Raw genomic sequence first — 230686 nt, 5'->3', positions numbered from 1 at the left:
CGGTGCCCATCACCACCGGCAAGGAGGGCTTCCGCACCCGCAACGGCAAGAAGGTGGTGCTCGGCCGGGAGCCCAACGTGCGGATGACCGGCACCAGCATCGGCATCCCCGCCGGCAGCGCCGAGTCCTACGACCTGGACGTCCAGTGGGCCACCCGGCTCACCTGGAGCGGCGAGTACGTCCACGGCGCGCCCTGGTCGGCCGCCTCGCACGGCTCGGCCAACGTCAGCCACGGCTGCACCGGCATGAGCACGGAGAACGCCCAGTGGTTCTTCGACCTGATCAAGCCGGGCGACATCGTGGAGCACGTCAACGGCGAGGGCGAGGACATGGCCCCGTTCGGCAACGGCTTCGGCGACTGGAACCTCTCCTGGGAGGAGTGGCTGGAGGGCAGCGCCCTGCACCAGCAGCAGGGCGACGACCACGCCCAGCCGACGGCGGGCCGGCTGCGTCCGAGCGTCTGACGCCCGCGCGCGGCGCCCGTCGCCGGCCCCGGGCAACCGGCCCCAGGCCGCCCAGCCGGTGGCTCAGGCGGCGGCCGAGGACAGCCGCTGGCGCAACAGCCCCGTCAGGGCCTCGGTCAGCTCGGCCGGGTCGACCGGGTGCGGCACCGCGGCCTCGGCACGGCTCCAGGTGGCCAGCCAGGCGTCCTGCGCCCGCCCGATCAGCAGCAGCACCGGCGGGCACTCGAAGATCTCGTCCTTGATCTGCCGGCAGACGCCCATCCCGCCGGCGGGCACCGCCTCCCCGTCCAGCACGCAGACGTCGACGCCCCCGTTCTCCAACGCGGACAGCACGGCCGGCAGGGTCGCGCACTCCAGATACTCGATGGCGGGCAGGTCACTGGCCGGGCGCGTGCCGGCCGCGAGCCGCACCTGCTCCCGGGTGTTGACGTCGTCGCTGTAGACCAGCACCGTGGCGCTGCGCTGCATCGTTCCTCCGCCCGCTGGGGGTTGTCCGTTGCGCGGTGATGCTACTCCGTCGGGCCGGGCCGCAGGCAGGGGGCGCGGGTCGGGCGCCCGTGGGGCCGCCGGGCGAGGGTCGTGGACACACCGAACCCCACCCCCGAGACAAGCCCCGGAAAAGCGACCGACATAATGACGGGCGTGGCGACAGCAACAGCAGTAGACACCGGGCACGCGATCCCGTCGGTCAACCGGCCGAACGTCACCTCCGTGGGGACGGTCATCTGGCTGAGTTCCGAGCTGATGTTCTTCGCGGCCCTCTTCGCGATGTACTTCACCCTTCGTTCGGTGATGGGCCCCGAGTACTGGCAGGAGAACGCGGACACGCTCAACCTGCCCTTCTCGCTGACCAACACGACGATCCTGGTGCTCTCCTCGGTGACGTGCCAGCTCGGCGTGTTCGCGGCCGAGCGGGGTGATGTGAAGAGGCTGCGCGGCTGGTTCGTGGTCACCTTCGCGATGGGCGCGATCTTCATCGGCGGTCAGGTCACCGAGTACGTCGAGTTGGTGGCGCACGAGGGCATCTCCCTCGCCTCCGGCCCCTACGGCTCGGCGTTCTACCTGACCACCGGCTTCCACGGCCTCCACGTGCTGGGCGGGCTGTTCGCCTTCCTGTTCGTCCTCGCCAGGACCTACGCCGCCCGCCGCTTCACCCACGAACAGGCCACCACGGCCATCGTCGTGTCGTACTACTGGCACTTCGTTGACGTCGTGTGGATCGGCCTCTTCGCCACCATCTACCTCATCAAGTAGCTCACGCCGCACCGGACCTTTGTCCCAAGCACCGACGCAGAAGATCCTGACACCGGGGTAATCCGTGAAAAAGCTCTCCGCACGACGGCGCCATCCACTGGCGGTGTTTGTCGTCCTCCTCATCGCGCTGGCGGCCACCGGGGGGCTGTACGCCGCCTTCGCGCCCGCCGACGAGGCGCAGGCCGACACCACGGCCCAGTCCCTCGCCATCGAGGAGGGCGAGGCGCTCTACCGGGTCGGCTGCTCCAGCTGCCACGGCAGGTCAGGTGAGGGCGGCAGCGACGGCCCCAGCCTGGTGGGCGTGGGGCCGGCGGCCGTGCACTTCCAGGTCGGCACCGGCCGGATGCCCCTCCAGAACCCCGGCGCCCAGGCGCCGGAGAAGCCCCGGGCGTACACCCAGGCCGAGATCGACCAACTCGCCGCCTACATCGGCTCGTTGGGCCCCGGCCCGGCCGTTCCCGAGGCGTCGGCCTACGACCCCGCCGAGGGCAACGCGGCCCGGGGTGGCGAGCTGTTCCGCATGAACTGCTCCCAGTGCCACAACTTCACCGGCCAGGGCGGCGCCCTGACGAACGGGAAGTACGCGCCCGGGCTGGACAACGTGGAGCCGATCTACATCTACGAGGCGATGCTGACGGGCCCGCAGAACATGCCCTCCTTCCCCGACACGGTGCTGCCGGAGCAGGAGAAGCGGGACATCATCGCGTGGCTCAACGAGGTCAACACCTCGGAGTCGGCCAACCCCGGCGGCTTCACGCTCGGCGGCTTCGGCCCGGTGAGCGAGGGCCTGTTCGCCTGGACCTTCGGCATCGGCGCCCTGGTCGCGCTGACCGTGTGGATCGGGGCCAGGAGCGCTAAGGCCAGGAAGTCATGAGCGACCACCACAACTCCTCCGCATCCCAAGAAACGGAACCGCGAAAAGACGTGTCCGACGATCACCTCCCCGGTGAGCGGCGCTCGGGTGAACTGGCCGTGTTGGACGACCCGTTCGCCGACCCGGGGCTGCCCCCGCACGAACATCGGCGGCAGGACATCGACGAGCGTGCCGCCAAGCGCTCCGAGCGCACGGTCGCCCTCCTGTTCACCGTCTCCATGCTGGCGACCATCGGCTTCATCGTCGCCTATCTGGCCATCCCGATCGACGAGATCGTCTACATCTTCCCGATCGGCCACATCAGCGCGCTGAACTTCGCGTTGGGCACGACGCTGGGCGTCGCCCTCTTCTGCATCGGCGCCGGCGCCATCCACTGGGCCCGCACCCTGATGTCGGACGAGGAGCGCGTCGAGGAACGGCACGCGGTGGCGGCGACCCCCGAGGTCAAGTCCCATGTGCTGGCGGAGTTCCGCAAGGGCGCCGAGGAGTCGCAGATCGGCCGGCGCAAGCTGGTGCGGAACACGATGATCGGCGCGCTGGCCCTGGTGCCGCTCTCCGGCCTGGTGCTGCTGCGCGACCTCGGCCCGATGCCCGGCGACAAGCTGCGCAAGACCGCCTGGCGCGAGGGCTCGTTGATCGTCAACGAGAACACCGGCCAGCCGCTGCGGCCCGAGGACATCACGGTCGGCTCGCTGACCCAGGCGATGCCCAGCGACCTCGACCACCACGACGAGGACTTCCACGCGCAGATCGCCAAGGCCGCCGTGATGCTGGTCCGGCTGGAGCCGGAGGACATCAAGGACCCGCGCTCGGCGGCGTGGGGGCACGAGGGCATCCTCTGCTTCTCCAAGATCTGCACCCACGTCGGCTGCCCGGCGACGCTCTACGAGCAGCAGACCCACCACGCGCTGTGCCCCTGTCACCAGTCCACCTTCGACCTGTCGGACGGCGCGCGGGTGCTCTTCGGCCCGGCCGGGCACCCCCTGCCGCAGCTGAAGATCACGGTGAACGACGAAGGCTTCCTCACGGCGCTCGGCGACTTCGAGGAGCCCCCCGGCCCGAGCTTCTGGGAGCGCGGATGAGTACGGCAACGGAACCCCGGAAGAGCACCGCGAAGGGCAAGGCCCCGGCCGGCGAGAAGGTCGCCGACTGGGCCGACGGCCGGCTGGGCATCTACGGCCTGGCCAAGGCCAACATGCGGAAGATCTTCCCCGACCACTGGTCGTTCCTGCTCGGCGAGATCTGCCTGTTCAGCTTCATCATCGTCATCCTGACCGGCGTCTATCTGACGCTGTTCTTCGTGCCCAGCATGGGCGAGGTGGAGTACACCGGCTCGTTCGGGCCGATGCAGGGCGTGATGATGTCCGAGGCGTACGCCTCGACGCTGGACATCAGCTTCGACGTGCGCGGCGGCCTGCTGGTCCGTCAGATCCACCACTGGGCGGCGCTGCTGTTCGTGGTCGGCATCTTCATGCACATGATGCGGGTGTTCTTCACCGGCGCCTTCCGCAAGCCGCGCGAGGTCAACTGGATCTTCGGCTTCCTGCTGCTGGTGCTGGCGCTGTTCACCGGTCTGACCGGCTACTCGCTCCCCGACGACCTGCTCTCCGGCACCGGCATCCGGTTCATGGAGGGCGCGATCCTGGCGGTGCCGGTGCTCGGCACCTACCTCCAGATGTCCATCTTCGGCGGCGAGTTCCCCGGGCACGACATCATCCCCAGGTTCTTCGTGGTGCACGTGCTGCTGCTGCCGGGCATCATGGTGGGCCTCGTGGTGGCGCACCTGATCCTGATCGTGTACCACAAGCACACCCACTACGCGGGTCCCGGCCGGACCAACAACAACGTGGTCGGGATGCCGTTCATGCCGGTGTACATGGCGAAGGCGGGCGGCTTCTTCTTCCTGATCTTCGGCGTGATCACCCTGATCGCGGCGACGGTGACGATCAACCCGGTCTGGGTGCTCGGCCCCTATCGACCGGACCAGATCTCCACCAACGCGCAACCCGACTGGTATCTGGGCTTCTCCGAGGGACTGGTCCGGATGATGCCGGGCTTCGAATGGGTGATCCCCGGCGGATACACGCTCAACTTCGGGCTGTTGGTGCCGCTGGCGATCTTCCCGACGCTGCTGGTGGCCATCGCGGTCTACCCGTTCTTCGAGGCCTGGGTCACCAAGGACCCGCGCGAGCACCACATCGCGGAGCGGCCACGGAACAACCCGACCAGGACCGCGTTCGGCATGGCCTGGCTGACCGCGTTCGCGGTCGCGATGCTGGCCGGCGGCAACGACGTGTGGGCGGTGAACTTCCACCTCTCCATCAACGCCATCACCTGGTTCTGCCGGATCGCGTTCTTCGTCCTGCCGGTGCTCGTCTTCTTCGCGACCCGCCGGGTGTGTCTGGGACTCCAGCGCAGGGACGCGGACAAGGTGCTGCACGGGCGGGAGTCCGGGATCATCAAGCGGCTGCCGCACGGCGAGTTCATCGAGGTGCACGAGCCGCTGCCGCAGGACCGGCTCTACACGCTCACCGCGCACGAGCAGCGCCAGCCGCTCGAACTGGGCCCGGCCACCGACGAGAACGGTGTGCGGCGTCCGGTCAGCCCGGTGGAGCGGGTGCGGGCGCGGATGAGCAAGGCGTACTTCGGCGAGCAGGCGCAGATCCCCAAGCCGACCCGCGAGGAGTACCGGGCCATCGCCGAGAGCCACGACGAGCACCACTGACGTCGGGCCGGCGGGAAGCCGGATCAACGGGCCGTGGCCCCACCGTTCCAGCGGGACGGTGGGGCCACGGCCCGTTCGCGCGCCGCCGTCCGCTGGGAACGGCCGTCCGGAGACCGAACACCGCGCCCCGGCCCGCGCCGGCCGCCGCTAGGCTTCGGTGCCACGCGGCCGTGCCCGTTCCGTGAGACGGCGACGCCCGGCCGGCCGCGGGACCGAAGTCCGTACCGCTGATTCGCCAGGAGTGATTCCCATGAGCGTTGTGACCCCCGCCGGAGGCGACACCGGGGCGGCGCGCGACTGGCCGGAGGTGCTGAGCACCCTGCTGGCCGGCCGGGACCTGTCCGGCGAGGACACCGCCTGGGCCATGGAGCGGATCATGTCGGGCGAGGCCAGCGACGTGCGGATCGCGGGCTTCGCGGTGGCGCTGCGCGCCAAGGGCGAGACCGTCGAGGAGGTCGCGGGGCTGGTCGAGACGATGTACCGGCACGCCAACGTGATCGAGGTGCCGGGCCCCGCCGTGGACATCGTCGGCACCGGCGGCGACCGGGCGCGGACCGTCAACATCTCCACCATGTCCGCGATCGTGGTGGCCGGCACCGGGGTGCGGGTCGTCAAGCACGGCAACCGGGCCGCCTCCAGCGCCAGCGGCGCCACCGACGTGCTGGAGCAGCTGGGCGTCAACCTCGACCTCACCCCGCAGCGGGTGGCCGAGGTCGCGGTGGAGGCCGGGATCACCTACTGTCCGGCCGTCCTCTTCCACCCGGCGCTGCGCCACGCGGGTGCGGCGCGCAAGGAGTTGGGCGTCGCGACGTTCTTCAACTTCCTCGGCCCGCTGACCAATCCGGCCCGGGTGCGGGCGCAGGCGACCGGCGTCGCCGATGCCAGGATGGCGCCGATCCTCGCCGGGGTGCTGGCTGAACGGGGCAGCTCGGCGCTGGTGTTCCGGGGCGACGACGGGCTGGACGAGCTGACCGTCACCGGCACCTCCACGGTGTGGGTGGTGCGGAACGGGAAGGTGGCCGAGGAGTCCTTCGACCCGCGCTCGGTGGGCGTCGAGCTGGCCCCCGTCGAGTCGCTGCGCGGCGGCGACGCGGCCGCCAACGCGGCGGTGGCGCGGCGGCTGTTGGACGGCGAGCAGGGGCCGGTGCGGGACGCGGTGCTGCTCAACGCGGCGGCCGGGCTGGCCGCCATCGAGCCGGACGACGCGCCGCTGCCGCAGCGGATCGCGGCCGGCATGGCGCGCGCCGCCGAGTCCATCGACTCGGGCGCGGCGCGGGCGGCGCTGGAGCGCTGGATCGCCACCACCCGTCGCTGAGCGTGGCGTTGCCCCGGGCCGCCACCGCGCGGCGGCCCGGGGCCGGGGTGCCGGGGCGCCGGCCTAGGAGTCCAGGCCGATGGCGAACGCGGCCTCCAGGTCGTGCTGCGAGTAAGTGCGGAAGGCGATGTGCGTCTCGGTGGACTCCACGCCGGGGATCTTGCTCAGCCGCGCCGGGATGACCTCGGCGAGCTGGTCGTGCTCGCGCACCCGGACCAGGGCGATCAGGTCGTGCGGCCCGGTCACCGAGTACACCTCGCTCACCCCGTCCAGGGCCGCGATCTGCTCCGCGACCTCCGGGACGCGGTCCACGCTGGTCTTGATGAGCACGATCGAAGTGATCACGGCTGCGCCTCATTTCCGGAATCGGTGGTCGCCTACACAGGCCACACCATAGCCTCCGGGCAACGGGCCGGGCCGGTCGCGGGCCGGCCGACATCGGCGGCCCCGCCGGCCTGGGCCAGCAGACGTGGCGCGTACCAGGCCGTAGGGTGAAGCCGAGTGTGACGGAGATACGCAGTGACGGGGAGTGCCGGCCGACCGGCCGCCGCTCGGACCGACGGATGGTGTGCAGCTGTGGAACCCACGGACGGTGAGGAGGCGACGGGGCGGGCCGAGCCTGAGGCGACGGAGCCGGCCGAGGCCCTGGACCGCCCGCTGCCCGAACGGGTCAGAGGCCGCGTGATCCAGCTCGCCGGGGAGGCGTTCGACGGGCTGACGCTGGCCGAGTTGCCGAGCACGTTGCGGCAGTATGCCCGGTTCACCCCACCCCGTCGGGTGAAGTTCGGCGGCTCCGCGATGGCCGCCGCGCTGGAGTCCGACACCTTCTTCCGGCACCGGGTGGGCTCCGTGCTGCGCGCCGCGTCGCCCGAGCTGGCCGAGGCGGTGGAACGCGGCACCCCGCCCCCGGCGGCCGACCCCGTCGAGGTGGCGGCCGCCGCGTTCCTGCTGCGCCCGCCGGGCTGGGCCAAGCTGGTCGCCGCGGCCGGCGAGGAGGCGCAGCGCGCCCAGGAGGAGCGCGCCGGCCAGGAGCGGGAACGCGAACTGCGGGAGCTGCGCGAGGAGTTGGCGCGGCTGCGGGAGGCGTCGCGGGACGAGCAGGAGCGGCTGCGCGCGGAGTTGGAGGCCAGCCGCAAGGAGAGCGACGCGCAGCACCGCAAGCTGCGCAGCGCGCTGGCCGACGTGCGGCGCGGCGAGGCGGCGGTGCGCAAGCTGCGCGCCGAGCTGGACGAGGCGCGGGCGGCGGCGGACGCCGTCAGGGCGGCGGGGGAGAGCGAGGCGCGGCGGCTGCGCGGCCGGCTGGAGCGGGCCGAGGCGGCGCTTGAGGCCAGCCGCCGCTCGGTCCGTGAGGACCGGGGCATCGAGGACACCCGGCTGCGGCTGCTGTTGGACACGGTGTTGGACGCGGCCCAGGGGCTGCGCCGGGAGTTGGCCCTGCCGCCGGCGCGGCAGGGCCAGCTGCCCGCGCAGACGGTGGCGGCGGTGCGGCCCGGCGAGCCGGGTCCTGCCGACATCGCGCGGCGCGCGCTGGACGGCGACGACCCGGCGGTGCTCGACCAGCTGTTGGCCCTGCCGCAGGCCCATCTGGTGGTGGACGGCTACAACGTGACCAAGACCGGCTATCCGACGATGCCGTTGGAGCGGCAGCGGGCCCGACTGATGCGCGGGCTCGCGGTGTTGGCGGCGCAGACCGGCGCCGAGATGACCTGCGTCTTCGACGGCGCCGAGCTGGCGGCGCCGGTGCTGCTGACGCCGCCGCGCGGGGTGCGGGTGCTGTTCAGCCCGCCGGGCGAGACGGCCGACGAGCTGATCCGCCAGCTGGTGCGGGCCGAGCCGGCAGGCCGTCCGGTGGTGGTGGTCTCCAGCGACCGCGAGGTGGCCGACGGCATCGCGCGCTCCGGCGCCTGGCCGGTGGCCTCCCGGCTGCTGCTCAACCGCCTGGCCCGCACCTGAGGTTGACCGCCCGGCCGAACGGGCTGGTTGCGGCGGCGCCCGAACGGGTACCCCAGGAGACGGAGAACGACGGCGAGTTGACCGTTCCGGCGGCGTCGGGCGTTCTGTGCCGCCCGGACGTTTCGTGGCGCTGCGGGGCGGAAGTGCCGTTGCGCCGGTTCGTCCCCTTGGTGGGCGTTGCCGCGTGTTTGTGGGCCACGGAATGTGGGGGACCGACAGCGGTCGGTGTGAGGTAAGTAAAATATGGCCGGCAGGATTTGAACCGGACAAAGAGACCTCGCTAGGGTCACCTCGAACCTTCGCGCGGTAGATCACCCAGCCCGGGTGACCGTGGAGGTACCGCCTAGTCCGCGGCAGTCTCGCGGAGCCGGGGTGAAACCAGCCCACCCGGCAGGCGGCTGAGGAAGAAGGAGCTCGCCCCAGTGGCGTCCCACCGTCGTCCCAAGCAGCCAAGCCGTGCTCGACTGACCATCCTCGGCGCGGCCGCCTCCGCCGCCGCCACCGTCGGCGTCACCGCCACCTCCGCCTCGGCCGACCCCGGCCAGAGCATCGACGACGTCCGCGAGGAGGTCGACGAGCTGCACCACGAGGCCGAGGAGATCACCGAGGAGTACAACGGGGCCCAGGAGCGCGAGCAGGAGCTCCAGGACGAGATCGCCGAGCTCCAGGACTCCACCGCCCGGGGCCAGGAGCGCCTCAACGAGCTGCGCAACAGCATGGGTTCGATGGCGACGGCGCAGTACCGCAACGGCGGGCTCGACCCGTCCATGCAGCTTTTCCTCTCGTCTGACCCCGACGACTTCCTGGACCAGGCGTCCGCGCTGGACCAGCTCTCCTCCAAGCAGGCCGAGGCGCTGCGCCTCATCCAGGAGCAGCAGCGCACCCTCGACCAGCAGCGCGAGGAGGCCGGCGAGCGGCTGGCCGAGCTGGAGGAGGTCCGCAGCACCCTCGGCGAGCAGAAGGAGACCATCCAGGGCAAGTTGAGCGAGGCCCAGGCCCTGCTCAACCAGCTCACCGAGGAGGAGCGGCAGGAGATCGCGGCGGCCGAGGCCGCCGAGGCCGAGGAGGCCGCCCGCGCCAGCCGCTCCGACGACCGCGACTACTCCGACGGTTCGTCCTCCTCCTACGCCCAGACCGCCGTCAACGCAGCGACCTCCAAGCTGGGCTCGCCCTACGTCTGGGCCGCCACGGGACCCAACTCCTTCGACTGCTCCGGGCTGACCTCCTGGGCCTACAACCAGGCCGGCGTCTCCCTGCCGCGCGTCTCCCAGGCCCAGGCCAACGCCGGCACCCGCGTCGCCCGCAGCGAACTCGCCCCCGGCGACCTGGTGTTCTTCTATCCCGAGCTGACCCATGTGGGCATCTACGTGGGCAACGGCCAGATGGTGCACGCGCCCAGACCCGGCGGCGTCGTGGAGTACGCCAGCCTCGACATCATGCCCTTCCAGTTCGGCACCAGGGTGGCCTGACCGGCCGCCTGCCGCGCCACCTCCGCCGGCGCTCCCCGGGCCTAACTCCGGGGCCCCGCACGCCCACTGAACGGGCGCCGCGCCAACTGGACCAACCAGGTGATTCGCTGGGCGAACCGTTTTCCCGCGCGCCCCGCGTGACCTGCGAACCCGGCATCCGGGGCCGGGCCGCGCGGTGTTGCCCTGCCATGACTTCGGTCGCCACGCGGCTACATTCTGCTGCGCTCGGGTCCCCACCGAAGGAGCGCGGCTCGCAGTGATCGTTCATGATGCTTTCCTTCCGTCGCGGCGCGGCGGTCTGGTGTTGCGGCTGTCCGCCTGGTCGGCGGCGGCGACGGCCGTGGCGGTGATCTCCGCCGTTCCCGTCTGCGCCGACCCGGCGGGGCGGGGCGACGAGACCGCCGAGGCCACCCGGCAGGTCGACCGGCTCTTCGCCGAGGCAGACCGCGCCGTGGACGCCTACAACGGCTCCGTGGAACGGGTCGCCACGCTGGAGGCCGAACTCGACCGCCGGCGCGAGCAGGTGGACCGCACGGAGCGCGAGGTCGACGAGAAGCGCCGCACCCTCGGCGCGGCCGCCGCCGCGCACTACCGCGCCGGCGGCCTGTCCCCCTCGCTGTCCCTGCTGCTCTCCGACAGCCCGGACGCCTACCTTGACCGGGCCGCGTCCTACGAGCGGATGAGCGACCGCCGCAGCGGCGAACTGCGCGAACTGCTCAGCGCCCAGCGCGACCTGACCCAGCGCCGCGACGAGGCCGACGCCCGGCTCGACGAACTGACCGAGGAACGCGCCGAGTTGGCCCGCCGCAAGGAGGCCGCCGAGGAGCGGCTGGCCGAGGCGAGGGAACGGCTCGACGAACTCACCGAGCGGGAGCGGCGCGAGGACCGCCGGGCCGCGCGCGACGCGGAGCGCGCCGAACGCGCCGACGCCGGCGGGGCCGCCGGGTCCGGCTCCGGGGCCGAGGGCCAGGCCGCCCCCGAACCGCCGGCGCCGGTCGCGGCCTCCGGCCGGGCCGGCGTCGCGCTGGCCGCCGCCCAGGGCGCGTTGGGGCGGCCCTACGGCTGGGGGCAGGCCGGGCCCGACGCGTTCGACTGCTCGGGCCTCGTGCAGTGGGCCTACGCCAAGGCCGGCGTCTCCCTGCCCCGCACCTCCCAGGCGCAGGCGGGCGCCGGGCGGCGGGTCCCGCTCGACCAGGCACAGCCCGGCGACATCGTGGTCTACCGGGCGGACGCCAGCCATGTGGGCCTCTACGCCGGAGACGGACAAGTGGTGCACGCCCCCTATACCGGAGCTTCCGTGCGGTATGACCCGGTCGGGATGATGCCGGTCTCCTCGGTGGTACGACCCTGACCTGAGGTCGGTAATGTTCGGGTGATGCGAAAGACGTTGATCGTGACCAACGACTTCCCGCCCCGCCCGGGCGGTATCCAGGCGTTCCTGCACAGCATGGCGCTGCGGATGGACCCGGGCCAGGTGGTGGTGTACGCCTCCAGCTGGCGGCGGGACGCCGAAGCCGTCGAGGCCACCACCGAGTTCGACGCCGAGCAGCCCTACCCGGTCTTCCGGGACAGGACGGCGTCGCTGCTGCCCACCAGAGCCACCACCCGCAAGGCCGCCGAGCTGCTGCGGGAACACGGATGCACGGCCGTGTGGTTCGGCGCCGCCGCGCCGCTCGGGCTGATGGCCCCGACGCTGCGCGCCGCGGGCGCCGAGCGGCTGGTGGCCACCAGCCACGGACACGAGGCCGGTTGGGCGGGGATGCCGGTCACGCGCCAGGTGGTGCGCCGCATCGGCGAGAACACCGATGTGATCACCTACCTCGGCGAGTACACCAGGAGCCGGATCGCGGCCGCGCTGACGCCGTCGGCCGCCTCCCGGATGACCCAACTCACCCCGGGCGTCGACCACAAGCTCTTCCACCCCGACTCCGGCGGGCGGCGGCTGCGCGCCAGCCTGGGCCTGGCCGACCGGCCGGTGGTGGTCTGCGTCTCCCGACTGGTCGCCCGCAAGGGGCAGGACACGCTGATCCGCGCCATGCCGGCGGTGTTGGCCGCCGAGCCCGACGCCGTGCTGGCGATCGTGGGCGGCGGGGCGTACCGCTCGGATCTGGAGCGGCTGGTGCAACGCATGGGGCTCCAGCGGTCGGTGCGCTTTCTTGGTGAGGTGTCATGGGCACAACTGCCCGCGCACTTCGGCATCGGCGACGTCTTCGCGATGCCGTGCCGCACCCGGCACCGGGGGCTGGACGTCGAGGGCCTGGGGATGGTGTACCTGGAGGCCTCGGCCACCGGACTCCCCGTGATCGCCGGCGACTCCGGCGGCGCGCCGGACGCGGTGCTCGACGGCGAGACGGGCTGGGTGGTGCGCGGCGGGGGGCCCACCGCCCCCCGGGAGACCGCCGAACGCATCGTCACGCTGCTCCGCGACCCGGAACTGCGCCGCAGGATGGGCACGCGGGGGCGGGAGTGGGTCGAGGAGAAGTGGGGCTGGGACATGTTGTCGGAACGGCTCAAGACGCTGTTGACGTGACCGGACGGCGGCCGGCCCTGGGGGCCGGCCGCCGGGCCGCCTCCGGCGGGGGTCGCCTCCGGCGGGGCTCGCCTCCGGCGGGGTGGGGGTGCGCCCACGGTGGTGGGGGTGTTGCGCTGGGCGCGCGGGGTTCGCCTTCGGCGGGGTTGGCCTGCGGCCGGCGTTGGGGGCGTTCCTTGGCGGGGTGGGGGTGTGTCCTCCGTGGGTGAGGCGTTGCGTCGTCGCGCGGAGTTCGCTTCCGGCGGGCCGGTGAGGTGCGGCGGGGTTCGCGTTCGGCCCGGGTGGGGTGCTGCGCTGGGCGCGCGGGGTTCGCCTTCGGCGGGGTTGGCCTGCGGCCGGCGTTGGGGGCGTTCCTTGGCGGCGTTTCGCTTCCGGCGGGGGTGGGGCGTGGGCCTCTGTGGTGGGGGTGTTGCGTTCGTCGCGCGGGGTTCGTCTTTGGCGGGGGCTTTGGGGCCAACTGGTCGCCGGGCCGGCAGGGTTGCCTTCGGCGGGATGGCTTGCGAGCCGGTGGGGGCCGGCGATGAGTTGGGGACGGTGGGGGAGTCGACATCCTTCGCCGGGGCGGTGGGCGCTCCGGGGGTGAGGTAGGGAGCATCGTCGTGAGGGTGGTTCTTCAGGAGTTTCTTTCGCTGGACGGGGTCGCGCAGGGGCCGGGGGCGCCGGACGAGGACACCAGCGGTGGGTTCACGCGGGGAGGGTGGCTCGTTCCGCATCTGGACGACGCGTTCCTGCGGATCGTGACCGGCTGGCTCGACGAGGTGGACGCATTCCTGTTCGGGCGGCGCACCTACGAGAACTTCGCGCGGGACTGGCCGGCGATGGACGATCCCGACGACCCGGTGGCCAGCAGGCTCAACCACCTGCCGAAGTATGTCGCCACCAACACCCTGACCGGCGCCGGCTGGGAGCCGACCACGATCCTCTCGGGCGATGTGGCCGCCCGGGTCGCCGAGGTGCGGGCGCGGCCCGGGCGGGAGTTGCAGATTCACGGGAGTGCCCGGCTGGGCGCCTCGCTGCTGGCCGCCGGGCTGGTCGACGAGGTGCGGCTGATGATCGCACCGGTGGTGGTGGGCGCCGGCCGGCGGCTCTTCCCGGAGAGCGGAGTCCCGGCCGGGCTGCGGCTGGTGAGCAGCGAGACGACGCCGAGCGGGGTCACCGCCCAGGTCTACGAGGTGACCGGCGAGCCGAGCTTCGGCGCCTACGGTCCCGAGACCACGTCCTGAACCGTTCGGAGGTACCGTCACCGTCCGGGCGCCCGGCGTCCGGACGCGAGGAGGCAACGTGGCGGCTGTCGTGGTCGTGGGTGCGGGGATCGTCGGCGCCGCGGTGGCGTGGGAGCTGGCGGCGCGCGGGGTCGAGGTGACGGTGCTGGACGTGGAGGCGTCGCCGGGGCGCGGGGTGACCGGCGCCTCGTTCGGATGGATCGGCGGCTCGGGCGGGCACTGGCCGGGCGGGGCGCGGGAGTTGCGGGAGTTCGTGCTGGCGGACTACCGGCGGCTGGCCGGCGAGGTGGCCGGCGTTGACGTGCGCTGGTGCGGCTCGCTGGCGTGGGACGAGGCGTCGGGGCTGGACGGGGCGCTGGGGGAGGGGCGGTTCCTGGTCGGGCGGGGCGAGATCGCCGCCATGGAGCCCGCGCTTCGGGAGCCGCCCGAGCGGGCCGTGCACACCCCGAGCGACGCGGGCGTCGACCCGACGGCCGTGGCGGAGGCGCTGGTGGCGGCGGCCAGCGCGCGGGGCGCCGAGGTGCGAACGGGGGTGCGGGTCACGGGACTTGAGACGGCGAACGGGCGCGTCGTCGGCGTGCGGTCGTCGGCCGGTGCGCACCGCGCGGCGCGGGTCGTGCTCGCGGCCGGCACGGAGGTCGTGCGGCTGTGCCGGCCGTTGGGCGTCGCGTTGCCGGTCGTCGGCTCGCCGGCCCGTGGGGTGCGGATGGCGGCGCCGGCCGGGCTGGTCAGGACGGTCGTCGCGGCGCCCGGCTGCGAGGTGCGGGAGGCGGGCGACGGCACGCTGCGGCTGACGTTGCCGCCGGGGCGGGACGCGCGGGAGGCGCTGCGTGGGCTGTTCCGGGGCGCCGGGGAGGCCGTCGTCCTGGACGACCGGGTAGGGAACCGGCCCCTGCCGGCGAACGGGCCGATCGTGGGGCCGGTGACGCCGGACCGCGCCCTGTGGGTGGCGGTGCTGCACCCGGGCGTGACTCTGGCGCCGACCGTGGCGCGCCTGCTGGCCGAGGAGTTGACGGGCGACCGGCCCGTCGCCGAACTCGCCCGCTGCCGGCCGGCCCTGCCCCGAACAGGCCCTGCCTGAGCGGTCAGGTCCCGTAGAGCGCGTCGATCTCGGTGGCGAAGTCCTTCGCCACCACGTGCCGCTTCAGCTTCAGCGACGGGGTCAGATGGCCCGACTCCTCCGTGAAGTGCCCGGGCAGCACGCGGAACGCGCGGACCGACTCGGCGCGGGAGACGGCCTCGTTGGCCTGCCGCACCGCCTCGTCCAGGGCCGCCAACAGGGCCGGGTGGTCGAGGAGTTCGGCGCGGTCCAGGCCGGTCAGGCTCTGTTCCTCGGCCCAGCGCGGCAGGAAGTCGTCGTCCACGGTGAGCAGCGCCCCGACGAACGGGCGGCCCTCGCCGACCACCATGCACTCGGCGACCAGCGCGTGCGCCCTGATCCGGTCCTCCAGCACGGCGGGGGCGACGTTCTTGCCGCCGGCGGTCACCAGGATCTCCTTGGAGCGCCCGGTGACCGTCAGATAGCCGGCCTCGTCCAGCCGGCCCAGGTCGCCGGTGTGGAACCAGCCGTCCCGCAGCACCTCGGCCGTGGCGGCCGGGTCGTTCCAGTACTCGGTGAACAGGTGCTCGCCGCGCAGCAGGATCTCGTCGTCCTCGGCGATCCGGATCGTGGTGCCGGGCAGCGGCCGGCCGACGGTGCCGATCCGGGGCGCGTCCCAGGGGTTGAACGAGGTCGGCGCGCAGGACTCGGTCAGCCCGTAGCCCTCCAGCACGGTGAAGCCGATGCCCCGGTAGAAGTGCCCGAGGCGTTCGCCCAGCGGCGCGCCGCCGGAGATCGCGTGGGTGGCCCGGCCGCCGAGCACGGCGCGCAGCTTCCGGTAGACTAGCCGGTCGAAGACGCGGTGTCGCAGCCGCAGGCCGAGCCCGGGCCCGCCCGGGGTGTCCTGGGCGCGGCTGTAGGCGGCGGCGGTCTCGGCGGCCCGGTCGAAGATCTTGCCCCGGCCGCCCGAAGCGGCGGTGGCGCGGGCCGAGTTGTACACCTTCTCGAAGACGCGGGGCACGCCCAGCACGATGGTGGGGCGGAACGAGGCCAGGTCGTCGGTGAGTTGGGCGACGCTGGGCACCAGGCCCAGCCTGATCGGCGCCAGCAGCGCCGCTACCTGCACCATCCTGGCGAAGACATGGGCCAGCGGCAGGAACAGCAGCACCGACGACTCCCCGGTGCGGAACAGCGGCCCGAGCGCGGCGACCACGTTGCCGCAGGTCGCGAGGAACGCGCGGTGGCTGAGCACACAGCCCCTGGGCCGGCCGGTGGTGCCCGAGGTGTAGACGATGGTGGCGGGGGAGTCCGGGGTGACGGTGGCGGTGGCCGCCGCGAGCCGCTGGTCGCTGATGGGCGCGCCGGCCGCCGTCAGCAGGGCGACGGCCCCCGGGCCCGAGTCCGGTTCGACGCACCAGCGCCGGGTGAGCCGCGGCAGGCGTTCCCGCAGCGACTCCACGACCGCCAGCTGCGCCGAGGTCTCGACGACGACGGCGATGGCGCCGGAGTCGCCCAGGTTCCAGGCGATCTGCTCGGGCGAGCTGCTCTCGTAGACGGGAACGGTCACCGCGCCCACGGTCCAGATGGCGAAGTCGAACAGCGTCCACTCGTAGCGGGTGCGGGAGAGCAGCCCGACCCGGTCGCCGGGCTGGACGCCCGAGCGCAGCAGGCCCCTGGCCACGGACTCGACGTCGGCGAGGAACTCGGTGGCGGTCAGGTCCTCCCAGGTGCCGCCCCGCTGGCGGGCGATCACCGCCGTGTGGGGGTGGCGGGCCGCGTTGGCCGCCAGCAGCTTCGGCAGTCCGCCCTCGGTCGGCACGGTGTACCGCGCCGGCAGGCTGAACTCGCGCACCGTTACTCCTCTTCGCTTCCGCTGGTTCACCGCGCCGGGCCGCCCGGCGGCGGCCCGGCGGTCCGGTACGTCCGCCCTGCGGCGGATTACCTCGCTTGCACTCCTCTTTGGGAGTGTTCGCCCCGCCCCCTGCGCAGCGTACTCCCCGGTAGCCGGCGGCGGATGAGGGGGGACGGTCCACCGGGCCGTGGGGCGGGGGTGGCGCGCGGTAGCCTTCCCCGGGACGGCACCGGGAGATAAGCGCGAGGAGCCAGACCGATGGCCGAACACACCAGGTCGAGCATCACCATCGAGGCCACTCCGGCCGAGGTCATGGCGGTGATCACGGACTTCGACCGTTACCCGGAGTGGACCGGGGAGGTCAAGGAGGCCGAGGTGCTGGCCAGGGACGAGCGCGGCAGAGCCGAGCAGGTGCGGCTGTTGTTGGACGCCGGGGCGATCAAGGACGAGCACACCCTGGCCTACCAGTGGCCGGACGCGAACGAGGTGAGCTGGTCGCTGGTGAAGTCCCGGATGCTGCGGGCGCTGGACGGCTCCTACCGGCTGGTGCCGGTGGCCGCCGGCCGGCGGACCGAGGTCACCTACCAGCTGACCGTGGACGTGAAGATCCCGATGCTCGGCAGCATCAAGCGCAAGGCGGAGAAGGTCATCATCGACCGCGCCCTGGCCGGCCTCAAGAGCCGGGTGGAGAGCGGCGCCGACCAGGCATCCGACGGGTGAGCGCCGCCCCGCGCACGCTGCTGGTCACCGGCCCCGGCGGGGACGGGGTCAGCACGGCGGCCGCCGCGACGGCCTGGGCCGCCGCCCGCTCGGGGCGGCTGACGCTGCTGCTGAGCGCCGAGCCGGCCGACCGGCTCGGCGCGCTGCTGGGCGTCGACCCCGAGGCCCTGGCCGGCGAGGCGCCCGTCGAGGTCGCGCCCGGGCTGTGGGTGCGGCGGATCGACCAGGGGGCGCCGTTCCGGGCCGCCGTGCTGGGCGCGCAGCGCCGGGCCCGTTCGGCGCTGGCCACGCTGGGCTCGGCCACCCTGGAGGAGGACGAGCTGACCGAGCTGCCGGGCGCCGAGCAGCTGGCGACGCTGGCCGCGCTGCGCGCCGCGCACGCCGAGGAGCGCTGGCCGCTGGTGGTCGTCGACCTGCCGCCGGCCGCCGACGCGGTGCGGCTGCTGGCCCTGCCCGGGCAGCTGCGCCGCTATCTGCGGCGGCTGCTGCCGCAGGAGCGGCGGGCGGCGCGGGCGCTGCGCCCGCTGATCGCGCAGCTGGCGAACGTTCCGCTGCCGGCCGAGGCGCTGTTGGACGCGGCGGCCGACTGGGACGCGACGCTCGCCGAGGTCGAGGGGCTGCTGGCCGACCCCGGGGTCGCGGTCCGGCTGGTCTTCGAGCCCACCGCGCGCTCCCTCGCGCTGCTGCGCGCCGCGCACGCCGGGCTCGCGCTGCACGGCGTCGGCGTGGAGGAGGTGCTGGCCAACCGGCTGGTGCCGCGCCGTTCCCCCGACCGCCTGGTGATCGCGCTGGCCGCCCGACAGGACGCGCTGATAGCGGAGTTCGCCGAGGCCGTGGGGCGGGCCGAGCCGCCCAGGCGGCTGCCGCACCTGGGCCCCGACCCGGACGCCGCGACCCTGGCCCGGCTCACGCCCCCGCCGGCCGGCGGTGAAGTCGCCCGCCCGATACCGGTGTTGGAGGACCGGCTGGCCGATGAGGGCCTGCTGGTCTGGCGGATACCGCTGCCCGGCGCCGTCAAGCAGCGCCTCGACCTGGTGCGGCGCGGGGACGAACTCGTCGTCACCACCGGCCCGTTCCGCCGGGTGCTGGCGCTGCCCTCGGCGCCGCGCCGCTGTGTGGTGGCCGGCGCCGCCTTCGCCCACGGCGAGCTGGCGGTGCGGTTCGCCCCCGACCCCGAGCGCTGGCCGCGCCAGCGGTCGGCCGGGGACGACCGGGGGGCCGAGCCGGTCGGGTAACGTCGAAGGGGACGCTCACCCGCGCGCCCGGCCCCGGGCGCCCAGCACCAGGAGGTCGCGATGGGCGACGCATCCGAGCCGCAGGAGAACGAGCCGGCGCAGATGAACGAGCCCGCGCCCGGCGCGGCCGGGCCGGCCGACGACGCCGACCCCTGGGCCGCCGCCTGCGCCGAGGACCTGGCCGCCGAGCGGGAGCGCCGCCGCGCGGCCTACGGCCCCGAACGGTCGGACCCCACCGAGGAGTTGCGCCGGCTGGCGGACGCGTTGACCGGCCGGCTGGGCGAGTTGGGCTCCCGGCTGCCCCAGGTCGGCCTGCTGGCCAAGCCGTTGGCGAACCAGGCCAGGGCCGCCATCGACCCGATGATCGAGCGCAACGCCGACGCGATCCAGCATCTCGCCTCCGCCGGCCAGGAGTTGCTCGCCGCCTACCGGTCCGCCGTGCTCGGCCAGGAGGGGCGCTGGTCCAGGCCCGACGGCGGGGAGGAGCCCGGCGGCGGGGAGGAGCCCGGCGGCGGGGAGGAGCCCGGCGGCGGTGAGGGGACCGACGCCGCGCGCGGGGCCGAGGGCGGGCGCGAGAACGAGGGCGCCAACCGGTCACGGGGCGCGGGAAGTTCCGGAAACCGGGGCCCGGGCGAGGGCCCGGGGGACGCCTCCGGCGGCGCCTCGGCCGACGACGCGGGGCAGCGGCGGGGCAATCGTGACGAGGGGGATGATTCGGTCGGCCCGGGCGGCGCCCACCGTATCGACCTGGACTGACATCGGGGAGCCCAGCCAGGGCGGCCTCCGGTAACGTGGGTCGGAGGCGGGTTTCACCGACATCACTTGAGGGACAAATGGGACTGACGATCGGCGTCGACATCGGCGGTACGAAGATCGCGGCCGGTGTGGTCGATGAGGGTGGCACGATCCTCGACACTTCTCAGGTTCCGACCCCGCCCACCCCCGAGGGCGTGATCGAGGCCATCGCCGACGCCATCAAGTCCGTGGGCGAGGGGAGTTCGGCCGACGCCGTCGGGATCGGCGCCGCCGGGTACGTCGACGACAAGCGCGCCACCGTGCTCTTCGCGCCCAACATCCGCTGGCGCCACGAGACCCTCAAGGACAAGATCGAGCAGCGCGTCGGGATGTCCGTCGTGGTGGAGAACGACGCCAACGCCGCCGCCTGGGGCGAGTACCGCTTCGGCGCCGGCGCCGGCCACGACGACGTGGTCTGCATCACCCTGGGCACCGGCCTCGGCGGCGGCATCATCATCGGCGGCCGGCTGCACCGTGGGCGGTTCGGCGTCGCCGGCGAGTTCGGCCACCTGCGGGTGGTGCCGGACGGCCTGCTGTGCGGCTGCGGCAGCCAGGGCTGCTGGGAGCAGTACGCCTCGGGCCGCGCCCTGGTCCGCTACGCCAGGCAGCGCGCCTCGGCCACCCCGGAGAACGCCGAGCTGCTGCTCGGCCTGGGCGACGGCACCCCCGAGGGCATCGAGGGCCGGCACGTCAGCGACGCGGCCCGGGCCGGCGACCCGGTCGCCATCGACTCCTTCCGCGAGCTGGCCCGCTGGGCCGGCGCCGGGCTGGCCGACCTGGCCTCGCTCTTCGACCCCTCGGCCTTCATCGTCGGCGGCGGCGTCTCCGACGAGGGCGACTTGGTGCTGGAGCCCATCCGCAAGTCGTTCCGCCGCTGGCTGGTGGGCGGCCGCCACCGCCCGCACGCCCAGGTGCTCGCCGCCCAACTCGGCGGCCGCGCCGGGCTGGTGGGCGCGGCCGACCTCGCCCGGCAGGGCTGAGGAGGGCGCGGACCAGCGGTGTCGGTCAAGGTCAGGCTGCTCAGCTACAACGTCAGGTCCCTGCGGGACGACCAGCGCGCGCTGGCCCGGGTGATCCGGGCCTGCGCCCCGGACGTGGTCTGCCTCCAGGAGGCCCCGCGCTTCTTCCGCTGGCGCAAGCGCGCCGCCGAACTGGCCCGGCACAGCGGCCTGGTGACGGTCACCGGCGGCGCGCCCAGCTGCGGAACGATGATCCTCTCCAGCCTGCGGGCGGCCGTCGAGCACACGGAGGAGACCACGTTCCCCCTGGTCCGTGGCGAGCACCGGCGCGGACTCGCGGTGGCCGGGCTGCGCTTCGGACGGGACGCCAGGCTCACCGTGGTCAGCGCCCACCTCAGCCTGCGGGACGGTGAACGCCGAGCCCAGGGCGAGGAGTTGCTGCGCCGAGCCGCCGCGTTCGGGACGCCGGCCGTGGTGGCCGGCGACATCAACGAGCCGCCGACCGGCGCCACCTTCCGCCGGCTGGCCGGCGCGCTCACCGACGCGCGCGAACGGGCGCCCGTCGGCGGGGAGTTCACCTTCCCGGCCGCCGCGCCTCGGCGGCGGATCGACGCCGTGCTGTGCGGCGAGGGCGTCACCCCGCTCTCCTGCGGGGTGCCGACCGCGCCCGACCCGGACGACCTGGCGGCCGCCTCCGACCACCTGCCGGTCCTGGCCGTCCTCGCGCTCTGAGCCGGACGGCGACGCGGAGAACGTCTCCGGTTCCTCGGACCACCGCGCCGTTGCCTCGGACCACCGCGCCGGTTCCTCAGACCACCGCGCCGTTGCCCGGGTCCTGCCAGTCGTCGTCCCCATCGCGCATCCGGCTCACCAGGCTGGCGAACCCGCCCAGGAAGCCCCCCACGCCCAGCGTCACCACCCACCACGTCATCTGCTGCTGGAACAGCACCGTGAAGACCAGCAGCAGCGGCCCGCCCAGCACCGCCAGCCAGGACAGCTTGGTGGTCAGGTCGGTCGGGGGCAGCGGCGGCGGTTCCGGCGGCTCGAAGTGGCCCTCGTCCTCCTCCTCGGCGACCCAGTCGCGCGGCCCGCCGTCGCCGGCCGGCCGCTCGCCGGGCGGCCCCTCGTTCAGGACGCCGGGCCCGTCGTTCAACGCGTCGTTCAGCCCCTCGGCGGCCTCGACGCGACGCACCGGCTCGACGTCCTCCGCACGCGGCCACAGGCCCGGCGGATCGGCGGGCTCCTCGCCGTAGCCGGCGACGATCTCCGCCCAGGCGGCTTCCTCGTCGATCGGGTCGCGGCCGTCACCGCGCTCCTGGTCACGTTCCGTCACGGGCTGACTTCCTTGTCACGAGGCGAGGTCACGAGGCGAGTGATGAAGGCGTCCGTCTCTTGCAAGATACGCTCCGCGTCATGGTCCAGGGTGGCCACATGGAAGCTCTCCGTCAGCACCACCTCCCGCACGTTTAGGGAGGAGACCCGCGCCAGCAGCAGCGCCGAGTCCGTCGGGGGCACCACGTGGTCGACGGCGCTGTGCATCAGCAGCAGCGGCTGGGTCACCTGCGGCAGCTCGTCGCGGACCAGGGACAGCAGCTCGCGCAGCGAGTGCGCCGCCCGCGACGGCACCCGGTCGTACCCCACCTCGCGCACCCCCGGCCTGGCGATGTCGCCCACCAACCCCGGGGTGCTGGGCACCAGATGGCGCAGCACGGCGAGGGCCGCCCCCTTGGCGGCGGGAAAGGTGAGCGCCGGGTTAACCAGCGCCAGCGCGCTGACATTCCCCGGCTGCCGCGCCGCCAGCCGCAGCGCCAACGCCCCGCCCATCGACAGGCCGCAGACCACCACCCGCTCGCAGCGCTCGGCCAGCCGCAGCAGTTCGCGGTGGACGGTCGCGTACCAGTCGGGCCAGCCGGTGACGGCCATGTCCTGCCAGCGGGTGCCGTGCCCGGGCAGCAGCGGCAGCGAGACCGTGTGCCCGCGCGCGGCCAGCGCCTCGGCCCAGGGGCGCAACGACTGCGGGCTGCCGGTGAAGCCGTGGCAGAGCAGCACCCCGACCTCGGCCCCGCGCCGCGAGGCGTCCTGGGAGATGTGGTGGAACGGCTCGGCACCGGGCAGAAGGCGCATCGACGGGGGCTCCCTTCGCGGGACGGTGACCCGGGTGGGTGCGACGGCGCCTGCCAGCCTACGTGGGGCGCCCGAGGACGCGCCACGCACGCGAAACCCCGGTAGGGTCCGCATCGGCGAACACGGGAGGTGCGTTGTGCTGTACGGAGCGATGAAGGTGTCCGTGGGGGCGGGGCTGAAGGCCGCGTTCCGGCCCTGGGTGGAGGGGAAGGAACACGTCCCCGCCGAGGGCCCGGCGATCCTGGCCAGCAACCACCTGTCGTTCTCCGACTCGTTCTTCCTGCCGGCGGTCCTGGACCGCCGGGTCACCTTCATCGCCAAGGCCGAGTACTTCAACTCGCCCGGAGTCAAGGGGCGGTTGACGGCGGCGTTCTTCAAGGGCGTCGGCCAGCTCCCGGTGGACCGCTCCGGCGGCCGGGGCGCGGGCGAGGCGGCGATCGCCAGCGCGATAGCTGTGTTGGAGCGGGGCGAGCTGTTCGGGATCTACCCGGAGGGCACCCGCTCGCCCGACGGGCGGCTCTACCGGGGCAAGCCCGGCGGGCTGGCCCGGGTGGCGCTGGCCACGGGCGCGCCGGTGCTGCCGGTGGCGATGATCGACACCGAGAAGATCCAGCCGCCGGGGAAGGTCGTCCCCAAGCTGATGCGCCCCGGCATCCGGATCGGCGCGCCCCTGGACTTCAGCCGCTACGAGGGGATGGAGGGCGACCGCTTCATCCTGCGGTCGCTCACCGACGAGGTGATGTACGCGATCATGCGCCTCTCGGGCCAGGAGTATGTCGACATCTATGCGACCGTCGCCAAGCGGCAGTTGGCCGAGGCGGCCAAGGGGCGGGGCGACGCGGAGGAGGAGTGAGCCTCCCCCGCGCCGCTCCCGCCGTTCTCGCTGTTCTCGCCTCCCGCCGCTCCCGCCGCTCCCGCCGCTCCCGCCGCGCTCAGAGCGCGGGGGCGCCGGCCGGGCTCAGCAGCTCGGCGACGATCGCCGGTCCTTCGATGGTCAGCACCGACTCCGGGTGGAACTGCACCCCCACGAAGCCCGGGCCGCGCAGCGCGTGCACCTCGCCCGCCGCGTCCCGGCTCACGGTCACGCCCCGCCCCGCCAGCTCCCCGGCCGTCTCCTCGGTGCAGCGCGCGGTGAACGAGTTGTAGAAGCCGACGGTGCGCTCGGTGCCGAAGAGGTCGATCCGCTCCTGGGCGCCCTGGTAGGGGCGGCGCTTGCGGACCACCGGCAGGCCCAGCTCGGCGGCGAGCAGCTCGTGGCCCAGGCAGACCCCGACCAGGCCGTGCCGGTGGCCGGCCAACAGCTCGGCGGCCAACGGACGCAGGCGCCGCATCCGGGGGTCGTCCCCGTCGTTCGGGTCGCCGGGGCCGGGACCCAGCACCACGGGCCCTGGGTGCGCCAGCGCGCGCTCCCGCGCGCCCGGCGCGTTCCACCGCACCACCTCCACCTCGGCCCCGACCACCCGCAGCAGATGGGCCAGCATCGAGGTGAAGCTGTCCTCGGCGTCCAGCACCAACACCCGCGCGGCGGGCGCCCGTTCGGCGGCCGCCCGCACGGCCTCCGGCGCCGGCTCGCGCATCCGCAGCCAAAACGGCGAGAGATGGGCCCGCCGGGCCGCCAACGCCGCCACCACCTCGGGGTGTTCGGCCAGCCGGGGGCGCTCGACCGTGTCGCGCGCCGGCGCGGGCGCCTCGGGGCGCACACCCAACGCGGCGAGCACCCCTGCCGCCTTGGCGTGCGTCTCGGCGACCTCGCTCGCCGGGTCCGAGCCCCGCACCAGGGTCGCCCCGACCGGCACCCGAAGCCGCCCGTCGGCGGCCCGCACCTCGGCGGTGCGGATCAGGATCGGCGAGTCCAAGGTCTGCCCGCCCGAGGCGTCGTGGCCCAGCAGCGCCAACGCGCCCGCGTAGTAGCCGCGCCCGCCAGGCTCGTGCCGGGCGATCACCCGGCAGGCGTTCTCCACCGGGCTGCCGGTGACCGTCGCCGCGAACATCGTCTCCCGCAGCACCTCCCGCACGTCCCAGGTGCTGCGCCCCCGCAACTCGTACTCGGTGTGCGCCAGATGCGCCATCTCGCGCAGCCTGGGCCCGACCACCACCCCGCCCCGGTCGCCCACCGCGCACATCATCTTCAGCTCCTCGTCCACCACCATCGACAGCTCCTCGATCTCCTTGGCGTCGTCGAGGAACGTCAACAGGCCGTCCAGGGACGGCCCTTCGGGCGGATAGCGGTAGGTGCCGCTGATCGGGTTCATCACCACCGTCGAGCCGGACATCCGCACATGCACCTCGGGGCTCGCGCCGACCAGCACGCGCTCCCCGGTGTGCACCACAAAGGTCCAGTACGCCCCGCGCTCGGCCACCAGCAGCCGCCGGAAGAGCGCGAGCGCGTCGGCCCTGGTGAAGCCCTCCACGGTCCCGGTGAAGGTGCGGCGGATCACGAAGTTGGCGCCCTCGCCCGCGCCGATCTCCGTCTCCAGCACCCGGGTCACGATCTCCGCGTACCGTTCGTCGGAGACGTCGAACGCTCCGTCGGCCACCGCGACCCGGTGGTCGGGCAGCGCGGCCAGGGCCTCGTCCAGCGGCAGCCCGACCGCGTGCTCGGCGCGCAGCACCGTCAGCGGCGTCCCGTCGTCGGTGACCTCGAAGCCGCGCTCGGCCAGCTGCCGGAACGGGACCAGCGCCAGCGCGGCCGGGCCGGCCGCGCCCCGGGGGAGCGGGATGTCGGAGAGGCGCTCCACATCCTCGACCGAACCGGAGAGCACCTCCACCACGTTCGGGTCGTGCCCGGGGGTGCGGCGCCGCAGCAGGGCGAACGGCCGCTCCTCGGCCAGCAGCCGGGCCAGCGTCTCCGCCGCGTTCCCGGTGGCGGGCGTGGCCGGTGGTGCCGGGTGCTCCACACGCTTCATGGGATGCCTCTTCCTCTGCCAGTCCTCTGCCAGGAGGTTCTGGAGTTCCTGGACGAGCCCCGGAAGAGGGGCCCGTCGGGTCGGGTCGGACACGGGGTCCGCCGCTCCGGGAGGCCGTGGGGTCGAGGTCCGCGCGGGTCGCGGGAACGCCGAAGGCCGCCCCGGGGGGCGGCCTTCGCTTCGTTCAGTGGGAACGCGCGCTGAGGTGGGCCGCCTCGGGAGCGGGCCACCACCAGGAGGTGAGCTGTCGCACGTTCATGGCGGCACTGTAGGGCACGCGCGCCGGCGTGCGCCACCGTTCGCCGGCGCCCGTCTCACGGAACGAGCGGGTGGAAACGCCCCGGACCGCACCCCGTAACCTGGGGGCGTGACCGTGAACGCTGACAGCAGCATCTCCTTCGACTCCTGGCGAGACCTGCCCGCAGCACAACAGCCGGAGTATCCGGACCCCGCCGCGCTGCGCGCCGTCACCGAGGAGCTGTCCGGCTATCCGCCGCTGGTCTTCGCCGGCGAGTGCGACCAGCTCGGGGACCGGATAGCCGAAGTTGCCCAGGGCCGGGCCTTTCTGCTCCAGGGCGGGGACTGCGCCGAGGCGTTCGACCAGGTCGGCGCCGACCAGATCCGCGCGAAGCTCAAGACCCTGCTCCAGATGAGCGCGGTGCTCACCTACGCGGCGGCGGTCCCGGTGGTCAAGGTCGGGCGGATCGCCGGCCAGTACTCCAAGCCCCGCTCCAAGCCGACCGAGACCAGGGACGGCGTGACCCTGCCCACCTACCGGGGCGACTCGGTCAACGGGGCCGAGTTCACCGAGGAGGCGCGGGTCCCCGACCCGGGCCGGCTGCTGCGGATGTACAACAGCTCCGCCGCGACGCTGAACCTGGTCCGGGGCTTCACCACCGGCGGCTACGCCGACCTGCACCAGGTCCACTCGTGGAACCAGGACTTCGTGCGCAACTCGGCGGCCGGGCAGCGCTACGAGGCCCTGGCCAGGGAGATCGACAACGCGCTGCGCTTCATGCGGGCGTGTGGCGCCGAGCCGGCCGAGTTCCAGTCCGTGGAGTTCTACGCCTCCCACGAGGCGCTGCTGCTGGACTACGAGGCGGCCCTCACCAGGACCGACTCGCGCAGTGGTCGGCTGTACGACGTCTCGGGCCACATGGTGTGGATCGGCGAGCGCACCCGCCAGCTGGACGGCGCGCACATCGAGTTCGCCTCCCGCATCCAGAACCCGATCGGCGTCAAGCTCGGCCCGACCACCACGCCCGAGGAGGCCCTCGCGCTGATCGACCGGCTGGACCCGGAGCGGCGCCCCGGCCGGCTGACGTTCATCACGCGGATGGGCGCGGACCGCATCCGCGACCGGCTGCCCACCCTGGTGGAGAAGGTCACCGCTTCGGGCGCCCCGGTCGCGTGGGTCTGTGACCCGATGCACGGCAACACCTTCGAGGCGGCCTCCGGGCACAAGACCCGGCGCTTCGACGACGTGCTGGACGAGGTCAAGGGCTTCTTCGAGGTGCACAAGGGCCTCGGCACCCACCCGGGCGGCATCCATGTCGAGCTGACCGGCGACGACGTCACCGAATGTGTGGGCGGCGGCGACGAGATCTTCGTCGACGACCTGCACCAGCGCTACGAGACGGCCTGCGACCCCCGGCTCAACCGCAGCCAGTCGCTCGACCTGGCCTTCCTGGTCGCGGAGATGTACCGCTCCTGAGGGAGCGGCGGACGAGGAGAAACGCCCCGGGACGTGGCGCTGGCCACATCCCGGGGCGCTTTTCCGCGCCGGACCGTCGATAGTAAGGTTAGGTTTACCTCACCAAGTCGCTCGCTGAGGGCCTCACTGACCACCGTCGGGCCGTCTCCGCCAGGGAGTAACGCGTGTACGTCTGCTCGTGCTTCGGCGTCACCGAGGAACAGGTGCGCAGCCACGCCGCCGCCGGCGCCTGCACCCCCCGGCGGCTGGCCGCCGAGTGCCGCGCCGGCACCGACTGCGGCTCCTGCGTCCGGCGCATCCAGGGGCTGCTGGGCCGGGCCTGCCCGCGCCCCGAGGAGGCGGCGGTGACGGCGGTCGCGCCGGCCGTTCCCGAGCCCGCGACACCGCCGGCCCTGCCCGCTCCCGCGCCCGCCGTGCCGGCGCCGTCCTTCGCCGCGCCGGCGCCGCTGCCCGTCTGACGGGGCCGCGCCGGCCTCAGGCCTCCTTGGGCTGCTCGATCTGCTGCGCGATGTACAGCGCCTCGCCCAGCTTCTCCACCAGCTCCAGCTGGGTGTCCAGATAGTCGATGTGGTGTTCCTCGTCCTTGAGGATCGACTCGAAGATCTTGGCCGAGGTGATGTCCCCCTTGGCCCGCATGATCTCCACGCCCCGGCGCAGCCGGTCGATGGCCTCGACCTCGATCTGCCGGTCGGCCTGGAACATCTCGGTGACGGTCTGCCCGACCCGAACGTGGAAGAGGCGCTGGTAGTTGGGCAGCCCCTCCAGGAAGAGGATGCGGTCGGTCAGCACCTCGGCGTGGCGCATCTCGTCGAACGACTCGGCCCTGGTGTACGCGGCGAGCCTGGTCCAGCCGAAGTTCTCCTGCATCTTGGCGTGCAGGAAGTACTGGTTGATCGCGGTGAGTTCGGCGGTGAGCTGCTCGTTGAGCAACTCGATGACCTCGGGATCACCCTGCATGGCGGGGAAATCTCCTTCCTCGTGTTTGTACGGTCGGGTTGGCGGCAAAGCGCATGGCGGTGACGCGATCACCGCGTCGCGAAGCCGATGGCCGACGGCGCCGTCCGCGCATCGTGGCACTGGTACGACAGTTCGTCCAGTAAGCGAAGGCTTACCGAATTGACCCGATTGGCAGCGGTCGGTGCTCCCGGAAGGCGGTGGCGGTGCGGACCGTTCGGGGCGGTCTGTCACCATGGAGCCATGGGTCAGCCGGAGCACCGTGGCGAGAGGCGTGCCGAGGAGCTTCCGCCGGGGCAGCGGCCGCAGCGCGGCTGGCCGGTGACGCACTACGGGCCCGTGCCCCGATTCCGCGCCGAGCGCTGGGAGTTCCGGGTCTTCGGCGCCACCGCCGACGGCGACAAGCACTGCTGGACCCACGAGGAGTTCTCCGCGCTGCCCTACCACACGGTGGTCGCCGACCTGCACTGCGTCACCAAGTTCTCGATGCGGGACGTGGAGTGGGGCGGGGTGCCGGCGGCCACGATCCTGGAGCTGGCGCCGCCGGCGGCCGAGGTGAGCCATGTGATGGTCTGGGCCGAGTACGGCTACAGCGCCAACATCAGGCTCTCCGACTTCGCGGCCGACACCACGCTCTTCGCGACGCACCGGGACGGCGAGCTGCTCACCGCCGAGCACGGCTTCCCGCTGCGGCTCGTGGTGCCGCAGCTCTACGCGTGGAAGGGCCCCAAGTGGGTGCGCGGCGTCGAGTACATGACGACCGACCGCCGGGGCTTCTGGGAGGAGCGCGGCTACCACAACATCGGCGACCCGTGGCGCGAGCAGCGCTACTCCTACCAGGAGGAGCCGGGCGAGGGGCCCGAGCCCTGAGTCCGGAGGCTCAGGGGTGCAGGGCCTTGAGCCGGGCGACGTCGGCGGCGTGGCCCTCGGCGCCGCCGGGGGTCTCGATGACCAGCGGCACCCCTGCCGTCGCCGGGTGGCGCAGCAGCTCGGCGAAGGCGGCCTCGCCGATGGCGCCGGCGCCGACGTTCTGGTGTCGGTCCAGGTGGCTGCCGACGCCCGCCTTCGAGTCGTTGGCATGGACCAGGCCCAACCGTCCCGGGCCGGCGACCCGTTCCAGCTCGTCCAGCACCGCCGTGGCGCCGCCGGGCGCGGCCAGGTCGTGGCCGGCGGCGAAGACATGGCAGGTGTCCAGGCAGACGCCGACCCTCGGGTGGTGCTCCAGCGCGGCCAGATAGGGGCCCAGGTCGGCGATCACCGAGCAGAGCGAGGAGCCCTGACCGGCCGTCGGCTCCAGCAGCAGCCGGGGAACGGCGCCGCCCGCCGTTTCGAGTCGGTCGAGTTCGGCCAGCAGCGGGCGCAGCAGCCGGCCGGCCTGTTCAAGGGCGACCTCGCGTGGGCGGCCCCCGGTGGCCGAGCCGGTGTGCACGACCACGCCCAGCGCGCCGATCGCCCGGGCCCGCAGCAGCGAGTGGCGCAGCGAGAGCACCGAGCGCTCGGCCGTCTCGGCGCTGTGCGAGCCGAGGTTGATCAGATAGGGCGCGTGCACATAGGACGGCAGCCCCTCGGCCGCGCAGGCGGCGGCGAACGCCTCGTCCTGCGCGGGGTTGCCCGGCGGGGTGGCCCAGCCGCGCGGGTTGGCGACGAAGACCTGGACCGCCTCGGCGCCGATGGAGCGGGCATAGCGCAGGCCGACGGCGGCCAGTCCCCCCGCGACGGGGACATGGCCGCCGATCGGACGGCGCGTCGACGCATCGTGCTGCACGGGCCCAGCCTGCCAGCAGAGCCTGGCCGGAATCTCAGTAGGGTCCGTTCACATTGTCGATCGAACCGTACCTGTCCCAGGCGTAGTTGGCGGCAGCAACGATATTGGCGACCGGGTCGTAAAGGTCGTACGGGGTGCCGGGAACGTGGTAGGCGTCAAAGGTCGGCTGGATCACCTGGAGCAGACCGATGGACGGGGTTCCGTTGATCGCGTTGATATCCCAGAGATTGATCGCATTGGGATCGCCGCTGGACTCCCGCATGATGTTCCGGTGAAGTCCCTCGTAGGTTCCGGGAATTCCGTGCTGGGCCATGATGTCCAGCGCCTCCCTGATCCACCCGTCGAGGTTGTCCGGGTACACCGGCGCGGCGGGCTCGGGGGCCGGGGCCGGCTCGGGCTCCGGCTCGGCGGCGGGTTCGGCGGTCGGCGCCGGCTCGGCCGCCGGCTTGGCGTCGACCTCGGCCGCCTCGGCCTCAGCCTCCGCCTCCGCTTCGGCCTCGGCCTCCAGCGCCGCGCGCTCGGCGCTGCGGTCGGCGGCGCGCTCGGCCGCCCTGGACTCGGCCGCCTGGCGCTCTATTTCGGCCTGGATGGCGCTCGGATCGGACACCAGCAGGGCGTTCTCGCGCTGCTTGGCCGCGGCCTCGGCGAGCACGGCCTGCGCCTCGGGCGTGGCGTCGCCGGGCGCCTCCAGGGCCGCGCGGCCCTGCCCGGGCACGTCAACGGCCCTGACCTGCCAGGCCACTTCGTCGGCGACATCGGAGAGGCGTTCGGCCGAGTCGGCCGAGGTGGGGGCGATGGCGAGGGCTGCGGCGGCGAGGCCCGTGGTGGCCAGGGCGGCGGTCGCGGTGCGCCGCCAGCGAATGATGCCGGTCCTGCCGGGACTTCCGGGACTGCGGTGAGCGGGCATTTCAGGGGTCCTCTTGTTCTCGCGTGGTGCTCGCGGATCGCGATGGCCCTTGTTAACAGCCCTTAAAAACGAAATGCAATAACCCTACGTACTAGATGGCGTAGTGTGGCGCGCTCGGCAAAAACCCGTTTGGGCGCGTTATGACTGGCGTCGAGAACTCGAAGAGAGCACTACCGGCTTTCGTATGTGACCTAAGTCCTATGACGCGCGTCACAGTAGCGGACGCTTCACGAGGGCAAAGCATCCGACCGTGTGAATGCGTCGAAGACACCGCCGATTGGCGGCGTTCGGGGGCTCGTTCAGCGGACCCAGAGGGTGATCGTCGAGCCGCGCGGCGCCTCTTCGCCCCTGACCGACTGGTTGAAGACGGTCCCGGTGAAGAACAGCTGGTTGACGTCGACCCGGAAGCCCAGGTCCTCCAGGATGCGGCGGGCCTCGTCCTCGTCCTCGCCCCGCACGTCGGGAACCATGATCATCTCGGGGCCCTGGGAGATGGTCAGCTCCACGGTGTCCCCCTCGCCCGCGCTCTCGCCGCCCACCGGGGACTGCTCGGCGACGGTGCCCGCCTCCTCCTCGGAGTGCACCCGCTCCTCGGCGACCTCCACGTCGAAGCCGGCCTCCCGCAGCCGCTGCATCGCCGAACCCTCGGGCTCGCCCACCACGTTGGGCACCGACAGCTCCTGGCCACGGCTGACCACCAGGTTCACGGCGGTCTCGGGGCGCCGCTCGGCACCCGGCTCGGGATCGCTCTCGATCACCGCGCCCCGGGGCACCTCGTCGGAGAACCGCTCCGTTTCCTCGCCGACGGCCAGCCCCGCCTCGGCCAGCTGCTCCCTCGCCTCCTCCACGGGCACGCCCCGCAGGTTGGGCACCTCGGCGATCTCCGGCCCCCGCGAGACCACCAGGGTCACCGTCGCGTTCCGGCGCACCCGCTCCCCGCGTTCGGGGTCGGTGGAGATGACATGGCCGGGCTCGACGGTCTCCGAGTAGTCCTCGACGATCCGCACCTTCAGGCCGGCCGACCGCAGCTCCTGCTCCGCCTCGTCGACCGGCAGGTCGTAGACCCCGGGAGTGCGTTGGAACTGGCCGGAGTTGATGTACCAGACGCCGATCCCGCCGGCCAGCAGCAGCACCCCGGCCAGCACCAGCGACAGCACCCCGCGCCGGGACAGCCGGCGCCGCCCGCGCGGCGGGGCCTCCGGCGGGAGCGGCGCGCCCGAGGGCAGCTCGATCCTGGCCGTGTGGTCCACGCCCGCCGGCTCCGGGCGCACCGCGCCGGGCAGCCGCGCCACCCGCCGCGTCTCGTCCTCGGGCCCCAGCGGCCCCGCGCCCCCGGCCCCTTCGGGCCCCTCGGGCCGCTCGACGACGGGCGGCGGCGCGTCCAACTGCGCGTCGCTCAGCGCCGCCCGCGCCCGCCGGGCGCTGGCCAGCATCGCCGCCGCGTCGGCCAGCCGACCCTCAGGGGCGCGCGCCGTGGCGGCGGCCACCAACTGGTCGAGCGGCGGCGCCAGGCCCGGCACCACCTCGGACGGCGGCGGCACGTCGTGGTGCACATGGGCGTAGAGGACCTGGGCGGGGGAGTCACCGGTGTGCGGCTTGCCGCCGGTGAGCATCTCGTAGAGCAGCACCCCGCAGGCGTAGACATCGGTGCGGGCGTCCACCGCGCCGCTCTCGATCTGCTCGGGGGCCAAATAGGAGACGGTGCCCAGCAGCGACCCCGTGTCCGCCGAGGTCGGGCCGTCCACGCCGCGCACCAGCCCGAAGTCCGCGACCTTGACCCGGCCGTCCGAGCCGATCAGCACGTTCTCCGGCTTGACGTCGCGGTGCACCAGGCCCGCCCGGTGCGCGGCGGCGAGGCCGGCCAGCATCGGCTCCAGGATGTCCAGCACCGGCCGGACCGCCAGCGCCCCGCGCTCGCGCAGCACGTCCCGCAGCGTGCAGCCGTCGACGTACTCCATCGCCAGATAGACGTAGCCACCGTCGGCGCCCTGGTCCAACACCCCCACGATGTTGGGGTGGTCGAGCCGGGCCACCGCCTTGGCCTCGCGGATGAACCGGGCCACGAACCCCGCGTCGGAGACCAGCGGCGGGTGCATCACCTTCAGCGCCAGCACCCGGTCGAGCCGGGTGTCGACGGCCCGGTAGACCGTGGCCATGCCACCCACGGCGATCCGCTCGACGACCTGGTACCGGCCGTCGAGCACGCGTCCGATCAGCGGGTCGTGCAGGGTGGTGTCCACAGCGCCCGATTTTACGGCGACCCGTCAGCCCCTCGCGGCCCGCCGGCCGGTCGACGGGCCGTTGCGGCAGGAATGCGGCGAGACCGAAGCGGAACGGTGACGAAACCGGAGAACCTCTCAGCCGGACGCCAGCCCCAGCGCCTGCCGGATCTCCACCTCGATGTCGATGCCCATCGTGGTGTACCCCTCCTCCACCGCGCTCCAGAACGCGTCCTCGTCGGAGGCCGAGGCCGCCTCCGCCCAAACGGGGAGGCTCTCCTCCCGCGCGATCAGCAGCCGGTCCACCGGCTCGGCCATCCGGGGCCACTCGGCGTCGGAGAGCGAGGCCATCTCGTCCTCGATCGCGGAGACCATCTCCGCGGCCCACTCCCGGCCGGTCGCCAGGTCGTCCTCGCCGGGCAACGGCTCGTACCAGACGGTGATCTCAAGCGGGTTGGTCAGCTCCAGATAGGCCAGCGACTCCTCGTCGAAGTCCGCCGGGTCGCCGCGCAGCGAGGCGTCGAGCGCCTCGCCCTCGGCATGGGCGAAGAAGCAGAGGATCTCCCGGTCGCCCAGCTCCCAGCCGCCGGACTCGGGATGGTAGTAGTACGGCACCACCTCGGCCGGCAGCGCCCACATGTCCAGGACGAACGAGGGCGCCAGCCGGGGGCACTCCCGCTCCGCGAAGGCGGCCAGCTCCTCGACGCCGGGGAAGGCGTCGTAGCCGGTCACCTCGACCGAGCCGAACACCTCGCCCTCGTGCGGGGCCTCGCAGGGCAGCACGGTGACGAACCGCTCCATGGCGCCCTCGTCCTCGTACTGGTCGATGCCGCCGGAGGAGTCGAAGCAGTCGCCGATCCCGATGTCCAGGACCGTCCGCTTCTCGCCGTCCGGGCCCGCCGCGTCGCCGCCGTCGTCCCCGTTGCTCCCGTCGTCCCCGCCGGTCCCGCCGTCCGAGCCCTTGTCGCCGTTCTCCCCGTCGTCGCCCGGCGCCCGCTCCCCGGACTCGGCGGTGCCGCCCGAGCCGTCGTCGGAGTCGTTGAGCGCCATCGGCACCAGCACCGCCAACGCCACGATCTGGACGCCGGCCAGCGCCATCGCCGCGACGGCCAGGCCCCGGCCGCGCGCCCGGCCGCTGGCCAGCCGGCCCAGCGCGAGCACGCCCAACACCAGCGCCACCGGGAAGAGCGCGACCAGCGAGAGCACGAACGCCCAGACCGCCAGCGGCTCGAACCGGGCCGGGGGCGGCGGCACCGAGGGCGCGGGCTGCGCGCCCGGCGGCTCCGGGCCGCCGGCCGGCCACCCGGGCGTGGTCGGAGTACTCAACTGGGCTCCCAGAACGAGAGATCGGGCGCGGACCCCGCCGGGAAACCTCGGGGAGTGGCGGAAGCGTATATCAGCGTGCGAAAGCGGGGCGTTCGGGGTCGAGCGCCGCCAGACCGTCCGTCGGCGAGGACGCCTCGGCGAAGTGCCGCCGGGGAATTCGGCCCGCCAGCGCCGCCAGCCGGCCGGCCGACACCGCCTCGCGCATCGCCCGCGCCATCAGCACCGGCCGCCGCGCCCTGGTCACGGCGGAGGCCAGCATCACCCCGGCGCAGCCCAACTCCATCGCGAGCGCCACGTCGGAGGCGGTGCCGGCCCCGGCGTCCAGGATTACCGGAACGCCGGCCCGCTCGGTGATCAACGCGAAGTTGTGCGGGTTGCGGATGCCCAGGCCGGAGCCGATCGGCGAGCCCAGCGGCATCACCGCGGCGCAGCCCACGTCCTCCAACCGCCGCGCCACCACCGGGTCGTCGCCCGTGTAGGGCAGCACGGTGAAGCCGTCGTCGACCAGGGTCTCGGCCGCTTCCAGGGTGGCCACCGGGTCGGGGAGCAGGGTGCGCTCGTCGGCGATGACCTCCAGCTTCACCAGATCGGTGCCCAGCGCCTCGCGCGCCAGCCGGGCGGTCAGCACGGCCTCGCCCGCCGTGTGGCAGCCGGCGGTGTTGGGCAGCACCGCGATGTCCAGCTCGGCGAGGACCGAGAGCACCGAGCCGCTGGTCGTCGGGTCGAGACGGCGCATCGCCACGGTGGTCAGCTCGGTGCCGGAGGCGCGCAGGGCGTCGCGGAGCACCGCGAGGCTGGGGGCGCCCCCGGTGCCCATGATCAACCGGGAGTTGAGCCGCAGCGCGCCGAGCGTCAGCGGTTCGTCCGCGTCGACGGCGGCGGGCGGCGCGGATCGGTGGGCGGTGGCATCGCTCGTCTCGGTTGTCTCGGTCATCCGTCTTCAGCCTCCCTGTACCGCCGTCAGTACCTCGACCCGGTCGCCCTCGGCGAGCCGGAACCCCGACCACTGGCCGCGCGGCACCACCGTCTCGTTGACGGCCGCCGCGATCCCGGACGGCGCGGTCCCGGGGGGCGCCGAGCCGGGGGCCGCCGACCCGGTGGGCGCGCCGCTCAACTCGCCAACCAGCGCCGCCAGGGTGGTGCCGGCCGGCAGCTCGCGGGCCTCGCCGTTCACGGAGACGGTCATCCGACCGTCGGGAGGCGTCGTCATGCCGACACCTCCGACGACCGGCCGGCGCGCGCCAGCGGGCTCGCGCCGGTGCCCGCGCCGGCGTTCGCGGGTCGGTCCGCGCCGGCGGGCCCGCCAGCGCCCGTCGCCGCGCCCGCGCCCGCGCCGGTGAACCGGCCGGCGTGGAACGGGCGGGCCTGGTCCGGGGGTTCGGCCCCGGTGAGCGTCGCGGCCAGCGTCTCGCCGGTGATGGGGGCCAGCAGCACCCCGTTGCGGTGGTGGCCCGTCGCCAGCTGGAGCCCGGGCAGCGCCGTCGGACCCAGCAGCGGCCCGTTGTCCGGCGTGGTCGGGCGCAGCCCCGCGCGGGTCTCGACCAGCGGCAGCTCGGTGATCCCCGGCAGCAACTCGTGTGCGTCCCGCAGCAGTTGGTAGACCCCGCCGGCGGTGACCGAGGTGTCCCAGCCGCGCTCCTCCGAGGTGGCGCCCAGCACCAGCTCGCCGTTGGCCCTCGGCACCAGGTACACCTGCTCGCCGCGCACCACGGCACGCACCGTGCGGCCCAACAGCGGCGGCAGGCCCGGCAGATCGCGCAGCCGCAGGATCTGGCCCTTCACCGGCCGCACCGGCACCGACACCTCGGGCGGCAGCCCCGCCAGTCGCCCGCTCCGGCTGCCGCCGGCCAACACCGTGTGCGCCGCGTGCAGTTGGTCCCCGTCCGCGAGTCGCACCCCGACCGCCCGGTCGCCGTTCACCAGCAGCGCGCTCGCCTCCCGCCGCACCAGGGCCACCCCGGCACGCTCGCAGGCCGCCAGCAGCGCCGCCGTCAGCCGCCTGGGGTCGACCTGGTGGTCGCCGTCGACGCGCAGCCCGCCGCGCACCCCGGGCGCCAGCATCGGCTCAAGGCGGCGGCACTCGCGGCCGGTCAACCACTCGGCCGCCAGGCCGCACTGACGCTGCAACAGGTGTGACTCGCGCAGCAGCGCCCGGTCGTCGGCGTCGAGCGCCACGGCCAGCGTGCCGCAGGCGCGGTAGCCGACGTCGCCCTCGGCGTGCTCGGCCAGTTCGGCGACGAAGTCCGGGTAGCGGCGCGCTGAGGCCAGGTTCAGGTCGAGCAATGCCTCCTCGCCGTGGTGCAGTTCGGTGACCGGGGCCAGCATCCCCGCCGCGACCGAGGCGGCCCCGCCGCCCGGCGCCGGGTCCACCACCGCCACCGAGAGGCCGGCCCCGGCCGCCCGCCACGCCGTGACCAGCCCGATCAGCCCGCCGCCGACCACCGTCACGTCGGGCCGTGGCGGCCGTCCGGTGCCCGCCACGCCGGCGCGTACTCCCGCGCCCGGCAGCCCCGTTGCCCCGGCGCGCACCCCCGCGTCCGTGCCGGCACCCGCACCCGCGCCGGCACGCGCGCCCGCGCGCGACCTCTCGCCCGCGCCCGCGCTTGCCCCCGCGGCCGCGCCCGCGCCGGTCTCCCGGTTCTCGCCGCTTCCCATGAAGCCTCGCCTCCTCCCTTCGCCGGCATGACCCGGATCAGGTGCGTACGGTCGGAGGCCGCCCAGCCTCCCTCTCAGCCCGGTGCGTCCGGGCTCCCGTGGGTTCGTTCCGTCGGCCAGCGTAGTACCCGGCGGGGAGCGGCGTTTGGGAGGGTTTCGCCTCGACGCCTCCGCCCCGCGCGCCGCACGCCCCCGCACCGCCGCCCTCCCGACCAAGATCAGAAAACGCTCTCTGATCTTGGTCGGGAGGCAACCCGGCGACCCGACGGCCGAGTTCACCCGCTCCTGGCCTCGGTTCCGGGAATGTGTCGCACTCCTTGACGCTGCCTCCCGCCGCTCCTATGTTCCGGGCTCAGAGAGCGCTCTCTGGTGACTCCGCCCGGCAACCGGACCGGGCGGGGCAGCCCCCACAACCCCATAGGGAGAGCCGTGAACCAACCCGTGAGACAACCCGTCGGCCGATCTCGTGTCCTGACCGCGCTGTGGAGCACCCCCCGGCGCCTGATGATGGCGGTTCTCGCCCTCACCGGCCTGCTGGCCTCGCTGGTCGTGGCCGGCACGGCCGGGGCCGCCGAGTCGCCAGCCCCGGCCGAGGAACGGGTCGGTGCCGAGGCGGTGCGGGTGGCGGAGTTCGTCGCCGAGTGCGAGTTCAGCCACCGGCGGCCCGACGACCCGATCGTCTTCCCCGGGCTTCCGGGCGCCTCGCACAGCCACAGCTTCTTCGGGAGCACGGTGACCGACGCGCACACCAACCTCGGGGACCTGCTGGAATCCGACAGCACCTGTGACCCGGCGATCGACCTCTCGTCGTACTGGGTGCCGACGCTCTTCGTGGACGGCGAGCCCGTCGAGCCGCAGAGCGCGACCTTCTACTACCTGGGCGAGGGCGTCAACGAGCAGACGCTCGCGCAGACCCAGCCGCTGCCCCAGGGCCTCAAGATCGTGGCCGGCAACGCCGTCGCGACCGGTCCCGACGACGCCGGGGTGACCTCCCGTTGGTCCTGCCTGCACGCCGGGCACGTGGACCCGTCCAAGGACTTCGTCAACTGCCCCGAGGGCACCGCGTTGGAGTCCTACCTGGACTTCCCGCAGTGCTGGGACGGGGTGAACCTGGACTCGCCGGACCACAAGAGCCACATGTCCTACCCGGTGGCGGGCACCTGCCCGTCCACCCACCCCGTGTCGGTGCCCAAGCTCCGGCAGGTGCTGCGGTACCCGGTGACGGGCGATCCCTCGCGCTTCGAGTTGGCGTCCGGAGCCGGATACACGATGCACGGCGACTTCTTCAACGCCTGGCCGGAGCCGGAGATGGAGCGCCGGGTGACGGACTGCATCAGGGCCGTCATCAAGTGCGGCCCTGACGGCATCCCCGGCTGAGCGGGCGACGCCGCCTGTGCCCGCCGTCGGGGCTGACCCGACGGCGGGACCACGGCGAGGCGGCGACGGCGAAGTGACAGGTACGCGCATCGGCCCGGGCGAGACGGGCCGATGCCGGATCACGGGAGATCGGATGACCGGCTCATGACCGGGACAGCACGCTCGGCCATGGGCCGGACACCGTTCGCCGCACCGGGCGCCAGCCTCGGCACCGCACTGGGCCTCGCCCTCGGCGTCGCGCTGCTGGCGACCGGCTGCGGCGGCTCCTCCGGGAGCGACGAGCCCAACGCCTCCTCGACGGAGGGGACTTCGGCGAACGAGACGTCGGGCGAGGAGCCCGGCGCGGCCTCGCCGCCGCCGTCCCCCTCGGCGAGCCCGAGCGACAACGCCGGCGCCGGCGGGCTCAGCGCCACCGACCTGGCCTGGGCGCAGCTGATGATCCCGGTCAACGAACAGCTGCTCCCGTTCCTCGACACCGTGGCCGAGCGGGCCGAGGACCCGGCGCTCCGCGCCTTCGCCGCCGACCTCGTGCCCGGCCGCCAGGCCGAACTAGAGGCGCTGCACGCGCTGTTGGCGGAGGCCGGCGTCGAGTACGTGAACATCCACGAGGGCCACAACATGCCCGGCATGGTCACCGGGGAGGAACTGGCCGAGCTGGCCGCCCTCGACGGGCCGGCGTTCGACGAGGAGGCCCTGGCCCACCTCGACGAGCACCTGACCGAGACGGCCGAGGTCTCCCGCGCGGAGACCGAGGCCGGCACCGACCCGGCCACGGTGGCGCTCGCCGCCGACCTGGACCGGGCCCGTTCCACCCAGAGCGCCGAGCTGGACCGGCTCACCGGTTGACCGCCCGGCCCCACGACTCGGTGGTTTCCCCCACCACCGGAACGACCGGCGGCTTCCGGGTCGCCACCCCCCACCACCGAAAGGATCAGGACGAGATCATGCACCTGAGAAAACCGCGGCGGCGCAGATCGGCGCTTGTCGCCGCGGCCGTCGCCACCCTGGCCGCCGCCCTGGGCCTGGGCACGCTGACCTCGCCGGCCACCGCGGCCCCCGAGGACGAGGTCCTGCTGTCGTACAACAAGCCCGCCGAGGCCTCCACCTCGCAGCACGACGGCAACTGTTGGGAGTGCGTGCCCGAGCGCGCCTTCGACTTCGACCCGGCCAGCCGCTGGGCCACCTCGCCTGACAACGGCTGGGTCGACCCGGGCTGGATCTCCGTCGACCTGGGCGCTCCCGCCGAGATCAGCCGGGTCGTCCTCCAGTGGGACCCGGCCAACGCCACGTCCTACGAGATCCAGGTCTCGGACGACAACCAGAACTGGGAGACCATCTACGAGACCACCGAGGGGGCCGGCTTCAAGGAGAACATCGAGGTCACCGGCAGCGGACAGTATGTCCGGATGTACGGCACCGAGCGGTCCGGCCCCTACGGCTACTCGCTCTGGGAGTTCCAGGTCTACGGCACCGGCGGCGATCCGGAGGCCCCGCCCGTTTCGCCGGACCCGACCGAGCCGCTGGAGCTGGTCTTCAGCGACGAGTTCGACGGCGCGGCCGGTAGCACGCCCGACCCGAGCAAGTGGACCTCGGACCCGGGCACCGCGCAGAACAACGAACTCCAGGTGTACACCGAGGACGCCAACACCCGGATGGACGGGGACGGCAACCTGGTGATCGAGGCGCGCCGCGAGGAGACGCCGGGGACCACCTGCCCGGTCGACCCGCTGAGCGGCTCCACCACCTGCCAGTACACCTCGGGCCGGATCAACACCTACGGCAAGTTCGACTTCACCTACGGGCGGGTCGAGGCGCGCATCCAACTGCCCAGCGGGCAGGGGCTGTGGCCGGCGTTCTGGATGTTGGGCTCGTCGTTCTACGACGACGGGCGCCCGTGGCCGTACAGCGGTGAGATCGACATCATGGAGCACGTGGGCCTGGAGCCCAACGTGGTCCACTCGACGCTGCACGCCCCGGCGTACTTCGGCGCCGGCGGCTACGGCAACTCGTTCGACCTGGGCGAGCCGGCGAACGCCAACTTCCACGTGTTCGCGCTGGACTGGGACAGCCAGGGCATGGTGTTCACCGTCGACGACCAGGTCGTGCACACCGTGGACCGGGAGGAGTTGGAGACCACGGTGGGCCCGTGGGTCTACGACGACAACTTCTTCCTGATCCTCAACACGGCGGTCGGCGGTGACTGGCCCGGCCCGCCGGACGGTTCGACGGTCTTCCCGCAGCAGATGAAGATCGACTACGTGCGGGTCTACCAGTGAGCCGGTGATCCGCGCCGACTGACCGTTCCCCCGCGTGACGGCAGGGCCCGGCCCGGTGGGTGTCTTTCCACACCCGCCGGGCCGGGCCCGTGTCGTTCTCCCGGCCCGGCGTCAGCCGGACTGACGCACGACCAGCGAGGGGTGGAAGACCACGGAGGGCAGCGGGCGTTCGCGTGACTCGATCTGCCGCAGCAGCAGCCGCGCCATCTCGGCGGCCATCTCCTCCACCGGCTGGCGCACCGTGGTCAGCGGCGGGTCGCAGGCCAACGCCGAGACGCTGTCGTCGAACCCGACGACCGCCACGTCCTCCGGCACCCGGCGCCCCGCGCGGTGCAGCGTGGTCACCGCGCCCAGCGCCATCAGGTCGTTGGCCACGAACACCCCGTCCACGTCCGGGTGTTCGGCCAGCAGCCACTTCATCGCCGCGCCGCCGCTGGCCTGGGTGAAGTCGCCCTCGGTCCACGGCACGTCGGCGTGCCCGCGCTCGGCGAGCGCCGCGCGGAAACCGGAGAGCCTCTCCTGGGCCAGCGGCATGTCCTGCGGCCCGGCGATGGTCGCGATCCGCCGCCGGCCCTCCGCCAGCAGCCGCTCGGCGGCCAGCAGCGCGCCGGCCCGCTGGTCGACGTCCACATAGGTCAACGGCGTCGGCGCGGCCGGGCGGGCCGCCAGCACGGCGGGCAGCGCGGTGCGCGACAGCAGCCCCGGCAGCGGGTCCTGCGCGTGCGAGGAGATCAGCACCACGCCGTCGACGTGGCCCTGTTGGAGATAGCCGAGGAGTTGGGCGCGGGACGCCTCGTCGTCGGCGAGCGTCAGCATCACCTGGATGCCCCGGGGCCGCAGCACCTCCAACAGACCGGTCAACACCCGGCCGAAATAGGGGTCGGTGAAGATCCGACCGACGAACGGGCCGGTCACATCCCGTCGTTCCTGCTCGGAGACGACCAACGCCACCGAGTCGGTGCGGCGGGTGACCAGCGAACGGGCGGCCCGGTTGGGCACGTAGCTGGTGCGGGCGATGGCCTCCTCGACCAGCTTGCGCAGGCGCGGGTCGACGGTGGCCTCACCGTTGATCACCCGGGAGACCGTGGCCCTGGAGACCCCGGCGGCGCGCGCGACGTGTTCCAGCGTCACGGGCCGGGATCTCGGTGCGGGGTCCGTGGTCACCGTGCCTTTATACCTCTGTGGTCCAGTCCTCTCGAAGCCCGGGACCGAACCCGGAACGCCCAGGGACCGAACCGGGACGCCCACGGGCCGAACCGGGAACGAACGGACGAACGGAACGTGGCCCGGCCGGCGGGCCCCACCACCCCGGGGAACTCGTAGGCTGGCGCCGTGACACAGGGACTGGGACCGGGACCGGGACTCGGACGCATCGTGATCGTCGGCGCCGGCCTGGCCGGCGCCACCACCGCCCAGGCGCTCCGCGAGGCCGGCTGGCGCGGCTCGGTGACCCTGCTCGGCGCCGAGCGGCACCGCCCCTACGACCGGCCGCCGCTCTCCAAGGAACTGCTGCTGGGCCAGCCGGCGGAGCTGGAGCTGGCCGTCGACTTCGCCGAGCACGACATCGACCTTCTGCTGGGCCGCACCGCCACCCAACTGAACGTCGAGGCACGCCACTTGGAGACCGACGGCGGCCCACTGGACTACGAGGCCGTGGTGTTGGCCTGTGGGGCCGTCGCGCTGGACCTGCCGGGCACGGCGGGCCTGCCGCATGTTCAGACACTGCGCACGCGGGACGACGCCGAACGGCTGCGCCCCGTGCTCGCCGCCGGCGGCAGCCTGGTGATCGTCGGCGCCGGCTGGATCGGGGCCGAGGTCGCCACCGCCGCCCGCGCCGCCGGCTGCGCGGTCACCGTGGTCGAGGCCGGCCCGCACCCGCTGGCCGGCACGCTGCCGGCCGAGGTCGCGGCGCCGATGGCCGCCTGGTACGCGGAGGCCGGGGCCGAGCTGCGCACCGGCTCGCCGGTGACCGCCGTCCACGAGCGCGAGGTGGAGCTGGCCGACGGCACCGTGCTGGGCGCCGACGCCGTGCTCGTCGGGATCGGCTCCCGCCCGGACACCGCCTGGCTGGCCGGCTCGGGCGTGCCGCTGGGCACGGACGGCTCGGTTCTGGCGGACGCCCGGCTCGCCACCGAGGCGCCCGGCGTGTACGCGGTCGGCGACTGCGCCTCCTACCCCTCCGCGCGTTACGGGCGCCGTCTGCTGACCCACCACTGGGACAACGCGCTGGTCGGGCCCCGCACCGTGGCGGCCACTCTGCTGGGCGAGCCCGCGACCCACGATCCGGTGCCGTACTTCTGGTCGGCGCAGTTCGGCCGCTACCTCCAGTACGTCGGGCACCACGGCCCCGAGGACCGGCTGGTCCCGCGCGGCGACCCGGCCGGCGCCGAGCGTGCCTGGACCGCCTGCTGGCTGCGCGGCGAGACGCTGACCGCCGTGCTGGCCGTGGACCGGCCGCGCGACCTGCTCCAGGGCCGGCGCCTGGTGGACCGGGGCGCCGCCGTCGATCCGGCGCTGCTCGCCGACCCGGACGTCCCCCTCAAGTCGGCCGTGCGCTGACGGCTGTCGGTGGGAGATGGCAGGCTTGAGGTGTGACCGAGATTGATGCGAAGACCGACGCTCTCGTCCCCGCCTGGCTCACCCTTCCCGATGTCGCGGAAGCGCTGGGCCTGGAAGTCACCCGGGTCCGCCAGCTGGTCAAGGAGGGCCAGCTGATCGCGGTGCGCCGGGGCGAAAACCGCGTCCTCCAGGTGCCGGCCGACTTCGTCGGCGACGGCAGGATCGTCCGTGGCCTGACGGGCACGCTCACGCTGCTGCGGGACGACGGCTTCACCGACGAGGAGATGCTGGAATGGCTCTTCACGCCGGACGACAGCCTCCCCGGCACGCCGGCGCAGGCCCTGCGGGAGAATCGCGGGACGGAGGTGAAGCGCCGCGCCCAGGCGCTCGCCGTGTAGCCCACACCGGCCGGTGGCGGGGCCTGCCCGCCACCGGCCTCACCCCGAGGGGGATGGACGATGCTCGCCGACGCCCGGCTCTATCTGTGCGTGGACGCCCGCCGGCGCCAGGGCGACCTGCCCGAGTTCCTGGACGCGGTGCTGGCCGGCGGCGTGGACATCGTCCAGCTGCGGGACAAGGGGCTTGAGGCGGCCGAGGAGTTGGCGTACCTGCGGGTCTTCGCCGACGCCTGCCGGCGGCACGGCCGGCTGCTGGCGGTGAACGACCGGGCGGACGTCGCCCACGCCGCCGGGTCGGACGTGCTGCACCTGGGCCAGGGCGACCTGCCGGTGCCCGCCGCCCGCGCCATCCTCGGCCAGGGAACGGTGATCGGCCGCTCCACCCACGCGCCCGAGCAGGTGGACGCGGCGCTGGCCGACCCCGAGGTCGGGTACTTCTGCGTCGGCCCGTGCTGGCCCACCCCCACCAAGCCCGGACGCACGGCGCCCGGCCTTTCCCTGGTGCGCTATGCCTCGTCCCGTTCCCCGAGGCTGCCCTGGTTTGCCATTGGCGGCATCGACGCTGAGAATCTGGACCAGGTACTGGACGCGGGAGCACGGCGCGTGGTGGTGGTGCGCGCGATCACGGAGGCCGACGACCCCGGAGCGGCGGCGGCCGAGCTGGCCCGCAGGCTCAGGGAACGTCCGGACACCGGACAACGGGCGCCAGGGAGCGGCGGAGATCGGTAGCCTGCCTGCCATGGCCCTTGGGAATCCCAGCACCATGTCAGGTCGCGCCGCGACCGTTCGTGATCTACTGGCGGCCGGCAAGCGATCGTTCTCCTTCGAGTTCTCACCGCCGAAGACCGAGCGCGGCGAGAAGACGCTGTGGAACGCCATCCGCCGGGTCGAGGCCGTCGCGCCGACGTTCGTCTCCGTCACCTACGGCGCCGGCGGCAGTTCCCGGGAGCGCACCGTGCGCGCCACCGAGCGGATCGCCACCGAGACCACCCTCACGCCCGTCGCCCACCTCACCGCCGTCCAGCACTCGGTGGCCGAGCTGCGGAACATTGTCGGCCAGTACGCCGACGCCGGCATCCGCAACATGCTGGCGCTGCGCGGCGACCCGCCAGGCGACCCGATGGCCGAGTGGGTCCGCCACCCCGAGGGCGTCAGCTACGCCGCCGAACTCGTGCGGCTGATCAAGGAGTCGGGCGACTTCTGCGTCGGCGTGGCCGCGTTCCCCGAGATGCACCCGCGCTCCACCGACTGGGAGACGGACATCCGGTACTTCGTGGAGAAGTGCCGCGCCGGCGCCGACTTCGCGATCACCCAGATGTTCTTCTACCCCGAGGACTACCTCAGGCTCCGGGACCGGGTGTCCGCCGCCGGCTGTGCCACCCCGATCATCCCCGAGATCATGCCGATCACCAACGCCCGGCAGATCGACAGGTTCCAGCAGCTCAGCAACACGAGCGTGCCCCCCGAGCTGAAAAGCCGCATCCTCGCGGTCAAGGACGACCCGATGGCTGTACGCTCGGTCGGGATCGAGTTCGCCACCGAGTTGTGTGCGCGGCTGATGGACGAGGACATTCCTGGCCTGCACTTCATCACGCTGAACACGTCGAGTCACTCCACGGCAACGCTGGACGTCTACAAGAACCTGGGGCTGCACCAGCGGTCCTGACTCAGTGCGGAGAGGGGCCTCATGGGCTGGACGGTCCTCTACATCGCTTTCGGCTTTGTGGCCCTCTGGCTGCTCGGTGAGGTACTGCTCCAGTACAAGGCGCGGCTGCGCTGGCGGTTGGTCGCCTTCTTCGGCTTTCTCGGCGTGGTCATCGGGGTGTTGCTGCCCTCGGTTCCCGTGATCGCCCTGGGCGCCGTGGCGTTCGCCACCGGTCAGACCTTTGTCACGCTCTCCTTCCGGCGCGGCTTCTCCACCGGCTGGGCGCTCGGCGGCAAGCCGGGCACCAGCCGGCGGCGCCGCGAGCCGCGCCCCGAGGAGGCCGGCGACGAGGCGGAGTTCGACGGGCCGCAGCGATCCGCGCCGCCCCCGCCGCCCGCCCCGGCCGGCCCGCCGGACGCCGGCTTCGCGACCGAGGAGTTCCCCCGACAGGGCTTCGGTGACGAACAGGGCTTCGGCGAAGGGGAGTTCGGGCGCGAGCGCCCGGGGCACGGCGAGTACGGCTCCGGCGAGTACCCCCAACAGGACTACACGCAGGGCGACTTCGGCCAGGGCGACTTCGCGCCGGCGGCCGCCGGACACGACGGCTACGGGCAGAACGGCTTCCCGCAGCGCGAGGACGTGGGCGGCGAGATACACGCCGGCGTCGGCTACGACGCCGGCTATGCCGACGGCTACCGGGACCCGGCCGTCGAGAGCGCCTACACCGAGCCCTACCCGGGCGCCTACCAGGACAGCTACGGCGCCGCCGCCGGCTATGCCGAGGGCGGCCAGTACCTGGCCGGCGGCACCGACGGCTACGGCTACCAGACCGGCTGGGCCGAGCAGGCCGCCACCCCGCAGGCGCCCGAGGCGAACGGGTACGGCGACCCGGCCGGCGGCGGCTGGACGGCCGGCGGCCCGGGGGAGACCCCCTACTACCAGGAGACCCCGCCGGGCGGCGTCTGGGTCCCGCAGCAGCGCGAGGGCGTCGCCGACGACCCGCTGGGCTACGGCTACCCGCAGCAGCCCGCCGACCCCTACGGACAGCAGCCCGGCTACGACGCGACCGGGCAGGGCTACTACTACGACGGACGCTAGCCGGACGGCCGTTGACCGTTCCGTCGCGCCCCGGCCGCGCCGGCGCGCGTCGTTCAGTAGGAGCCGCGCCAGTCCGGGCCCTCCACGATCAGCCCGGCCGCCAGCGCCCCCGACATCCCCACGTGCGCCAGCCCGCCGCCGGGATGGGCGGCGGCGCCCACCCGGTAGAGGCCGGTCAGCCGGCCCGTGTTGGCGGCGGCGAGGAACGCGCCGCCAGCGCCGGCCAGCGCCGGCGGTGCCACGACCCCGCCGGGCGCCCCCGTCTCCCGCTCCACATCCAGCGGGGTGCGGCACTCCGACCACAACACCCTTTCCCGCAGGCCGAGTTCGGCCGCCTCGGTGGCGTCGAGCAACCGTTCCCGCCACCGTTCGACGAGGGAGCGGTCCGACCAGTCCAGCCCGCCGTCGCCGTGCGGCGGCGCCGAAACGGAGACCACCGCCGTCTCCCGGTCGGGGGCCGGCCGCAGCGTCGGGTCGTCGGGCCGCAGCACCCGCGTCACCGGGTCGTCCCCGGCGCCCGACGGGTGCAGCAGCGTGCGGTGCGCCGTCCCGGGCGGCCGCTCGCCGTCCAGCGCCAGAAAGAGCGTGAACCTGCCGCTCCCGCCGGCGCGTTCACCGGCGCGCGGCGCGCCCCACACCACCGCGTCGGCCGGAACGGTCTCTCCCTCGGCCAGCCGCACTCCGGCGACCCGGCCGCCCGAGCCCAGCACCTCCACCACCTCGGCCCCGAACCGGAACGCCACTCCGCGCTCCCGGCAGCGCTGCCACAGCGCGTCGGCCAACGCCCGCATCCCGCCCACCGGATACCAGGCCCCGAACGTCTGCTCCACATACGCCAACACCGCCGCGTCGGCCGGGGCCCGCGCGGGATCGAGGCCGTAGTCCTGGACGGTGCCGGTCAACACGGCCGCGAGCGCCGGATCGCCCAACTCGGCCAGTGCCAGCTCCGCCAGGCTCGGCGCACGCCGGCGCAGCAGCCCGCGCCGGCGTGCGGGATAGCGCCCCTCGACCAGCCCGGCCCGCTGCTCCGCCGACGTCAACGGCTCCTCCAGCAGCGGCCTTCGGGTCGCCTCCCAGGTCTCCCGCGCCCGGCCCAGCAGCGCGCCCCACCGCGCGCCGGCGCCCGCGCCCAGCGTGGCGTCCAACGCGCGCCGCACCCCGCCGGGCGAGAGACCCGGCAGCCGCAGCGACCGCCCGTCGGCGAACCGGTGTTCCACGGCGGGATCGACCACCCGCCGCAGGTCGACACGGTCGGCCAGCTCTCCCGGTGGCCGGCCCCGCCCCCGGGGCGCCGTCTTCAGGAACAGGTCCCGCCAGACCGCCGGCAGGAACAGCAGCCCCGGGCCCGTGTCGAACCCGAACCCGTCCCGTCTGAGCAGCCCCAGCGCCCCGCCGTGCGTCGCGCCCCGCTCCAGCACGGTGACCGCCCGGCCCGCCGTCGCCAGCCGCGCCGCCGCCGCCATGGCGCCCATACCGGCGCCGACCACCACGACCCGGCCCGGCTCCCGCGCCCCGCTCACCGCCGCCCGTCCTCGTCCCGGCCACCCTCGTTCCGCCCGTCCTCGTGCCGGCCGTCCTCGTGCCTCCCAGGGGCTGCCGCCAACTGCCCCCGCAGCACGACCGACAGCGCCCGCCGCACCTCGGCCGGCCGCCGCTCGGGATGGAACGTCTGCCAGTCCAGCGCCCCCAGCACCACCATGCCCACCAGCGCGCCCGAGGTCAGCTCGACATCCAGATCGGCCCGCAGCTCACCGGACTTCACCCCGTCCTCCAGCACCCCCCGCACGACGCCGGCCACCTGCCGGCGCACCGCCACCAGCGTCGGATGCCACGGCCGGCTGCTCCGCCACTGCTCGGCCACCAACAGCCGCACGAGATCCGGGTGTTCGGCGACGAACGCCAGCCCCGCGTCCGTCATCCCCTCCAACGCGGCCAGCGCGCCGCCTGGCGCCGTGCCGACCGACCGGCGCAGCGCGGCCGTCAAGGGCTCGATCCCGTCCCGCAGCAGCGCCTCGAAGAGTTCGGTCTTGCTGGAGAAGTTGTAGTAGACCGTGCCCTTGGCCACGCCGGCCCGCTCGGCGATCTGCTCAACCGACGTGGCGGAGACGCCCTGTTCGGCGAAGAGGGTGACGGCGGCCTGGTAGAGCCGCTGCCGGGTCGCGCTGCGCCGAGGGCTCGAAACTGTCATGCGCCGATTGTCTCGCCCCTGGCCAGACGGATCGCGACGGGGATTGTCAGTGCCATGGTTCACCATGTGCACAACTGCGCATACCGCGCAGGACCATCGGAGAAGTTGGACCGCTGAATGGCGACTGACTGGAGGCTCGTCATGACCGGACTCCCGACTGATGTGCACCCCGTGCCGCGCCGGGCGCCCGCGCCGCCCGCCGCACTGGACCTGCTGACCCAGGCCGAGCGCGGCCTCGACGAGGCGGCCGTCCTGCCCGACCCGGGCGAGGCGTTCGTCGCCGCCCACCTGGCGGCGCTGCGGGCCGCCGCGGCCGTGCTCGCGGTCCGGGGGCGTCCCGAGCTGACGCCCCGGGGACGCCGCCGCATCCGCAGCGTGTGGGAGGTGCTGCCCGAGGTGGCCCCCGAGTTCGCCGAGTGGAGCGTCCTCTTCGCCGGCACCGCCGACCGCAGGGCCAGGATAGAGGCCGGCATACGCGGCGTGGCCACCCGGGCCGACGCCGACGAACTCCGCCGCGCCGCCGGGTTCTTCCTGCGGCTGGTGGAGGAGATGCTGCTGCGCCAGCCGGTGCTGCGGGCCGACCACGACGCCGGGGGCCGGGCCGCGAAGTAGGGTGGTGGCGCCCCGCCCCCGTCACCACGAGGAGCCCCGCGCCATGACCTCACCGTCGCGCGCCCGTCCCACGGGCGACCAGCTGTCCGGGTCGCACGCCGCGTCGCGCGCGGGGGTGGTGTGGGACGTGCTGCGGCGGGCACTGTCGGAACGCTCCGCCCGCGCCGGCCGCCCGACGCTCGACGTGCTCGACATGGGCGGCGGCAGCGGCAGCTTCGCGGTTCCGGTGGCCGGCCTCGGCCACCGGGTCACCGTGGTCGACCCCAGCCCCGACGCGCTCTTCGCGCTGGAGCGGAGGGCCGCCGAGGAGGGCGTCGCCGACGCGGTGCGCGGCGTCCAGGGCGACACCCAGGACGTGCTGGACGTGGCCGGGCGCGGCGCGTTCGACCTGGTGCTCTGCCACGGGGTCCTGGAGTACGTCGACGATCCCGGCGCCGGGCTGCGGGCGGTCGCGGCCGCGCTGCGGCCCTCGGGCGGCACGCTCAGTGTGCTGGCCGCCGGCGCCGGCGGGGCGGTCCTCTCCCGCGCGCTCGCCGGCCGGTTCACCGAGGCGCGAACGGCGCTGGCCGACCCGTCGGGCCGATGGGGTGCGCAGGACCCGGTGCCGCACCGGTTCACCGTGGAGCGGTTGACCGCCCTGCTGACCGAGGCGGGGCTGCTTCCGGGGCAGGTGCACGGGGTGCGGATCTTCGCCGACCTGCTGCCCGGCACCCTGCTGGACACCGAGCCGGACGCGGGCGCGGCCCTGGCGCGACTGGAGGCGGAGGCCGCCGTGCGCCCCGCGTTCCAGGCCGTGGCGGGACAGCTTCACGTGTTGGCCGAGCTTCCGGGCGAATCGTAGTCCAACTCCTCGTATCATCGGGATGAGCCCTCCGGCATGACCAGAGGCAACCAGGGGAAGAAGAGGACCATCCCCAGGGTGTCCGGTGAGCCGGTGTGGTGGGCGAAATTGGCGTACAGGGGTGGGTTTCACAGGAACACTTACCTGCCTATCCTTGAAGGGTCGGAAACGGTCGCCACCGCGACCGACGAGTAGGAGGACTCCGTGCCGCTCTCGGACCGCGAGCAGCGCGTGCTCGAAGAGATGGAGCGCGCGCTACACGCCGAAGATCCCAAGTTCGCGACAACGCTCCAGGGCTCCGAGCTGCGCACCGTCACGCGCAAGCGGGTCTACCAGGCGATCGCAGGGTTTGTGCTGGGCATCGGCCTCCTCATGGGAGGCATGGTCGCGCAGCTCATCTGGCTGAGCGTGGTGGGCTTCTTGATCATGCTCGGCTGCGCGGTCGTCGCGGTGACCGGCTGGCGCAGGGCCCCCGTGCAGCAGGGGGGCCAGGGCGGGCCTCAGGTCGCCGGTGGTCGGCGGCAGCGAGCCCCGAAGCGGCGGTCGATGATGACGAGGATCGAGGACCGCTGGCAGCGCCGCCGGGACGCGCGCGGCGAGTGACCCCGGGGTCACCCAGGTTTTTTTCCAGCGCTCCACACAGCGGCAGGGGCCGCCCTCACCGGGCGGCCCCTGCCCTTTCCTCCCATCGGGGGCGCGCCGCCACCTCCGACGCCGTTCACCTTTTTCGGTGCCCCGCCGCGCGGCGCGCGCCGCGCGCTGGCGCGCGGCCTCGGGGGACGGCGGGGCGTTCGTGGGCGGTGTGGTCGGTCGCCGGAACGCCGCTTCCGGGGTGTGTCATCGGGCGCTGTTCCGTTCGCCGGCGCGAACCCGCCACCGCGAGCGAGCCGCCCGTCAACTCCGGAACGGCGCAGCCACCCCGGGCGGACGATCTTTCCAGACGCGGCGAGGGCCCGTCGCATCCCGTGTCGGTCCCCGTGGGGCGCGGTCGCTGTTCTGCCGGGCGTGAGCCCGGGGGAGCACGCCCGCCGGGCGTCGCGCGTTCCGGGTGCCGGCCGCGCTGGCGCGGCCGGGTTTGCCCTGGAGGCGCGATGCTGTTCCGCGCTCGCCGGGCCGGGGACCCCGAACATGGTCGGTACCTACCGGGCAGCATTCCGCGCCCTCGCCGCGCTGGCACGCTCGGCCATCCGCCGACCACGACCGCCACCCGCCGGCTCCCCGCTGACGCACGCCTGGCGCGCCTTGTGCGGAAGGGCCTGCGCCGGTGCCCGGCCTTGTCCTGACCGTGCCCTGCCGCGCACGGTCTGCCGCCGGCGTGCTGTCCGCGCCAGCAGGTCCCGTGCCGGCGTCCGGCGCCACGCGGCCCACGAGGCAGCGCCCGGCCGCGTCTGGCGTCCCCCCGCAGTGCGCCGGCCGCGCCCGGCGCTGCGCCGCGCCCTTGGCACACCGCGCCGCCGCTCCCGCACGCGCAGCGTGTTCGTCCCGGTGCCGCATCCCGCACCGCGCGAGCGCGCCCGGTCCGGCCCGGGCCCCGCGCGCCCCGGCCTGGCGCCCCGCCATCGCTCCCGGCGCCGCGCGCCAGCGCCTCCGGCAGGGCTACGCCCTCCCCGCCACCCGGCAGGGCCAGCCCGGCGCCGCGCGGCAGTGCTCCGCGCGCTCCCGCTGCCGCGCGCCAGCGCACCCCCCCCCGCCCCGGCAGGGCCGCGCCCTGCCGGGGCTACGCGCGGCGGGGGATCACTCGGCCGGCTGAGCGGGGGAGGAGGAGGGCGCGGAGCCGTGCCAGGCGGGGAAGGCCGGCGGCCAGGCCGGCCCGCGCGAGGGAGATCTGACGGCGCCAGCCGGAGCGGCTCTCCGGTTCCCCACCCCCCGCCGAAGCCGAAGCAGCAGCCGCAGCCCCACCCCCCGCCGAAGCCGAAGCAGCAGCCGCAGCCCCAACCCCCGCCCCCGCCGGAGCCGCAGGCGCAGGCGATGGCTCCGGCGCGAACAGCTCCGCCTCCACCGCCGTCGCCAGTTCCCGCACCGCGGCGGCGGCCGCCTCGTCCAGTTGGGCCACCCGGATGATCCGCTCGGCCGCCTGCCGAGGCGTCTCGCTGGCCTGCGGCACGATGCCGTAGTCCCAGGCGCTGTCGGTCAACTCCCGCCACGCGCCCAGCGGTCCGGCCTCCGGCGCCAGCCGCCTCGCGCGCATCCGGGCGCGCCACAGCAGCGGCGTTGCCAGCAGCAGGAGCAGCAGCAGCCCCCCGCCGCCCCAGAGCGTCGGCCAGAGCGGGAAGCCGGACTCGTCCCGGTCCTGTTCCGGCGTCGTCGGCTCCTGCCGGCAGGCCCCGTCGACCGCCGGGTCGCAGCGCTCCGGCACGGACGAGGACGCGGAGGGCGTCGGCTCGCGGCTCTCCGTCGGCTCGGTCGGCTCGGGCTCGGCCGGCCGCTCGTTGTCCGGCCGTTCGGGCTGGGTGTACTCGGGCGCGTTGCCCTGCCCCGGCGTCGGCTCGAACCTGACCCAGCCCACGCCCTCGAAGTACAGCTCGGGCCAGGCGTGCGCGTTGTGCGCCCCCACCTCGTACTCGCCGCTGGCCGTCCGCGATCCGGGGGTGAAGCCCACCGCGACCTGCGCCGGGATGCCCAGGCTGCGCGCCATCGCCGCCATGGTGAAGGCGAAGTGGACACAGAAACCTTCCTTCTGCTCAAGGAAGTTGACGATCGCCTCCGTCCCCGTGCCCGACTCGACCCGGGTGTCGTACCGGAAGCCGCCACTCTGGGTGAACCACTCCTGGAGCGCGACCGCCTCCTCGTAGGCGTTGGCGCTCCCCGCCGTCACCTCCAGGGCCGTCTCGCGGACCTCGCGCGGCAGCTCCTCGGGGACCCGGGTGTAGTACTCCTGGAAGCTGCCCTCCGCCTCGGGCGCCCCGGCGAGCTGCTCCCTGGTGGGGCGCACCACCAGGTGCTCGACCTGGTAGGTCTGGCCGCTGCTGGTCAGCGACGAGTTCTCGGAGACCAGCGTCTGCGAGCCCCGGTCGAAGGACCACGGGCCGTTCGCGGTCACCGAGGTCGCCGGGTAGGGCACCGGCAGCGAGCGCTGCGCGTAGGCGTCGGAGGCGCGGATCTCGGTCACCGCGCTGGTGAACTCCACGTCCCCGCCGAGCCCGGTCACCGGCCACGGCGGCTGCGGCACCTCGGCCTGGCGCCAGTTGGACGAACTCCACTCCGCGCCGTTGAACTCGTCCAGCGCCGTCAGCCGCAGATACATCTCGCGCGGCGGCGCGCCGTCGGTGCGGTAGGTCAACAGCCGGATGTTCTCCGGCTGGTTGAGCTGGTCCTTCAACGCCACCACGGGATCGACGGAGACCAGCCCGCCGGTGCCGGCGCCCGCCCGCTCGGGCTCGTCCATGTCCAGCAGCCCGTCGCCGAGCCCCGGCAGCAGCAGCGGCGTCAGCAGCGCCACGCCCAGCGTCAGCGCCCCTATCCGCCGGCCGGCGCGCGCCCGGGGGCGCGCGGCGTAGCTCAGGTCCCGCGCCGTCATCCACCGCCCGCCGCCGGGGCCGCCGTAGAACAGCCCCCAGTGGCTGAGCCGTTCCCCGCCCTCGCTGAGCAGCAGCACCAGGTACCCCAGGCCGGCCGCCGCGAAGTAGGGCCAGCCGGTGGCTTCCTGGCCGACGCCGGCCGCCACCGAGAAGAGCGCCAGCAGCGGCAGCCCGGCGGCGGCCGCGTTGCGCAGCGGCACGGCGAGCAGGTCGACCAGCAGCCCCACCAGCAGCACGCCGCCCCAGACCATCAGCCGGATGCCGTCGGTGGCCGGCGCCGGCGTGGTGTACCGCCCTATGTCGTCGCCGCCGGCCGTCAGCAGCTGCCCGAACCGTTCGAAGACCTCCGGCGTCGGCACCACCCCGGCCAGCGCGTACTCCCCGGCCGAGGCCATGGTCAACAGCAGCAGCCCAACGCCCAGTTGGCAGAGCGCGACCACCCCGGAGGGCAGCGGCGTGTGCCGCAGCAGCGCCGCCGCCCCCGACTGCGCCAGCAGCAGCAACGCCGCCTGCGCCAGCCAGTCCGTGCCGTCGATCAGCGGCAGCAGCGAGCTGGCGGCCAGCACGGTGGCCAGCCAGGCCGCGAGCCCGGTCCTGATGTCGCCCGTCTGCACCGCGTTCACGACCGACCACCGCCCCGCGCCGACACCTCAAGAGCGGCCTGCTGCCACAGCGTGCCCAACGGGACGCCGGGGTGGTGGGCCAGCGCGGTCCAGCCGTTGTTCCGCAGCGCGGCCAGCCGGTCGCCCTCGATCCGCTGGTCGAGCTGCCCCGCGACGACGAACGCGGCCGCGCCCCCCGCCCTGGCCGCCATCCGGCCCAGCACCCCGGCCTGCGCCGGGTCGACCGAGCCGAGGAAGGCCAGCAGCAGCTCGCCCGATCCGGCGCGCTGCGCGGCCAGCGCCGGCTCGAAGCCGAGGGAGGCCGAGTGGTCCACCACGGCCAGGAAGTCCATCAGCCGGCCGGTCAGCTCGTAGGGGTCGGCGACCTCCGTGCCGGGCCCGGGAAGCTGGGTGCCGTCGTCGGTCAACAGCCTCACCTCGAAGCCCTGTCGCGTCAGCTGCGAGACCGCGGAGGCGGCCGCCGAGACCGCCCGTTCGAACGGCGCCGCGACCCCGCCCATCACATAGCCGGCGCGCCGGGTGTCCAACAGCACGGTGCAGCGCGCCCGCCGGGGCTGCTCCTCCCGGCGCACCATCAGCGAGCCCCGGTGCGCGGTGGAGCGCCAGTGCACCCGCCGCAGGTCGTCGCCGTGCCGGTACTCGCGCGGGATCAGGTCGTCCTCGCCGGCCGACGCCATCGACCTGCGCATCCCCACGCCGTCGCCGCGCGCCAGCCCGCCGAACCGCACCGGCGGCAGCGGCTCGATCCCGGGCAGCACGGTCAGCGTGTCGTGCGCGCCGTAGGAACGGGTCAGCTCCACCATCCCGAACGGGTCGGCCAGCCGCAGCTGGAGCGGCCCCAGCGGGTACCGCCCGCGCAGGTCGGAACGGATGCGGTAGGTGACCTCCCGCCGCCCGCCCGGCTCGATCCGGTCCAGCACGAACCGGGGCTTGGGGCCCAGCACATACGGCACGTGGTCCTGGAGCATCAGCACCCCGCTGGGCAGCCGGGCGTCGTTGGACAGCAGCAGGTGCACCCGCCCCTGCTCGCCGGCCGGCATCCGTTCCGGGTTCAGCCGCCTGGCCGCCGTCACCCGGGTCCTGGTGCGGTGCAGCACCAGCACCGCGACGACCGGCAACACCATCAGCAGCGCGCCCACCCGCAACAGGTCGGGCTGGCCCAGCAGATACGCGCACCCGACGGCGGCGGCCCCGGCGGCCAGGAACGAACGCCCCCGGGTGGTCAGCCCGCTGAACGCGGCCCGCAGCGGTCCCGGGCCGCCGAGGTGGCCGTCGTGCGACGGGTGCCCGGCGCCGACGCCGGGCCGGGGCATCGCCATCAGTAGCCCCGGGTCCGCTGCGCGCCGTAGACGTCGGGCACCGGGGTGCGGCGCAGGATGTCGGCCACGAACTGCTCGGTGGTGCGCTGGTTGAACTGCGCCTGCGCGTTGGGCAGCAGCCGGTGCGCCAGCACCGGCACGGCCAGCCGCTGGAGGTCGTCGGGCAGCACGAAGCCCCGTCCGGCCAGGGCGGCGGCGGCCTTGGCGGCCTGGAGCAGATGGAGCGTCGCCCGGGGCGAGGCGCCGAGCCGCAGCTCCGGGTGGACGCGGGTGGCCACGGCCAGGTCCACGGCGTACCGCCGCACCGGCTCGGAGACGTGCACCTCGCGCACGGCCGCGATCAGCTTGACGATCTCGTCGGCGTGCGCCGCGGGCCGCAGCGAGTCCACCGGCGAGGCCGCCGTGTGGTGCTCCAGCATCCGCAGCTCCGCCTCGGGGCTGGGGTAGCCCACCGAGACCCGCGCCATGAAGCGGTCCCGCTGCGCCTCGGGCAGCGGGTAGGTGCCCTCCATCTCGACCGGGTTCTGGGTGGCGATCACCATGAACGGCTCGGGCAGTTCGTAGCTGTGCCCGTCGGCGGTGACCTGGCGTTCCTCCATCGACTCCAGGAGCGCCGACTGGGTCTTGGGCGAAGCGCGGTTGATCTCGTCGCCGATGACGATCTGCGCGAAGATCGCGCCCGGCTTGAACTCGAACTCGCCCCGCCGCTGGTCGAAGACGCTGACCCCGGTGATGTCCGAGGGCAGCAGGTCGGGCGTGAACTGGATGCGCTGCACCGAGCAGTCGACCGACTTCGCCAGCGCCTTGGCCAGCATCGTCTTGCCGACGCCGGGCACGTCCTCCAACAGCAGGTGACCGCCGGCGAGCAGGACCGTCAGGGACAGCTGAACGACCTCCGGCTTGCCCTCGATCACGCTCTCCACCGAGCGCCGCACCCGCTCCGCCGTGGCGCTCAGGTCGGTGACCCTCGCGTGCTCCTCATAGGTCGTCAACCGGCCATCCTCCACCCTTGTCCATGCCTCGCCCCGGCCCGACGCCCCGACCGGGCCAAGGCCCTCGCCCATCCCGGACACCCGGAAGACCCCTCACGGTTGCGGACGCGCTCCCACGGTTCGCGGGGCGCGCGCCGCCACTCAGTCCTGGTCGTCGGACGGGTCGATCTCCCGGAGCAGACCGGTTGTCACATCGAACACGAAGCCGCGTACATCATCAGTGTGGAGGAGAAAGGGCGAAGTGCGCACGCGGGCCATCGACTGCCGCACGTCCTGGTCCACATCGGTGAACGACTCCACCGCCCAGCTGGGCTTCTGGCCGACCTCGCGCTCCAACTCCTGCCGGAAGTCCTCGGTGAGCTGCTCGAGACCGCAGTTGGTGTGGTGGATCAGCACCACGGAACGGGTGCCAAGCGCCCGCTGACTGATCGTCAGGGAGCGGATGATGTCGTCCGTGACCACCCCGCCGGCGTTGCGGATCGTGTGGCAGTCACCCAGTTCGAGCCCGAGGGCGGCGTGCAGGTCGAGCCGCGCGTCCATGCACGCCACGATGGCCACCCCGCGCACCGGGCGGGCGTTCATCCCCGGGTCGGTGAAGCCCTCGGCGTACCGTTCGTTGGCGCTGACCAGCTGATCCGTGACCGTATTCGACATAGCCGTGACGGTAGTACGAGCCGGCCGCCGGCACGGCCGAAGGGCGGGTGACGCGGCTCACAACCGACGCCCCCGCGCGGTGTTCGCCCGCCCCGTTCCCCGGTTGCGCCGAAACGCCGGGCCCGACCAACCTCAGTGATTGACCGCGAACGCAGGTGGGCTAGTGTGACGCGCACGGAGAGGCGCGCCCCGGCGGCGCCGCCGTTCCCGCCCGCCAGCGGCTCGGCCCCCTTCGACGCTCTCCGCTCTCCGCCGAAGGTCCTCGAAGGTTCCCCGGAAGGCGCATGACGACCAGCAACGACCGTCCGCCGGAAGTCCGGCACCGCCCCGTGATGCTCCAGCGCTGCGTGGAGCTGCTGGGTCCGGCGCTGGACGCCCCGGGCGCCGTGGTCGTCGACTGCACGCTCGGCCTCGGCGGGCACAGCGAGGCCCTGTTGACCACCTTCCCTGACGTCCGGCTGGTCGCGCTGGACCGCGACCGGGCCGCGCTGCGGCTGGCCGGCGAACGCCTGGAGCGCTTCGGGGACCGCGCCACCCTGGTGCCCGCCGTCTACGACGAACTCCCCGCCGTGCTGGCCCGACTCGGCCTGCCGAGGGTGGCCGGCATCCTGTTCGACCTCGGCGTCTCCTCGATGCAGCTCGACGAGGAGGAGCGCGGCTTCGCCTACGCCAGGGACGCCCCGCTCGACATGCGGATGGACCAGGACTCGGGCCTCAGCGCCGCCGACGTCCTCAACACCTACCCGCCCGGCGAACTCGTGCGCGTCCTGCGGACCTACGGCGAGGAACGGAACGCCCGCCGGATCGTCGAGGCGGTGGTCCGCCAGCGCGCCGCAGCCCCGCTGACCAGCAGCGCCCAACTCGTCACCCTCATCAGGGACGCGCTCCCGCAGGCCGCCAAGCGCACCGGGGGCAACCCGGCCAAGCGCACCTTCCAGGCCCTGCGGATCGAGGTCAACGGCGAACTCGCCGTGCTGGAACGGGCGCTGCCGGCGGCCGTCGACGCCCTGGCGCTCGGCGGGCGGATCGTGGTGCTCTCCTACCACTCGCTGGAGGACCGCCTGGTCAAGCGGGTGCTGACGAAGGGCGCCAGCCACACGGCGCCGCCCGAACTCCCCGTCGTTCCCGAGCGGTACCAGCCCCGGCTGCGGCTGCTGACCCGGGGCGCCGAGCAGCCGTCCGAGGCGGAGGTCGCCGCCAACCGCAGGGCGGCCCCGGCCCGGCTGCGCGCCGCCGAACGCGTCCGGGAGGACGCATGAGCCAGCGCGACCGTTTCACCACCCTCGCCGGGCTCGGCCAGCTGACCCGGCTGAACCGGCTGTCCGGCCTCGTTCCCGCGCGCGGCTCGACCGCCGCCCGAACGCCCTTCGTGCTGCTGGTGGTCGTGCTGCTCGGCGCCGGCATGGTCGCGCTGCTGATCCTCAACGCCTCGCTCAACCAGGGCTCGTTCGAGCTGAGCGAACTGCGCCGGCAGACCCAGGAGCTGACCGACGAGCAGCAGCGGCTCCAGGCCGAGGTGGACGGCTACTCGGCGCCGGGCGCGCTCGCCGAACGCGCCGAGGAGCTGGGCCTGGTGCCCGCGGGACCGCCGGCGTTCCTCGGCTCCGACGGCGAGCTGCTCGGCGGGGCCTCGCCGACCCCGGCGCCCGAGCCGCCCCCGCCGGCCGAGCCCGAGGCGGAGAACGAGAACGGCGAAGGCGAGAACGGCGACGGTGACGCGGCCGGGTCGGAGGAGGAGCCCCAGGAGCTGCCGACGGAGGTCATTCCCCAGGGCGGCACCACGGACCCGACGCCCCCGGCGACGCCGACGCCGACCGCCGTCCCCACCCCCGTGGCCCCGACGCCGACCGCCGAGCCGACGCCGCCCGTCCAGCCGGCACCGCCCGTCCAGCCGGCCGTTCCCGACGCCGCCCCCGGCGAAGCGGCCCCCGCGCTCCCGCCCGCCCAGGGAGCGAACACCCCATGACCGACCACCGACCGGCCGGCCCCGCCCCGACCCCGGCGCCGGGCTGCGCGCCGGGCGGGGCGGCGCCCGGCGGAGCGGAGACGCCATGAGTTCCCCCCGGCCCCCGCGCCCGCGCGGCGCGCGCCCGGAGCGCGACCGCGCCGGCGCGCTGCGGCTGGCCACCCCGCGCCCCCGACTGCGCCTGGTCGGCCTCGGCCTGACGCTGGTGATGCTGGTGTTCGCGGTCCGCCTCGTCCAGGTGCAGGCCGTGGGCGCCGCCTCCTACGCCGAGCAGGCCGCGCTCAACCGCTATGTCCAGGTGCCGCTGACCGCCGAGCGCGGCGACATCACCGACCGCTCCGGCACCGCGCTGGCCACCACCGTCGACGCCTACGACATCACCGCCGACCCGCTGCTCTTCAGCGAGGAGGAGTCCGGCGTCGCCGACGCCCCCGAGCAGGCCGCCGCGCTGCTCGCCCCGATCCTGGGCCGGGACGAGGCGGAGCTGGTCGACCTGTTGGACGACCCCGAGACCCGCTACGTGGTGCTGGCCAGGGCGCAGACCCCCCAGACCTGGCGGCAGATCCGCGACCTGCGCGGCACCCTCGCCGAGCAGGCCAGCAAGGGCACCGGCGACCAGGTGCTCTCCGGCGTCTTCGCCACCGAGACCGAGAAGCGGGTCTACCCCAACGGCGACCTCGCCGCCGCCGTGCTCGGCTTCGTCAACGGCGAGGGCCAGGGCGCCGGCGGCCTGGAGGCCCAGCTCGACGCGCGGCTCGCCGGCGAGGACGGCACCATCACCTACGCCCAGTCCGGCGGCCGCCGGGTCCCGACGGCCGGCGAGAGCGAGCAACCCGCCGTTCCCGGCTCGGACGTGGAGCTGACCCTGGACCGCGACATCCAGTGGGCCGCCCAGGACGCCATCAGCGAGCAGGTCGAGGCGTCCGACGCGGACGGCGGCTATGTGGTGGTCCAGGACACCACCACCGGTGAGATCCTGGCGCTGGCCAACGCCCCCGGCTACGACCCCAACGCCATCGCATCGGCCGACCCCGACGTGCTCGGCAACCCTGCCCTCCAGGACGCCTTCGAGCCCGGCTCCACCAGCAAGCTCGTGACCATGGCCGCCGTGCTGGAGGAGGAGGCCGCCACCCCCGACACCCATGTCACCGTGCCCAACCGCCTCCCCAGGGCGGACCGCAGCTTCGCCGACCACGAGGAGCACGAGACGCTCTACCTCACGCTGGCCGGCGTGCTCGCCCACTCCAGCAACATCGGCACCATCCTGGCCGCCGAGCAGCTCGGCGAGACCCAGCCCGAGGCCAACGAGGTGCTGCACTCCTACCTCGACGCGTTCGGCTTCGGCCACCCCACCGGCCTCGGCTTCCCCGGCGAGACCGCCGGCATCCTCGCCCCGGCCGGCGAGTGGAACGCGTCCCAGCAGTACACGATCCCGTTCGGCCAGGGCCTGTCGATCAACGCGGTGCAGGCCGCCTCGGTCTACTCCACGGTCGCCAACGGCGGCGAGCGGATCGCCCCGAGCCTGGTGCGCGGCTGGCGCGGCCCGGACGGCCAGTTCGCGCCGGCGCCCGAGCCGGAGCGGAGCCGGGTGATCAGCGAGGACACCGCGGAACAGCTCGGCGAGATGCTGGAGACCGTGGTCGCCAGCGAGGACGGCACCGGCTCGGCGGCCCGCATCCCCGGCTACCGGGTCGCCGGCAAGACCGGCACCTCCAACCGGGTGGACCCGGAGACCGGCGCCTACTCCGGCTACACCTCCTCGTTCGCCGGCTTCGCCCCCGCCGACCAGCCCCGGGTCACGGTCTACTGCGCGGTGCAGAACCCGACCGAGGGCGACTACACCGGCAGCGAGGTGTGCGGCCCGGTCTTCAACGAGGTGATGGCGTTCGCCCTGGGGGCGCTCCAGGTGCCGCCCACCGGAACCGAGTTCGGCGGGCTGCCCGTCTCCTTCGACCCGGACGAGTAGCGGACGAGGAGCGCCGAGGCGCCCCGCGCCGGGGCCCGCGAGCCGCCGGCCCGCGCCAGCCGCCACGGCGGACCGGCGCGGCGGCGCTCCCCCAGCAGAAGCGCAGCGCCCCGGCAGAAGCAGCACGCCCCCCAGGAAGTCCCAGCAGAGCCCCAGGAAAGTCCCAGGAACAGCGCCCCGAAGAATGCGGAGCACAGGCACGTGAGAACCACCACCGACCGGTCCACCTCGTTTCGCTCCACCCCCGGCCCGCCCGGTACGCTCACCGCCGTGGCACAAGCTGATCACTCCCCGGCGGCCCCCCGTCCCCGGCAGCTGCGGCCGGTGCCGCTGGCCGCCCTGGCCGGGCCGCTGGGTGCCGAGGTTCCCGAAGGCCCACCGGTCACCGGCATCACCCACGACTCGCGCGCGGTGCTCCCCGGCGACCTCTACGCGGCGCTGCCGGGGGCGCGCTTCCACGGCGCGGACTTCGCCGCCCAGGCCGCGAGCCTGGGCGCGGTCGCCGTGCTCACCGACCCCGGCGGCGCCGAGCGCGCGGCGGCCACTGGGCTGCCGGTGATCACCGTGCCCGACCCGCGCACCCGCATCGGCGCGCTGGCGGCCGCGATCTACCACGAGCCGGGCGCCGACCTGCTCCAGATCGGCGTCACCGGAACGGCCGGCAAGACCACCACGGCCTACCTCATCGAGGGCGGGCTGCGCGAGGCCGCCAAGGACGGCGAGGCCACCGGCCTGATCGGCACCGTCGAGACCCGCATCGGCGACGAGCGGGTGAAGTCGACGCACACCACCCCGGAGGCCACCGACCTCCAGGCGCTCTTCGCCGTGATGCGGGAACGCGGGGTCAGCTCGGTGGCCATGGAGGTCTCCAGCCACGCGCTGACCATGGGCCGGGTCGACGGCTGCGTCTTCGACGTCGCGGTCTTCACCAACCTCAGCCCCGAACACCTGGACTTCCACCTCGACATGGAGGACTACTTCCGGGCCAAGGCGCAGCTGTTCACCAAGGCCAGGTCCAGGGCCGCCGTCGTCAACATCGACGACGAGTGGGGCCGCCGGCTGGTCGCCGAGGCCGGCGTGCCGGTGACCACCTACTCGGCCGAGGGCCACCCCGACGCCCACTGGCGCGCCGACGACGTCGAACTGGGGCCGCTGGGCTCCACGTTCACCGTGCTCGGCCCCGGCGGCCTCAGCCTGCGCGCCGAGGCCCCGCTGCCGGGCCCGTTCAACGTCTCCAACGCGCTGGCCGCCATCGTCGCCCTGGACGTCGCCGGCGTCGACCCGGCGACCGCCGCGCGCGGCGTCGGCGCGGTGCCCGGCGTGCCGGGCCGGCTGGAGCGGGTGCGCGCCGGCCAGCCCTATCTCGCCGTCGTGGACTACGCCCACAAGCCGGCCGCCGTCGAGTCCGTGCTCCAGGCGCTGCGCAAGGTCACCGAGGGCCGGCTGCACGCGGTGCTCGGCTGCGGCGGCGACCGCGACCCGCACAAACGCACCGCGATGGGCGCGGCGCTGGCCCGGCTGGCCGACACCGCCGTGCTCACCTCCGACAACCCGCGCTCCGAGGACCCGCTGTCGATCCTGGCCGCGATGCTCTCCGGCGCCGCCGAAGTCCCCGTCCACGAGCGCGGCACCGTCCTCGTCGAGGAGGACCGCGCCGCCGCCATCGCCGCCGCCGTGGCCCGCGCCGAGCCCGGCGACACGGTGCTGATCGCCGGCAAGGGACACGAGCAGGGGCAGGACATCGCCGGCGTGATCCGCCCGTTCGACGACCGCGTGGAGCTGCGCGCCGCCATCGAGCGCGCCGCCCGCGCCGGCGCGCGCCCCGACGACCGAGCCCACCCCCCGACCGACCAACCGACGCCAGGCGAGGCCCGCTGAAGTGATCCCCCTATCCGTTGACCAGCTCACCACGGTCGTGCGGGGAGTGCCGCACGACATACCTCCCGAGCCGCCGCGCGTCACGGGACCCGTGGTCATCGACTCCCGGCAGGTCGCGTCGGGATCGCTCTTCGTCGCGCTGCCGGGCGAGCGCGTGGACGGGCACGACTTCGCCGCCCGCGCCGTCGCCGACGGCGCGGCGCTGGTGCTCGCCGCCCGGCCCGTCGGCGTGCCCGCCGTCGTCGTGGACGACGTGGTCGCCGCGCTCAGCGCGCTCGCCGCGCACGCGGTGCGCGCGCTCGGCCCCAACGTCGTCGCGCTCACCGGCTCCGCCGGCAAGACCAGCACCAAGGACCTGATCGCCCAGCTGCTGCGCACCACCGGGCCCACGGTCTGGACGCCGGGCTCCTACAACAACGAGATCGGCCTGCCGCTGACCGTGCTCGGCGCGGACGAGACGACCCGTCACCTGGTGCTGGAGATGGGCGCGCGGGGCGTCGGCCACATCCGCGCGCTGACCGAGCTGACCCCGCCCCGGATCGGCGCGGTCCTCAACGTCGGCACCGCGCACCTCGGCGAGTTCGGCAGCCGGGAGACGATCGCCCTGGCCAAGGGCGAGTTGGTGGAGGCGCTGCCGCCGGCCGACGAGGGCGGCGTCGCCGTGCTCAACGCCGACGACCCGCTGGTGCGCGCGATGAGCGAACGCACCAGGGCCCGGGTGCTGCTCTTCGGCGAGTCAGCCGAGGCCCACGTCCGCGCCGAGAAGGCGCGCCTGACCCCCGAGGGCCGCCCGGCGTTCACGCTCGTAACCCCGGCCGGGTGCGCCGATGTGACGATGCGGCTGTACGGTGAGCACCATGTGTCGAACGCGCTTGCCGCGGCGGCCGTGGCGCATGAGGTAGGCATGTCCACCCCGGCCATCGCGGAAACCCTGGCCGGAGCGGAACCGCTCTCGAAGTGGCGGATGGAGGTCACCAAGCGGGCGGACGGCGTGGTGATCGTCAACGACGCCTACAACGCCAACCCCGACTCCATGCGCGCCGCGCTGCGCACGCTGGTGCACATGGGCGCCGCCGAGGGCGGCCGCACATGGGCGGTGCTCGGCGAGATGGCCGAGCTGGGCGACGACGCGTTGGCCGAGCACGACGCGGTCGGGCGGCTCGCCGTCCGGCTCAACGTCAACAGGCTTGTGTCCGTGGGCGGTCAGGAGGCCGCCTGGCTGGACATGGGCGCGAAGAACGAGGGTTCGTGGGGTGAGGAGTCGGTGCGTGTGTCCGACGCACAGGCAGCGGTCGAGCTGCTGCGCGGTCAGTTGCGACCGGGGGACGTGGTCCTGGTGAAGGCGTCCAGGGCGGTGGGCCTGGAGCAGGTGGCCCTGTCGCTCGCGGCCGACGGTGATGGTGAGGTCGCCGCCCGATGAGGCAGATCCTCTTCTCCGGAGCCATCGGGCTCTTCCTGACCCTGATCGGCACCCCGCTGCTGATCAAGCTCCTCGCCCGCCGGGGCTACGGGCAGTACATCAGGGACGACGGGCCGCGCGACCACCACAGCAAGCGCGGCACGCCGACCATGGGCGGCATCGCGTTCATCCTGGCCACCCTGATCGCCTACGGCGCGACCAAGCTGGTCACCGGCCAACCGCCGAGCTACTCCGGCGTGTTGGTGCTCTTCCTGATGGCCGGCATGGGCCTGGTCGGCTTCCTGGACGACTACATCAAGATCGTTCGCCGGCGCAGCCTGGGCCTGCGGGCCGGCGCCAAGATGCTGGGCCAGTTCATCGTCGGCGTCACCTTCGCGATCCTCTCGCTGAACTTCGAGGACGCCCGCGAGCTGACGCCGGCCTCCACCCACATCTCGTTCACCCAGGACTTCGGCTGGTCGATCGGCCCGGTGCTCTTCGTGCTGTGGGCGCTGTTCATGATCCTGGCCATGTCCAACGGCGTGAACCTCACCGACGGCCTGGACGGCCTGGCCACCGGCGCCGCCGTCATGGTCTTCGGCGCCTACGTCTTCATCGGCGTCTGGCAGTACGGGCAGACCTGCGCGGAGTTCGAGACCGCCAGCGTCACCTGTTACGAGGTGCGCGACCCCCTGGACGGCGCGGTGGTCGCTGCGGCCCTGATGGGCGCGCTCTTCGGCTTCCTGTGGTGGAACACCTCACCCGCCAAGATCTTCATGGGCGACACCGGCTCCCTGGCCCTGGGCGGCGCCCTGGCCGGCCTGGCCATCGTCTCCCGCACCGAGCTGCTGCTGGCCGTCCTCGGCGGCCTGTTCGTGCTGATCACCATGTCCGTGGTCATCCAGGTCGGCTCGTTCAAGCTCACCGGCAAACGGGTCTTCAAGATGGCGCCGCTCCAGCACCACTTCGAGCTGAAGGGCTGGAGCGAGGTGCTGGTGGTCGTCAGGTTCTGGATCATCCAGGGCATGTGCGTGATCGTCGGCATCGGCATCTTCTATGGAACGTGGGTGGCTGACTGGTGAGCGGGAACGGGTTCGCCGGCCGCCGGGTCACCGTCGCCGGCCTGGGCGTCAGCGGCGGCAGCGCCGCCCGGGCGCTGCTGGGCCTGGGCGCCGAGGTGACGCTGGTGGACGCCGGCAGCGGTGAGCGGCAGCGGGAGCAGGCGGAACGGTTGACCGCCGCCGGCGTCGAGGTGCGCCTCGGCGAGGCCGACGTGTTGCCGAAGGGCACCGAGCTGGTCGTCACCTCGCCCGGCTGGCGGCCCGACCACCCGCTGTTCGCGGCGGCGGCCGAGGCCGGCGTCGAGGTGTGGGGCGACGTGGAGCTGGCCTGGCGGCTGCGCGGCCCGGACGCCGCGCCCTGGCTCGCCGTCACCGGCACCAACGGCAAGACGACGACGACCGGGATGCTGGCGTCGATCCTGACCGCCGCCGGGCTGCGCACCGCCGCCGTCGGCAACATCGGCACCCCCCTGCTCGACGTGGTCCTCGGCGAGCCCCCGCTCGACGTGCTCGCCGTCGAACTCTCCAGCTACCAGCTGCACTGGGCGCCCTCCGTGCGGGCCCACTCGGCCGCCGTGCTCAACCTGGCGCCCGACCACCTGGACTGGCACGGCTCGATGGCCGCCTACGCCGCCGACAAGGGTCGGATCTACGAGGGCAACGAGGTCGCCTGCGTCTACAACGTGGCCGACCCGGCCACCGAGGAGCTGGTGCGGGCCGCCGACGTGGTGGAGGGCTGCCGGGCCGTCGGCTTCACCGTCGGCCCGCCGGCCCCCGGCCAACTCGGCGTCGTCGAGGGCCTGTTGGTGGACCGCGCCTTCGTGGAGAGCCGGGAGGTGGCCGAGGAGCTGGGCCAGGTCGCCGACGTGAACCCGCCGGCCCCGCACAACGTCGCCAACGCCCTGGCCGCCGCCGCGCTGGCCCGTGCCTACGGCGTGCGCCCGGACGCGGTCCGCGCCGGGCTGCGCGCCTTCACGCCCGACCCGCACCGCATCTCCACCGTGGCGCGGGTGGCGGACGTGGAGTACGTGGACGACTCCAAGGCCACCAACACCCATGCCGCCGCCGCCTCGCTCGGCGCCTATCCCTCGGTGGTCTGGCTGGCCGGCGGGCTGGCCAAGGGCGCGACGTTCGACGAGCTGGTCGCGCGGGCCGCCGACCGGCTGCGCGGGGTGGTGCTGATCGGCCGTGACCGGGCGCTGATCGCCGAGGCGTTGGCGCGACACGCGCCGGATGTGCCGGTCGTGGACCTCGAACGGACCGACACTGGGGCGATGGCCGCGGCGGTGCGCGAGGCGGCCCGCCTGGCCGGCCCCGGGGACACCGTCCTGTTGGCGCCGGCCTGTGCGTCGATGGACATGTTCACCAACTACACCGTGCGCGGCGAGGCGTTCGCCGAGGCGGTGCGGCGCCTGGCGGCGGAGCGAGACGAGAACGAGCAGTAGCCCACCGGCGGCCCGCGACCGCCGTCGCGGGCTGGAGGAGGGGTCCAGGTGAGTAGGGCGCGTAGGCCGCTGGGCGCGGTGACCGGGCTCCTCCGCGCGCCGGGCGTGAACGGCGCGGCGAGCGCGGTCGCGCACGCCGGCGTTGTGCGTGGCCGCGCATCGCGGGGCGCACAGCGCGAGCGTGCTCCGCGCCCGGCGGGGGAGCGCGGGCCGCGTGAGGTTCCCGTCGTGCGCCCCCCGCGCGGGCCGCGCCCGCCCCGGTTCCTCGAACGCCTCCGCGCCGCCTGGGACCGCCCGCTGACCGCCTACTACGTGCTGCTGGGCACCACCGCGCTGATCACCCTGCTCGGCCTGGTGATGGTCTTCTCCGCCTCCCAGATCCAGGCGCTCCGCTTCCAACACCCGGCCACCTTCTACTTCCGCAAGCAGTTGCTGGCCGCCGTCCTCGGCGCGGTGCTGCTGCTGATCGCCTCCCGCATCCCGGTCCGGCTGCTGCGCGCGCTGACCTACCCGTTCCTCGCCTTCGCCGTGGTGCTGCTGGTGCTCGTCCAGGTCCCCGGCATCGGCGTCGAGGTCAACGGCTCCACCAGCTGGATCGCCGTCGGCGGATCGTTCCAGCTCCAGCCCAGCGAGTTCGGCAAGCTCGGCCTGCTGCTGTGGGGCGCCGACCTGTTGGCCCGCAAGGGCGAACGGGGGCTGCTCACCCAGTGGCGGCACCTGCTGATCCCGCTGATCCCCGGCGCCCTGCTGGTCTGCGGCCTGGTGATGGTCGGCGGCGACATGGGCACCGTGATGATCCTGGTCGGCATCCTCTTCGCGCTGCTGTGGCTGGCCGGCGCCCCCACCCGGCTCTTCGGCGGGGTGCTCGCCGCCGCCTCCGTGCTCTTCGTGCTCTTCGTCACCACCGCCCCGCACCGGATGGACCGCCTCGCCTGCCTGGGCGCCACCGACCCCGGCCCCAACGACCGCTGTTGGCAGGCCGTGCACGGGATCTACGCGCTGGCCTCCGGCGGCTGGTTCGGCTCAGGGCTCGGCGCCAGCGTGGAGAAATGGGGCGAACTACCCGAGCCTCACACGGACTTCATCTTCGCCATCACCGGGGAGGAGCTGGGACTTGCGGGGACGCTGTCGGTCCTCGGTCTCTTCGCGGCTCTAGGCTATGCGGGTATCCGCGTGGCCGGACGCACGGAGGACCCCTTCGTGAGGTACGCCGCGGGAGGTGTGACCGCCTGGCTGATGACCCAGACCGTGATCAACATCGGTGCCGTGCTGGGTCTGCTGCCGATCGCCGGTGTGCCCCTCCCGCTGTTCTCCTACGGGGGTTCCGCCCTGCTGCCCACCATGTTCGCCGTCGGACTGCTGATCGCCTTCGCGCGCGGCGAGCCGGCGGCCAGGGCCGCCCTGGCCATGCGGTCGGAAGGGCACAGAAGAAAGACGATGAGACGGCGTGCTAGGTCGACGCCGTCCGGAGAGCGGTGAAATTCGGTGCATGTAGTCCTCGCTGGCGGAGGGACCGCCGGCCACATCGAGCCCGCGCTCGCCCTGGCGGACGCCCTGCGCAGACACGATCCGACGGTGGGCATCACGGCCCTCGGCACGGAGCGTGGCCTGGAGACCCGTCTGGTGCCGGAGCGGGGCTACGAGTTGGGGCTGATCCCCGCCGTGCCGCTGCCGCGCAAACCCACCCCCGAACTGATCACCGTGCCCGGCAGGTTGCGGGGCACCATCAAGGCGGCCGAGGAGATCATCGAGCGCACCAAGGCCGACTGCGTGGTCGGCTTCGGCGGCTATGTCGCGCTGCCCGGCTATCTCGCCGCCAAGCGCCAGCGGGTGCCGATCGTGGTGCACGAGGCCAACGCCCGCCCCGGGCTCGCCAACCGGATCGGCGCGCGCTACACCCGCTTCGTCGCCGTCTCCACCCCGGACAGCAAGCTCCGGCACGCGCGTTATGTCGGCATCCCGCTGCGCCGTTCCATCGCCACCCTCAACCGCGCCGCCAGCCGCGCCCAGGCCCGTTCCTACTTCGGCCTGGACGCCAACCTGCCGACACTGCTGGTCTCCGGCGGCTCCCAAGGCGCCCGCCGCCTCAACGAGGTGATCGCCGCCGCCGTCCCCGTGCTCCAGCGCTCCGGCGTCCAGGTGCTGCACGCGGTCGGCCCGAAGAACGAGCTGCCGCAGGTCGACACCATGCCGGGGATGCCGCCCTATGTCCCGGTCGCCTACGTGGACCGGATGGATCTGGCCTACGCGGCGGCCGACATGATGCTCTGTCGGGCCGGCGCCATGACCGTCGCCGAGCTGTCCGCCGTGGGCCTGCCGGCCGCCTACGTCCCGCTGCCCATCGGCAACGGCGAACAGCGGCTCAACGCCCAGCCGCTGGTCAAGGCGGGCGGCGGCCTGCTCATCGACGACGCCGAGCTGACCCCCGAGTGGGTCAGGGAGAACGTGCTGCCGGTGCTCACCGACGCCGGCCGACTGCACGCGATGTCCCACGCGGCCGCCGAGTTCGGCCGCAGGGACGCGGACGACCTGCTGGTCGGCATGGTGCACGAGGCCATCGCGGCGCGCCGGGGCTAGCCGACACGGAACGCGCGAGGCAAGGGAGTTGGGAGCGTGGCCGGAGTAACGACCGCCGAACGCGGCGGTGAACGCCGTCAGTCGGACGCCGGCCCGCCCTCCCGGCGACCGACCCGGCGCCGCCCGGCCTGGCTGCCCAGGCCCCGGGTGCTGCTGGCGTGGACGGTGCTGGCGGCCCTGCTGGGCGGCTTCGGCACCTGGGCGCTCTACGGCTCCGACTGGCTGCGGATCGACCGGGTCTCGGTCAACTGGACGGAGGGGCCACGGGAGTTGACCGAGGAGGAGATCCTGACCGCGGCGGCGGTGCCGGTCGGCTCCCCGATGGCCTCGCTGGACAAGGGCGCCGTCGGCGCCCGGCTGCTGGCCGAGCTGCCGCGCCTGGACAGCGTGCGGGTGGTGCGCGCCTGGCCCGACGGCGTCTCGCTGAAGGTGGTCGAGCGGGTGGCCGTCCTCCAGGAGGCCACCGCCGACGGCTTCGCCGAGGTCGACGACGACGGGGTGGCCTTCGCCGAGAACCCCGCCGAGCTGGACGGCGTTCCGCTGCTGGAACTGCGGGAGCCGACGGCGGGCAACGACGCGAGCTGGCGGCGGTTCGGCGAGGAGCGGCTGCGCGCCGAGGCCGCCTCGGTGCTGGCCGCGCTGCCCGGCGAGGTGCGCGACGACCTCCGGGTGGTCTCGGTCGCCTCCTTCGACGCCATCACGCTGGAGTTGTCACAGGACCGCACCATCCACTGGGGCAGCGCCGAGGACTCCGACGCCAAGGCCGACGCCCTGCGTACGCTGTTCAACGCGGCAGGAGACGCACGGCACTTCGACGTCAGCGCCCCCAGCGTCCCCGCCACGTCGGGGGGTTGACGACCGTTGACCACGCGTCACATCGCCGCAGGCCACACCCTGGTTGACGGTTCCGGGCCGTGATCACATAGGGTGAAAAGAAAAACAGGAGGTTCGGCGTGTTCGTTGAACGCGCACCACTTATCGACTTAGTGTCCGTTCCTAGGAATCCAAGGATCGGCAAGCACAGGTAACCCTAAACTTGAACGACAGGGTTCGGGACGGCTTATCCCCCGTCCCATCGGCATCAGTCGGCGCACTGCGGCATCACGCGGAGCGGCGACACGTAAATCGAGGCGAGAGGCCTTCGACGTGGCAGCACCGCAGAACTACCTCGCAGTCATCAAGGTCGTCGGTATCGGCGGCGGTGGCGTCAACGCCATCAACCGGATGATCGAGGTCGGTCTCAAGGGCGTCGAGTTCATCGCGATCAACACCGATGCGCAGGCGCTGCTGATGAGCGACGCCGACGTCAAGCTGGACGTCGGCCGCGAACTGACCAGGGGTCTCGGCGCGGGCGCCAACCCCGAGGTGGGACGCAAGGCTGCCGAGGACCACCGCGAGGAGATCGAGGAGGTCCTCAAGGGGGCCGACATGGTCTTCGTCACGGCGGGGGAGGGCGGCGGCACCGGCACGGGCGGCGCCCCGGTGGTGGCGAACATCGCACGGTCCCTGGGGGCCCTGACCATCGGCGTGGTCACCCGCCCGTTCACCTTCGAGGGCCGGCGGCGCGCCAACCAGGCCGAGGACGGCATCGCCAGCCTCCGCGACGAGGTCGACACCCTGATCGTCATCCCCAACGACCGCCTGCTGTCGATCTCCGACCGGCAGGTGAGCGTTCTTGACGCCTTCAAGTCGGCCGACCAGGTGCTCCTCTCCGGTGTCCAGGGCATCACCGACCTGATCACCACCCCCGGCCTGATCAACCTCGACTTCGCCGACGTCAAGTCCGTTATGTCCGAGGCCGGTTCGGCCCTGATGGGGATCGGTTCGGCGCGCGGGGACGACCGCGCGGTGGCCGCCGCCGAGATGGCGATCTCCTCGCCGCTTCTTGAGGCGTCCATCGACGGCGCGCGGGGCGTCCTGCTGTCCATCTCCGGCGGCTCCGACCTCGGCCTCTTCGAGATCAACGAGGCCGCCCAACTCGTCAGCGAGGCCGCGCACCCGGAGGCCAACATCATCTTCGGCGCCGTGATCGACGACGCCCTGGGCGACGAGGTCAGGGTCACCGTGATCGCCGCCGGCTTCGACGGCGGCCAGCCGCCCTCCAGGAACCGCGACAAGAGCCTCGCCGGGTACGGCGCCAAGGACGAGTCGAGCACGCTGGGTGGCGAGCGGTCGAGCGAGCCGGAGCCGGAGCGCCCGTCGTTCGGCGGCCTCGGCACCCTTCCGGCGCGCGAGCCCGCCTCGCTCTCGGACCGCGACAGCGAGCCCTCGCCGGTCGAGCCGGTCCGCGAGACGCCCAGGACCTCCCCGCAGGTCCCCCCGGCCCGCCCGTACGAGGGCGGTCAGGCCGAGGAGCTCGATGTGCCCGACTTCCTGAAGTGATAACCCGAGAGAGCACCGCGAGCGGCGCGCACTTCGCCTTCACCGACAGGGAGGGCGGGGTGAGCGCCGCTCCCCGTGCGAGCGCCAACCTGGGCGACGCCGTGGGCGACGACCCGGCCGCCGTCGCCGCCAACCGCGCAGCCGTCGCGGCGGGCCTCGGCCTCGAACCGGGCCGCGTGCGGTGGATGCGTCAGGTGCACGGCGGCGAGGTGGCCGTGGCCGACGAGCTGCCGGCCGACGGTGAACCGCCGGAGGTGGACGGGCTGGTGACCGCCGAGCGCGGGCTGGCCCTGGCGGTGGTGACCGCCGACTGCGTCCCCGTGCTGCTGGCCGACCCGGACGCCGGCGTGGCCGGCGCGGCGCACGCCGGCCGGCCGGGCCTGCTGGCCGGGGTGGTGCCGGCCACCGTCAAGGCGATGTGCGCGCTGGGCGCGCGCCCGGAGCGGATGGTGGCGCGCACCGGCCCCGCGATCTGCGGCCGCTGCTACGAGGTGCCGGCCGAGCTGGCCCGGCTGGCCGACGAGGCGGTGCCCGGCAGCGGGACCACCACCTCCTGGGGCACCCCGGCGATCGACATCCCGGCGGGCGTGCGGCGGCAGTTGGCCGAGGCGGGCGTCGCCGACGTCGCCTCCTCGCCGGTCTGCACCCTGGAGTCGGAGGCGCACTTCTCCTACCGGCGTTCGTCAACCACCGGCCGGCAGGCCAGCTATGTGTGGGTGGCGCGATGACGGACAGAGGGGCGCGCGCCGCCGAGTTGGCCGCCAACCTCGCCCGGGTGGAGGAGCGCATCCGGAGGGCGTGCGAAGCGGACGGGCGCGCCAGGTCCGAGGTGACCCTGGTGGTGGTCAGCAAGACGTATCCGGCCGAGGACGTCCGGCTGCTGGCCGGGCTCGGGGTACGCGAATTCGCGGAGAACCGTGACCAGGAGGCCGTCGAAAAGGCGGCCGCGTGCGCGGATCTCCCGCTGGTCTGGCACTTTGTGGGGCAGTTGCAGACAAACAAGGCGCGTTCGGTGGCCGGTTATGCGGATTATGTGCATTCCGTGGATCGTATAAAGCTGGTCAACGCCCTCTCGGCAGCGGTGAGTCGACGGGAACGCCCCTCGCTGAACTGTCTGATTCAGGTCGCGCTGGAAAAGGAGTCCGGCCTGGGGGAGGGGCGCGGCGGGGCGGCTCCGGCCGAGGTGGGCGCGCTGGCCCGGGCGATCGCCGAGGCTCCCGGGCTGCGCCTGGCCGGGCTGATGACGGTCGCTCCGCTCACCGGAGCCCTCGCGGGACGTCCGGCGGCGGCCTTTGACCGGCTGATAGAAATTTCCAGGGACCTGCGCACGACCGATCCGGCTGCCACCATGGTCTCTGCCGGCATGAGTGCCGATCTGGAGGAGGCGATCGCCGCGGGGGCGACACACGTGCGCGTTGGGAGCGCGGTACTCGGCGTGCGCCCCGCCCTCGGGTAACGTCGCCAAACGAGGGGCCACAGTCGAAAATATGGTCATTCCCGAGTAATTCGGGCAGGTTAGCGCAGATATCGTGGATCTCCCCGGCCCTTCGGCCGAAGCCGATCCACCACAGAGCGGAGGACGCAAGCGTGGCTGGCGCGATGCGCAAGATGGCGGTCTACCTCGGCCTCGTGGAGGACGACGGCTACGACCGCCCGGGGTACGGCCCCGATGACGAGTTCGAACCCGAGCCCGAGCCGGAGCGGAACCGGCGCCAGCCGGCGCACGAACCCCCGGCCAGAGAGCGCGCGGACGAGCCGGCCCGGGTGATCCACCCGCCGGCCCAGCGGGAGACGGAGCCGAAGCCCGCTCCCGTGCTGACGGAGAGCAGACGACCCGGGAGGATCGCTCCCGTGTCTTCCATCACACCAGAACGCCAGAACGTGGAGAAGAGCGCGCCGGTGATCATGCCCAAGGTCGTGTCAGAGCGGGAGCCGTACCGGATCACCACGCTGCACCCCAGGACCTACAACGAGGCCCGTACCATCGGGGAACACTTCCGCGAGGGGACCCCGGTGATCATGAATCTGACCGAGATGGACGACACGGACGCGAAGCGACTTGTCGACTTTGCGGCTGGTCTGGTCTTCGGTCTGCATGGCAGCATCGAGCGAGTGACACAGAAGGTCTTCCTGCTGTCGCCTGCTAACGTCGATGTAACGGCGGAGGACAAGGCCCGCATCGCTGAGGGTGGGTTCTTCAACCAGAGCTGACAGCAGGCGTATCGGAAGACGGAGTTGTGACCCGACGCGAGGTCGGGCACGGACCAGGGGAGAGGTACCGGCGGGATGGGCATCGTTCAACAAGTGCTGTTGATCGCCTTGTACTGCTTCCTCGGGCTGCTGCTCTTCCGACTCGTGATGGACTGGGTCCAGTTGTTCGCGCGCTCCTGGTCGCCCGGCAGCAAGCCGATGATTGTCGCCCTGGAAGCCACCTACACTGTCACAGATCCGCCACTGAAGACGCTGCGGAAGGTCCTTCCTCAGCTGCGCTTCGGGGGTGTGGCGCTTGATCTGTCCTTCTTCGTGTTGATGATCATCGTCTACATCCTGATCAACGTCGTGGCCAGCCTGTGAACGAGTACGGTCTTGCCGCTATGCCGACGATTTACGTTGAGGTGAAGAGATGCCGCTGACCCCCGAGGACGTGCGGAACAAGCAGTTCACGACCGTCCGTCTGCGAGAAGGCTACGACGAGGACGAGGTCGATGCCTTCCTCGACGAGGTTGAGGCGGAGCTGACCAGGCTGCTCCGAGAGAACGAGGATCTGCGCGCCAAGTTGGCCGCCGCCACCAGAGCGGCCGCGCAGAACCAACAGAACATGCGCAAACCGGAGCCGCAGGAGCGGCCTGGCGGGCCCGGTGGCGGTCCCATGCCGGCCATATCAGGTCCGGGCCAGCAGCAGCAGATGGGCGGCCCGCCCCAGCTGCCCGCCGGCCCCGGTGGCCCGCAGGGTCATGGCCCCGGTGGGCCCGGCCCGATGGGTGGCCCCGGTGGCCCTGGTCCGATGGGCGGTCCCGGCGGCCCGATGGGCGGCCCCGGCGGCCAGCAACACCCCGGCGCCCCGGTGCCGATGGGTGGCCACGGCGGTCCCGGCGGGCCCGGCCCGATGGGCGGCCACGGCCCTGGCCCCATGGGTGGCCCCGGCCCGATGCAGCAGCCCAGCGGCGGCAACGAGAGCGCCGCGCGGGTGCTGTCGTTGGCCCAGCAGACCGCCGACCAGGCGATCGCCGAAGCCCGTTCCGAGGCCAACAAGATCGTCGGTGAGGCCCGCAGCCGCGCCGAGGGTCTGGAGCGGGACGCCCGCGCCAAGGCCGACGCCCTGGAGCGGGACGCGCAGGAGAAGCACCGCGTCGCGATGGGCTCCCTGGAGTCCGCCCGCGCCACGCTGGAGCGCAAGGTGGAGGACCTGCGCGGCTTCGAGCGCGAGTACCGCACCCGGTTGAAGTCGTATCTGGAGAGCCAGTTGCGGCAGTTGGAGAGCCAGTCCGACGACTCGCTCGCCCCGCCCCGCTCGCCCGCCGCGCCGGCGCCCTCGCTGCCGCCGTCGCCGCAGCCCTCGCTGGCCTCGGCCGGCGCGCCCACCGGCGGCCCGGGCAACGGCACCCTCGGCGGGCACCAGTCGCTCGGCGGCAACCAGCAGATGGGTGGCCACGGCGGTCACGGCGGTCATGGCGGCCCGGGCCCCAACGGCCCCTCGTCGTACGGCGGTCAGCAGCAGATGTCGCCGGCCATGACGCAGCCGATGGCGCCGGTGCGGCCGCAGGGCCCGCAGCCGGTGCAGCAGGCGCCGTCGCCGATGCGCGGCTTCCTGATCGACGAGGACGACAACTGACGCCGGGTCGCGCCGGCTCGCGGCCGGCCGACCGTTCGGCATAGACGGTCAGATCATCAAGGGGCGGGCCCGGACTCCGAGGAGTCCGGGCCCGCCCCTTCGCGTGCTCGAGACGCGTCAGACGCGGCGCAGCCAGAACGTGGCGCCCAGCGCCTCGTCGCCGAACGGGCCCAGGAAGTCGTCCCCGCCGGTGCCCTCGGCGAAGTCGCTCGCCAGCACCTCGCTGGAGACCAGCGCCTGGTGGTCGGTCAACGCCCGGGCCATCTCCTGGTCCTCGGAGGTCCAGCGGACGGCGATCCGGTCGGCGACCTCCAGGCCGCTGTTCTTCCGCGCCTCCTGGACCAGCCGGATCACGTCCCGCGCCAGCCCGGCCCGGCGCAGCTCCGGGGTGATCTCCAGATCCAGCGCGACCGTCGCGCCGGTGTCCGAGGCCACCGCCCAGCCCTCGCGCGGGGTCTCGGTGATGATGACCTCGTCCGGGCTGAGCGCCACCCGTTCCCCTTCGACCTCGACGGAGGCCGTGCCGGTGCGCAGCGCCGCCGACAGCTCGGCGGCGTCCGCCTCGGCAATGGCCCGGGCGACGGGCTGGGTGCCCTTGCCGAAACGGCGGCCCAGCGCGCGGAAGTTGGCCTTCGCCGAGGTGTCGACGAGCGACCCGCCCATCTCGGCCAGGCCACCGAGCGCGGCCACGTTCAGCTCCTCGGCGATCTGCTCGCGCAGGTCGTCGCCGAGCAGTTCGAAGCCCTGGGCCGCGACCAGCGCCCGGCTCAGCGGCTGGCGGGTCTTCACGCCGGACTCGGCGCGGGTGGCCCGGCCCAACTCGACCAGCCTGCGCACCAGCAGCATGTCGCTGGAGAGGTCGGCGTCGACCAGCGTGAGGTCGGCCTCCGGCCAGGCCGCCAGGTGCACCGAGTCCGGGGCGTCCGGCGTCACCGGCACCACCAGGTCCTGCCAGACCCGCTCGGTGATGAACGGCACCAGCGGCGCCATCAGCCGGGTCACCGTCTCCAGCACGTCGTGCAGGGTGCGCAGCGCGGCCGGGTCGGCCTGCCAGAAGCGGCGACGGGAGCGGCGGACATACCAGTTGGAGAGGTCGTCGACGAAGGTGGAGACCAGCTTGCCGGCGCGCTGGGTGTCGAAGTTCTCCATGGCCTCGGTGACCATCTTGACCAGCGCGTTCAGCTCGCTCAGCACCCAGCGGTCCAGCAGCGGCCGGTCGGCCGGCGCCGGGTCGTCCCCGCCGGGCGCCCAGCCGCCGGTGCGGGCGTAGAGGGCCTGGAAGGCGACCGTGTTCCAGTAGGTGAGCAGCGTCTTGCGCACCACCTCCTGGATCGTGCCGTGCCCGACCCGGCGGGCCGCCCACGGGGAGCCGCCGGCCGCCATGAACCAGCGCACCGCGTCCGCGCCGTGCTGTTCCATCAGCGGGATCGGCTCCAGGATGTTGCCCAGGTGCTTGGACATCTTCCGGCCGTCCTCGGCGAGGATCAGCCCGAGGCAGACCACCGACTCGTAGGACGAGCGGTCGAAGACCAGGGTGCCGACGGCCATCAGCGTGTAGAACCAGCCGCGGGTCTGGTCGATGCCCTCGCAGATGTACTGCGCCGGGTAGTGCCGCTCGAACATCTCCCGGTTGCGGTACGGGTATCCCCACTGGGCGAACGGCATCGAGCCCGAGTCGTACCAGCCGTCGATCACCTCCGGCACCCGCCGGGCGGTCGACGCGCAGCCCTCGCCCGGGCAGTCGAAGGTGACCGCGTCCACATAGGGCCGGTGCGGGTCGAGCCCCGACTGGTCGGCGCCGGTCAGCTCGCTCAGCTCGGACAGCGAGCCGACGCAGGTGAGGTGCCCTTCGTCGCAGCGCCAGATCGGCAGCGGGGTGCCCCAGTAGCGGTTGCGGGAGAGCGCCCAGTCCACGTTGTTGTTGAGCCAGTCTCCGTAGCGGCCGTGCTTGACGGACTCCGGGTACCAGGTGGTGCGCTCGTTCTCCCGCAGCAGCTTCTCGCGCACGGCGGTGGTGCGGATGTACCAGGACGGCTGTGCGTAGTAGAGCAGCGGGGTGTGGCACCGCCAGCAGTGCGGATAGCTGTGCTCGTAGGCGACGTGCGCGAACAGCAGCCCGCGCGCGGCGAGGTCGGCCGTCAGCGCCTCGTCCGCCTTCTTGAAGAACTGGCCGCCGACCAGCTCCAGGCCCTCGTCGAAGGTGCCGTTGGCGCGGACCGGGTTGAGCACCGGCAGGCCGTAGGCGCGGCAGGTGCGCAGGTCGTCCTCGCCGAAGGCGGGGGACTGGTGGACCAGCCCGGTGCCGTCCTCGGTGGTGACATAGTCGGCGTTCACCACGTAGTGCGCGTCCGAGCCGCCGAAGTCCAGCAGCTCGAACGGGCGTTGGTAGGTCCAGCGCTCCATCTCGGCGCCGGTGAACGTCTCGCCGGTCCGCTCCCAGCCCTCGCCGAGGGCCCGCTCGACCAGCGGCTCGGCGACGACGAGGCGCTCCTCGCCGTTGGTCGCCACCACATAGCGGACCTCGGGGTGGGCGGCGACCGCCGTGTTGGAGACCAGCGTCCAGGGGGTGGTCGTCCACACCAGCAGCGCGGCCCGGCCGGCCAGCGGGCCCGAGGTCACGGGGAAGCGGACATAGACGGAGGGGTCGACGACCGTCTCGTAGCCCTGCGCCAGCTCGTGGTCCGACAGCCCGGTCTCGCAGCGCGGGCACCAGGGCGCCACCCGGTGGTCCTGGACGAGCAGGCCCTTGTCGAAGATCTGCTTCAGCGACCACCAGACCGACTCGATGTACTCGGGGTCCATGGTGCGGTAGGCGTTCGGCAGGTCGACCCAGTAGCCCATGCGGCGGGTCAGCTCGTCGAACGCGTCGGTGTGGCGGGTCACCGACTCGCGGCACTTCGCGTTGAACTCGGCGATGCCGTACGCCTCGATGTCCTGCTTGCCGGTGAAGCCCAGCTCCTTCTCCACCGCCAGCTCGACGGGCAGGCCGTGGCAGTCCCAGCCGGCCTTCCGCGTCACGTGGTAGCCGCGCATGGTGCGGAAGCGGGGAAAGACGTCCTTGAAGACCCGGGCCTCGATGTGGTGGGTGCCGGGCCGGCCGTTGGCGGTGGGCGGGCCCTCGTAGAAGACCCACTCGGGGCGGCCCTCGGACTGCTCCAGGCTGCGGGCGAAGGTCTTGTTCCGCTCCCACAGCTGAAGGATCTCGTGCTCCAGGGCGGGCAACTCCACCTGGGGCGGTACAGGGCGGTACTGCTGCGTCATCGGATCGTCCTCCGGCGGGACACCTGCGTGCGTTCTCCGTCCGGAGGGACGAGAGCGCGCGCTCCCGCGGTACCACCCTCCTTGGCCGGGGCCGCCAACTGGCCTGCCCGACCCGCTCGTTGGGCCGCGACGCCGGATCTACTCACCCGCGTGGGGCTTTCTGCCGGCGGCTCCGGGGTGATCTTCGCGTCGGGCCGGCCCCCGGGCTCGCACCGTCCCCGGGTCGCTGCGGGCCGCCTGACGACGCTACTCGTCCCCATCAACGCCTCTCGCGGCTCCCAGTGTAAGGGCGTCCGGCGGGCGCCGGTGACCGGTTATGCCGGGGCCGGGCGGGGCACAACGCAGGTGCGGTCCGGCGTGGCCTCGCGGCGGAGCCCCATGGTCGACTTATCGTTCCGGACACGATTCGCCAGCAAGATCACACTATGTGAAGGGATCGCGTCAGCGACGCGGGGGCCCGGGCAGACAGGAGCCAGCAGTGGCAACGAAGAAGAGCACCACGCGACAGCCGGAACCGGGAGCCGAGGCCACCGGCACCATGGCCCCGCCCGCCCCGGGCGACCTCGCGGTCCGCGCGGGGGAGGACCCGTGGACCCCGGAGGAGGTCGCCGAGGCCCGCGCCGGGCTGACCGCAGAGGCCGACCGGCTGCGCGAGGAGATCAGCGCGGCGGAGGAGGCGCTGACCGGCCTGATGCGGGACTCGGGCGACGGCGCCGGCGACGACCAGGCGGACACGGGCTCGAAGAACGCGACCCGCGAGCACGAGATGGCGCTGACCACCAACAACCGGGAGATGCTGTACCAGACCGAGCGCGCGCTGCGCCGCATCGAGGCCGGCACCTACGGCCTCTGCGAGAGCTGCGGCAACCCGATCGGCAAGGCGCGGATGCAGGTCTTCCCCCGGGCCACGCTCTGCGTGGACTGCAAGCAGAAACAGGAGCGGCGGCTCTGACGGACATCCGAGCCTCGCACGGCCGTGTCGTACCCTCGTTCCGTGAGCGAGGCGGAGCGAACCATCGAGACCCCCGAAGAGCCCGAGCCGGTCGCCGAGGACCCCGGGGACGCCGTGCGTGAGGACGACTCCGCGCCCGCCGAGGAGGCCGGCCGGGACGAGCCGGCCACGCCGGTCGCGCGCGGCCCGCGCCGGGTCGGGGTGCTGGTCATGGTCGCCGGCCTTGCCTATCTGCTGGACCTGGCCACCAAGATCTGGGTGGTCGACTACCTGGAGAACCCGGACCCCAACCGCGAGATCGAAGTGATCGGAGAATGGCTCCGGTTCGTCGCGGTGCGCAACCCGGGCGCGGCCTTCGGCTTCGGCGAGACGCTGACCGTCGTCCTCACCTGCGTCGCCACCGCCGTGATCGTGGTGATCATCCGGCTGGCCCGCAAGCTCTACAGCGCGCCCTGGGCGGTGGCGCTCGGGCTGCTGTTGGGCGGGGCGCTGGGCAACCTCACCGACCGGCTGCTGCGTTCCCCCGGCGTCTTCGAGGGGCACGTGGTCGACTTCATCGCCCCCAAGCACTTCGCCGTCTTCAACCTGGCGGACTCCGCGATCGTCTGCGGCGGCATCCTGATCGTGCTGCTCTCCTTCCGTGGCCTGGACCCCGACGGGACCGTGCACCGGGACTGACTCCGTTTCGGGCATACTCGATCGGGTGAGCACGCTTCCCGAAACCCGGACTCTGCCCGTTCCCGAGGGACTCGAGGGGGAGCGGGTCGACGCCGCGCTCGCCAGGATGTTGGGCTTCTCCCGCACCAAGGCGGCCGAGCTGGCCGCCGCCGGCAAGGTGCGGCTCGACGGGGCCGAGGTGGGCAAGTCCGAGCGGGTGACCGGGGGTTCGTGGCTTGAGGTCGAGATGCCGCCGCCGCCGGCCCCGGTGCGGGTGGTGGCCGAGCCGGTGCCGGGGATGGCGATCGTCCACGACGACGACGACCTCGTGGTCGTCGACAAGCCCGTCGGGGTCGCCGCGCACCCCAGCCCCGGCTGGCGCGGGCCGACCGTGATCGGCGGTCTGGCCGCCGCCGGCTACCGGATCGCGACCTCGGGCGCGGCCGAACGCCAGGGCGTGGTGCACCGGCTGGACGTGGGCACCTCGGGGCTGATGGCGGTCGCCAAGTCCGAGCTGGCCTACCGGGAGCTGAAGCGGCAGTTCCGCGACCGCACCGTGGACAAGCGTTACCACGCGGTCGTTCAGGGGCATCCGGACCCCCTCTCCGGAACCATCGACGCGCCCGTCGGCCGGCATCCGACCGCCGACTACAAGTGGGCGGTGGTCGCCGAGGGCAAGCACGCGGTGACCCACTACGACCTGGTCGAGGCGTTCCGGGCGGCCAGCCTGCTGGACATCAGGCTGGAGACCGGCCGCACCCACCAGATCCGGGTCCATCTGGCGGCGCACCGTCACCCCTGCGTCGGCGACCTCACCTATGGCGCCGACCCGACCATCGCCAAGCGGCTCGGTCTGACCCGGCAGTGGCTGCACGCGGTGCGGCTGGGCTTCGCGCACCCGGCGGACGGCCGCTGGGTCGAGTTCGTCAGCGACTATCCGGACGACCTCGGCCACGCCTTGACCGTGCTGCGGGCGGAAAGCGCGTAGGAAGAACTACGTGGACCAACTCACTCTGCTCTTCGCCCTGTTGCTCGGCTCCGTCGTGATGGTGCCGCTGGCGGAGTGGCTGAGGGTGCCGCCGCCGGTGCTGATGACCGTCTTCGGCGGCGGGTTGGCGCTGCTGCCGGCGGTGCCGAACGTGTCGCTGCCTCCGGAGTTCATCCTTCCGCTGGTGCTGCCGCCCGTGCTCTACGCGGCCGTGCAACGGACGTCCTGGCGGCAGTTCGCCGCCAACATCCGGCCGATCCTGCTGCTCGCGGTGGCGCTGGTCTTCGTGACCACGGCGGCGGTGGCGGCGGTGGCGCAGCTCGTGGTGCCGGACCTGCCGCTGGCGCCGGCGATCGCGCTGGGCGCGCTGGTCGCGCCGCCGGACCCGGTCGCGGCCACGGCGGTGGCCGGCCGGCTGGGGCTGCCGCGCCGGATGGTGTCGATCCTGGAGGGCGAGGGGCTCTTCAACGACGTCACCGCCATCACGCTCTACCACGTGGCCGTCACCGCCGCCGTGACCGGCTCGTTCTCCGCCTGGGAGGCCGGCGGGGAGCTGGTGTTGTCGGCGCTGGTCGCGGTGCTGGTCGGGCTGGTCCTCGGCTGGCTGACCGCCCGGCTGCTGGTGTTGCTGGGGGACGCGACGCTGCGCACCGGGCTGACGCTGCTGGCGCCGTTCGCCGCCTACGCCGTGGCCGAGGAGCTGCACGGCTCGGGCGTGCTCTCGGTGCTGGTCGCCGCGCTGTACCTGGGCGAACGGGCCACCGACCCGGACGACGTCACCGGCCGGCTGACCGGGCAGAGCTTCTGGGCGGTGATGGACCTGCTGGTCACCGGCGTGGCGTTCGGCCTGATCGGCCTGGAGCTGAACGTGGTGCTCACCGCCGCCTCCGGGCGCTGGGGCGAACTTCTGCCCGCCGCCGGGCTGGTGCTGGTCGCCGTTGTGCTGGTGCGGCTGCTGTGGCTGCTGCCGGCGGCCTGGCTCGCGAAGCGGCTGCACCGCAGGGCCAACCTGGACGAGGACATCCCGCACAGCTGGCGGGAGACCGTGATCATGTGGTGGTCCGGGATAAGGGGCGTGGCCTCGGTGGCGCTGGCCCTGGCGGTGCCGCTGACCGTGGACGACGGGGGCGCCTTCCCCGAGCGGGACGCGATCATCTTCATCGCGTTCACCGTGGTGGTGGGCACCCTGCTGATCCAGGGGCTGACGCTGCCCTGGCTGGCGACCCGGCTCGGGGTGCGGGGCGACAGCCGCCACGAGGAGGAGCTGGAGCACGAGCTGGCGGTGCGCGCGGCCAAGGCGGCCAAGGTGCGGCTGCGCGAGATCACCCGCGAGATGGACCTTCCCGAGGAGATCAGCGAGGCGCTGCTGCGGCGCGCCTACGACATCGGGATGCGGCTCTCCCCGCGCGTCGCCGAGGAGGACCGCCGCGAGTACGTCACCCAACGCAGCCAGCGGGTGCGGGAGATACAGCGTCTCCACTCCGAGCTGCTGTCGGCGGCGCGGCGCGCGGTCCTCGACGCCAGGGGTGAGCCGGGCACCGACCCGGAGGTGGTGGACCGGGTCCTCAACGAGCTGGACCGCCGCAGCCTGCCGCACGGCTGAGCGGGTGCCGCGTCGCGGTCACCGTTCCGACCCGGTCCCCGTTCCGGACCCGGTCACTTCTCCAGGAAGGGCGGGGTGGCCGCCGGGCCGGTGGCGACCCGGGGCAGGGCGTAGGGGTGGTTGTCCCGCAGCCAGGCGATCAGCTCCTCGCGGACCGCGCAGCGCAGCGTCCACACGTCGTCCGCGTTCCGCGCCGACATCGCGGCCCGCACCTGGATGGTGGTGGGCGTGGTGTCGGTGATCACCAGGCTCCAGCTGCGGCCGTCCCAGTCCTTGCGGCCCAGCAGAAACTCCTGGAGGTGCTTGCGGAGTTCGGCGACCGGCGTGGTGTGGTCCAGATGGAGGAAGACGGTGCCGGTGATCTCGTGGCCGCCGCGTGACCAGTTCTCGTAGGGCTTGCTGTTGAAGTAGGAGACCGGCATCGTCAGCCGGCGGTCGTCCCAGATGCGGATCGTCAGGAACGCCAGCGAGATCTCCTCGACGGTGCCCCACTCGCCCTCGACCACCACGGTGTCGCCGATCTTCACCGAGTCGCCGAAGGCGACCTGGAGGCCGGCGAACAGGTTGCCCAGCATCGACTGGGCGGCCACGCCGGCGATGATGCCGATGACGCCGGCCGAGGCCAGCAGCGAGGTGCCCAGCGCGCGCAGGCTCGGGAAGACCAGCAGGATCGCCACGGCGGCGGCGACCACCGCCAGCACGGAGGTGACGACCCGGCGCAGCATCACCAGCTGGGTGCGGAACTGCCGCACCCGCGCCTGGTCGTCGGTGCGCGCGGCGTAGCGGGTGAGGACGTTCTCCGCGACCGCGTCGGCCACCCGGATCGCCAGCCAGGCGGCGGCCGCGATGGTGACGGTGGCCAGCACGCTGTGCACCACGTCGTTCCGGCGCAGCTGGAGGTCGAACAGGTCGTAGGTGACCTGCACGGCGGCCGAGGCGAGCAACACCTGGAGCGGCAGCTGGCAGCGGCGCAGCAGGCCCCAGATGCGGGTCTCGCCGTGCCGGGCGTCGGCGACCCGGAGCGTGCGGTCGATCAGCCAGCCTATGAGCAGGGTGAGCGTGATGGTGCCGCCGATCACCAGCAGCGGGCGCAGCACGTCATCCATCGGTTCCGTCTCCGCTTCGTTCCTGTCGTTCCCGTCCGGGGCCCGGGTCGGCGCGTCCCGGGCCGGTCGCGCCCGGAACGGTGCGTCCCGTTCGTTGTCGTCCCGGCCAGGCTAGCTGGCAGGATGGGCACTCCCGAGCCCGAGGGCTCGCGGACAAGGCCAGACGACGGGAAGTGAGCCCGAACCGTGAGCGATGTCATGCTCCTCCACTCCGCTTACGGCCTGCGCCCCGCCGTCCTGGCGGCGGCCGAGCGGCTGCGGGCCGCGGGCCACCGGGTGTGGACGCCGGACCTCTACGACGGGCGCACGGCCGAGACGGTGGAGGAGGGGATGGCGATCAAGGACGAGATCGGGCGCGACGAGCTGCTGCGGCGCGCGATCGCCGCCACCGCCCCGCACTCGGACGCGGGCGTCGTCTACGCCGGCTTCTCGTTGGGCGGCTCGCTGGCGCAGACCATCGCGCTCGGCGACGCCAGGGCGCGCGGCCTGCTGCTGCTCCACGGGACCTCGGACATCGCGGAGGACGCGGCGGTGGACGACCTGCCGACCCAGCTCCATGTCGCCGACCCCGACCCGTTCGAGCCGCACGACTGGTTGACCGCCTGGTATCTGCGGATGGGGCGGGCCGGGGCCGACGTGGAGGTCTTCCGGTACCCGGGCGCCGGGCACCTCTACACCGACCCCGAGCTGCCGGACTACGACGCCGAGGCGGCCGAGGAGACCTGGCGGATCGCGGTGGGCTTCCTCGCCGAACTGGACTGACGCCGGTCCGGGGCGGCCGGTTCAGACGTCCGGTCAGCCGTCCGTTCAGTCGTCCTTGGCGCAGCGGCCGCTGCCGCCGCCGCTGGGGTCGCAGATCAGCGCCAGGTCGGCCGGGTCCTGGCTGAGGTAGCGGCCGACGCACTCGTTGCGGGTGGTCAGGCCCGCCTCGGCGCAACGGGCCACCGCCGCGCGGCCGTCGGCGAACGGGCCCGGCGCGTAGATCACCCAGTACCCCGGGTTGAGCGAGGCGTAGTCGTCGCTGAGCAGCACCTCGGCCTCGGGGACGTCGGCCCGGACGGCGGCCAGCCGGCGGTCCCTCGTCTCGACGCCGGTGCCGACCGGCTCGGAGAACAGCTGCGCCACCCAGCGCCCGTCGGGCTCGGGGTCCGGCTCGGGCTCGGGGTCCGGCTCCGGTTCTGTCGTCTCCTCGGTCTCCTCGGGGGTCGGCTCCGGCTCCTCCGACTCCTCCGGGGTCGGCTCGGGTTCGGTCTCGGTCCCGGACTCGACGGGGGAGGGCGGCGTCTCGTCCTCCTCCTTCTCCTCCTCGGGCGTCAGGTCCGAGACATCGTCCGTCGGGCTCGCCGTCGGGCCGGCCTCCACCCGTTCCGCGTCGCCGTCGCCGTCGCGCAGCAGCAGCCAGGCGGTCGGCGTGCCGACGAGCAGCAGCGCGCTGGCCACCACGGCCACCGTGAGCAGGCCACGGGAACGGCCGCCGCCGCCGGCGGGCTCGGGCGGCCTGGTCGGGGCGGTCGGGGTGGGCGTCGGGGTGTGTGCCGGTGTCGGCGTCGCCGGGGGCGTGGGCGTGCCCTGCGGTGGCGCCGGCAGCGGCAGGTCCTGCTGGGTGGGCACCGGGGCAACGGGCGCCGGGGGCTGGCCCGTTGCCAGCCGCGCGGCCTCGGCCAGCATCGCCTCCAGGGCCTCGGCGTCCGGCCGGGCAGCCGGAACGCGCTGGAGCAACGCCGTGATCGCCCCGGTCAGCGGGCCCGAGCGCACCGGCGGCGGTATCGGGTCCTCCAGCACGGCGGTCAGGGTGGCCAGGGTGGTCTCGCGGCGCAGCGGCGAGTGGCCCTCGGTGAGGATGTAGAGCGTGATGCCCAGCGACCACAGGTCGGCCGCCGGGTCGTCGGGGGCGCCCCTGATCCGCTCGGGGGCCAGGTACTCGGGCGAGCCGACGATCCCGCCGGTGGCGGTCAGCGAGCTGGGCGCGCCGGACAGCGCGGCGATCCCGAAGTCGGTCAGCACCGCCGAACCGTCCTCGCGCAGCAGGATGTTGGCGGGCTTGATGTCCCGGTGGTGGATGCCTGCGGCGTGTGCTGCCCGTAGCGCGGAGAGCACGTCGCGCCCCCAGCGGATCACGTCCGCCGGCGCGACGGGGCCGCCGCGCGCCCTGGTGTGCAGGGTCTCGCCGGGCAGCAGCTCCATCACCAGCCAGGGGTGCGGCGCCACGTCCACGATGTGGTAGATCCGCACCACATGCGGGTGGTTGAGCCGGGCCAGGGCCCTGGCCTCGCGGAGCACCCGCTCCCGCAGCACCTCGGGCGGGGGAACGTGCCCGACGCCCTCCGGGTCCTCGCGGGGCCGCACCTCCTTGAGGGCGACCTCGCGGTGCAGCGCCACGTCCCGCGCGCACCAGACGGTGCCCATGCCGCCCCGGCCGAGCCGCCGCAGCAGCTCGAAGCGGCCGTCGATGATCTGTCCCCGTTCCGCCCCTGCCATGAGGCCCAAGCGTATGGCACCGGGCGGGCGTCGCAGACGCCAACGGGCGGGCGCACCGGGGACGTTGCCCGGGGCCCGCCCGTCGGCGCGGTGGGCTGGGGGAGGGGCGGCCGTTACTCGGTGCCCGGCTCCTCCTCGGCGCCCTCCTCGGGAGCCTCGCCGTCGCCCTCCTGGGCACCTTCCTCGGCGCCGTCCTGCGGCTGGTCCTCGACGAGCGTGGTGGCCAGGATCGCCTCCCAGTCGGCAGCGCTCCTGGGCGCCTCCACGACCTGCCCGTTGACCTTGATGGTCGGGGTACCGGAGACGTCCTCCGTTCCGTCGAACTTGTCCGACATCTGGAGCGCCCAGCCGGCGAACATGCTGTTGTTCACGGCCGTCTCGAAGTCGGCGTTGCCCTCCAACTCGGGGACGTTCTGCGCCAGTTCGATCAGGCGCTCGTCGCTCCCGAAGTCGTCTGTGGACTCCGAGGGGTGGTTGTCCACCGCGTAGAGCTGCTCGTGCAGGCCCTGGAACGCCTCCGGGCTCACGTCGAGCGCGGCGCCCAGCGCGGAGACCGCGTTCCGGGAGCCGGTGCCGCCGAGCCGCTCGTCCAGGAAGGTGCCGAAGACGTACTCGACGTTGTAGTCGCCGTTCTCGATGCCCTCGTGGATGGACTCGCCGACGCCCTGCTCGAACGCCGCGCAGGACGGGCAGCGCGGGTCCTCGTAGAGGGTGACGGTGTTGGCGGCCTCGGGGTCGCCGATCAGGACGGTCAGGCCGTCCTCGCCGGTGGCGTTGGACGGCGCGGCGACGCTGTCGGCGTTCTCGTCGACCTCGGCGCGGACCGCGCTCCAGTCGGTGGCGTCGCCCTCGCTGCCGCCGTCCATGTTGGCGACGGCCACGCCTATGCCGGCGGCTATCGCGAGGATGGCCACCACCGAGCCGCCGACGACCAGTTGCCGGCGGATCTTGTCCTTCTTCTTCTGCTTCTGCCGCTCGGCGAGGAGCCGCTCGCGGGCGGCGCGCTTGGCCTCTTGGGAGTTGCGCTTGCTCATGGGGATTCGACGTCTTTCGTCTCAGTGTTCGGGTCAGGGATGCGGGTGCGTCATGTCGGTGCGCGCCGGGGTGCGGCGTGCCGTCGCTCGGCGGGCACGCCGAACGAGGGCGGTGACGCGGGGGTGGGGGGCCGCGCTGTCCGGCGTGCGCCTCGGCGTGCCTTCAGTGCGCGGCGGCGAGCGCCGGGGGTCCCCTGCGGAGCAGGGAGTGGACCAGCGGCGCGGTGGCCGGCCGCTGCGGGCGGGCGCTGGCCGGCGCCGGGCGGGGCGGCTCCTCGGCCCGGGAGGCGACGACCGCCCAGGCGACGATCAACGGCCGGAACGTGGCGGCGCCGGCGGCGCGCAGCAGCCGGGCCACGGCGCGCTCGCCGCCGCGCAGCCAGCCGGCGGCGGCCAGGCCGACCGCGACATGGGCGGCCAGCAGCAGCCAGGGCCCGGTGGCGTGGCCGGGGGCCTCGGCCAACGGCCGGGGGCCGTCCGCGACCAGTCGGGCCAGCGGGGTGCCGACGTCGCCGCCGGCGCAGACCACGTCGAGGCCGAAGAGCCGCAGCGGGCCGGAGGGCGGGGCGGCGGAGCCGTAACAGGCGCTCTGGCCGGCGGTGAAGACGGTGTCGGCGGCCAGTTGCAGGGGCACCAGCAGCGCGGCAATGGCGGCGAAGCCGCGTTCCCGCTCGCCGGCCAGGGTCAGCGCCAGCACGAACACGCCCAGCGAGACCATCGCCACGGCGGGGATCGGCAGGGGCCGGCCGGAGAGCAGCACATGGGCGCCGGCGGAGAGCGTGACGCAGAGCGCGGCGAACACCGCCGCGCGCAGCACGCGTATACCGGACGTACCGGAGGTCGACCTGCCCATCGTTGCCGAGTGTGCCACGAGCCGTGGGCGGCTGGATATGGGCGGGCGAATCCGGCCTCCGGTCCGGCCTCGTGGCCGGGCCGTGCCCGGACCGTGTGACACCGGTGGCGGAGGGTGTGGGCCCGGCGGCAGGGGCCGGTTTCCGGTCGGTTTCCGCAAGCCTTCCGGGACCGCCGCTGACCTTGGGCGTTGCCCGAGGAACCCAGTGTGACCTGCGGAAACACCCGGGCGCACGAGGCGGGGGAGGGAGGGATCAACCCGCGGGACCAGAGGTAGGGTCGGTGTCCTGGCGCGCGCCCCTTCGAGCGGCCGGTCGGTCGCGGGCGCCTGCGCCCGAACGACCCTGACCCTGCTGCGGAAGGCCCGTGGAGTGAGCAAGCCCTTCACCCACCTGCATGTGCACACCCAGTACTCGCTGCTGGACGGTGCGGCCCGGCTCAAGGACATGTTCCGGGCCTGTCAGGAGATGGGCATGTCCCACATCGCGGTCACCGACCACGGGAACCTGCACGGCGCCTACGACTTCTTCCAACAGGCACGGGCCGCCGACGTCACGCCGATCATCGGGATCGAGGCCTATGTGGCGCCCGAGTCGCGCCGCCACAAGCGGCGGGTGACCTGGGGCCAGCCGCACCAGAAAAGGGACGACGTCTCCGGTTCGGGTGGTTACACCCACAAGACGATCTGGGCGTCCAACGCGACCGGGCTGCACAACCTCTTCCGGCTCTCCTCGGACGCCTACACCGAGGGCTTCTTCGTCAAGTGGCCCCGGATGGACAAGGAGACCATCTCCCAGTACTCGGAGGGCCTGATCGCCTCCACCGGCTGCCCCTCGGGCGAGGTGCAGACCCGACTGCGGCTGGGCCAGCCCGAGGAGGCGCTGCGGGCGGCGGCCGACTACCAGGACATCTTCGGGAAGGACCGCTACTTCCTCGAACTGATGGACCACGGCCTGGAGATCGAGAACCGGGTCCGCGACGGACTGCTGGAGATCGGCCGGAAGCTGGGCATCCCGCCGCTGGTCACCAACGACTCGCACTACACCTACGCCCAGGAGGCCGACGCCCACGACGCGCTGCTGTGCGTGCAGACCGGAAAGAACCTCTCCGATCCCGACCGCTTCCGCTTCGACGGCACCGGCTACTACCTGAAGTCGCCCGAGGAGATGTACGCGATCGACTCCTCGGACGCCTGGCAGCAGGGCTGCGCCAACACCCGGCTGGTGGCCGAACAGGTCGACATCTCCGGTTGGTTCGAGCCGCGCGACCTGATGCCCAAGTTCGACGTTCCCGAGGGGTACACCGAGGTCACCTGGTTCCAGGAGGAGGTCAGGCGCGGCCTGGCCAGGCGCTACCCGGGCGGGGTGCCGGAGGACCGGCAGCGGCAGGCCGAGTACGAGATGGGCGTCATCATCCAGATGGGGTTCCCCGGCTACTTCCTCGTGGTCGCCGACTTCATCATGTGGGCCAAGGAGCAGGGCATCGCGGTGGGCCCCGGCCGGGGCTCGGCGGCCGGCTCGCTGGTGTCCTACGCCATGGGCATCACCGACCTCGACCCGCTCGAACACGGCCTGATCTTCGAGCGGTTCCTCAATCCGGAGCGCGTCTCCATGCCCGACGTCGACATCGACTTCGACGAGCGCAGGCGCGGTGAGGTGATCCGTTACGTCACCGAGAAGTACGGCGCCGACAAGGTGTCGATGATCGGCACCTACGGCACCATCAAGGCCAAGGCGGCCATCAAGGACGCCTCCCGGGTGCTCGGCTACCCCTACGCCATGGGCGACCGCATCACCAAGGCCATGCCGGCCGACGTCCTGGGCAAGGGCATTCCGCTCTCCGGCATCACCGACAAGGACCACCCGCGCTACAGCGAGGCGGGCGAGGTCAGGTCGATGTACGAGAACGAGCCCGACGTGCGGAAGGTGATCGACACAGCGCGCGGCCTGGAGGGCCTCGTCCGGCAGATGGGGATGCACGCCGCCGGCGTGATCATGTCGAGCGAGCGGCTCGTCGACCACGTGCCGCTCTTCGCACCGAAGAACGACGGCGTGGTCGTCACGCAGTGGGACTATCCGACGTGTGAGTCGCTCGGCCTGCTGAAGATGGACTTCCTCGGCCTGCGGAACCTGACGATCATGGACGACGCGGTCAAGCTGATCAAGCAGAACAAGGGCGTCGACGTCAAGCTCCTCGACCTCACGCTGGACGACCCCAAGACCTTCGAACTCCTCGGCCGGGGCGACACGTTGGGCGTCTTCCAGTTCGACGGCGGGCCGATGCGCTCGCTGCTGCGGATGATGAAGCCCACCGACTTCGAGGACATCTCCGCCGTCGGTGCCCTGTACCGGCCGGGCCCGATGGGCATGAACTCGCACATCAACTACGCGCTCCGGAAGAACGGCCAGCAGGAGATCACCCCGATCCACAAGGAGCTGGAGGAGCCGCTCCGCGAGGTGCTGGACGTCACCTACGGCCTGATCGTCTACCAGGAGCAGGTGCAGAAGGCCGCCCAGGTGCTCGCCGGCTACTCGCTCGGACAAGCGGACCTGCTCCGCCGGGCGATGGGCAAGAAGAAGAAGGAGATCCTCGACAAGGAGTTCGTCCCCTTCCAGAAGGGGATGCGGGAGAACGGCTACTCGGACGAGGCGATCCAGTCGGTCTGGGACGTGCTGGTCCCGTTCTCCGGCTACGCGTTCAACAAGGCGCACTCCTCCGCCTACGGCCTGGTCACCTACTGGACCGCGTATCTCAAGGCCAACTACCCGGCCGAGTACATGGCGGCGCTGCTCACCTCGGTCCGCGACGACAAGGACAAGTCGGCGGTCTACCTCAACGAGTGCCGCCGGATGGGCATCCGGGTGCTGCCGCCGGACGTCAACGAGTCCGAGGCGCACTTCACCCCGCGCGGCGACGAGGTGATCGTCTTCGGCCTGACGGCGGTCCGCAACGTCGGCCAGAACGTGGTCGACTCGATCGTGGCCACCCGCAAGGCCAAGGGGAAGTACAGCTCGTTCCCCGACTTCCTCGACAAGGTCGAGGCCGTGGTCTGCAACAAGCGCACCATCGAGTCTCTGATCAAGGCCGGCGCCTTCGACGCGCTCAACCACACCCGCAAGGGCCTCACCCAGCACTTCGAGTCGATGATCGACAACGTGGTGCAGGTCAAGCGCAAGGAGGCCGAGGGCCAGTTCGACCTCTTCGGCGGGATGGGCGACGCGGCCGACGACCGGGACGGGCCCGGCTTCGGGATGGACGTGGTCTTCTCCGAGGAGGAGTGGGAGAAGGCCTACCTGCTCGCCCAGGAGCGGGAGATGCTCGGGCTCTACGTCTCCGACCACCCGCTCTTCGGCATCGAGCACGTGCTGGACGAGAAGGCCGACGCGGCGATCTCGGCGCTCAACGGCGGCGACTACGCGGACGGCTCGATCGTCACCATCGGCGGCATCATCTCCGGACTCCAGCGGAAGATGACCAAGCAGGGCAACGCGTGGGCCATCGCCACCGTCGAGGACCTGGCGGGCTCCATCGACTGCATGTTCTTCCCCGCCTCCTACCAACTGGTCTCCACGCAACTGGTCGAGGACACCGTGGTGTTCGTGAAGGGCCGCCTCGACAAGCGGGAGGACGTGCCGCGCCTGGTGGCGATGGAGCTGATGGTGCCGGACCTCAGCGAGGCCTCCGCCAACGCCCCGGTCACCATCACCATCCCCACGGTCAAGGTCACCCCGCCGCTGGTCGAGCGGCTGGGCGAGGTGCTGGGGCAGCACCGCGGGCCGACGGAGGTGCGGGTGCGCCTGGCGGGTTCGCGCACCACCACCGTGCTCCGGCTCGACCGGCACCGCGTGCAGGCCGACCCGGCGCTCTTCGGTGACCTGAAAGCGCTCCTCGGGCCCTCCTGTTTGGCGGGATGATGGCGCCGGCTTTACCGATTCGGGAAAGGCGCGGAGCTACCTTCGGTAGGGAGTGAGATCCCGGCGGCAATAGGCGGACCGGGATCGCCGGCCGAAGGGGCGGATTTCCGTGGAAGCTCGAATGATCGACAAGGCGGTGTTTCTGTTGCGCGAGGTGCGTGTTTCGCGGGAGGAGGCGGTGCACGCACTCGCGCGGTATTTCCACGGCGCGGCATTCGAGGACCGCCTGCGGTGCGTCCACGAGGCGTGGGACATCGTGCACGGCCCGGCCCCGATAGCCCACGCCGCGCCGTCCGCGCTCGCCAACGCCGGCTCGTTCGCCGCCGCGCACGAACGGCACGGCTTCACCGACTGAGTTCCCGCCGAACGGGGCCCGTTGGGAATCACCCGTCGGGAAACAGGCGAATGCCCGGAACGGAGACCGTCCCGGGCATTCGCTCGCGCCTCGAACTCAGTTGTGCCCGAATCGCCTTTCCCGTTGTTTCCGGGACTTCTGCTCCTCCGTCGCCGGTGCCTCGCTTCTGGGCTGCTGCTGGTCGCGCCGTTCCGACTCGCGTTCACGTTGCCGGTTCTTGTCCTTGGCCATGTCGCCTCCTCCTGAAAGGTGCGGCAGAACCAGCGTGGCACGGAACGCCCAACTTCGCATTTCGGGCAAGTCATCTCGTGTGCTGACCGGCCGGACTCGCCACGCCGAAGATCGAGTTGGCGCAGTTAACCGGCGCGTGGTCGGGCAGACTCAATGAAACGTTCGGCGAAGGGATGGTGTCACGTGGACCGCTGCGTCGTGCTGGTGGACGCGGGCTACCTGTTGGGAGCCGCCGCCAGCCTGCTCGCCGGAGAGCCCGCGCGCCCGCGTATCACCGTGGACCACGCCAGACTCATCCAGGGCCTGCGGGAGCGCGCCGAGGCCGACACCGGATGCGACCTGCTCCGGATCTACTGGTTCGACGGCGCCCCCGACCGCGTGCCCCAGCCCGAACACCGCAGACTCCGGGTGATGCCCCGAGTCACCGTCCGCCTCGGCGCGTTGACCCGCAGTGACGGCCGTTGGGCGCAGAAGGGCGTCGACGCCGCGATGCACGCCGAGCTGACCGAGCTGGCGCGCAACCGGGCCTGCGCCGACATCGTGCTGGTCACCGGCGACGGGGACCTGCTGCCCGGGCTGATGTCCGCCAAGGAGCACGGCGTCGCCGTGCACCTGTGGGCCGTGCAGGCCGCCGACGGCGACTACAACCAGTCCGAGGACCTCGTCGCCGAGGCCGACGAGCGCCGGGTCCTGGACCGCCAGTGGATCACCCGCGCGGTCCGGGTCAGCGAGCCGCAGGCCGAAGGCGGCCTGGCGCGGCCCGACATCGCCGCCATCCTCTCCGCCCCGCTGCCCGAGAAGCGCGAGTCCGCCGACCACCCGGAGCCGGCCGGCGCCCAGGCCAACGGATCAGCGCCGGCGCCCGCGCCCTGCCCGTCCGAGGAGGACGAACAGGCCAGCGCGCCCACCGCCAAGGGCGTGCCAACCCCCAAGGACCTGGCCTCCCTTGGCCGCCCGCTGCCGCAGCCGGCCACCGCGACCCTGCGCTGGTCATCGGACCGGGGCTGGGTCGAACGCGGCGCCCCCGAGGAGTCCCCGGAGACCGCGGCGCTCCCGACGCTGGCCCAGCTGACCACCGCCGAGCAGCGCTGGGCCGACCGCGAGGAGGACATCACGGCCGTCAGCGGAGACCCGTTCGAGGTCGGGCAGGTCTTCGCCCGCCGCTGGACCGAGCGGCTCGCCAACGAGACGCCGCTGCGCCAGCTGACCACCGAGTACCCGCGCATCCCGCACCGCATCGACGGCGAACTCCTGCGCTACGCGGCCAGGTTCGGGCTGCTGGCGCACAAGGACGACCAGATCGACGAGCAGGACAGATACGCCATCAGGGCCGGTTTCTGGCGCGAGGTGGACAGCCGCACCGGGGCCGAACGCGCCCCCTCGTGATCTTCCCTTCCGGCCGCGAAGCGCGCCCCGGCGTCCGAAGCGCGGCCGGGGCGACGTAGGCTCGGGCCCGTGGCCTCCTCCAACGGCCGGGCCGGGCCCCAGACCACGATGGCACCGCGCGTTCCGGACTCTCCAGCGACACCCCCCGCCGTGGTGACCGTGCGTGGCCTGTGCAAGACCTACCGTGCCGAGGGCGGCTGGCGCCGCCGGAACGCCGTTCCCGCGCCGCGCCCCGCCAACGAGGACATCGACCTGCGGGTCTCGGCCGGCGAGATCTTCGGCCTGCTCGGACCCAACGGGGCCGGGAAGACCACCCTGGTCCGGCAGCTCACCGGGCTGCTGCGGCCGGACGCCGGCAGCATCTCGCTGCTCGGCCACGACGTCGTCCGGCATCCGGAGCTGGCCTCCAGGCTGCTGGCCTACCTCGGCCAGGAAGCGGGCGCGCTGGACGAGTTGACCGTCGCGCTGGCCACCGAGACCACCGCCAGGCTGCGCGGCCTGAGCGCGCCGGCGGCCCGCGCCGTGCGCGACGCGGTGCTCGCCGAACTGGGCCTGGAACCGCTGGCCGGCCGGCCGTTGAAGCGGCTCTCCGGCGGGCAACGGCGGCTGGCCTGCGTGGCCACCGCCCTCGCCGGCGACCGGCCGCTGCTGGTCCTGGACGAGCCGACCGCCGGCATGGACCCGGTGGCCCGCCGCGCGGTGTGGACCGCGATCGACCGCCGCCGCGCCGAACACGGCACCACCGTGCTGCTGGTCACCCACAACGTGCTGGAGGCGGAGACCGTGCTCGACCGGGTCGCGGTGCTGGACGCCGGCCGGGTCATCGCCTGCGACACCCCGAGCGGGCTGAAGACCCTGGTCGACGCGCATGTCCGGCTCGACCTGGTGTGGCGGGCCGAACCGCCGCTGGCCGTCCCGGAGATCGACCGCCTGCGCGGCCAGGCCGTCGTCACCGGCCGCCGCTGGACGCTGCGGCTGCCGCAGGAACGGGCCAGGGCCGTGGTCGCCACCGTCACCGGGGGCGAGGCGTTCGCCGCGCTCGACGACTTCACCCTGGCGACGCCCAGCCTGGAGGACGTCTATCTGGCCCTCGGCGGCCGGGGCGAGGGGCTGACCCGCCAGTGACCCTGATCGAACGAGCCCGGGACCACACCATGACCGAGGCCGCACAGGACATGCGGGACACGCAGGGCGCCCAGGACGCGAGCGAGGCCGCCCGGGACGCGGAGCCGGTGGCGCCCGCGCCGGCGGCGCCCGAGCCGGCGGCCCTGGCGCCGGCGGCCCGGCTGCTGCCCGCGCTCGCCGCCGTCTACCGGGCGCAGCTCTCCCGGGCGCGGGTGGCCAGGGTGCCGCTGCTGTTCGTCGCCACCTTCCAGTCCGTCGGGATCATGATCCTGATGCGGGGCGTGGTGGACGGCGGCGCCGGCGACGAGGCCAGGGCGGTGGTCGCCGGCTCGGCGGTGCTGGTGGTCGCGTTCGTCGCGCTCAACCTCCTCGCCCAGTACTTCGGCCAGCTCCGCGCCGGCGGACTCGACCACTACGCGACGCTGCCGGTGCCGGCCCCCGCGGTGGTGCTGGGCACGGCCGCTGCCTACGCCTCGTTCACCGTGCCCGGGGTGGCGGCCACCGCCGTCATCGGGGCGCTGCTCTACCAGCTGCCGCTGGGCGGGCTCTGGCTGGTGCTGGCCGTGGTCCCGCTGGCGGGCGCCGCGCTCGCCGGCCTCGGCGCGGCCCTGGGGCTGCTCGCGCCCCGGCCGGAACTGGCCACCCTCGCGGGGCAGTTGGGCATGTCGGCGGCGCTGCTGCTGGGCGTGCTGCCGGCCGGCAGGCTGCCGGAGCCGCTGCGCTGGACGCGGGAGCTGCTGCCCTCCAGCTACGGGGTGGACGCGCTCGCCGAGATGTTCGAGCCGGTGCCCGACGTCGGGCTGGTCGCCGCCCACCTGGGGGTCTGCGGCGCGGTCGGCGTCGCCTCCCTCGCCCTGGCGACCTGGGCGTACCGCCGGGCCACCCGCGCCTGAGCCACGCCCGTGCGGGCCGGCCGGTGGGATCGTCAGCCAAACGGTCGTCCCCCGGGCCGAACAGGTGGCCGCACCTGGCAGGATGACGGGGTGGACTCTCCCCAGCCAGCACCCGAACACCGCTCCCTCGCCGCACCTCACGCCGGGCAGCAAGCCGGGCAGCACGACCCCTGGGCCGCGCCGCAGCCACGGCCGGCGGCGGACGGGGGGCGCGAGTGGCGGCGCGAGATACGTGACGGAGCGCTGGTCGCGGTGCCGGTGGCGCTGCTGACCGGGGTGGCGCTGGGGCTGCTGTGGGTCTGGCGGGCGCCGCGCGTTCCGCTGGTGCTGCGCGGCGAGGACGTGCTGCTGGCCAACTCCGAGGGGCAGCAGGCCATCGCGGCGGACGGCGTCTTCCTGCTGCTGGGGCTGGGGGTTGGCGCGGTCGCCGGTCTCGTGACGTTCCTGGTGCGCCGCGCGGGGGGTGTCGGGGTCGTGGTCGGGCTGGCGCTGGGCGCCGGGCTCGGTGCCTGGCTGGCCTGGCAACTGGGGATGATGCTGGGGCCGACCGACGACGTGGTGAGCCGGATCGCCGAGCTGGAACAGAACGAGGTCTTCGACGCGCCGCTCGAACTCGGTGCGAAGAGTGTGCTGTTGGGGCTGCCTTTCGGGGCGCTGCTGATCCATCTGCTGTGCGTGGCGGGCTTCGGCCCGCGCGACGAGCGGGCGCGGCCGGCGGACCGGCCGCCGCAGTGGGGGACTCCTCCGCAGGCGTGACCCGCCGGCGGTCCCGCCGGAGGCCGTGCCGGCCGTGCAGGCGCGGCCGGCCCGGGCTGGCTCGGGCCTGGCGCGGCCGGTGGGCGGCGCGGCCGGTGGGGGCTGGCCCGCGCTGCGGGGCGCCTGCCGGCGGGGTGCCGGTGGCCGAGCGCGGGTGGCGGCGGGGTGCGCCTGCCGGCCGGGCGCGGGTGGCGGCGGCTTTGAGGCCGCGGCCTTGAGGGCGAAGCGGAGAGGTTCTCCTGTGGCGGGGGCCAAGGGGAGGGGTTCTCCGTTTTCTTGCGCCGGCCGGGCGGCGCCGGTTCGCGGCGGGGCGAGCGTGGAGCGCCTGGGCGGCGGGCCCCGGGGGGCCACCGGCGGACCTGCGTCGGCCGAAGCAAACCGGAGAACCTCTCCGCCGGACGCTGGCGCCTTGCCCGGTGGCGGGCCCGAATTGGCGCGTGGCGCCGACTCCCGACTCAGGCGGAGAACCTCTCCGGCGGGGCGGCGGAGCGGCGGCGCCCAGCTGAGGGCGGGCGGTGTGTGACCCGCGCCGCGCGGCGTCACGTTAAGTGGAGAGCTTCTCCGCTGAGCCGCGACCGCTGGGGGGTGGCCGTCGGCGGCGTGGGAACGGCGGAGGTCGTTCGCGGGAGTGGAGAACCTCTCCGTTTGGGGATGGCTATCCGGCGGAGGCGGCCGCTCAGCGGAGAGGTTCTCCGTCTCGGGGTGGCGTCTCGCTCGGCGGGCTGGCTGGCACTGAAGCTGAGGGCCCAGGCGGAGAGGTTCTCCGTTTGGGGGGTGTGCCTCGGTCGATGGGTTGCCTGTCGCTGAGCGCGATCGCCTAAGCGGACGCGCTCTCCGGTGAGCGGCTCGGGTTCGCGGGGCGACTCCTGGTGGGCGCCGTCGGGTGGAGGCCCGTTACCCAGCGGAGAAGTTCTCCCCTTCGGGGTGGCGGGGCCGGAGCCCGGGCCTCTTGTCAGGTTGGCAGGCCGCCTCATACCGGAGAGGTTCTCCGCCGAGGGGCGGAGCCACCGGCGGAGGGGCGGGTCGCCTTCGCCGTCCGAGGGCAAGCCGGAGAGGTTCTCCGCGCGGGGAGCCGACCCGCCCTCCCAGAGCCCGTTCCTGGCGCCCGCCGCGAGGCGCCCCCGCCATCAGGTGAGCCGGGCTGGCCCGGCGAAGCTCGGGCGCAACGTGCTGATGCCTCGGGCGCGCCGCCGGGCGGCGCCCGGACCGGCCCGCCCGTCCCCGGGGCCCGCCGCGAGGCGCCCGGCCGGTAGGTCAACCCCGCCTAGACGCCGGCCCGTTCCCGAGGCCCGCCGCCAGGCGAACCGCCCCGCCGGGCGCCCCCGTCGCCGGGCGGACCTCCGCCCCGGCGAACCTGCGTCTCGGCGTGGCCCCGCCTCCGAGGGCCGCCGCCGGGCGAACCGCCTCTCGCGGCGCGGCCCCCTGCCCTCCATCGGAGCCTTGCTGCCAAAAGCGCCCGCCGCCGGGCGAACCCTCGCCCCGGCGTCACCCCGCCTCCTGAAGCCCGCCGCCAGGCGAACCCGCCCCGGAACGGCCGCCGCGCCTCCCGAGGCTCGCCGCCAGGCGAACCGGCGTCGCCGGGTCACCGCGTGATCGGGGCCGTGGTCGCGGCGGTCAGGGTCACCAGGTCGTCGGGGGACAGTTCGATCTCCAGGCCGCGGCGCCCCGCCGAGACCAGCACCGTGGGGTGGCGGGCCGCCGAGGCGTCCACCACGGTCGGCAGGCGCCTCCGCTGCCCCAGCGGGGAGATCCCGCCCCGCACATAGCCGGTGGCCCGCTCCGCCACCGCCGGGTCGGCCATCGTCGCCCGCTTGCCGCCGACCGCCGAGGCCAGCGCCTTCAGCGACAGCGACGCCGAGACCGGCACCAGCGCCACCGTCAGCGCCCCGTCCACCTCCGCCACCAGCGTCTTGAAGACCCGCGCCGGGTCCTGCCCCAGCACCTGCGCCGCCTCCTCGCCGAAGGCCCGCACCGCCGGGTCATGCCGGTACTCGTGCAGCGTGAACGCCACCCCGGCCCGGTCGGCGGCCACCGTCGCCGGGGTGCCGCCCGCGCCGCGTTTCCTCGCCATCTTGGCCATCTCGCCCCGCCCCAGGCTCAGTTCAGGCTGGTCGGCCGGATCGTGTACTCCGCGCCCGGCACCGAGGGCAGCTTGCTGATCAGCGAGGCCTCCTGCCGCAGCATCCGCAGCTCCTCCGCCAGCCGCGTCGCCGTGTCGGGCGCCTGGAGCAGCCGCTGCTTGTCGGCGGTGTGCAGCACGGTGGCCGCCGCCACCAGGTAGGAGACCACCGCCGGATCGTCGGGCAGCTCCTGCGCCGGGCCGAGCGTCCGCTCGTTCGCGCCGGCCAGCGCCTTCTGGTAGCGGCGGAACGCCAGCAGCACCCCGGAGGCCAGCGCGCCGGCGCCCTCGCCCGAGCGTTCCTCCAACGGCTCGATCTCGCCCACCAGATAGGGCCCGCTGCTGTCCACGGAGAGCAGCCGGAAGCGGGTCGTCCCCGTCGCCAGCACCTCGTAGCTCGCGACCCTCTCGTCGGGGTCCTTGGGCTCCTCCGCCTCGCCGGCCACCTGGCGCGGTCGGATGGTCGAGGCGTCAGCGACGCAGCCCACCTCGTAGAAGCTGCGCATCGGGTCGGGTCCGAACCCGGCGGTGGGGTCCTGCGGCGCCTCGTCCGTCTCGTCCGGCAGCCCGGTGCCGCGCGGCGCCACCTCGTGCCCGTCCCTGATGGCGATGACCCCGAACGGGCGCGGCTCGCCCTCCGGCAGGTCCAGCAGGTCCCGCAGCAGCGCGCGGTACCGCGCCTCGAAGACGTTGAGCGGCAGGACCAGCCCAGGAAACAACACGGTGTTGAGGGGGAACAGGGGCAGGCGGGTGGTCGTCACGACCGGCCAGCCTATCCGCTGCGCCCGGACCTCCGGGACCGCATCGTGAAACGTGCCGCGAGGCTGTCGGACCCGTCTGCGAGACTGGGACGCGTGCTGAACCGAATCGATCTGCGGGCCGAAGCCTCCTCCCCGGAGGCCGTAGGCCGCGAGCTGTTGCCCCGCGCCGAACTCGACGTCGAGGCCGCCCTGGAGAAGGTGCGGCCCATCTGCGAGGACGTGCGCCATCGTGGCACGGCGGCGCTGATCGACTACGCGCGGCGGTTCGACGGCGTCTCCCTCACCCGCACCCGGGTGCCGGCCGAGGCGCTGCGGCGGGCGCTCGACGAGCTGGACCCGGCGGTCCGCGCCGCCCTGGAGGAGTCCATCCGCAGGGCCCGCCTGGTGCACCGCGCGCAGCGCCGCGAGGACCACACGGTGCGCGTCGTTCCCGGCGGCACGGTCACCGAGCGCTGGGTGCCGGTCGAGCGGGTCGGCCTCTACGTCCCCGGCGGCCAGGCCGTCTACCCGTCCTCCGTCGTGATGAACGTGGTGCCGGCCCAGGAGGCGGGCGTCGGCTCGCTGGCCGTCACATCCCCGCCGCAGCGCACCCCCGGCGTCGAGTGGAGCGACGGCCTGCCGCACCCGACGATCCTCGCGGCCTGCGCGCTGCTCGGCGTGGACGAGGTGCACGCGGCCGGCGGCGCCCAGGCGATCGCGATGTTCGCCTACGGCACCGAGGAGTGCCGCCCCGCCAAGCTGGTCACCGGCCCGGGCAACGTCTATGTGGCCGCCGCCAAGCGCCTGCTCAAGGGCGTCATCGGCATCGACGCCGAGGCGGGACCCACCGAGATCGCGATCCTCGCCGACGCGTCCGCCGACCCGGCGCTCGTCGCGGCCGACCTGATCAGCCAGGCCGAGCACGACGAGCTGGCTGCCGCCGTGCTGGTCACCCCGTCCGAGGTGCTGGTCGAGGCGGTCGACGCCGAGCTGGCCCACCAGGTCGCCGCCGCCAAGCACCACGAGCGGATCACCGCCGCCCTCACCGGCCGCCAGTCCTGCGCCGTGCTGGTCGCCGACCTCGACCAGGGCCTGGCCGTGGTCGACGCCTACGCCGCCGAGCACCTGGAGATCCACACGGAGCGCGCCGCCGAGGTCGCGGCCCGGGTGACCAACGCGGGTGCCGTCTTCGTCGGCCCGCACGCCCCCGTCTCGCTGGGCGACTACTGCGCCGGCTCCAACCACGTGCTGCCGACCGGGGGTTGCGCCTGCCACTCCTCCGGCCTGTCCGTGCAGTCCTTCCTGCGCGGCATCCACGTCGTGGAGTACGACCGCCAGGCGTTGGCCGAGGTCGCCGCCGAGGTGGTCACCCTGGCCGAGGCCGAGGACCTGCCGGCGCACGGCTCGGCGGTCAAGGCCAGGTTCGAGTGGAAGGTTCCGCCCCGCCAGTGACCCGCATCGACGAACTGCCCATCAGGGACGAACTGCGCGGCAAGTCCCCCTATGGCGCGCCCCAGTTGAACGTCCCCGTGCAGCTCAACACCAACGAGAACCCGCACCCGCTGCCCGACGCCCTGGTCCGGCGGATCGCGGAGCGGGTCTCCGAAGCCGCCCGCACGCTCAACCGCTACCCGGACCGGGACGCGGTGGTGCTGCGCACCCAGCTCGCCGCCTATCTGACCGAGACCACCGGCCAGCCGCTGGAGCCCACCCAGGTCTGGGCGGCCAACGGCTCCAACGAGGTGCTCCAGCAGCTGCTCCAGGCGTTCGGCGGCCCGGGCCGCACCGCGCTCGGCTTCGACCCGTCGTACTCGATGCACGCCCTCATCGCCCGGGGCACCGGAACGGAGTGGATCTCCGGTCCGCGCACCGAGGAGTTCGACATCGACGTCGAGGCCGCCGTGGCGGTGATCCGGGAGCACCGGCCCGACGTGGTCTTCCTCTGCTCGCCGAACAACCCGACGGGCACCGCCCTGCCCGCCGAGACGATCCTGGCGCTCTACGAGGCGGCGCAGCAGGCCAGGGGCGGCCGGGGCGCGCTGGTGGTGGTGGACGAGGCGTACGCCGAGTTCAGCCACCGCCCCTCCACGCTGCCGCTGATCGAGGGCCGGCCCACGCTGGTCTTCACCCGCACCATGTCCAAGGCGTTCGGCGCGGCCGGCCTGCGGCTGGGCTATCTGGCGGCCGACCGGGCCGTCGTTGACGCGGTCCAGCTGGTGCGGCTGCCCTACCACCTCTCGGCGATCACCCAGGCCACCGCCCATGCCGCGCTGGAGTTCTCCGAGACGCTGCTCGGCTATGTGGCGGAGCTGAAGACCGAACGGGACCGGGTGGTCGCGGAGTTGCGGGCGCTGGGCCTCGACGTGACCGAGTCGGACGCGAACTTCGTTCAGTTCGGCCGGTTCGCCGACGCGGCGGATGTCTGGCGCCGGCTGCTGGACCACGGGGTGCTGGTGCGGGACAACGGCGTGCCCGGGCGGCTGCGGGTCACCACCGGCACCCGGGCGGAGAACGACGCGTTCCTCGACGCGGTACGCGCAGTCACTAAGGAGATCAACGAATGAGCCGCGTGGGTCGCGTGGAACGCACCACCAAGGAGACCTCCGTCACCGTCCAGATCGACCTGGACGGCACGGGCGCGGTCGAGGTGTCCACCGGGGTGGGCTTCTTCGACCACATGCTGGACCAGCTCGGCCGGCACGGCCTGTTCGACCTGGCCGTCAAGACCGAGGGCGACCTGCACATCGACAGCCACCACACCATCGAGGACACCGCGCTGGCGCTGGGCGCCGCGTTCCGGCAGGCGCTCGGCGACAAGCGGGGCATCGTCCGGTTCGCCAACGCGTCGGTCCCGCTGGACGAGTCCCTGGCGCGGGTCACCGTCGACCTGTCGGGCCGCCCCTACCTGGTGCACACCGAGCCGGCGGGCATGGCGCCCATGATCGGCTCCTACGACACCACCATGACCCGCCACATCCTGGAGTCCTTCGTGGCCCAGGCGCAGGTCGCGCTGCATGTCGAGGTGCCCTACGGGCGGAACGCGCACCACATCGTGGAGTGCCAGTTCAAGGCGCTCGCGCGGGCACTGCGCTACGCCAGCGAGATCGACCCCCGGCAGACCGGCATCCCCTCCACCAAGGGCGCCCTGTGAACGGCACGTCCACCCTGTTGATCGCCGCCGGGCTGTTCCTCGGCACCGGCGTCTACTCGTTCGCCAGGCAGGGCCTGCCGAAGGGCGTGATCGTGCTGCTGGCGCTGGCCAGCGCGCTGTGCCTGGTGGCGGGCGTGCTGCGGCTGGAGGTGTGAGCAGGTGAGCGGTGCACGCAAGTCCGTGGTCGTCTTCGACTACGGCTTCGGCAACGTCCGTTCCGCCGAGCGCGCGGTCGCGCGCGCCGGCGCGTCCGTGGAGATCACCCGGGACCTGGACGCGGCGCTGGCCGCCGACGGGCTGCTGGTGCCCGGCGTCGGCGCGTTCGCGGCCTGCATGACGGGCCTGCGCGAGGCGCGCGGCGACTGGGCCGTGGAGCGCCGACTGGCCGGCGGCCGGCCGGTGTTGGGGATCTGCGTCGGGATGCAGATCCTCTTCGCCCGGGGCATCGAGCACGGCGTCGAGACCGAGGGCCTCGCCGAGTGGCCCGGCACGGTCGGCCCGCTGAAGGCCGACGTGGTGCCGCACATGGGGTGGAACACGGTGGACGTCGCCGAGGGCTCCCGGCTCTTCGCCGGGCTCGGCCCCGAGGAGCGGTACTACTTCGTCCACTCCTACGCGGTCCACGACTTCACGCTGCCGCCCTCCGGCAGCGCCGCCATCGAGCCGCCCAGGGTCAGCTGGGCCACCCACGGCCGGCCCTTCGTCGCCGCCGTGGAGAACGGCCCGCTGTGGGCCACCCAGTTCCACCCGGAGAAGTCCGGCGACGCCGGCGCCCGCCTCCTCACCAACTGGATCGAGACCCTGTGAGCCCCGTGACCTCCGAGGACCCCGTGACCGAGAACGAGAAGACCCCCCGCACGCTGGAGCTGCTGCCCGCCGTCGACGTCCGCGACGGGCAGGCGGTCCGGCTGGTGCACGGCGAGTCCGGCACCGAGACCTCCTACGGCGACCCGTTGAGCGCGGCCCTCGCCTGGCAGCGCGCCGGCGCCGAGTGGCTTCACCTGGTGGACCTGGACGCGGCGTTCGGCACCGGCGACAACCGGGCCAGGATCGCCGAGGTCACCGCCGCCATGGACATCCGCGTCGAGCTGTCCGGCGGCATCAGGGACGACGACACCCTGGCCGCCGCGCTGGCCACCGGCTGCACCCGGGTCAACCTGGGCACGGCCGCGCTGGAGTCGCCCGAGTGGGTCGCCAAGGCCATCGCCGAGCACGGCGACCGGATCGCCGTCGGCCTCGACGTGCGCGGCACCACCCTGCGCGGGCGCGGCTGGACGCGGGACGGCGGCGACCTCTACGAGACGCTGGAGCGGCTCAACTCCGAGGGCTGCGCCCGCTATGTGGTGACCGACATCAACAAGGACGGCACCCTCCAGGGCCCCAACCTCGACCTGCTGCGGAACGTGTGCGCCGCCACCGACCGGCCGGTGGTGGCCTCCGGCGGGGTCTCCTCGCTCCAGGACCTGCGGGCCATCGCCGAGCTGGTGCCGCTCGGCGTGGAGGGCGCCATCGTCGGAAAGGCCCTCTACGCCCGGGCGTTCACCCTGGAGGAGGCGCTGGAGACGGTGGCCGCCGCATGAGCGGGCCGACGGAGGTGCGCCGCGTGGGCGGCGAGGGCGAGTGGGAGCGAACGGTGGGCGCCGCGACGGCGGTCGCGGCCGGGCCGCTGGTGCTGGTCGGCGGCACGCTGCCGCCGACGGCCGGCGCCGCCGCGCTGGGCGACCCGTACGAGCAGACGCGTTCGGCGCTGGCCGACGCGGTGGCCGCGCTGGAGCCGTTCGGGCTTGGCGTGGCCGACGTGGTGCGGACCCGCCTGTATCTGGCGCACGCCAGGGACGGGGAGGACGCGACCCGGGCGCACCGCGAGGTGTTCGGCGAGGTCCGGCCGGTCTGCACGGTGCTGGTGGTCGGCTTCCCCGACTCCCGGGTGCTGGTGCAGGTCGAGCTGGAGGCGTTCGCGGGTACGCGGGGAGGCGGGTCCTGATGGGCGTCGCGGTGCGGGTGATCCCCTGTCTCGACGTGGACGCGGGCCGGGTGGTCAAGGGCGTCAACTTCCAGAACCTGCGGGACGCGGGCGACCCGGTGGAGATGGCCAAGGTCTATGACGCCGAGGGCGCAGACGAGTTGACGTTCCTGGACATCACCGCCTCATCGGGGAACCGGGAGACCACCTATGACGTGGTGCGCCGGACCGCCGAGCAGGTCTTCATCCCGCTGACGGTGGGCGGCGGGGTCCGTACCACCGACGACGTGGACCGGCTGCTGCGGGCCGGTGCCGACAAGGTCGGCGTCAACACGGCGGCCGTGGCCAGGCCGGAGCTGATCCGGGAGATCGCCGAGCGCTTCGGCCGCCAGGTGCTGGTGCTCTCGGTCGACGCCAGGCGCTGCCAGCCGGGCACGGAGACCGTCTCCGGTTTCGAGGTCACCACCCACGGCGGGCGGCGCGGCACCGGGATCGACGCGGTGGACTGGGCGGCGCGCGCTGCCGAGTTGGGGGCGGGGGAGATCCTGCTGAACTCGATGGACGCGGACGGGACGAAGGACGGGTACGACACGGAGCTGATAGCGGCGGTGCGGGCCCGGGTCGGCATTCCGGTCATCGCCTCCGGCGGGGCCGGGCAGCTGGCGGACTTCCCGCCGGCCATCGAGGCCGGCGCGGACGCGGTGCTGGCGGCGTCCGTCTTCCACTTCGGTGACCTGCGCATCGGCGAGGTGAAGCGGACCCTGCGGGGGGCGGGGCACGCGGTGCGTTAGCGCTGGCCGCTGAACGCTGGCCGCTGGGCTTTCGGGGAGGCCGCCCGGCCCTGGGGACCGGGCGGCCGGGTTGGGCGACTCCGCGCGGTCTTCGGGACGTTGGCGCTCCCCGGGTTCCCGCCCGGGTGCGGGCTCATCTAGGGAGGAAGCCCAGGCCGGCGGCGAGGCTGGCCGCCGCGATGAGCAGCAGGACAACGGCGGTGCCGGAGACGGCGGGTGGCGCACTCGTTTCGAGGAGCCAGATCGTGGTGGGGTTCTGCGGGTCGTACCGAATGGGGAGCACCGAGCCGCTGGTGAGGAGGTCGCGGAGGTGGTCCGGGATCGGGACGGTGGCCGTCACGTCAAGGCCGTCGGGGTCGGCGCGGAACTCCACGACCACCTGGTAGAAGTTTCCCTCGTCGTACTCCTCGGTCTCGATGCCCAGGACGCGTGCCCTGGCCGCCACGGACCGGCCGTACTGCCGGCCCTCACGGCGCAACCCCTGGTGGGCCCCGACCGCGAGCAGCAGCCAGACGGGGACCGTGATCAGGAAGAACACCCGGGACGCTGGATCGTCCGACGCGCCCTCAAGCGCCTGTCGTTCCTCCTCGGAAGGTCCGCACCCCGCCGTCGCGAGGACGAGGAGCGGCACGGTGGCGAAGAGGATGGTGGCTCTCCTGACGCGGCTGCGCATGGGACTCCTCCCGGGCGGGAACTCACGCGAACCGAGGTCGGCCGCCCTGGTCGTTGTAGCGCACCCGGACCGGGTGGGGTCCCGGCGGAAACGGTCTCCCACCCGGTCCTAACCGGGCCGCTTCTCCGCTTGGCACTCCGGGCTGCGGACGCAGTCGCGGTAGGCGCTGGGGCTCATGCCGTGGAGGCGTTTGAACGCCGTGCTGAAGCCGAACGCGTCGGCGTAGCCGACCCGTTGGGCCACCGAGGCCAGCGGCGCCGTGGACTCCGTCAGCAGGTCGGCGGCCAGTGCCATCCGCCACTCGGTGAGGTAGGCCAGCGGCGGCTCGCCCACCAGCCGGGTGAAGCGGCCGGCCAGGGTCGTGCGCGAAACGCCCGCCTCCCGCGCGAGCGCGAGCAGCGTCCAGGGTTCGGCGGGCGCCGCGTGCATGGCCCGCAGCGCGGGGCCCACCGCCTCGTCGCTCAACGCCCGCAGCAGGGCGGGGGAGTTGGCGTCGGCGGCGGCCGGCTGGTCGAACCAGCCGCGCAGCACGCAGACCAGCAGCCAGTCGAGCAGCCGGTCCAGCACCGCGTCCCGGCCCGGGCGGCCGTCGGCTACCTGGTCGTTCAGCAGGTCCAGCAGCGAGGAGCAGCCGTCCTGGCAGGGCACCGTCACGACCGGCGGCAGCAGGTCGAGCAGCCGCCGCGACACCTCGCCCCACACCCGGTAGGTGCCGACCAGCAGCACCGTCGGCCCCGGCGGGCCGGCCGTCGCGGGGGAGCCGCCGGCCCGGGGACGGTCCGTCAGCCGGAGGCGGCCCGGGCCTCGGACGACCGCCGTGTCGTTGACGGCGATCCGGCGCGGCGCGCCGTCGCCCTCGATCCAGCCCTCGCCGCCCAGCGGCGTGACGAGCGTCAGGGACGCCTCGGCGTCGAACGGCAGCGTCCACGGCGGCGACAACTCGACGCGCCGGAAGCGGACCTGGTCCGTCCGGACGCCGCGGAGCAGTTCGTCGTAGGGGTCCATCTCGCAGGTCAACGGTCGGACGGCCGGACATGTTCCGCGTACCGTCGGCCATGCCCAACGCCGCGCCGGGCGACTTGACTTGGGACCATGGCAAACGAGAAGAACGACGAGATCGTGGTGTTGGGCGGCACGGGCAAGACCGGGCGGTGGCTGGTGCGCGAGCTGCGCGCCGCCGGGCACGCGGTGCGGCCGGCGTCCCGCTCGGGTGAGGTGCGGTTCGACTGGTCCGACCGGGACACCTGGCCGGCGGTGGTGGAGGGGGCGGCGGCGGTCTATCTGATCCCGGGCGGTCCCGAGGCGACGCGGGACTTCGCCCGTCTGGCCGTGGACGCCGGGGTGCGGCGGCTGGTGACGCTCTCCGGGCGGGGGATGGACCGCTACCCGCCGGGGGTGGGCGCCGCGAGGTTCCCTTCGGTGGCGGCCGGGGAGTTGGCGGTGCGCGAGTCGGGCGTCGAGTGGTCGATCATCCGGGCCAACAACTTCAACCAGAACTTCGACGTGGACTACTGGCGCCCGCCGCTGCTGGCCGGCCGGCTCGCGCTGCCCACGGGCGGGGTGCCGGAGCCGTTCGTCGACACCCGGGACGTGGCGGCCGTGGCGGCCGCGCTGTTGACCGAGGACGGTCACCAGGGCCGGGCGTATGACGTGTCCGGGCCACGGGCGTTGACCTTCGACGAGGCGGTGGCGACCATCGCGCGGGCGGCCGGACGGGAGATCCGCTTCGTGGAGCTGACGCCCGAGGAGTACCAGGCGGAGCTGGCGGCCGAGGGCGTGCCGGCGGAGGCGGCCGCCGAACTCGGCGCGATCTTCGACTCGATGCGCTCCGGCCACCTCGCTGAGCCGGCCCCCGGGGTCCGGGAGGTCCTGGGCCGCGAGCCGATCTCCTTCGAGTCCTACGCCACCGAGGCCGCGCAGGCCGGCGCCTGGGCCTGACGCCGGCACGGGGAAGCCCCCGGTGACCGTGCCAGCGGTCACCGGGAGCTTCCGGTGCTACTTCTTGTCCTTCTTCTTCTTCTTGGCGTACTCGTCCGTGACCAGAACGGACTGGGTGCTGTCGGCGGTGATCGTGACGCTGGCCGGTTCGATGACGGGGTCGCCGACGAGTCGGGCCCGCGCGTTCTCGCCCGTTTCGGGCTCGGTCACGGTGCACAGGCTTCCGACCGGGATGCCGGTGATCAGCCGGGGGTGGTCGCCGGCCGGGGTGCCGGCGTCGAAGGTGAGGGTGTGGTGCTGGTCGAGGTCGGTGTCCGGGTTCTGGTCGTCGCAGTCCACCTCGACCACGATCTCGCCCTGGAGGCCCGCGCCCTTGCCCGCGATGCGCTTGGTGACCTCAAGCCCGCCCGCCGGGTAGGGCCGCAGCTCCGCGCCGGCGCGGACCGTCAGGTCCGTCTCGCGCGCCAGCACGAGGGTCTGGGCCTGCTCCAGGCCGATGTTGCTGCCGTCGTAGAGGAGCGCGCTGCCGACCAGCGCGGTGGCGGTGCGTTCCAGGACGAAGCCCTGCGGGGTCTCCTCGGAGAGGCTGCGCACCCACAGCTCGGTGCCCGGCGCGACCTCGTCGCCGTCCTGGAGCTGGTTGGTGCCGTCGGGGTCGGTGAAGACCTCGACGCCGCCGACGGTGGTCAACGTGGCGGGCCCGTCGCTGGAGACCTGGAACGGGCCGACCAGTTCGCCGGTGTCCGGGACGCCCGCCTGCTGTGGGGTGACGGACAGCTCGGGGAGCGCCGGCTCCTGGCCGGGCCCGTTGGCCAGCGCGTCGGCGACGATCGCCTCGGTGAGCGGGCGGACCGGGCTGTCGGTCGCCAGGACGAGGTTGTCGGTGAAGAACCAGATGGCCGCCTGCACGGCCGCCGCGCGCTGGGCGTCGTTGGCGGCGCCGGCCGGCTCGTCGGTGGTGGGGAAGTAGTTGACCAGGATGTACTCGACATAGCCGAGGTGGGGAACGTTGGTCTCGGACCACTCGCCCAACTCGTAGTGCACGCCGGCCTGGGTGTCGACGGCCAGGTTGATGCAGTAGGTCAGGCCCGTTCTGCCCTGGGTGTCCTGGATCTCGATCGTGCCGGCGTAGGCGACCGCGTTGGGCGTGGAGCCGTCGGGCACGCCGGCCGGGTAGCCGGCCAGCGGGTCGAAGCCCTCGGGCGCGTCGAACGCCGAAACGGCCTGGCCGTCGCCGGTGTCGACGATCGTCGCCTCGGTGAAGGGCCCGGCCGGGTCGCCGCGCCGCGCGGTCGGGTCCATCCGGGCCGACGCGGCGCCGATCGCGCCGAGGGTCAGCAGGACGGTGAGGAACCCGACGAGCAGGGCCCGTGCGGCGTGCCGGCCCGGGAGGGTGCGTCGTGGTGCTGGTCGCGATGGCGTCATGCGCCCTCACTTCGTGTCTCGAATATCTGGTGTTTTGTCCTGGTTTACCCCCTTGGGGATGGTAGCGAAGGGCGATGCCGGATCGGCCGAGCCGGGGCGGGCCGGTGTGGTGGGGCGGGTGGCTGACACCGGCCCGCCCCACCGGGTGGTGTCAGGGCGCGTCGAGGTTGGCCGGCAGGACGGTGGGGAGTTCGGCCAGCCGGATGCGGGCGCAGCCGTAGGGGACCAGGCGCAGGTCGCCGACGGGGGAACCGACGGGAACGGGGCTGTCCGGCGGGACGGCGGCCGAGTTCTCCTCGACGCGCCAGGAGTAGAGCCGCGCGCCCCGGCCGCGCACGGTGACCGCTACGTCCCGGTTGCCGAAGGGCAGTTCGGGGACGGGGGCGCGTTCGATCGGCCAGCTGTCCAGCCCGTCGCCGAGGTAGAGGCCGTAGTTCCAGGAGGAGAGCGGCAGCACCTCCCACTCGCCCAGGCCGCGCGCGTTCGGCAGCGGGCGCCAGGACTCCGGCAGCGCCGCGACCAGCACCAGCGGGCCGAGGCGGAGGCCGAGCGCGCCGCGCTCGCGGCGCTCCTTGCGCAGCCGCATGGGGAGGGTGAGTTCGATCCGTTCGCCGCCGGACCAGGTGCGGTCGAGGACGGCGTAGCCGTCGGCGCCGGCGGAGAGGGTTTCCGGTTCGCCGTCGACGGTGAGGGTCGCCTCGTCCCGGCACCAGCCGGGCACGCGCAGCCGCAGCGGGAAGCGGACCGGCGCGGAGACCGACAGGTCGAGGCGGACGGTCTCCTCGAACGGGTAGTCGGTGGTCTGCTCGACGGTGACCTCGGTGCCGTGCACCGTGGTGCGCAGCGTGCTGGGCGCGTAGGCGAACGCGGTCAGGCCGTTGTCCCCGGTCGACCGCATCCACAGGGAGGCGACGAACTTGGGCCAGCCCTGGTGCATGTTGGCGAGGCAGCAGCCGAAGTGCGGCTCCAGGCCGAAGATGTTGGCGTCGTCGGAGCTGAGGGTCCAGCGCCGCTCGGCGATGTTGGCGGCGATCTGGTTGGCCTGCTGGTGGTACTGGTGCGCGCGCATCTCGGGGTCGAACGCGGCCGGGAGGTGGTTGAAGGCGACCAGTTCGGCGAGGTCGCCGAGCGTTCCCTCGCCGAAGGCGAGCGCGGACTGCTCCAGGGTGAACAGGTACTCCATCACCTGGCAGGTCTCGATGCCGTGGTGCGCCTCCCGGCCGGCGAGCCACTCGTCGCCGGAGAACATCCCGTGCACCTGGCCGTGCCAGCGGTCCAACGCGGCCAGGCTGGCGGTGAGTTCGGCGTAACGGACGGGGTCTCCGGTTGCGGAGCGGGAACGGACGGGGTCTCCGGTTGCGGAGCGGGAACGGGCGGGGTCTCCGGTTGCGGTGCGGGAACGGCCGGCGGCGGCGTCGAGGAGGGCGCGGACGGCGGGCACCTTCAGGCCCATGGCCACGTTGGGCCCGTGGGTGAGGTGCGCGAAGACCGTGGCGGGCCCGGTGATCAGGTCCTCGCCCGTCAGATAGTCCACCCAGTCGGCGTTCTGCTCCAGCAGCAGCTCGCCCAGCTCCAGCCAGCGCGGGTCGCCGTCGCGCGCGTGCAGCCAGAGCGCGGCCAGCACGTTCTCGGTGGCGCGGACGGCGCCCCACTCGACGAGCGGCCGCTTGGGCAGCTGCTCCAGCTGGTAGGCGAAGTACCGGGCGAGGAAGCCGGGAACGCGCTCGTCGCCGGTGGCGTCGGCGTGCTGCACCAGCACCTTGAGGGCGACCATCCGGGGCCACCAGTCGTCGTTGGACCCGGGCCCGAACTGGCCGTCCTCGCGCTGGCTGGCCAGCATCCACTCGATCCACTTCGACGCCTTCTCGCGCAGCGCCTCGTCGTCCAGCACATGGGCCAGCGGCACCAGACCGTCGAGGTAGTAGGGGCCGCGTTCCCAGTCCTCGCCCGGGCCGCCCAGCCAGCCGGAATCGGGGCCGAGGTCGGGCCAGATCTCCTCCACCCGGCCGGTGAGGCCGTCGGCCTGGAGCCGCAGTTGGCGGCGCAGCCAGCCGGCGGGTCGAATCTCGCCCAGGGCGAGCGGGGTGTGACGGATACCCATGTGCTGATCGAGTCCTTCGTGTTGAGGGGGCCGGGGCGCGCTAGTCGTCCGCCAGGGACGAGCCGCGCACCACCAGTCGGGGTGGGACGAGTTCGATGCCTCGGTCGGCGGAGCGGTTCTCCGGATCGGCGGTGATCGCGGCGAGTAGCCGTTCCGCCGCGCGGCGGCCCAGCGTCTCCAGCTCCATGTCCACCGTGGTCAGCGGCGGCCGGCTGGCCTCCCACATGACCTGCCAGTTGTCATAGCCGGTGACGGCGACCTCGTGCGGAACCCGGACGCCGCGCTCCCGGAGCCGGTCGCCCACCGCGCGGGCGAGCTGGTCGGAGGCGCAGACCACGGCGGTCATCGGCGGCCGCTCGGCGCCGCCGGCGCGCAGCAGCACGTCGACGGCCTGCCGCCCCCACGGCTCGCTCCACTCGCCGAGGAGCGGTTCGCCGACGAGCTCCATCCCGGCCTGGTCCAGTGCCGCGCGCAGCGAGGCCAACCGCACCTGGGATGTGCGGTGTTCGGGCCGGCCGCCGACGTGGGCGACCCGGTGGTGGCCGAGGGTGCGCAGATGGTCGACCACCAGCCGCATCCCGGCGGCGTCGTCCGGCACGACGGACATGTCGTCCGGATCGGTTGACGGTGCCAGCGCGTAGACCACCGGCACCGGAACGGAGATGGGCTCCCGGTGGTCGGTCGCCTTGCCGGTGACGATGATGCCGTCCACCCGCCGGGCGACCAGGGTGCGCAGATGGTGCTGCTCCTGGACCGAGCCCTTCGGGGCGGTGGCGACCAGGGTGGAGATCTCGCCGACGGTGAGCGCGTTCTCGGCGCCGAGCATCACGGGCAGGCTGAACCGGCCGACGTTGTCCGTGGAGAGCAGGCCGACGATGAACGTGCGGCGCATGGACAGGGCGCGCGCGCCGGCGTCCGAGACGAAGCCGAGCCGTTCGGCGGCGGCGCGCACCCGCTCGCGGGTGGACTCCCGCAGCGAGCCCGAGTCGTTGAGTGCCTTGGACACCGTGCTCGGTGAGACGCCGGCGGCGCGTGCCACATCGGTGATGCGCACGGTCCTGGCGTCGCGCCCGGCCTCGGGCCTGGCATCGCGCTTCATGATTCCTCCGAGTTTCCGCTCGTTCCTTCGAACAGTAGCAGTGCCGTGATGGTCGCTGTCCAGGGATGGTTGGGGACCGGGAACATTCCCGATATCCAGGTGAAACAGAGGGTTGACGGGGTTCGCGGGTGGCTCCTAAGGTCCCGGACATCGGTTTCCTGAATTTCCGAGGACTCCGACCGAAGCGGGTTTCGGCCGCCCAGGACGACATCACTGACGACACGGCCGGGAGAAGAGAGTGGGGCAACGATGGGGCTCACCCGGGGACAGTTCCTCAGGCTGATGGGGGCCGGAGCCGCCGGCGCGCTGCTCAGCGCGTGCGCCACCTCGCCACCGCCGATCGACGTCACCGGCCCGGAGTTCACCGAGGCCGAGCCGTCCGGCACGGTCAAACTCTGGTCGCGCGGCGGCCTGTTGCCCACCGCCCAGCGGATCGTCGACCGCTTCCACGCCGCCCAGGACCGCATCCGCGTCGACCTCACCCCCGTTCCGGACGGACAGTTTGTCACCAAGCTGGCCACCGCCATCCGCGGCGGGCGGGTGCCGGACGTGGTGGACATCGACGACATCAACTCCGCGCTCTTCGTGGCCCGTGGCGTCTTCGCCGACCTCACCCCGCTGCTCGACGAGCTGCCGTTCCGCGACCGGCTCAGCCCGGGCCACCTCGCCCTCGTCGAGCGGGACGGCCGCTACTTCGGCGCCCCCTCGATCGCCGACAACTCGACGCTCTGGTGCAACGTCGGCCTCTTCGAGCGCGCCGGCGTGGACATCGACCAGGTCACCGGCTCCTTCGAGGGCTACCTTGAGGCGGCCCGCGCGGTCTCCGCGCTCGGCGACGACATCCACGGCTGGTTCTTCCCCGGCAACTCCGCCGGCGCGCTGGCCTTCACCGTCCAGCCCCACGTCTGGGCCGCCGGCACCGACCTGATCGCCGGCGAGATCGGCGACCAGCGCGGCAACATCGTGGACAACGAACCGCTCCGCGCCACCCTGGAGTTCCTCCGCGCCCTGTGGGAGGAGGGCCTCACCCCGCCGGCGATCGACTCCGACGACGGCTCCCGCTGGGCCTCCCAGTTCCAGGCCGGCCGGGTCGGGATGATGCCCTGCGGCTTCGGCATCGTCACGCCCGACGCCTCCGACGAACTCCTCGACCAGTGCGGCGTCCGGCTGCTGTCCGGGCCCGAGGGCGGGCGCTCGTTCTTCGACGGCGGCACCAACTTCTGCCTGCCGAACGGCTCCGACAACCCGTCCGCCGCCTGGGAGTTCGTGCGGTTCTGCCTGGAGCTGGAGCAGCAGACCGCGCTGCCCGAGACCGGCTACATCCCGGTCCGCTCCGACGCCGCCACCGACGAGTTCCGCGCGGCCTACCCGCTGGCGGCGCCCCCGCTGCTGGAACTGGACGCCGGCTACGCGCCGCTCTCCCTGGCCTACGCCCGCATCTACAACCAGAACGACGGCCCCTGGCTGGCCATGATCCGCGAGGCCGTCTTCGGCGGGAACGTGGACCGGGCGCTGGCGGCGGCCCAACCCCGCTTCGACGAGATCCTGCGACAGGGGGACGCGTGAGTACCACCACCGACAGGACCCGCATACCGGAGCGCCGCTCCGGATCGCTGACCCACCCGGCCAGAACGGGGCTCGCGCTGGTGCTGCCGGCCGTGCTCTTCGTGGTGGTCTTCGTCTTCACCCCGCTCGTGGTCGCCGTCTACATGTCGATGACGGACTTCCCGCTCATCGGCGACTACGAGTTCATCGGGCTGCGCAACTACGAACTGGCCTGGTCCGACCCGGTGTTCGGCCGTTCCATCCTCTACACCCTGCTGTACACCGCGATCGTCACCGTCCCGATCCTGCTGCTGGGCTACGCGCTCGCGGTGCTGGTGCGCTCCAACCGGCGCGGGTCCACGCTGCTGCGGACCATCTTCTTCCTGCCGTACATCATCGGGCTCACCACCATCAGCTTCGTGATGCTGCTGGAGGCCCAGCCCAACAGCGGCGGCGTCAACCTGGTGCTGCGCGCGCTCGGCATCACCGACGGCAGCACCGCCTGGCTGGTCGACGGGCCGCTGGCCACCGGGCTGATCGTGGTCCTGGTCGTCTGGGGCACCTCGGGGCTCACCATGGTGCTGCTGATGTCGGCCATGCAGGGCATCCCCAGGGAGATCTACGAGTCGGCCGAGCTGGACGGCGCCGGCTGGTGGCGCACCGAGCGCCACATCACCCTGCCCATGGTGCGCCGCTCCCTGGTGCTGGCCACCGTCATCTCGGTGATCGGCTCGTTCCTGGCGTTCGGCCAGTTCTACATCCTCACCCAGGGCGGCCCCGGCTCCGACACCACCACCGTGGTGATGTCCATCTACCGGCGCGCCTTCATCGATCTCCAACTGGGCGCCTCCGCCGCGATGTCGCTGATCCTCGTGGCGATCATCGCCGTCATCACCGCCGTGCAGTTCTGGCTGTTCCGCGAGAGGGACTGATCCACATGACCACCAACGTCGCCAACCGCCCCGCCGCGCGGGCGGGTTCCGCGCGGAGAGGCTCTCCGCGCGCCGGCAGCCGGGACAGCGAGCCCCGGCTGAAGCGGACCCTCTACCTGCTGGGCGGGGGCGGCGCCGCGCTCGTCTTCCTGGTGCCGCTGGCCTTCGCGCTGGCCCGCTCGCTCCAGTCCAACGCGGTGATCGTCGAACGCCCCACCCTGGACACGTTCTTCGACTGGTCGACGGAGAACTTCTCCGCCCTGCTCGACCAGGGCCAACTCGCCCGCCCCATCCTCAACAGCCTGCTGGTCTCGCTGGCCACCGCAGCGCTCACCGCGCTGCTGGCCACCCTCGCCGGCTACGGCTTCGCACGCTTCGCGTTCCGCGGTAGGGGCGGGCTGTTCAGCGTGCTGGTGCTCACCATGATGGTCCCGTTCCAGGCCATCCTCACGCCGCTCTACCTCCAGATGAACACCATGGGCCTGACCGACTCGCTGCTCGGCCTGGTGCTCTTCTACTCCACGGTCAACCTGCCGTTCGGCGTCTTCGTGATGCGCAACGCGTTCGCCTCCGTGCCCCAGGAGTTGGAGGACTCCGGCTACATGGACGGCGCCGGCACCCTGCGGATGCTGGTCTCCGTGCTCCGCCCGCTGGTCACCCCGGGCGCGGCCACCGTGGCGCTCTACGCGTTCCTGGTCTCCTGGACGGAGTTCCTCGGCGCGTTGACATTCCTCACCGACCAGGACCTCTACACCCTGCCGGTGACGCTGGCCAACCTCCAGCAGGGCACCTACGGCCAGGTCGACTTCGGCCTGCTGGCGGCCGGCGCGGTGATCGCGATGGTGCCCTGCGTGGTGCTCTATGTCGCGCTCCAGCGCTTCTATGTCGCGGGGCTGGCCAGCGGCGCGGTCAAGGGCTGACGACCGGGCCGGCGGCGTGCCGCCTCGGCCGGCGCCGGTCCCGGGGTTCGGGAACGGTGCCGGCCGGGCGTCACGCGCCCCTGCGCAGGGCCCGCAGGTACTCGCGGTTCAGGGTGGAGATCGACGACAGCGGGATGCCCTTCGGGCAGACCGTCGTGCACATGCCCGTGTTGGTGCAGCCGCCGAAGCCCTCGGCGTCCATGGTCTCCACCATGTCCAGCACCCGGGTCTCCCGCTCCGGGGCGCCCTGCGGAAGGGAGTTGAGGTGCACGACCTTCGCCGAGGTGAACAGCATCGCCGAGCCGTTCGGGCAGGCCGCCACGCACGCCCCGCAGCCGATGCACTCCGCGTGCTCGAACGCCACGTCCGCCGCCGCCTTCGGCACCGGCGTGGCGTGCGCCTCCGGCGCGCTCCCGGTCGGCGCCGTGACATAGCCGCCGGAGCCGATCACCCGGTCGAACGAGGAGCGGTCCACCACCAGGTCCTTCACCACCGGGAACGCCGCCGCCCGCCACGGCTCGATGTCCACGGTCGCGCCGTCCTCGAAGTGCCGCATGTGCAGCTGGCAGGTGGTGGTCCGGTCCGGGCCGTGCGGCTCGCCGTTGATCACCATTCCGCACGCCCCGCAGATGCCCTCCCGGCAGTCGTGGTCGAACGCCACCGGCTCCTCGCCGCGTTCGATCAGCTCCTCGTTGAGGCTGTCCAACATCTCCAGGAACGACATCTCCGGGGTGATCCCGTCGACCTCGTACGTCCGCAGCGCGCCCGGGTCCTCGGGGCCCGACTGGCGCCAGATGCGCAGGGTGAGTTTCACGCGTAGCTCCGCTGGGTGGGGTGAACGTAGGAGAACTCCAGGGCCTCCCGGTGCAGGACGGGCGCGGTGCCGGAGCCGGTGAACTCCCACGCGGCGGCGTAGGAGAACTCCTCGTCCCGGCGCTCGGCCTCGCCGTCCCGCGTCTGGCTCTCCTCCCTGAAGTGGCCGCCGCAGGACTCGGCGCGGTGCAGCGCGTCCAGGCACATCAGCTCGGCCAGCTCCAGGTAGTCGGCGATCCGGTTGGCCTTCTCCAACGACTGGTTGAGCGAGGCGCCGCTGCCCGGCACCCGCACCCGCCGCCAGAACTCGGCGCGTAGCGCCGGAATCCGCTCCAGCGCCTTGCGCAGCCCCGTCTCCGAGCGGGCCATCCCGCACTCGTCCCACAGCAGCTCGCCCAGCTCCCGGTGGAACGAGTCGGGGGAGCGGTCGCCGTTGTTGGAGAGCAGCAGGTACAGCCGGTCGGTCACCTCGGCCACCGTGTCGGTCACCGCCGGGTGGTCGGCCGGCACCTCGTCGTGCGGGTGCCGCGCCAGGAAGTCGGCGAGCGTCGCCGGCAGCACGAAGTACCCGTCGGCCAGGCCCTGCATCAGCGCGGACGCGCCCAGCCGGTTCGCGCCGTGGTCGGAGAAGTTGGCCTCCCCGACCGCGAACAGGCCCGGGATCGTGGTGGCCAGGTCGTAGTCCACCCACAGCCCGCCCATCGTGTAGTGGATGGCCGGATAGATTCGCATCGGCACCCGGTAGGGGTCCTCGTCGGTGATCCGCTGGTACATCTCGAAGAGGTTCCCGTACCGGGCCTCGACGGCCTCCCGGCCCAGCCGGGCGATGGCGTCGGCGAAGTCCAGGTAGACGCCCTGCCCGCCGGGTCCCACGCCGCGCCCCTCGTCGCAGACGTTCTTGGCGGCGCGGGACGCGATGTCGCGCGGCACCAGGTTGCCGAACGAGGGGTAGATCCGCTCCAGGTAGTAGTCCCGCTCCTCCTCCGGGATGTCGGCCGGGGCGCGGGTGTCGCCGCGCTCCTTCGGCACCCAGATCCGGCCGTCGTTGCGCAGCGACTCGCTCATCAGCGTCAGCTTCGACTGGTGGTCGCCGGAGCGCGGGATGCAGGTGGGGTGGATCTGGGTGAAGCACGGGTTGGCGAAGTAGGCGCCGCGCCGGTGGGCCCGCCAGATCGCGGTGGCGTTGGAGTTCTTGGCGTTGGTGGACAGGTAGAAGACGTTGCCGTAGCCGCCGGTGGCCAGCACCACGGCGTCCGCGAAGTAGGTGTCGATCCGGCCGGTCACCAGGTCCCTGGCCACGATCCCGCGCGCCCGGCCGTCCACCACGATCAGGTCGAGCATCTCGGTGCGCGGATGCATCTCCACGTTGCCCGCCGCGATCTGCCGGGAGAGCGCCTGGTAGGCGCCGAGCAGCAGCTGCTGCCCGGTCTGGCCCCTGGCGTAGAACGTCCGCGAGACCTGCACCCCGCCGAACGAGCGGGTGTCCAGCAGCCCGCCGTACTCCCGGGCGAACGGCACGCCCTGCGCCACGCACTGGTCGATGATCTCCACCGACACCTCGGCCAGCCGGTGCACGTTGGACTCCCGGGCGCGGAAGTCGCCGCCCTTGACCGTGTCGTAGAAGAGGCGGCGCACCGAGTCGCCGTCGTTGCGGTAGTTCTTGGCCGCGTTGATCCCGCCCTGGGCGGCGATGGAGTGCGCCCGGCGCGGCGAGTCCTGGTAGCAGAACTGCACGACGCGGTAGCCCTGTTCGGCCAGCGTCGCGCCGGCGGCCCCGCCGGCGAGGCCGGTGCCGACGACGATCACCGTGTACTTGCGGCGGTTCGCCGGGTTGACCAGCTTCGCCTCGAAGCGGCGCCTGGCCCAGCGCTCCTCGATCGGCCCCTCGGGCGCCTTCCCTTCGACCAGCGGGGCGCCGACCCGGTAGTCGGCGTAGCCGGGGCCCGGCTCGGGCCCTGTCGTCTCGGTCACCGTCTCACGTCCTCTCACGTCGGGCTCGCGGCTGCTTCGCAAGGCGTCGCGGCTCGCCGCCGGGGCGTCGCCGTCCGCCGCCGGGGGCGCCGTTCGCCGCAGGGCGCCGCCGCTCATTCCACGACCCCGGTCATCACGCCGATCGGCACCGCGAGGAAGCCGAGGGTCAACACCAGCGCCAGCCCGTTCGCGGTCAGCCGGAGCGCCCGGTCCCGGGTGGCCGAGCCGGCGCCCAGCGTCTGGGCCGCGCTGAAGAAGCCGTGCCGGATGTGCAGCCCGACGGCGACCATCGCCACGCCGTAGATGGCGTTGCCGTACCAGGTGTTGAACGTGGCCACGACGTTCTCGTACGGGCGGCCCGGCTCCCCGTTCGGGTTCACATGGCCGGTGGTCAGGTCCAGGATGTGCCAGACCACGAACAGCGCGAGGATCACGCCGCCCCAGCGCATGGTGCGGGTCGCGTAGCTGGTGCGGGCCCGCCGGTGCTGGTAGCCGACCGGTCGGGCCGCGAGGTCGCGGCGGCTCAGCTGGTAGGCGGCCACGCCGTGGGCGAGCACGGCGGCCAGCAGCCCGACCCTGGCCAGCCACAGGAACCACTCCTGGTGCAGCACCGGCTCGCCGATCGTGCGCAGCCAGTGGGCATAGCCGTTCATCTCGTCCGGGCCGAAGAACACCTTGAGGTTCCCCAGCATGTGAAAGACCAGGTACAGCAGCATGATCGCGCCGCTGACGGCCATCACCGTCTTCTTGCCGATGGTGGAACGCCACAACCGCACCACGGTCGGTGGGCGGCGTTCGGTGCGCGTCGCCAGTGCCATGACACCCGACGGTAGGGAGGGGAGGCGGCATCGGTCCAAGACATAGATCAAGTGCTTTCGATAGGCTCTGACTATCAACGGGGGGGTCTTGGGCCCCGACCAGGGAGGCAACGGTGCAGCTCCAGCAGCTCAGGTACTTCACGGCGGTGGCGGAGACCCGGCACTTCACCAGGGCCGCCAGCCGGGAACACGTCTCCCAGCCGTCCCTCTCACAGCAGATCCGCGCGCTGGAACGGGAGTTGGGCGCCGAGCTGTTCCACCGGGCGCGCGGCCACATCTCGCTCACCGACGCCGGGACGGCGCTGCTGCCGCTGGCCCGCCGCATCCTCGCCGACACGGAGACCGCGCGCCGCGAGGTGCAGGAGGTCGCGCAGCTGCGGCGCGGGCGGGTGCGGCTGGGCGCGCCGCCCAGCCTGTGCGCCAGCCTGGTGCCCGACGTGCTGCGCGACTTCCGCGACCGCTACCCCGGGATCGAGCTGCTGGTGCACGAGGACGGCTCCCAGGACCTGGTGCGCGCGCTGGCCGCCGGCGAACTCGACCTCGCGCTGGTGATCACCCCACTCACCGGGCAGGCGCCGGCGCTGGCCACGCGGGAGCTGCTCCGCGAGGAGCTGGTCGTGATCTCGCCACCGCCGGCGGGCGGCTCGCCCGCCGGCGCGGGCTCGGGTGCGGGTGGTTCGGGCGCGGGTGGTTCGGGCGCGGCGGGCTCCGGTGGTGCGGGTGCGGGTGCGGGTGCGGGTTCGGGTTCGGTGGAACGGGGGCCGCTGCCGGCCGGGCCGATCGCGATCGAGGAACTGCGGGACCGGCCGCTGGTGATGTTCCGACACGGGTACGACCTGCGGGAGTTGACGCTGGCGGCGTGCCACGCGGCCGGGTTCGAGCCGAGCTTCAGCGTGGCGGGCGGCGAGATGGACGCGGTGCTGAGCTTCGTTCGCGCCGGGCTCGGCGTGGCGGTGGTGCCCAGCATGGTCGCGGAACGTTCCGGGCTGCGGACGACGCGGTTCGCCCCTCCGGGGCTCAACCGCACGATCTCGCTCGCCCACCGGGGCGACGTCTCCCCGCCGAGGGCGGCGCGCGAACTGCGGCGGATCATCCTCGCCCACAGTGGCCTGGGGCCGGCCGGGCCTTGACGGACGGGGGTTCGCCTGGCGGCGGGCCCCGGGACCGTCCCGGCCCGGGGGGCCGGCACCGGGACGGCGGCCGTCGCCTGGCGGCGGGGCAGTGGCCGGTGGTTGGGCGGCGGCCGGCGTCGGGAGCGCCCGCTTCGGTGGTCGGGCGGAGGGTTGGCCTCGCGCCGGTAGTGGGGTCCCTGGGCCGGCTGTGCTGGCGGGTGACCCGTCCTGACGGAACGTCGGCCGGGAGAACGGCGTCGGCCCGAGGTACCGCCTTCTCGACGTGGCGTGCGCGGGACGGAGACCATGGACCCGGGGGCCTGACGGCCGTGCCGAGCCCGGGAGTTCGCGGGGGCGCTGGGGAGGAGATCGGTCGTGAGTGACGGTGGTGACGACGGATTCGTCGATGACGGTGGCCTGCTCCACGGGGACGGCGGGGGAGGTGGGGCCCCTCGGCGCAGGTCGGGCGGGGGCGGGGGCGGGGCCGGCTGCGCCATCGCCCTGGTCGCCGTCCTGCTGGCCCTCTTCGCCGCGTTCGCCGAGGACGGTAGGGACGGCGGGGGAGGGAGCACCGGCGGCGGGGCCCCCTCCGAGACCTCCACGTACCCCGCCGATCCACCACCTGATCCCGTACCCGACCCCGTGCCGGACCCGGTGCCCGGCCCGGACGGCGACGCCCGCGAGCCCGACGCGCCCGACCCCGTCGGGGACGCCGCCGCGGGCGACTGCTTCGCCGAGACGGGAACGCCGGACGCCCCCGACCTGGCGCCCGCGAGCTGCGGTGATGGCGTGTTCGAGGTGCGCGAGGTCGTCCCGGCCGGCGCGGACTGCACGGACTATGTGGACGGCGCCGAACTCGACCGCGCCGTCCGTTACGACGGCCACGGCCTCACCCTGTGCCTGGCCTACCGGCACGGCTCGGGCAGCGCCTACCACGCCGCCGTGGGCGACTGCGTCTACGGCGGCTCGGGCGAAGACGCGCGGTGGGAGGAGACCTCCTGCCAGACGGGCAACTTCACGGTCGCCGACCGGCTGGAGGACGAGAGTTCCTGGGACGACTGCGACCGTGACACGCCCGGCTACCACGGACGTTCCTTCACGGTGCCCGGCTGGGGGAACGAGCTGGACGTCCGGCTCTGCCTGCGGATGAACTACCCGGACGACGCGGGCCGTTCCGAACTCAACACCTGCCTCGCGATGACCGGTTCGGTCGAATCACCCACCTTCTCGTTCACCGACTGCGACCGCGCCAACGTCTACGTGTCCGGCCGCACCAGCCGCTATGCGGACGCGGAGTTCTGTAGCCCGGACGCCTGGGCGACCTGGCGGAACGAGGACTTCCCCGACCTCGGCTACACGATCTGCTGGCGCTGGCTGGAGAACTGAACGATCCGCCCGCCCCGGTCCCCATCCCCGGTCCTCAGGCCGTCGCCGCCCGCGCCGCGACGCCCACCGTGGCCAGCGACAGCAGGCCGCCCACCAGCAGCACCAGCGGCGGCAGCATCCACACGAAGACCCCACACAGCAGCACCCCGACGGCCAGCAGCGTCGAGCCGGCCGGGTCGCGCACCGCGCGCTCCGCCGACTCCCGCAGCAGCGCCGCCCGTTCGCACCCGGGGCGCCAGGCGCCGGCCACCCGCAGCAGCAGGACCGCGAGCGCCAGCAGCAGCGCCCAGGTCAGCACCCGCAGCCCGCCGGCCCCCGGCACCAGCCCGGCCTGGGCCAGGGACAGGTTCCACAGCAGCACCAGCGCGCCGCCGAGCGCGCCGGCCGCCAGTGGCCACAGCTCCCGCAGCGCGACGGCGAAGTCCCGCGCCAGATCGGCCATCCGCACACTGTGGCCGGTCAACTGGCGCCGCAGATGGGCGACTCCGGCGGCCAGCGCGGGCAGCAGCGTGACCAGCGGAACGGCCAGCACCGCGACCACCACGCCGACGATCACCACCTCGCCGAAGAGCGCCAGCCGCCCGAACCGCTCCGGCGGCCCGCCGGGAGCCGCGCCGCCGGAGGACTCGCCCCGCGCCTCGTCCGCCTCGTTCACCGCCGTCCCACTCCTCACACCCGTCACACCCGTCACGCCCCCTCAGCCCTTGAGCCCCTGGGTCGCCACCCCGTCGACGATGTACCGCTGGAAGAGCACGAAGAACAGCAGCACCGGCACCAGCGCCAGCACCGCGGCCGCCATCTGCGCGCCGTAGTCGGAGACCGTCGTCTGGTCGGTGTACTGCCGCAGCATCAGCGGCAGCGGGTAGGAGTCGGGGGAGCGCAGATAGATCAGCGGGGCCAGGAAGTCGTTCCAGCTCCAGATGAACGCGAAGATCGACGCCGTCGCCAGCACCGGCCGCATCAGCGGCAGCACGATGGAGAAGAAGATCCTCGGATGCCCCGCGCCGTCGATCCGCGCCGACTCGTCCAGCTCCCGGGGCAGGTTCCGCATGAACTGCACCATCAGAAAGACGAAGAACGCGTCGCAGGCCAGGAACTTCCCCACCAGCAGCGGCAGATACGAGTCCGTCCAGCCGATCTCGTTGAACATGATGAACTGCGGGATGATCACCACATGGAACGGCAGCAGCAGCGTGCCGATCATCAGCGCGAAGAAGATCTTCCGGCCGGGGAACTCGATCCGCGCGAAGGCGTAGGCCGAGACCGAGCAGGACAGGCAGACGCCGACCACCGAGGCCACCGCCAGGAACATCGAATTCCCGAAGAAGGTCCAGAACGAGATCCCGCCGATGCCCTCGAACGCCTTGCGGAAGTTGTCCAGCGTCGTCTCGTCGGGGATCAGCCCGGTCTGGCCGACGATCTCGTTGCTCGGCCGGAACGCGGAGAGCAGCATCCACACGCCCGGGTAGAGCACCACCAGGGCCAGCGCCCAGGAGGCCAGATGGAAGCCGAGGGTGCGCCCGCGCCGCCGGTTCGCCGCCCGCCGGGCGCGGTCGTTCCCGGCCACCGAGGTGGTGGCCCCGTCAGGTCGCAGCGCCGTGCTCATCGGCCCTCCCCCGAGTAGTGGACCCAGTACCTGGAGGTCCTGAAGAAGATCAGGGTGATGATGCCCACCACGATCACCAGCAGCCAGGCCATGGCGGCCGCGTAGCCGAGCTGTCCCTGGCCGAAGCCGCGCTGGTAGAGGTAGAGGGTGTAGAAGAGCGTCGAGTTGGCCGGGCCGCCCTGCCCGCCGGAGATGATGAACGCCGACGCGAAGATCTGGAACGAGTTGATCGTCTCCAACACCAGGTTGAAGAAGAGCACCGGCGAGAGCATCGGCAGCGTGATCCTGAAGAACTGCCGGACCGCGCCAGCGCCGTCCATCTGCGCCGCCTCGTACAGCTCGTTGGGGATCTGCTTGAGCCCGGCCAGGAAGATCACCATCGGCGCGCCGAACTGCCAGACCGCCAGCAGGACCATCATCGGCAGCGTCAGGTCCGGGTTGCCCACCCAGCCGCCGGCCGGCATCCCGAAGAACTGGCCGATGTCGTCGACGATGCCCTGGTCGTTGAACATCGCCTTCCAGACGATGGCCACCGAGACGCTCGCCCCGATCAGCGAGGGCGCGTAGAAGAGCGAACGGTAGGTGCCCTGGCCGCGTCGCCGGGAGTTGAGCAGCATCGCGACGCCCAGCGCGGCCGCCAGCTTGACGGGCGTGCCGATCACGGCGTACTGCGACGTCACCTCGACCGAGTCAAGGAAGCGCGGGTCGTCGAAGAGCCGGTCGAAGTTGTCGAGGCCGATCCAACTGCCGCCCCTGATCGGGTGGTAGTCGGTGAAGGCCAGATAGAGGGAGGCGATCATCGGGCCGGCGGTCAGGGCGATGAAGCCCAGCAGCCAGGGCGCGAGGAAGGCGTAACCGGCCCGGGTCTCGGCGGCCCGCCGCCGGGATCGGGGCGGGCTGGGCCGGCGCGTGGGCCCGGCCCCGGGCGCGGCCCGGGACGCCTGCTGGGTGAGGGACATGGACGTTTTCCGTTCGAGTTTCGAATGAAGCTGACCGACAGAACGTCGGCGGGAGGACGGGGACGACGGGACGTGCACCGTCGGGGGAACGGGCGGCTGCCGAGCCGGGCGCGGGCCCGGCAGCCGGAGGGTCAGGAGGTGATCAGCAGGTTCCCGGCCTCGGAGAACCAGCGCTCGACGAAGTCGTCCACGCTCAGCCGCCCGTAGCCGAACTCGTTGCCCAACACCTGCACGTACTCCTGCTCCACGGCGCCGAAGCCCTCAGGGTGGAACGGGGCCGACTCGGTGACATGGCCCTCGTCCCGCAGCCGCTGCTCGTACTCGATGACCCGCTCGTCGGTGCTGCCCGGCTCGACCTGGAGGGAGTCCAGCCGCTCCTGGGAGGCGGGGATGCCCAGCTCGGTGCCGATGATCTCGCCGGCCTCCGGGGAGTTGATCAGGAAGTCGATCAGCATCGCGGCCTCCTCGGGGTGCGCGCTGTTCGCCCCGATCGCCAGCTGCATGGTCGGCTTGAAGAACAGGTGCTTCTCACCGTCGGGTCCCGAGGGCGGCGGCATCAGCTGGAGGTTGTCGCTGCCGGCGTCCTGGGACGCCTGGCTGAGCATGTTGTCCCAGTTCAGCTCGACCGGCACCTCACCGGAGGTGAACCCGTTCTTGGGGAGCAGCTGCTCGGTGCGGGAGGTCGGGAAGGTGATGTTCTCCGGCTGCCGCAGCGGGTCGGCCGAGGCGACGAACTCCCGCATGTCGTCCTCGGTGAAGTTCATCTCGCCGTTCTCGGCGAACGGCTCGATGCCCTGCTGGATCAGGTGCAGCATGAACATCCACCAGACCATGGTGTAGTCGTTGCCGCCGTAGACGCGGGGTTCGAGGCCGGCGCCCGCCTCGCTCGCGGCCTGGACGAACTCCCGGTACTCCTCCCAGGTGTAGTCCCAGTCCGGCAGTTCGACGCCCAACTCCTCGATCAGGTCGGGGTTGTAGAACAGGGCGAACGCGTTGGTGCCGGTGGGCACGGCCACGAGCTGCTCGTTGGCCCGCCCCGAGGCCAGCAGCTCCTCCTCGATGGTCGAGGTGTCCAGCACCCCGCCCTCGAACTCGCCGAGGTCGTAGAGGAGGCCGCCGTTGCCGTACTCCAGCAGCCGGGACAGGTCCATCTGCATCACGTCGGGCAGCTCGCCGGAGGTGCCGTCGGTGCTGCGCTGCGTCCAGTAGTCGTTGAACTCGGCGAAGCTGGTCTGCACCGTGATGTCCGGGTTCTGCTCCTCGAAGAGGTCAACGGCCGCCTGGTAGCGGTCGGCCCGGCCCTCGGTGCCCCACCAGGTGAACCGGAGGGTGACCTTTCCGCCGTCGTCGCCCCCGCCGTCGCCGCCACAGGCGGTCAGCGTGAGCGCGCCGGCCAGGGCCACGGCGAGCCCTCTCAGCGCGGTCTTCCTGTTGGGCATCGAAGAGCCTCCTTGCTCGGTGAACCTCGGTGAACAAAAACGGAAAAGGCCCGCCGTGAATCGATTCATTTAAGGGCCGGAAATAGGCACGGCGAAGCGTGGGAAAGGGGGCCCCGTCGCGCCCGCCCCCTGGGTATCGGCGAGCGCTCGGGTCCCCGGAGTCTGGCAACGTCGACTCGCTCCCGTCAAGAGGTCTGCGGCAACGCCGCCCACTCGGGACCCGGCTGGCCGCCCCGCCGTCCGTGGTCTCGAACGGGCGGGGGAGTGGAGCGTTCCGGTTGGCTGAAACGCTTCATCGGGCGGGGGCGCGGAGACACCGCCCCACGCCCTGGGCGTGGGGCTGCGGGCGGCTGTGCGAGGGGGGCGGCGACCACCACCCTAGGGAAGTGAGGAACGCGATGACCGAGACCGCCCGACGCATCGCCGACGAGCTGTGGGACCGAGTCACCTCCGGTGAACTGGCGCCCGGGGACCGGTTCCCCGGCGAGCCGGCTCTGACGCGGCAGTACGGGGTGGCCAAGGAGACCGCGCGCCGGGCGCTCACGCTGCTGGTCAACGAGGGCCTGGCCGTTCGTCGGCGGGGCGACCGTTCGACGCCCTGGGAATCTCACTCGCTGGGGCCCGCGCTCACTGCCGGTGCCGTTCGTTGTCCGCTGGAGCGGCGAGTCCGCACACCTCGGGGCACTGACGTCCCGCCGGGACGGCCGGGGCATCGGCTACCAGGACGAACGACCTGCGGACCGGGACAGGAACGGTGTGCTCTGGTGCCGGTTCGACGAGGCTCCCGGAAGCGGGCGCCCGGAGTTTCCCGCTATGCATCCGATGCGCCAGCGGCGTGCCATGCTCGACAAGCTCTGCCAGGTCGGCGCCGGTCCCGCCAGTCGCACTTCCCGTGGCTGGCTCTTCCTGCTGACCGACGCGGAGGGTGGTTGTCCTTCCGGCTGGCCGGAGGGGGCGCTGTCCACCAAGTCGCCGCTCCGTGTGCCGTGTGCCGGTGAGGCGCTGCGGCTGTGCCCGCGCCTGACCGCGCCCGTTGCGATCAGGGTGCGCAAGGCGCAGCCGTACGGCGTCTTCGGCGGCCTTGTGCTGCCAGCCGGCGAGGGAGGTGTGCGGCTCCACCCCGAGGATCTCGCGCTTCCGTACGGCCACCCCCAGACGCCCTACCTCCTCGCGCAGCAGTCCGTGGTGGAACTGCGCCGGTGCACCGTTGTCCCGCTTCCTCGGTCGTGCCCCTGAATCAGTCGTCTGAATCAGTCGTCCGTCAGGGGCCGGCACAGGACCGGGTTCTGGAGTTCCGCGCAGGGGCGGTGGCCGTGGGCGCGGATGAGGTCCTGGCCGACCTGGTTGGTGAGGTAGCGCAGGAAGCTCGCGGCCAGCGAGTCTGCCGGCAACTCGCCGTAAGTGTAGGCAAGTTCGGTCTCCCAGAACGGGTAGGCGTCGTGGTCGGCCGCCTCCAGGGACGCCTCGTGGCCGGCGATCCGCGCTCGGGGCAGCTCGTCGCGTTCCAGGGCCGCGCCCAGTTCCGCGTAGCCGATGGCGCCCGGCGTGGCGGCGACCGCGTCCAACAGGTCGTCCGTGGAGCCCCGTTCGCAGCGGATCACCGGGTCGTCGGCGCCCGGGTCGCGGTCCCGGCAGTTGTCCGAGGTGCTGGCCGGCTCGCGGTCGCCGTCGAGTACCTGGCGTTGGAAGACCCGGCGGGTGCCGGAGTCGTCGTGCCGGCCGACCAGCCGGATGGGGACGTCGTTGCCGCCCAGCTCGGTCCAGTTGGTGAGCCGGCCGTCGAAGACGGCCCGCAGCTGTTCGGGCGTCAGGTCCAGCACCCCGGCGTCCTCGTTGATCACCAGGGTGAACAGGGAGAACGCGATGGGGCGCGGCAGGAGTTGGGGATGGCCGTCGTCCTTCGCGCCGTCGGAGAACGCGAGCATCGGCGGGCGGCCGTCGGGGTGTTCGCGGCCGGCGCGGTCGAGTTGGGTCAGGCCCTGGGCGCTGCCGCCGGCGGCGACGGTGATCTCGGCGTCGGGGCAGCTGGACTCGTAGGAGTCGGCGGCCTCGTCGAGCACCGGCGCGAACGCGGTGGAGCCGGTGAGGGTCAGCTCGCCCGAGGCGCAGTCCAGCGGGGCGTTCTCGTCGTCGGCGGAGAGCGAGATGCCGAGCTGGGTGACGATGATGACGACCAGGAAGCAGACCAGCGCGACGGTTGGCAGCGAGATCCCGGTGCGGCTCCTGGTCTCGGGGATGTCGCCCGAGCCGACGCCGCCCTTGATGCCGCCGATCACCCTGGGGGGCGCGAACTCCGTTCCGGGCGCCCGGGTTTCGCCCTCCTCGCGCTCCAGCGCGGCCAGCACCTTGTAGTGCGTGCCCCGGTTCATCGGGACCCGGGGCAGCTGGATCACGCCGTCCCTGACGTGCAGCCCGGAGTCGCCCTCGAACGACGGCCGCAGATACTCGTGGCTCAGCTCGGTGACGACCAGCCCGGCCACCCGGCGGCCCGGGAAGGCGACCCGGATGCCGACCCGGTCGTCGTCCAGGACGGCGTAGTCGCTCTCGTCGATGTGGGTGGCGCCGTTGTTCTCGAAGCGCAGCAGCACGAACGACGGGTCGAGCAGCGGGTCGCCGCCGTCCCGCTCCAGCCGTTGGAGCGCGCCGGCGTAGGAGGAGTGCACCTCGTCGCTGGCGACGGTGTCCATCTGCACGCGGTAGCCGAGACGTTTACGGCCGACGAAGACGAACTCGTAGAGCGCGGCGAAGATGGGGACCACCACACCGAGGACGGTGAGGGTGACGTCCCACCGAAAGATGTCCACCAGGCAAACGTATGACCGAAAACGGGAGGTGTGCGGGCCGGAAGGCAAGCCTTCCGCCGGTGTTCACCGGGGCGTCAACCGCCGTGGAACACCGGGGCGTCGCACGGGCCATCGAACGGGACGTCAACCACGCTGCCGGCGCGGGAGAGAAGACCGCCCGTCACGCGCGACCCCTGCGCGCCCACCCGCCTACGCCGCCCGCCCGCCTACGCCGCCCGCCCGCCCACGGCGGCGGCCAGCTCGGGCGTGGTGCGGGAGACCGCGTCGGCCAGCCGCGCCCGCAGGATCGCCGGTGCGGCCGGCACGATGCCCCGCCAGCCGACCGGCGGCAGGCCCGGCGGCGGCGCGCCGCCCTCGGCCCGCCACCAGTGGGGCAGCCCCAACGCCAACTCCACCGCCTCGCCCAGGGTGTCCGCCACCAGCGCCGCCCGCCCGTCCGCCGCGACGGCCAGCACCGCGCCCCCGGACAGGTGGTACCGCGTGCCGTCGGCCCGGCCCGCGAACGGCGGCCCGGCCGGCGGCACCGGCCGGCCGGGCGGCGCATCCCGCAGCGCGAGGTCGAGCCCGCCGGGGCCGGCCAGCCAGCCGCGCCCCGCCGCGTCCATCCCGGCCAGCGCCGCCAACAGCTCGGCGTCCGGCGGCAGTTCGGGGGCGCCCAGGGCGCGCGCCGCCACCCGGTACACCAGCTGGTCGGCGGAGACCTTGTGCTCCTTGAGCCGGTGCAGCTCGGCAGGACCGAACCAGCCGTACTCCGGGTGCCGGTCCCACTCCAGCGCCGGCCGGCCCAGGTCCCCCTCGACCTCCACCACGAAGTCCACCTCGTGACGCAGGCCGAGCCCGTCGTCCCCGACCCAGGTCCACACCCCCAGCGAGCGCACCACCCGCCGCAGCCGCCACCCCGTCTCCTCGGCCACCTCGCGGGCGAGCGCGCCCAGCAGCGACTCCCCCTCCTCCACATGGCCGCCCACCAGATCCCACGTGTCGGGGAACAACCGCCGCCCCGGCGAACGGCGTTGGGCGAAGACTCGGCCCGACGCGTCCAGGATCACCGCGCCCACGCACCAGCGCTCGCCCGGCGCCGGCACCGGCAGGGCGACGCCGGCCGCCAGCTCAGGGGCCGGGTCGGCCATCAGCCCAGCCCCAGCCTGGCGGACCTGGCCTGCGCCACCGCCTCCTCCTCACCCTCGCACTCGACGCGCGCCGCGTCCTGCCGCCCGAAGGCGAAGAGCAGCAGCTCGCCCGGCTCGCCCGTGACCGTCACCACCGGGGTGCCCTTGTGGGCCACCGCCGTCTGCCCGTTGGGCCGGCGCAGCACCAGCCCGACCGGGCTGCGGCGGCCCATCATCCGGGCCGAGGACTCCAGGCGCCGCCACAGCGCGTCGGAGAAGACCGGGTCCAGCGAGCGCGGCTCCCACTCCGGCTGGGCCCGGCGCACGTCCTCGCCGTGCACGAAGAACTCGACCGTGTTCGCCGCCTCGTCGACCTGCTTGAGGGCGAACGGGGAGACCCGGGGCGGCCCGGTCCTGATCAGCTGGATCAACTCGTCGTAGGGGCGGGCGGCGAACTCCTCGCGCACCCGCTCGCCCCGGGCGGCCAGCGGCTTGATGACGATCCCGCCGGCCGCGTCGGCCCGCCGCTCCCGCACCACCAGGTGCGCGGCGAGGTCACGGGTGGTCCACCCTTCGCACAGGGTGGGGGCCTCGGGCCCGGAGGACTCCAACAGGTCGGCGAGCAACAGGCGTTCACGCTTGGCATGGGTAGACATGTCCCCAGAGTAGGACCTCCCACTGACAACGCAGCGTAACCGCGCGGCGGCCGCCGGCGGGCGGCGCGGGGCGGGAGGCAGAATGGGGGCATGTCCAGCACCCCCGCCCCCCGGCTCGACCCCGGGATCGCCGCGCGGCTCAAGCGGAACGCCGACGGGCTCTTCCCCGCCATCGCCCAGCAGTACGACACCGGCGAGGTGCTGATGCTCGGCTGGATGGACGACGAGGCCCTGCGCCGCACCCTGGTCAGCGGCCGTTGCACCTACTACAGCCGCAGCCGGCGCGAGTACTGGGCCAAGGGCGACACCTCGGGCCACATCCAGCTGGTCAAGTCCGTGGCCCTGGACTGCGACGGCGACACCGTGCTCGTCCGGGTCGACCAGGTGGGCGCCGCCTGCCACACCGGGGACCGCACCTGCTTCGACGCCGACCAACTCCCGCTGGGGGAGAACGCGCAGGTCGCCTAGGCACGTGGGTCGCCTCGCCAGCGTCGGTCGCCTAGGCTCACCGGGCATGACGACTGAGGACATCGACCGCTTCCGGGTGCTCGCCAAGGAACGCCGGGTGATCCCCGTGACCCGTCGCCTGCTCGCCGACGGCGACACCCCGGTCGGGCTCTACCGCAAGCTGGCCGCCGGCCGTCCCGGCACCTTCCTGCTGGAGTCGGCGGAGAACGGCCGCACCTGGTCGCGTTACTCCTTCGTCGGCGTGCGCAGCGCCGCCACCCTCACCGTCCGCGACGGGCGGGCGCACTGGCTCGGCCAACCGCCCGCCGGCGTGCCGACCGAGGGCGACCCGCTCGCCGTGCTGCGCGAGACGCTGCGGGTGCTGCACACCCCGCGCGACCCGGAGCTGCCGCCGTTCACCGGCGGGCTGGTCGGCTACCTCGGCTACGACGTGGTGCGCCGCCTGGAGTCCATCGGCGACGACACCGTCGACGACCTGCGGCTGCCCGAGCTGACCATGCTGCTCGCCTCCGACCTGGCCGTCCTCGACCACCGCGACGGCACGGTGCTGCTGATCGCCAACGCCTTCAGCGACCTGCCGCTCGGCGGCGACGACCGGCGGCTGGCCGAGGTGCACGCCGACGCCGTCGCCCGGCTCGACCGGATGGCCGCCGACCTGGCCCGCCCCGTCGCGATGAGCGCGGTGGAGCTGCCGCCCAGCGAACTCCCGCCGTTCACCGCCCGGTTCGGCGGCGAGCGGTACCAGGGCGCGGTCGACGCGGTGAAGGAGTACATCCGGGCCGGCGACGCGTTCCAGGTGGTGCCGTCCCAGCGGTTCGAGACCCCGTGCGCGGCGAGCGCCCTCGACGTCTACCGGGTGCTGCGCACCACCAACCCCAGCCCCTACATGTATCTGCTCCGCTTCGCCGGCCAGGACGGGACGGACGGCCAGGACGGCCGGGGCGGCGAACGGGGCTTCGACGTCGTCGGCTCCAGCCCCGAGGCGCTGGTGAAGGTCACCGAGGGGCGCGCCCTGCTGCACCCCATCGCCGGCACCAGGCCGCGCGGCGCGACCCCGGGCGAGGACGCGGCGCTCGGCGCCGAGCTGCTGGCCGACCCGAAGGAACGGGCCGAGCACCTGATGCTCGTCGACCTCGGCCGCAACGACCTCGGCCGGGTCTGCGCGCCCGGCACCGTCGAGGTCGTCGACTTCATGTCGGTGGAGCGGTACAGCCACGTGATGCACATCGTCTCCACCGTCACCGGCCAACTCGCCGATGGCCGCACCGCGTTCGACGCGCTCACCGCCTGCTTCCCGGCCGGCACGCTGTCGGGCGCGCCCAAGCCGCGCGCCATGGAGATCATCGAGGAGCTGGAGCCCACCCGGCGCGGCGTCTACGGCGGCTGCGTCGGCTACCTCGACTTCGCGGGCGACGCGGACACCGCGATCGCCATCCGCACCGCCGTGATCCGCGACGGCGTGGCCCATGTCCAGGCGGGCGCCGGGGTGGTCGCCGACTCCGATCCGGTCGCCGAGGACACCGAGTGCGCCAACAAGGCGGCGGCCGTTCTCAGGGCGGTGGCCACGGCCGGGAGGCTGCGCGGTAGCGTGGGAGGGTGACCCGAAACCCCTCCGACAGCGCCAGGGCGTCGCGCCGCGCACTCGGCGTGGCGCTGCTGTCCGGCGCCGCCGGGGCCGCCGTCGTCCTGATCTCGGCCGGCCAGACCTGGGGCGAGGGGGACGCCCAGGGCGGCGGCGCCGAGCTGCCCGTGACGGCCAGCGGCAGCGCCGTCTCCGGGCTGCCGAGCGCGTTGGCGCTGGTCGGACTGGCCGCGCTGGTCGCGGTGTTCGCGGTGCGTGGCACCGGCCGGGTGGTGGTGGCCTCCGTGCTGGCGCTCAGCGGCGCCGGCGCGATCGGGGCCGCGCTGCTGGGCTCGGGCGACACCGAGGCCCTGGACCGGGCGGCCGCCGAGGTGATGGGCATCTCGGACGTGGCGGTGACCTCGGTCAGCCACACCGGCTGGCCCTGGTTCTCCGCGCTGGGCGGCCTGCTGCTGCTCTGCGCCGGCCTGTTGGCGCTCAGCTACGGCCGGCAGTGGCCGGCGATGTCCAGCCGCTACGAGCGCGGCGGCCGCGAGGTGCGCGGCCGGCGCGGCACGCGCCGCGCGGACGAGGACGACGACCCCGGGCCCGACCGGCCCGAGGACATCTGGCGCGCCCTGGACCGGGGCGAGGACCCCACCTGACCTGCCGTTCACCCGGGCCGGGCCCGGGTGACGCACCCCACCCTCACCCGTGGGAACGGTTTGTCACAATGGACACCGGGCGCGGAAGGTGAGCGCCCCGGGACCTTTCTTCCTCAAGGAGCGCACATGGCGGGCCAGTACCACCACGGCAAGACCCCTGCCGCCTGGACGGCGGTGATCATCGCCTTCGTCGGGTTCGGCCTCGGCAGCTACTTCACCCTGGTCGCGCAGCCGTGGGGCGTCGCGGCCAGCTTCGTGGTGCTGCTGCTGGCGGCCGTGGTGGGTGGCGTGATGCGCGCCATGGGCCTGGGCCAGGAGCCCGCGCCGACGCGCGTCGCCAAGCCGGCCATCGCCGCCCAGCCGGGCCCGGTCGACGAGCCCGCCACCCCGGCCGCCGCCGAGCCGCAGCAGGCCACCGCCACCAGCTGACCGAGGCAGCCGACCGGCCCATTCCCGGGCGCGCCCCCGCCGCCCGACGGTGAGACTGGTCACATGCGGCAACGCCTCCTCGACGCGGGAACCCCCCTGGCCGCCGCCGCCCTGCTGGGCGCGGCGGTCGGCTGTGTCGCGGTCAACGACCCGACGGTGCCCGGGAGTTACCCGCCCTGCCCGGTGCTGACCGAGCTGGGCCTGCACTGCCCGGGCTGCGGCGGCCTGCGCGCCACCCACGCGCTGGCGCACGGCGCGTTCACGACGGCCTGGCACGCCAACGCGCTGGTGGTCGCCGGCGCCGCGCTGCTGGGCCTCGGGCTGCTGGTCTGGCTGGCGGCGGCGCTGGCCGGCGCGCGGCACCGGCTGCCCGCCCGACTCCCGTTCCCCGCCCGGCTGGGCTGGTCCCTGGCCGCGCTGGTGGCGGCGTTCACCGTGCTGCGCAACCTGCCGCCCGGCGCGTTCCTCACCCCCTGAGCCCCGCCGAGCCCGCGCCCGGGCGGCCGGCCGCCGCGCGCCACCGTCGCTTTCCGGCCAGGCGGGCGCCGTGCACGCCCCGTCGTCGCCGCGCTCCCGCCACCGTTCTGACCTGCGGGTTTCTCGGGTCCGCGCAGGTCCGTGCGGTGTCGGTGGGCGGGTGGTGAGGGCATGACGGGAGGCGGATACTATCGGTGGGGATTGCCCTCCCCACACCGACAGGAAGGGGCCGGTCGCGTGAGTGTGCTCGACGAGATCATCGAGGGAGTCCGCGTCGACCTCGCCGAGCGGCAGGCACGGGTCTCCCTGGACCAGCTCAAGGAGCGCGCAGCGGCGGCCCCGCCGGCGAAGGACGGGGTGGCCGCCCTCAAGGGCGACAGCGTCACCGTCATCTGCGAGGTCAAGCGCTCCAGCCCCTCCAAGGGCGCGCTGGCCGCCATCGCCGACCCGGCCGGGCTGGCCGCCGACTACGAGGCGGGCGGCGCCGCCGCGATCTCCGTGCTGACCGAGAAGCGCCGGTTCGGCGGCTCGCTCGACGACCTCACCGAGGTGCGCTCCCGGGTCGACATCCCGGTGCTGCGCAAGGACTTCATCGTCACCTCCTACCAGCTGTGGGAGGCCCGCGCCTACGGCGCCGACCTGGTGCTGCTGATCGTGGCCGCGCTGGACCAGCCGGCGCTGGTCTCCCTGGTGGAGCGCGCCGAGTCCATCGGCCTGACGCCGCTGGTCGAGGTCCATGACGAGGACGAGGCGGAGCGCGCCGTGGACGCCGGCGCCAGGATCATCGGCGTGAACGCCCGCGACCTGCGCACCCTGGAGGTCGACCGCTCCACCTTCGAGCGGGTGGCGCCGGAGATCCCCGACGGGATCGTCCGGGTCGCCGAGTCCGGCGTGCGCGGCCCGCACGACCTGATCGCCTATGCCAACGAGGGCGCCGACGCCGTGCTCGTCGGCGAGTCCCTGGTCACCGGGCGCGACCCGCGCTCCGCCGTCGCCGACCTGGTCGCCGCCGGCGCCCACCCGGCGCTGCGGCAGGGGCGCTGACGCGCCATGGCTCCCGAGCGGGGTGAGGGATCGCGCGACCGCCGCGCCCGGGCGGTCGGCCGGATCGCGCTGCGCGGCGCCAGGGGCGCCCGCCCGCGCGGCCCCCGCGCCCCCGCGCGCCGGGTGTTGGGCCGCAGGGTGCGGTACCACATCGGTTGCGAGCCCGGGCAGATCAACGGCCGCCGATGGCGGGTCCGGGCCGTCAGGCCCCGGCGCACCGGAGGCTGACCGGGGCGCGCGCCATCTCGCGCGCTCCGCGACCGACCGCCGCCGCTGAGTTCTCGACGTGCCTCGGCGTGCCGAGCGTGCCTCGGTGTGCCGAGCGCGTGCTCGGCGGTCCCCTGAGCGTTCTCGGTGTTTCCTCGCGTTCCCCCGCGCTCCTCATCCGCCGGGCGGGCGCCCCGCCGTACCCTCGGGGCCCCGACGCGTGGCCGCCGGCCGTGCTCCGCCGCAGGTCCGCAGCCGTGAATCCGGGTGCCCGTTCGCCCCATTGCCCGTATGCCCGTATGCCCGTATGCCCGTTCGGAAGGCAAGAGACATCGATGTCCGCTGAGTACTTCTATCCCGACCACGACGGCGAGGTGCCCGACGCCCGGGGGTACTTCGGTGCCTTCGGCGGCACCTTCGTCCCCGAGGCCCTGCGGGCCGCCATGGACGAGGTCGCCGCCGCCTACGAGAAGGCCAGGAACGACCCGGCCTTCGTCGCCGAGCTGGACGACCTGATGGTCAACTACGCCGGCCGGCCCAGCCCGCTGACCGAGGTGCCCCGGTTCGCCGAACACGCCGGCGGCGCCCGGGTCTTCCTCAAGCGGGAGGACCTCAACCACACCGGCTCCCACAAGATCAACAACGTGCTGGGCCAGGCCCTGCTCACCCGGCGGATGGGCAAGACCCGCGTCATCGCCGAGACCGGCGCCGGCCAGCACGGCGTCGCCACCGCCACCGCCTGCGCGCTCTTCGGCCTGAAGTGCACCATCTACATGGGCGAGATCGACACCGAGCGGCAGGCGCTCAACGTCGCCAGGATGCGGATGCTGGGCGCCGAGGTGATCGCGGTCTCCTCCGGCAGCCGCACCCTGAAGGACGCCATCAACGAGGCGTTCCGCGAGTGGGTGGCCACCGTCGACGAGACGCACTACCTCTTCGGAACGGCCGCCGGGCCGCACCCGTTCCCCGCGCTGGTGCGCGACTTCCACCGGGTCATCGGCGTCGAGGCCAGGCGGCAGATCCTTCAGCGGGTCGGCCGGCTGCCGGACGCCGTGGTGGCCTGCGTCGGCGGCGGCTCCAACGCCATCGGCCTCTTCCACCCCTTCGTGCCGGACGCCGAGGTGCGGCTGGTCGGCTGCGAGGCGGCGGGCCACGGCGTGGAGTCCGGGGAGCACGCGGCGACGCTGACCGCCGGCGAGCCCGGCATCCTGCACGGCTCGCGCTCGTTCGTCCTCCAGGACGACGAGGGCCAGATCACCGAGCCCTACTCGATCTCCGCCGGGCTCGACTACCCCGGCATCGGTCCCGAGCACGCCCACCTCAAGGCGAGCGGGCGCGGCGAGTACCGGCCGGTCACCGACGTCGAGGCGATGGAGGCGCTGCGGCTGCTCTCCCGCACCGAGGGCATCATCCCGGCCATCGAGTCCGCCCACGCGCTGGCCGGCGCGCTGGAGTTGGGCCGCGAGCTGGGCCCCGAGGCCGTGCTGGTGGTCAACCTCTCGGGGCGCGGCGACAAGGACATGGACACCGCCGCCCGGTACTTCGGGCTCTACGACGGCGAGGAGAACGACCGGTGAGCGGACAACTCGATCTGCTGAGCAGCACGCTGGCCGAGGCACGGGCGGCCGGCCGCGCCGCGCTGGTCGGCTACTTCCCGGCCGGCTTCCCCACGGTGGACGGCGGGGTGCGGGCCGTGACCGCGATGGTGGAGGGCGGCTGCGACATCATCGAGATCGGACTGCCGCACAGCGACCCGGTGTTGGACGGCCCGGTCATCCAGACCGCCGACGACATCGCGCTGCGCGGCGGGGTGCGGATCGCCGACGTGCTGCGCACGGTGCGCGAGGTGCACGCGGCGACCGGCGTGCCGGTGCTGGTGATGACCTACTGGAACCCGGTGGACCGCTATGGCCCCGAGCGGTTCGCGGCCGAGCTGGCCGAGGCAGGCGGCGCCGGCTGCATCCTGCCCGACCTGCCGGTCGAGGAGTCCGACGCCTGGCGGAAGGCGGCCGAACAGCACTCCCTGGCCACGGTGTTCGTCGTCGCGCCCAGCAGCAGGGACGAGCGGCTGGCCACCATCACGGCGGCCGGCAGCGGCTTCGTGTACGCGGCCTCGCTGATGGGCGTCACCGGTGGCCGGGCCACCGTCAGCGCCCAGGCCGCGACGCTGGTGGAACGCACCAGGGCGACCACCGAACTCCCGGTCTGCGTGGGGCTCGGCGTCTCCAACGAGGCGCAGGCCGCCGAGGTCGCGGGCTTCGCCGACGGGGTGATCGTCGGCTCCGCGTTCGTCAGGGTGGTGCTGGACCACCTGGAGGACGAGGCCGGCGGGTTGGAGCGACTGCGGGCGCTGGCCGGCGAGTTGGCGCGGGGGGCGCGCTCCGGGCGCTGATCCCGAACGACCGGGGCGCGCGCCGTTCGCGCGCGCCCCGGCTGTCGGTGGTGACCGGTACAGTCGGCGCATGGGGATCGAGGGGAAGCCGCCGGAGGGCACGGCGGGGAACGCGGGGGAGCAGGCGGGGGACCGGGGGCCCGAGGAGATAGCGTGGCAGCCGCCGACCACGGTGGAGGAGCGGCTCTACGCGGCCGGGCTGGCCGCCGACTGGCCCACGTTCTTCGAGGTGCTCGCCGGCACCGACCTCTTTCTGCCCACCTCCAGGGAGCTGGCCGACGCGGTGCCGGGGCGCCTGCGGTTCAGCCCGTTCCACCACCCGGACGTCGAGGGGCTCTGCCTGCCGGTCTTCACGCGGGGGATGCTGTCGCCGCCGGTCGAGGACCGGGTCTTCGAGCGGTGTTCGTTCGCCGCGCTGGCCAAGCAGTGGCCCCGCCCGGCCCGTTGGCTCGCGGTCAACCCGGGCACGCCGGTGGAGACCCTGCTGCCGGCCGACCCGCGCAAGTGGAAGCGGCAGGCCAGGCACGGCGCCGAGGAGCGCCAGCTCAAGACGCTGTGGACGGGGCACCGCGGCGGTCCCCTCGCGCACGGCATGGCCTGCGGCTCCCTGCTGCTGGTCAACAACGGCACGCTCTGGAACCAGCTCGGCTGGCAGAGCGGCGGGTACACGGAGGAGAAGGAGCTGCTGCGCGCCTGGTGGGGCGTGACCAACCGGGCGCAGTGGCTCGGCATCCTCCAGCGCCTGCTGACCGGCCAGGTCATCTCGCCCGCCTGGGAGTTCGTGCTGTGGGTGCGGCAGCTGATGGTCCAGCGGTCCGGCTCGCCGCCGGACCCGGTGGCGTGGCGGGAGGGCGCCGAGCGGATGCTGCTGGCCAGGACCGCCGAGGAGGTCGACCGCACCGGCCGGCCGCCGGAGTACGACCTGGACGCGGACATCGGCCTCGCCCATGAGCTGATCGGCCGGGTGCTGCGGTACGAGGCGCGGTTCCGTGCCGACGGGCTGCTGACCGACGACGGCTGCGTGCGTTCCGTGCTCGCCTGGGACCTGGGGCGCGCCTCCTGCATGGCGCGTTGGGGCCTGGGCGCGGGGTTCGCCACGCTGGAGGAGACGGAGCGCGCGGTGCTGCGCTCCGGCGAGGGCGCCCGCCAGATCTACGACTCCTGGGGGGAGTTCGCGGCCGGCTATGTGCTGGGGCGCTGTCTCCACTTCGACAGCGAGGAGTTCGGCGACTGGTACACGGAGATGGTCGAGGTGTTCCGCGTGCTGACCACCGACCCGGAGAGCCCGTGGCTGAGCGTCCCCTGGGAGCAGCCGGCGGTGGACCTGACGGACCGTTGACGGGCGTTCGACGGGTTCGACAGGCGTTCGACGGGCGGTTGGCGCCGGTTGACGCACGTTGACGCCGGGTGAACGCCCGGCGGCGGCCGCGCGCGCTGGTCCGACGGGAACGCCCGGAAAGGGTCTACGGTGACCGTTATGCGTGTACTGGTCACCGGAGGAGCCGGTTTCATCGGCTCACACATCGTGGAAGAGCTGCTGGCGGCGGGACATGAGCCGACGGTGCTGGACATCAGGCCGCCCGTGCCGGGCGAGCCGTTCGAGCAAGTCCCCTGGGTGCGCGCCGACATCCGCGACCCGCAGGCCCTGGCCCGGGCGCTGCCGGGGATGGACGCGGTCTGCCACCAGGCCGCGATGGTCGGCCTGGGCAAGGACTTCTCGGACGCGCCCGAGTACGTCGGGGTCAACGACCTGGGCACCGCCGGGCTGCTGGCGGCGATGACCGAGGCGGGGGTGCGCGACCTGCTGCTGGCCGGCTCGATGGTGGTGTACGGCGAGGGGCGTTACGACTGCCTGCGGCACGGTCAGGTCAGGCCGGGGCCGCGCCGGGTGGGCGACCTGGAGGTGGGGCGCTTCGAGCCGCCCTGCCCCGAGTGCGGCGCCCCGCTGGTTCCCGGGCTGGTCGACGAGGACGACCCGGTGGACCCGCGCAGCGTCTACGCGGCCACCAAGCTGGCCCAGGAGAACCTGGCCTCCGCCTGGGCGCGGGACGTCGGCGGGCGGGCGATCGTGCTGCGCTACCACAACGTCTACGGCGACCGGATGCCGCGCGACACGCCCTACGCCGGCGTCGCCGCGTTCTTCCGCTCGGCCCTTGAGGCGGGCCGGCCGCCCCGGGTCTTCGAAGACGGCGCCCAGCGGCGGGACTTCGTCCATGTGACGGATGTGGCCAGGGCCAACGTCGCCGCCCTGGCGGCGTTGGCCGACCGGCCGGCCGGCAGCGTGCGGGCCTACAACACCGGCAGCGGACAGCCGCACACCGTCGGCGAGCTGGCCGCCGCGCTGGCGGCGGCGCGCGGCGGGCCGGCGCCGGAGACCACCGGCGAGTTCCGGCTGGGCGACGTGCGGCACATCACCGCCTCGTCGGCCCGGCTGCACAAGGAGCTGAACTGGTCCCCCCGGGTGGAGTTCGCCGAGGGCGTCGCCCGCTTCGCCGCCGCCCCGCTCCGCGCCGTCTGACCCCCTGACTCCGTGCCTCCCGTCTGCGTCCGTTCCGCGCCCGGCCCCGAACGGCCGGGCGCGGACGGGATTCTCGGGCTGGTTCGATCCGAGGCGGGCCCGGTGCGGCACCGGTCAACCCGCCGCCGCGCGGCGCCGGTCCGGGGGAGGAAAACCACCGCATCGAGTGGCGTTCCCGGCGCGTTGACCCCCGCCTCCCGCACCCGCCCCCGCCCGCGCTGTCACACTCCCCGGCACGCGCCCGCCCGGCATCCCGGCGGGGAACACCCGGCGAACGCCCCGCCAATCCCGAGAATCGAACGCCGGGTTTTATCAGCGCTTTTGTCCAGATATACGGCGTATGTCTTCGTAGGGTATGCCGGGTGACCAACCATTCATCCCCGCGGGGCGACCTGGTGTTGCCCTGCCTGAACGAGGCCGAGGCCCTCCCCTGGGTCCTCGACCGGGTCCCCGAGGGCTGGCGGGCCATCGTGGTGGACAACGGCTCGACCGACGGCTCCGCCGAGATCGCCGAACGACGGGGCGCGCGGGTGGTGTTCGAGCCACGCCGAGGCTTCGGCGCCGCCTGCCACGCCGGACTGCTGGCGGCCACCGCCGAACTGGTGGCGTTCTGCGACTGCGACGCCACCCTCGACCCCGGCGAACTGCCCCGGGTCGCCGCCCCCGTGGCGGCCGGCGACGCCGACCTGGTGCTCGCCCGCCGCCGACCGTCCGACCGGGGCGCGTGGCCGCTGCACGCCCGGGTCGGCAACCAGGCGCTCTCCCGGCTGCTGCGCCGCCGCACCGGGCTGCGCCTGCGCGACCTGGGCCCGATGCGGGTGGCCCGCAGAACCGCCCTGCTCGCCCTCGACCTGACCGACCGGCGCAGCGGCTACCCGCTCCAGATGGTGGTGAACGCGGCCGACGCCGGCTGGCGGGTGGTGGAGACCGAGGTGCCCTACCGGCCCCGCGTCGGCGCCTCCAAGGTGACCGGCACCTGGCGCGGGACCTGGCACGCCGTGCACGACATGCGGGAGGTACTGAAGTGAACCGTTCGCCGGCCGCCCCAGCGCCGGGGCCCACGCTGCTGGTCATCGCCAAGGAGCCCGTGCCCGGGCGGGTCAAGACCCGGCTGACGCCGCCGTTCACCCCCGTCGAGGCAGCCGAACTGGCCGAGGCCGCGCTCGCCGACACGCTCCACGCGCTGCTGCGCGTCCCCGCCACCCGCCGGGTGCTGGTGCTCGAAGGCCGCCCCGGGCCCTGGCTCCCGCCCGGCTGGGCGGTGGTCGAGCAGTGCGACGGCGGCCTCGACCAGCGGATCGCCGCCGCGTTCGCCGGGTGTACCGGGCCCACCCTCCTGGTGGGCATGGACACCCCGCAGCTGACGCCCGAACTGCTGGCCCCGGCCACCGGCCCCGACAGCTGGCCGCCGGGCCGCGCCTGGCTCGGCCCGGCCGAGGACGGCGGGTTCTGGGCGCTCGGCCTCGCCGAGCCCCGCCCCGACCTGGTGCTCGGCGTGCCGATGTCGACCCCGCACACCGGCCGCGACCAGCGCCTGAGGCTGCTGGCCCGGGGGTTGAGCGTCCGGGAGCTGCCGCCGTTGCGCGACGTTGACACGGCGGCCGACGCCGCCGAGGTCGCGGGCCTGCACCCCGGCGGCCGGTTCGCCGCTACCTGGGGCCGGCTGGCCCGACCGGCCCCACCGGCCCGCCAGCCCGTCGAGGCCGGCCCGGCGGCGGGAGGCCGGGGACGATGACCACGACGGCCACCACCACGACCGCATGGTCGACCGACCCCTACACGCTGGCGCTGCGCGCCGGCCGTGGCCCGCTCTTCCTGCGCCGCGCCGACGGCCACCGCCTCCGCCTGGAGGTCGAACGCTGGTGCCGCCACCCGGACGCCGCCGACCGCACCGTGCTGGACCGCTGCGTCGGCACCGTGCTGGACGTGGGCTGCGGCCCGGGGCGGATGGTGACGGCGCTGGCCAGGCAGGCCCGGCCGGCCCTGGGCATCGACACCGCCTGGGCCGCCGTCCGGCACACCCGCGACCACGGCGGCCTCGCGCTGCACGCCTCCGTCTTCGACGCCCTCCCGGACGAGGGCCGCTGGGACAGCCTGCTGCTCATGGACGGCAACGTCGGCATCGGCGGCGACCCGCCGGCGCTGCTCCGCCGGCTCGGTCAACTGGCCGCCCCCGGCGGCCTGTTGCTGGTGGAGACGGCGGGCGCCGAGCTGGACGAGCGGTTCGACGCCTGGCTGGACGACGACCGGGGCGGCACCAGCCCCGCGTTCCCCTGGGCCAGGGTCGGCCCGCGCGCGCTGTGCGGCCACGCGGAGAGCGCCGGCTGGCAGCCGGTCGCCCACTGGCGGGCCGGCGCCCGCCCGTTCCTCGCGCTGCGCCACGGCTGAGCCCACGACCCCCGGTCCGCTCCGGCGGGCCGGGGGAGTACGCACACCCCGGCCGCGCTACCCGCGCCCCCGCCGCGCGCCCCGCGCCGCCCACCGTTGCCGCGCCACCCCCGCCGCCGTCAGCAGCGCCACCACGCCCAACGCCACCGCCAGCCCGCGCGGATAGTCCAGCGGCAGCGACGTCGGATAGCGCGCCTCGTTCCGCCGCAGCAGCGGCGGCAGTGCCACCAGCACCAGACAGCCGCCCGTCAGCAGCCCCGCGCGCAGCGCCCCGCGCCCCGGCACCCGCCGAACCGCCCACCCCACCAGCAGCACCAACGGCACCAGCAGCAGGTCGTGCGCCAGCAGCACCCCCAGCAGCCAGCCGCCCACCCGCGCCGGAACGCCCTCGTCCGTGCCCGTCCACAGCAGCCGGACGCCCGCCGCCAGCAGCACCAACCCGGCGGCCGACAGCGCCAGTTGACCGGCGCGCACCCACCGCGCATCCTCGCCGCTCACCGCAGCACCTCGATCCGCGCCACCCACTTCGTCTGCCACACCCCGGGCCGGTTCGGCGCGATGATCCGCGCCGGAAAGCCGTGGTCCAGGCTCAGCACCTCCCCGTTGACCCGCAGCGCCAGCAGCGTCAACGGGTCCCGGACATATCCGGCCGGCATCTCCATCACCCGGTAGCCCCCGCTGCGCTGCGCCGAGACCACCCGCACCGACGCCCCCTCGGCCGCGCCCACCCGGCGCAGCAGGTCCGAAAGCCGCACCCCGGTCCACTCCGCCGAGGCGCTCCACCCCTCCACACACGCGATCGGCAGCCGCTCCGTGTGCTGCGGCAACGCCCGCAACGCGCCCAGCGACAGCCGTTCCTCGCGCTCCCCGACCACCGTCAACCGCCAGTCGGGAGAGGTCAGTTCCGCCGCGTCGACCCCGGCTGCCGCCGCGCTCCGGTTGATCGGCAGGCCCTGCGTGGTGCCCGCCGTGCCCGGCTCCGGATCGCGCGGCGCCAACAGGTTCAACGGGCGCAGCGGCGTCGCCGTCTGCCCCACCGTCGTCAGCGTCACCGCCGCCACCCCCGCGCCCATGCCCCGCAGCAGCGACCTGCGGTCCGCCTCGACCGGATCGCCCGCCACCCGCCGCCAGCCCGCCACCACAAGACCCAGCCGCACCCCCACATGCAGCAGCAGCGAACCGGCCAACACCCAGGCCAGCGCCCAGTGCACCGGCTTGAACGGAAACGGCCACGGATACCACTGGGTGATGTTCGTCAGGCCCAGCAGCACCTCCAGCAGCGCCGCCGAGACCAGCACCGCGATCGACAGCCGGTCCAACGCGTTCGCCACCGACCGCACCGGCGGCCAGACGAACAGCCGGGGATACACCACCCACAGCTTCACCAGCAGCAGCGGCACCAGCGCGATCCCGCACGCCACATGGAGGCCCTGCGTCACCCGGTAACCCCACACCGGCCGGGTCGGCAGCAGCGGCGCCAGCCAGCCCGGCGGGGTCTGCACCCCGTGGCTGACCAGCCCCGTCAGAAAGCAGACCAGCACCCCGAGCCCCAGCCAGCGCCCCACCGCCGTCGCCGTCCGCGCGTCGTGCAGCCGTTCGCTGAACCGGGGCAGCGGCGGCGCCGGCAGCCTCACCAGGTCGTCCGATACAGGTGGTTGACCAGCAGCGCCATCACCACCTGGGCCGCCAGCCACCACCGCGCCCGCCGCCGCGGCAGCAGCGCCGTCACCGGCAGCAGCCACACCACGAACGGCAGCCAGATCCGCTCCGTCTCCGCCTTGCTCATCCCCGACAGGTCCGCCACCAGCAGCGCGCCCACTGCCGAGGCCACCAGCACCACCAACGCCCGGTACCCCTCGGGCGCCCGCCGCCCCGGCGCCAACCCCCGCAGCGAGCCGACCAGTCGAGGCCCCCACTGCCACAGCGCCGCCGCCGTCGCCAGCCCCACCGTCAACACCTGCGCGGCGACGTTCGCCCACACGAAGTACCCGTAGGGGCGCTGGCCGCCCGCGCCCGCGAAGTACCGCTCGACCAGCACCTGATAGCCCTCGTACCACCAGAAGCCCCCGGCCGTGAACGCCACCACCCAGACCGCCACGCCCCACAGCACATACGGCACCGGCCGCCACTCCCGCGTCAACAGCAGCACCGCCACCCCGACCAGCGCCATCAGCGTCAACCCGTAGGACAGGTAGCACAGCAGCCCGAACAGCAGGCCCGAACCGAACGCCGCGCCCCGCCAACGCCACCCCGGCGCACGCCCCCGGCCGCGCGCCGCCAGCGCCAACAGCGCCACCGCCCAGGCGCCCACCGCCGCGAAGTACGCGTCCGCCGACACCCCCAGCCACACCGCCGCCGGCGCCCACACCAGGAACGGCGCCGCCCGCCGCGCCAGCCGCTCCCCGGCCAGCAGCCGCACGGTCACCAGCACGGCGGCCGGCACGCTCGCCGCCCACAGCACGCAGAACATCGACGCCCAGATCCCGCCGTGCAGCCCGATCCGGTCCAGCAGCGCGAACGTCAACGTCGCGCCCGGCGGATGACCGGCCACATGCGCCGGCCAGTTGTCCACCGCGTCGATCGGGATGCGCGCGACAAAGCCGTCCAGGAAGTGGCCCCAGCCCGGCATCGCGTTGATCTCGTCGACCGACCGCAGATACTCGTGCTTGGTCTCCAGGTTGTTGACCACGCCCCGGTGCCAGCCGTCGATCCACGCCAGCACCAGCAGCCAGCCGGTCGACGCCGCCCAACTCGCCACCAGCAGCGCCCGCCACGGCAGCCGGCGCGCCACCGTCGGCCCGTAGAGCACCCCGAGCCCCGCCGCCAGCAGCGCCGGAACCGTCCCGGGACCCAGGTGCGGCGACCAGCTCGCCAGCAGCGGCGGCGACTGGAGCCGCAGCCGGTCGCCGTCGTTGAGCGCCGTGCCGATCACCGCCGACGCGGCGAAGAGCACCGCAGCGACCGCCGCCGCCACCAGTTCCCCGCGCCACCCCGCGTCCGGCGGCTCGCCGGCCGCCGGCGCGGGCGGCGGACCCGCCCCCACCTCGTCCTTCACGTCCTGCTCGGTCACCTGCCGCACGCCCGGGGGCTCAACGCTCGGAGATCTCACACCAGGGGGAACGACCGCCCCCGGGCCGCGTCACCGACCCCCGCCCGGCTGGACGCGCCCGTTCCGGGGCGTGTCCTGGCCGGCCCGGTGTCGTTTGGCCAGGCGTGAGCGCACGGAACCGACAACAACAGCAGCAGGCACAGCGCAGCGCCAGGGAGCGACTGCGGGAGGAACGCGAGCGGCAGCGCGCCGGGGAACGCCGGCTGCGGCTGGTCAAGATCGGCGGCATCGCCGCGCTGGTCCTGGCCATCGCGGCGGGCGCCGGCTTCCTGGCGGCCGGCAGCGGCAACGACGACGACAACGCGGGCCCGGCGGCCGCCCCCATCGCCGTCGGGGAACGCTCGGCACCCGCGGTGCTGACCGTCTACGAGGACTTCCGCTGCCCGGCCTGCGCCCAGTTCGAGAACGCGTTCCGCTCCACCATCAACGAGCTGACCGAGGCCGGCCAGCTCCGCGTCGACTACCACCTCGTCACCATCATCGACGGCAACATGCGCGGCAGCGGCTCCCGTTACGCCGCCAACGCCGCCGCCTGTGCCCGCGACCAGGGCGCCTTCCCCCAGTACCACGACGTGCTCTTCCAGAACCAGCCGGCGGAGACCGACGACGCCTTCGCCGACAAGTCCCGGCTGATCGAGCTGGCCCGGGAGATCGAACCGCTCGACAACGAGACCTTCCGCGCCTGCGTGCAGGACGGCACCCACGACGACTGGGTGAGCCGCTCCAACGCGGACTTCCTGGACGGCGAGTACAACGCCACCCCCACGGTGTTGCTCAACGGCGAGCGCCTGGGCCAGGGCGGCGACCCGTTGACCCCCGAGCACCTGCGGGAACGCGTGGCCGAGCTGGTGGGCTGAGCCGGGAGGGCAGGACACGGTTCGGTTAAGCGGCCCTCCGGATTCCATGGGGGACCCGGGGGCACGGTAGCGTCGGCTGCACCATGGAGATCCTTGCCGCTATCCCCAGTCCAGGCACCAGCGAGATCGAGCTGGGGCCCCTGCCGTTGCGCGGCTATGCGCTGTGCATCATCATCGGCGTCTTCCTGGCCATCTGGCTGGGCGGCCGACGTTGGGTACAACGCGGAGGCCAGCCGGGCACGGTGGCCGACATCGCCGTCTGGGCGGTGCCGTTCGGCCTGATCGGCGCGCGGATCTACCACGTGGTGACCGACAACCAGCTGTACTTCGGCGAGGGGCGCGACCCCGTCGACGCGTTCAAGATCTGGGACGGCGGTATCGGCATCTGGGGCGCGATCGCCGGCGGCGCGTTCGGCGCCTGGATCGCCTGCCGCCGACGCGGCATCGCGCTCCCGCCGATGGCCGACGCGATCGCCCCCGGCATCGCGTTCGCCCAGGCCATCGGGCGCTGGGGCAACTGGTTCAACCAGGAGCTGTACGGCCGCGAGACCGACCTGCCGTGGGCCGTCGAGATCGACAACGGCCTGGACACCGGGACGTTCCACCCGACGTTCCTCTACGAGTCGCTGTGGTGCCTGGGCGTCGGCCTGCTGGTGATCTGGGCCGACCGCAGGTTCCGGCTGGGCCACGGGCGGGCGTTCGCGCTGTATGTCGCGGCGTACACAGTCGGCCGGTTCTGGATCGAGTACCTGCGGATCGACGAGGCGCACGAGTTCCTGGGCCTGCGGCTCAACAACTGGACGTCGATCGTCGTCTTCCTGGCCGCCGTCGCCTACCTCGTCCTCTCCGCCCGCAGCCACCCCGGCCGCGAGGAGAACGTCGAACCCCGCCCCGACGGCGAGGACGGCTCCGACGCGGACGGCTCCGGCGCCGAGGGCGCCGAAGCCGAGGCGGACGGGGGCGCGGCCGGCGCCGAGGACGCGGAGCCGTCGTCGGCGGAGCCGTCCGCCGACGGCGAGGACGCGAAGCCCGGGAAGGCCCAGGCCACGACCCTGGAGAAGGCGAAGCCTTCGGCGGAGCCGGACGCGGAGGAGTCAGCGGACCGCTCCGAGGAGACCGCCGACGAGCCGGCCACCAAGGACGAATCCGAGACCGCCGAGAACGCCGACGAGGGCATCACGACGGCGAAGTCCGCCGAGAAGTAAACGACGCGGCCTGGCCGGTGGCCCAGCGCCCAGGCGCGGCCTCGGCCGTGCTGCCCCAAGCGGGCGGGCGCCTCGCGCGAAGCCTCGCGCCCCCGGCTTGGCCGCGCGCAGCGCGGCTGCGCGATGCGCAAGCTGTTGTCCCCGCGCGAGCGGCCCTGTCCGCAGTGCGCGGTGCGGCAGCACACCGGGTGGATTCGATGAACGCCTCGCCGGCTTTACGCGGTCACGCACCAGCCGTGATCCCCGGCCCTCGTGGGAGACACCGCAAAGCCCATGCCCCGCTCGCGCTGAGAGCCCCACGCAGCCGGGTGCCGCACCCGGCGTGATGCGCCCGCCGCCGCGCCGCCCACCCACCGGGCGAGCTGCCCCGCGCGGAGCGCGCCCGCGCAGACGCCGCGCCGCGCACGGCGCCGCATCCGCCACGCGCCAAGCGCCGCGCGCATCGCGCGCCCCCGCGCCGGCGCGAGTTTGTGCACACGCCGAGTCGCGCCCGACGCCCCGTCCGCCACGCCCCATGCGGCAGCGCGAACCGCGCGCACGCGCCCGCCTGCGCCGACCTGCGCGCCGCGTAAAGTTCGCGCCGGCGCGAAGCCGCCCGCGCGCAGCGCGAAGCCCGTACTCCGCGCGGCAGCGCGAAGCGCGCATCGTGCCCCGCGCGCCCCGCGCGGCAGCGCCTCCCGCTAAGCCGCGCACAGCGCGAAGCCGCCCGCGCGGCAGGCGCCTCCCGCTAAGCCGCGCGCAGCGCGGCTGCGCCGTCCGCCCGCACCCCGCGCGGCAGCGCGCCCCGCACCCCGCGCGGCAGCGCGCCCCGCGCCTCCCGCCAAGCCGCGCGCAGCGCGGCTGCGCGGTCCGCCAGCACGCCGCGCTTCGCGCGGCCCCGCGGAAGGATCATGGTGGGTGCCGCGTTGCGAATGTGGCGGGACGGGCGAGCGAAGGAGACGTGAGATGGCCGGGGCCGAGGCGCACCACCAGCATCGGGACGTGCAGGGCGGCTGGCTGCGGCCCGCCGTCTTCGGGGCCATGGACGGCCTCGTCTCCAACCTCGGCCTGATCAGCGGCGTCGCCGGCTCCTCCGCGTCCTCGCAGACGATCGTCGTCGCCGGAATGGCCGGCATGGCGGCCGGCGCCTTCTCGATGGCGGCGGGGGAGTACACATCCGTGGCCGCCCAGCGCGAGCTGGTCCTCGCCGAACTGGCGGTGGAACGCGCCGAGTTGACCCGGCATCCGGAGGACGAGCTGGCCGAGCTGGCCGGGGTGTTCGAGGCCAGGGGCGTCGAGCCCGGCCTGGCCCGCGAGGTGGCCAGGCAGCTGTCGGTCGATCCCGAGCAGGCGTTGGAGATCCACGCCAGGGAGGAGCTGGGCGTCGGCCCGGCCGACCTGCCCTCGCCGCTGGTGGCGGCGGCCTCCTCGTTCGGCGCCTTCGCGCTGGGGGCGCTGCTGCCCGTGGCGCCCTATCTGCTGGGCGCCGCCTCGCTCTGGCCCGCCGTGCTGGTGGCGCTGGTCGGCCTGTTCGTCTGCGGCGCGCTGGTGGCCCGGGTCACCGCGCGGCCCTGGTGGTTCAGCGGCCTCCGGCAGCTGGCGCTGGGCGCCGCCGCGGCCGGGCTGACCTATCTGCTGGGCACGGTCTTCGACACGGCCGTCGGTTGACCTACCCTGGACCACGGCCTCACCGAGAACCACCCGAGACCCCCCGAGACCGGTCAAGACCGTTCAAGATCGGTCCGAGTCGGGAATACGCCGTTCATGGGCCCCGTTGGTCCATTTGGCGTGCTTCGAGGTGAGCTTTTGTTTCTCGCTGGTTTCACTTCGAGGACGACGGGCATGTGCCAGGACGCCCTACGGACAGCGGCGTCCGCGGCGTCAGGCGATCAGGAGGGGTCATTCCGGCCCAACTCCGGCGCGTTCCCCCAGAACAAAGTCCGTATCGTGGACTGCGGTATCCGCTTCCCGGGAATCGGGTCATCGTGTAACCTGCGTGAAAATTTAAGCAACGCCAGGGCCAACGTCGTCCCTCGGAAGCCAACAGACCAAGACGACGACGGGAGAGCCGATGCGTTCTGCGTCCCACCCGGTTAAGCAGGGGATGTACGACCCGCGCAACGAGCACGACGCATGTGGCGTCGGCTTCGTGGCCACTCTCACCGGCGAGGCCAGCCATCAGCTGGTTGACCAGGCGCTTTCCGTCCTGCGCAATCTCGAACACCGTGGGGCCACCGGCTCTGACCCGGACACCGGCGACGGTGCCGGCATCCTGATCCAGATCCCGGACGCTTTCCTGAGGGAGAACGTCCCCTTCGAACTGCCGCCCGTCGGCGGCTACGCCGTGGGTCTGGCCTTCCTCCCCACCGACGAGGCCGAGCGGAACGCCGCCGTCGCCCGGGTCGAGGAGATCGCCGAATCGGAGAGCCTCTCCGTTCTGGGCTGGCGCGAGGTGCCCGTCGCCCCGCAGCTGCTGGGCGCGGCGGCCCGCGAGACGATGCCGGTCTTCCGGCAGCTCTTCGTCGCCGACGCCGCCGCCGAGGGAGAGGCCGCGCGCACCGGTCTCGACCTGGACCGCATCGTCTTCGCGCTGCGCAAGCGCGCCGAGCGAGAGGCCGGGATCTACTTCCCCTCGCTCTCCAGCCGCACGATCGTCTACAAGGGGATGCTGACCACCGGGCAGCTGGAGCCGTTCTACCCGGACCTCTCCGACCGCCGGCTGACCAGCGCCATCGCGCTGGTGCACTCGCGGTTCTCCACCAACACCTTCCCGTCCTGGCCGCTGGCCCACCCGTACCGCTTCGTCGCGCACAACGGCGAGATCAACACCGTGCAGGGCAACCGAAACTGGATGCGCGCGCGGGAGTCGCAGCTGGCCACCGGGCTGTTCGGGGACCCCGAGCGGCTGGAGCGGGTCTTCCCGATCTGCACGCCCGAGGCGTCCGACTCGGCGACGTTCGACGAGGTGCTGGAGCTGCTGCACCTGGGCGGCCGTTCGCTGCCGCACGCGGTGCTGATGATGGTGCCCGAGGCGTGGGAGAACCACCCCTCGATGGACCCGGCCCGGCGGGCGTTCTACCAGTACCACTCCACGATGATGGAGCCCTGGGACGGCCCGGCCTGTGTCACGTTCACCGACGGCGTCCAGGTCGGCGCCGTGCTGGACCGCAACGGGCTGCGCCCCGGCCGCTACTGGGTCACCGACGACGGCTTCGTGGTGCTCTCCTCCGAGGTCGGCGTGCTGGACATCGACCAGGCCAGGGTGGTGCGCAAGGGCCGCCTCCAGCCGGGCCGGATGTTCCTGGTGGACACCGCCGAGCACCGGATCATCGAGGACGACGAGATCAAGGAGGCGCTGGCCGCCGAGCACCCCTACGCGGAGTGGCTCCAGGACGGCCTGATCGAGCTGGCCGACCTGCCGCAGCGCGAGCATGTGGTGCACACCCACGCCTCGGTCGCCCGCCGCCAGCAGACCTTCGGGTACACCGAGGAGGAGCTGCGCGTCCTGCTGACGCCGATGGCGAGGACCGGCGCCGAGCCGATCGGCTCGATGGGCACCGACACCCCGATCGCCGCGCTCTCCGACCGGCCCCGGCTGATCTTCGACTACTTCACCCAGCTGTTCGCGCAGGTCACCAACCCGCCGCTGGACGCGATCCGGGAGGAGCTGGTCACCTCGCTGCTCTCCGCGCTCGGCCCGCAGGGCAACCTGCTGGAGCCGACGCCCGCGTCCTGTCGCAGCGTGACGCTGCCGTTCCCGGTGATCGACAACGACGAGCTGGCCAAGCTCATCCACGTCAACGCCGACGGCGACCTGCCCGGCTTCGCCGCCACCACGCTCTCCGGGCTGTACCGGGTCGCCGGCGGCGGCGAGGCGCTGGCCCGGCGGCTGGACGAGATCTGCGCCGAGGCCGACGCGGCCATCGCCGAGGGCGCGCGGGTCATCGTGCTCTCCGACCGGCACTCGGACGCCGAGCACGCGCCGATCCCCTCGCTGCTGCTCACCTCGGCCGTGCACCACCACCTGATCCGCACCAAGCAGCGCACCCAGGTGGGGCTGCTGGTCGAGGCGGGCGACGTGCGCGAGGTGCACCACGTGGCGCTGCTGATCGGCTACGGCGCCGCCGCCGTCAACCCGTACCTGGCCATGGAGACCGTCGAGGACCTGGTCGCCCGGGGCACCTACCTGCCGGACGTGGACGCCGAGACCGCCATCGGGAACCTGATCAAGGCACTCGGCAAGGGCGTGCTGAAGGTGATGTCCAAGATGGGCATCTCCACCGTCGCCTCCTACCGGGGCGCGCAGGTCTTCGAGGCGATCGGCCTGGACGAGGCGTTCGTTGACCGGTACTTCCACGGCACCACCACCAAGATCGGCGGCGCGGGCCTGGACGTGATCGCCCGCGAGGTCGCCGCCCGGCACGCCAAGGCGTACCCGGCCTCGGGCGTGGCGTCGGCGCACCGCACCCTCGACATCGGCGGCGAGTACCAGTGGCGCCGCGAGGGCGAGCCGCACCTGTTCGACCCGGAGGCCGTGTTCCGGCTCCAGCACTCGACGCGCGAGGGCCGCTACGACATCTTCCGCCAGTACACCCAGCGGGTGAACGAGCAGGCCGAGCGGCTGATGACGCTGCGCGGGCTGTTCCGGCTCAAGGAGGGCGCCCGCCCGCCGGTGCCGCTGGAGGAGGTCGAGCCGGTCAGCGAGATCGTCAAACGGTTCTCCACCGGCGCGATGAGCTACGGCTCCATCTCGCGGGAGGCGCACGAGACGCTGGCCATCGCCATGAACCGGCTGGGCGCCAAGTCCAACACCGGCGAGGGCGGCGAGGACCCGGAGCGGCTGGTCGACCCGGAGCGGCGCAGCGCGATCAAGCAGGTCGCCTCGGGCCGGTTCGGCGTCACCAGCGAGTACCTGGTGCACGCGGACGACATCCAGATCAAGATGGCGCAGGGCGCCAAGCCCGGCGAGGGCGGCCAGCTGCCCGGCCACAAGGTCTACCCGTGGGTCGCCAAGACCCGGCACTCCACGCCGGGCGTCGGCCTGATCTCGCCGCCGCCGCACCACGACATCTACTCGATCGAGGACCTGGCGCAGCTGATCCACGACCTGAAGAACGCCAACCCGGCGGCCCGCATCCACGTGAAGCTGGTCTCCGAGGTCGGCGTGGGCACCGTCGCCGCCGGCGTCTCCAAGGCGCACGCCGACGTGGTGCTGATCTCCGGGCACGACGGCGGCACCGGCGCCTCGCCGCTGACCTCGCTCAAGCACGCGGGCGGGCCCTGGGAGTTGGGCCTGGCCGAGACCCAGCAGACGCTGCTGCTCAACGGGCTGCGCGACCGCATCGTGGTGCAGACCGACGGCCAGCTGAAGACGGGCCGGGACGTGCTGATCGCGGCGCTGCTCGGCGCCGAGGAGTACGGCTTCGCCACCGCGCCGCTGGTGGTCTCCGGCTGTGTGCTGATGCGGGTCTGCCACCTCGACACCTGCCCGGTCGGCATCGCCACCCAGAACCCGGAGCTGCGCTCGCGGTTCACCGGCAAGCCCGAGTTCGTGGTCAACTTCTTCGAGTTCATCGCCGAGGAGGTCCGCGAGCTGCTGGCCGAGCTGGGCTTCCGCAGCCTGGCCGAGGCGGTCGGACACGCCGAGCTGCTGGACGTCTCCCGGGCGGTCAACCACTGGAAGGCGCAGGGCCTGGACCTGGCCCCGCTGCTGCACGTGCCGGACCTGCCGGAGGGCGCGGCCCGCCGCGCGGTCGTCGAGCAGGACCACGGGCTGGCCAAGGCGCTGGACAACGAGCTGATCCGGCTGGCCGCCGACGCGCTGTCCGCCGAGCGGGCCGAGGACGCCCAGCCGGTGCGCGCGCAGGTCGCCGTCCGCAACATCAACCGCACCGTCGGCACCATGCTCGGCAACGCGGTGACCAGGCGGTTCGGCGGCGCGGGGCTGCCCGACGGGACCATCGACATCACCTTCACCGGCTCGGCCGGCCAGTCGTTCGGCGCCTTCGTGCCGCGCGGAGTGACGCTCCGCCTGGAGGGCGACGCCAACGACTACGTCGGCAAGGGCCTCTCGGGCGGCCGGCTGGTGGTCCGGCCGGACCGGGGCGCCGACCACCTGCCGGAGTTCTCCACCATCGCCGGCAACACCATCGCCTACGGCGCGACCGGCGGCGAGATCTTCCTGCGGGGCCGGGTCGGCGAGCGGTTCTGCGTCCGCAACTCCGGCGCCACCGTCGTCGCCGAGGGCGTCGGCGACCACGGCTGCGAGTACATGACCGGCGGCCGGGCCGTGGTGCTGGGCGACACCGGGCGGAACTTCGCGGCCGGCATGTCCGGCGGCGTCGCCTATGTGGTCGATCTCGATCCGGACCTGGTCAACGACGGAATGGTGGCGATCGAACGGCTGGACGCCACCGATCAGGAGTGGCTGCGCGACGTGCTGCGTCGCCACGCCGAGGAGACCGGCTCCACCGTCGCCGACCGGCTGCTGAAGGACTGGGACAGCGCGCTGGCCCGGTTCAGCAAGATCATGCCCACCACCTACAAGGCCGTGCTCGCCGCCAAGGACGCCGCCGAGCGAGCGGGACTCAGCGAGTCCGAGACCCACGAGAAGATGATGGAGGCGGCGACCCATGGCTGATCCGAAGGGCTTTCTCACCACCCGGCGCGAGGTCGCCGAGACCCGCCCGGTCGCCGAGCGCGTCGGGGACTGGAACGAGGTCTACGTTCCCGGTTCGCTGCTCCCGGTGATCAGCAAGCAGGCCGGCCGCTGCATGGACTGCGGGGTGCCGTTCTGCCACAGCGGCTGTCCGCTGGGCAACCTCATCCCCGAGTGGAACGACTACGCCTACCGGGGCGACTGGGCGGCGGCCAGCGAGCGGCTGCACGCCACCAACAACTTCCCGGAGTTCACCGGGCGGCTGTGCCCCGCGCCCTGCGAGTCGGCCTGTGTGCTGGGCATCAACCGCCCGGCGGTCACCATCAAGAACGTCGAGGTGACCATCATCGACAAGGCGTGGGAGGCCGGCGACGTCACCCCGCAGCCGCCGGAGAGGCTCTCCGGAAAGACCGTCGCCGTGATCGGCTCGGGCCCGGCCGGGCTGGCCGCCGCCCAGCAGCTCACCCGCGCCGGGCACACCGTCGCGGTCTACGAGCGGGCGGACCGGATCGGCGGGCTGCTGCGCTACGGCATCCCCGAGTTCAAGATGGAGAAGCGCCACCTCAACCGCCGCATCGAGCAGATGCGCGCGGAGGGCACCAAGTTCCGCACCGAGGTGGAGATCGGCCGCGACCTGACCGCCACCAAGCTCCGCAAGCGCCACGACGCCGTGGTGATCGCCGCCGGCGCCACCACCGCCCGCGACCTGCCCGTTCCCGGGCGGGAGTTGAACGGCATCCACCAGGCCATGGAGTACCTGCCGCTGGCCAACAAGGTGCAGGAGGGCGACCTCACCCGTTCCCCGATCACCGCCGAGGGCAAGCACGTCGTCGTCATCGGCGGCGGCGACACCGGCGCCGACTGCGTGGGCACCGCGCACCGGCAGGGCGCCGCCTCCGTCACCCAGCTGGAGATCATGCCGCGCCCCTCCGAGGAGCGGCAGCCGCACCAGCCGTGGCCGACGTTCCCCATGCTCTACAAGGTGACCTCGGCGCACGAGGAGGGCGGCGAGCGGGTCTACTCCGTCTCGACCACCCACTTCGAGGGCGACGAGGACGGCAACGTCCAGTGGCTGCACCTGGTCGAGGTGGAGTTCAGGGACGGGAAGCTGGAGCAGAAGCCCGGCACCGAGCGGCGCATCCCGGCGCAGCTGGTCACCCTGGCCATGGGCTTCACCGGGACCGACCAGGAGAACGGCCTGGTGCGGCAGTTCGGCCTGGAGCTGGACGCCCGGGGCAACATCGCGCGGGACGCCAGTTACGCGACCAATGTCGACGGCGTGTTCGTCGCCGGCGACGCCGGCCGTGGCCAGTCGCTGATCGTCTGGGCGATCGCCGAGGGCCGCGCGGCGGCCCGGGGCGTGGACCGGTACCTGACCGGCGAGTCCGCCCTGCCGTACCCGATCAGGCCGACCGACCGCTCGCTGGCGGTCTGAACCACCCGCCGGTCCCCGCCCGTTCGGGGGCCGGCCCCCATCCGTGCCGCACAACGACGTGCGGACACTGACGGCGCCCGCCCCTCCCCGACCGAGGGCGGGCGCCGTCGCGTCCGGCGTGAAACGGTCAGCCCTCGTCAGCCCTCGTCGTGGACGGTCAGCTCCTGGCCGGAGACCGCGTCCACCACGGTCCGCCCGCCCAGTTCGGAGTCCAGCGCGACCGGGACCTCGTCCACGAGAAGGATCTCGACGCAGGCGTCCACGGTCGGGTCGGGCTCGATCCAGCCGCCCACGATCACCAGCTCGTCCGTCTCCGCCACCCAGGCGCCGAAGTCGGCGTCGCACTGGCCGTGGGGAACGTGGACGGTCAGCTCCTCGCTGCCCGGTTCGGCGGGCAACATCCCGTGCAGCGTGGCGAGTTGGTCGTTCGGCTCGGCCGGTGCCGGCGGCTCGGGCCAGCTGGCCGCCACCTCGTCGGCTCTGGCGTCGAAGGCCGCGTCCGCGGCCTGCTGGCCGCCCCCGGCCTGGCCGCCGTCGGTGCCGTCGTCGTCGTCCGGCTCCTCGTCGCCGGCGCCGCCGTCGCCCGGGTCCTCGGGGGCGCTGGCCGCCGGGTCCTCGGGCTCGGCCCCCTCGGACGTGTCGCCCGACTCGGAACCACAGCCGGCCAGGAGCAGGCCGGCCACCGCGACAGTGGGCACGATCATCTTGGTTCGCACGACGTACCTCCCTTTGCGTGTTCCGATGGGACGTGGCCGGGCCCGATCGGGTTCCGTCGCGCCCCCGGTTGCCGCCGTTTCTCCGCCAAAGGTCCAGCCCACAAACGGTGTTGATCCGTGATGTGTGGACCTTGCCCGCGCTGGACAGCGCTGTCACCATCAACGCTTCCGCACGACCGGATCACCAACCGATCACCAACGGTGAGGATGGGGGACGAGGATGGCGCACACTTCCGGCAGAGGCGGCGCGCGGGCCCGGCGTCGGCGGCTGGTGGCCGCCGTGGCGGTCCTGACGCTCGGCGCGGCCACCGCCTGCGGCGGGGACGAGGGCGGCGAGCCCGACGCGCTCCAGCTGTGGATCATGGAGGGCACCAACCCGGACTCCGGGCCCTATGTCGAGGCGCTCCAGGCCGAGTTCGAGGAGCGCACCGGCGTCGCGCTGGACGTGCAGTTCATCCAGTGGGCGGACGCCCACGACCGGATCACCACCGCCATGGCCGGCGGAGAGCTGCCCGACGTGGCGGAGATCGGCACCACCTGGGCGCCGGAGTTCGGCGCCGCCGGCGCGCTGGCCGACCTCGCGCCCCGCATCGAGGAGGACGGGCTCGCCGACGACCTGGTGCCGGGCCTGTACGACGCGGGGACGGTGGACGGCGCGACCTACGGGATGCCCTGGTACGCCGGCGTGCGCTCGCTGATCTACCGCGCCGACGTGTTCGCCGAGCACAACCTCGAACCCCCGACCACCTGGGACGAACTCCGCGACGTCGGGCTGGCGTTGCGCGAACTCGAACCGGACATGATCCCGTTCCCGGTCTCCGGCGGCGGCGAGTACGGGCTCGACCCGTTCATCTGGGGCGCGGGCGGCGACGTCGCCGAGCCGGACGGGGAGGGCGGCTGGCGTTCCACCGTCAACGAGCCGGAGGCGATCGAGGGCATCGAGTTCTACACCTCGCTGGCCACCGAGCACGGCCTGTCGGTCGCGGCGGCCGAGACCTGGCTGGAGACCGACCAGCTGGAGAGCTTCCAGAACGGCGAGGCCGCCATGGTCATCAACGGCAACTGGACCATCACCACCCTGCTGGAGGCCGACCCGACGTGGGCCGACCGGATCGGCGTGGTGCCGATCCCGGGCCGGGACGGCGGCTTCAGCCCGTCCTTCGTCGGCGGCTCGCTGCTGGGCGACTTCAACAGCTCGGAGCCCGACCTGGCCTGGGAGCTGATCACCCTGATGAGCACCGGGGAGTTCGCCGCCAGCTGGGCCGAGCAGTCCGGCTACTTCCCGGGCCAGCAGAGCCTCCTTGAGGAGGTCCAGGCCCAGGACGACCCGCTGGTCGCGCCGTTCGCCCAACAGATGCTGGAGGCCGGCGCCAACCTGCCGGTGACCGAGAAGTACGGCGCGATCCAGGGCGAACAGGTGCTGCCGCGCATGTTGCAGGCCATCCTCTCCGGCGAGGCGACCGTGCGGGAGGCCGCCGACGAGGCCGCCGCCGCCATGGACGAGACCTTTGCCGGCTGAGGCGGGGGCCGCCCGCGCGGACGAACGGGGCGCCGCGCGGGCGGACGAACGGGCCCGGGCCGCGCGGCGCGCGGCCCGGGTGCGGGCGCTGCGGCCCTGGCTGCTGCTGGCGCCCGCCCTCGGGGTGCTGGCGGTGCTGCTGTTCTGGCCGCTGGTGCGGGTGGTGTCGCTGTCGTTCCAGGAGTACGGGCTGCGGCAGATCAACACCGGCGAGTCGAACTACACCGGTCTGGACAACTACCGGGAGATCCTCGGCGACTCTTTCCTGTGGACCACCGTGCTGCCCAACACCGTGCTCTTCGCGGTCAGTTGTGTGGTGCTCACGGTGGTGGTCGGCACCCTGGTCGCGCTGCTGCTCCAGCGGCTGGGGAAGACCTGGCGGGTGATCTGCTCCACGGTGATCATGATGGCCTGGGCGATGCCGGCGGTCACCGGCACCTATGTCTGGATCTGGATCTTCGACCCGCTCAACGGCGTGGTCAGCGGCGGCCTGGACGCGGTGGGCGCGATCGAGCCGAGGGAGACCAACTGGTTCACCGACCGCTGGTCGTTCTACGCCATCGCCACCCTCAACGTGGTGCACCACGGCTTCCCGTTCGTCGCCGTCACCCTCTACGCGGCGCTGCTGACCATCCCCAGGGAGCTGCCGGAGGCCGCGCTGATGGACGGGGCCAACGCCTGGCAGCGGTTCTGGCGGATCACCGTGCCCACCATCAGGCCGGTCTTCGCGGTGGTCACCATCCTCTCCACCATCTGGGACTTCAAGGTGTTCGCGCAGATCTACCTCATGCCGGGCGGCGCCGGCGCCAACCCCGACGTGCTCAACCTCGGGGTCTGGTCCTATATCCAGTCGTTCAGCCGCAACGAGTACGGCATGGGCTCGGCGATCGCGGTGCTGCTGACGCTGCTGCTGCTCGCCATCACCGTCGGCTATGTGAAGGCGCTGGCCAGGGAGGGCGATCAGCTGTGACCAGGACCGGACCCTGGCGGCGCCTCGGGCTGGGCGCTGCGGTGGCCGCGCTGTTGGCGTTCACCCTGTTCCCCGTGTACTGGATGGTCTCCTCGGCCTTCGACCCGGGCGCCGACCACCGGGGCGCGGCGGTGCTGCCCGAGGGGCTGACGCTGGACCACTTCCGCTATGTGCTGGACACCGGCGAGTTCGGCCGCTACCTGGCCAACTCGGCGCTCGTCGGCCTGGGAACGGTGCTGCTCTCCGGGCTGCTCGCGCTGTTCGCCGCCGTCGCCGTGGCCCGCTTCCGGTTCCGGATGCGGACCAAGGTGCTGGTGATGGTCCTGGTGGTGCAGATGGTGCCGCTGGAGGCGCTGGTCATCCCGCTCTTCCTCCAGATGCGGGACCTGCGGCTGCTCAACAGCCTGCTCGGGCTGACGATCGTCTACCTGGCGTTCTCGCTGCCGTTCGCGATCTGGACGCTGCGCGGCTTTGTCGCGGCCGTGCCGCAGGAGTTGGAGGAGGCGGCCTATCTGGACGGCTGCGGCTGGTGGCGGATGTTCCGCTCGGTGCTGCTGCCGCTGGTCGCGCCGGGGCTGGTGGCCACCAGCGTCTTCGCGTTCATCGTGGCGTGGAACGAGTTCGTCTTCGCGTTCGTGTTCATGCAGGACGACGCGAAGTACACGGCGGCCGTCGGGCTGCACCGCTTCTTCGGCCAGTACAGCACCGACTGGGGCGCGGTGATGGCCGGTTCGACGCTGATCACGCTGCCGGTGCTGGTCTTCTTCGTGGCGGTGCAGCGGCGGCTGGCCGCCGGCCTGGCGGCGGGCGCGATCCGGTGAACGGGCGGGCCGGCGAACGGACGGGCCGGCGGCCGGGGGCGGCCGGTGAACGGGTGCGGCCGGCGGCCGGAGGCCGGCCCGTTGAGGCCGGGGCCCCGGCTGACCCGCGGCGTGGGGTCTCACTCGATGGCCTCGAAGATGTCCATGTCGGTCTGGCGCTGCCATTCCGGCAGCGACTCCCAGTCGGCGACATAGCTTGGCTTCGGTGCCTCGAAGTGCTTGTGGATCTGCGCCACCCAGCAGATCGCCACGAACCTGCCCTTCTGTTCCCTGGTCAGTTTCACGGTGCTCCCCGCACTGACCTCAGCGAACTGTCGGATCTGCTGGCACACGGCGGCGGCGGCCTCCCGTTCCCACTGCGGGGTGTCCTCCCACGGCGCGACATAGCCGGGCTTCGGCTCGCCCGGGAAGTGCTTCCTGACCCCGGCGATCCACGCTGCCCGAAAGGCGCGACCCGCCTCTTCCGTCATGCCAGCTCCCTCTCGAGTGTTCCGATCTCGTCCCGCAGTTGCGAGACGCGTTGATCGGGCAGAAGCGGCGTCAGTCGCGCCCTGACCGACCGTAGTCTCCGCCCGGCATAGCCCGACCTGGTCTGGCGGGACAGCTCCACCACCGCCCGCGTATGGGTGAGGACCATGTCCACGTCCCGGTGCTGAATCCCCAACACGGCGAGGTCGGTGAGCACTCCCACGCGTCGACGTGCGGACAGGGGCTGGTTGAGCGCCTCGGTCAACGCCGCTTCGGCAAGGTCAGGGCGACGCAGTGCGACAAAACAGGTGCCGCGTTCCTCGGCCAGCCTGGAGCCGTCGAAGCGCAACCAGCCTCCGTTGTGCACCGTGCCGGAGAGGGCCCGAACGTCACCCGCTCTGTCCAGGGCGCGACGGCAGGAACCGTAGTCACCGAGCTTCGCGAACACCTCGGCCTGCACGGCCGAGATCCAGTAACGCGTGGAGAGTTGTGCGTCGCCCCGCTGAGCGACATGGGCGGCGGATTCGAGCAGGGGGACGGTGGCGCTGTACTCCCGGTCATACAGCCCGACGAAAGCAAGCCGGGTGAGGGCACACGCCCACAGATCAAATTCTCCGGCCTCCTTGCTCGCGCTCGCGGCCAGGGTGTAGCTGTGGGCCGCTTCGGAGTATCGGTCGGCGTCGAACTGGATCTCACCCGCGAGTTGGAAGAGGCTGCCGGCGGCGGCGCACAGCTGCCTGTGCTGCTTTCCGTCGGTCACCTTCCTCATGCTGCCGGTGAGTTCCGTCAGTTGGGCGCGCACCGCCGGATAGACCGTGCCCTTGGTCGTGGAGAGTCCGAAGGCGCGCCAGAGATGGGAGTTCATGCGCTGGTAGGAGCCGCCGACGTCGGGGTGCTCGCTCACGTTCCGCGAGGTCAGTTGAGGTGCGGCGACAGCGACGTTCGCTACGCTCATCAGCCGCATGAAGTCACGCCGAATCATTTCGTCCAGATCGCCCGTGTCGAGGTCGTCGAATCCTGGTGGCGGAGCGTTGGTGCGACGATCACGTGGAGAGCTTTCCCAGGGACGTTCCGGCACTCCGAGCATCGCCCCGGGGATTCCGAATCCGTCGCAGATCCGTTCGATGACGCCTTGTCCGCGCACCCCTCGGACACCTCTGATGATGTCCCCCAGGCGTGAACTGGTCATCCTCCCGACGGCGGCGGCCATGTCCGCATAGCTCGAACCGGTCCGGCGGTTCACGAGCCGGAAGATCTCCCGAAAGTCGCGCGTGGCACATGCCCTCCGCATCGCGTCACTCTCCAACAGGGCACCGGGGATTGTCAGTGGGTAGCCGGTGCGCTTGGCTGTGCGGTCGTCCATGGCCCGCCCGGAGAGTCGGCAGCAACGTAGGCCAAGGTTAACCCCGGGGCGGTGGCGGGGTACCCCGAACTCCCACGTGGGGTACCCCGTTCACGGCGTCCAACTCCGCCCCGTGCGGCGAACCTTGTAGCGCGCGCCAGTGCCGTTTCGTTCCAGGACCGGGTCGAGACGGCACGGGCGCGGCTTGGACACAGTTCGCCGAACCACCGGGGAGTCAGCGATGATGATCTACCTGCGCAGCGACGAAATCGACCTGCGGTTTGATGAGGAGGACCCGCTTCAGTTGGTCGCCGAGTTGGAGAAGGCCGTCCGGCGGCACGGTATTCGGATGCTCGATATCGGCGTGGACTCGTGCTACATGGACATGTACCTCGACAACAACGACCCGGCGGTGGTCCAGTTGGGCTCGTGCCGGGGGGCGCACCTGAAGAAGCTCATCAGGATTCTGAACGAATCCCCGGTGACGGAGACGCCGAACGAGCAGAGCGTGCCGGCCCGTTGAGGCCGGGGCGGGTGTCCGGCCGGCCAGGCCCTACCGCACCGCCGTGTCGTCGTAGACATCCACCGTGATCTCGTCGACCGCCAGCGTCTCGGCGCCCCAGTGGCGGAGGATCTCCGCGTAGGTGCCGTTCTCGATCAGCGTGTTCAGCGCCTCGACGAGGGCGTTCTGGACGTCGGGGTCCCCGCCGCTGACCGCGATGGCGCGCGGTACGCGCAGGAGCGGCTCGCCGGCCGCCATGCCGTTGGACTCGGCGGCGTGGCGCAGGCCGATGAAGCTGCCCCGGAGCATGAGCGCCGCGTCCGCGTCGCCGTCGGACACCTCGATCAGCATGGCCGCCACGTCGTCGTGGCCCGAGACCTCGGGCGGGCTCGCGCAGCCGGCCTCCTCGGACCAGCCGGCCAGATACTCCTCCATCGCGGGGGAGTCCCAGGTGGCGAGCGTCGCGTCACACAGCTCGCCCAGGGTGTTCGGGCGGCCCTCGGGGGCCACCAACACCCAGCCGTCCGAGAGGTGGTGGACGAAGTTCAGGTTCTCGGCCGGCTCCGACTCCCGGTCGATCGGGACGGCGCCCATCGCGAGGCCCACGGAATCCTGACCCGAGGCGATCTCCGTGTGCATCTGGCGCAGCAACGAGCCGTAGTCGGCCCGTTGGTAGCGGAACTCCACGCCCAGCAGCGCGCCGATCTCCGCCGCCAGGTCGGGTTCCACGCCGACGACATCGTCGCCGTCGCCGTGGGAGAGGAACGGCGGATAGTCGGCGGCGGTGCGCACCGTGATCTCGCCCGCCTCCCGGATCTCGGCCGGCAGCAGTTCGTGCAGCGGCGCGGAGCGGTCCCCGGGGCGCTCCTCGTCGTCGGACGGGTCGTCGTCCCGTGCGTCGTCGTCCCGTGCGTCGTCGTCCCGATCGGGCGCGGGGGACCTGGCGGAGTCGGAGGGGGCGAGCTTGTCGGCCGTGCTGCCGGATGCGGTGTCGTCGCCGTCCGAGGGGCGGGTGACCGCCCAGGTCACGGCGGCGGCCAGGACGACGACCGCCGTGGCCGCCGCGATCAGCGCGGGTCGCCGACCCGTGCGCGCCGGCGCCTGGGGGCCCGTTGCCGTGGGGACGTCGGCGAACGCGGGCGGGCCCGCCGGGAGATGGGGCGGGCCCGCCGGCGGCGGCGTCGGGGGTGGCGTCTGGGGCGGGGCGTCGATCCGGGTGGCCGAGGGGCCGTCCAGGGCGAGCAGCCCGGCGGCCTCGCGGCCCAGCCGGGAGGTCAACGTGGCCGGCAGCCACAGCCCGCTCTCCGCGTCCACGGCCGCGCGACCGGGGCCGGCCGTCGCCCCGACGACCTCGGCCACCGAAGGCCGTTCCGCCGGGTCCTTGGCCAGGCACCGCGCGACCAGCTCCCGCAGCGCGCCGGTCAACGGGCCGTCGTCGGGGCCGAGTTCGGGCTCCTCGTGAACCACCCGGTAGAGCGCGGTGTGCAGCGGCGGCCGCCCGGCCGAGAAGGGCGCGACGCCCGTGGCGGCGAAGCCGAGCACGGCGCCCAGCGCGAACACGTCGGCGGCGCCGGTGAGCGACTCGTCGCGTATCTGCTCCGGCGGCATGAAGCCGGGGGAGCCGACCAGGGAACCGGTCCGCGTCACCTGGCTGGCGTCCACGGCGCGGGCGATCCCGAAGTCGATGACCCGTGGCCCCTCCAGGGTGACCAGCACGTTCGACGGCTTGAGGTCCCGGTGCACCAGCCCGGCCCGGTGGATGTCGGCGAGCGCCCTGGCCAGGCCGTGGGCCAGCGACCAGACCGTCTCCTCGGGCAGCGGCCCGAAGATGTCGTCTACCACCTGCTGGAGCGAGGGCCCCGGCAGATAGCCGGTGGCGACCCACGGCACCGCCGAGGTCGTGTCGCTGTCCAGCACCGGGGCGGTCCAGTCGGCGCTCACCCGCCGCGCGGCGGCCACTTCGCGTTGGAAACGACGTCGGAACTCGGCGTCTGCGGCCAGCTGGGCGTGGATCAGCTTGACGGCGGTGAGCCGGCCCCCGGGCCCGCGCCCGAGGAAGACCTCGCCCATCCCGCCGGCGCCCAGTCTCCCCAACAGCCGGTACGGCCCGACGGACGGTGGGTCACCTGCGGTCAGCGGTTCCATCGCGCAACCTCGAAGTCCTCGGGCGGTGGCCGGGATGGGCCAGCGGCGGGTGGGGCGCCCTCATCCTAGGACGCGCCCGCTTAACGCCCGCAAAGGGAGGGCGAGATGAGGACCTGACCCTGGGACCCCCGCGCGCCCGCCCGCTCGAAAGCGGCGGCCCCGGCCCGGGGTGGAGACGCCGGACATAGGGTGTGACCATGGAGAAGAGCAGCGACGGGCCCGGGACGCCCGCCGGTCTGGACGAGAGCGTGGCCGCCGAGCTGGTCGCGCTGCGCGACAGCATCGACAACATCGACGCGGCCGTGGTCCACATGCTGGCCGAGCGCTTCAAGTGCACCCAGCGCGTCGGCCGCCTCAAGGCCGACCACGACCTGCCGGCGGCCGACCCGGCCCGCGAGACCCGGCAGATCGAGCGGCTCCGCCAGCTGGCGGAGAACGCCAAGCTCGATCCGGCCTTCGCCGAGAAGCTGCTCAATTTCATCATTGCCGAGGTCATTCGCCACCACGAGACGATCGCCGGCGAACGGCTCGGCAGGGAAGGGGCGCGGCCCGAGTAACGTCCGACGCCGGGGGCGGTTGGCGGCTGAGGGCGGTCAACGGCCGGGCGTGGCCGACGGGTTGCGCGCCGCCGTCCTCGGGTTGTCCCCACCCTCCCCGGGGGGTTGGCCCGATGGTGGTGGGCGGCCGGGGCCGGCAGGCTGGCGGAATGTGGAAGTCGAAGGCGGAGAAGGGCCCGGCCGAGAGCCCGGCGAAGTTCCCGGCGGAGCACCGGGCGCGGTACGGGGCGAGGCGGAGCCCCGGGGAGAACGGCGCCGAGGCGGTGGGCGCCGCCCGTCGTCGGCGGCGCCGGCGCGGGGCGGCGGTCGTCCTCGCGTGCGCCGCGCTGGCCGGGGTGCTCGGGGGTACGGGCACCGCCGCCCTCGCCGGGGAGAACGTGGGCGAGAACGTGGGCGAGAACGCGGGCGCCCTGCGACGCGACGCGGCGGCCGTGCACCGGGCGGGCGCCGTCGGCGTCACGGCCGTGCTGGAGACGCCGAACGGCACGGTGACCGCGCACGCGGGCAGCGCGGACCTGGACACGGGCGCCCCCGCGCGCGCCGACGCGCGCGTCCGCGTCGGCAGCCTGATCAAGCCGTTCGTCGCCACGGTCGCGCTGCAACTCGTGGGCGAGGAACGGCTGTCGCTGGACTCCACGGTGGAGGAGTGGCTACCGGGCCTGGTGACCGGCAACGACAACGACGGCAGCCGGATCACGGTCCGGCACCTCCTCCAACACACCAGTGGCATCCCGGACTTCCTCGGCCGGAGCGAGCTGGTGCCCGCGTTCTACTCGGCGGCCGGCTACCGGGACCACCACCTGCGGCACTACGCCGACGAGGAACTGGTGCGGGGCGCGCTGCGGTCCCCGGCGGAGTTCGAGCCCGGGGACGGCTGGTCGTACTCCAACACCAACTATGTCCTGGTCGGCCTGATCATCGAGCGCGTGACCGGCCGCTCGTGGGAGGAGGAGGTGCGCGAACGCCTCGTCGAGCCCCTGGGGTTGACGGGCACGGAGCTTCCCGAGGACGGGCCGCACCTGCCGGCCCCGTTCCTGCGCGGCTACCACACCTACCCCGAGGACGGCGTCGAGGGCGGGCTCCGGGTCGACACCACGGTCCTCAACCCGACGCTGGCCGGGGCCAGCGGCGCGCTGGTCTCCACGCCGCGCGACGTGGACCGCTTCCTGACCGCCCTCCTCGGCGGCGAGCTGCTGGAGCCCGCCCAGCGCGCCGAGCTGCTGCGGGCGCGCGAGATCCCCGGCCGCCCGGACACGCACTACGGGCTGGGGATCGAACGCCGCAGGCTGAGCTGCGGTGGCTACTACTGGGGGCACGGCGGCACGATCATGGGCTACCACGCCGAGGGCGGGGTCACGCAGGACGGCGAGCGGGCGGTGACCGTCGCCATCAACAGCTTCGACACCGTGGGCGACGACCGACAGGACCTGATCGACGAGGAGATGGCCGACCTCGTCGACAACGCCCTGTGCGGCGGGCAGTGAAGGACCCGCTGGATTGTCCGTTGTCTGCCGTTGTCTGCCGTTGTCGCCCGCTGCCGAGCGAAGGGGCGAGGCTTGTCAGCCGCGCACCGCGCCCTCCGGCCACAGGACGCGGACGGGCAGCGCGACCCGGTGCGCGTAGGCGACCACGTCGGCGCTGCCGCCGAAGCCGCGCGCCGGCTCGCCGTCCCAGACGGCCAGCAGCCGGTCGACCAGCCCCACCATCACCTCGCTGGCCGTCATGAACGCCCGGTCGTCGGCGGTCGCCAGCCCGGTGCGGTGGACCGCGTCGGCGGCGGCCACCAGGGCGTCGTACTCCGGGTGGTGCCAGGCGGGCAGCACGCTCCGGTAGTCGTCGGCCGGGATCACCACCTCGACGCGCCCGCCCAGCTCCAGCACGGTGCGGGCGAACCAGCTGTCCGGCCCGTCGGCCAGGCACGAGACGCCCACCAACCCGTGCGGCGCGTGGCGCGCCAACTCGGCGCGGAGCCCGGCGCGCACCCGGGTCGCGATGGCCTCCGGCAGCCCCCGGTGGCCGGTGATACCTATGCGCATCTGACTCCCTCACCTGCTGACGGGCGGTTGCGGTCTCCCGCGAGCACCCCGGCTCTCCGGCATTTCGACGGTGCGCGGAAGAGTAGCGGAGACCACTGACAACGCCCGCCCCCGGGGGCCGGGGAGGCGCCTCAACAGGCGTGCGCGACAGGCGAGTTCGGGGCGCCGCCGCCGCGAGGCGCGCGCCGGCGCGCGAACCAGCTCCAGCCCGCCGCCGCCCGGCGCCCGGGCCTCACGCGGCGCCCCCGGCGCTCCCCGCGCGGGCGCGCGCCCGCGCGCCGGACCGCCCCAGCGGCGAGGGCAGCCGCCCGGCCAGCAGGTGGTCGACGGAGAGCCGGCCCGCGCCGGTCCCGGCCAGCAGCAGGCAGGTGACGCCGATGGCCAGCACGAAGCCGAAGCCGTCGGCGTCCACATAGATGCCGTTGCTCCCGTGCACATAGCCGAAGGCGCCGGCCATCACGAAGGCGCCCAGCAACGCGGCCAGCCGCACGGCGGCGCCGAGCACCAGCGCGGCCCCGCCGAGCAGTTCGACCCAGGTGGTGAAGTAGGCGCTGAGCGTCGGCAGCGGCACCCCGCCGCCGGACATGATCTCCGCCGTTCCCTCGACGGTCCAGTCGGTGAGCTTCTGCCAGCCGTAGGCGAAGAGGATGACGCCGATCCCGAGGCGGCCCACCAGCAGGCCGAGGTCGGTGAGCAGTGCGCTGAGCGCGGCGCGGTCGAGGGGCATGTCGTTCTCCCGGTCGTTGGGTGCGGCCCGGCCTTCGCGGTGCCGTCCGGCCTTCGCGGTGCCGTCCGGCCTTCGTGGTGCCGTCCGGCCTTCGCGGTGCCGTCCGGCCTTCGTGGTGCGGCCCGGCCTTCGCGGTGCCGTCCGGCCGTGGTCGACACGGCCGGAGAACGAGCGTCACCGGTCAACGCCGCCCGCCGGACCGCCCGTTGGAGCGGGTGCGCCCCGCCCGAAGGAGCGGGGCGCCGGCGCGCGGCCGGCGTCTAGGGTCGGCCCATGGACGCGGGAGCGAACGAGGAGACGGACACCGGCCCGGCCGGCCCGGAGCGGCTGCTGACGGGCGTCGTCGACCTGCTGCGGGCGCCGCTGCCCGAGGTGCTCGGGCGGCTGTCGAAGGTGTTGGCCGGGGTCGTGCCGCACCACACCCTGCTGCTGCTCACCGGCGACTGCGCCGCCTCAGCGCTGAAGTGGCACGGCGACGCGACGTTGACCGGCCCCGGGGCCCTCGCCGAGCTGCGGCGGCTGGCCGAGGAGGTGGCCATGGACGAGCCGTGCTTCGACCGCGCCGCGCTCGGCCCCGCCGGCGAGCGCCACCCCGTGCTCGCCGTTCCCGCCCGGCCGAGCGGCTCCGCCGGCGCGCTGCTGGCCGTGGTGCTCGACGAGGACCGCGCCGCGCCCCCGACGCGGGCGCGCGCCCGGATCGCGTGGCTGCTGTGGCAGCTGACCAGCGTCCACATCGCCACGCTCAACGCGCGGATGGAACCGGCCAAGCTGGGCGTGGGCCGCGCGGTCGCCGACGAACGGGCGCGGCTGGCCGCCGAGTTGACCGACGCGCAGGCGATGGCGCTCACCACGGTGCTGGGGGCGTTGCGTTCCCGGGCCCTGACCGACGCGGCGGCCCGGGCCACCGCCACCGACCTGGCCGCCGCCGCGCTGGTGGAGCTGCGCGCGGGCGAGCGCGGCCCGGACGCGGCCGGGCCGGCGGAGAGCGTGGCGGACGTCTTCTCCCGACTGGCCGACAAGCTGGTGCTGTTGATGCGCCACAACGACGTGCGGCTGGAGCTGGGGGAGCCGGACGAGCCGGCCCGGCTCCTGCCGGCCCCCGTCGCCGGCGCGGCCTACGCGACGGTGCGCGGCGCCGTGTTGACGATGCTGGAGCAGCCGGGCCTGGGCCGGGTGCGGGTGGCCTGGACGGTGAACGGCGGGACGCTGCGGCTGTCGGTGCGGGACGACGGTCCCGGCGAGTTGACGACCGACCATCCCGGCATCCGGCGGCTGGTCGAGGGGCTGGCCGCGCTGGACGCCGAGTTGACGCTGGACGCGGTGCCGGGCTGGGGCAGCACCCTGGTGGTCTCCCTGCCGCTGGCCTCGGCCGAGCGCCCGCGCCCGCGACCGCCGGCCTCGCTCAACCCGCGCGAACTGGACGTGCTGCGCCTGCTCTCCTCGGGGCACCGCAACCGGCGGATCGCGGAGCTGCTGCACATCAGCGAGCACACGGTGAAGTTCCATGTGGCCAACATCCTCGACAAGTTGGACGTCGCCTCGCGGGGGGAGGCGGCGGCCGCCGCCCGGTCGTTCGGCCTGGTCGAGGAGGGCGCGCCGTTCGCCTGACCGGGCCCGACCGACGGGAACGGGAACGGCGACGGCCGGGGCCGGGACGCGTCGAAGCGTCCCGGCCCCGGCTCCGGAGGCCGTCCCGCTCAGCCGATGTAGCGGGCGAGCACGCCGGTGAACTCCCAGGGCTCCTGGTCGACGCCCGAGCAACTGTCGGCGCCGCCGCCCTCGCAGGGCCGGTCTCGGTTGACCGACCAGAAGGTGAGCCGGGAGAGCTGGACGTCCTGGGCGTAGCCGAGGATCGTCTCGAAGTCGGCCGGCGTGATGGTCTCGCCGACGTCGGTGGTGCCGTTCATCGAGGAGATGCCCATGTGGCCGTACGCCTCCTCCTCGCCGTAGCCGTAGATCTCGACCAGCGAGTTCTTCAGGCCCTCGGCGGCCTGGACGGTGAGCTGGCCCATGTCCTGGCCGTTGCCGCCGAAGTTGAACGGCATGATCGTCCAGCCGTCCACCGTGAGCCCCGAGTCGGCGGCCCGCTGGATCAGGCTGGTGTCGGGCCCGTTCTGGCCGGTGCCGAAGGTGATGTAGACCTTCAGCCCGGGGTTGGCCGCCTGGACGGCCAACAGCGCGTCCACGGTGCGCTGTTGGGTGGCCGGGTCGTCGTACGCCTCGGCCTCGATGTCGATGTCGATCGCGGCCAGCCCGTAGGCGTCGATCACCTGCTGGTAGGCGGCGGCCAGCTCCTCGGCGGTGCCGCAGGAGGACTCCAGCTTGTTGCCGCTCCAGCCGCCGAACGACGGGATCACGTCGCCGCCGGCCGCGCGGACCGTCTCGATGGTCTGCTCGTCGACGCCGCCGGCGAGCGGGCGTTGCCCGTCCCACTGCGGGTCGCAGTAGCCGTTGCTGAGGACGAACGCGAGGGTGAACCAGGAGACGCCGGTGGCGTCCATCACCGTGGTGGGGTCCGGCGGGTCGCCCCAGCCGTTGTAGAGGTAGGGCGCGACGGTCATCGCCTCGGCCGCCGGCCGGACGGTGTCGGCGGGCGCGGCGGGCGCCTCCTCGGCGCCGGCGCTGGGCAGTTGGCTCAGCGCCAGGCCGCCGGCCGCCAGCAGCCCGGCGGCGGTGACGGCGAGGCGGCGGGTGGTGCGGGACGGGCGGGCGGTGTGGTCCGGTGGGGGTGGAGTCACGAGTGCCATCCGATTCCGGTGCGGGAGTGGGGGATTGGTGTGTCGACGGCGCGTGGGGTCGCCGGGTGCCTCGGGGCGTGGCCCGCCAGGGGCGTGGCAGGGCCCTGACAACCGGGGCGGCTCTCGCTCCGGCGGTCCCTTCGCTCCGGCACCCGATTCAAGGGCTGGCCCCCGAAGGCGTCAAGGCTTTGGACTGGACCAATCCGCCGCCGGCCCCGGACGCACCCCCGTGACCTGCGCGTTCTCCCATGTGGACGACCCCGCACCCGGTTCCGGTACCGCACGGCGGACCGGCGCGGCGCCCGAACGCCGGGCCAATGCCGCGCCCGGCGGGGGCCAACGCGCCGAGCCGCCCAACTCGTTGGTCCGCCGGCCCCGCCGTGCGGCAGCATGACGCCATGGCAACACTGACCCGTCTGGAAGCCGAAGCCCGAGCCCGGCTGATCACCGTCGAGCGCTACACCCTCGACCTCGACCTCACCCGGGGCGAGGACGTCTTCGGCTCGACGACCACCGTCCGCTTCACGGCCCACGAGGCCGGCGCCACCTTCGTCGAACTCCGCCCCGCCACGCTGGCCTCCGCCACCCTCGACGGCCGGCGGCTGGACCCGGCCGACCTGGTGGACGGCCGGCTGCCGCTGACCGGACTCGACGCCGGCGCACACGAGTTGACCGTGGTCGCCGAGATGCCCTACTCGCGCACCGGCGAGGGGATGCACCGGTTCACCGACCCGGCCGACGGGCTGACCTACCTCTACACCATGTGCTGCATGACCGACGCCCCGCTGGTCTTCGCCGCCTTCGACCAGCCGGACCTCAAGGCCGTCTTCGAGGTGGCCGTCACCGCGCCCGAGGAGTGGACCGTGCTCGGCAACGGCCGCGCCAGCCGCGAGCCCGACCGGCCGGGCCGCTGGCACATCGCGCCCACGCCGCCGATCTCCACCTATCTGCTCGCCGTGGTCGCCGGCCCCTACCACTCGGTGACCACCGAACACGCCGGGCTGCCCTTCGGCCTCCACGCCCGCCGCTCGCTCGCCGCCGACCTCGACCGGGACGCCGAGGAGCTGTTCGACATCACCCGGCGCTGCTACGACCGCTTCCACGAGATCTTCGACGAGCCCTACCCGTTCGACTCCTACGACCAGGCGTTCGTCCCCGAGTTCAACGCCGGCGCCATGGAGAACCCGGGCCTGGTCACCTTCCGCGACACCTATGTCTTCCAGTCCGCCGTCACCGACACCGAGCGCGAGGTGCGGGGCGTCGTCATCGCGCACGAGATGGCGCACATGTGGTTCGGCGACCTGGTCACCCTGCGCTGGTGGGACGACGTGTGGCTCAACGAGTCCTTCGCCGAGTACCTCGGCTACCAGGTCCTGCACGACGCCACCGCCCACACCCCCTGGACCGAGTTCGCCGTCACCCGCAAGTCCTGGGGCTACGACGCCGACCAGCGCCCCTCCACCCACCCGGTCGCGCCCCGGCCCGACGACGTGCCCGACACGGCCTCCGCCTGGCTCAACTTCGACGGCATCTCCTACGCCAAGGGCGCCTCCGCGCTCCGCCAACTCGTCGCCTGGCTCGGCGAGGACACCTTCCTCGCCGGGATCAACGACCACTTCGCCCGCCACCGCTTCGGCAACGCGACCCTCGCCGACTTCATCGACGCGATGGCCCGCGCCTCCGGCCGCCCCGTGCACGACTGGGCCGACGCCTGGCTGCGCACCCCGGGCCCCGACACCCTCGCGCCCGTCGCCGAGGACGGCCCCGACGACCGCTGGCGGCTCACCCTCACCCACGGCGGCGGCCGCCCGCACCGACTGCGGCTCGGCGCCTACGACATCGACCCCACCCGGCCCGAACACGTCCTGCCCCGCGCCCAGTACGAGATCGAGCTGCCGGCCGGCGCGACCCCGGGAACGGGCACCGCCACCGTCGAGCACACCTTCCCCGGCTCCCGCCCCGACCTGCTGGTGGTCAACGACGGGGACCTCAGCTACGCCAAGGTCCGCCTGGACGAACGCTCCTGGTCCACCGCGCTGCGCACTCTGGCCAGCCTGCCCGACCCGCTCAGCCGCACCGTGGTGTGGAACGCGGCGCGCGACATGGTCAGGGACGGCGAACTCGCCCCGTTCGACTACCTGGAGGCCGCCAGGCGCCACCTGCCGGACGAGAGCGCGACCGTGATCGTCAGCGGGGTGCTCGGCTTCGCCGGCGGCCCGCTCGCCGGGCGCTACCTGCCCGACGACCGGCGCGCCGAGGCGCTCGCCCTGGTCCGGGAGATCGCCGACCGGCTGCGGGCCGGCGCGCCGGGCGACGAGGCGCGGCAACTGGTCGCGGTGCGCGCCGCCATCGGCGCCGCCGACGCGCCCGACGCCCTGCTGGAGTGGTGGCGCGCCGGCGCGGTGCCGGGCGGGCCCGAGCTCGACCAGGACCTGCGCTGGCAACTCCTGCACCGGCTGGCCGTGTTGGGCGCCATCGACCGGGGCGAGATCGACGCCGAGGCCCTCCGCGACCCCGGCGCCACCGGCCAGCGGGGCGCCGCCCGCTGCCGGGCCGCGCTGCCGGACGCGGCGGCCAAGGAGGCCGCCTGGGAGGCGATGTTCGATCCCGAGGACCGGCTCTCCAACTACCTCTTCACCGCGACCGCACACGGCTTCTGGCAGGTGGAGCAGCGCGAGCTGCTGGCCGGCTATGTGCCGCGCTACTTCCCGGCCGCCACCGCGCTGGCCGAGCGCCGGGGCCACGCCCTGGCCACGGCCGCCGGACGCGACGGCTTCCCCCACCCGTTCACCGACGCCACCACCCTCGCGCTGGGCGAGGAGTGCCTGGCCACGGACGGAAGAGCGGGCGGGCCGACGCCGGCGCTGCGCCGCGCGCTGGCCGACCAACTCGACGATCTGCGGCGGGCGTTGCGGGTCCGCGCGGCCGGCTGAGGCGGACCGGGACCCGCCGGCCCTCCGGTGGGTTAGGGTCCCCTTACCACCTCGGAGGGGTGGCGCGTCGGCCCGCTTCGCTCTATAGGGGGAAAGCGGGCCAAAGTGGCGGGTGGGGCACGAAGTACCGCATAGCGTTTGGGCTGTCCACGCGATCCCGTGCGCTTCCATGCGCACCCACGCCCCGTCGGCCGTTGGAGAGTCCCGCCCATGCCTGCCCCCATCCCGCTCGATTCGACGCTGCTCGCCGGCGGCTGCTCAGGGGCGGCGAGCCTGCGTCCGCTGCTGGAGACGGTGCTCACCGCGCTCGCCGACGGGGCCGCCGAGCGCTGCGGCCCCCTCCCGGCCGGCGGGCCCGCCGCGCCCGCCGCGACCATCGACGGAACGATCCTCCCCGAGCACGGCACCGGCGCGCACGAGGCGTTGGGCGCCCTGGTGCACGCGCTGGCGCGCGGCGCGGCCGACCCGGCCGACCCGCACTGCGTCGCGCACCTCCACTGCCCGCCGCTGGCCGTGGCCGCCGCGGCCGACCTCGCGGCCAGCGCGCTCAACCCCTCGCTCGACTCCTGGGACCAGGCGCCCGCCGCCTCCGCCCTGGAAGGCCGGGTCACCGCCGAACTCGCCGCGCTGGTCCACCCGTCGGGCCCGTCCCCCGACGCCCTGGTCACCACCGGCGGCACCGAGTCCAACCTGCTGGGCGTGCTGCTGGCCCGCGAGCGCCACCCCGCCGCGCCCCGCGTCATCTGCGGCGCCAACGCCCACCACAGCACCCGACGCGCCACCTGGCTGCTGGGCTTGCCCGCGCCGCTCACCCTGCCCACCCCGCGCGGGGTGCTCGACCCGGCGGCGGTGCGCGCCGCCCTCGACCGCCTCCCGCCGGGGGCGCACGCCCTGCTGGTGGCCACCGCCGGCACCACCGACAGCGGCGCCATCGACCCGCTGCCCGCGCTCGCCGACCTGGTCGCCGACGAGCGCCGGCGCCGCCCCGCCAGCCTCCACGTGGACGCGGCCTACGGCGGCCCGTTGCTCTTCAGCGCCCGCCACCGCCACCTGCTCGCCGGCGTCGAACGCGCCGACACCGTCACCCTCGACCTGCACAAGCTCGGCTGGCAGCCCATCGCCGCCGGGCTGTTGACCGTCCCCGACCGGGCCGCCCTGATACCACTCGCCCACCGGGCCGACTACCTGAACGCGGACGACGACACCGAGGCCGGCCTGCCCGACCTGCTCGGCCGCTCGCTGCGCACCACCCGCCGCGCCGACGTCCTCAAGGTCGCCGTCACCCTGCGCGCCCTGGGCCGCGCCGGGCTCGCCGCCCTGGTGGACGACGTGCTGGCCGCCGCCCGGCTGCTGGCCCAACTGATCGCCGAGGAGCCCGGGTTGACCCTGCACGCCCCACCCGCCATCAGCACGGTGCTGTTCCGTCCCACCGGCGTCGACGACGAACGCGTCGCCGCCGTCCGCCGCCGGCTGCTCGCCGACGGCAGCACCGTGCTCGGCCGGGCCTGGGCCCCCGACGCCAGCGGCCGCAGGACGCTGTGGCTCAAGGCCACCCTGCTCAACCCCCGGACCCAGGAGAGCGACCTGGCCGCCCTGCTCAAGCTCGTGCTGGAGCGCGCCGCCGACCCCGCCCGCCCGCGCCCGTCCGACCCCGGACCCCGCTCCGCCGACCGCGGCGGAACCCCGCTCGCCCCCCTTCCCCATCCCCTCCCCAGCCAAAGGAAGCCGCCGGATGACCGCCGCTGACCCCCGTTACCCCCTCGACCTGGTCGGGGTGGGCATCGGCCCCGCCAACCTCGCCCTGGCCGCGCTCGCCGACGACCACCCCGACCTGCGGGCCGCCTGGTACGAGCAGCGGCCCGAGTTCCGCTGGCACCCGGGGCTGTTGATCGACGGCACCACGCTCCAGGTGCCCTTCCTCGCCGACCTGGTGACGCTCGCCGACCCCACCAACCCCTGGAGCTTCCTCAACTACCTCAGGCACCAGGGGCGGCTCTACCCGTTCTACTTCTCGGAGCGCTTCCACTGCCCGCGCGCCGAGTACGACGACTACTGCCGCTGGGTCAGCGAGCAGTTGCCCTCGCTCCACTTCCACCACCGGGTCGACACCGTCCGCTGGAACGCCGAGCACGGCGTCTTCGACGTCGACCTCACCCCGCTCGCGCCCGGCGCCGGCCCCGCCGCCCCGGGCACGGCCCGGGTGTACGCCCGCAACCTCGCCGTCGGCATCGGCACCGCGCCTCATGTCCCCGAGCCGCTGCGGCCGTTGATCGACGCCAGGGCCACCGCCCCCGTGATCCACTCGGCCGACTACCTGGAGCACCGCGAACGCCTGCTGGAGGCCGGCCACATCACGGTCATCGGCGGCGGCCAGTCCGGCGCCGAGGTCTTCCTCGACCTGCTGCGCCGCCGCCCCGCCGGCGCCGAGCGGCTGCACTGGATCAGCCGCAGCCCGGCGTTCGCGCCCATGGAGTACAGCAAGCTCGGCCTGGAGCACTTCACGCCCGACTACGCCCGCTACTTCCGCGAGCTGGCCGAGCCGGTCAGGGACCGACTGCTGCGCGAGCAGTGGCAGTTGTACCGGGCGATCGACCACGAGACGCTCGGCGAGATCCACGACGAGCTGTACCGGCGCACCGTCACCGACGGCTGGCCCGACGCGGTGCTCAGCCCGGGCGTGGCCGTCCGCACCGCCGGCCGGGTCGGCGCCCACCAGCTCGAACTCCACCTCAACCACCAGCCGGAGGGCGGCCGTAGCCGGCTGCTGACCAACGCCGTGGTGCTGGCCACCGGCTACCGCGAGCGCCCGCTGACCTCCGTGCTCGCCGGCCTCGACGCCGACCTGGCCCGGGACGCCGCCGGCCGCCCGCAGGTCGACGAGGACTACCGGCTGGCCCTCGGCGCCGGGATCACCGGCAGCGTCTTCGTGCTCAACGCCGAGCGCCACACCCACGGCGTGGGCGCACCCGACCTGGGGCTGATCGCGCACCGGGCGGCGACCATCGTCAACGCGCTGAGCGACCAGCCGCGTTACCGGCTGCCCGAGCGTTCCGCGTTCACCACCTTCGGGGTGCCGGTCCAGCCGCAGCCGCCGGTGGGCGCGGAGCACGAGCGGCGCGACCCACGCGAACTCCCCGGCGCGCTCCCGCCGCCCCGGAGCATTCCCGTCTGACCGGCGCACGGGGGTTTCGCCGACGGCACGGTCGGGCAGGCCAGTTCGAGCCGGCGCCCGACCGGGGCGGAACGTGGCGGCGACGCGGTTCACGCGGCCCGGGGCGCGGAAAGAGAAACGATAAGGCGCGGACGGCTCATCAGAGCGGCGTCGCGCTCATTCTGTTGATTGTTGGTCTCTTGTGAAAAGCCCGCCGTCCCCTCGTCACTTCTCGATAGTCTGGTACTGGCTGGTAACTCCTAGGGTTGCCCCATGCGCCGAGCGAAAATCGTCTGCACCCTGGGCCCCGCGACCGACTCGTTGGAACGGATCACCGAGCTGGTGGAAGCCGGAATGGACGTGGCCCGGCTCAACCTCAGCCACGGCGCGCACCGCGAGCACGAGCTGCGCTACCAACGCGTCCGGAAGGCCGCCGCCGAATCCGGCCGCAGCGTCGGAATTCTCGCCGATCTCCAGGGCCCGAAGATCCGACTCGGCGCCTTTGCGGAAGGTCCCGTTCTCCTGGAACGTGACGACGAATTCACCATCACCACCGAGGACACCCTCGGCGACCACCGCCGCTGCGGCACCACCTACACCGGCCTCGCCCAGGACGTGACGGCGGGCGAACGCATTCTGGTGGACGACGGCCGGGTGACGCTCCAGGCGGTCGAGGTGACGGAGACCGAGGTCCACACCCGCGTCGTCGAGGGCGGGCTGGTCTCCGACCACAAGGGCCTCAACCTGCCCGGCGTCGCGGTCTCCGTGCCCGCCCTGTCCGGCAAGGACATCGAGGACCTGCGCTGGGCGCTGCGCACCGGCGTCGACGTGGTGGCGCTCTCCTTCGTCCGCTCCGGCGACGACATCAAGGACGTGCACCGGATCATGGCCGAGGAAGGCCGCTTCCTGCCGGTGATCGCCAAGATCGAGAAGCCGCAGGCCGAGGAGAACCTCCGCGACATCGTTGACGCCTTCGACGGGATCATGGTCGCCCGGGGCGACCTGGGCGTCGAGGTCCCGCTGGAGACCGTGCCGCTGGTGCAGAAGCGCGCCGTGCGGCTGGCCAAGCGGAACGCCAAGCCGGTGATCGTGGCCACCCAGATGCTGGACTCCATGATCGACGCCTCCCGGCCGACCAGGGCCGAGGCGTCCGACGTCGCCAACGCGGTGCTCGACGGCACGGACGCGGTGATGCTCTCCGGCGAGACCAGCGTGGGCCGGTATCCGGTGGAGACGGTCCGCACCATGAGCCGGATCGTCGAGGCCGCCGAGGCCGAGCTGCTGGCCGAGGGGCTGACGCCGCTCGCCGACGCGGAGAAGCCACGCACCCAGGGCGGCGCGGTGGCCAGGGCCGCCGCCGACATCGGCGACTTCCTCGACGCGAAGCTGCTGGTGGCGTTCACCCAGAGCGGGGACACCGCGCGGCGGCTCTCCCGCTACCGGTCGCCGATCCCGCTGATCGCCTTCACGCCCGACCCGGCGACCCGCGCCCAACTCAGCCTGACCTGGGGCGTCGAGGCCCACCTGGTGCCGACGGTGCGGACCACGGACGAGATGGTGACGGTGATGGACGAGCAGCTGCTGCGCGTCGGCCGCTGCCGGATCGGCGACGTCGTGGTGATGACCGCCGGCTCCCCGCCGGCCACCCCGGGCTCGACGAACCTGGTCCGCGTCCACCACGTCGGCGAGGACGACGCGCCCCGCTGAACGCTGCGCGCTGGGCGTTCCGGGGAGCGGCGGGCGCGCTGGGCGCGGGACGCTGCGCGCTGGGCGTTTCGGGGAGCGGCGGGCGCGCTGGGCGCTGGGCGTTTCGGGGAGCGGCGGGCGCGCTGGGCGCGCCGCCGGGTGCCGCGCTGGCGTGCGGGGGGTGGGCGTTATGCGCTGCGCGCGGCCGGTGAGGGGTGGGCGCGCCGGCGGGGGTTGTTGCGCGGGGCGCGCGGTTGGTGAGGGGTGCGCGGGTGGAGCCCTCGCCGGCGGCGGTTGTTGCGTGAGGGGCGAGGGCCCGGCCGCTTTTTGTTCGTCGGCGTGCGGGGGGCACCGCCCCAGCGGCGGGGGTTGCGCGGGGTGCTGTGCGGCTGCGCGCCGTGCGTTCCGGGGACCGGCGGGCGCGCCGCCGCGCGCACCATCTCGCCGTCTGCGCTCCAGCGCCGGCGCCGCGCGACTCCGGCGTTCCTTCCCTTCGCGTATCCGCGCAACTCCCGCCGTACCCACACTCGTCCGCGCCACGCGATCCACCGTCGGCCGGTGCCGGCTCCGCCCGAGACGCGGGACAGAGGCGGGGCGGACGCGGGCGTTGTGCCGGCTTCGGCGCGGGGACGGCAGGCACGGTGGGCCGCTGCGGACTGCGGGAGGCTGCTCGCGGGGCGCGCCGCCAGGCGGCGTTGTGCCGGCGCTCGGGCGCGTTCGTCGCGGACCGGCCGTCGGGGGCGCGCCTCCCCGAGAAAGAAAAACGGTGCCGGGTGCGGGATTCGAACCCGCAAGCCCTTTCGGGCAGAGGTGTTTGAGACCTCCGTGTATGCCGTTCCACCAACCCGGCAGGCGACGCCACGGCAGTCTATAGGCTCCCGGCTGGTGCCTGCGACCGGCCGCCGACTAGGTAGGCTCGGGGGTGGCCCCAGCTGGCGGAGAACCGAGCGGAGAACCGAGGAGCAACGTGAGCACCCCCGACGTCCCTGATGAGCGCGACACCCCGGCGGATGTCCCCGACGAGGCGGTCACCTCGGACAGCGCCCACGTCCCGCCCCTCACCACCCGTGTCGTGATCGCCGAGGACGAGGCGCTGATCCGCCTCGACCTGAAGGAGATGCTGGAGGAGGAGGGCTACACCGTCGTCGGCGAGGCCGGGGACGGCCAGCGAGCCGTCGAGCTGGCCCGCGAGCTGAACCCCGACCTGGTCATCCTCGACGTGAAGATGCCGGTGATGGACGGCATCTCGGCCGCCGAGAAGATCGCCGCCGACAACATCGCCCCGGTCCTGATGCTGACCGCCTTCTCCCAGCGTGACCTGGTGGAGCGGGCCAGGGACGCCGGCGCGATGGCGTACCTGGTCAAGCCGTTCAGCAAGAGCGACGTGGTGCCCGCCATCGAGATCGCCGTCTCCCGGTACCAGCAGCTGCGCAGCCTGGCCGGCGAAGTCGCCGACCTGGCGCAGCGGTTGGAGACCCGCAAGCTGGTGGACCGGGCCAAGAGCGTGCTCCAGACCCAGTACGGGCTGACCGAGCCGGCCGCCTTCCGGTGGATTCAGAAGACCTCCATGGACCGCAGGCTCTCGATGCGCCAGGTGGCCGAGGCCGTGATCCAGGACGCCGAGGAGAAGCGGCAGAAGCAGCAGAAGTGAGCCCCGCGCCGAGTTAACTCTCCGTAAAATCGGGCTCGTTGCGCCCAGGGGCGCTCTCTTGACAACGCACGCCGGAGCATTCTCCGGCGTGCGCTTGTGCTTTTGGGAATTGGTGACCTCCGACCACTGGACAGGTGTCCGGATCGTCCGCTAACCGGGCAGTTATGTTCTGTTTCCGGCATGTGCCGCAGGTCACGAGGCGATCACATCTGTCGCGACACTGTGTTCGTGCAGCTCGCGGGGCAATAGATTCCGCTGCACGCCGCACCAGAGTGCGTGGTGCATGGACGTCGTGCGGTGCCGACATGTCTGGGCTCGTTCCAGGGGGTTTACCAAGTGCTCAACAAATCCATCGTGCGACTCGCGATACCGGTGGCCGCCGGTGCGCTCCTTCTTACCGCTTGTAGCGACGACGGGGACGGAGGGGGCGGTGGCGGAGACACCTACAAGATCGCCTACCAGGGCCCCCTTTCGGGACAGAACGTCGCGCTCGGCGAGAACATGGAGAACGGGGTCCAGCTCGCCATCAAGGAGGCCAACGAAAGCGGCGAGTACGACTTCACCATCGAGTACGTCCCGGCTGACGACCAGGGCGCGGAGGGCCAGGCCACCTCGGCCGCCCAGTCCGCGATCGACGACCAGGACGTGATGGCCGTCGTCGGCCCCGCGTTCTCCGGCCCGACCTTCGTGGCCGCGCCGCTCTACGGGCAGGCCGGGCTCGCCACGGTCTCCTCGTCGGCGACCAACCCGACGATCACCGAGGAGGGCTTCCCGACCTTCCTCCGCGCCGTGCCCAACGACAACGCGCAGGGCGGCGCGATGGCCAGGTTCCTGGCCGAACAGGACGGCGTCGAGTCCGTGATGGTCATCGACGACGTCACCCCGTACGGCGAGGGCCTCGCCGACGTGGCGATGGCGGAGCTGGAGGCCGCCGGCCTCCAGGCGCAGCAGGAGAGCGTCCCGGCCGACACCGTGGACTACGGCAGCGCCGCGCGCACGGTGACGTCCGCGAACGTCGACGCGCTGATCTACGCGGGTTACTACGAGGCGTTGGGCCCGTTCGCCACCCGCCTCGCGGAGGCCGGCTTCGAGGGCATCGGCATCTCGGGTGACGGCTCCAACGACGACGAGTTCATCAACCTCGCCGGCGACGCCTCCGAGGGCTGGTACCTGACCTGCCCCTGCACGGACGCCACCGCCGAGGAGGCCACGCAGGACTTCGCCGACCGCTACCAGGAGGAGTACGGCGAGGCGCCTGGCACCTACTCGGCGGAGAGCTACGACGTCGCCAACATGATCATCCAGACCATCGCCGGTCTCGACGGCGACGTGAACCGCCAGGCGGTCTACGAGGCGCTGGCCAGCGGCGAGTACGAGGGCCTGACCAAGACCTTCTCCTTCACCGACACCGGTGAGTTCGAGAACGAGTCGATCTTCCTCTACCAGGTCGAAGAGGGTGTCCGCGGCTACGTGGGCAACGTCGACGAGCTGGTCGGCGGCTGACACGCCGTGAGGACAACGGCGGGGCGGCCGTGAACCGGTCGCCCCGCCTTCCTCGGACACACCTCTGCCGCCTGTTCCCACAAGGAAGTTCCGTCCATGTCCCTTTCCGATAGCTGGGACGTTCTTGTCCTGGGCCTGGTGCTCGGCTCCCTCTATGCCGTCATCGCCATCGGCTACACGCTTGTCTACGGCGTGTTGCAGCTCCTGAACTTCGCGCACAGCGAGGTCTTTATGGCCGGCGGTTTCGGCGGCGTTATCGCGCTCACCATCGTGGAGCCGGCCGCCGATCCCTCCGGTATGCAGTCCGCGGTCTACGTTCTTCTCGGCATATGTGCGGGAGCCATCCTCGGTGGCACGATCGCCTTCGGACTCGAGAAGGCGGCCTATCGCCCGTTGCGGAGACGGAACGCCCCTCGACTGGTCTTTCTGATCACGGCGATCGGCGCGTCCTTCTTTCTCTACAACCTGGCGGGCAAGCTCTTCGGTCGCTATCCGATCGCCATGCCGACCATGTACGAGAACAAGACCGTCTTCACCGTGTTCGGCACCAGGGTCAGCATCACCCAGCTGATCATCGTCGGCGCGGCCCTCGTGATGCTCGCCGCCGTCGATCTGATCGTGAACCGGACCAAGTTGGGCTCCGGCATCCGCGCCGTGGCCCAGGACCCCGAGGTCGCCTCGCTGATGGGCGTCGACATCGACAAGGTCGTCTCCCGCACCTTCGTGCTGGGCGGCCTCCTCGGCGGCGTCGCCGGCTTCCTCTTCGGCACCAACCTCCAGGTCGAGTACACGATGGGCTTCCTGCCCGGCATCACCGCGTTCGCCGCCGCCGTGCTCGGCGGCATCGGCAACGTCAGGGGCGCCGTGCTCGGCGGGCTGCTCCTCGGCGTGGTCGAGGCCTTCACGGTGGAGATCTGGAGCGACGCCTGGCGCTATGTGGGCGCCTTCGCCGTGCTGGTCCTGGTGTTGATGTTCCGGCCGACCGGCCTGCTCGGTGAGCGTGTGGGGAGGACAGCATGAGCGTCGGAGTCACGGCGGGTAAGACGCCGTCGGCGGCCAGGCTGCGCAAGCAGTCCTGGTACCAACAGCCGCGCTTCAAGCGGCTGGTGGCCATGGTGGTGACGGCGGTCGTGATGGCCCAGGTCACCGGCGTGCAGGGGGTGCGGAACGACCTGTTCTACGCCCTTGAGGAGAACTTCACCGGCACCGGCATCTGGATCTGGCTCGGCATCTTCCTGGCCATCTGGGCCGTTCGGGAGTTCCTCCAGGACTGGACGCGCGGACTGTTCGCCCGGGTCAGGGCGGCGGCCGCGCCGCTGCCCGAGGACGGGACGGCGAAGGACGCGCCCGGCGGCCTCGCCGGGCAGGTGCGCCGGGTGGCCGACGGCGGGCGCCGGCTGTCGACGCTCTTCCGGGGGCACCGCGCCTACCAGGCCGGCGGACTGGGCGCGCTGCTGCTCGTGTTGATCGTGCTGCCGCTGATGGTCAGCACCTTCTGGCAGCAGGTCATGGTCGACCAGATCGGCATGTTCCTGCTGATCGCCATCGGCCTGAACGTGGTCGTCGGCTGGGCCGGAATGCTGGACCTCGGCTTTATCGCGTTCTTCGCGATCGGCGCCTACAGCGCGGCGTTCTGGACCGGCGGGCTGCCGGTCGAGCCGCCCGTCGAACTGAACAACTTCCTGGTGGTGCCCGTCGCGGTGCTCACCTGCCTCATAGCCGGCGTGCTGCTGGGCGCCCCGACGCTCCGGCTGCGCGGCGACTATCTGGCCATCGTCACCCTGGGCTTCCACGAGATCGTCTATCTGACGGCCAAGAACTGGACGGAGTTCACCGGCGGCACCCGGGGCGCGTCCTCGGATCGGTTCTCCATCGACCTGGGCTTCTGGTCCTATGAGTGGGGCTTGGACCCTGCGCCCTACTACTGGCTGCAACTCGCCTTTGTCATTGGCGTGTTGTTCCTCTTCCTCCGCCTGGAGCACTCGCGGGTCGGCCGGGCCTGGACCGCCATCAGGGAGGACGAGGTGGCCGCCGCCTCCACCGGCGTGGACACCGTCCGCTTCAAGCTGCTGGCGTTCGCCATCGGCGCCTCCACCTCCGGCATCGCCGGGGTGATCTACGCCAGCAAGCTGGGCTTCATCAACTCCGAGATGTTCCTGGTGCTGATGTCCGTGCTGGTGCTGTCCTACGTGGTCTTCGGCGGGATGGGCTCCATCCCGGGGGTGCTGCTCGGCACCGCGATCCTGGTCTGGCTCCCGGAGTACCTGCGGGACACCGTCGACGCCCAGGACCGCTACATGTATCTGGGCGGCCTGCTGGTGGTCATGATGATCTACCGGCCGCAGGGGCTGTGGCCCTCGCGGCGTAGGCAGCGGGAGCTGCGGATGTCCCAGGAGGGCACCGGCTCCGCCGACGCGCTGGGCGCGCAGCCGGGAGGTGCGCAGGGATGACGACCGAGACCAGTGGGCAGACCGCGGGGGCGGCCTCGAAGACGGCCGACGATGTGCTCCACGCGACCGGGGTCACGCTCCGCTTCGGCGGGTTGACCAGCCTCAACGCCGTGGAACTCCGCGTCGGCCGGGGCGAGATCCTCGCCGTGATCGGGCCCAACGGGGCGGGCAAGACCTCCCTGTTCAACTCGCTGACCGGCGCCTACCACCCGCAGGAGGGCCGGATCACCTTCCGGCCCAGGGCCGGCGGCGCGCACGAGCTGCGCGGCCGCAAGCCGCACAAGGTCAGCCGGCTCGGGGTGGCCAGGACGTTCCAGAACATCCGGCTCTTCGGCGCGCTGACCGTGCTGGAGAACGTCAAGATCGCGGTGGAGACCCGGCAGAAGACCGACCCCGTCTCGATCATGCTCGGGCTGCCCAACGCCCGGCGCGACGAGCGGGAGAGCGACGCCAGGGCACACGAGGTGCTGTCCTTCGTCGGCCTGGAACACCGGATCAACGAGCTGGCCTCGGCACTCAGCTACGGCGAGCAGCGCCGCCTGGAGATCGCCAGGGCGCTGGGCACCAAGCCGGAGCTGCTGCTCCTCGACGAGCCGGCGGCCGGCACCAACCCGACCGAGAAGCGGGACCTGGAGCGGCTGATCCGGCGGATCAACACCGAACTCGACGTGAGCGTGCTGCTGATCGAGCACGACATGCGGCTGGTGATGTCCGTCGCCGACCGGGTCGCGGTGCTCAACTTCGGCAAGAAGATCGCCGAGGGCACCCCGGCCGAGGTCCAGCAGGACCCGGCGGTCGTCGAGGCGTACCTCGGCGTCTCCTCCGACGAGGAGTCGGAGGCCGTCGCCGAGTTGGTGGCGGAGCAGGCCGAACACGCCGAGGCCGCCCGTCAGGCGGAGGCCGAGGCGGCCGACGATGCGGCCGAAGGGGGCGAACGGGCCGACGCCGAAGGGGCGGACGAGGCGGCCGGTGAGGCGGCCGAAGGAACCAGCGAGACGGCCGGCCGGCCCTCCGGCACCGCGCCTGAGGAGGACCGAGGGTGAGCACCCAACTGGACAAGGACGCCCTTCCGCAGTCGGGCGACGCCGCCGCCGACGGCGCCACCCCGCTGCTGGAACTGCGCGACCTGCACGTCTACTACGGCGCGATCGAGGCGCTCAAGGGCGTCAGCCTCACCGTGGCCCAGGGCCAGGTGGTCGCGCTGCTCGGCGCCAACGGCGCGGGCAAGTCGACCACGCTCAAGGCGGCCTCGGGCATGTTGCGGCCGCGCGATGGGGCGGTGCTGCTGCGCGGCGAGCGGGTGGACGGCATCAAGTCGCACGAGCTGGTGCGGTTCGGGATCGGCCATGTCCCCGAGGGGCGCCGGGTGTTCGCCCGGATGACCATCCTGGAGAACCTGAAGATGGGGGCCTACCGGCTGCGCCGGCCCGACCCCGCCGACCTGGAGCGGGTCTTCACGCTCTTCCCCGTGCTCGCCGAGCGGCGCAAGCAGATCGCCGGCACCCTCTCCGGCGGCGAGCAGCAGATGCTGGCCATCGGCCGCGCCCTGATGGGCAAGCCGGACCTGCTGCTGCTCGACGAGCCCTCGATGGGGCTGGCGCCGCTGATCGTCCAGCAGATCTTCGAGATCCTCCGGGAGATCAACGAGCAGGGCACCACCCTGCTGCTGGTGGAGCAGAACGCCTCCCAGGCGCTGCGACTGGCCAACTACGGCTATGTGTTGGAGACCGGCTCCGTCGTCATGTCGAACCAGGCGGACGCGCTGCTCTCCGACCCCCGGGTGCGGGCGGCCTACCTCGGCGAGGCCGTGGAGTAGCGGCCCCGCGCGGCGTCCTTTTCGTGCGGCGGGCGGCGGTTGACCGGGGGTGACCCGGGTCGGCCGCCGCCCGCCGTCGTCCCGCCGGGGAACCGGCGCGCGGAACGGTCGCGGTTCCGCGACGGGCCTGTCACAGCCGCCGCCTCCGACTCCCGGGCTCCGGACGGGTGCGCCTACGCTCCGACCATGAGCGACTGGACATGTGGGCAGTGCGGCAGCCGGGAGCGGGAGCCCGGCTTCCTGGAGGACCTGGGGCAGGGCGCCAAGGGCTACACCCGGTGGATCGCCGGCGCGTTGGACCGGGGCGTGTTCGGCGGGGCCAGGCTGATGGGGCGGCAGCGCTGGGTGGTGGAGGCGTGGCGCTGTCGCGGCTGCGGCCGCCTCGACCTGTACGCCCGCGAACCGGCCTGATCCGCCCGCCGGGCGTGCGCGCCCCAACCCGGGGGGCTCGTCAGGCCCGTATCCCTCCGGAGTCGTCCGCGTCCGCGTCCGCGCCCGCGTCCGCGCCCGCGTCCGCGCTCGTGCTCGCGTCGGCCGCTGGCGCGTTCTGCTGGGCGGCCGGCCGCAGCGCGCTGGTCAGCCGGGCCGTGCAGACCCGCTTGCCCCGCTCGTCGGTGATCACCACCTCGAAGGTGGCCGAGGTGCGGCCCACATGCGCCGGCGTGGCCACCCCGGTGACCACACCCGTGCGCACCGGCCGGTGGTGGGTGCAGTTGAGATCGACGCCCACCGCGATCTTGCCGGGGCCGGCGTGCAGCATGGCGCCGACCGAGCCGAGCGTCTCGGCCAGCACGGCGGAGGCGCCGCCGTGCAGCAGGCCGTACGGCTGGGTGTTCCCCGCCACCGGCAGCGTGCCCACCACCCGCTCGGGAGCGGCCTGTTGGATGCGGAGCCCCACCCGGTTGCCCAGCTCGCCCGCCGAGAAGAGGGCCGGCAGGTCGATGCCGAGCCCCGCCCACTCGTCGATGACCTGCGGGGAGAACACGGAGTCACTGGTTTCGCCCATGGGCGACGTTCTATCAGCTCTCACTGACAACGCGCGCTCGGGGTGAGGCGGATCACCAGCGACTTGCTCACCGGGGTGTTGCTGGTCTCGGCCGTGGCGTCCAGCGGGACCAGCACGTTGGTCTCCGGGTAGTACGCCGCCGCGCAGCCGGGCGCGGTGGGGTAGTGCACCACGCGGAAGCCGCGCGCCACCCGCTCCGTGCCGTCGGTCCACTCGCTGGTGAGGTCCGCGAAGTCGCCGTCGGCCAGCCCTCGTTCCGCCGCGTCCTCGGGGCGCACCAGCACCACCCGGCGGCCGCCCCTGATCCCCCGGTAGCGGTCGTCGAGGCCGTAGATGGTGGTGTTGTACTGGTCGTGCGAGCGCAGCGTCTGGAGCAGCAGCCGGCCCTCGGGCACCGTCGGCCAACGCACCGGCTCGGCCGAGAAGTTGGCCCGGCCCGTCGCCGTCGGGAAGCGCCGCTCGTCGCGCGGCGCGTGCGGCAGGGTGAAGCCGCCCGGCCGGCTCACCCGTTCCTCGAAGTCCTCGAAGCCCGGCACCACCCGCGCGATCCTCGCCCGCACCGCCGCGTAGTCCGCCGCGAACTCCTCCCAGGGCGTGGCGCTGCGCTCGCCCAGCACCCGGCGGGCCAGCCGGCAGACGATCGCCGGCTCGGACAGCAGCTTCCCGGAGGCCGGCCGCAGCCGCCCCCGCGAGGCGTGCACCACGCCCATGGAGTCCTCCACGGTGACGAACTGCTCGCCGCCCGCCCGGACATCGCGCTCGGTGCGCCCCAGCGTGGGCAGGATCAACGCCCGGGCGCCGGTCACGCAGTGCGAGCGGTTGAGCTTCGTCGAGACATGCACCGTCAACCTGGCGCGGCGCATCGCCCGTTCGGTGACCTCGGTGTCCGGGCTGGCCGCCACGAAGTTGCCGCCCATCGCGAAGAACACCTTCGCACGCCCGTCGCGCAGCGCGCGGATCGCGTTCACCACGTCCAGGCCGTGGTGGCGCGGCGGCTCGAAGCCGAACTCCGTGCGCAGCGCGTCCAGAAACGCGGCGCTCGGGCGTTCCACGATGCCCATCGTCCGGTCGCCCTGCACATTGCTGTGCCCCCGCACCGGGCACACCCCGGCCCCCGGGCGACCGATATTGCCCCGAAGTAGCAGGTAGTTGACCACTTCCTTAATGGTCGGGACCGCGTGCCGATGCTGGGTGAGCCCCATCGCCCAGCACACCACCACGCTGTCCGCCGCCAGCGTCATCTCCAGGGCCCGCTCGATCTCCGCCCTGGTCAGCCCCGTCGCCGCCAGCGTCTCGTCCCACTCAGCCGCCCGGGCGGCGGCCGCCAACTCCGGGTAGCCGTGCGTGTGTTCCTCGACGAACGCGCGGTCCACCGCGTCCCGCTCGATGATCAGCCGGTTGAGCATCCGGAACAGCGCCTGGTCACCGCCGATCCGCACCTGGAGGAACAGGTCGGTCAACGCCGTGCCGCCGCCCACCAGGCCGCGCGCCGTCTGCGGGTTCCGGAACCGCTCCAGGCCCGCCTCGGGCAGCGGGTTGACCGTGATGATCCGCGCGCCCCCGCGCTTGGCCCGCTCCAGCGCCGACAGCATCCTCGGATGGTTGGTGCCCGGGTTCTGCCCGGCCACCACGATCAGCTCGGCCCGGTGCAGATCCTCCAGCAGCACGCTGCCCTTGCCCACGCCCAGCGTCTCCGTCAGCGCCGAACCGGACGACTCGTGGCACAGGTTGGAGCAGTCCGGCAGATTGTTGGTGCCGAACTCCCGCGCGAACAGCTGGTACAGGAAGGCCGCCTCGTTGCTGGTCCGCCCCGAGGTGTAGAAGACGGCCTCGTCCGGCGAGTCCAGCGCGGCCAACTCCTCGGCCACCAGGTCGAACGCCTCGTCCCAGCCGATCGGCCGGTAGTGCGTGGCGCCCTCGGCCAGGTACATCGGCTCGGTCAACCGGCCCCGCTGGCCCAGCCAGTAGCCGGAGCGTTCGGCCAGCTCGGACAGCGGGTGCTCGGCGAAGAACGCCGGCGTCACCCGGCGCTTCGTCGCCTCCTCGGCCACCGCCTTGGCCCCGTTTTCGCAGAACTCGGCCCGGTGCGGCTTCGCCGGCTCAGGCCAGGCGCAGCCGGGACAGTCGAAGCCGTCCCGCTGGTTGACGCGCAGCAGCGTCAACGCGGTGCGCCGCACGCCCATCTGCCGTCCGGCGACCCGCAGGCTGTGCCCGACGGCGGGCAGCCCGGCCGCGGCGCGCCGGGGCGGGCCGACCTCGGGCGCGTCCTGGACCGGGTCGTCGGCGGGCGGCTCGGCTGCCATCGCTGCACCTCTCCGCTTCTCGTTTCCGCTGCTCGTTCTCGGGCCACCTGGCCCCTGCCTCCGCCCGATCGTCGCACGGTCGGAGTGGACTGTCAGTGGTCCGTGGCAGGATCGACGACGTGGTTGAGAACGCATCGCAGAGCACCCAGACGCCCCGCCTGCTCCTGTTGGACGGGCACTCCCTGGCGTACCGCGCCTTCTTCGCCCTCCCCGCGGAGAACTTCAGTACCACGGTCGGCCAGCCGACCAACGCGATCTACGGGTTCACCTCGATGCTCGCCAACACCCTGCGTGACGAGGCGCCCACGCATCTCGCCGTCGCCTTCGACGTCTCACGGAAGACCTGGCGCTCGGAGAAGTACACGGAGTACAAGGCCACCCGCTCCGCCACCCCCGACGAGTTCAAGGGCCAGGTCGAGCTGATCGGCGAGCTGTTGGACGCGATGCGGGTGCGCCGCTTCGCCGTCGACGGCTTCGAGGCGGACGACGTCATCGCCACGCTCGCCACCCAGGCCGCCAGCGAGGGCTTCCAGGTCTCCATCGTCACCGGGGACCGGGACGCCTTCCAGCTGGTGAGCGAGCAGATCACCGTTCTCTACCCGACCAAGGGCGTCTCCGAGCTGACCCGCTTCACCCCGGAGAAGGTCCTGGAGAAGTACGGCCTCTCGCCGGCCCGTTACCCGGACTTCGCCGCCCTGCGCGGCGACCCCTCGGACAACCTCCCCGGCATCCCCGGCGTCGGCGAGAAGACGGCCGCCAAGTGGATCAACCAGTTCGGCTCCCTCGACGACCTGGTGGCCCGCGCCGACGAGGTCAAGGGCAAGGCCGGCCAGGCCTTCCGCGACCACGTGGACGCGGTCAGGCTCAACCGCGTCCTCACCGAGCTGGACCGCGAGGTCGATCTCGACTGCCGCCCGGCCGACCTGGCCCGCGAGCCCTACGACGTGGCGGCGGTCACCGGCCTGCTGGACGCCCTGGAGTTCCGCAACGCCAACCTCAGGGACCGCCTCTTCGCCGTCGACCCAGGCGCCGAGGACAGCGAGATCCCCGTCGCCGAGGGCGTCGAGATCGCCGGCGAGCTGCTCGGCGAGGGCGCGCTCGGCCCCTGGCTCGCCGCCCGGGGCCCCGCGCCGCTCGGCCTGGCCACCCTGGACAGCTGGCAGTTGGGCGCCGGCAGCGTGGCGGCGGTCGCGCTGGCGGCCGCCGATGGGCCGGCGGCCTGGCTCGAGCCGACGGCGCTGACCGCCGAGGACGAGGCCGCGTTCGCCGCCTGGGCCGCCGACCCCGAGCGCCCCAAGGTGCTGCACGGCGCCAAGGAGGTCTTCCGCGTCTTCGCCGAGCACGGCTGGCGGGTCGAGGGCGTCACGATGGACACCGCGCTCGCCGCCTACCTGGTGCAGCCCGGCCGGCGCTCCTTCGCGCTGGACGGCCTCAGCGTGGAGTTCCTCGGCCGCGAGCTGGCCCGCCCCACGGAGGACAACGGGCAGCTCGCCTTCGGCGCCGACGACGCGGCCGAGGCGGACACCCTGATGCGCGAGGCCCGCACCATCCTCGACCTGGGCGAGGTCTTCGTCGGCCGGCTCGCCGAGGTCGGCGCCGCCGAGCTGCTCACCGACCTGGAGCTGCCCGTCTCCGCCCTGCTGGCCCGGATGGAGCGCGCCGGCATCGCGGCCGACCGCCCCCATCTGACCGCGCTGGAGGAGCAGTTCGCGACGGCCGTCCACCAGGCGGTCGGCGAGGCGCACGCCTCCGTCGGCCACGAGTTCAACCTGGGCTCGCCCAAGCAGCTCCAGGAGGTCTTCTTCGGAGAGCTGGGCCTGCCCAAGACCAAGAAGACCAAGACCGGTTACACCACCGACGCCGACGCCCTGCTCTGGCTCGCCGGGCAGACCGAGCACGAGCTGCCGGTCATCATGCTGCGCCACCGCGAACAGGCCAGGCTGCGCACCACGGTCGAGGGCCTGATCAAGACCATCGCCGCCGACGGCCGCATCCACACCACCTTCCAGCAGACGGTCGCCGCCACCGGCCGGCTCTCCTCCACCGACCCCAACCTTCAGAACATCCCGGTCCGCACCGACGAGGGCCGGGCCATCAGGGGTGGCTTCGTGGTCGGCGAGGGGTACGAGACGCTGCTCACCGCCGACTACAGCCAGATCGAGCTGCGGGTCATGGCCCACCTCTCCGAGGACGCCGGCCTGATCGAGGCGTTCACCTCGGGCGAGGACCTGCACACCACCGTCGCCTCCCAGGTCTTCTCGGTGGACAAGGGCGGCGTCGACGCCGAGATGCGCCGCAAGATCAAGGCGATGAGCTACGGCCTGGCCTACGGACTTTCCGCCTTCGGCCTCTCCCAGCAGCTGGCCATCGCGCCCGACGAGGCACGGAAGTTGATGGACACCTACTTCGAGCGCTTCGGCGGCGTGCGGGACTACCTCCAGCGGGTCGTCGAGGAGGCGCGGATCGTCGGCTACACCCAGACGCTGATGGGCCGCCGCCGGTACCTCCCCGACCTCACCAGCTCCAACCGCCAACGCCGGGAGATGGCCGAGCGGATGGCGCTCAACGCCCCGATCCAGGGCACGGCCGCCGACATCGTCAAGATCGCGATGCTCCGGGTGGACGAGGCCCTCACCCGTGAGGGGCTGCGCAGCCGGATGCTGCTCCAGGTCCACGACGAGATCGTGCTGGAGGTCGCGCCCGGCGAGCGGGCCAGGGTCGAGGAGCTGGTCCGCCGCGAGATGGCCGGCGCGGTGACACTGCGCGCCCCGCTCGACGTCTCGGTGGGCGCCGGCGTGAGCTGGGAGGCCGCCGCGCACTGACCCGCGCCCGCGCCCACCCGCGTTCGCCACATCGTCACACCACCCCCTCCCGCCGTTCTGGTCCCGGGAACCAACCGTGGTCTAGCGTCGTCGGTCACGGAGGGAGTGCGTCAACGAGGGGAAGTACGCGTGGGGTTGCGCATCAGCAGGATTCGCAGGGGCGTCTCGGGCTCGGCGGTCGCCGCCGCCGCGATGGCGGCGCTGACGGCCTCTCAGGCCTCCGACGTCTTCAGCCAGGACAGCTCGCCACCGCCCGAGCCGGCCGAGCGCTCCTCGGCCGAGGAGCCGGATCAGGAGCCGGGCCAGGCGCCGGTGGAGCTGCCGTACCACACCGACCTGCCGCCGCTGGACGGCGTCGAGCCCGACGAGGACCGCGAGGACGGCCAGGGCGGCGGCAGCCCGCTGCCCGACGAGGCCGGCATCCCGGCCACCGTGCTCGACGCCTACCGCTCGGCCGCGGCGAGGCTCGCCGAGACCGACCCGGGCTGCCGGCTGGACTGGGAGGTGCTGGCCGCCATCGGCAAGGTCGAGTCCGGCCACGCCAGGGGCGGTGACGTCACCGCCGACGGCACCACGGTCAGCCCGATCCTGGGCCCGGTGCTCAACGGCGACGGCTTCGCGAACATCTCGGACACCGACGGCGGGGCGTACGACGGGGACGCGCGCTACGACCGCGCGGTCGGCCCGATGCAGTTCATCCCCTCGACCTGGGCGAGTTGGGGCACCGACGGCAACGGCGACGGCACCGCCGACCCGAACAACGTCTATGACGCGGCCCTGGCCGCCGGCCTCTACCTCTGCGCCAACGACCGCGACCTGTCGAACTCGGACGACCTCGACCAGGCCCTGCTCAGCTACAACCGCTCCTGGGACTACGTCCGCACGGTCCGCTCCTGGCTGGACTACTACCGGGACGGCGCCCACGAGGTGCCCGACGGCGAGGGCAGCCTCCCCGGCAGCCCCGGCCCGGGGAACCCGGACGACTCCGGCCGCCCCGACGAGCGCCCCGACCGGGGCGAGCCCCGCCCCCAGCGGCCGGGACAGGGCGACGAGGCCGACCCCCGCCCGCCGGCCGAGTCCGACGGCGAGGTCCGCCCGACGGACCCCGACGAGCAGCAGCCCGAGGACCCGGAGGAGCCGGAGGAGCCCGAAGAGCCGGGCGGCGAGGACCCCGAAGACCCGGGCGAGGACCCGGACGACCCGGGCGAGCCGGGCGAGCCGGGCGAGCCCCAGTGCCCCGAGGACCCGGAGGAGCCTGGGGACCCGGACGACCCGGGTGAGCAGCCGGACGAGCCCGGCGAGCCCGGCGAGGACGACGGGACCGGGACTCCCGAGGACCCGGAGACGCCCGACGAGCCGGGCCAGTCCGGCGAGGGAGACGAAGGTGACGAGGGCGAGGACGGGGAGGAGCCGGGCGAGGGCGAGGAGTGCCCCGACCCCGACGACCCGCAGGACCCTGACGAGCCCGACAACCCCGACGAGCCGGACAGCCCTGACGAGCCCGGCGAGGGCGACGAGAACGGGACCGACGACTCCGAAGCGGACGGCTCGCCGCAGCAGGCCGCGCCCACCCCGGCGACCCGCCGCGCCCTGTGATCGTCCGGCCGCCACGCCGTGCTCGGCGTGGCGGCCCCCTTCGGGGTGTGAGGGCCGAGTGAAAAGTGCCAGGTTTGGCCCAATAGCGCCCCTCGTGGGGCGAACCGCGCATTGACCCTGATCGGATGCCCCCGTATGCTATAAGACGCGCTGCGGGCTTGCGCGCCTCGGACGGAGCAGGTCGCGCTCGCATCTGTTGTATGTCCCCTCGGTTGGCGAGGCGCGTTTTTCCGGTCCTTCGGGATTGGGGGTCGCGCTTCTCAGGCTGTCCGGCTGCGGCAGTGCGATATTGGTCTTCGGCGTAGCAGTGCCTACCAATATGTCCGTACCGGAGCCCTTTACCACATGACGAGCAGCACCGAGACCACCGCGACCACCCCGCAGGTTGCGGTCAACGACATCGGTTCCGAGGAAGCCTTCCTCGCCGCGATCGACGAGACGATCAAGTACTTCAACGACGGCGACATCGTCGACGGCGTCATCGTGAAGGTCGACCGGGACGAGGTCCTGCTCGACATCGGCTACAAGACCGAGGGAGTCATTCCCTCGCGCGAGCTGTCGATCAAGCACGACGTGGACCCCAACGAGGTCGTCGCTGTCGGCGATGAGATCGAGGCCCTGGTTCTCCAGAAGGAGGACAAGGAAGGCCGTCTCATCCTGTCCAAGAAGCGCGCCCAGTACGAGCGCGCCTGGGGCACCATCGAGAAGATCAAGGACGAGGACGGCATCGTCACCGGTACCGTCATCGAGGTCGTCAAGGGCGGCCTCATCCTCGACATCGGCCTCCGGGGCTTCCTCCCGGCCTCCCTGGTGGAGATGCGCCGGGTCAGGGACCTCCAGCCGTACGTCGGCAAGGAGCTCGAAGCCAAGATCATCGAGCTGGACAAGAACCGCAACAACGTGGTTCTCTCCCGCCGCGCCTGGCTGGAGCAGACCCAGAGCGAGGTCCGCCAGACCTTCCTCACCACCCTCCAGAAGGGCCAGGTGCGCTCCGGCGTCGTCTCCTCGATCGTCAACTTCGGCGCCTTCGTCGACCTGGGCGGCGTGGACGGCCTGGTGCACGTCTCCGAGCTGTCCTGGAAGCACATCGACCACCCCTCCGAGGTGGTCGAGGTCGGCCAGGAGGTCACCGTCGAGGTGCTCGACGTCGACATGGACCGCGAGCGCGTCTCCCTGTCGCTGAAGGCCACCCAGGAAGACCCGTGGCAGCAGTTCGCCAGGACCCACCAGATCGGCCAGGTCGTGCCCGGCAAGGTCACCAAGCTGGTGCCGTTCGGCGCGTTCGTCCGGGTCGACGAGGGCATCGAGGGCCTGGTCCACATCTCCGAGCTGGCCGAGCGCCACGTGGAGATCCCGGAGCAGGTCGTCCAGGTCAACGACGAGATCTTCGTCAAGGTCATCGACATCGACCTCGAGCGTCGTCGGATCAGCCTCTCGCTGAAGCAGGCCAACGAGAACTTCGGCCCCGACCCGATGGTGGTCGAGTTCGACCCGACCCTCTACGGCATGGCCGCGTCCTACGACGACCAGGGCAACTACATCTACCCCGAGGGCTTCGACCCGGAGGCGAACGACTGGCTGCCCGGCTTCGACAAGCAGCGCGAGGAGTGGGAGCGCCAGTACGCCGAGGCGCAGCAGCGCTTCGAGCAGCACCAGGCGCAGGTCATCAAGTCCCGCGAGGCGGACGCCCAGGCCGAGGCCGAGGCGGCCGGCGGCGGTGGCGGCGGCGGTGCCCAGCAGTCGGGCGGCGGCTCCGGCGGCGGTTCGTACTCCTCCAGCCCGTCGGAGGACTCCGGTGCGTTGGCATCGGACGAGGCGCTCGCCGCGCTTCGGGAGAAGCTGGCCGGCGGCCAGAGCTGACCCAGCCGTCGCGGGTGTGACTCATCCGCGCCCGAGGGCCCGTTTCCGTGAGGAGACGGGCCCTTGGCGTCTTCCGGGCCCCGCCGCCCCTACCCTGGGGTCCCGCCGCACGCGGAATGCTGTGGCGGGTGCGGGCGTTGAGACGGCAGACGCGAGACAGCGGAAGGGGAGCGGGTACGGTGCGTGATCCGCAGGAGTTGTACGCATGGGAGCCCGACGGGATCGCCCGGGTCGAGGAGGCCGTCGGCGGGCCCGACAGCGCGGGACCGGTGCTGATCTACCACTTTGACGGTTTCATCGACGCGGGCGACACCGGCGGACAGCTGATCGAGCAGCTGCTGGACCAGTCGACCGAGACGGTGGCCAGTTTCGACCATGACCGGCTGGTGGACTACCGGGCCAGACGGCCGTCCATGGCCTTCCGACGTGACCGGTGGACGGCCTTCGAACAGCCCGGCATCAGGCTCCGGTTGGTGAGGGACGCGACGCACCAGCCGTTCCTCGTTCTCTCCGGCCCCGAGCCCGATGTGGAGTGGGAGGGCTTCGCCGCCGCCGTTCGCCAGATCGTGGAGCGGTTGCGGGTGCGGCTTTCGGTCAACTTCCATGGCATTCCCATGGGTGTCCCGCACACCAGGCCGGTGGGGCTGACCCCGCACGGGAACCGCGCCGAGCTGGTGCCGGTGCGGCGTTCGCTCTTCGAGGAGGCGCAGGTTCCGGGGAGCGCGGCGGCGCTGGTGGAGCTGCGGCTGGAGCAGGGCGGGCACGACGTGCTCGGCGTGGCGGCGCATGTGCCGCACTACATCGCGCGGTCGCGTTACCCGGATGCCGCCCTGGTGGTGCTGGAGGCGGTCACCGCCGCCACCGGTCTGGTGCTGCCGGACGCGGTGCACACGCTGCGGGTGCGGGCGTTGAAGACGCAGGACGAGATCGAGCGCGAGCTGGCCGAGGGCGAGTCCGACCTGGTGGCCGTGGTGCGCGGGCTTGAGCAGCAGTACGACGCCATCGCCGGCGGCGCCACCCGGGGCAACCTGGTGGCCGAGCCGGTGGAGCTGCCGTCGGCCGACGAGTTGGGCGAGGTCTTCGAGCGCTTCCTGGCGGAGCGCGAGGACGGCGACGGTCAGCCGTAGCGGTAGCCTGCCGCCATGGTGGCTGTGGGCCTGACCGGCGGGATCGGCGCCGGCAAGAGTGAGGCGGCGCGGGCGCTGGCGCGCCGGGGCGCGGTGATCGTGGACTCGGACGTCATCGCGCGCGAGGTGGTGGCGCCGGGCACGCCGGGACTCGCGGCCGTGGTCGCCGAGTTCGGCGCTGAGGTGCTGGCCGCCGACGGGTCGCTGGACCGCGAGCGGCTGGGGCGGCTGGTCTTCGCCGACGCCGGGCGTCGCAGGGCGCTCAACGGGATCGTCCACCCGCTGGTGGCGCGCCGCTCGGCCGAGTTGCAGCAGGCGGCGGGCCCGGGGGCGGTGGTGGTGCACGACGTTCCGCTGCTCGCCGAGGAGCGGCTGTCGCACCGCTATCGCGCGGTGATCGTGGTGGACGCCTCGGACGAGACCCGGCTGGCGCGGCTGACCGGGGCGCGCGGCATGAGCGAGGTGGACGCCAGGGCCCGGATGGGCGCCCAGGCCAGCCGGGAGGAACGGCTGGCGATCGCGGACTTCGTGCTCGACAATGACGGGACGCTGGCGGAACTCGACGCCCAGGTCGAGGAGTTGTGGCCGAGGCTGGTGGAGCTGGCCGAGGAGGGCTGAGCGTTCCGGGGGTGCGGCGAACCCGTGGCGGCGCCGGTGCCCGGGGCGCTACCGTAATGGTCATGGAGCTTGAGTCCGCCATCGCCCTGGTCACCGCCGCCGCCGGTAGCGTCGCCACCGAGGCGGGGCGTCACGCCTGGGAGTCGCTCATGTCGCTGACCCGCCGCATCACCGGCCGGGCCGATCCCGTCGTCCCGGACGACGAGGAGTCGGTGCGGGTGCTGGTCGGGGAGATCAGCGATCGGGCCGAGGCGGACGAGGAGTTCGCCGACCAGCTGCGGGACTGGGCGGCGACCCACCAGCCGGCGCTGGACGCCCAGCGGAGCACCGTGCACAACAAGGTCGGGGGGAACGCCCAGGTCAGCGGCCCGGTGATCCAGGCGCAGAACATCACGGGGCCCATTACCTTCGGTTCCTGACGCCGCGACGGGTCCGCCGGCGGCTCGACGGAACGGCGGTCAGCCGGCCCGTCCGGGCCGGAGGCGGGCCTTGGCGCGGGAACGCAGCCGGCGCATCCGCCGGCGGATGCGGTGCAGCCGGGGGTTCTGCTCGCGCTCCTCGCGGGAGACCCGGTCCAGCTCCCTGGCCAGCTTGGCGGAGCGGTGCTCGGTGTCCAGCTCGTCCAGCAGCCGGTCCACCTCGGCGAGCATCGAGCCGTGCCACTGCCACTGCTTGGGGTGCTCCTGCACGCGGGTCAGCAGGAGTTGGGCGACGTGCTCGCGGCTGATCCTGGCCGCGTCCAGTTCGACCTCCAGGAACGCCTCGGCCTCGTCGGCGGTGCTGCTGACCTGACTGGTGATCAGCGTCGCGAAGCTGTCCACCGCGCCCGCGAGGTTGCTCAGCAGCTCCCGCACGGCGGGCGCCACGTCGTCGGGGAAGAGCGGCTGGTCGCCGCGCCTGGCGGCGAGGTCGGTCAGGTTGCGGGAGAGGGTGCGCAGGATCACCGCGCAGACCTCCAGGGTGTCCAGGCCGGTGCGCAGCACGATCCTGGTGAGCACCGGTTCCTTGGCCCTTGGGTTGAAGCGCAGGCTCTCCTCGGCCTGGGTCAGGGAGGCGTCCACCTGCGCCACGTCGTGGTCGAGCTGGCGGGCCTCCTCCAGCTTGTCGGAGAGCTTGGGGAGCCTGGGCTCCCGCTCGTCGGCCTCCTCGCTGAGCCGCACCAAGAGTTGACGCATCCGCCGGGCCTGTTCCTCGATGTCGTCGCCGGCCGAGCGCACCCAGACGGGCGGGATGAAGACCAGGTTGAACAGCAGCCCGACCACCGCGCCGATCACCGTCTCCACGACCCGGTCCAGGGCGGTCTCGGCGACCTGGGTCACGCCGAGCACCAGCATCGCGGAGATCGCGACCTCGGGAACGAACTCGCTGACCCGCACCAGATGACCGACCGTCAGCGCGGCCAGGATCAGCAGCCCCAGGCTCCACCAGCTGAGGCCGACCACGGCGCTGAAGGCGGAGGCCAGCAGCACGCCGGTGACCACCGCGTTGACCCGGCGCACGCCGGTGGTGATGGTGGCGTAGAGGGTGACCTGCACGACCAGGAGCGCGGTGAGGGGGGCCAGCAGCGGCGCGGTGACGTCCGTGAGCCAGAGCGCGGCCATGTAGGCGAGGGTCGCGGCGGCGGAGGACCGGAGGGTCTGGACCACCACGGGCTCGCCGCGCCGCTTGGCGAGATCGATGATCTGCTCGGAGACATCCGGCATATATCTCCCCTTTCGCTCCCTGTGGTGTTTTTCGGGTAACACCTGACAAGAAGATGTCATCTGCCGGGGCCGGGGGAGCGAATCCCGGGGAGGTCTGCGCGTCCCGGTCGGCGTGGGGGAGTCGCTGGCGGGGAGTGCTGCGGGGAGGGGCCGGCTCAGGAGGCGGTCGTCAGCCGCATCAGGGTGAGCATCTCGTTCTGCAACTCGGCGGTGAAGGGCTCGTCCTCCGCGCGTTGGTGCGGCACCAGCGGAACGCCCAGCCGGCCGCCGCCGGTCAGCCAGGCGTTGAAGGTGCGCATCAGCAGAATGAACTGCGCGGCCGGTAACCGGGCGCGCAGCGCCTCCACATAGGGGACGAGCTGCGTGGGTTCGGTGGCGTTGTGGCTCATGGATCTATCGTGCGGCGCCGGGCGCGCGGAGGGAAGAACGCGCCCACCTCGGGGAACGGGCGCCGGCCCGGCCGCCGTCCGCGCTCCGGGCGGGGTCGGCCCGCGCTCCAGCCGCGCCCGTCCTGGCCCCGTCCGCGCCCCCGCCGGGCCTCGACGATGATGGGGGGATGCGGCTGGAGGCGATCACCTGGGAGAAGCTGGCCGCCGCCCTCGCCGAGGGGGTGCTCGCCCCGGGGGCCGAGCCGGGGGCCGGGCCGGGAACGTGGCGGCGGATGCTGCTCGACGGCGCCCCGGTGGCCGGCGGCGAACGACTGGCCCGCGCCGTCGCCGAGGAGCTGCGGGTGCGGGGCCGCTCGGCGCTCGTGGTGGACGCGGCCGGCTTCCTGCGCGCGGCCTCGCTGCGTTACGAGTTCGGCCGGCGGGACCCGGACTCCTACCGGGAGTCCTGGCTGGACGTCGGCGCGCTCTGGCGGGAGGTGCTGACGCCGCTGGACCCCGGCGGAAGCGGGCGGGTGCTGCCCGACCTGTGGGACGCGGAGCGGGACCGGGCGACGCGCAGCCCGTATGTCGAACTCCCGCCGGGTGGCGTGCTGTTGCTCCATGGCACCTTCCTGCTGGGGCGATGGTTTCCCGCCGATCTGACGGTCCACCTGGCCCTCTCCGAGGGCGCGCTGGCGCGGCGCACGCCGGCGGAGGAGCGGTGGACGTTGCCCGCCTTCGCCCGGTACGCGGCGGAGGAGGACCCGCTGCGGGCCGCCGACGTGGTGGTGCGGATGGACCATCCCGACCGGCCGGCGTGGAGCGGGCCGCCCGGAGAAGGTTGACCGGGCCCCGTCCCGGGGGCGGGAAGTCGACCGAACGGGCCCGTCCCCGCGCGTGAGCTGACACACTGGGTGTTCGTACCGTCAGCGCACAGTGAGCAGGGAGTTGACGCGTGGACGACGCCGTCAGGCCGTACACCAGGGACGAAGTGCTGCACGCCGTGGCCCTGATCAAGGCCCATCTGGCCGAGGACGAGGAGGCGGTGCGGGCGCTCCAGGACGAGTCGGACGAGAGCGCTCGCCAGTGCGCCCGCTCCATGTTCGCGTTGGCGCACCTCATCGTCTTCGGGCAGGTCATCCCCGACATGTGGGTGGTGCGGCGGAAGGTCGACTTCGGCGACACCGGCCGGGTGCCCGAACTCAACCTCGCCATCCATGTGTTGAAGCGGATGGAGGAGCGCGTCGCGCTCGCCCATGTCCATCCGGTGGTGGGCGCGCTCTCGGCGGGCGACGTGATGGACCTGATCGTGCAGTGCACCGACACCGCGATGGCCGACGTGCCGCGCTTCCTCGACGGCATCCGGGAGCGCGTGCTGCGTTCGATGGAGCCCTGAGCCCCGGGCCTTCGCCTCCCCTCACAACTCCGCTGCCACCGGCCGGGGTTCGACCGTTCCCCACGCTAAGGCCCGCCACTGACAAGGGAGGTGGACGGCGGCGATACCGTGTGCCCATGGATCGCACCCAGGCAGACGAGATACATGGTCGTTACGGAGCCACCGCCACCGTCGAGGTGGAGCCGCGCCGCATAGGGCGCGTGCGCACCGAGTACGCGCCGGAGCCCGACGGCGATCCGGACCCCGGGGAGATCGTCTGGACCTGGGTGCCCTATGAGGAGGGGGACGGCCGGGGCAAGGACCGGCCGGTGCTGGTGGTGGCGCGCGAGGCGGACCGGGAGACCCTGCTGGCCGTGCAGTTGACGAGCCGGGACCGGGACCGCGACGACGAGTGGCTGCCGCTCGGCTCCGGGCCGTGGGACCGCACGGGCCGCGACTCCTGGGTGCATCTGGAGCGCGTGTTGCGGGTCCACCCGGACGGGATGCGCCGGGAGGCGTGCGCGCTTGACCGCGCGCGGTTCAATCGCGTCGTGCACAACCTCCAGGCGCGCCACGGCTGGCGCTGAGCGCGCCGCCCGCGTTCCCCTCCGCCCCTCGGAACACCGATGCAGACCGACATACCGGACCCGCTCGACGCCCCCGGTTCCCCCGCCGACCCCGGCACCGACGGCGTCTCTCGTTCCCCTTCCCGCTCACTGCCGGCCGCGCCGGCCCACCCGTTGACCGGCCACCGCTATGTGGTGCTCGACTGCGAGACCACCGGTTTCGAGCCCGAGCGCGGCGACCGGATGGTCTCGCTCGCCCTCGTCACCGTCGTCGACGGCCGGGTCACCGACCGCTGGACCAGCCTGCTCGACCCGGGCCGGGACACCGGACCCGTGCACATCCACGGGATCACCAAGGCCCAGAGCACGGCGGCGCCACGCTTCGTCGAGGTGCTGCCCGCGATCCTCGACCGGCTCGACGGCGCGGTCCTGGTGGCCCACAACGTCGGCTTCGACCTGCGGTTCCTCGCCATGGAGCTGGAGCTGGCCGGCGCCGGGCCCGTCCCCGGGACCAGCCTCGACACCCTCACCCTGGCCCGCCGCTACCTGCCGGAGCTGGCCAACCACCGGCTGACCACCTGCGTCGCCTCGCTGGGCCTGCCGCACCGGGCGCACCGCGCCGACTCCGACGCCGAGGTCACCGCCGCGCTGCTGCTCGAACTCCTCGACCGCGCCGCCGCCGACGGGCACACCGGCCTGGACGGGCTCGCCGAGCCCAGCGCCGAGGTGCTGCGCCGCGAGCGCCGCCGGCGCGCCCGCTGCGACGCCGAGACCCCGGGGCTGAGCCCGGCGCATCGCGGCGCCCACGAGGTGATCGCGGCCTGGCGCGACGGCGTCGCGGCCTGGCGCGCGGCGCTGACCACCCTCCAGGAGGAGGACTGCCCCGAGGCCGGACGGCTGTGGGGCTGGTTCGGCGGAACGCTCAGCTCCCCGACCGCCGCCTTCGGCCGGCCGCGCCCCGAGTGGGCGCGACAGGCGCTGGTGACCGCGCTCGACCTGCTGCTCGCCGACCCCGAGACCCGCAGGGACGACGTCGCCCAGCCCGTGACCTGGCTGGCCGCGCTCGACCAGGGGGCCGAGAGCCCGGACCACCTGCTGGCCCTCTTCCCCGAGACCGCGGCCGCCATCGCCGCGCTCCCGGACTGCGGCCGCTGCTGGTCCTGTGTGACCCTCGGCCTGTGCGCCACCGGCAGCGCCGGGGCCGCGCTGGTCTCGCACTACGGGGCCGACCCGGCGTGGGTCGACGAGCTGTCCGCCGCGCTGCCGCTGCTGCGCGCCGCCGGCGACCTCGCGGCCCTGGGGCGCGCCGCCCGCTACGCGGGGCAGGGAATGGAACGACGGGGGCGCGTGGCCGAGGCGATGCGCCTGTGGCAGTGGGCGGTGGACCAGGGGGTGCGCGACCCGGTGGTCTTCAACCGGCTCTCCCTCGGCCACGAGCGCCTCGGCGAGGACCGGGCCGCGCTGGCCGTCTGCGAACGGGGGCTGAGCCACCGCCGCGACGAGGGCGCCCGCGCCGTCTGGGAGACGCTGACCCGCCGCGCCGAGCGCTGCCGCAGGCGGCTGGCCGGGCTTCCGGTGCCGACCGTTCCCGAGCCGGAGGCCCCGGACGGCTGATCCACGCCCTAGGGTCGGTGTCCCCCGGCCCGTCGCATCGCTCCCGGCCGCGTGCCGGGGCCCGTTCCGGTTCCGTTCCGACCCGAGGAGACCCCGGTGACCGACCAGCTGCCCCCGATGCCCCTGGACTGGCGGCGTGCCCTGGCCATCGTGGCCCACCCGGACGACCTGGAGTACGGCGCCTCCGGGGCCGTCGCCGAGTGGACCGAGAGTGGCCGCGAGGTCGCGTATGTGCTGGTCACCAGGGGCGAGGCCGGCATCGACGGCATCCCGCCCGAGGAGTCGGCCCGGGTGCGGGAGGCCGAGCAGCGGGCCAGCGCCACGGCCGTCGGGGTGCGGACGGTGGAGTTCCTCGACCACCGCGACGGGGTGGTCGAGCCGGGGCTCGCGCTCCGCGCCGACCTGGCGGCGGCCGTCCGCCGGCACCGGCCCGAGCTGCTGATCACCCTCAACCACCACGACACCTGGGGCGGCACCGCCTGGAACACCCCCGACCACCGCACCGTGGGGCGTGCCGTGCTGGACGCGGCCGGGGACGCCGGGAACCGCTGGATCTTCCCCGACCAGCTGGGCGAGGGCGGCCTCGAACCCTGGGACGGGGTCCGCTGGGTGGCCGTGGCGGCCTCGCCCCGGCCCACCCACGCTCAGCCGCTGAGCGACGCCGCGCTGGAGCGGGGCATCGCCTCGCTGGTCGAGCACGGCGCCTATGTCACCGGTCTCGGCGAGGCCGACCCCGCCGCCTACGCGCGGGAGCTGCTGACGGGCGCCGCCGACGCGGCCGCCCCGCGCTTCGGCGGCCGGCGTTGCACCACGTTCGAGGTCTTCCCCCGCTGAGACGGCCCGAGCCCAACCGGCTCCCGAGGGCCTTTCCGAGCCCTTTTCGACGCCGTCGCGGTGACACCCGACACACCCCTTTCGGCGCCTACGACCGCTAATAGGAGCGGAAAGGGACCAAGGTCCCGGGACTTTCGTCGCCCCGCGCCGGGAATTTCGCCCGGCGCGCCGGGCGACTTCCGGACGTTCGAAGGAAAGCGCAGGTGGGCGCCGGTGACGTCGCCGCGACGCGCACGGCGACACCTGTTCCGGGAGGCGTTTCCGCATTCCGTGAAGGGCCTGTCGAGGGCCTTTGTTCCCGTCCCTCTCGCTACGGGTTCGGGTAGTAATGGGGGGTCTTGTGTCGGGGTGAATTGCCCGTTATCAATGAGATTCGCCCGGTCGCTTTCGGTCGGGATGTCCCCGAATCGCAGAGGTTGTTCTTCCATGCTGAACACCACCACGACCACCACCCTGAACCGCGCCCCCAAGTCGCTCCGTGCCCGCGCCGCCGCCGCCGTGGTGGCCGGCGTGTGCGCCACGGTCGCCCTGTCCGGTGCGGCTGTGGCGGCCGAGGGCGGGAGCAGCACCCAGGCCGACGTGTTCGCCTCGCACTCCACCGCCGAACTCGCCGAGACCACCCATGGCCAGGCCCAGCACGCGGCCAGCGCGCCGAGCCAGGAGGCCCAGGACAGCAAGGGCGACGACAAGCCCAGCGCCGAGGACTGGGTCTCGCCGATCGCCGGTGACTACGAGCTGTCGGCGACGTATGGCAACAGCGGTGACCGCTGGGCCAGCAAGCACAGTGGCCAGGACTTCGCCGTGCCCAACGGCACCGAGGTGAACGCCGTGCACGAGGGCACCGTGGTGAAGGCCGGTGGCAACGGTGCCGGTGACGGTCCCGCCTACGGCAACGCCGTGGTGGTCGACCATGGTGACGGCACCTTCACCCAGTACGCGCACCTCTCCGAGGTCGAGGTCGCGGTGGGTGACGAGGTGGACACCGGCGAGGAGATCGCGCTGTCCGGTAACACCGGTAACAGCAGCGGCCCGCACCTCCACTTCGAGGTCCGCACCACCGCCGACTACGGCTCGGCCATCGACCCGATGAAGTTCCTGCGCGACCAGGACGCCGAGGTGTGAGTCGGTCGACTGACCCCCGACCGACCTTCGGATGACCTCGGCGCGGCCCCCTAGCGGGGCCCGCCGACCGGGTCACCCTCCCCGGCGGCGGCCCGCCTGGCGGCACACTCCCCACGGAGCGCCGGGTAGGCCGCCGCTATCGCGTCCCAGCACCGCCCGGTGAGCAGCCGCCGCCCCTCGGCCCGGCTCTCGCCGGGCGGCAGCGCGTTCAGCAGCTCCTCGTGCGGCGCCAGCCGGTCCAGCAGCCAGCGCACCTCCCAGTGCGCCAGCTCGGCCGGCGTCAGCTCCGCCGCCGTGACCGCCCGGGGCCGGTGCCCCCAGGAGCGCGCGGCCCGCCCGGCGTCCCACAGGTTCCGGTGCGCCACCGCCCGCTCCGCCAGCTCCGCCTCGGAGAGCCGGGGGAGCGCCAGCCGCGCCGCCCGGATCGCGGCCAGCCCCTCGGCCCGCCTCCTGGCCTGCGCCTCGCGCTGCGCGCTGGCCCGCCGCCGACGCAGCTGGAGCGCCGCGACGAACTCCGGCAGCCGCTCCGTCTCCCGCACCCGGTCGCTCAGATACAGCTCGACCGGGCTGGTCCGGTCGGGCTCGCCGAGGAAGGAGCGCACCAGCAGCGGCGTCCAGCCTCGGGCCCGCAGGGCCTCCAGGGAGCAGTAGGTGATCGCCGGCCGATCCTGGGACAGCGCCATCGTCGCCTCCTTGCCCTGGGACGCGGGTGCCCCGGGCACCCGGGGCGACCTCGGCTCGCGCGCCGCCGGCCCCTCCGGGGCCCGGACCGTCAGTATCGGCGCGACCGGCGGTGATCGCCTCCGCGCCGGAGCCGGAGCCGGAGCCGCAGCCGGAGCGGCACCGGCGCGGCGGCCCGTGGCGGCGCGGCGAACGCCCCCGCTCACCGCAGGGTCAGCGGGGTCTCGGCGGACAGGCGGGACAGCTTCTCCGGATTCCTGACGTAGTACAGCCCGGCGATGCGGGCGTCCTCGACGCGGATCGCCAGCACGCCGTCGACCTCGCCGTCCAGGCGGACGACCAGCGCCGGATTGCCGTTGACCAGCGTCGGCTCGCCGCTGGCCGTGGCGCCGGCCTTGGCGAGGCCGCCGAAGAGCAGGCGGGCCACCTTCTCGGCGCCGGTGATCGGCCGGGGCGCGGCCTGCCGGACCCCGCCGCCGTCGCCGACCAGCACGACATCGGGCGCGAGCACGTCGAGCACGCCCTGGAGGTCCCCGGTCTCGAACGCCCGGCGGAACGACTCCAGCGCCGCCCGGGTCTCGGCGGCCGAGGCCGTCTCGCGGGGGCGGCGGGCGTCGACGTGCCGCCGCGCGCGGTGCGCGATCTGACGCACGGCCGCCGGCGTCCGGTCGACGGCGCTCGCGATCTCCTCGTAGCTCACCTCGAAGACCTCGCGCAGCACGAAGACCACCCGCTCCGTCGGCGCCAGCGTCTCCAGCACGTGCAGGAGCGCCAGCGACAGGCTCTCGGCGAGTTCGACGTCCTGCGCCACGTCGGGGGCGGTGAGCAGCGGCTCCGGCAGCCAGGAGCCCACATACGCCTCCTTGCGGCGCTTCAGGGCGCGCAGCCAGTTCAGCGACTGCCGGGTGGTGATCCGGACCAGGTAGGCGCGCCGGTCGCGCACCCGGTCCAGGTCGACACCGGCCCACCGCAGCCAGGTCTCCTGGAGAACGTCCTCCGCGTCGGCCGCCGAGCCGAGGATCTCGTAGGCGACGGTGAACAGCAGGTTGCGATGGGCGAGGAACGCCTCGGTCGCCGGGTCCGACGCGTCCGTCGCGCCGCGCTCCGTGGGCTCGCTCACGTTCCCCGCCTTCCCTTCCTCTCGTTCCGGGTTCACGAACCGGCCTCAGGCCGGGCGCCCGCTGCCTGCGGGAGAGCCCTCGCCCTGGGCGCGCAGCAGCCGCTCGCGCTTGCCGTCCTTGACCCACAGGTTGCGCTTTCCCGGCTTGCGGCCCTCGTTCGCGAGCTGCTTGACGGTGCTCGCGCACACGAACTCCTTCAGTTTCGCCCCGGGACGTCCCCCGAGGTGGAGCCGGAGCGCCACGTCGTTCCGGTGCGCGAACTGGAAGACCCCGGCGCCCCGCCCCAGGCTGAGGCACTGGCCGGCGAATCCGACGGCGACGTTCGCTGGCCGCTCGCCCGCGATCCGGCTGAGCACCGTCTCGGCGGCCTGCGGGCCCAGCTGGACGGCGGACTGGCAGCCCATCCGGAACGGCAGGTCCGAGGGGGCCGCCGAGTCGCCGGCGGCCACGATCCGGTCGTCGTCCACGCTGGTCAGCGTCTCGTTGGTGATCAGGCGCCCCAGGGCGTCGGTGGTCAGCCCGCTGCGGGCGGCCAGGTCGGGGACGCCGAAGCCGGTGGTCCAGACGGTCACCCCGCTGGGCAGCTCCCGGCCGTCGGCCAGGCGCACCGCTTGGCGCGTCACGGCCGTCACCTCGGTGCCGGGGCCGTCGACCACCGCCACGCCCAGCCGGGACAGCTGCCGGGCGACCGAGCGGCGGCCCTTCGGGTGCAGGTAGGGGCCGAGGTCCCCGCCGCAGACCAGGGTCACGGAGTGGCCCTCCTCCGCCAGCTCGGCGGCGGTCTCGATGCCGGCCGGTCCGGCCCCGACCACCGTCAGCGCGGCCGTCGCCGGCAGGTCGTCCAGGGTGGACCGCAGCCGCTGTGCCTCCTCCAGGCTGGCGACCGGGTAGGCGAACTCCGCCGCCCCCGGCACCCCCGACCCGGTGCTGCCGCTGCCCACCGCGTAGATCAGGTAGTCGTAGTGGACGGGGCTGCCGGCCACCAGCGTCAGCTCGCGCGCGGCCGCGTCGATGTGCTCCACGCTGTCGACCACGAGCCGGACGCGGGCGTTGAGCAGCTCGGGGAAGTCGACGACCGCCTCGTGCGAACCGCCGACGACCTGGTGCAGGCGGATGCGCTCCACGAAGTTCGGGCGCGGGTTGATCAGGGTCACGGTCACCTCGTCGCGCCGCGTCAGGCGGTTGGCCGCCATGACGCCCGCGTACCCGCCGCCGACCACGACGACCTCGGTGTTCTCGGCCATGGTGTCTCCTCCAGTGCCAGGGGGTTCGCACTCAAGACACCGGACCGTCGGCCGCTGTGACACGGGGCGGCTCGCCTGTGAGCCGGATCACCCGGGGGAGGACTCGGGGAGGTCCCGGGGCTCAGAAGAGCGGGCTGGGCAACACCCCCTCCAGGGCCAGCAGTTGGCGCTTGGTCTCCAGGCCGCCGCCGAAGCCGCCTATGCCGCCGTCGGAGGTCACCACCCGGTGGCAGGGCACGACCACCGGCAGGGGATTGGCCCCCATCGCCGCGCCCACCGCCTGCGCGGCCCCCGGCTCGCCGACCCGGCGGGCCAGGTCCTGGTAGGAGACGACGGTGCCCAGGGGCACGCCGGTGGCCAGCTCCCGCAGGACCCGCTCGGTGAAGCCGGACGCCAACGACCAGTCCAGCGCCAGCTCGAAGGCGCGCAGCCGCCCCGCGAAGTAGGCCGCCAGCTGGCCGGCGGCCTCCGTCAGCATCGGGTGGCCGGCCGCCGGCGCCGGGCGCACGCCCAGCCCCCTGGCCAGGGCGGACAGCGTGCCCGGCACCCGGCGCTCGTCGGCGTGGAAGACCACCCGGACCAGCCCGAGCCCCGTCGCCGCCAGCAGCAGCGGGCCGATCGGCGTCCGCTCCACGGACCAGACGCAGTCCTTCCCCTCACTCATGCCGGGCTCCTCACTCATGCCGGGCAGCTTAGGGCGCCCCACTGACAACGCCCCGAGGCGGAGGAACGGCGCTGGTCAGGCCCGGGCCCGGCCGTTGGGTCCCGCCCCGGATCAGTCCCGCAGCGCCGCCCGGACCACGTCGGGAACGTCCGAGATGATGCCGTCCACGCCCAGCGCCGCGACCCGGTTAGCCAGCTCGCCGTCGTTGACCGTCCAGGTGTAGACCTTCAGCGGCCGGCCGTGCGGCCCGCGCACCGACTGGACGCTCGCCACGTACTCCTCGGTGAGGTCGGCGTGCCGGGGGTTGATCTGGTCGGCGAACTCCGCGTACTCCGGGATCTCGTCGACCGGCGGGGTCCCCAGGAAGCCGGTCTCCACCCGGGGCGCCAGCCCGTGGACCGTGCGCACCGAGTCCGCGTCGAAGCTCTGGAGCACCACCCGCTGCCCCGGGTACCACTCGCGGAGCCAGCCCTGCTCGCCCAGCTCGTCCAGGATCTCCGCCTCGATGCCCGGGTACAGCTCGGGCGACTTCAGTTCGAGCAGCAGCCGCTGCCGGTTGTCGCCCAGCTCGTCGAGGAACTCCGTCAGCGTCGGCACCGGCTCGCCCGCGAACTCCTCCCCGAACCAGCTGCCCGCGTCCAGCCGGGAGATCTCCTCGGCGGTGAAGTCCGCCACCCGCCAGGGCGCCCGGTCGGGGAAGACCTCCTCCACGTTGGTCGTCCGGGCCAGGGTCGTGTCGTGCATCAGCACCAGCTCGCCGTCGCTGGTGCGCTGCACGTCGGTCTCGACCCAGGTGGTGCGGGTCTCGGCGGCGGCCTCGGCTGCCGCCACGGTGTTCTCCGGCGCGTAGCCCGAGGCGCCCCGGTGCGCCACCAGCAGCGGGCCGCGCTCGGGCCAGCCCGCCGTGACCGCCGCCGTCCGCACGCCGTCGGTCGAGGCGGCCTCGGCGCTGCTGGGGGAGGTGCTGCCGGGCAGCGAGGTGACCGGCACCACGGTGAGGGCGATGGCGCCGAGAAGCCAACCGGGCCAGCCGGCGGTGACGTTGCTCATGAGGAACTCCTCGCATCCGTGTGGGGAACGCGGGGAGCTTGCCCGCCCGGGGGAAACCTTCGGGTGCGCGAACGGTGACTGTCAGTTGAACAGCGTGAGACCTCGGGGGGCGAGGTTTCGGCGGCGACCCGGTTGTCAGTGGTGGGTCGTACGGTGGGGTACATGCCCGTCTCAGATATCGCACGCACCTCGACCCCCTTCGAGGTGGTCAGCCCGTACCAGCCCAGCGGCGACCAGCCGGCGGCCATCGCCGAGCTGGAGAAGCGCGTCAGGGGCGGTGAGAAGGACGTCGTCCTGCTGGGCGCCACCGGCACCGGCAAGTCGGCGACCACGGCGTGGATGATCGAGCGGCTGCAACGCCCCACCCTGGTGATCGCGCCGAACAAGACGCTGGCGGCCCAGCTGGCCAACGAGTTCCGCGAGCTGCTGCCGAACAACGCGGTCGAGTACTTCGTCTCGTACTACGACTACTACCAGCCCGAGGCGTACGTCCCGCAGACGGACACCTACATCGAGAAGGACTCCTCGATCAACGACGAGGTGGAGCGGCTGCGGCACAGCGCGACCAACTCGCTGCTCACCCGGCGCGACGTGGTGGTCGTGGCGTCCGTCTCCTGCATCTACGGCCTGGGCACGCCGCAGGAGTACGTGGACCGCATGGTGCCGCTGCGGGTCGGCGAGGAGATCGACCGGGACGCCCTGCTGCGTCGCTTTGTCGACATCCAGTACGCGCGCAACGACGTGGCGTTCACCCGGGGCACCTTCCGGGTGCGGGGCGACACCATCGAGATCTTCCCGGTCTACGAGGAACTGGCCGTCCGGATCGAGATGTTCGGCGACGAGATCGAGGCGCTCTCCACGCTCCACCCGATCACCGGCGAGGTCATCTCCACCGAGGACCACCTCTATGTCTTCCCCGCCACGCACTATGTCGCCGGCCCCGAGCGGATGGAGCGGGCCGTCAACGGGATAGAGACCGAGCTGGGGGAGCGGCTGGAGACCCTGGAGCGGCAGGGCAAGCTGCTGGAGGCCCAGCGGCTGCGGATGCGCACCACCTACGACATCGAGATGATGCGCCAGATCGGCACCTGCTCCGGCATCGAGAACTACTCGCTGCACATCGACGGCCGCGAGACGGGCTCCCCGCCCTACACCCTGCTCGACTACTTCCCCGACGACTTCCTGCTGGTCATCGACGAGTCGCACAACACGGTCCCGCAGATCGGCGCGATGTACGAGGGCGACGCCTCGCGCAAGCGCACCCTGATCGACCACGGCTTCCGGCTGCCCTCCGCGCTGGACAACCGGCCGCTGCGCTGGGAGGAGTTCCTGGAGCGGATCGGGCAGACGGTCTATCTCTCGGCCACCCCGGGCTCCTACGAGCTGTCGCGCGGCGACGGCGTGGTGGAGCAGATCATCCGGCCGACCGGCCTGGTCGACCCGGAGGTCGTGGTCAAGCCGACGGAGGGCCAGATCGACGATCTGGTGCACGAGATCCGGCTGCGCGCCGAGCGCGACGAGCGGGTCCTGGTCACCACGCTCACCAAGAAGATGGCCGAGGACCTCACCGACTACTTCCTGGAGCTGGGCATCCGGGTCCGCTACCTCCACAGCGACGTGGACACCCTGCGCCGGGTGGAGCTGCTCCGCGAGCTGCGGGCCGGCGAGTTCGACGTGCTGGTCGGGATCAACCTGCTGCGGGAGGGCCTCGACCTGCCCGAGGTGTCGCTGGTCGCCATCCTCGACGCGGACAAGGAGGGCTTCCTGCGCTCCGGCACCTCGCTGATCCAGACCATCGGCCGGGCCGCGCGGAACGTCTCGGGGCAGGTCCACATGTACGCGGACCGGATGACCCCGTCGATGGAGCGCGCCATCGACGAGACCAACCGGCGGCGGGCCAGGCAGCTCGCCTACAACAAGGAGCGGGGCATCGACCCGCAGCCGCTGCGGAAGAAGATCAACGACATCGTGGCCGCCATCGCCCGCGAGGAGGTCGACACCCGGCAGCTGCTGGGCACCGGCTTCCGGGACGAGGCCGCCCGGGGCAAGGCCCCGGTGCCCAGCGTGCCGTCCGGCGGCGGCAAGGGCGCCGGTGCCGGCAGAGGCAAGGGCAAGGGGACCGGGGAGCTGACCGACCGCCCGGCCGCGGAGCTGGCCGAGACGATCGAGCAGCTCACCGAGCGGATGCGGGCGGCGGCGGCCGAGCTTCAGTTCGAGATCGCGGCCCGGCTGCGGGACGAGGTCTCCGAGATGAAGCGGGAGCTGCGGCAGATGAAGGAGGTCGGCCTGAGCTGAGCCGCGCCGTTCGCCTCGCCTCGGCGAGCGGCCGTGGGCGGGACGGCGCCCCGCCCACGGCCGCGTTCTCCCGGCCCCCCGACGCCGTCAGCGGCGGGTGATCTCCACCGTGGCCCGGCTGGTCTGCCCGTTGACCGTCACCTCCAGGGTGACCTCGCCGGGGCGCAGCCCGGTCAGTTCGCCGGTGGCCGGGTCGAAGGCGGCGACCGCCCGGTGGCCGGCCTCGTCCGCCGGCCCCAGGTGCAGGCCGCGTGAGCCGGACCAGTCGGCGCTGACCAGCGGCCCGACGGGCACCTCGCGGACGCCGCCAGCGCCGTCCTGGGACACCACGGCGGCCGCTTCGCCGGTGCCGCGCACCGGCAGGGAGTCGGGCGCGGTCAACGCCAGGCCGTCGACGCGCGCCACGGTGCGGACCGAGAGCCAGTCGGGTCCTGGCCGCTCCGGCGACCGCCGGACCTCGGCCTGCTCGGCGCGCGACACCGGATCGACGCCGACCAGGGACCAGCCGTTGAAGCCGCCCTCCTCTGGCACCGTCGCCGGCTCCTTGCCCGCGTTGCCATTGATCACAAACGGCACGCCGTCCAGTCGATAGGTGTCAAAGATCCCCACGTGCGCGCCGAGATAGACCACGCCCTTGCCGCTGCGCTGGCGGAACTCGGTCAACCACCGCTCCAGCAGCGCCGCCTCCCAGCGGTCGGTGAGCTGGCTGGCGGGCTGGGCCATGGTGTCCCTCGGCGGCACATGGCCGACCACCACCACCGAGTTGATCGCCCGGTCCTCGGCCGCGTCGTCCAACTGGGCGCGCAGCTCCCGGATCTGGGCGAAGCCGCCGCCCCGCAGGGTCAACGCCGAGGTGTCCAGGGTGACAAAACGCGTTCCCCGATGATCGAAGGTCAGCTGCGGATCGCCGAACTCGTTGCGGAAGTTGTCGATCGAGCCGCCCATCACCTCGTGGTTGCCCGGCACGTAGTACCAGGGCAGGTCGTCGCCCAGCTCCTCCTCGATCACCGTTCGGGCGAACGCCAGGTCCTCCGGCGCCCCCTCGTCCACCAGGTCCCCGTTGATCAGCACGAAGTCCGGGTCGGCGGCCCTGGCCTCGCGCAGGCTCCGCCGGGCCGAGGCGACCAGCTCGCTCTCCGGGTCCCGGGCCACGAACTGCGCGTCGGAGACCACGGCGAAGCGCCACTGACGCCCGTCGGTCCCGGCGGCCGTGTCGATCAACGGCTCGGCGCCGCGCGGCCGTTCGGGCAGCTCCACCTCGGGCGGCGTCAACGCGCGCAGCTCGTCGATGACGACCTCGCTGGCATAGCTCTGGTCCGGCCGGGTCTCCGCCAGATAGAACCGGTGCACCGACACCGGATAGGCCGTGCCCTGCGGCACCTCGAACGTCAGCTGGCGCCACCCCTCGAAGTCGAGGTGCTCGCCCCGCAACACCTGGTCGGTGCCCCGGGCGTCCCGCAACTGGAGCGAGGGCCAGGCGCCCCGGCCGTCGCCGCGCACCCACAGGGTGAACCGCGCGGGCTGGCCCGGGACTTCGAGGGCGGCCGGGGGATAGACATAGGCCGCCCTGGTCGCGGTGGACAGCGAGAAGTCGTAGGTCAGCCGCAGCCCCGCGCCCTCCCGACCCTCCGGCTCGGGCGCCACCGAGCCGTCGGCCCGTGCGTGGTCGAAGGTCCACGCGTCGGCGTCCGAGAAGTCGGCGACGGCGGTGTCGTCGAGGCCCACGGTGACGGCCAGTTGGGTGGTGACCTCCCCGACCGAGACCGTCACCAGACCGGACGCCGACCCGTGCTCCCCGGCGGTGACCGTGAACCCGCCGCCGGCCGCGTCCGGTTCGACGGTGAACAGCGAAGCGTCGTAGTCGAGCCGCGCGTCGGCCGGCTCGATCGGCGCCGAGGTGCCCGCCGCGTCCACGCCGAGGACGCCGAACGTGCCGACGGCTCCCGGGCCGGCCAACCCCAGCCGTCGGGTGCTGGTCGAGATCTCCGTCAGCTCGCCGAGGACGGTCAGTTCGGTCGTTCCCTCGGCGCGCCGTTCCCTGGCGCTGACCTCGACCGTTCCCGGCGAGCCGGCCCGGAAGACCCCGTCGCGCACGGTGCCGACCCGGGGCCGGTCGGAGTGCCAGCGCGGCCTCGTCTCGGCCGGGCCATAGGTCTCGTCGTGGCCGACGGCCGTCAACTCCCTGGTCAGGCCGGGGAAGACCCGCTCGGGGTGCCCGCCGGCCACCGGGTCGGCCGTCGGCGCCAGGGCCGGGTCGGCGACCGTGGCCACGCGCAGCCCGGCCAGCTCGCCGCTGCCGGTCGGGGTGGTGATGGCCAGCCCGTTGGGCACCTCGCGCTCCGCGCCGTCCGAGGGGCTGTTGACCAACTCGGGGGCGGCCTCGCCAGGAAGCCGGGCCAGCAGGGTGCTGGAGCCGCCGCCGTCGAGGTTGAGCGCGTTGTGGGCGCCGAGGTCGGCCATCATCACGGCCAGCTCGGTCAGCGTGGTGCCGCCCGAGTGGGCCTGCCGGCCCTCCACGCTCAGCACGAACATCCGCTGCCCGTCCCGGGAGAAGCCGACGGCGGTGCGCGGCGCGGTCGCGTTGTTGGGCAGGCCCTCCCAGTTCTGCGGCTCGCCGTCCACCACGAGCAGCCCGCGCCCGCCCACCGCCGTGCGCGGCAGCTCGGAGCCGTCGTCGGTGACCGGCGCGTACTCCAGCGACACCGGGTCGCCCACCCGGAGCCCTTCGAGGGCCAACGCCCCGCGCTCCCGGCCCAGCAGCACGGTGGTGTCCTCGGGGATCGGTCCGCCGCCCGGCTTGTCGGAGACCGAGGCGACCTCGCCGTCGCTGATCACCACCTCGGTGGTCTCGCCGGCGTCGGCCACCACCAGCTCCCGGTCCGCCTCGCCCCAGCCCGGGGTGAAGACCCCGACGCCGCCCGGCGGAAGGTCGGGACTGTTGAGCCCTGCCAGCTCGACCGCGCCGTCCGGCAGGGTGGCCGTGCCGTCGAAGTAGAGGTCGAGGATGCGGCCGGCGCCGTCCGGGGAGATCCCGACGGCCGAGGTGGCGCCCCCGGACGAGCCGTGTACCAGCTCGCCCTCGGAGATCCCGGGGCCGAGCGGGGCGTTGGTCGCGTTGATGTCGAAGAAGTCGGCGTTGATGGCCGCCACCGTGGTCCGGCCCTCGCCCGGGTCGTGGTCGGCGACCAGCTCGCTCAACGGCGCGGCGTCCGCGACGTGTTCGGGGGCGAGGTAGTCGACGCGCAGATCGGCGTCGAGGTCGAGGGTGAGCGCGTGGGCGCTCAGCCACTTGTCGGACTCCAGCCGGTGATAGCTGGTCAGCTCGGCGCCCGGGGCCAGCGGTTGCTCGGTCCGGGTCAGCTCGAGACCGTCGCGGTCCACGATCCCGGTGGGGAGTGTGGTGGTGAGCGAGGCGGTCGGCGGGTGTGGCGGAGCGGCGTTCGCCGGCGAGACCAGCCCGCTGGTCAGGGCGAACGCGGCTCCGGCCGCGATCAGTGAAGGTGCGCGAAGTGATCGGCGCACCGCGAATCCTGGCAAGGGAACTCCCTCAAGAACGCGTGCCTGGGGGCGCGGGTGTGCGCCCAGCGGCTCAGCGTTCCAAGGGAGTTGACGAGGTGCCAGGGGTCGATCAAGAACTCCCGGGAAACAGCGTGATCGAACAGCTCAGCGTTTGGCGGCGGCTCGCTTCTTCGCGGGCCGGGCGGCGCCGCCGGTCGAGGAGGCAGCCGAGGCGGCGGAGGTCTTCCGGGTCGACCTGCGGCGGCCTGCCGCCGGCGCGGCGTCGCTGACCGCGTCGCCCAGGATGTCCCGCAGGAACTTGCCGGTGTGGCTGGCCGGCACCGCGGCGACCTGCTCCGGGGTGCCCTCGGCGATCAGCTGGCCGCCGGCGAACCCGCCCTCGGGGCCCATGTCCAACACCCAGTCGGCGGTCTTGATCACATCGAGGTTGTGCTCGATGACCACCACCGTGTTGCCCTTGTCCACCAGGTCGGAGAGGACCGAGATCAGCTTGCGGATGTCCTCGAAGTGCAGCCCGGTGGTGGGCTCGTCCAGCACGTAGACCGTGCTGCCGGTGGCCCGCTTCTGCAACTCGGAGGCCAGCTTGACGCGCTGCGCCTCACCGCCGGAGAGCGTCGGCGCGGGCTGCCCGAGGCGGACATAGCCCAGGCCCACGTCGTTGAGGGTGCGCAGATGGCGGGCGATGGCGGGCACCGCAGCGAAGAAGTCCAGCGCCTCCTCGATGGGCATGTCCAGCACCTCGGCGATGGACTTGCCCTTGTAGTGCACCTCCAGGGTCTCCCGGTTGTACCGGGCGCCGTGGCAGACCTCGCAGGGTACGTAGACGTCCGGCAGGAAGTTCATCTCGATCTTGATCGTGCCGTCGCCCGAGCAGTTCTCGCAGCGGCCGCCCTTGACGTTGAACGAGAACCGCCCCGGCTGGTACCCCCGGACCTTGGCCTCCATGGTCTCGGCGAACAGCCGCCGCACATGGTCGAAGACCCCGGTGTACGTCGCCGGGTTGGACCGGGGCGTGCGGCCGATGGGGGACTGGTCGACGTGGACCACCTTGTCCACCAGGTCGTCCCCGGTGACCCGGGTGTGCCGCCCGGGGACCGCCTTGGCGCCGTTCAACTCCCGGGCCAGGTGGGTGTAGAGGATGTCGTTGACCAGGGTGGACTTCCCCGATCCCGAGACGCCGGTGACCGCCGTCAGCAGCCCCACCGGGAAGCTGACGTCGATCCCGCGCAGGTTGTGCTCGCGGGCGCCGTGCACCGTGATCATCCGGTCCGGGTCCAGCGGGCGCCGCTGCGCCGGGATCGGGATCGTGCGGGCGCCGGAGAGGTACTGCCCGGTCAGCGACTCCTCGTTGGTCAGCAGGCCGGCCAGGCTGCCGCTGTGCACCACCTTGCCGCCGTGCTCGCCGGCGCCGGGGCCGATGTCGACCACCCAGTCCGCCGTCTTGATGGTGTCCTCGTCGTGCTCGACGACGATCAGCGTGTTCCCCAGGTCGCGCAGCCGGACCAGGGTCTCGATCAGCCGGTGGTTGTCCCGCTGGTGCAGGCCGATGGACGGCTCGTCCAGCACGTAGAGCACCCCGACCAGCCCGGAGCCGATCTGGGTGGCCAGCCGGATGCGCTGCGCCTCGCCGCCGGAGAGCGAGCCGGCGGCCCGGTTGAGCGAGAGGTAGTCGAGGCCGACGTCCACCAGGAACCGCAGCCGCTCGTTGACCTCCTTGAGGACCCGCTCGGCGATCTTCTTCTCGCGGGCGGTCAGCTCCATCCGGCCGAGGAACTCGGCGCACTCGCTGATCGACATGCCGGCGACCTCGGCGATGGAGTGCCCCTGCACCGTGACCGCCAGCACCAGCGGCTTCAGCCGGGTGCCCTGGCAGGCCGGGCAGGGCACCTCGCGCATGTACCCCTCGAAGCGCTCGCGCCCGGAGTCCGTCTCGGCCTCCGCGTGCCGCCTGCGGATGAACGGCAGCACGCCCTCGAAGGCCGTGCTGTACGCCCGCTCCTGGCCGTGGCGGTTCTCGTAGCGGACCTCGATCTTGGTCTTGTGCCCGTTGAGCAGGGCCTTCTTGGCGCGCTGCGGCAGCCCGTCCCAGGGGATGTCGGTGCGGAAGTTCAACGCGTCGCCGAGCGCGCCGATCAGCAGGTTGAAGTACCCCTTGGTGTGGCCGTGCGACCAGGGGTGGATCGCGCCCTCCTCCAGGGTCTTCTCCGGGTCGGGGATGATCAGCTCCGGGTCGACCTCCATCCGGGTGCCGATGCCGGTGCACTCCGGGCAGGCGCCGAACGGGGAGTTGAACGAGAAGGAGCGCGGCTCCAGCTCCTCGAAGGAGAGGTCGTCGTACGGGCAGTACAGGTGCTCCGAGTACATCCGCTCCCGCTGCGGGTCGTCCTCGGGGAGGTCCACGAAGTCCAGGATGACCATCCCGCCGGAGAGGCCGAGGGCCGTCTCCACCGAGTCCGTCAGCCGCCGCTTGGCGCTCTCCTTGACGGTCAGCCGGTCCACCACCACCTCGATGGTGTGCTTCTCCTGCTTCTTCAGCTTGGGCGGGTCGGAGAGCTGGACCGTGGCGCCGTCCACCCGGGCGCGGCTGTACCCCTTGGCTTGGAGGTCGGCGAACAGGTCGACGAACTCGCCCTTGCGCTCGCGCACCAGCGGCGAGAGCACCTGGAACCGGCTGCCCTCGGCCAGGCCCAGGACCTTGTCCACGATGGCCTGGGGCGACTGCCGGGCGATCGGACGCCCGCACTCGGGGCAGTGCGGCTTGCCGATCCTGGCGAAGAGCAGCCGGAGGTAGTCGTAGACCTCCGTGATGGTGCCCACGGTGGAGCGCGGGTTGCGCGAGGTGGACTTCTGGTCGATGGAGACCGCCGGGGACAGGCCCTCGATGAAGTCCACGTCCGGCTTGTCCATCTGGCCCAGGAACTGCCGGGCGTATGAGGACAGCGACTCGACGTAGCGCCGCTGGCCCTCGGCGAAGATCGTGTCGAAGGCGAGCGAGGACTTGCCCGATCCCGACAGCCCGGTGAAGACGATGAGCGAGTCGCGGGGCAGGTCGAGCGAGACATTCCTGAGATTGTGCTCGCGAGCGCCACGAACGATGAGTCGGTCGGCCACGCCGGATGGCACCTTTCGTTGGTCGAGGGGGAAGCTCGCGCCTCGCGAGCGACCCATCCCAGGGTATGGGGGACCTCTGACAATCGTCGCCGAGTGCCGAAGAGGCTGCCCCGCAGCCTATAGCACGTGCGTTCGATTGCCGGCCGTTTCCCAGGCCGCTCCCGGCCGGATCGCTGGTCAGCGACCTCCGATTCACTCGAAGGTGTGGCGTGGTCCCGCCGGCGGCAAGGGCCTAGCGTGAGGCCATGACCCGAGTCGCAACCGAACTCGCCGCCCTCCAGGACGCCACCGACCGCCTCCTGGACACCGCCGCCGCCCTCGACGAGGCGGCCGTGGCCGGCCCGTCCCGGCTCCCCGGCTGGACGCGTGGCCATCTGCTGGCCCACCTCGCCCGCAACGCCGACGCCCTCGTCAACGTGCTCGCGGGCCGCCCGATGTACCCCGACGAGACCACCAGGGACGCCGACATCGCCCGCGACGCCGACCGCCCGCTCGCCGCGCACCTGGCCGATCTGCGGGACAGCGCGGCCCGCTTCCTGGCCGCCGCCTCGGCCCTCGACAAGGGCGACTGGGAGCGCCGCGTCACCCTGCGCAACGGCGTCACCGACCGCGCCGCGAGCCTCCCGTTCCGCCGCCGGGTCGAGGTCGAGCTGCACCGGATCGACCTCGACGCCGGGCCGACCGTGGCCGACCTCCCCGGCTCCTTCCTCGACCCGGCCGTGGCGTATCTCACCGCCCGCTACGACGGCCACCCCGGGCTGCCGGCCCTGGAGCTGCGCGCCGAGGACGGCCGCAGCTGGCGCACCGGCGCCACGACCGGCGAGCCGCGCCTGGTCGTCGGCACCCCCGCCGCGCTGGTCGGCTGGCTCAGCGGCCGGACGGCCGGCTCCGGTCTGACCTCCACCGAGCCGCTGCCCGAGCCGCCACCCCTCTGACCCGCCGCGCCCGTCGGCTCTGACCAACCGCGCCCGTCGGCGCCGTCGTCGTCTGAGAGACTGCCGCCCATGGCGTACACCGGAGACGTACGGGTCGGCGGACCCCCCGACGTGCACGAGCTGACCCACCTGGTCATCACCAAGATCGCCGTGGGCCCCATGGAGAACAACGCCTACCTGCTGCGCTGCCGCGCCACCGGCGAACAGCTGCTGGTCGACGCGGCGGCCGAGGCGCCCCGACTGCTCGAACTCGTGGGCGGCGACGGCCTGGTGGGCGTCGTCACCACCCACCGCCACGCCGACCACTGGGGCGCGCTGGCCGAGGTCGTCGAGGCCACCGGCGCGCCCACCCACGCCGGCCGCCACGACGCCGACGGCATCCCGGTCCCGACCCGGGTGCTCGTCGACGACGGGGACCGCATCGCCTTCGGCCGCTGCGAACTCACCGCCCGTCACCTGGTCGGCCACACCCCAGGCTCCATCGCCCTGGTCTACGACGACCCCGAGGGACACCCCCATCTCCTCACCGGCGACTGCCTCTTCCCCGGCGGCGTCGGCAACACCCACGGCGATCCCGACGCCTTCGCCAGCCTCCTGGGCGACGTCGAGAGCAAGCTCTTCGCCCAACTCCCCGACGAGACCTGGGTCTACCCGGGCCACGGCGCGGACACCACCCTCGGCGCCGAGCGACCCGCGCTGTCCGCGTGGCGCGAGCGCGGCTGGTAGCCGGAACGCCCGCGCTCACCCTGCGTGGTGTGCTCACTGTCAGTGGGCAGCAGTAGGGTTGCCGTCATGGCCGATCCCTCCAGCTACCGCCCGAGGCCCGGCGAGATCCCCGACTCGCCCGGCGTCTACCGGTTCCGTGACGAACACCGCAGGGTGATCTACGTCGGGAAGGCGAAAAGCCTGCGTCAGCGCCTGTCTTCGTACTTCCAGGACCTCTCCGGGCTCCACCCGCGCACCGCCACCATGGTCACCACGGCCGCCTCCGTGGAGTGGACGGTGGTCGGCACCGAGGTCGAGGCGCTCCAGCTGGAGTACTCCTGGATCAAGGAGTTCGACCCCCGATTCAACGTCAAGTACCGCGACGACAAGAGCTATCCGTCACTCGCGGTCACGATGAACGAGGAGTTCCCCCGCGTCCAGGTGCTGCGCGGCGCCAAGCGCAGGGGCGTGCGGTACTTCGGCCCCTACGCCCACGCCTGGGCCATCCGCGAGACGGTCGACCTGCTGCTGCGGGTCTTCCCCGTCCGCACCTGCTCGGCCGGCGTCTTCAAGCGAGCCGCCGCCATCGGCCGCCCCTGCCTCCTGGGCTACATCGACAAGTGCTCGGCCCCCTGCACCGGCCGGATCACCCCCGAGGACCACCGCGCCCTGGCCGAGGAGTTCTGCGACTTCATGGCCGGCCGCACCGGCGCCTACCTGCGGCGGCTTGAGGCGGAGATGCACGAGGCCGCCGAGGCCCTGGAGTACGAGCGGGCCGGCCGGCTGCGGGACGACATCGAGGCGCTGCGCCGCGCCATGGAGAAGAACGCGGTGGTCCTCGCCGACGCCACCGACGCCGACCTGATCGCCCTCGCCGAGGACGAGCTGGAGGCGGCCGTGCAGATCTTCCACGTGCGCGGCGGCCGGGTCCGTGGCCAGCGCGGCTGGGTCACCGACCGGGTGGCGAACGTCACGACGGGCGACCTGGTGGAGAGCGCCCTCCAGCAGCTCTACGGCGAGGAGACCGGGGAGAACGTGCCGCGCGAGGTGCTGGTCCCCGCGCTGCCCGAGCCGGCGGAGCCGGTCGGTGACTGGCTGACGCAGCGGCGCGGCTCCCGGGTCAGCCTGCGCGTCCCCCAGCGCGGCGACAAGCGGGACCTGATGACCACCGTCGAGCGGAACGCGCAGCAGGCCCTGGCCCTGCACAAGACCAAGCGCGCCTCCGACCTCACCACCCGCTCCCGCGCGCTGGAGGAGATCGCCGAGCACCTCGGGCTGGACTCGGCGCCGCTGCGCATCGAGTGCTTCGACATCTCCCATCTCCAGGGCGACGACGTGGTGGCCTCCATGGTCGTCTTCGAGGACGGCCTCGCGCGGAAGAGCGAGTACCGCCGCTTCCAGATCAAGAGCTTCGCCGGCCAGGACGACGTGCGGGCCATGCACGAGGTGGTCTCCCGTCGCTTCCGCCGCTATCTGCGGGAGCGCGAGCGCACCGGCGAGTGGGCGGTCGAGGAGGGCACCGAGGAGTACGCGGCCCCCACCGAGGAGGACGGCCGGCCCAAGCGGTTCGCCTACCCACCGCAGCTGGTCGTGGTGGACGGCGGCCAGCCGCAGGTGGCCGCCGCCCGGCGGGCGATGGACGAGCTGGGCATCGACGACGTCGCCGTGTGTGGCCTGGCCAAACGCCTGGAGGAGGTCTGGCTCCCCGGCGATGACGACCCGGTGATCCTGCCGCGCACCAGCGAGGGGCTCTACCTGCTCCAGCGGGTCCGGGACGAGGCGCACCGCTTCGCGATCCGCTATCAGCGCGGAAAGCGGTCACAATCGATAAGAAAGGGTCCCCTCGACGCCATCCCTGGCCTCGGGGAGACCCGGAAGAAGGCGCTGCTCAAGCACTTCGGCTCGGTCAAGCGACTCCGCGCGGCCACCGTCGAGGAGATCAGCGAGGTGCCCGGCATAGGCCGCAGGACCGCCGAGACGGTCGCGGCGGCCCTCTCCGGTCAGGCCCAGGCCGCCCCCACGGTCAACACGGCCACCGGCGAGATCGTCGAGGACTGAGCGAGCGCGGAAGAGGCCATTCGACAACGACCCACATCACCGAAGGACAGGCGGGGGATTGAGCGAGATGAGCGAACACGGCAGAGACGAGGAACCGACCACCCCGCCCGGCGGGGAGGAGGCCGCGACCACTCCCGAGCTGGTGATCATCTCCGGGATGTCGGGCGCCGGCCGGTCCACGGCGGCCAAGTGCCTGGAGGACCTCGGCTGGTTCGTGGTGGACAACCTCCCACCGGCCCTGATCCCCACCATGGTCGACCTCGGTGCCCGCTCCCAGGGCAACGTGGCCAGGATCGCCGTGGTGGTCGACGTGCGCGGGCGCGGGTTCTTCGACAACCTGCGGGAGTCCCTGACCGACCTGGAGACCAAGGGCGTCACCCGGCGCATCGTCTTCCTTGAGGCGTCGGACAACGCGCTGGTGCAGCGGTTCGAGTCGGTCCGCCGCCCGCACCCGCTCCAGGGCGAGGGACGGATCGTGGACGGCATCGCCGCCGAACGCGACCTGCTGCGGGAGCTGCGCGGCGACGCCGACCTGGTGATCGACACCTCCAACCTCAACGTCCACGAGCTGCGCGCCAAGATGGACGCCCAGTTCGCCGGCGGCGACGAGCCGGAGCTGCGGGCCACCGTGATGTCCTTCGGCTACAAGTACGGGCTCCCGGTGGACGCCGACCACGTCGTGGACTGCCGCTTCCTGCCCAACCCGCACTGGGTGCCCGAGCTGCGTCCCTACACGGGGACCAGCGACGAGGTCGCCGGGTACGTCTTCAACCAGCCCGGCGCCAAGGAGTTCCTCGACCGGTACGCGGAGCTGCTCCAGCTGGTGGCGGCCGGGTACCGGCGCGAGGGCAAGCGCTATGTGACCATCGCCGTCGGCTGCACCGGCGGCAAGCACCGCAGCGTGGCCATGTCCGAGCGGCTGGCCCGCCGGCTGGCGGCGGAGGGAGTGGAGACCGTGATCGTCCACCGGGACATGGGACGCGAGTAGCCGATGCCACGGAAGGGTGCGAGACAGCGGCGGGCGGCCGGCGGCGCGTCCCCCGTGCTGGGCCGCCGCGTCGGCCGCACGGTGCGCGGCGTCCGCCGGGGCGCGCAGCCGAAGGTGGTGGCGCTGGGCGGCGGCATGGGCCTGTCCGCCTCGCTCACCGCGCTGCGGCGGATCACCGGCGACCTCACCGCCGTGGTCACCGTCGCCGACGACGGCGGGTCGAGCGGCCGGCTCCGCGACGAGCTGGGCGTCCTGCCGCCGGGCGACCTGCGCAAGGCGCTGGCCGCGCTCTGCGGCGACGACGAGTGGGGCCGCACCTGGTCGGAGGTGATCCAGCACCGTTTCCAGAGCGAGGGCGCCCTGCACGACCACGCCGTGGGCAACCTCCTGATCGTCGCGCTCTGGGAGCAGTTGGGCGACCACGTCGGCGCGCTCGACCTGGTGGGCAAGCTGTTGGGCGCGCACGGCCGGGTGCTGCCGATGTCGGCCGTGCCGCTGGCCCTGGAGGCGCTGGTCCTCGGCCACGACCCGGGAAGGCCGGACGAGTTGGCGCGGGTGCGCGGCCAGGCGGCCGTGGCGCTGACCCCGGGCGAGGTCCGCGAGGTGATGCTGGTGCCCAGCGACCCGCCGGCCGTGCCGGAGGCGGTGGCCGCCGTGCTCGACGCCGACTGGGTGGTTCTGGGCCCGGGTTCGTGGTTCTCCTCCGTCATCCCCCATCTCCTGGTGCCCGAGTTGCTCGACGCCCTGGTCAGCACGAAGGCCCGCCGCGTCCTGTCGCTGAACCTGGCGCCCCAACCCGGCGAAACTGATGGCTTCTCACCGCAGCGTCATGTGGAGGTTTTGGTACAACACGCCCCTAAACTCGCCTTTGACGTGGTGCTGGCCGATCGGGCCGCCGTCCCGGACGGAGAGAGCCTGAGCAGGGCCGCCGCCGAGCGACTGGGGGCCGAGGTGGTGCTGGCCCCGGTGGCCGCGAACGGTGGTTCGGGTCCCGGCGCCAGCTCGGCCCGGCACGATCCCGAGCTTCTGGCCGCCGCGTATGACCGTGTTTTTCGGATGCATGGAAGGATCGGCCCATGGCGATGACGGCCGCGGTGAAGGACGAGATCTCCCGTCTTCCCGTCACCCGCACCTGCTGCCGCAAGTCGGAGGTGTCGTCGATCCTGCGCTTCGCGGGTGGTCTCCACCTGGTCAGCGGGCGGATCGTGATCGAGGCGGAGCTGGACACCGGCATCGCCGCCCGGCGGCTGCGCCGGGACATTCTGGAGATCTTCGGGCACTCCTCCGACCTCGTGGTGATGGCCCCGGGCGGGCTGCGCCGGGGCAGCCGCTACGTGGTCAGGGTGGTCGCCGGCGGCGACCAGCTGGCCCGGCAGACCGGGCTGGTCGACGGCCGGGGCCGCCCCATCAGGGGCCTGCCGCCCCAGGTGGTCTCGGGGGCCACCTGCGACGCGGAGGCCGCCTGGCGCGGCGCGTTCCTGGCGCACGGTTCGCTCACCGAGCCGGGACGTTCCTCCTCCCTTGAGGTCACCTGTCCCGGGCCCGAGGCCGCCCTCGCCCTGGTGGGCGCCGCCCGCCGGCTCCAGATCGGCGCCAAGGCGCGCGAGGTGCGCAGCGTTGACCGGGTCGTGGTCAGGGACGGTGATGCGATCGGCGCGCTGTTGACGCGGCTCGGCGCGCACGAGTCGGTGCTGGCGTGGGAGGAGCGCCGGATGCGGCGCGAGGTGCGGGCCACCGCCAACCGGCTGGCCAACTTCGACGACGCCAACCTCCGCCGTTCCGCCCGGGCCGCCGTGGCCGCCGGCGCCCGCGTGCAACGCGCGTTGGAGATCCTCGGCGAGGAGGTCCCCGACCACCTGGCGGCGGCCGGACGGCTCCGGATGGAGCACAAGCAGGCCTCGTTGGAGGAGTTGGGCGCGCTCGCCGACCCGCCGCTCACCAAGGACGCGGTGGCCGGCCGCATCAGGCGGCTGTTGGCGATGGCCGACAAGCGGGCGCAGGACCTGGGCATTCCCGGCACGGAGTCGAACCTCACCGAGGAGATGGTCGGCTGAACGCCCGCGCCCCCGGGTGCGGCCCGTTGACCACGGCCTGAACACGCCTGGCCGATGTCACCGGGAGCACCCGGGCGCGGTAGGGTCGGGAGCGGTCGGGGACATCCCAATACAGCATCGTCGGTGTCTGTTTCACCGGCGTACCAACGAGGAGATCGGTTCGTGACGATCCGCGTAGGAATCAACGGCTTTGGCCGTATCGGTCGCAACTACTTCCGCGCGCTCCTTGAACAGGGGGCGGATGTCCAGATCGTCGGTGTCAACGACCTGACCGACAACGCCACCCTGGTGCATCTGCTGAAGTACGACAGCATCCTCGGCCGCCTCAGGGAGCCGGTCAGCCACACCGAGGACACCATCACGGTCGGCAACCAGACCTTCAGGACGCTCGCCGAGCGCGACCCGGCGAAGCTGCCCTGGTCCGAGCTGGGCGCGGACATCGTGATCGAGTCGACCGGCATCTTCACCAAGCGCGAGGACGCCGCCAAGCACCTCGCCGCCGGCGCCAAGAAGGTCCTCATCTCCGCCCCGGCGAAGAACGAGGACATCACCATCGTCGTCGGGGTCAACCAGGACCAGTACGACCCGGCCGCGCACGACGTCATCTCCAACGCCTCGTGCACCACCAACTGTGTGGCGCCGATGGCCAAGGTCCTCGACGAGAGCTTCGGCATCGTCAAGGGCATGATGACCACGGTCCACGCCTACACCAACGACCAGCGCATCCTTGACTTCCCGCACAAGGACCTGCGTCGCGCCCGGGCCGCCGCCGAGAACATCATCCCCACCACCACCGGCGCCGCCAAGGCCACCGCGCTGGTGCTCCCGCAGCTCAAGGGCAAGCTGGACGGCATCGCGATGCGCGTCCCCGTGCCCACCGGCTCGGTGACCGACCTGGTGGTCGAGCTGGACCGCGAGGTCACCAAGGAAGAGGTCAACGCGGCGTTCAAGACCGCCGCCGAGAGCCAGCTCAAGGGCATCCTGGAGTACACCGAGGACCCGATCGTCTCCTCGGACATCGTCAACTGGCCCGCCTCCTGCACCTTCGACTCCTCGCTCACGATGAGCCAGGGCAAGCAGGTCAAGATCGTCGGCTGGTACGACAACGAGTGGGGCTACTCCAACCGTCTGGTGGACCTCACCGTCTACGTCGGCGAGCGGCTCTGAAGCTCCGCTGAGCGCGGCGCCGACCGGCCGCCGGAATGGCAGGTCACAGGGCCCGTGGAGCGCGCACCGCGCTCGGCGGGCCCTCGCGCGTGGCCGGCGCGCGTTTCGCCTCGCGGACAGGAGCGGGTCATCCGAGAGCCTCTAGGAGTCCAGACAACCATGAAGACCACTGACGATCTGACGGTCGCCGGACGGCGGGTGTTCGTCCGCGCCGACCTCAACGTCCCGCTCGCCGACGGGACCATCACCGACGACGGCCGCATCAGGGCCGCCGTGCCGACCATCCGCGGGCTGCTCGACGCGGGCGCCCGGGTCGTCGTCGCCTCGCACCTCGGCCGCCCCAAGGGCGCGCCCGACCCGGCGTACTCGCTGGCCCCCGTCGCCCGCCGGCTCGGCGAACTCCTCGGCCAGGACGTCGCGTTCGCCGCCGACACCGTGGGCGACAGCGCCCGCGAGACGGTCGCCGGGCTGGCCGACGGGCAGCTGGCGCTGCTGGAGAACCTCCGGTTCAACGCGGGGGAGACCAGCAAGGACGACGCCGAGCGTGGCGCGTTCGCCGACCAACTGGCCGCCCTGGCCGACGCCTACGTCGGCGACGGCTTCGGCGCCGTGCACCGCAAGCACGCCTCCGTCTTCGACCTGCCCGCCCGACTGCCGCACGCCGCCGGCGGGTTGATCGCCACCGAGGTCGGCGTCCTGAAGCAGCTCACCGAGGACGTCGCCCGCCCCTACGCGGTGGTCCTCGGCGGCGCCAAGGTCTCCGACAAGCTGGGCGTCATCGACCACCTGCTGGAACGCGCCGACCGCATCCTGATCGGCGGCGGCATGGCGTACACCTTCCTCGCGGCCCAGGGGCACGAGGTCGGCGACTCGCTGCTCCAGTCCGACCAGATCCCGGCGGTCCAGGAGTACCTGCGCCGCGCCGAGGAGAAGGGCGTGGAGTTTGTGCTGCCGGTGGACGTGATCGCCGCCAAGGAGTTCCCCGACCTGCGCACCAAGGCGCCGGCCGGGCCGATCGAGGTGGCGGCCGACGCCATCCCCGCCGGCCTCCAGGGCCTGGACATCGGCCCGCGCACCCAGGAGCTGTTCGCGGCCAAGGTCGCCGACGCGGCGACCGTGTTCTGGAACGGGCCGATGGGCGTCTTCGAGCACCCCGACTTCGCCGAGGGCACCCGGGCCGTGGCCCAGGCCCTCGTCGACAGCCCCGCCTTCACCGTGGTCGGCGGTGGGGACTCGGCCGCCGCCGTCCGCCTCCTGGGCCTGGACGAGAACGGCTTCGGGCACATCTCCACCGGCGGCGGCGCCAGCCTGGAGTACCTGGAGGGCAAGACCCTCCCGGGCCTGGCCGCGCTGGAGGACTGAGATGTCCCGTCGCCACACCACCCCCGGGCGCGAGCGCGCGTCCGGCGCAGCCACCACAGCAGACAGGAAAGGGGCGGGCGCGTGAGCCAGCGCACTCCGCTGATGGCGGGCAACTGGAAGATGAACCTCAACCACCTTGAGGCCATCGCCCACGTCCAGAAGCTCGCCTTCGGCCTCGCGGACAAGGACTTCGAGGAGGTCGAGGTGGCCGTGCTGCCACCGTTCACCGACCTGCGCTCGGTGCAGACGCTGGTCGACGGCGACAAGCTCAAGATCAGGTACGGGGCGCAGGACATCTCCGCCTTCGACTCCGGCGCCTACACCGGCGAGATCTCCGGCCCGATGCTGGCCAAGCTGAACTGCTCCTACGCGGTCGTCGGCCACTCCGAGCGCCGGCAGTACCACGGGGAGAACGAGGAGATCTGCAACGCCAAGGTCAAGGCGGCCTACCGGCACGGCATCACCCCGATCCTCTGCGTGGGCGAGCCGCTGGAAGTCCGCAAGGCCGGCGGCCAGGTGCCGCACACCCTGGCGCAGCTCGACGGCGCGCTCGACGGGCTGCCCGCCGAGAGCGCGGCGAGCATCGTGATCGCCTACGAGCCGGTGTGGGCCATCGGCACCGGCGAGGTGGCAACCCCCGACGACGCGCAGGAGGTCTGCGCCGCGATCCGCGCGCGCCTGGCCGAGCTGTACGACGGGCAGCTGGCCGACGGGGTCCGCATCCAGTACGGCGGCTCGGTCAAGTCGGGCAACGTCGCCGCGATCATGGCGCAGCCCGATGTGGACGGCGCGCTGGTCGGCGGGGCGGCGCTGGACGCCGAGGAGTTCGTCAAGATCATCAGGTTCCGTGATCAGTAGGCCCTGGGGCCATCCGGGGTCCTAGCCGGTACCCTGTCCGGGAGTCGGCCGCCGGCGCGTCGCGCCGGGGCGGGTCGGCTCCCGGATTCACGCCCGGAATGTCATCCGTTGTCCGTCGTTGCAGAGAGTTGGTCCAGTCGTGGAAACGGCGTTCCAGATCGCCCTGATCGTCTTCAGCGCCCTGCTGGCGCTTCTCGTGCTGATGCACAAGGGCAAGGGCGGCGGCCTCTCCGACATGTTCGGCGGGGGTATGCAGTCCTCCGTCGGCGGCTCGTCCGTCGCCGAGCGGAACCTGGACCGGATCACCGTCGTCGTGGGTCTGGTCTGGGCCGGGATCGTGGTGGTTCTCGGTCTGCTGATGAAGTCATAAGTCAGTAACTCCCAGCACTGGACGTGCGTTGAGCCTTGCATAGACTGAGGACTTCGCAGGATGGCAGGCAGGGAGTAACGACCGTGGCAGGTGGCAACGCGATCCGGGGCAGCCGGGTCGGGGCGGGGCCCATGGGTGAGGCCGAGCGTGGTGAGACCGCGCCCCGGCTGAGGGTCTCCTTCTGGTGCGCGAACGGGCACGAGACACAGCCCAGCTTCGCCAGCGACGCACAGATCCCGGAGACCTGGGACTGTCCTCGTTGTGGTTTCCCGGCAGGCACCGAGCGGGACGATCCGCCCGACCCACCGCGCACCGAGCCCTACAAGACGCATCTGGCCTATGTGCGCGAGCGGCGCAGCGACGCGGACGGCGAGGCCATCCTCGCCGAGGCGCTGGCCAAGCTGCGCGGTGAGATCTGAGAGAACGACCGAGTACGACCGAAGTACGTCCGAGCGCGAACGGTTCCCTCGGTGCACGGGCCCGGAGCCGGCCGAACAGGCCGGGGCCGGGCCCGTGGCCTGTCCGGGGTGCGGGCCCTGGCCGGGCCCTCGGTCCCTGATCGACTAGCGTGTGCCTCGACGCAAGCACAAGGGATAGCCGAGGCGAACATGACTGAAGGTGGCCGGGTCAGGCTCGATCAACTGCCCGAGTGGAAGGCGCTGGCACAGCACCGCGCCGAGCTGGGCGAGGTGAGCCTGCGGGAGCTGTTCGACGGGGACCCGAAGCGGGCCGACCGGTTCGGGTTGACCGTGGGCGGGCTCTTCCTGGACTACTCCAAGCAGCTGGTGACCGACGAAACGCTGCGCCTGCTGCGGGAGTTGGCCGTCGCCACGGACGTGGCCGGGCTGCGCGACGCGATGTTCGGGGGCGAGCGGATCAATGTCACCGAGGACCGCGCGGTGCTGCACACGGCGCTGCGCGCGCCGGCCGACGCGGTGATCGAGGTGGACGGCGAAGACCGCGAGAATGTCGTGCCGGCCGTGCACGCGGTGCTGGCGCGGCTGTCGGACTTCGCCGAGCGGGTCCGGTCCGGCGACTGGCGCGGGCACACGGGCCGTCGCATCGAGACGGTCGTCAACATCGGCATCGGCGGCTCCGACCTGGGCCCCGCGATGGCGTACGAGGCGCTGCTGCCGTACACCGCACGGGAGTTGGACTTCCGCTTCGTCTCCAACGTGGACGGCGCCGACCTGCACGAGGCGCTGCGCGGTCTGGACCCGGCG

Annotated in this window: 201 protein-coding genes, 1 tRNA gene, 2 pseudogenes and 1 riboswitch (2 of these 205 running past the window's edge); of the genes and pseudogenes, 137 read left to right on the top strand and 67 right to left on the bottom strand. The window is 73.2% G+C overall.

Annotated features, from left to right (window positions below; translation table 11 throughout):
* A protein-coding gene (locus FH609_RS08285) for a L,D-transpeptidase (protein WP_139666400.1) crosses the window boundary here: on the top strand, positions 1-464 show its 3' end. It extends 796 nt beyond the left edge of the window; the window shows 464 of its 1260 coding nt (coding positions 797-1260); its start codon lies beyond the left edge, outside the window; the stop codon is at positions 462-464.
* Between the two features lie 63 nt (positions 465-527).
* On the opposite strand, the gene FH609_RS08280 is transcribed toward FH609_RS08285, so the two are convergent.
* Positions 528-932, bottom strand: coding sequence for a response regulator transcription factor (locus FH609_RS08280; protein ID WP_122183787.1), 405 nt, complete (start codon positions 930-932; stop codon positions 528-530).
* Positions 933-1097: 165 nt separating this feature from the next.
* Between FH609_RS08280 and FH609_RS08275 the strand changes: the two genes are divergently transcribed.
* The 5 genes from FH609_RS08275 (at position 1098) to trpD (ending at position 6632) form a co-directional block, all read left to right on the top strand.
* The gene (locus FH609_RS08275; RefSeq protein WP_122183788.1) at positions 1098-1718 is read left to right on the top strand and encodes a heme-copper oxidase subunit III; all 621 of its coding nucleotides are present in this window, start codon (positions 1098-1100) and stop codon (positions 1716-1718) included.
* 64 nt (positions 1719-1782) lie between these two features.
* Positions 1783-2592, top strand: a complete 810-nt coding sequence (locus FH609_RS08270) for a c-type cytochrome (protein WP_139666401.1) — start codon at positions 1783-1785, stop codon at positions 2590-2592.
* On the top strand, positions 2589-3674 hold the full coding sequence (locus FH609_RS08265; protein ID WP_139666402.1) for a ubiquinol-cytochrome c reductase iron-sulfur subunit: 1086 nt from the start codon (positions 2589-2591) through the stop codon (positions 3672-3674). The genes FH609_RS08270 and FH609_RS08265 overlap by 4 nt, the downstream gene beginning before the upstream one ends.
* Positions 3671-5317: a cytochrome b gene (locus tag FH609_RS08260; protein WP_139666403.1), complete on the top strand. Its 1647-nt coding sequence runs from the start codon at positions 3671-3673 to the stop codon at positions 5315-5317. The genes FH609_RS08265 and FH609_RS08260 overlap by 4 nt, the downstream gene beginning before the upstream one ends.
* 250 nt (positions 5318-5567) lie before the next feature.
* Positions 5568-6632, top strand: coding sequence for an anthranilate phosphoribosyltransferase (gene trpD, locus FH609_RS08255; RefSeq protein ID WP_139666404.1), 1065 nt, complete (start codon positions 5568-5570; stop codon positions 6630-6632).
* Positions 6633-6695: 63 nt separating this feature from the next.
* On the opposite strand, the gene FH609_RS08250 is transcribed toward trpD, so the two are convergent.
* A complete protein-coding gene (locus tag FH609_RS08250; RefSeq protein WP_139666405.1) occupies positions 6696-6977 on the bottom strand; it encodes an Lrp/AsnC family transcriptional regulator in 282 nt (93 codons plus the stop codon).
* A gap of 231 nt (positions 6978-7208) precedes the next feature.
* Between FH609_RS08250 and FH609_RS08245 the strand changes: the two genes are divergently transcribed.
* The 6 genes from FH609_RS08245 (at position 7209) to FH609_RS08220 (ending at position 14888) form a co-directional block, all read left to right on the top strand.
* On the top strand, positions 7209-8585 hold the full coding sequence (locus FH609_RS08245) for an NYN domain-containing protein (RefSeq protein WP_139666406.1): 1377 nt from the start codon (positions 7209-7211) through the stop codon (positions 8583-8585).
* 422 nt (positions 8586-9007) lie between these two features.
* Positions 9008-10054 carry a C40 family peptidase gene (locus FH609_RS08240; RefSeq protein ID WP_139666407.1) on the top strand — a complete coding sequence of 349 codons (1047 nt, stop codon included), beginning with the start codon at positions 9008-9010 and terminating at the stop codon, positions 10052-10054.
* A gap of 256 nt (positions 10055-10310) precedes the next feature.
* Positions 10311-11405 (top strand): NlpC/P60 family protein, encoded by a 1095-nt coding sequence (locus FH609_RS08235; RefSeq protein ID WP_226961489.1) that lies wholly within the window; start codon positions 10311-10313, stop codon positions 11403-11405.
* Between the two features lie 24 nt (positions 11406-11429).
* Complete coding sequence (locus FH609_RS08230; RefSeq protein WP_139666408.1) at positions 11430-12584, top strand: glycosyltransferase family 4 protein; 1155 nt, start codon at positions 11430-11432, stop codon at positions 12582-12584.
* A 599-nt stretch (positions 12585-13183) separates the two neighbouring features.
* Positions 13184-13807 carry a dihydrofolate reductase family protein gene (locus FH609_RS08225; protein WP_139666409.1) on the top strand — a complete coding sequence of 208 codons (624 nt, stop codon included), beginning with the start codon at positions 13184-13186 and terminating at the stop codon, positions 13805-13807.
* 58 nt (positions 13808-13865) lie between these two features.
* The gene (locus tag FH609_RS08220; protein ID WP_139666410.1) at positions 13866-14888 is read left to right on the top strand and encodes an NAD(P)/FAD-dependent oxidoreductase; all 1023 of its coding nucleotides are present in this window, start codon (positions 13866-13868) and stop codon (positions 14886-14888) included.
* A gap of 4 nt (positions 14889-14892) precedes the next feature.
* Here the strand turns inward: FH609_RS08220 and FH609_RS08215 are convergent, their stop codons facing one another.
* Entirely contained in the window at positions 14893-16698 is a 1806-nt protein-coding gene (locus tag FH609_RS08215; protein WP_139666411.1) for an AMP-dependent synthetase/ligase, read from the bottom strand.
* 258 nt (positions 16699-16956) lie between these two features.
* On the opposite strand from FH609_RS08215, the gene FH609_RS08210 reads away from it, so the two are divergent.
* From FH609_RS08210 to FH609_RS08190, 5 genes are all read left to right on the top strand, one after another.
* Positions 16957-17418: an SRPBCC family protein gene (locus FH609_RS08210; protein WP_139666412.1), complete on the top strand. Its 462-nt coding sequence runs from the start codon at positions 16957-16959 to the stop codon at positions 17416-17418.
* Complete coding sequence (locus tag FH609_RS08205; protein ID WP_139666413.1) at positions 17415-18653, top strand: ArsA family ATPase; 1239 nt, start codon at positions 17415-17417, stop codon at positions 18651-18653. Before FH609_RS08210 ends, FH609_RS08205 begins: the two co-directional genes overlap by 4 nt.
* Positions 18654-18713: 60 nt before the next feature.
* Positions 18714-19409, top strand: coding sequence for a DUF5304 family protein (locus FH609_RS08200; protein ID WP_139666414.1), 696 nt, complete (start codon positions 18714-18716; stop codon positions 19407-19409).
* A gap of 77 nt (positions 19410-19486) precedes the next feature.
* Positions 19487-20428 (top strand): ROK family glucokinase, encoded by a 942-nt coding sequence (locus tag FH609_RS08195; RefSeq protein WP_139666415.1) that lies wholly within the window; start codon positions 19487-19489, stop codon positions 20426-20428.
* 18 nt (positions 20429-20446) lie between these two features.
* Positions 20447-21139: an endonuclease/exonuclease/phosphatase family protein gene (locus FH609_RS08190; RefSeq protein ID WP_139666416.1), complete on the top strand. Its 693-nt coding sequence runs from the start codon at positions 20447-20449 to the stop codon at positions 21137-21139.
* A gap of 76 nt (positions 21140-21215) precedes the next feature.
* On the opposite strand, the gene FH609_RS08185 is transcribed toward FH609_RS08190, so the two are convergent.
* Both FH609_RS08185 and FH609_RS08180 read right to left on the bottom strand, forming a co-directional pair.
* The gene (locus FH609_RS08185) at positions 21216-21740 is read right to left on the bottom strand and encodes a hypothetical protein (RefSeq protein WP_139666417.1); all 525 of its coding nucleotides are present in this window, start codon (positions 21738-21740) and stop codon (positions 21216-21218) included.
* Positions 21737-22531 carry an alpha/beta hydrolase gene (locus FH609_RS08180; protein WP_139666418.1) on the bottom strand — a complete coding sequence of 265 codons (795 nt, stop codon included), beginning with the start codon at positions 22529-22531 and terminating at the stop codon, positions 21737-21739. The genes FH609_RS08185 and FH609_RS08180 overlap by 4 nt, the downstream gene beginning before the upstream one ends.
* Before the next feature lie 136 nt (positions 22532-22667).
* On the opposite strand from FH609_RS08180, the gene FH609_RS08175 reads away from it, so the two are divergent.
* Complete coding sequence (locus tag FH609_RS08175; RefSeq protein WP_139666419.1) at positions 22668-23384, top strand: lysophospholipid acyltransferase family protein; 717 nt, start codon at positions 22668-22670, stop codon at positions 23382-23384.
* A gap of 79 nt (positions 23385-23463) precedes the next feature.
* Here the strand turns inward: FH609_RS08175 and FH609_RS08170 are convergent, their stop codons facing one another.
* A complete protein-coding gene (locus FH609_RS08170) occupies positions 23464-25437 on the bottom strand; it encodes an anthranilate synthase family protein (RefSeq protein WP_139666420.1) in 1974 nt (657 codons plus the stop codon).
* Positions 25438-25804: 367 nt separating this feature from the next.
* Here FH609_RS08170 and FH609_RS08165 point away from each other — a divergent pair, with 367 nt between their 5' ends.
* Together FH609_RS08165 and FH609_RS08160 are read left to right on the top strand one after the other, a co-directional pair.
* A complete protein-coding gene (locus FH609_RS08165) occupies positions 25805-27151 on the top strand; it encodes a class II 3-deoxy-7-phosphoheptulonate synthase (RefSeq protein WP_139666421.1) in 1347 nt (448 codons plus the stop codon).
* Between the two features lie 164 nt (positions 27152-27315).
* Entirely contained in the window at positions 27316-27609 is a 294-nt protein-coding gene (locus tag FH609_RS08160; protein WP_139666422.1) for a bacterioferritin-associated ferredoxin, read from the top strand.
* A gap of 16 nt (positions 27610-27625) precedes the next feature.
* On the opposite strand, the gene bfr is transcribed toward FH609_RS08160, so the two are convergent.
* Positions 27626-28108, bottom strand: coding sequence for a bacterioferritin (gene bfr, locus FH609_RS08155; RefSeq protein ID WP_139666423.1), 483 nt, complete (start codon positions 28106-28108; stop codon positions 27626-27628).
* Positions 28109-28348: 240 nt separating this feature from the next.
* Between bfr and FH609_RS08150 the strand changes: the two genes are divergently transcribed.
* Positions 28349-28975: a sulfite oxidase-like oxidoreductase gene (locus FH609_RS08150; RefSeq protein ID WP_139666424.1), complete on the top strand. Its 627-nt coding sequence runs from the start codon at positions 28349-28351 to the stop codon at positions 28973-28975.
* A 10-nt stretch (positions 28976-28985) separates the two neighbouring features.
* On the opposite strand, the gene FH609_RS08145 is transcribed toward FH609_RS08150, so the two are convergent.
* The 7 genes from FH609_RS08145 to thiO form a co-directional block, all read right to left on the bottom strand.
* Positions 28986-29870 carry a deoxyribonuclease IV gene (locus tag FH609_RS08145; RefSeq protein WP_139666425.1) on the bottom strand — a complete coding sequence of 295 codons (885 nt, stop codon included), beginning with the start codon at positions 29868-29870 and terminating at the stop codon, positions 28986-28988.
* A gap of 34 nt (positions 29871-29904) precedes the next feature.
* The gene (locus tag FH609_RS08140) at positions 29905-30777 is read right to left on the bottom strand and encodes a transglycosylase SLT domain-containing protein (protein WP_139666426.1); all 873 of its coding nucleotides are present in this window, start codon (positions 30775-30777) and stop codon (positions 29905-29907) included.
* Between the two features lie 299 nt (positions 30778-31076).
* On the bottom strand, positions 31077-33017 hold the full coding sequence (gene pknB, locus FH609_RS08135; RefSeq protein WP_139666427.1) for a Stk1 family PASTA domain-containing Ser/Thr kinase: 1941 nt from the start codon (positions 33015-33017) through the stop codon (positions 31077-31079).
* A 117-nt stretch (positions 33018-33134) separates the two neighbouring features.
* On the bottom strand, positions 33135-34322 hold the full coding sequence (locus FH609_RS30980) for a DUF4190 domain-containing protein (protein WP_193317800.1): 1188 nt from the start codon (positions 34320-34322) through the stop codon (positions 33135-33137).
* Between the two features lie 70 nt (positions 34323-34392).
* On the bottom strand, positions 34393-35256 hold the full coding sequence (locus FH609_RS08125) for a thiazole synthase (RefSeq protein WP_139666428.1): 864 nt from the start codon (positions 35254-35256) through the stop codon (positions 34393-34395).
* A 6-nt stretch (positions 35257-35262) separates the two neighbouring features.
* On the bottom strand, positions 35263-35532 hold the full coding sequence (thiS, locus tag FH609_RS08120; protein WP_405378838.1) for a sulfur carrier protein ThiS: 270 nt from the start codon (positions 35530-35532) through the stop codon (positions 35263-35265).
* Entirely contained in the window at positions 35529-36803 is a 1275-nt protein-coding gene (thiO, locus tag FH609_RS08115) for a glycine oxidase ThiO (RefSeq protein ID WP_226961488.1), read from the bottom strand. Before thiO ends, thiS begins: the two co-directional genes overlap by 4 nt.
* Positions 36804-36974: 171 nt before the next feature.
* A riboswitch (TPP riboswitch) is annotated at positions 36975-37087 on the bottom strand.
* Positions 37088-37484: 397 nt separating this feature from the next.
* Here thiO and FH609_RS08110 point away from each other — a divergent pair.
* The 3 genes from FH609_RS08110 (at position 37485) to FH609_RS08100 (ending at position 40630) form a co-directional block, all read left to right on the top strand.
* Positions 37485-38354: a DUF1996 domain-containing protein gene (locus FH609_RS08110; RefSeq protein ID WP_139666668.1), complete on the top strand. Its 870-nt coding sequence runs from the start codon at positions 37485-37487 to the stop codon at positions 38352-38354.
* Between the two features lie 144 nt (positions 38355-38498).
* Positions 38499-39200, top strand: coding sequence for a DUF305 domain-containing protein (locus tag FH609_RS08105; RefSeq protein WP_139666430.1), 702 nt, complete (start codon positions 38499-38501; stop codon positions 39198-39200).
* Between the two features lie 98 nt (positions 39201-39298).
* On the top strand, positions 39299-40630 hold the full coding sequence (locus tag FH609_RS08100) for a family 16 glycosylhydrolase (RefSeq protein WP_139666431.1): 1332 nt from the start codon (positions 39299-39301) through the stop codon (positions 40628-40630).
* 111 nt (positions 40631-40741) lie between these two features.
* Here FH609_RS08100 and FH609_RS08095 read toward each other — a convergent pair whose 3' ends face one another.
* Positions 40742-41794 (bottom strand): LacI family DNA-binding transcriptional regulator, encoded by a 1053-nt coding sequence (locus FH609_RS08095; RefSeq protein WP_139666432.1) that lies wholly within the window; start codon positions 41792-41794, stop codon positions 40742-40744.
* A 168-nt stretch (positions 41795-41962) separates the two neighbouring features.
* Here FH609_RS08095 and FH609_RS08090 point away from each other — a divergent pair, with 168 nt between their 5' ends.
* Genes FH609_RS08090 through FH609_RS08070 form a run of 5 tightly spaced genes read left to right on the top strand, consistent with a single transcriptional unit; the run spans position 41963 to position 46330 of the window.
* Positions 41963-43189 carry an NAD(P)/FAD-dependent oxidoreductase gene (locus FH609_RS08090; RefSeq protein WP_226961487.1) on the top strand — a complete coding sequence of 409 codons (1227 nt, stop codon included), beginning with the start codon at positions 41963-41965 and terminating at the stop codon, positions 43187-43189.
* Between the two features lie 32 nt (positions 43190-43221).
* Positions 43222-43587 carry an Rv2175c family DNA-binding protein gene (locus tag FH609_RS08085; protein WP_139666433.1) on the top strand — a complete coding sequence of 122 codons (366 nt, stop codon included), beginning with the start codon at positions 43222-43224 and terminating at the stop codon, positions 43585-43587.
* A 60-nt stretch (positions 43588-43647) separates the two neighbouring features.
* Entirely contained in the window at positions 43648-44316 is a 669-nt protein-coding gene (thiE, locus tag FH609_RS08080; protein ID WP_139666434.1) for a thiamine phosphate synthase, read from the top strand.
* A gap of 10 nt (positions 44317-44326) precedes the next feature.
* Positions 44327-45253, top strand: coding sequence for a methylenetetrahydrofolate reductase [NAD(P)H] (metF, locus tag FH609_RS08075; protein WP_139666435.1), 927 nt, complete (start codon positions 44327-44329; stop codon positions 45251-45253).
* A gap of 21 nt (positions 45254-45274) precedes the next feature.
* Positions 45275-46330 (top strand): hypothetical protein, encoded by a 1056-nt coding sequence (locus tag FH609_RS08070; protein WP_139666436.1) that lies wholly within the window; start codon positions 45275-45277, stop codon positions 46328-46330.
* 53 nt (positions 46331-46383) lie between these two features.
* Here the strand turns inward: FH609_RS08070 and FH609_RS08065 are convergent, their stop codons facing one another.
* Together FH609_RS08065 and FH609_RS08060 are read right to left on the bottom strand one after the other, a co-directional pair.
* Positions 46384-47850, bottom strand: coding sequence for a phytoene desaturase family protein (locus FH609_RS08065; protein WP_264372753.1), 1467 nt, complete (start codon positions 47848-47850; stop codon positions 46384-46386).
* Entirely contained in the window at positions 47847-48518 is a 672-nt protein-coding gene (locus FH609_RS08060) for a TetR/AcrR family transcriptional regulator (RefSeq protein WP_139666437.1), read from the bottom strand. The genes FH609_RS08065 and FH609_RS08060 overlap by 4 nt, the downstream gene beginning before the upstream one ends.
* A gap of 141 nt (positions 48519-48659) precedes the next feature.
* Between FH609_RS08060 and FH609_RS08055 the strand changes: the two genes are divergently transcribed.
* From FH609_RS08055 to FH609_RS08045, 3 genes are all read left to right on the top strand, one after another.
* Entirely contained in the window at positions 48660-49130 is a 471-nt protein-coding gene (locus tag FH609_RS08055; protein WP_193317801.1) for an SAV_6107 family HEPN domain-containing protein, read from the top strand.
* Positions 49131-49173: 43 nt separating this feature from the next.
* Positions 49174-49971, top strand: coding sequence for a methyltransferase (locus tag FH609_RS08050; RefSeq protein ID WP_139666439.1), 798 nt, complete (start codon positions 49174-49176; stop codon positions 49969-49971).
* Between the two features lie 204 nt (positions 49972-50175).
* Positions 50176-50574 (top strand): DUF3040 domain-containing protein, encoded by a 399-nt coding sequence (locus tag FH609_RS08045; RefSeq protein WP_139666440.1) that lies wholly within the window; start codon positions 50176-50178, stop codon positions 50572-50574.
* Between the two features lie 1114 nt (positions 50575-51688).
* Here FH609_RS08045 and FH609_RS08040 read toward each other — a convergent pair.
* From FH609_RS08040 to FH609_RS08025, 4 genes are all read right to left on the bottom strand, one after another.
* Positions 51689-54112: a transglutaminaseTgpA domain-containing protein gene (locus FH609_RS08040; RefSeq protein ID WP_139666441.1), complete on the bottom strand. Its 2424-nt coding sequence runs from the start codon at positions 54110-54112 to the stop codon at positions 51689-51691.
* Positions 54109-55425: a DUF58 domain-containing protein gene (locus tag FH609_RS08035; protein ID WP_139666671.1), complete on the bottom strand. Its 1317-nt coding sequence runs from the start codon at positions 55423-55425 to the stop codon at positions 54109-54111. Before FH609_RS08035 ends, FH609_RS08040 begins: the two co-directional genes overlap by 4 nt.
* 5 nt (positions 55426-55430) lie before the next feature.
* Entirely contained in the window at positions 55431-56495 is a 1065-nt protein-coding gene (locus FH609_RS08030) for an AAA family ATPase (RefSeq protein ID WP_405378856.1), read from the bottom strand.
* Positions 56496-56564: 69 nt separating this feature from the next.
* Complete coding sequence (locus FH609_RS08025) at positions 56565-57077, bottom strand: beta-class carbonic anhydrase (protein ID WP_139666443.1); 513 nt, start codon at positions 57075-57077, stop codon at positions 56565-56567.
* Between the two features lie 284 nt (positions 57078-57361).
* Between FH609_RS08025 and rsmH the strand changes: the two genes are divergently transcribed.
* From rsmH to FH609_RS07945, 16 genes are all read left to right on the top strand, one after another.
* Positions 57362-58336 (top strand): 16S rRNA (cytosine(1402)-N(4))-methyltransferase RsmH, encoded by a 975-nt coding sequence (gene rsmH, locus FH609_RS08020; RefSeq protein ID WP_139666444.1) that lies wholly within the window; start codon positions 57362-57364, stop codon positions 58334-58336.
* Positions 58333-59043, top strand: coding sequence for a hypothetical protein (locus FH609_RS08015; protein ID WP_139666445.1), 711 nt, complete (start codon positions 58333-58335; stop codon positions 59041-59043). The genes rsmH and FH609_RS08015 overlap by 4 nt, the downstream gene beginning before the upstream one ends.
* Positions 59044-59128: 85 nt before the next feature.
* Positions 59129-61009 (top strand): peptidoglycan D,D-transpeptidase FtsI family protein, encoded by a 1881-nt coding sequence (locus FH609_RS08010; RefSeq protein ID WP_139666446.1) that lies wholly within the window; start codon positions 59129-59131, stop codon positions 61007-61009.
* 201 nt (positions 61010-61210) lie between these two features.
* Positions 61211-62887 carry a UDP-N-acetylmuramoyl-L-alanyl-D-glutamate--2,6-diaminopimelate ligase gene (locus FH609_RS08005; RefSeq protein ID WP_139666447.1) on the top strand — a complete coding sequence of 559 codons (1677 nt, stop codon included), beginning with the start codon at positions 61211-61213 and terminating at the stop codon, positions 62885-62887.
* Position 62888: 1 nt separating this feature from the next.
* Positions 62889-64307 (top strand): UDP-N-acetylmuramoyl-tripeptide--D-alanyl-D-alanine ligase, encoded by a 1419-nt coding sequence (locus FH609_RS08000; RefSeq protein ID WP_139666448.1) that lies wholly within the window; start codon positions 62889-62891, stop codon positions 64305-64307.
* Entirely contained in the window at positions 64304-65368 is a 1065-nt protein-coding gene (mraY, locus tag FH609_RS07995; protein ID WP_139666449.1) for a phospho-N-acetylmuramoyl-pentapeptide-transferase, read from the top strand. The genes FH609_RS08000 and mraY overlap by 4 nt, the downstream gene beginning before the upstream one ends.
* Positions 65365-66792, top strand: a complete 1428-nt coding sequence (gene murD, locus FH609_RS07990) for a UDP-N-acetylmuramoyl-L-alanine--D-glutamate ligase (RefSeq protein ID WP_139666450.1) — start codon at positions 65365-65367, stop codon at positions 66790-66792. Before mraY ends, murD begins: the two co-directional genes overlap by 4 nt.
* 105 nt (positions 66793-66897) lie before the next feature.
* Entirely contained in the window at positions 66898-68271 is a 1374-nt protein-coding gene (ftsW, locus tag FH609_RS07985; RefSeq protein WP_405378859.1) for a putative lipid II flippase FtsW, read from the top strand.
* A gap of 6 nt (positions 68272-68277) precedes the next feature.
* Positions 68278-69369, top strand: a complete 1092-nt coding sequence (gene murG / locus FH609_RS07980; RefSeq protein ID WP_139666451.1) for an undecaprenyldiphospho-muramoylpentapeptide beta-N-acetylglucosaminyltransferase — start codon at positions 68278-68280, stop codon at positions 69367-69369.
* A gap of 36 nt (positions 69370-69405) precedes the next feature.
* The gene (locus tag FH609_RS07975; protein WP_139666452.1) at positions 69406-70224 is read left to right on the top strand and encodes a cell division protein FtsQ/DivIB; all 819 of its coding nucleotides are present in this window, start codon (positions 69406-69408) and stop codon (positions 70222-70224) included.
* Positions 70225-70515: 291 nt separating this feature from the next.
* Complete coding sequence (gene ftsZ / locus FH609_RS07970) at positions 70516-71751, top strand: cell division protein FtsZ (RefSeq protein WP_139666453.1); 1236 nt, start codon at positions 70516-70518, stop codon at positions 71749-71751.
* Entirely contained in the window at positions 71748-72479 is a 732-nt protein-coding gene (gene pgeF / locus FH609_RS07965; RefSeq protein ID WP_139666454.1) for a peptidoglycan editing factor PgeF, read from the top strand. Before ftsZ ends, pgeF begins: the two co-directional genes overlap by 4 nt.
* Positions 72476-73207, top strand: coding sequence for a YggS family pyridoxal phosphate-dependent enzyme (locus FH609_RS07960; protein ID WP_139666455.1), 732 nt, complete (start codon positions 72476-72478; stop codon positions 73205-73207). The genes pgeF and FH609_RS07960 overlap by 4 nt, the downstream gene beginning before the upstream one ends.
* A gap of 131 nt (positions 73208-73338) precedes the next feature.
* A complete protein-coding gene (locus tag FH609_RS07955) occupies positions 73339-73962 on the top strand; it encodes a cell division protein SepF (protein ID WP_139666456.1) in 624 nt (207 codons plus the stop codon).
* A gap of 75 nt (positions 73963-74037) precedes the next feature.
* Positions 74038-74325: a YggT family protein gene (locus FH609_RS07950; RefSeq protein WP_097229029.1), complete on the top strand. Its 288-nt coding sequence runs from the start codon at positions 74038-74040 to the stop codon at positions 74323-74325.
* Between the two features lie 49 nt (positions 74326-74374).
* Complete coding sequence (locus FH609_RS07945; RefSeq protein ID WP_139666457.1) at positions 74375-75583, top strand: DivIVA domain-containing protein; 1209 nt, start codon at positions 74375-74377, stop codon at positions 75581-75583.
* 117 nt (positions 75584-75700) lie between these two features.
* Here the strand turns inward: FH609_RS07945 and ileS are convergent, their stop codons facing one another.
* Positions 75701-78844: an isoleucine--tRNA ligase gene (gene ileS, locus FH609_RS07940; protein ID WP_139666458.1), complete on the bottom strand. Its 3144-nt coding sequence runs from the start codon at positions 78842-78844 to the stop codon at positions 75701-75703.
* Between the two features lie 478 nt (positions 78845-79322).
* Here ileS and FH609_RS07935 point away from each other — a divergent pair, with 478 nt between their 5' ends.
* Genes FH609_RS07935 through FH609_RS07920 form a run of 4 tightly spaced genes read left to right on the top strand, consistent with a single transcriptional unit; the run spans position 79323 to position 83044 of the window.
* Complete coding sequence (locus FH609_RS07935; RefSeq protein WP_405378841.1) at positions 79323-79796, top strand: TraR/DksA family transcriptional regulator; 474 nt, start codon at positions 79323-79325, stop codon at positions 79794-79796.
* Positions 79797-79838: 42 nt separating this feature from the next.
* Positions 79839-80474, top strand: a complete 636-nt coding sequence (gene lspA / locus FH609_RS07930) for a signal peptidase II (RefSeq protein WP_139666459.1) — start codon at positions 79839-79841, stop codon at positions 80472-80474.
* 25 nt (positions 80475-80499) lie between these two features.
* Complete coding sequence (locus FH609_RS07925; RefSeq protein WP_139666460.1) at positions 80500-81441, top strand: RluA family pseudouridine synthase; 942 nt, start codon at positions 80500-80502, stop codon at positions 81439-81441.
* A gap of 10 nt (positions 81442-81451) precedes the next feature.
* Complete coding sequence (locus FH609_RS07920) at positions 81452-83044, top strand: Na+/H+ antiporter (protein ID WP_139666461.1); 1593 nt, start codon at positions 81452-81454, stop codon at positions 83042-83044.
* A gap of 53 nt (positions 83045-83097) precedes the next feature.
* Here the strand turns inward: FH609_RS07920 and FH609_RS07915 are convergent, their stop codons facing one another.
* Positions 83098-84150 carry a mechanosensitive ion channel family protein gene (locus FH609_RS07915; protein WP_139666462.1) on the bottom strand — a complete coding sequence of 351 codons (1053 nt, stop codon included), beginning with the start codon at positions 84148-84150 and terminating at the stop codon, positions 83098-83100.
* Positions 84151-84348: 198 nt separating this feature from the next.
* Between FH609_RS07915 and FH609_RS07910 the strand changes: the two genes are divergently transcribed.
* Complete coding sequence (locus FH609_RS07910) at positions 84349-84912, top strand: dienelactone hydrolase family protein (protein WP_139666673.1); 564 nt, start codon at positions 84349-84351, stop codon at positions 84910-84912.
* A 45-nt stretch (positions 84913-84957) separates the two neighbouring features.
* Here the strand turns inward: FH609_RS07910 and FH609_RS07905 are convergent, their stop codons facing one another.
* From FH609_RS07905 to FH609_RS07895, 3 genes are all read right to left on the bottom strand, one after another.
* Positions 84958-86628 carry a serine/threonine-protein kinase gene (locus tag FH609_RS07905; RefSeq protein WP_139666463.1) on the bottom strand — a complete coding sequence of 557 codons (1671 nt, stop codon included), beginning with the start codon at positions 86626-86628 and terminating at the stop codon, positions 84958-84960.
* A 113-nt stretch (positions 86629-86741) separates the two neighbouring features.
* Positions 86742-87662, bottom strand: coding sequence for a thioredoxin domain-containing protein (locus FH609_RS07900; protein WP_139666464.1), 921 nt, complete (start codon positions 87660-87662; stop codon positions 86742-86744).
* 163 nt (positions 87663-87825) lie between these two features.
* Complete coding sequence (locus FH609_RS07895) at positions 87826-88515, bottom strand: hypothetical protein (protein ID WP_193317802.1); 690 nt, start codon at positions 88513-88515, stop codon at positions 87826-87828.
* A 370-nt stretch (positions 88516-88885) separates the two neighbouring features.
* Here FH609_RS07895 and dnaE point away from each other — a divergent pair, with 370 nt between their 5' ends.
* Both dnaE and FH609_RS07885 read left to right on the top strand, forming a co-directional pair.
* On the top strand, positions 88886-92428 hold the full coding sequence (dnaE, locus tag FH609_RS07890; protein WP_139666465.1) for a DNA polymerase III subunit alpha: 3543 nt from the start codon (positions 88886-88888) through the stop codon (positions 92426-92428).
* A 121-nt stretch (positions 92429-92549) separates the two neighbouring features.
* On the top strand, positions 92550-92783 hold the full coding sequence (locus FH609_RS07885) for a hypothetical protein (RefSeq protein WP_122182964.1): 234 nt from the start codon (positions 92550-92552) through the stop codon (positions 92781-92783).
* A gap of 96 nt (positions 92784-92879) precedes the next feature.
* Here FH609_RS07885 and FH609_RS32095 read toward each other — a convergent pair whose 3' ends face one another.
* Positions 92880-93014 carry a hypothetical protein gene (locus FH609_RS32095; protein WP_264372754.1) on the bottom strand — a complete coding sequence of 45 codons (135 nt, stop codon included), beginning with the start codon at positions 93012-93014 and terminating at the stop codon, positions 92880-92882.
* Positions 93015-93197: 183 nt separating this feature from the next.
* On the opposite strand from FH609_RS32095, the gene FH609_RS07880 reads away from it, so the two are divergent.
* The 4 genes from FH609_RS07880 (at position 93198) to FH609_RS07865 (ending at position 97174) form a co-directional block, all read left to right on the top strand.
* Complete coding sequence (locus FH609_RS07880; protein WP_139666466.1) at positions 93198-94400, top strand: NYN domain-containing protein; 1203 nt, start codon at positions 93198-93200, stop codon at positions 94398-94400.
* Positions 94401-94508: 108 nt separating this feature from the next.
* Entirely contained in the window at positions 94509-95525 is a 1017-nt protein-coding gene (locus FH609_RS07875) for an ABC transporter ATP-binding protein (protein ID WP_139666676.1), read from the top strand.
* 29 nt (positions 95526-95554) lie between these two features.
* On the top strand, positions 95555-96418 hold the full coding sequence (locus FH609_RS07870; protein WP_226961484.1) for an ABC transporter permease: 864 nt from the start codon (positions 95555-95557) through the stop codon (positions 96416-96418).
* A gap of 90 nt (positions 96419-96508) precedes the next feature.
* Positions 96509-97174: an ABC transporter permease gene (locus tag FH609_RS07865; RefSeq protein ID WP_139666467.1), complete on the top strand. Its 666-nt coding sequence runs from the start codon at positions 96509-96511 to the stop codon at positions 97172-97174.
* A 1582-nt stretch (positions 97175-98756) separates the two neighbouring features.
* On the opposite strand, the gene ybaK is transcribed toward FH609_RS07865, so the two are convergent.
* Both ybaK and FH609_RS07855 read right to left on the bottom strand, forming a co-directional pair.
* Positions 98757-99254 (bottom strand): Cys-tRNA(Pro) deacylase, encoded by a 498-nt coding sequence (gene ybaK, locus FH609_RS07860; protein ID WP_139666468.1) that lies wholly within the window; start codon positions 99252-99254, stop codon positions 98757-98759.
* 17 nt (positions 99255-99271) lie between these two features.
* Positions 99272-100054, bottom strand: coding sequence for an LON peptidase substrate-binding domain-containing protein (locus FH609_RS07855; RefSeq protein ID WP_139666469.1), 783 nt, complete (start codon positions 100052-100054; stop codon positions 99272-99274).
* A 93-nt stretch (positions 100055-100147) separates the two neighbouring features.
* Between FH609_RS07855 and hisD the strand changes: the two genes are divergently transcribed.
* Genes hisD through hisF form a run of 8 tightly spaced genes read left to right on the top strand, consistent with a single transcriptional unit; the run spans position 100148 to position 105938 of the window.
* The gene (gene hisD / locus FH609_RS07850) at positions 100148-101485 is read left to right on the top strand and encodes a histidinol dehydrogenase (RefSeq protein ID WP_139666470.1); all 1338 of its coding nucleotides are present in this window, start codon (positions 100148-100150) and stop codon (positions 101483-101485) included.
* Entirely contained in the window at positions 101482-102597 is a 1116-nt protein-coding gene (locus tag FH609_RS07845) for a histidinol-phosphate transaminase (protein ID WP_139666471.1), read from the top strand. Before hisD ends, FH609_RS07845 begins: the two co-directional genes overlap by 4 nt.
* Positions 102594-103184, top strand: coding sequence for an imidazoleglycerol-phosphate dehydratase HisB (gene hisB / locus FH609_RS07840; protein WP_139666472.1), 591 nt, complete (start codon positions 102594-102596; stop codon positions 103182-103184). Before FH609_RS07845 ends, hisB begins: the two co-directional genes overlap by 4 nt.
* Entirely contained in the window at positions 103181-103339 is a 159-nt protein-coding gene (locus FH609_RS30975) for a hypothetical protein (RefSeq protein WP_193317803.1), read from the top strand. The genes hisB and FH609_RS30975 overlap by 4 nt, the downstream gene beginning before the upstream one ends.
* A 4-nt stretch (positions 103340-103343) precedes the next feature.
* Positions 103344-103991, top strand: a complete 648-nt coding sequence (hisH, locus tag FH609_RS07835; protein WP_139666473.1) for an imidazole glycerol phosphate synthase subunit HisH — start codon at positions 103344-103346, stop codon at positions 103989-103991.
* A 5-nt stretch (positions 103992-103996) separates the two neighbouring features.
* Positions 103997-104764 carry a bifunctional 1-(5-phosphoribosyl)-5-((5-phosphoribosylamino)methylideneamino)imidazole-4-carboxamide isomerase/phosphoribosylanthranilate isomerase PriA gene (gene priA, locus FH609_RS07830; protein ID WP_226961483.1) on the top strand — a complete coding sequence of 256 codons (768 nt, stop codon included), beginning with the start codon at positions 103997-103999 and terminating at the stop codon, positions 104762-104764.
* Complete coding sequence (locus FH609_RS07825; RefSeq protein ID WP_139666474.1) at positions 104761-105168, top strand: Rid family hydrolase; 408 nt, start codon at positions 104761-104763, stop codon at positions 105166-105168. Before priA ends, FH609_RS07825 begins: the two co-directional genes overlap by 4 nt.
* Positions 105168-105938, top strand: coding sequence for an imidazole glycerol phosphate synthase subunit HisF (gene hisF, locus FH609_RS07820; protein WP_139666475.1), 771 nt, complete (start codon positions 105168-105170; stop codon positions 105936-105938). Before FH609_RS07825 ends, hisF begins: the two co-directional genes overlap by 1 nt.
* A 133-nt stretch (positions 105939-106071) precedes the next feature.
* On the opposite strand, the gene FH609_RS07815 is transcribed toward hisF, so the two are convergent.
* Positions 106072-106611, bottom strand: coding sequence for a DUF3592 domain-containing protein (locus tag FH609_RS07815; protein ID WP_139666476.1), 540 nt, complete (start codon positions 106609-106611; stop codon positions 106072-106074).
* 108 nt (positions 106612-106719) lie between these two features.
* Entirely contained in the window at positions 106720-107616 is an 897-nt protein-coding gene (locus FH609_RS07810; RefSeq protein ID WP_139666477.1) for an AraC family transcriptional regulator, read from the bottom strand.
* Between the two features lie 87 nt (positions 107617-107703).
* On the opposite strand from FH609_RS07810, the gene FH609_RS07805 reads away from it, so the two are divergent.
* Complete coding sequence (locus FH609_RS07805; protein WP_139666478.1) at positions 107704-108549, top strand: NAD(P)H-binding protein; 846 nt, start codon at positions 107704-107706, stop codon at positions 108547-108549.
* A 57-nt stretch (positions 108550-108606) separates the two neighbouring features.
* Here FH609_RS07805 and FH609_RS07800 read toward each other — a convergent pair whose 3' ends face one another.
* From FH609_RS07800 to FH609_RS07790, 3 genes are all read right to left on the bottom strand, one after another.
* On the bottom strand, positions 108607-109974 hold the full coding sequence (locus tag FH609_RS07800; protein ID WP_139666479.1) for a DUF5979 domain-containing protein: 1368 nt from the start codon (positions 109972-109974) through the stop codon (positions 108607-108609).
* A gap of 151 nt (positions 109975-110125) precedes the next feature.
* A complete protein-coding gene (locus tag FH609_RS07795; protein ID WP_139666480.1) occupies positions 110126-112075 on the bottom strand; it encodes a beta-L-arabinofuranosidase domain-containing protein in 1950 nt (649 codons plus the stop codon).
* 40 nt (positions 112076-112115) lie between these two features.
* A complete protein-coding gene (locus tag FH609_RS07790) occupies positions 112116-113174 on the bottom strand; it encodes a LacI family DNA-binding transcriptional regulator (protein WP_139666481.1) in 1059 nt (352 codons plus the stop codon).
* A 249-nt stretch (positions 113175-113423) separates the two neighbouring features.
* Here FH609_RS07790 and FH609_RS07785 point away from each other — a divergent pair, with 249 nt between their 5' ends.
* Genes FH609_RS07785 through FH609_RS07775 form a run of 3 tightly spaced genes read left to right on the top strand, consistent with a single transcriptional unit; the run spans position 113424 to position 116571 of the window.
* Positions 113424-114740 (top strand): ABC transporter substrate-binding protein, encoded by a 1317-nt coding sequence (locus FH609_RS07785; protein ID WP_139666482.1) that lies wholly within the window; start codon positions 113424-113426, stop codon positions 114738-114740.
* Positions 114737-115651, top strand: coding sequence for a carbohydrate ABC transporter permease (locus FH609_RS07780; protein WP_139666483.1), 915 nt, complete (start codon positions 114737-114739; stop codon positions 115649-115651). Before FH609_RS07785 ends, FH609_RS07780 begins: the two co-directional genes overlap by 4 nt.
* 5 nt (positions 115652-115656) lie before the next feature.
* The gene (locus FH609_RS07775; protein WP_139666484.1) at positions 115657-116571 is read left to right on the top strand and encodes a carbohydrate ABC transporter permease; all 915 of its coding nucleotides are present in this window, start codon (positions 115657-115659) and stop codon (positions 116569-116571) included.
* Between the two features lie 70 nt (positions 116572-116641).
* On the opposite strand, the gene FH609_RS07770 is transcribed toward FH609_RS07775, so the two are convergent.
* The 3 genes from FH609_RS07770 to FH609_RS07760 all read right to left on the bottom strand — a co-directional run bounded on the left by FH609_RS07770 (position 116642) and on the right by FH609_RS07760 (position 120173).
* Positions 116642-117385 carry a succinate dehydrogenase/fumarate reductase iron-sulfur subunit gene (locus FH609_RS07770; protein WP_139666485.1) on the bottom strand — a complete coding sequence of 248 codons (744 nt, stop codon included), beginning with the start codon at positions 117383-117385 and terminating at the stop codon, positions 116642-116644.
* A complete protein-coding gene (locus FH609_RS07765; protein ID WP_226961482.1) occupies positions 117382-119355 on the bottom strand; it encodes a fumarate reductase/succinate dehydrogenase flavoprotein subunit in 1974 nt (657 codons plus the stop codon). Before FH609_RS07765 ends, FH609_RS07770 begins: the two co-directional genes overlap by 4 nt.
* Positions 119356-119468: 113 nt before the next feature.
* Positions 119469-120173, bottom strand: a complete 705-nt coding sequence (locus FH609_RS07760; protein WP_139666487.1) for a succinate dehydrogenase cytochrome b subunit — start codon at positions 120171-120173, stop codon at positions 119469-119471.
* A 113-nt stretch (positions 120174-120286) separates the two neighbouring features.
* On the opposite strand from FH609_RS07760, the gene FH609_RS30970 reads away from it, so the two are divergent.
* Together FH609_RS30970 and FH609_RS07745 are read left to right on the top strand one after the other, a co-directional pair.
* On the top strand, positions 120287-121303 hold the full coding sequence (locus tag FH609_RS30970) for a LysR family transcriptional regulator (protein ID WP_193317805.1): 1017 nt from the start codon (positions 120287-120289) through the stop codon (positions 121301-121303).
* Between the two features lie 357 nt (positions 121304-121660).
* Positions 121661-122671, top strand: coding sequence for a hypothetical protein (locus FH609_RS07745; RefSeq protein WP_139666488.1), 1011 nt, complete (start codon positions 121661-121663; stop codon positions 122669-122671).
* Positions 122672-122705: 34 nt separating this feature from the next.
* Here the strand turns inward: FH609_RS07745 and FH609_RS07740 are convergent, their stop codons facing one another.
* The 4 genes from FH609_RS07740 to FH609_RS07725 form a co-directional block, all read right to left on the bottom strand.
* Complete coding sequence (locus FH609_RS07740) at positions 122706-123326, bottom strand: hypothetical protein (protein ID WP_139666489.1); 621 nt, start codon at positions 123324-123326, stop codon at positions 122706-122708.
* A 42-nt stretch (positions 123327-123368) separates the two neighbouring features.
* Positions 123369-124277, bottom strand: a complete 909-nt coding sequence (locus tag FH609_RS07735; RefSeq protein WP_139666490.1) for a carbohydrate ABC transporter permease — start codon at positions 124275-124277, stop codon at positions 123369-123371.
* Positions 124274-125236, bottom strand: coding sequence for a carbohydrate ABC transporter permease (locus FH609_RS07730; protein ID WP_139666491.1), 963 nt, complete (start codon positions 125234-125236; stop codon positions 124274-124276). The genes FH609_RS07735 and FH609_RS07730 overlap by 4 nt, the downstream gene beginning before the upstream one ends.
* Positions 125237-125367: 131 nt before the next feature.
* On the bottom strand, positions 125368-126675 hold the full coding sequence (locus tag FH609_RS07725) for an ABC transporter substrate-binding protein (protein WP_193317806.1): 1308 nt from the start codon (positions 126673-126675) through the stop codon (positions 125368-125370).
* 398 nt (positions 126676-127073) lie between these two features.
* On the opposite strand from FH609_RS07725, the pseudogene FH609_RS07720 reads away from it, so the two are divergent.
* Positions 127074-127250 (top strand): annotated as a pseudogene (locus FH609_RS07720) (GntR family transcriptional regulator); the annotation flags it as partial.
* Between the two features lie 265 nt (positions 127251-127515).
* Positions 127516-127911 carry a hypothetical protein gene (locus FH609_RS30965; protein ID WP_193317818.1) on the top strand — a complete coding sequence of 132 codons (396 nt, stop codon included), beginning with the start codon at positions 127516-127518 and terminating at the stop codon, positions 127909-127911.
* Between the two features lie 14 nt (positions 127912-127925).
* Here the strand turns inward: FH609_RS30965 and FH609_RS07715 are convergent, their stop codons facing one another.
* From FH609_RS07715 to FH609_RS07705, 3 genes are all read right to left on the bottom strand, one after another.
* A complete protein-coding gene (locus FH609_RS07715) occupies positions 127926-129479 on the bottom strand; it encodes a PstS family phosphate ABC transporter substrate-binding protein (RefSeq protein WP_139666493.1) in 1554 nt (517 codons plus the stop codon).
* 206 nt (positions 129480-129685) lie between these two features.
* The gene (locus FH609_RS31535) at positions 129686-130609 is read right to left on the bottom strand and encodes an NUDIX hydrolase (protein ID WP_226961481.1); all 924 of its coding nucleotides are present in this window, start codon (positions 130607-130609) and stop codon (positions 129686-129688) included.
* Positions 130609-131244, bottom strand: coding sequence for a TIGR03085 family metal-binding protein (locus FH609_RS07705; protein ID WP_139666494.1), 636 nt, complete (start codon positions 131242-131244; stop codon positions 130609-130611). The genes FH609_RS31535 and FH609_RS07705 overlap by 1 nt, the downstream gene beginning before the upstream one ends.
* A 90-nt stretch (positions 131245-131334) precedes the next feature.
* On the opposite strand from FH609_RS07705, the gene hisI reads away from it, so the two are divergent.
* The 14 genes from hisI (at position 131335) to FH609_RS07640 (ending at position 143393) form a co-directional block, all read left to right on the top strand.
* Positions 131335-131712: a phosphoribosyl-AMP cyclohydrolase gene (gene hisI, locus FH609_RS07700; RefSeq protein WP_139666495.1), complete on the top strand. Its 378-nt coding sequence runs from the start codon at positions 131335-131337 to the stop codon at positions 131710-131712.
* A gap of 46 nt (positions 131713-131758) precedes the next feature.
* Complete coding sequence (locus tag FH609_RS07695; RefSeq protein ID WP_139666496.1) at positions 131759-133312, top strand: anthranilate synthase component I; 1554 nt, start codon at positions 131759-131761, stop codon at positions 133310-133312.
* Positions 133309-133938, top strand: coding sequence for a TIGR02234 family membrane protein (locus FH609_RS07690; RefSeq protein ID WP_139666497.1), 630 nt, complete (start codon positions 133309-133311; stop codon positions 133936-133938). Before FH609_RS07695 ends, FH609_RS07690 begins: the two co-directional genes overlap by 4 nt.
* A 126-nt stretch (positions 133939-134064) precedes the next feature.
* Complete coding sequence (locus FH609_RS31530) at positions 134065-134367, top strand: HGxxPAAW family protein (protein WP_226961480.1); 303 nt, start codon at positions 134065-134067, stop codon at positions 134365-134367.
* A 63-nt stretch (positions 134368-134430) separates the two neighbouring features.
* Positions 134431-134844 carry a DUF2752 domain-containing protein gene (locus FH609_RS07680; protein WP_139666498.1) on the top strand — a complete coding sequence of 138 codons (414 nt, stop codon included), beginning with the start codon at positions 134431-134433 and terminating at the stop codon, positions 134842-134844.
* Between the two features lie 237 nt (positions 134845-135081).
* Complete coding sequence (trpC, locus tag FH609_RS07675) at positions 135082-135888, top strand: indole-3-glycerol phosphate synthase TrpC (protein WP_139666499.1); 807 nt, start codon at positions 135082-135084, stop codon at positions 135886-135888.
* Positions 135889-135894: 6 nt separating this feature from the next.
* Positions 135895-136116 (top strand): tryptophan biosynthesis modulator TrpM, encoded by a 222-nt coding sequence (gene trpM, locus FH609_RS07670; RefSeq protein WP_139666500.1) that lies wholly within the window; start codon positions 135895-135897, stop codon positions 136114-136116.
* 314 nt (positions 136117-136430) lie between these two features.
* On the top strand, positions 136431-137672 hold the full coding sequence (trpB, locus tag FH609_RS07665) for a tryptophan synthase subunit beta (protein WP_139666501.1): 1242 nt from the start codon (positions 136431-136433) through the stop codon (positions 137670-137672).
* Positions 137669-138487, top strand: a complete 819-nt coding sequence (gene trpA / locus FH609_RS07660; protein WP_139666502.1) for a tryptophan synthase subunit alpha — start codon at positions 137669-137671, stop codon at positions 138485-138487. Before trpB ends, trpA begins: the two co-directional genes overlap by 4 nt.
* Before the next feature lie 70 nt (positions 138488-138557).
* A complete protein-coding gene (locus FH609_RS07655) occupies positions 138558-139826 on the top strand; it encodes a DUF1266 domain-containing protein (RefSeq protein WP_139666503.1) in 1269 nt (422 codons plus the stop codon).
* 138 nt (positions 139827-139964) lie between these two features.
* Entirely contained in the window at positions 139965-141005 is a 1041-nt protein-coding gene (locus tag FH609_RS07650; protein WP_139666504.1) for an NAD-dependent epimerase/dehydratase family protein, read from the top strand.
* 362 nt (positions 141006-141367) lie between these two features.
* The gene (locus FH609_RS30960) at positions 141368-142033 is read left to right on the top strand and encodes a glycosyltransferase family 2 protein (RefSeq protein ID WP_193317807.1); all 666 of its coding nucleotides are present in this window, start codon (positions 141368-141370) and stop codon (positions 142031-142033) included.
* Positions 142030-142740, top strand: coding sequence for a DUF2064 domain-containing protein (locus FH609_RS30955; RefSeq protein WP_226961479.1), 711 nt, complete (start codon positions 142030-142032; stop codon positions 142738-142740). The genes FH609_RS30960 and FH609_RS30955 overlap by 4 nt, the downstream gene beginning before the upstream one ends.
* Positions 142737-143393: a class I SAM-dependent methyltransferase gene (locus FH609_RS07640; protein ID WP_139666505.1), complete on the top strand. Its 657-nt coding sequence runs from the start codon at positions 142737-142739 to the stop codon at positions 143391-143393. Before FH609_RS30955 ends, FH609_RS07640 begins: the two co-directional genes overlap by 4 nt.
* A 57-nt stretch (positions 143394-143450) precedes the next feature.
* Here FH609_RS07640 and FH609_RS07635 read toward each other — a convergent pair whose 3' ends face one another.
* The 3 genes from FH609_RS07635 to FH609_RS30950 are packed head-to-tail and all read right to left on the bottom strand — an operon-like array spanning position 143451 to position 146472.
* A complete protein-coding gene (locus FH609_RS07635; protein ID WP_139666506.1) occupies positions 143451-143891 on the bottom strand; it encodes a hypothetical protein in 441 nt (146 codons plus the stop codon).
* The gene (locus FH609_RS07630; RefSeq protein WP_405378844.1) at positions 143888-145027 is read right to left on the bottom strand and encodes a molybdopterin-dependent oxidoreductase; all 1140 of its coding nucleotides are present in this window, start codon (positions 145025-145027) and stop codon (positions 143888-143890) included. The genes FH609_RS07635 and FH609_RS07630 overlap by 4 nt, the downstream gene beginning before the upstream one ends.
* Complete coding sequence (locus FH609_RS30950) at positions 145024-146472, bottom strand: hypothetical protein (protein WP_319789582.1); 1449 nt, start codon at positions 146470-146472, stop codon at positions 145024-145026. Before FH609_RS30950 ends, FH609_RS07630 begins: the two co-directional genes overlap by 4 nt.
* A 134-nt stretch (positions 146473-146606) precedes the next feature.
* On the opposite strand from FH609_RS30950, the gene FH609_RS07620 reads away from it, so the two are divergent.
* Together FH609_RS07620 and lgt are read left to right on the top strand one after the other, a co-directional pair.
* Entirely contained in the window at positions 146607-147359 is a 753-nt protein-coding gene (locus FH609_RS07620) for a DsbA family protein (RefSeq protein WP_193317808.1), read from the top strand.
* Positions 147360-147442: 83 nt separating this feature from the next.
* Positions 147443-148564, top strand: coding sequence for a prolipoprotein diacylglyceryl transferase (lgt, locus tag FH609_RS07615; protein WP_139666507.1), 1122 nt, complete (start codon positions 147443-147445; stop codon positions 148562-148564).
* A gap of 727 nt (positions 148565-149291) precedes the next feature.
* Here lgt and FH609_RS30945 read toward each other — a convergent pair.
* Positions 149292-149456 (bottom strand): hypothetical protein, encoded by a 165-nt coding sequence (locus FH609_RS30945; protein WP_193317809.1) that lies wholly within the window; start codon positions 149454-149456, stop codon positions 149292-149294.
* A gap of 53 nt (positions 149457-149509) precedes the next feature.
* Here FH609_RS30945 and FH609_RS07610 point away from each other — a divergent pair, with 53 nt between their 5' ends.
* From FH609_RS07610 to FH609_RS07600, 3 genes are all read left to right on the top strand, one after another.
* Positions 149510-150211: a VIT1/CCC1 transporter family protein gene (locus FH609_RS07610; RefSeq protein WP_139666508.1), complete on the top strand. Its 702-nt coding sequence runs from the start codon at positions 149510-149512 to the stop codon at positions 150209-150211.
* A gap of 403 nt (positions 150212-150614) precedes the next feature.
* Positions 150615-155183, top strand: a complete 4569-nt coding sequence (gene gltB / locus FH609_RS07605) for a glutamate synthase large subunit (RefSeq protein WP_139666509.1) — start codon at positions 150615-150617, stop codon at positions 155181-155183.
* Positions 155176-156636 (top strand): glutamate synthase subunit beta, encoded by a 1461-nt coding sequence (locus tag FH609_RS07600; protein ID WP_139666510.1) that lies wholly within the window; start codon positions 155176-155178, stop codon positions 156634-156636. The genes gltB and FH609_RS07600 overlap by 8 nt, the downstream gene beginning before the upstream one ends.
* 137 nt (positions 156637-156773) lie before the next feature.
* Here the strand turns inward: FH609_RS07600 and FH609_RS07595 are convergent, their stop codons facing one another.
* Positions 156774-157352, bottom strand: a complete 579-nt coding sequence (locus FH609_RS07595) for a hypothetical protein (protein ID WP_139666511.1) — start codon at positions 157350-157352, stop codon at positions 156774-156776.
* Between the two features lie 220 nt (positions 157353-157572).
* Between FH609_RS07595 and FH609_RS07590 the strand changes: the two genes are divergently transcribed.
* From FH609_RS07590 to FH609_RS07580, 3 genes are read left to right on the top strand one after another with little or no spacing between them, the layout of a single operon-like run.
* Positions 157573-158871 (top strand): sugar ABC transporter substrate-binding protein, encoded by a 1299-nt coding sequence (locus FH609_RS07590; RefSeq protein WP_139666512.1) that lies wholly within the window; start codon positions 157573-157575, stop codon positions 158869-158871.
* Complete coding sequence (locus tag FH609_RS07585; protein ID WP_139666513.1) at positions 158861-159841, top strand: carbohydrate ABC transporter permease; 981 nt, start codon at positions 158861-158863, stop codon at positions 159839-159841. Before FH609_RS07590 ends, FH609_RS07585 begins: the two co-directional genes overlap by 11 nt.
* Complete coding sequence (locus tag FH609_RS07580; protein ID WP_139666514.1) at positions 159838-160662, top strand: carbohydrate ABC transporter permease; 825 nt, start codon at positions 159838-159840, stop codon at positions 160660-160662. Before FH609_RS07585 ends, FH609_RS07580 begins: the two co-directional genes overlap by 4 nt.
* Before the next feature lie 119 nt (positions 160663-160781).
* Here FH609_RS07580 and FH609_RS07575 read toward each other — a convergent pair whose 3' ends face one another.
* Complete coding sequence (locus tag FH609_RS07575) at positions 160782-161132, bottom strand: hypothetical protein (protein ID WP_139666515.1); 351 nt, start codon at positions 161130-161132, stop codon at positions 160782-160784.
* Entirely contained in the window at positions 161129-162493 is a 1365-nt protein-coding gene (locus FH609_RS31525; protein ID WP_226961478.1) for a transcriptional regulator, read from the bottom strand. Before FH609_RS31525 ends, FH609_RS07575 begins: the two co-directional genes overlap by 4 nt.
* A gap of 220 nt (positions 162494-162713) precedes the next feature.
* Here FH609_RS31525 and FH609_RS07565 point away from each other — a divergent pair, with 220 nt between their 5' ends.
* Entirely contained in the window at positions 162714-162995 is a 282-nt protein-coding gene (locus FH609_RS07565; RefSeq protein ID WP_139666516.1) for a hypothetical protein, read from the top strand.
* Positions 162996-163025: 30 nt separating this feature from the next.
* Here FH609_RS07565 and FH609_RS07560 read toward each other — a convergent pair whose 3' ends face one another.
* A complete protein-coding gene (locus tag FH609_RS07560) occupies positions 163026-165119 on the bottom strand; it encodes a serine/threonine-protein kinase (RefSeq protein ID WP_139666517.1) in 2094 nt (697 codons plus the stop codon).
* A 197-nt stretch (positions 165120-165316) separates the two neighbouring features.
* Here FH609_RS07560 and FH609_RS07555 point away from each other — a divergent pair, with 197 nt between their 5' ends.
* Both FH609_RS07555 and FH609_RS07550 read left to right on the top strand, forming a co-directional pair.
* Positions 165317-165676 (top strand): chorismate mutase, encoded by a 360-nt coding sequence (locus tag FH609_RS07555; RefSeq protein ID WP_122184819.1) that lies wholly within the window; start codon positions 165317-165319, stop codon positions 165674-165676.
* Positions 165677-165825: 149 nt separating this feature from the next.
* A complete protein-coding gene (locus FH609_RS07550) occupies positions 165826-167160 on the top strand; it encodes a serine hydrolase domain-containing protein (RefSeq protein ID WP_139666518.1) in 1335 nt (444 codons plus the stop codon).
* Between the two features lie 75 nt (positions 167161-167235).
* Here FH609_RS07550 and FH609_RS07545 read toward each other — a convergent pair whose 3' ends face one another.
* Both FH609_RS07545 and FH609_RS07540 read right to left on the bottom strand, forming a co-directional pair.
* Positions 167236-167712 carry a hypothetical protein gene (locus FH609_RS07545; protein ID WP_139666519.1) on the bottom strand — a complete coding sequence of 159 codons (477 nt, stop codon included), beginning with the start codon at positions 167710-167712 and terminating at the stop codon, positions 167236-167238.
* Between the two features lie 232 nt (positions 167713-167944).
* A complete protein-coding gene (locus FH609_RS07540; RefSeq protein ID WP_139666520.1) occupies positions 167945-168439 on the bottom strand; it encodes a DoxX family protein in 495 nt (164 codons plus the stop codon).
* Between the two features lie 273 nt (positions 168440-168712).
* On the opposite strand from FH609_RS07540, the gene FH609_RS07535 reads away from it, so the two are divergent.
* Positions 168713-170047: a helix-turn-helix transcriptional regulator gene (locus tag FH609_RS07535; RefSeq protein WP_139666521.1), complete on the top strand. Its 1335-nt coding sequence runs from the start codon at positions 168713-168715 to the stop codon at positions 170045-170047.
* Positions 170048-170136: 89 nt separating this feature from the next.
* Here the strand turns inward: FH609_RS07535 and FH609_RS07530 are convergent.
* A pseudogene (locus tag FH609_RS07530) lies at positions 170137-171111 on the bottom strand (chitinase); the annotation flags it as partial.
* A gap of 464 nt (positions 171112-171575) precedes the next feature.
* Between FH609_RS07530 and pepN the strand changes: the two are divergent.
* The 4 genes from pepN to pyk all read left to right on the top strand — a co-directional run bounded on the left by pepN (position 171576) and on the right by pyk (position 178968).
* The gene (gene pepN / locus FH609_RS07525; RefSeq protein ID WP_139666523.1) at positions 171576-174110 is read left to right on the top strand and encodes an aminopeptidase N; all 2535 of its coding nucleotides are present in this window, start codon (positions 171576-171578) and stop codon (positions 174108-174110) included.
* 210 nt (positions 174111-174320) lie between these two features.
* Positions 174321-175856 (top strand): pyridoxal phosphate-dependent decarboxylase family protein, encoded by a 1536-nt coding sequence (locus FH609_RS07520; RefSeq protein ID WP_139666524.1) that lies wholly within the window; start codon positions 174321-174323, stop codon positions 175854-175856.
* Positions 175843-177282 carry a lysine N(6)-hydroxylase/L-ornithine N(5)-oxygenase family protein gene (locus FH609_RS07515; protein ID WP_139666525.1) on the top strand — a complete coding sequence of 480 codons (1440 nt, stop codon included), beginning with the start codon at positions 175843-175845 and terminating at the stop codon, positions 177280-177282. Before FH609_RS07520 ends, FH609_RS07515 begins: the two co-directional genes overlap by 14 nt.
* A gap of 252 nt (positions 177283-177534) precedes the next feature.
* The gene (gene pyk, locus FH609_RS07510) at positions 177535-178968 is read left to right on the top strand and encodes a pyruvate kinase (RefSeq protein ID WP_139666526.1); all 1434 of its coding nucleotides are present in this window, start codon (positions 177535-177537) and stop codon (positions 178966-178968) included.
* A 746-nt stretch (positions 178969-179714) separates the two neighbouring features.
* On the opposite strand, the gene FH609_RS07505 is transcribed toward pyk, so the two are convergent.
* A tRNA-Leu gene (locus tag FH609_RS07505) sits at positions 179715-179797 on the bottom strand.
* Between the two features lie 117 nt (positions 179798-179914).
* Here FH609_RS07505 and FH609_RS07500 point away from each other — a divergent pair.
* From FH609_RS07500 to FH609_RS07470, 7 genes are all read left to right on the top strand, one after another.
* On the top strand, positions 179915-180598 hold the full coding sequence (locus FH609_RS07500; protein WP_139666527.1) for an ANTAR domain-containing response regulator: 684 nt from the start codon (positions 179915-179917) through the stop codon (positions 180596-180598).
* Between the two features lie 354 nt (positions 180599-180952).
* Positions 180953-182101 carry a branched-chain amino acid ABC transporter substrate-binding protein gene (locus FH609_RS07495; protein WP_226961476.1) on the top strand — a complete coding sequence of 383 codons (1149 nt, stop codon included), beginning with the start codon at positions 180953-180955 and terminating at the stop codon, positions 182099-182101.
* A gap of 96 nt (positions 182102-182197) precedes the next feature.
* The gene (locus FH609_RS07490) at positions 182198-183121 is read left to right on the top strand and encodes a branched-chain amino acid ABC transporter permease (protein WP_139666529.1); all 924 of its coding nucleotides are present in this window, start codon (positions 182198-182200) and stop codon (positions 183119-183121) included.
* The gene (locus tag FH609_RS07485; RefSeq protein ID WP_139666530.1) at positions 183118-184551 is read left to right on the top strand and encodes a branched-chain amino acid ABC transporter permease; all 1434 of its coding nucleotides are present in this window, start codon (positions 183118-183120) and stop codon (positions 184549-184551) included. The genes FH609_RS07490 and FH609_RS07485 overlap by 4 nt, the downstream gene beginning before the upstream one ends.
* Positions 184548-185594 (top strand): ABC transporter ATP-binding protein, encoded by a 1047-nt coding sequence (locus tag FH609_RS07480; protein ID WP_139666531.1) that lies wholly within the window; start codon positions 184548-184550, stop codon positions 185592-185594. The genes FH609_RS07485 and FH609_RS07480 overlap by 4 nt, the downstream gene beginning before the upstream one ends.
* Entirely contained in the window at positions 185591-186367 is a 777-nt protein-coding gene (locus tag FH609_RS07475) for an ABC transporter ATP-binding protein (RefSeq protein ID WP_405378847.1), read from the top strand. The genes FH609_RS07480 and FH609_RS07475 overlap by 4 nt, the downstream gene beginning before the upstream one ends.
* Positions 186368-186553: 186 nt before the next feature.
* Positions 186554-186778, top strand: a complete 225-nt coding sequence (locus FH609_RS07470) for a hypothetical protein (protein WP_139666532.1) — start codon at positions 186554-186556, stop codon at positions 186776-186778.
* A 40-nt stretch (positions 186779-186818) separates the two neighbouring features.
* Here FH609_RS07470 and FH609_RS07465 read toward each other — a convergent pair whose 3' ends face one another.
* Together FH609_RS07465 and FH609_RS07460 are read right to left on the bottom strand one after the other, a co-directional pair.
* Complete coding sequence (locus tag FH609_RS07465; protein ID WP_139666533.1) at positions 186819-187373, bottom strand: hotdog fold thioesterase; 555 nt, start codon at positions 187371-187373, stop codon at positions 186819-186821.
* Between the two features lie 20 nt (positions 187374-187393).
* A complete protein-coding gene (locus FH609_RS07460) occupies positions 187394-189676 on the bottom strand; it encodes an FdhF/YdeP family oxidoreductase (RefSeq protein ID WP_139666534.1) in 2283 nt (760 codons plus the stop codon).
* Positions 189677-189795: 119 nt separating this feature from the next.
* On the opposite strand from FH609_RS07460, the gene polA reads away from it, so the two are divergent.
* From polA to FH609_RS07430, 6 genes are all read left to right on the top strand, one after another.
* Positions 189796-192498, top strand: a complete 2703-nt coding sequence (gene polA, locus FH609_RS07455) for a DNA polymerase I (RefSeq protein ID WP_139666535.1) — start codon at positions 189796-189798, stop codon at positions 192496-192498.
* Positions 192499-192627: 129 nt separating this feature from the next.
* A complete protein-coding gene (locus FH609_RS07450) occupies positions 192628-194094 on the top strand; it encodes a lytic transglycosylase domain-containing protein (RefSeq protein ID WP_226961475.1) in 1467 nt (488 codons plus the stop codon).
* Between the two features lie 345 nt (positions 194095-194439).
* Positions 194440-195954, top strand: coding sequence for a 30S ribosomal protein S1 (gene rpsA, locus FH609_RS07445; RefSeq protein ID WP_139666536.1), 1515 nt, complete (start codon positions 194440-194442; stop codon positions 195952-195954).
* Between the two features lie 179 nt (positions 195955-196133).
* Entirely contained in the window at positions 196134-197081 is a 948-nt protein-coding gene (locus FH609_RS07440; protein WP_139666537.1) for a proteasome assembly chaperone family protein, read from the top strand.
* A gap of 15 nt (positions 197082-197096) precedes the next feature.
* A complete protein-coding gene (gene coaE, locus FH609_RS07435; RefSeq protein ID WP_139666538.1) occupies positions 197097-197699 on the top strand; it encodes a dephospho-CoA kinase in 603 nt (200 codons plus the stop codon).
* 62 nt (positions 197700-197761) lie between these two features.
* Complete coding sequence (locus FH609_RS07430) at positions 197762-198118, top strand: hypothetical protein (RefSeq protein ID WP_139666539.1); 357 nt, start codon at positions 197762-197764, stop codon at positions 198116-198118.
* 39 nt (positions 198119-198157) lie between these two features.
* On the opposite strand, the gene FH609_RS07425 is transcribed toward FH609_RS07430, so the two are convergent.
* Positions 198158-199402: an FUSC family protein gene (locus FH609_RS07425; protein ID WP_139666540.1), complete on the bottom strand. Its 1245-nt coding sequence runs from the start codon at positions 199400-199402 to the stop codon at positions 198158-198160.
* 155 nt (positions 199403-199557) lie between these two features.
* A complete protein-coding gene (locus tag FH609_RS07420) occupies positions 199558-199791 on the bottom strand; it encodes a hypothetical protein (RefSeq protein ID WP_139666541.1) in 234 nt (77 codons plus the stop codon).
* 167 nt (positions 199792-199958) lie between these two features.
* Here FH609_RS07420 and FH609_RS07415 point away from each other — a divergent pair, with 167 nt between their 5' ends.
* The 6 genes from FH609_RS07415 (at position 199959) to FH609_RS07390 (ending at position 205281) form a co-directional block, all read left to right on the top strand.
* On the top strand, positions 199959-200615 hold the full coding sequence (locus tag FH609_RS07415) for a uridine kinase (RefSeq protein ID WP_139666542.1): 657 nt from the start codon (positions 199959-199961) through the stop codon (positions 200613-200615).
* Positions 200616-200725: 110 nt separating this feature from the next.
* Positions 200726-201166, top strand: a complete 441-nt coding sequence (locus FH609_RS07410; RefSeq protein ID WP_139666543.1) for a DUF6224 family protein — start codon at positions 200726-200728, stop codon at positions 201164-201166.
* A gap of 116 nt (positions 201167-201282) precedes the next feature.
* Positions 201283-201732, top strand: coding sequence for a type II toxin-antitoxin system PemK/MazF family toxin (locus FH609_RS07405; RefSeq protein WP_139666544.1), 450 nt, complete (start codon positions 201283-201285; stop codon positions 201730-201732).
* 39 nt (positions 201733-201771) lie between these two features.
* Positions 201772-203325, top strand: a complete 1554-nt coding sequence (locus FH609_RS07400; RefSeq protein WP_139666545.1) for a 3'-5' exonuclease — start codon at positions 201772-201774, stop codon at positions 203323-203325.
* 96 nt (positions 203326-203421) lie between these two features.
* Positions 203422-204159: a PIG-L deacetylase family protein gene (locus FH609_RS07395; protein ID WP_139666546.1), complete on the top strand. Its 738-nt coding sequence runs from the start codon at positions 203422-203424 to the stop codon at positions 204157-204159.
* A 426-nt stretch (positions 204160-204585) separates the two neighbouring features.
* Positions 204586-205281, top strand: a complete 696-nt coding sequence (locus FH609_RS07390; protein ID WP_139666547.1) for a M23 family metallopeptidase — start codon at positions 204586-204588, stop codon at positions 205279-205281.
* Between the two features lie 50 nt (positions 205282-205331).
* Here FH609_RS07390 and FH609_RS07385 read toward each other — a convergent pair whose 3' ends face one another.
* The 5 genes from FH609_RS07385 to FH609_RS07365 all read right to left on the bottom strand — a co-directional run bounded on the left by FH609_RS07385 (position 205332) and on the right by FH609_RS07365 (position 210041).
* Entirely contained in the window at positions 205332-205964 is a 633-nt protein-coding gene (locus FH609_RS07385) for a hypothetical protein (protein WP_139666548.1), read from the bottom strand.
* 200 nt (positions 205965-206164) lie between these two features.
* Positions 206165-207082: an RNA polymerase sigma-70 factor gene (locus FH609_RS07380; protein WP_226961474.1), complete on the bottom strand. Its 918-nt coding sequence runs from the start codon at positions 207080-207082 to the stop codon at positions 206165-206167.
* A 45-nt stretch (positions 207083-207127) separates the two neighbouring features.
* Positions 207128-208327, bottom strand: a complete 1200-nt coding sequence (locus FH609_RS07375; RefSeq protein ID WP_139666550.1) for an NAD(P)/FAD-dependent oxidoreductase — start codon at positions 208325-208327, stop codon at positions 207128-207130.
* Between the two features lie 121 nt (positions 208328-208448).
* Positions 208449-208991, bottom strand: coding sequence for a methylated-DNA--[protein]-cysteine S-methyltransferase (locus FH609_RS07370; RefSeq protein ID WP_139666551.1), 543 nt, complete (start codon positions 208989-208991; stop codon positions 208449-208451).
* Between the two features lie 111 nt (positions 208992-209102).
* On the bottom strand, positions 209103-210041 hold the full coding sequence (locus FH609_RS07365) for a glycerophosphodiester phosphodiesterase (protein ID WP_139666552.1): 939 nt from the start codon (positions 210039-210041) through the stop codon (positions 209103-209105).
* A 162-nt stretch (positions 210042-210203) separates the two neighbouring features.
* On the opposite strand from FH609_RS07365, the gene uvrB reads away from it, so the two are divergent.
* Positions 210204-212336: an excinuclease ABC subunit UvrB gene (gene uvrB, locus FH609_RS07360; protein WP_139666553.1), complete on the top strand. Its 2133-nt coding sequence runs from the start codon at positions 210204-210206 to the stop codon at positions 212334-212336.
* A gap of 87 nt (positions 212337-212423) precedes the next feature.
* On the opposite strand, the gene FH609_RS07355 is transcribed toward uvrB, so the two are convergent.
* Together FH609_RS07355 and uvrA are read right to left on the bottom strand one after the other, a co-directional pair.
* Positions 212424-215858, bottom strand: a complete 3435-nt coding sequence (locus FH609_RS07355) for a phosphodiester glycosidase family protein (protein WP_226961473.1) — start codon at positions 215856-215858, stop codon at positions 212424-212426.
* A gap of 141 nt (positions 215859-215999) precedes the next feature.
* Positions 216000-218966 (bottom strand): excinuclease ABC subunit UvrA, encoded by a 2967-nt coding sequence (gene uvrA / locus FH609_RS07350; RefSeq protein ID WP_139666554.1) that lies wholly within the window; start codon positions 218964-218966, stop codon positions 216000-216002.
* A gap of 245 nt (positions 218967-219211) precedes the next feature.
* On the opposite strand from uvrA, the gene FH609_RS07345 reads away from it, so the two are divergent.
* The 12 genes from FH609_RS07345 to pgi all read left to right on the top strand — a co-directional run.
* A complete protein-coding gene (locus tag FH609_RS07345) occupies positions 219212-219901 on the top strand; it encodes a maleylpyruvate isomerase family mycothiol-dependent enzyme (protein ID WP_139666555.1) in 690 nt (229 codons plus the stop codon).
* 69 nt (positions 219902-219970) lie between these two features.
* Positions 219971-220627 carry an MBL fold metallo-hydrolase gene (locus FH609_RS07340; RefSeq protein ID WP_139666556.1) on the top strand — a complete coding sequence of 219 codons (657 nt, stop codon included), beginning with the start codon at positions 219971-219973 and terminating at the stop codon, positions 220625-220627.
* A gap of 66 nt (positions 220628-220693) precedes the next feature.
* The gene (gene uvrC, locus FH609_RS07335; protein ID WP_139666557.1) at positions 220694-222664 is read left to right on the top strand and encodes an excinuclease ABC subunit UvrC; all 1971 of its coding nucleotides are present in this window, start codon (positions 220694-220696) and stop codon (positions 222662-222664) included.
* Positions 222665-222731: 67 nt separating this feature from the next.
* On the top strand, positions 222732-223652 hold the full coding sequence (gene rapZ / locus FH609_RS07330) for an RNase adapter RapZ (protein ID WP_226961472.1): 921 nt from the start codon (positions 222732-222734) through the stop codon (positions 223650-223652).
* A 3-nt stretch (positions 223653-223655) separates the two neighbouring features.
* Entirely contained in the window at positions 223656-224738 is a 1083-nt protein-coding gene (locus tag FH609_RS07325; RefSeq protein WP_139666558.1) for a gluconeogenesis factor YvcK family protein, read from the top strand.
* Positions 224729-225706: a DNA-binding protein WhiA gene (gene whiA, locus FH609_RS07320; RefSeq protein ID WP_122181817.1), complete on the top strand. Its 978-nt coding sequence runs from the start codon at positions 224729-224731 to the stop codon at positions 225704-225706. Before FH609_RS07325 ends, whiA begins: the two co-directional genes overlap by 10 nt.
* A gap of 162 nt (positions 225707-225868) precedes the next feature.
* The gene (gene gap, locus FH609_RS07315; protein WP_139666559.1) at positions 225869-226873 is read left to right on the top strand and encodes a type I glyceraldehyde-3-phosphate dehydrogenase; all 1005 of its coding nucleotides are present in this window, start codon (positions 225869-225871) and stop codon (positions 226871-226873) included.
* Positions 226874-227032: 159 nt separating this feature from the next.
* Entirely contained in the window at positions 227033-228235 is a 1203-nt protein-coding gene (locus tag FH609_RS07310) for a phosphoglycerate kinase (RefSeq protein ID WP_139666560.1), read from the top strand.
* An 81-nt stretch (positions 228236-228316) separates the two neighbouring features.
* Positions 228317-229093, top strand: coding sequence for a triose-phosphate isomerase (gene tpiA / locus FH609_RS07305; RefSeq protein ID WP_139666561.1), 777 nt, complete (start codon positions 228317-228319; stop codon positions 229091-229093).
* A 139-nt stretch (positions 229094-229232) separates the two neighbouring features.
* Positions 229233-229463, top strand: a complete 231-nt coding sequence (gene secG / locus FH609_RS07300; RefSeq protein ID WP_122181813.1) for a preprotein translocase subunit SecG — start codon at positions 229233-229235, stop codon at positions 229461-229463.
* A gap of 83 nt (positions 229464-229546) precedes the next feature.
* Positions 229547-229882, top strand: a complete 336-nt coding sequence (locus FH609_RS07295; RefSeq protein ID WP_122181812.1) for an RNA polymerase-binding protein RbpA — start codon at positions 229547-229549, stop codon at positions 229880-229882.
* A gap of 189 nt (positions 229883-230071) precedes the next feature.
* A protein-coding gene (gene pgi / locus FH609_RS07290) for a glucose-6-phosphate isomerase (protein WP_139666562.1) crosses the window boundary here: on the top strand, positions 230072-230686 show its 5' portion. It continues 1047 nt past the right edge of the window; the window shows 615 of its 1662 coding nt (coding positions 1-615); its start codon is at positions 230072-230074; its stop codon lies off the right edge, out of view.

The organism is Streptomyces sp. 3MP-14 (assembly GCF_006334905.2).
Classification (GTDB): domain Bacteria; phylum Actinomycetota; class Actinomycetes; order Streptomycetales; family Streptomycetaceae; genus Streptomyces; species Streptomyces triticirhizae.
Note: the sequence above shows the minus strand (reverse complement) of the source record. Positions and strands in the feature narration are given on the sequence as shown.

What these genes read in the sequence shown, in the direction of transcription:
- FH609_RS07515 (WP_139666525.1), top strand. Translation starts at nt 175,843, where the DNA reads ATGACCGCCGCTGACCCCCGTTACCCCCTCGACCTGGTCGGGGTGGGC.
- FH609_RS08210 (WP_139666412.1), top strand. Translation starts at nt 16,957, where the DNA reads ATGGCCGAACACACCAGGTCGAGCATCACCATCGAGGCCACTCCGGCC.
- FH609_RS07905 (WP_139666463.1), bottom strand. Translation starts at nt 86,628, where the DNA reads ATGGCAGGGGCGGAACGGGGACAGATCATCGACGGCCGCTTCGAGCTG.
- FH609_RS07470 (WP_139666532.1), top strand. Translation starts at nt 186,554, where the DNA reads ATGAGCGACTGGACATGTGGGCAGTGCGGCAGCCGGGAGCGGGAGCCC.
- FH609_RS07480 (WP_139666531.1), top strand. Translation starts at nt 184,548, where the DNA reads ATGACGACCGAGACCAGTGGGCAGACCGCGGGGGCGGCCTCGAAGACG.
- FH609_RS08170 (WP_139666420.1), bottom strand. Translation starts at nt 25,437, where the DNA reads ATGAAGCGTGTGGAGCACCCGGCACCACCGGCCACGCCCGCCACCGGG.
- FH609_RS08265 (WP_139666402.1), top strand. Translation starts at nt 2,589, where the DNA reads ATGAGCGACCACCACAACTCCTCCGCATCCCAAGAAACGGAACCGCGA.
- FH609_RS07425 (WP_139666540.1), bottom strand. Translation starts at nt 199,402, where the DNA reads ATGCCGGATGTCTCCGAGCAGATCATCGATCTCGCCAAGCGGCGCGGC.
- FH609_RS07650 (WP_139666504.1), top strand. Translation starts at nt 139,965, where the DNA reads ATGCGTGTACTGGTCACCGGAGGAGCCGGTTTCATCGGCTCACACATC.
- FH609_RS07325 (WP_139666558.1), top strand. Translation starts at nt 223,656, where the DNA reads ATGCCACGGAAGGGTGCGAGACAGCGGCGGGCGGCCGGCGGCGCGTCC.
- pyk (WP_139666526.1), top strand. Translation starts at nt 177,535, where the DNA reads ATGCGCCGAGCGAAAATCGTCTGCACCCTGGGCCCCGCGACCGACTCG.
- rpsA (WP_139666536.1), top strand. Translation starts at nt 194,440, where the DNA reads ATGACGAGCAGCACCGAGACCACCGCGACCACCCCGCAGGTTGCGGTC.
- rsmH (WP_139666444.1), top strand. Translation starts at nt 57,362, where the DNA reads ATGACGACCAGCAACGACCGTCCGCCGGAAGTCCGGCACCGCCCCGTG.
- FH609_RS08010 (WP_139666446.1), top strand. Translation starts at nt 59,129, where the DNA reads ATGAGTTCCCCCCGGCCCCCGCGCCCGCGCGGCGCGCGCCCGGAGCGC.
- FH609_RS07365 (WP_139666552.1), bottom strand. Translation starts at nt 210,041, where the DNA reads ATGAGCAACGTCACCGCCGGCTGGCCCGGTTGGCTTCTCGGCGCCATC.
- FH609_RS07485 (WP_139666530.1), top strand. Translation starts at nt 183,118, where the DNA reads ATGAGCGTCGGAGTCACGGCGGGTAAGACGCCGTCGGCGGCCAGGCTG.
- FH609_RS07870 (WP_226961484.1), top strand. Translation starts at nt 95,555, where the DNA reads ATGACCGAGGCCGCACAGGACATGCGGGACACGCAGGGCGCCCAGGAC.
- FH609_RS07535 (WP_139666521.1), top strand. Translation starts at nt 168,713, where the DNA reads ATGGACGCGGGAGCGAACGAGGAGACGGACACCGGCCCGGCCGGCCCG.
- FH609_RS08280 (WP_122183787.1), bottom strand. Translation starts at nt 932, where the DNA reads ATGCAGCGCAGCGCCACGGTGCTGGTCTACAGCGACGACGTCAACACC.
- FH609_RS07375 (WP_139666550.1), bottom strand. Translation starts at nt 208,327, where the DNA reads ATGGCCGAGAACACCGAGGTCGTCGTGGTCGGCGGCGGGTACGCGGGC.
- FH609_RS07960 (WP_139666455.1), top strand. Translation starts at nt 72,476, where the DNA reads ATGACGGACAGAGGGGCGCGCGCCGCCGAGTTGGCCGCCAACCTCGCC.
- FH609_RS07550 (WP_139666518.1), top strand. Translation starts at nt 165,826, where the DNA reads ATGTGGAAGTCGAAGGCGGAGAAGGGCCCGGCCGAGAGCCCGGCGAAG.
- thiS (WP_405378838.1), bottom strand. Translation starts at nt 35,532, where the DNA reads ATGACGACGCCTCCCGACGGTCGGATGACCGTCTCCGTGAACGGCGAG.
- FH609_RS08275 (WP_122183788.1), top strand. Translation starts at nt 1,098, where the DNA reads ATGACGGGCGTGGCGACAGCAACAGCAGTAGACACCGGGCACGCGATC.
- metF (WP_139666435.1), top strand. Translation starts at nt 44,327, where the DNA reads ATGGCCCTTGGGAATCCCAGCACCATGTCAGGTCGCGCCGCGACCGTT.
- lgt (WP_139666507.1), top strand. Translation starts at nt 147,443, where the DNA reads ATGGAGATCCTTGCCGCTATCCCCAGTCCAGGCACCAGCGAGATCGAG.
- FH609_RS07810 (WP_139666477.1), bottom strand. Translation starts at nt 107,616, where the DNA reads ATGGACCCCTACGACGAACTGCTCCGCGGCGTCCGGACGGACCAGGTC.
- FH609_RS08025 (WP_139666443.1), bottom strand. Translation starts at nt 57,077, where the DNA reads ATGTCGAATACGGTCACGGATCAGCTGGTCAGCGCCAACGAACGGTAC.
- FH609_RS08015 (WP_139666445.1), top strand. Translation starts at nt 58,333, where the DNA reads ATGAGCCAGCGCGACCGTTTCACCACCCTCGCCGGGCTCGGCCAGCTG.
- FH609_RS07340 (WP_139666556.1), top strand. Translation starts at nt 219,971, where the DNA reads ATGGCGTACACCGGAGACGTACGGGTCGGCGGACCCCCCGACGTGCAC.
- FH609_RS07785 (WP_139666482.1), top strand. Translation starts at nt 113,424, where the DNA reads ATGGGGCTCACCCGGGGACAGTTCCTCAGGCTGATGGGGGCCGGAGCC.
- pepN (WP_139666523.1), top strand. Translation starts at nt 171,576, where the DNA reads ATGGCAACACTGACCCGTCTGGAAGCCGAAGCCCGAGCCCGGCTGATC.
- rapZ (WP_226961472.1), top strand. Translation starts at nt 222,732, where the DNA reads ATGAGCGAACACGGCAGAGACGAGGAACCGACCACCCCGCCCGGCGGG.
- FH609_RS31535 (WP_226961481.1), bottom strand. Translation starts at nt 130,609, where the DNA reads ATGGCCGACCCGGCCCCTGAGCTGGCGGCCGGCGTCGCCCTGCCGGTG.
- hisF (WP_139666475.1), top strand. Translation starts at nt 105,168, where the DNA reads ATGGGCGTCGCGGTGCGGGTGATCCCCTGTCTCGACGTGGACGCGGGC.
- FH609_RS07825 (WP_139666474.1), top strand. Translation starts at nt 104,761, where the DNA reads ATGAGCGGGCCGACGGAGGTGCGCCGCGTGGGCGGCGAGGGCGAGTGG.
- FH609_RS07800 (WP_139666479.1), bottom strand. Translation starts at nt 109,974, where the DNA reads ATGACGCCATCGCGACCAGCACCACGACGCACCCTCCCGGGCCGGCAC.
- FH609_RS07420 (WP_139666541.1), bottom strand. Translation starts at nt 199,791, where the DNA reads ATGAGCCACAACGCCACCGAACCCACGCAGCTCGTCCCCTATGTGGAG.
- FH609_RS08125 (WP_139666428.1), bottom strand. Translation starts at nt 35,256, where the DNA reads ATGACCGAGACAACCGAGACGAGCGATGCCACCGCCCACCGATCCGCG.
- FH609_RS07900 (WP_139666464.1), bottom strand. Translation starts at nt 87,662, where the DNA reads ATGAGCAAGCGCAACTCCCAAGAGGCCAAGCGCGCCGCCCGCGAGCGG.
- FH609_RS07490 (WP_139666529.1), top strand. Translation starts at nt 182,198, where the DNA reads ATGTCCCTTTCCGATAGCTGGGACGTTCTTGTCCTGGGCCTGGTGCTC.
- mraY (WP_139666449.1), top strand. Translation starts at nt 64,304, where the DNA reads ATGAGGCAGATCCTCTTCTCCGGAGCCATCGGGCTCTTCCTGACCCTG.
- FH609_RS32095 (WP_264372754.1), bottom strand. Translation starts at nt 93,014, where the DNA reads ATGGCCAAGGACAAGAACCGGCAACGTGAACGCGAGTCGGAACGGCGC.
- FH609_RS08200 (WP_139666414.1), top strand. Translation starts at nt 18,714, where the DNA reads ATGGGCGACGCATCCGAGCCGCAGGAGAACGAGCCGGCGCAGATGAAC.
- FH609_RS08260 (WP_139666403.1), top strand. Translation starts at nt 3,671, where the DNA reads ATGAGTACGGCAACGGAACCCCGGAAGAGCACCGCGAAGGGCAAGGCC.
- coaE (WP_139666538.1), top strand. Translation starts at nt 197,097, where the DNA reads ATGGTGGCTGTGGGCCTGACCGGCGGGATCGGCGCCGGCAAGAGTGAG.
- FH609_RS07760 (WP_139666487.1), bottom strand. Translation starts at nt 120,173, where the DNA reads ATGGCACTGGCGACGCGCACCGAACGCCGCCCACCGACCGTGGTGCGG.
- FH609_RS07565 (WP_139666516.1), top strand. Translation starts at nt 162,714, where the DNA reads ATGATGATCTACCTGCGCAGCGACGAAATCGACCTGCGGTTTGATGAG.
- uvrB (WP_139666553.1), top strand. Translation starts at nt 210,204, where the DNA reads ATGCCCGTCTCAGATATCGCACGCACCTCGACCCCCTTCGAGGTGGTC.
- FH609_RS07610 (WP_139666508.1), top strand. Translation starts at nt 149,510, where the DNA reads ATGGCCGGGGCCGAGGCGCACCACCAGCATCGGGACGTGCAGGGCGGC.
- FH609_RS08100 (WP_139666431.1), top strand. Translation starts at nt 39,299, where the DNA reads ATGCACCTGAGAAAACCGCGGCGGCGCAGATCGGCGCTTGTCGCCGCG.
- FH609_RS07875 (WP_139666676.1), top strand. Translation starts at nt 94,509, where the DNA reads ATGGCACCGCGCGTTCCGGACTCTCCAGCGACACCCCCCGCCGTGGTG.
- FH609_RS08060 (WP_139666437.1), bottom strand. Translation starts at nt 48,518, where the DNA reads ATGACAGTTTCGAGCCCTCGGCGCAGCGCGACCCGGCAGCGGCTCTAC.
- FH609_RS07680 (WP_139666498.1), top strand. Translation starts at nt 134,431, where the DNA reads ATGCGGCAACGCCTCCTCGACGCGGGAACCCCCCTGGCCGCCGCCGCC.
- ybaK (WP_139666468.1), bottom strand. Translation starts at nt 99,254, where the DNA reads ATGGCCAAGATGGCGAGGAAACGCGGCGCGGGCGGCACCCCGGCGACG.
- FH609_RS07310 (WP_139666560.1), top strand. Translation starts at nt 227,033, where the DNA reads ATGAAGACCACTGACGATCTGACGGTCGCCGGACGGCGGGTGTTCGTC.
- FH609_RS30965 (WP_193317818.1), top strand. Translation starts at nt 127,516, where the DNA reads ATGCTCGACAAGCTCTGCCAGGTCGGCGCCGGTCCCGCCAGTCGCACT.
- uvrC (WP_139666557.1), top strand. Translation starts at nt 220,694, where the DNA reads ATGGCCGATCCCTCCAGCTACCGCCCGAGGCCCGGCGAGATCCCCGAC.
- FH609_RS07415 (WP_139666542.1), top strand. Translation starts at nt 199,959, where the DNA reads ATGCGGCTGGAGGCGATCACCTGGGAGAAGCTGGCCGCCGCCCTCGCC.
- FH609_RS07695 (WP_139666496.1), top strand. Translation starts at nt 131,759, where the DNA reads ATGACGACTGAGGACATCGACCGCTTCCGGGTGCTCGCCAAGGAACGC.
- FH609_RS07400 (WP_139666545.1), top strand. Translation starts at nt 201,772, where the DNA reads ATGCAGACCGACATACCGGACCCGCTCGACGCCCCCGGTTCCCCCGCC.
- trpD (WP_139666404.1), top strand. Translation starts at nt 5,568, where the DNA reads ATGAGCGTTGTGACCCCCGCCGGAGGCGACACCGGGGCGGCGCGCGAC.
- FH609_RS07945 (WP_139666457.1), top strand. Translation starts at nt 74,375, where the DNA reads ATGCCGCTGACCCCCGAGGACGTGCGGAACAAGCAGTTCACGACCGTC.
- FH609_RS07790 (WP_139666481.1), bottom strand. Translation starts at nt 113,174, where the DNA reads ATGAAGCGCGATGCCAGGCCCGAGGCCGGGCGCGACGCCAGGACCGTG.
- FH609_RS08030 (WP_405378856.1), bottom strand. Translation starts at nt 56,495, where the DNA reads ATGGGCGAGGGCCTTGGCCCGGTCGGGGCGTCGGGCCGGGGCGAGGCA.
- bfr (WP_139666423.1), bottom strand. Translation starts at nt 28,108, where the DNA reads ATGCAGGGTGATCCCGAGGTCATCGAGTTGCTCAACGAGCAGCTCACC.
- FH609_RS07950 (WP_097229029.1), top strand. Translation starts at nt 74,038, where the DNA reads ATGGGCATCGTTCAACAAGTGCTGTTGATCGCCTTGTACTGCTTCCTC.
- whiA (WP_122181817.1), top strand. Translation starts at nt 224,729, where the DNA reads ATGGCGATGACGGCCGCGGTGAAGGACGAGATCTCCCGTCTTCCCGTC.
- FH609_RS08105 (WP_139666430.1), top strand. Translation starts at nt 38,499, where the DNA reads ATGACCGGGACAGCACGCTCGGCCATGGGCCGGACACCGTTCGCCGCA.
- FH609_RS07795 (WP_139666480.1), bottom strand. Translation starts at nt 112,075, where the DNA reads ATGGGTATCCGTCACACCCCGCTCGCCCTGGGCGAGATTCGACCCGCC.
- FH609_RS08195 (WP_139666415.1), top strand. Translation starts at nt 19,487, where the DNA reads ATGGGACTGACGATCGGCGTCGACATCGGCGGTACGAAGATCGCGGCC.
- FH609_RS08140 (WP_139666426.1), bottom strand. Translation starts at nt 30,777, where the DNA reads ATGCCCGCTCACCGCAGTCCCGGAAGTCCCGGCAGGACCGGCATCATT.
- FH609_RS07560 (WP_139666517.1), bottom strand. Translation starts at nt 165,119, where the DNA reads ATGGAACCGCTGACCGCAGGTGACCCACCGTCCGTCGGGCCGTACCGG.
- FH609_RS08070 (WP_139666436.1), top strand. Translation starts at nt 45,275, where the DNA reads ATGGGCTGGACGGTCCTCTACATCGCTTTCGGCTTTGTGGCCCTCTGG.
- FH609_RS07705 (WP_139666494.1), bottom strand. Translation starts at nt 131,244, where the DNA reads ATGTCTACCCATGCCAAGCGTGAACGCCTGTTGCTCGCCGACCTGTTG.
- FH609_RS07735 (WP_139666490.1), bottom strand. Translation starts at nt 124,277, where the DNA reads ATGAGCACGGCGCTGCGACCTGACGGGGCCACCACCTCGGTGGCCGGG.
- hisI (WP_139666495.1), top strand. Translation starts at nt 131,335, where the DNA reads ATGTCCAGCACCCCCGCCCCCCGGCTCGACCCCGGGATCGCCGCGCGG.
- FH609_RS08035 (WP_139666671.1), bottom strand. Translation starts at nt 55,425, where the DNA reads ATGCCCCGGCCCGGCGTCGGCGCCGGGCACCCGTCGCACGACGGCCAC.
- FH609_RS07555 (WP_122184819.1), top strand. Translation starts at nt 165,317, where the DNA reads ATGGAGAAGAGCAGCGACGGGCCCGGGACGCCCGCCGGTCTGGACGAG.
- FH609_RS07775 (WP_139666484.1), top strand. Translation starts at nt 115,657, where the DNA reads ATGACCACCAACGTCGCCAACCGCCCCGCCGCGCGGGCGGGTTCCGCG.
- FH609_RS07575 (WP_139666515.1), bottom strand. Translation starts at nt 161,132, where the DNA reads ATGACGGAAGAGGCGGGTCGCGCCTTTCGGGCAGCGTGGATCGCCGGG.
- FH609_RS07405 (WP_139666544.1), top strand. Translation starts at nt 201,283, where the DNA reads ATGGATCGCACCCAGGCAGACGAGATACATGGTCGTTACGGAGCCACC.
- hisB (WP_139666472.1), top strand. Translation starts at nt 102,594, where the DNA reads ATGAGCCGCGTGGGTCGCGTGGAACGCACCACCAAGGAGACCTCCGTC.
- FH609_RS07430 (WP_139666539.1), top strand. Translation starts at nt 197,762, where the DNA reads ATGGAGCTTGAGTCCGCCATCGCCCTGGTCACCGCCGCCGCCGGTAGC.
- FH609_RS07385 (WP_139666548.1), bottom strand. Translation starts at nt 205,964, where the DNA reads ATGGCGCTGTCCCAGGATCGGCCGGCGATCACCTACTGCTCCCTGGAG.
- FH609_RS07915 (WP_139666462.1), bottom strand. Translation starts at nt 84,150, where the DNA reads ATGGATGACGTGCTGCGCCCGCTGCTGGTGATCGGCGGCACCATCACG.
- FH609_RS08230 (WP_139666408.1), top strand. Translation starts at nt 11,430, where the DNA reads ATGCGAAAGACGTTGATCGTGACCAACGACTTCCCGCCCCGCCCGGGC.
- gltB (WP_139666509.1), top strand. Translation starts at nt 150,615, where the DNA reads ATGCGTTCTGCGTCCCACCCGGTTAAGCAGGGGATGTACGACCCGCGC.
- FH609_RS07390 (WP_139666547.1), top strand. Translation starts at nt 204,586, where the DNA reads ATGCTGAACACCACCACGACCACCACCCTGAACCGCGCCCCCAAGTCG.
- FH609_RS07545 (WP_139666519.1), bottom strand. Translation starts at nt 167,712, where the DNA reads ATGCGCATAGGTATCACCGGCCACCGGGGGCTGCCGGAGGCCATCGCG.
- FH609_RS08050 (WP_139666439.1), top strand. Translation starts at nt 49,174, where the DNA reads ATGACCTCACCGTCGCGCGCCCGTCCCACGGGCGACCAGCTGTCCGGG.
- FH609_RS07885 (WP_122182964.1), top strand. Translation starts at nt 92,550, where the DNA reads ATGATCGACAAGGCGGTGTTTCTGTTGCGCGAGGTGCGTGTTTCGCGG.
- FH609_RS07370 (WP_139666551.1), bottom strand. Translation starts at nt 208,991, where the DNA reads ATGAGTGAGGGGAAGGACTGCGTCTGGTCCGTGGAGCGGACGCCGATC.
- FH609_RS31525 (WP_226961478.1), bottom strand. Translation starts at nt 162,493, where the DNA reads ATGGACGACCGCACAGCCAAGCGCACCGGCTACCCACTGACAATCCCC.
- FH609_RS07895 (WP_193317802.1), bottom strand. Translation starts at nt 88,515, where the DNA reads ATGGGCAGGTCGACCTCCGGTACGTCCGGTATACGCGTGCTGCGCGCG.
- trpB (WP_139666501.1), top strand. Translation starts at nt 136,431, where the DNA reads ATGTCCGCTGAGTACTTCTATCCCGACCACGACGGCGAGGTGCCCGAC.
- FH609_RS08110 (WP_139666668.1), top strand. Translation starts at nt 37,485, where the DNA reads ATGGCGGTTCTCGCCCTCACCGGCCTGCTGGCCTCGCTGGTCGTGGCC.
- FH609_RS07725 (WP_193317806.1), bottom strand. Translation starts at nt 126,675, where the DNA reads ATGCCCAACAGGAAGACCGCGCTGAGAGGGCTCGCCGTGGCCCTGGCC.
- FH609_RS07600 (WP_139666510.1), top strand. Translation starts at nt 155,176, where the DNA reads ATGGCTGATCCGAAGGGCTTTCTCACCACCCGGCGCGAGGTCGCCGAG.
- FH609_RS07640 (WP_139666505.1), top strand. Translation starts at nt 142,737, where the DNA reads ATGACCACGACGGCCACCACCACGACCGCATGGTCGACCGACCCCTAC.
- FH609_RS31530 (WP_226961480.1), top strand. Translation starts at nt 134,065, where the DNA reads ATGGCGGGCCAGTACCACCACGGCAAGACCCCTGCCGCCTGGACGGCG.
- FH609_RS07805 (WP_139666478.1), top strand. Translation starts at nt 107,704, where the DNA reads ATGGCAAACGAGAAGAACGACGAGATCGTGGTGTTGGGCGGCACGGGC.
- FH609_RS07910 (WP_139666673.1), top strand. Translation starts at nt 84,349, where the DNA reads ATGCTCCTCCACTCCGCTTACGGCCTGCGCCCCGCCGTCCTGGCGGCG.
- FH609_RS08055 (WP_193317801.1), top strand. Translation starts at nt 48,660, where the DNA reads ATGACCGGACTCCCGACTGATGTGCACCCCGTGCCGCGCCGGGCGCCC.
- FH609_RS07465 (WP_139666533.1), bottom strand. Translation starts at nt 187,373, where the DNA reads ATGGGCGAAACCAGTGACTCCGTGTTCTCCCCGCAGGTCATCGACGAG.
- FH609_RS30945 (WP_193317809.1), bottom strand. Translation starts at nt 149,456, where the DNA reads ATGATCCTTCCGCGGGGCCGCGCGAAGCGCGGCGTGCTGGCGGACCGC.
- FH609_RS07815 (WP_139666476.1), bottom strand. Translation starts at nt 106,611, where the DNA reads ATGCGCAGCCGCGTCAGGAGAGCCACCATCCTCTTCGCCACCGTGCCG.
- FH609_RS07520 (WP_139666524.1), top strand. Translation starts at nt 174,321, where the DNA reads ATGCCTGCCCCCATCCCGCTCGATTCGACGCTGCTCGCCGGCGGCTGC.
- FH609_RS08180 (WP_139666418.1), bottom strand. Translation starts at nt 22,531, where the DNA reads ATGCGCCTTCTGCCCGGTGCCGAGCCGTTCCACCACATCTCCCAGGAC.
- FH609_RS07460 (WP_139666534.1), bottom strand. Translation starts at nt 189,676, where the DNA reads ATGGCAGCCGAGCCGCCCGCCGACGACCCGGTCCAGGACGCGCCCGAG.
- FH609_RS07655 (WP_139666503.1), top strand. Translation starts at nt 138,558, where the DNA reads ATGGGGATCGAGGGGAAGCCGCCGGAGGGCACGGCGGGGAACGCGGGG.
- trpM (WP_139666500.1), top strand. Translation starts at nt 135,895, where the DNA reads ATGGCTCCCGAGCGGGGTGAGGGATCGCGCGACCGCCGCGCCCGGGCG.
- FH609_RS08150 (WP_139666424.1), top strand. Translation starts at nt 28,349, where the DNA reads ATGGGTCAGCCGGAGCACCGTGGCGAGAGGCGTGCCGAGGAGCTTCCG.
- FH609_RS07540 (WP_139666520.1), bottom strand. Translation starts at nt 168,439, where the DNA reads ATGCCCCTCGACCGCGCCGCGCTCAGCGCACTGCTCACCGACCTCGGC.
- ileS (WP_139666458.1), bottom strand. Translation starts at nt 78,844, where the DNA reads ATGACGCAGCAGTACCGCCCTGTACCGCCCCAGGTGGAGTTGCCCGCC.
- FH609_RS07730 (WP_139666491.1), bottom strand. Translation starts at nt 125,236, where the DNA reads ATGTCCCTCACCCAGCAGGCGTCCCGGGCCGCGCCCGGGGCCGGGCCC.
- FH609_RS07345 (WP_139666555.1), top strand. Translation starts at nt 219,212, where the DNA reads ATGACCCGAGTCGCAACCGAACTCGCCGCCCTCCAGGACGCCACCGAC.
- thiE (WP_139666434.1), top strand. Translation starts at nt 43,648, where the DNA reads ATGCTCGCCGACGCCCGGCTCTATCTGTGCGTGGACGCCCGCCGGCGC.
- FH609_RS07590 (WP_139666512.1), top strand. Translation starts at nt 157,573, where the DNA reads ATGGCGCACACTTCCGGCAGAGGCGGCGCGCGGGCCCGGCGTCGGCGG.